The organism is Rahnella sp. CFA14(1/10) (assembly GCF_004195095.1).
Classification (GTDB): domain Bacteria; phylum Pseudomonadota; class Gammaproteobacteria; order Enterobacterales; family Enterobacteriaceae; genus Rahnella; species Rahnella perminowiae.
In genome coordinates this window covers 1-230,686 of sequence record NZ_SEWS01000001.1, presented here as the reverse complement: position 1 = coordinate 230,686, position 230,686 = coordinate 1, and the positions used below count along the sequence as shown (strand labels likewise).

Genomic DNA, 230,686 nt, shown 5'->3' with positions numbered 1-230,686 from the left:
TTCGGAATTATCTTAATTTTCGGTGAGAAAATGGGCGATTCATCATCACGAAAGATCGTTGATAGTGCGAACATTTATCAGGATTTCGATACCCGTTTTTACGAATGGGAAGACGGAATGTCCAGCGCAGGTTTCAAACTTGAACTGCCCGATCGCCACCGGGAAGAGTTTGACTGGGGTGTCACCGGCTACAATTTCGGTCGGGTGATTGGCGGTGTGCTGACTGTCAGTGAGCATGATATCAACCGTCAGTACGGCAATCTGTTCTCAATGCCTGATCATATCGTCATTTTCATTGTGATCGTCGGCGGGATGGCGTGTCAGTGCTTCGGCGAGCGGTTCATGCTGAATCAGGGGGATATTCTGATCCAGGATATGTCCCAGCCGATTAAAATCCATGTGTATCCGGGCGAGCAGAAACCGCGTCTCGGTTCATATCAATACATTATTATGCCCAAGCACAGCCTGCATTTTAATGTTGATATCGCCTCGTTACACGGGAAGCGCATTCCTGCTGCCTCTCCGGTGAACATTATTCTGCGCAACCATTTTGCGACGATGGTGCAGGTTTTTGATCAGATGACCGAACAGGAAGTGCTGAGCACCGGTGAGGGCGCGGCGTCGGTATTCCTGCAAACCCTGCACCTGGTGGCGGGGAAAAAGGTGGAACATCCGTTTGAGCAAAGTGCACGTCTTGAGCGCATTTGTCTGTATATCGAAAAGCATCTCGGCAAACCGATCAGTATTGATATTCTGTGCAAAAATTTTGCTATTTCGCGCTCCGGGTTATATCGCCTGTTTGAACCGCTTGGTGGTATCGCGCAGTTTATTCGCAGCCGTCGGTTATTGCTGGCGAAGCGACTCCTGCGTACCTCTTCTATGTCTGATCAAAGTCTGGCTGCTATTGCGAGACAGTGTGGCCTGGAACTTAGCGCCTTACGTCGCTATTTCCATGAATTCTATGGCGCAACGCCTTCCGAAATGCGGGAGAAATTCCGCCGTGATGCTGAACAACTCGGGCAGATAGATGCCACCCATGTGAATTGGGTGGCTTCGCTTTAATGATCTGATTTGCCAATAATTGCTCAGAAAGTGTTAAATATTTACGTGTTTAGTGATCTGTCACTATTCTGATTTTTTCCTCCGCAGGGCGGAATCAGAGCCGTTTTTCCAGCCAAACGCGTAGACTCGGTGGAATAGTCATCAATAATCTTTGAGAGTGCATTATGTTATTCCCTCAACCGGCAGTTGATGAACCGGCTCGTCTTGCCATACTGGCTTCCCTGGGCATCCTGGATTCTCCCGGAATTGAGGAGATTGACCGTATTACCCGGATGGCTGCCCGGCAGTTTCAGGCTAAGGCTGTTGTAGTTTCATTGATTGACGCGGACCGGCAGTGGTTCCTTTCACACACCGGCGTTGACATTAAACAGTCTCACCGTGATATCTCATTTTGCGGTCATACCATTCTCGAATCCGGCCCGCTGATTGTCAGGGATGCCCGGCTCGATTTGCGCTTCCACGATAATCCGCTGGTCACCGGTAATCCCCATATCGTGTTTTATGCCGGTTGCGCCCTGCATTCGAAAGAAGGGGTGGCGCTGGGGGCATTATGTCTGGTTGATGACCGCCCCAGGGAATGGTGTGAGGAAGATCAGCAAACTTTGCTGGATATGACAGCGCTGGTTCAAAGTTATATTTTGCACCTCGAAAACCGGCAGTATACGGCGCGGGTAGAAGACAATCTGGCGAAAAGTGAAGCTTTGTTTGAACAGACATTTGCTCACGCTGCCGTTGGCTTCTCCTTAGTCGGACTCGACTGGCGCTGGCTGCGCATCAATCCGCAGGTATGCAATATGCTGGGATATGCCGAACATCAGTTGCGTGATTGTCTGTTGCAGGACGTGACCCATTGCGATGATCTTTATGCCGAAAACGTGCTGATTCCCCGTCTGCTTTCCGGTGAAATCAACAGCTTCAGCGTAGAAAAACTTTTACAGCGGGCGAACGGCAGTACGCTCTGGGTGACGCTGACGGCCTCACTGGTGCGTAATGTGACCGGCGAAGCCCATCACTACATTGTTGTTATCAGTGACATTACTGAGCGTAAACATATCGAACAGGCGCTGTATTCGCTGCAGGAGGATCTGGAACGCCGTGTGGCTGACCGCACGCATGAGTTACAGGTGACAATGGAACAGCTCCATCAGGAAATTGCGCGGCGTCTGACCCGTGAACAGGAGCTGACGGAAAGCAAAAAACGCCTCAGGGCCATCACTGATAATATCCCCGCGCTGATTTGCCATGTTGATGCGAATGAGCAATACACGTTTGTGAATCATTTCCACGCCAACTGGTATGGCGTCGAAGAGACACAGGTCTGCGGGAAGCAGGTCAGGGAGGTCGTGGGGGAGCACAGTTATGACAAGATTAAACCCTATATTCATCAGGTGTTGCAGGGCATGACGGTGAGTTACGAAATCGAATTGCCGGATTATTACCGCCATGGCAAAGGCGGCGTTTTGCATACCACGCTGATCCCTTGCGACGATATCCGTAATGGTTATTACGGCCTTTCAACCGATATCAGCGAAATAAAAGCGCTGCAGGCTCAGCTGGAATTTGAAGCAAATCACGACCCGCTGACCGGATTACCGAACCGGCGCGCCTTCCAGCAATCATTGAGTTATACCGCCGGACATCAGGAAAAAGCAGAAACCGACATCGCATTGCTCTTTTTGGATATTGATAATTTTAAAGTCTATAACGACACCTACGGGCACGAATTTGGTGATTTGATCCTGAAGTTTTTCGGTCATACCTTACGCGATAATCTGCGTTCGCAAGATATTGTGGCACGTCTGGCGGGAGATGAATTTACCGTTTTGCTGAGTCAGTTGAACAATACTGAAAATGACGTCAGCCGCATTTGCGTCAGTCTGATGAATGCATTGCACTCAATCGAGCATGTCGCAGGCGTCCCGGTGGCATTGTCTGCCAGTATCGGTGTGGCGATAGGCCGCGCACGCCAGCCTTTGCTGCCGGATACGCTGATGGCACGGGCCGATGCCGCGATGTACCGCGCAAAACAAAGTGGGAAAGGGCGATATTATTTAGGGTAAAAGTCTGTACAGATCGGCGTTTCTTAGGTTTGGATGATTATGTTGCAAAAACGCCTCCCGGAGGAGGCGTTGATAAACTATCGGCAGAGGCTTCTGTGTTTACTGAGCAGAAGCCAGTTCAGGTTGCTTCTCGTCAGTTTCGCGATCCAGCGTCATGCGGTGCAGTTTAGATGCAGTCACCAGCATCAGCACAGCAATCACAGCTGTCGCAATACCAATCTGCAGGAAGACGTGACTGTAAATGGCCAGTGAGGCATGGGCGTCATCAATGTCAGAAGGCACGGCTGTCAGGTTGGCAACATATCCTGCGATAATCGCCGCGGCTGCGGTGGTCAGGAACCAGGCACCCATGATGAAACCCATCAGACGCTGTGGAACCAGCTGAGCCACCATCGCCAGACCCAGGCCGGAAATCATCAGCTCGCCAATACTTTGCAGCGCGTAGCTCAGTACCAGCCAGTTTACTGACACGATGCCTTGCTCATTCGCCAGGCTCGCACCCCACGGCAGCACCAGGAACGCACCGGAACATAACACCATACCCATCGCAAACTTGTGTGGCATTGGCATGCGGTCGCCGACCTTGGTGTAGATAGCTGCGAGAACCGGGCTGGCCACCATGATCCAGAATGGATTCAGCGCCTGGAACTGCTCAGGCTGGAAGCTGATACCCAGCAGGTCGTGACCTACGTTGTGGATAGCGAAGAAGTTCAGCGACGTTGGCATCTGGCTGTACAGCACAAAGAACACCACCGCTTCCATCATCAGCAGGAACGCCACAATCATCTTCCGGCGTGCAATGCCTTGCATTGAGAAGGTTTCTTTTGCAAAGACAATAATGATACCCACGGAAACCACACCCAGAACCATACGTGCAATGGTTTGGTTATGCAGTAACCAGCTTGACAGGAATACCAGCGCCACGACCCCGGCCAGCACCATCAACAGTTTCTTGAATTGCAGCGGCGCGAAGTCTGGTTTCGAACCCTGACGTTTGACCCATTTGCGGCAGAACAGGAAGTTCACAATAGTGATCAACATACCCACCACGCTCAGGGAGAACGCGACGCTCCAGCCATACTTTGCAGCCAGCCACGGTGTTGCCAGCATGGAGAAGAATGAACCAATGTTCACCGACATGTAATACATGGTGAATGCGCCATCAAGACGCGGATCATCTTTTTCGTAGCAGGTAGAAAGCAATGAGGATGGATTTGCTTTAAACAAGCCACTGCCGACGGCGATAGTCGCCATACCCAGATAGACCCAGAAGATTTCGTGGCCGGAATAGGCAACGAATGAATAACCTAACGCCAGAACAATCGCTCCAAGCACGATCACGCGTTTTGAGCCCAGCACTTTATCACCCAGCCAGCCGCCGATAGCTACAAAGCCATACACAAGCGCACTGAATGAGGAGAACAGGGTGATGGAGTCGGCTTCACTCAGGCCAAGCATTTTGACCAGGTAAACCGCCATGATCCCTTGCAGGCCGTAGTAACCGAAACGTTCCCATAATTCGATGGAGAAGATCAGGTAAAACGCTTTTGGCTGTTTGAAGGCGTTAAGACTCACGCTTTCATTGTTTGGTGTTTTGTTTGCAGTTGACACTCGTACCTCTGTTTATTCCTTCCGGCCATAGAGGGCGGAAACGCATAAGTGGCGCGAAATAAGCACCCTTTGCATTGTTATAAGATGGGATGACGGCAAGTAATGTTCACTATCTTCGTAAATGTGGCAAGGAGTTTGACATATTCCGTTACATTTAACTTATCCGGCGTGATTAATCTGTGTTCGAAATGTTATGCAGAATTAATGTTTATGTTTTCTAAATAGGCAATATGAATATGTTGTATGAATTATAGTCTCTGTTTTTACATTGTCATTGTTTTACGATGAAATGATTAATCAGTTTTATCATCTGCCATGGAGTGAATAAATAGTGAATGTTTCTATGTTGACGGGGTTTATGAAGTGATTTGTGAATAAATAATTTACTGCTGGAGATCTACCCGCAACGCCGCACAGTGTAATGTGATCAGCTTCTCGTTTTAACACTAAATTTCCGATTGAAAATAAGATTAATACGACTTATGCCGGTTAGGTGGTGCAGGGGTTTACAATTGGCATCACCGGCAGGTGAATATCCTGCCGGAATGAGGGGGTACAAGGAGAGTAAAAAGGAGGACTATTGATTCAGGGTATCGCCCAGCGTCTGAATCAGCCGGTTTGACCAGCTGAACAGTGCCGTTGTCAGCAGAATATCCAGAGATTGTGTTGCTGAATACCCGGCATCAGACAAACCATGCAGCTGGCGCGCATCAAAACGTTCCGGCGTCCGTGTCAGGGTGACCACCGCCTCCAGCAAGGCAGTCTCTTTTTTGTCTTGCAGATTTTTCGACAGCGTATCGATGGCATCATCACGGTGATTTTCTGCGAATAAGTCATTAATCAGCCTCTCATTACCGCCCGCTTCGAGATACAAACGGCCGTGGATCCCGGCGCAATACAAACAACCGTTCAGCTGTGACGTGGTGACGGCAGCCAGCTCACGCCATGTAGCGACCGGATCCGCACCTGCCTGCATAATATTGTTAAATACTGCAGAAAATTCGCTCAGCGCGTCGGCATCATGTACCAGCAAAGTATAGAAAGACGAAGAGCGGGCATCAGGTGCGATTAAATCCAGCACATCCTGCTGATGCTGGCTGGCATCTTCCGGCACCACTTCAGGTAATCGTGACGTCCATTGCAACATTGCGAGTGAAAATCCTTTTTGCTCACATCCTTCCGGTGAAGGAAACCCCGGCAAGACGGCGGCAGCGCGTCCACGTAAACCATTAAGAACCGCCAGAACGCGCGCCTGATAGCTGACAAAGCCAATCAGCTGCGTAAAGGTCACGATATCGCGCGTGCTGAAACCGACATCATAAAGCTGATGCAACATCGGCACCGTAATCAGTGTTGGCTGGGTAGCTAGGAGTCGTGCGAACTGGGTAATGTGGGTCTGGCGGATGTTACTTTTACGGGAGGCATCAGGGCTGGGTAGCGGAGCGAGTCGGGCAGCGTAATGGCTACAGAGTATCTGTACGCCGGTAACCTGTGCCACTGTCAGAGCACTACTGAGACGGTCATACAATGATAGTGTTTCAGTACGCGAAACCTTCAGCGTGTCAGGAAACAGCACCTCATAACAGGTCCGGGATGCCCGAAGCAGTCGCTGGCGTTCATTAAGCAACTGGCGAAGCGTCGGGTCGAGCTGAGCATCAAGGCCCAGCAGAAAGCGATCCTGTACCAACGCAGCGTGGGGATCGAGCGGAAGATGACCATATTGGCTGGATTGTGTTTCATGATACCAGCCGCTGTGTGCGGCCTTGCGTTGTTGTTCCATGAACGGGTCCTTTCTTCAAGCCTGTTACTCAGGCAAATTATCAGACCCTATCGTTGCCGATACCGCTGTCGATATAAAATAATGTTAAGCGATAAATCATATCTAAAAGGAATAGAAGGGGGTGAATTTGCATAAAAAGAAAACGGTGACAGTTTCCTGACACCGTTTAGGGGGAGGATCTGCCCGTCTATTACCCTGCAGAGAGATTAATTACCGTCCCGACGCCAGGCATCAGCCGTCAGCGCTTCACCGAAGTGACTGGAAATCAACCGTTTGGTCAGGTCATGCAGCGGTGCTGCCAGCACTTCGGCCGTATTCCCACGCTCCACCACTTCGCCTTCGTGCATCACCAGTACCTGATCGCTGATGTGTTTCATCATGCCCAGATGCTGAGTCACATAGATATACGAGATGCCCTGTCTTTCCTGTAATTCGAGCATCATATTGATGATTTGCGAACGCATCGACATATCCAGAGACGCCAGTGCCTCATCGGCCACGATGACTTTGGGTTGCAGGATAAGCGCGCGCGCCAGTGCCACGCGTTGTTTCTGACCGGACGCCAGCATATGCGGATAATAATTAGCATGATCGGGCAGCATCCCGACCAGCCGCAACGTCTCGTTGATGCGTTGTTCGCGCTGTTGTGCATCCATTTCGCTGTTCAGACGCAGTGGCGCTTCAAGTAACTGCCCGATACGCTGACGCGGATTAAGTGAGGTGCTCGGATCCTGGAAAATCATACGGATTTGCTGGCTGCGAAAGCGATAATCACCAAACGCCAGCGGATGTTCATCAATGAGAATTTCGCCACCGCTTGGCTCGACCATGCCGGAAAGCATTTTAGCCAGCGTCGACTTGCCCGAACCATTCTCGCCGATGATCGCCAGCGTTTGTTTTTCGCGCAGTGTAAAACTGACCGGTTTCACTGCCTCGAGATTCATCTTGCGGAACAGTCCGGTGCGATAACGGAACGTTTTGCTCAGATTACGGACTTCGAGCAGAGTTTCGCCCATTACTGCTCCTCCATGTTCAGCGGGAAATGGCAGGCATACGCATGGGTTTTAGCCAGACGCAGACGCGGCGTTTCAATGCATTTTTTCTGCGCGTAAGGGCAACGTGGTCCCAGGCGGCAGCCAATCGGCAAATGTTCCAGCGAAGGAATGGCACCCGGCAAGGTATTCAGACGGCTTTTATGCGGTAATGAACGGCCGAAATCCGGCATCGCGCGGATCAGTGCCTGTGTATAAGGATGATGTGGCGAGGCCAGCAGTTCTTCACACACCGCACTTTCAACAGTTTGCCCGCAGTACAGCACATTGACGCGGTTCGCCCATTTGCTCATCATTTGCAGATCATGACTGATCAGCAAAATGGTGGTGTTATTGTTCTGATTGAGCCGCGCCAGCAGACGGAAAATCTGCGCCTGCGTAGTCGGCTCCATGGCATTCGTCGGCTCATCAGCAATCAGCAAGCGTGGCTGATTTGCCAGCGCGATGGCGATCATCACTTTCTGGCATTCGCCTTCAGTCAGCTCATACGGATAACTGGCCATAATATCTTTGTGATCTTTAATGCCGACGCGGTGCAGCAGTTCGATGGCGCGTTTTTTCCGCCACTTCCAGCGCTGATACCAGCGGCCTTTATAGGTCCAGCCGGGGATCGCCTGAATTAGCTGGCGGCCAATGCTTTCCGAAGGATCCAGACAGGACTGCGGCTCCTGGAAAATCATCGACACGTTTTGCCCGACCAGTTTGCGCCGCTCACGGGGCGTCAGTTGCAACAGGTCGATGTTATCAAAGCGCATACGGTCAGCCGTCACACGCCAGTTATCTTTGGTAACGCCACAAATCGCTTTGGCAATCAGGCTCTTACCCGAACCGGATTCCCCTACCAGCCCGCGAATTTCACCGGCGTTAAGCGTCATACTGACGCGGTCGACGGCTTTGACCGGGCCCTCGGCGGTCATAAATTCGATGGTCAGATTGCGGATATCGAGTAACGGCATTATTCCACCCCCGCGTTAATCGCCCGGCGCACACCGTCACCCAGCAGGTTGATCAGTAGCACGCTGATAAGAATGGCGGCACCCGGCAGCATGACTGTCCACGGCGCAACGTACACCAGTTCCAGCGAATCGCCGAGCATGGCACCCCATTCCGGTGAAGGCAGTTGCGCGCCCAGATCCAGAAAACCTAACGCGGCGATATCCAGAATCGCCATAGACAGGGCACGGGTAAATTCCGTGGCCAGCACCGCGACAATATTCGGCAAAACGGCAAAACGCAGGATTTGCCAGGTAGAGGCCCCATCGAGACGCACGGCAACCACATATTCTTTTTCCAGTTCATCATGCACGGCACTGTAAATGGTACGGGAAATACGCGGCAACAGGGCCAGCCAGACCGCCAGCATCGCATGTTCAAGCTTCGGGCCAATAAACGCGACCACGACAATTGCCAGCAGCAGGGAAGGGATCGACAGCAGTGTATCGAGAATATGGTTCAGAATGGCCGATTTCAGGCCACGGCTGATCCCTGCCAGCACACCGACAATGACGCCACATAATGATGCGGCCAGCGTGATCAGCAGCGCGCCGCCAATCGTCGGTGCCGCGCCGGTTAACATCCGGCTAAGTAAATCACGCCCCAGATCGTCTGTGCCAAGAAAGAACGACACATTGCCGTAGCGTGACCAGGATGGCGGCAACAGCTGATAGCCAAGAAATTGTTGATCGAGCGCGTAAGGGGCTAATAAATGGCCAAATATGCACAGCAATAACAAACCGAGCACACCGTAGAAACCAATCATCGACAGCGTGTCGCGATAGAAAATCCCCCAGGTGTGGCGCAGCGGGCTCGGAACCTGTTTTTCGCGGTATACATTATCGAAGGGCATACCATTCCTTATGTTTCAATGGATTCATCAGCGCACCCAGAATGTCTGAAAGCACATTGACCACAATGACCAGCGAGCCAACGACCATCACACCGGCTGAAATCGCCGCATAATCCTGCTGACGGATGGCGTTAATCAGCCAGCGTCCGATGCCCGGCCAGTTAAACACCACTTCGGTAATCATCGCCAGTGTCAGCATGGTCGAAAATTGCAGGCCGAGTTTTGGGATTATCGGTGGCAATGCATTGTGTAATACATGACGACGGATAATCGTAAAGCGTGATAAACCTCGGGTTGCGGCAGCTTTCACGTAGTTTTTTTCCAGCACATCATCGGTAGAAATGCGCATCAGGCGGATCACTTCAGTCGTCGGTGCAACGGCCAGTGCGGCGATCGGTAAAATCATATGGCGGATGGCGCTCATGATCATCTCATGGCGGTATGGCGAATCAGAAAGCCATGCATCAACCAACGTCAGGCCGGTGACGGTTTTCAACTGATAGAGTAAATCCAGCCGACCGGAGACCGGCAGCCAGCCCAGTTGCAGCGAGAAGAACAGCATCAGCAGCACCGCCAGCCAGAACACCGGGATGGAAAAACCGAGCAGGGCGATGCTGCTGATGGCCACATCCGTCCATTTTCCGCGCATCACTCCCGCCAGAATGCCAAGCGGGATGCCGACGACTAACGCCAGCGCAAAGGCCAGAACGCACAGTTCAATCGTGGCCGGGAAAACCGCTTTCAGCTGATAAGTGATGCCTTCGCCGTTGATGCTCGACACACCAAAATCAAACTGGCAAAGACCCGCAAAATAGAAGCGGTAGGCATCCCATAAAGAGGCACCGCGCAGTGGCGCATTCGGCGTGAAATAACTCAGGCTGAAGGCCACCAGGCTGAGAAAAAACAACGTGACCAGCAGGAGCAAAATACGGCGTAGCGTAAAGATGATCATGGGGCTTTCCTTCCTTCGTCATCACGGCTCTTTTCATCATCACGAAACACGCCGGCAAAAGAGGAGTTGCCAAACGGGCTCAATACCAGCCCTTTAATATCGTAACGGTAAGCCTGAAGGCGCAGGGAAGAGGCCAGTGGCAACACCGGCAGCTCCTGCTCAAGTATCTTTTGCGCCTGCTGATAAAACTCAATGCGCTGAGAAAGTTGTTGTGACAGCAACCCCTGACGCAGCAATTCATCAAATTCCGGGTGACACCAGTGAGCATAGTTGGTCTGCGAATGAATCGCTGCGCAACTGAGCATCGGACGGAAGAAACTGTCCGGGTCATTACTGTCTGTTGACCAGCCGGATAACGTCAGGTCGTGATTCATCTCCATCAGCTTTGCTTCCTGGAAACGTCCCTCGACCGGGACAATCGTCACTTTAATCCCCACCTGCGCCAAATCTGCCTGAATGAGTTCAGCGGTTTTCAGCGGGCTGGGGTTAAATGACTGTGACGCCGTCGGAACCCATAAATGCAGATTAAGGTTTTCCTGTCCGAGGTCTTTAAGGATTTGTTTCGCTTTATCCGGATTGTATTCCGTCACCTGCGCGTTGCTGTCATAAGCCCAGGACGCACGCGGCAGAATAGACGCAGCGGTTTCAGCAGTGCCGTAATATATGGACTGCATCAGGCGCTGATTGTTGATCGACAGCGCGACTGCCTGACGGATACGCGGATCATTGAGCGGGGCTTTGTTGGTATTAAAAGCCAGATACGCAACGTTCATCCCCGGACGCAGGGAGAGACGCAAACGCGGATCCTCACGTAATATGGACAGCTGACTGGCTGCCGGATAGGCCAGCACATCACATTCACCGGTCAGCAGTTTCGACAAACGTCCGGTGCCGCCAACGCCCATATCAATCACCACCTGCGACATGCGCGGCGTCCCTTTCCAGTACTGACCGTTGCGCGCCAGGCGTACATACTGGCCGGTGCGATATTCGCCTAACTGGAACGGGCCGGTGCCGACCGGCTGGCGATCAATCTCTTCTTCGTTGCCGGATTTTGTCAAATTCGCGGCATATTCAGCGGAAAGCACCGGTGCGTAGTGTGTCGCCAGATGCCACAGGAATGAGGCGTCAGGATTATTCAGACGAAACTCGACAGTGTAGTCGTCGAGTTTTTTGATGCTTTTCACCGCCCGGGCAAACTGCAGACTGTCAAAATACGGGTATTCCTCACCGTTTACAGCATGGTAATGATTATTCGGGTCGATAATGCGCTGGAAGCTGAACACCACGTCGTCAGCATTCATTTTACGCGATGGCGAAAACCAGCCGGTTTTCTGGAAAGGCACATCTTTGCGCAGATGAAAACGGTAGGTTGCGCCATCATCCAGCACTTCCCAGCTTTGCGCCAGTTCGGGGATCAGGCGATAGGTATAAGGATCAACATCCAGCAGGCGGTCGTATAACTGTGCGGCCAGCGTATCAATAATCAGCCCGCTGCTGGCTTTCTGCGGGTTAAAGGTATTGACCATGCCGTTAACACAATAGACAAAGCCGCTCTGGCGAATATCTTTCACCGGCGCACTGACCTCTGACGGGCTGGCGTGTGTTGGGGCAGTTTCAGCAAAGACTGCAGTGGACAAGCCGCTCAGTAAAAGCATCCACAAAGTTAGACGGCGCATAAAGGCTTCAAAGTTAAGGTGCAATACTGTCAGTGTATCGCACTCTGCCAGGTACCCCAATCCATTGAGCAAATCAGCGCATGATCCTGCGGCACTTCGCGCAAAAACTGGCCATCTGTAAATAAAACCCTTGAAATCGGCATGCTATTGTTATGTTATATTATAACAATAAACGCAGGCGAAAAATTCCTGCACTGTTCTAGCAATGAGGTTAATGATGTCCTTACTCCCCGTTACCGTGCTGTCCGGTTTTCTTGGCGCAGGCAAAACTACCGTTCTCAACCACATTCTGAACAACCGTCAGGGACTGCGTGTGGCGGTTATCGTCAATGATATGAGTGAGGTGAACATTGACGCCGCGCTGATCACTAACGAAATTACCCTTGACCGTCAGCAGGAAAAACTGGTGGAAATGAGCAACGGCTGCATCTGTTGTACGTTGCGGGAAGATTTGCTGATTTCAGTGCGCGGGCTGGCACAGGCCGGATGTTTTGATTATCTGCTGATTGAATCGAGTGGTATTTCAGAACCGCTGCCGGTGGCAGAAACGTTCACATTTGAAGATGAAAACGGTGAAAGTTTGTCGCAGTTTGCGCGGCTGGATACGCTGGTGACTGTTGTTGATGGCGTCAACTTTATGCAGCAATATCAGGAAGCACGGAGTGTGCAGGAGGCCGGTGAAAGTCTCGGTGAGGACGATGAGCGCAGCGTGACGGATCTGCTCATCGACCAGATAGAGTTCTGTAACGTGTTGCTGGTGAGTAAAACCGATCTTCTCGACAGCCGGCAGCAGCGCGAAGTGATTGCGTTGCTGAAAAGCCTCAATCCTGATGCGCACATTATTCCGATTTCCCCTGGCAGCCTGCCGCTGGACACCGTGCTGAATACACACCGGTTTGATTTCGCCAAAGCACAACAGGCGCCGGGCTGGCTGAAAGAGTTACGTGGTGAACATAAACCGGAGACTGAAGAGTACGGCATCAGCAGTTTTGTCTACACGGCGCGCAGGCCGTTTGATCCGGATAAATTTTACCGCGTGGTGCATGGTGACTGGGGCGGCGGCACTTTACTGCGCTCCAAAGGCTTTTTCTGGCTGGCGTCGCGTCCGCGTTTTGCCGGCCAATGGAGTCAGGCGGGGGGGATTGCGCGTTATGGCATGGCAGGTATTTTCTGGCGTTCTCTGCCGGAAAGCGACTGGCCGGAGGATGATGAAACCCGTGAACACATTTTGGAAAAATGGGTAGAGCCGTTTGGAGATATGCGACAGGAACTGGTCTTTATCGGTCAGCACATGAATAAAGAAGAGATTATCCGGCGGCTGGATGCGTGCCTGCTTAGCGAAGAACAGATGGCAGAAGGTATTGAACACTGGGTGAACATGGCTGATCCGTTCCCGGCATGGTAGTCCTTAGGGAGGGTAGGGTTGTTCAATAAGTAGCCATAATGTCATTGTGGTAATGAGAAATATTCTCAACAAAGTGCTTTACAGACGATACTGAGAACCATTATCATCTTTTCACCGGACGAGAAATGCCCCGCCAGGGACGTTAATCGCGAGGTACGACATTGCTCACATTGCTTCCAGTATGACTTAGCCAGCTCGGGTGCTGGCTTTTTTTTGCCTGTTATTCAGCCGCTTCCTGCGAGTTCACCTGTATCCCGTGTTTCTTCAACATCCCGCGTAACTGATGATACGTCACGTTCAGCAGCTCAGCGGCTTTACGCTGATTAAACCGCGCCTGCCGCAAAGCCTGTCCGATCAGATTTTTTTCCTGCCCGGTGAGCCATTGCTTAATATCCAGCGGCAGTGTCGGCAGGTTTTCGTGCTTACTGTCATCAGCCGGTTCCGCAGCGCCGGTGCGCGGTGTGAACGGGTTCAGAATGATATTATCAAGCGGAAAATCACTGGTGCCATGGCGGTACATCGAACGTTCCACCACATTTTTCAGCTCACGGATATTGCCCGGCCATTGATACGTCAGCAGCGTCTCCCGGGCGTACTCTGTAAATCCGGGAAATAAAGGCAGGGAAAGTTCACGACACATCTGGATGGCAAAATGTTCGGCCAGTAACATGATGTCCTGCTGACGTTCGCGCAGGGGCGGTAATTGCACCACATCAAACGCCAGCCGGTCCAGCAGGTCAGCGCGGAATTTCCCTTCAGCGGCCAGCTTCGGCAAATCATCATTCGTCGCACACACCAGACGGACATCCACCTGCAACGGCTGGCTGCCGCCGACGCGTTCCAGATGACCGTATTCGATCACGCGCAGCAGTTTTTCCTGTACCAGCATGGGGGCTGTCGCCAGTTCATCAAGAAATAACGTGCCGCCATCCGCACGTTCAAAGCGCCCGAGATGACGTTTCTGCGCACCGGTAAACGCGCCTGCTTCATGGCCGAACAGTTCAGAATCCAGCAGGTTTTCATTGAGTGCCGCACAGTTAAGTGAAATAAACGGCCCCTGCCAGCGGGGTGAAAGATAATGCAGACGATGCGCGATCAGTTCCTTACCGCTGCCGCGTTCGCCGGTGACCAGAACCGGCTTGTTCAGCTTCGCCAGTTGTGAAACCTGTTCCAGCACCTCAATGAAGGCGTTGGCTTCGCCAAGTAAATTGTCTGTGTTATCCGTCATTTGGCTTTCCTTGTGTGGTGAAAAACACTAACACTTAGTGAAAATCGTCATCCCGAAAAATAAGCATAGCAGAGGCAACGCTGAAAAATTCAATTTATTCATGCAGATAATAATTTAAAAAAGTTGGCACGGATCCTGATATAGGTTTATCACTGCAGTGAAAAAATCACCTGCGGCTTTAACCGGTAATCATTTGGCCGGAAACCAAACAGAAACAAAGAGGAATTTCGATTATGGGTATTTTTTCTCGCTTCGCTGACATCATTAACGCCAACATCAATACCTTGCTGGATAAAGCAGAAGATCCGCAAAAACTGGTTCGTCTGATGATTCAGGAAATGGAAGACACGCTGGTGGAGCTGCGTTCTACCTCGGCCCGTGCGCTGGCAGAAAAGAAACAATTGATCCGCCGTATCGATCAGGGTGAATCCCAGCAGATTGAATGGCAGGACAAAGCTGAACTGGCGCTGCGTAAAGATAAAGACGATCTGGCGCGTGCGGCGTTGATCGAAAAGCAAAAATTGTCCGAGTTAGTCACTACGCTGAAAAACGAAGTGGCCGTGGTAGAAGAAACCCTGGACCGGATGAAGTCAGAAATTGGCGAGCTGGAAAGCAAACTGACCGAAACCCGTGCCCGCCAGCAGGCGCTGACCTTACGTCATCAGGCTGCGGCGTCTTCCCGTGACGTTCGCCGTCAGCTTGACAGTGGTAAAATTGATGAAGCCATGGCGCGTTTTGAGCAGTTTGAACGCCGTATTGATCATATGGAAGCGGAAGCAGAAAGTGTCAGCATCGGTAAAAAGAAATCGCTGGATCAGCAATTCGCTGAACTCAAAGCCGACGATGAAATCAGCGCACAGATTGCTGCCCTGAAAGCGAAAATGAACAGCACTCCGGACGCGTAATATTTGCTGCCCAACCAGCCTGTTCACCGGCAGGTTGGGCAGGGTTAACAAATTAATAAGACTCATCAAAATCTAGGAGTGATGTAATGAGCTTCCTGTTCTTAGCCATCCCGCTGACCATTTTCGTCTTATTCGTGGCGCCCGTCTGGTTGTGGCTTCACTACAGCAATCGCCAGCAAAATGGCAGTCAGCTCAGTCAGCATGAGATGCAAAATCTCAGCAGTCTGACCCATGAGGCGCAGCGTATGCGTGAACGCATTCAGGCGCTGGAAGAAATACTCGATGCCGAACATCCGGGCTGGAGGCAATCATAATGGCGAATCGCCTGTCTGAGAAAAAGTTGTACCGTGTGCCGGAAGAGGGCGTGGTAAAAGGTGTGCTGGCGGGGTTGTCGCACTATCTGGGCGTGCCGGTAAAACTGCTGCGTATTATGGCTGTACTGTCGGTTTTCTTTGGGTTGTTCATGTTCACATTGGTGGCGTACATCATTCTCAGCTACGTGCTGGATCCTGTACCGGCCAGTGAATATGAGGAGGAAACTGCGCCATCGCCGAGAAATTTGCTGGAAGAGGCTGACCGTGAACTGAAAGCCAGCGAGCAACGTTTACGCCAGGTCGAACGCTATGTGACTTCGGAAACTTTCGGTGTACGTAGCCGGTTCCGCCAGCTTTAATCATTTTCACCGCCTTGCCTCTGGCCGCCGGACATGGCTCCGGCTGCCATTTTCCCTCTCACCTCCCGCTGAAGGAATCTTTATGACCCGTTCCCTGAATTCCTCGCTGCCGGGTAAGCGCAGCCTGTTTTCGAAAATTTTCAGCGTTATGATGACGCTGGCGCTGACTTTTGGCCCTGCCGGGCTGGCGGCGCGTGTGCTGGGCGTAGTGGGAAAAGGGCCACTACGGTATGTTTTAGCACTATTATTAGAACCGTTATTCAAACGTATTTTGACCGCGCTGTTTGGGCGCTACGCCAGGGAGAGCAATGAAAAGACTACAAAGCGACTTTAGTTCACTGATCAATCGCGGCATGGACAGGCATCTGCGGCTGGCTGTCACCGGCTTAAGCCGCAGTGGCAAAACCGCTTTTATTACCGCTTTCGTTAACCAGCTATTACACATGCACAGCGGCGCCCGCTTACCGCTGTTTTCGGCGGCCCGCGAAGAGCGGCTGCTCGGTGTGAAACGCGTCCCCCAACGTGATCTGGGCGTGTCGCGGTTTACCTATGACGAAGGTCTGGCATCACTTTATGGCACGCCACCTGCGTGGCCCACGCCCACACGCGGCGTCAGCGAAATCCGCCTGGCGCTGCGTTACCGCTCCAATGATTCCCTGCTGCGTCACTTTAAAGATACCTCCACGCTCTATCTGGAGATCGTCGATTATCCTGGCGAATGGCTGCTGGATCTGCCGATGCTGGAGCAAAATTATTCCGACTGGTCGCGCCAGATGGCGGGGCTGTTACAGGGCGATCGCGCAGAATGGGCAAAGCCGTGGCTGACGCTGTGCGAAAAATGCGATCCGCTGGCACCGGCGGATGAAAATTTGCTTGGCGCGATTGCCCAGGCTTACACCGGTTATCTGGTGCGTTGCAAAAACGAAGGTTTGCATTTTATCCAGCCGGGGCGTTTTGTTTTGCCGGGAGATATGGCCGGTGCGCCTGCGCTGCAATTTTTCCCGTGGCCCGAGCTGAATGGTTATTCGGATGCACAGCTGGCACAGGCGGATAAAAACAGCAATTTTGGTATGCTGCGCGCACGTTTCGATTATTACTGCCAGAACATTGTGAAGGGTTTTTATAAAGATCACTTCGTGAAGTTCGACCGCCAGATTGTGCTGGTCGATTGCCTGCAGCCGCTCAACAGCGGGCCGCAGGCGTTTAACGATATGCGCCTGGCACTGACTCAGCTGATGCAAAGTTTTCACTACGGTAAACGTACGCTGTTCCGCCGTCTGTTTAATCCGTGCATCGACAAACTGATGTTCGCCGCCACTAAAGCCGACCACATCACCGGCGATCAGCACGCTAATCTGGTATCACTGTTACAGCAACTGGTGCAGGAAGCCTGGCAGAATGCTGCGTTCGAAGGCATTAGCATGGATTGCGCCGGGCTGGCTTCGGTACAGGCGACGGAAACGGGCATGGTGGAATATCAGGGGCAAAGTTTGCCCGCGCTGAAAGGACACCGGTTACAGGATGGTGCGCCGCTGACCGTGTTCCCCGGCGAAGTGCCTGCGCGCCTGCCGGGGCATGCGTTCTGGCAAAAACAGGGTTTTCATTTTGACGAGTTTCGTCCGCGCGAAATGAGTGTGGACACCCCGTTGCCGCACATCCGTCTGGATGCGGTGATGGAGTTTTTACTGGGAGATAAAATGCGATGAGCGAACCGATAAAACCGCGTATCGATTTTGAAACGGAATTAACAGCGCCGGCGGAGCCGCTGATCAAACCGGCTGTGGCCTTTGACGCGCAGATTTCAGAGCGCTTTATTCCGGTTACCGCCGAGACAGATGAACATCAGGAGGAGGGCGAAGCCGAAGCGGTGCTTAACCGCGCGCTGAAACCCCGCCGCAGTTTATGGGGCAAAATTGTGCGCCTCGGCGTGGCGGTGCTGGGTATCAGCGTCGTGGCACAGGGCATGCAACGGGTTCATGAGGCCTGGATCCAACAGGACTGGGTGGCGCTCGGTGCCTGCACCGCAGGTGGGCTGATTATTGTCGCTGGCGTGGGGTCTGTTGCCACCGAATGGCGGCGTTTGTACCGCCTGCGTCAGCGGGCCAGTGAGCGCGATACGGCACGCGAATTAATGCACAGCCACGGGTTAGGGCAGGGGCGTGCATTCTGCGAAAAACTGGCAGCACAGGCTGGCCTGGATAACAGCCATCCGGCGTTGCAACGCTGGAAGGCCTCACTGCATGAAACCCAGAATGACCGCGAAGTGGTCGAACTGTATGCCCGTCTGGTTCAGCCGGTTCTCGACGTGCAGGCACGGCGTGAAATCAGTCATTCAGCCGCCGAATCCGCGCTGATGATTGCCGTCAGCCCGCTGGCTCTGGTGGATATGGCATTTATTGCCTGGCGTAACCTGCGACTGGTCAACCGCATCGCGGTACTTTATGGCATTGAACTCGGCTATTACAGCCGTATCCGGTTGTTCCGTCTGGTATTGCTCAATATGGCGTTCGCCGGCGCATCTGAGCTGGTGCGTGAGGTGGGTATGGACTGGATGTCACAGGATCTGGCCGCCCGGCTTTCTGCCCGTGCTGCACAAGGGATCGGGGCCGGTTTGCTGACCGCGCGTCTGGGCATCAAAACCATGGAGTTATGCCGTCCGCTGCCGTGGCTGGAAGGCGATAAACCGAAACTCGGTGATTTTCGCCGCGAGCTTATCGGCAGGCTGAAGAACAGCATGGTGAAAAGCGAGAAAACAAAAACAGGCGTGTGATATTACGTCAGTTTTGAGCGACAATAAAAAAGCCCCCAAATAAATGGGGGCTCGAATTACTCTGATTAACCTTTAAGACTGAAAACTAGGTTGTCAGATAGTTCTGTGCTTTAGCGAGACCATCGGAAATTTGTGAATACGCCTTGTTCACCGCATTACTGGTGTCACTTACCGCGTCCTGACCAAAGCTTGATAGGCGATCGGCAACTTTATTAACATCTTCCGACCAACCTGCACCATTAACCATTTCAATATCACGTTCTGTTAATTGTTTCATCTTAGGCCTTCCTTTTAATCTGTTAAAGCAAGTCCCCTTTAATACCGGGGGCGATGAAAACATTGAGTAAGTCTATGGAGATAATTTCTACGCAATGTCTTCACAGGGATTAAGCCTAGAGTACTGCGTGCTGAATTTGTCTAGGAATAATCTCCTAAGTGAGATTTTCTGTTCAACAATTTGTTTTTATTGATTATTTAAATATAACCTAACCGGAGTGATTTATTTAACGAACAAAAATTAATCAGATTTATGGTCGCCTGGTTATTTCAGAGAATGTTTGAAAATTAATATTTCTACATCATTGTTGCGGTGCGGAAATAAATTTGTCGTGTGTTTCAGAGTAATCGCGGTGGCAGCGTGATGACAGGCTGCTATCTTTCAAAGATTCTGTTTTTACAGCTGGTTATTCTGGAACACGTAAATATGCTCTTTCGTAAAGAGGTGAATGAACATCAGCAAAGCCACTGGGCGGGCAAGGCTTTATTACTCGCAGGGTGGCCTTTATGGATTGTGACGACACTTACCGCCCTTTTCCTGTTTGCTTTACTGATGTTCCTTATCTTTGCAAATTATACACGCCGCATTAACGTCAGCGGTGAAATCATCACTCAGCCGCACAGCATTAATTTATTCAGTCCTGAGCAGGGCGTGGTGACAAAATTATATGTCGACACCGGTAAACCCGTAAAAAAGGGCCAGCCACTCTATGAGATCGATGTCAGCCGCGTGACACAGGCGGGGAATGTCAGCACCACCACACTTGCCGCGATTAAAAAGCAGCGCGAACAGATAGATTCCATTATCGCTCAGCTGGAACACAATAAGCAGGAAACGCTGCAAAATTTGCAACAGCAACTCGATCAGTATCAGAAAGCACATGAAGTCTCACAAAGCATGGTGGATTCGGCTCAGGAAGGGCTGGATGCCATGAAAAAAAGTATGCAGAACTACGGGGCATATCAGAAGAAGGGCCTGATCAATACTGATCAGCTGAATAATCAGCGCTACCTGTTTTATCAGCAACAGACATCGTTTCAGAGCCTGAATACCCAGGCGATTCAGGAAGCGTTGCAGATTACCAATCTGCGCAGTGAGCTGGTCACGCGGGCAGCGGAGTTCGATAACCAGATTTCGCAATACGGCTACCAGCGCAATGACCTTGAGCGACAACTGGCACAGGCCGATGCCAAAGGTTCCTTGCTGATCACCGCGCCGACCTCCGGCAAAATCTCCTCACTGAGCGTCACGCCCGGCCAGATGGTTAACGCGGGCGACAGCCTTGCGCAACTGGTACCAGCCAGTAATTCCCCGTTCTTCCTCGTTGCCTGGCTGCCCAATGAAAGCGTGCCTTACGTGAAAGCGGGCGAGCACATTAATATTCGCTATGAAGCTTATCCGTTTGAAAAATATGGCCAGTTCCCGGGCACGGTGCAGTCGATTTCTTCGGCACCGGTTTCTGAACAGGAACTGAATTCCTACGCCAGCGCGCCGCGAACGCCTAACGGTACGGTCAGCGGGCCGTATTACAAAGTGATTGTTTCACTGGATAAAAAAGCCATGAACTGGCACGGCGAGACGCTGAATTTATCCAGCGGCATGAAAGCCGAATCGACATTATTCCTGGAGAAGAGGCCGTTGTATCAATGGATGCTGTCTCCGTATTACAGCATGAAGAAGAGCGTGGTGGGGCCAATCAATGAATCTCGATAACGTACGGGAGCTGGCTGACCGCCTGCACTTTAGCTGGCGTCACCGTGTGCCGCAGATTATTCAAACAGAGGCTGCCGAGTGCGGGCTGGCCAGTCTGGCGATGGTCTTTGGCTATCACGGCAAGCACGTTGATTTACAGAGTCTGCGACAGCGTTACGGCATTTCTTCACGCGGCGCGACGCTGCGTACGCTGATGGATATCGCCACGGCCAATGAGATGAAGTCCCGCGCACTAAAGCTGGATATCGATGAGCTGAATGCGCTGAAAACGCCGTGTATTTTGCACTGGGATCTCAATCACTTCGTGGTACTGGTTGGTGTGAAACAGGGCAAAGTGATTATTCACGATCCGGCCTTTGGCCGTCGTTCGCTTGGCATGCGTGAAGTGTCTGAACATTTTACCGGCGTGGCGCTGGAACTGTGGCCGGACAACGGTTTTACCTCGGAGAAACCACGCGTCAGACTGGATTTGCGCAAAATGATGGGCAACGTCAGCGGGCTTATTCCGGCGCTGACCAAAATCTTCTGCCTCTCGCTGATGATCGAATCGGTCAATCTGTTGCTGCCGGTCGGGATGCAACTGGTAATGGACCATGTGATCCCGGCCAAAGACCCGGATTTACTGACACTGATTTGCCTCGGCTTACTGTTTTTCATCATTTTCCGCACCGGCGTCAGTATGTTACGTGCCTGGACATCGCTGGTGATGAGTACGCTGATTGATGTGCAATGGAAAGCCCGGCTGTTTGACCATCTGATGAAACTGCCACTCGATTATTTCGAAAAACGCAAACTCGGTGACATTCAGTCGCGTTTTACTTCGCTCGACACACTGCGTACCACGCTGACCACCAATGTGGTGAACAGTATTATTGACGGCATTATGTCGGTCGGATTAATTGTCATGATGGTGCTGTACGGTGGCTGGCTGATCTGGGTGATCCTGGGTTTTACCGCGATTTATGTGGTTTTCCGCCTGACAACCTACAACGCATACCGGCAGGTTTCAGAAGAGCAGATTGTAAAAGGTGCGCGTGCCGGTTCGCACTTTATGGAAACCCTGTACGGCATCAGCACGCTGAAAGCGCTCGGTTTATCGAAATCCCGCGCCAATTTCTGGCTGAATCTGAACATTGATAACGCCAATGCGACGGTGCGCAAAACCAAGTTTGAAATGATGTTTACCGGCGGCAACACGCTGATCGCCACCCTCGATCAGGTCGCGTTGCTGTGGCTTGGGGCGACGCAGGTCATCGACGGCCATATGACGCTCGGGATGTTTGTTGCGTTCAATACGTATCGCGGTCAGTTTTCCGAACGTGCGGCCAATCTGCTGAACATGGTATTACAGTTGCGGATGCTTTCCCTGCACCGCGACCGTATCGCCGATATTGCGCTGACCGACACCGAAAAGTCGCTGCCGGAGCGCGAATTGTTGCGCGCGGGCGAGGCAGCTTCGCTGGAGGTGCGGGATCTGGTTTTCCAGTACGACAGCCTTTCCGCGCCGCTGATCAACGGACTGAACCTGTCAGTCGCGGCCGGTGAAAGCGTGGCCATTACCGGGCCGTCGGGGCAGGGTAAAACCACACTGATGAAAATTATGACCGGTTTGCTCACGCCGACCGAAGGGCGGATCCTGATCAACGGCATGGATATCACCACAGCCGGGCTGAACAATTACCGCAGCTGCATCGCCTGTGTATTACAGGATGATACGTTGTTCGCCGGATCTATCGCCGAGAATATTGCCAGCTTCGACGAACAGAAAGATGAGGCGCGTATTGTCGATTGTGCACGCCGTTGTAATATTCACGACGATATCGAACGGATGCCGATGGGCTATGAAACGCTGATCAGTGAACTGGGTGGCAGCCTGTCCGGCGGGCAGAAACAGCGTTTGCTGATTGCCCGCGCACTGTACCGTCGTCCGGCGATATTGTTTCTCGACGAGGCGACCAGCCATCTGGATCTGGATAACGAACTGCGGATTAATCAGGCGATCAGTGAACTGGATATTACGCGGATATTTATCGCGCACCGGCCTTCTACCATTGCCTCAGCCGATCGCGAGATAAAACTGGGGTAGGAATCCGTCATCCTCCGGGCCGCCCTGATGCGAACGGGAGGATTCAGTGAACCGGCCGATTGTTGAGGTAAAATTGCGGCCGGTGTTACATCTGCTCACGGAAAGTTCATCATTTGTTTAAAAGTTATTATAAAATACTGGCTCCATCGTCTGACGGCGCTGCATTGCCTCCTGCCGTCTGAACTGTCTGCGCTCCTGTTTCTCAAAAATATCAGTGCAACAGATTAATTTTTAGGAGTTTTCATGTCGAATCAGTTCCCGAGCTCACGCCTTCGTCGCCTGAGACAGTCCGAATCCCTGCGCACGCTTTTTCAGGAAACCGAATTTAGCGTCAATGATTTGGTACTGCCGATTTTCGTAGAAGAAGAAACCTCTGAATACGTACCCATCGAAGCCATGCCCGGCGTACTGCGCATCCCTGAATCCCGTCTGGCGTTTGAAATCGAACGCTACGCCCGTGCCGGTATCCGCTCGGTGATGACGTTTGGTATTTCGCATCACATGGATGCCACCGGCAGTGATACCTGGAATGAAAACGGTCTGGTCGCGCGTATGGCGCGTATCTGCAAAGACACCGTGCCTGAAATGATCGTCATGTCCGACACCTGTTTCTGCGAATACACTTCACATGGCCATTGCGGTGTGCTGCATGACCACGGTGTGGATAACGACGCAACCCTCATCAATCTTGGCAGGCAGGCGGTGGTAGCCGCCGCCGCCGGGGCAGATTTCATCGCGCCATCCGCCGCTCAGGACGGTCAGGTGCAGGCCATCCGCAGTGCGCTTGATGAAGCCGGATTTATCGATACCTCGATCATGGCCTATTCCACCAAGTTCGCGTCTTCGCTGTACGGACCTTTCCGTGAAGCGGGCGGCAGCGTGCTCAAAGGCAACCGCAAGCAATATCAGATGAACCCGATGAACCGCCGCGAAGCCGTGCGTGAATCGTTGCTGGATGAGCAGGAAGGTGCAGATGCACTGATGGTGAAACCTGCTGGCGCGTATCTGGATGTGATCCGTGATATCCGTGAAGCCTCCCGTCTGCCACTGGCGGCGTATCAGGTCAGCGGTGAATACGCGATGATCAAGTTCGCCGCACAAGCCGGTGCTATCGATGAGCGTGCCGTGGTGCGCGAAAGTCTTGGTGCGATCAAGCGTGCAGGCGCAGATATTATCCTGACCTATTTTGCCATGGATATTGCTGAAAACGGGCTGTAATTTCTTTTTATGCTTCAAACGAAAAACCGGGCTTCCGCCCGGTTTTTTGCATTACAAAAGCTTAACGGGAAGGGCATACGAATCTGCGGTTTTTGGTTGCCGGGTGGGACTCGAACCAGACCCGGCCACTGTGAAGGGTTGTCCCCGGCGCGGTGGTGGCCGGTGTTAAACCCAATACAAACAGCTGTGAATATTCGCCTGCCACTCTCTGTTCAGGATTACTGCTGGTTTCGAGATCAACATAAGTATAACCGGATGGATGATCACGGTTAAATGACCATATACCGATAAAACTCAACGGGTTAAGCTTAGCAAACCGTGTTAGGGTATTGACATCGTCCAGTTTGAACATGCTGGCATCATCGTTGAGACCAATCATGGGCGTAACGGCCACTTTGGCCAGGCGCCGGGCTTCGGAAAGATCAGGGTAAAGAAGCAGCAATTGTGTACTGATGCTCAGTGCCGCCTCTACAGCAGCTCTGCCCATATCCGTTTGTGTTGCCGGGTCATTATCCGGATCGCCATAATCCATCGCCATACCATTGACACTAAACTCCAGACCCGCATTTTTTGCCAGCCTGAGGATCTCCACACCGCTCAGATTCAGGCCGGTAGGCAGGGTCGGCAGGGTAAAACTGATGGCAACGTCAGGCCTGAGGCTGACAACTCTTTTCAGAGCCGCACATATTTTAGCGGCATCAAACAGCCCGTTTTCCAGATCGAAATCCAGCCCTTTGGCTCCGTACATGTCTATAGTGGCAATGTAGATCTCTTCAAGTTCCACGATACTGAAATGGGTGGAGATATCGGAATTGGCCGCCCCGCCAAATGAGATGATGACAGAAAGCCCGGCGCTGTTAAGCTCATCCGCCAGCGGCAGTGCCCACTCTAAAGGCATGGCAGAACTTGCCGCCCAGCACGGGGTATTGGTTTCCGTATCCAGTGTCAGAAACCCAAAAATTAACCCGTCAATTTTCCACCTGAGGGCCTGTTCGTAATAAATGGGATTAGGTCTGCCATTCGGATATTGTTGCCAGTCACTCCACAACGCATTAATAGTGACGTCAATAAAAGGTAAATAAGAATTTGACATGATATTTCCTTAATAAATTAATAGGGATTGAGGATTAACAGTCAGGGTTTATCTACTGCGGTTGTTCACGGATATAGCAAGGCGCTTCATTTGGAATGGTTAAAAAGGGCTTCCTCCGTTTGCTGATTGATATTCATAAAAATAACCACGGTTTGTGCGCTGCCTATTTTGACTACATTCCCCACCCGGTAAATCGAAACTCCCTGGATCACCAGTAAGCGTTCAATGGCAGCAGTGGTGACAAAGACATATTGTGAAATCTGGTTGCGTTGTGCATATAAAACTAAATTACGCAGGAGCCGGACTACCGGGCCAGAGAATCCGTATCCCCCGGCGTCATGACTCTTTTCAAAGGAAAAACGTGAAAGTTCGCAGACTGATGCAGAACAGGGAAGGGGAGCCTGACTTTGCCACAAATCAGGAAAAACTTCGCTGAGCATATAAGGGGCCGTGGTGGGCAAAAGGCGCACACAGCCTTTGACGTTATTGTTAATATCGGTAGTAATAATATAATCAGTGTCGATAGTGTCGAAACGATCTGTTTCCTGCTCATTGAAACTTTCTACATCCCATTTCAACCGTTGTTTAAATACACGATGCCGAAGTTGAAACATCGATAATAAGAGCGTCTGATTTCTTCTGCTTCCGGAAATACATCCGTGAAGTACGGCATGTGAAACAAGGCGTGGGTCTGTTATATCAATATCTGTATTGTCGGAATGAAAAATGCTCTCCGGCGTGATAATTTCGGCTTGGCTCATATTCAATACTCATTCGTTAATAATCAGTGCAGGCTAATCACCGCCTGCACTGATAGTCAGTGATAAATAGCGGGAAATCCGCTACATATTACGACCCGGATTACGCCCGCGTGGTGCGCAGCATCCCCCTCTCACGCCCGGGCAGTTTGGTTGACCTCCGACATTGCCGGAGCCTAATTTCAACCATGGATCCCCGCCGGCTTCATCCAACGTGCCTGGCTCTGTTCCCTGAGTCCACCATTTCGCTTCATAATTACTGCCCTCCCAGCTAACACGGTCGCCCTCATTATAAGTCTCCGTGGCGCTCCATTGCGGATACCCGGTTGCCGCCTGAACGGTAACATTGTAAGCCGCAGTGTCGCTCGCTCCGCTGATATCAGTCACGGTCAACTGGAACACCAGTGAATGATTAATCAGCACGGTTGGCGCGGTGTAAGTCAGCGTTTCACCGGTCACGGATGTGGCAGTGACATCTGCTGGTAAACTCCAGAAGTAGCTCAACACTTCGCCGTCAGGGTCATACGAGTTTGCCGCGCTGAGTGTACCCGTTGCGCCGCTGCTGACTGTTTTACTGCCGGAGACTGCCGCCACCGGAGGCTCATTCACGCCACCTGCGACCAGGAAGGTATAGGTATCAGTACCGGTTTTGCTGCCATCAGAGACGGTAAGTGAAACGGTATAACTGGCCTGATACCCTGCGGCAGGCACCCGCAGGTGAATAATCGGGTCTGTCAGGCTGCCGCTGACAATTAAGCCCGACGGGACATTCCACTGATAAGTGATCGGGTCACCGTCAGGATCGTAGGAATGACTGCCATCAAAGGTAAGTTGGGTAATCGGAGAGACCGGGCTTTTTGGCCCCACGATTTGCGCGACCGGTGCGCGATCGAGCGGATCAACGCTGGCATTAATACCTTTAAAGTAAAAAGGTGCCATATCAATGGCTTGTGTCACTATCGGGGCACCCAGCCCTTCACGCGCAGCATTGACCAGCAGACCGTTATCCTGATCGGCAGTCCAGGTAAATACGCCTCCCAGCCCTTTTGAGCGGGCATATTCAGCTTTCGCTTTTACGGTACGCGGCGTATCCAGAGAGATAAATAATTTAGAAGACGAGCTGTACAGATAGTCTGCGTCAGCCTTTTCATCGGTATAGAGTTCGAAGCCGTTTTTCCCTTTTTGCGCTTCCAGATCCAGATAGTTATAAATAATGTCATACCATTCTGAGCTTCCTGACTCAAAAGTCCCCGTTGTCGTTGCGGCACCTGGTTCATAGGTACCGACCAAAGGTGACAGTTGAGAGATCGCCGCATTACGCGCATTACGGGTATAACCTGCGTAGCCAATGTTGATATTACTCTGCGCCACACCTATTGAAATCAGATAGTCAACTGCGGCATCCACGCCATAGCTGGTTTGTTCTGTTTTATGCAGGTTCGTATGATGATTCAGTGCCGGAGCCCATGGCGTACCGAAGAAATCGTAGGTCATCACGTTAATTCCGTTCAGACCTGCAGCCAGCAGACCCGGGATGTCGGCTTTCGCCAGAACCGCCGGATCGGCTGAAGAGGCGATACTGATTCTGGTGTTTGGCAATCCGGCATTGTTGAAAGCTGCCCGCAACTCTCTCATTAAAATGACATAGTAAACACTGTCGTCATCGCCATAAGGGTTGTTATTGCCTGCTGCTCCCGGATATTCCCAGTCAATGTCGACTTCTGTGAACATCGGGAAACGTTTGAAGATATCCACAATGCTGGCACAGAAGCGAACACGCTGTTGGGCATCGCGTGACATGTTGTAAAAACCGTTACTCATGGTCCACCCACCCACGCTAAATGAGAGAACCAGATCATGACCGAGTGTTTTTGCTTTTTTCTGCAAATCCCGCAGACCGCCTAAAATCCCCTGAACTTTTTCCTGCTGGAAATCGTCAGGCATGGTGATGTCTTTATAACTCGGGAAGCCATTATTGACGTAGGTTTGGGTATCACCCCAGACATCGAGGAAAGTAACAGAGCCGTCCTGATCGTGAATACCAAATGCTGCTGCCCCGCTGGAGATGGCTGCAGATTTCTCACCCAAATCACCAAGAATGCCGACAAAACCCACAATTAATTTGTCGAATGCCGTTGGCGAAACAAGTGCCAGGTCAACGCCACGGCCGCGATCTGCGGGTTGCTGGCTGCCTTGCAGGCGGCCATCATATTGTGACCAGTCGGTGTAATAACCAAAGACTTTTGGGCGACCTGCAGTGTTGTATTTGTTATATACCGGTTTAGCTACGCGGGCTGCGGTATAACTGAATTTTTCGGTATCAACGGCGGGATCAAATCCGTCGATCAGATAAGATTCAGTTGTCGCGGCATCGGGTTTTGTAATTTTAGACATAAATTTTCCTTAACAGTTAGCATTCTGAATTATCAGCATGATATAAATCTGAAACAGCATTTCGTCTTGGAACGTGAATTATTTTGGCTGTAATTCTGTGTTGTGCAAATTGGCCTGTTAATTTTTTATTTTTTAATTTCAATAAGTTAAATTAAATAAACTAAAAAAAATCAAAAACCTGATACTTATTACAGGTATTGCAGGCAGTTTAATTGACAGGCAATCGAGCCTTCCTATAATCATTGCAACGCTGTGTTTGGATGAGCAGAGGGAAATGTTCCCTGGAGATTGCATTTGCACGAAATTCAGCGACTTAAATTATTGTATGGATGACCAGATAAAATTAACTTTGGATAAGTGGTTATACTCAATTCGATTCGACAGCTATGCTTATGTTATAACGCCGAGAAAAGGCTTCGATGATTTTTTTATTCTTGAAGGTTTTAACGCCAGCTGGCGCCGGCAATATATGGAAAATGGGTTTCATAAAATAGACCCTATTATTAATAAGGCTCAGAATTATCAGCAAGCTCATATATGGAGCAGTGTGTCGCTTTCGGGAAGTGATCGCTTTTTAAATTGTGCGAAGGCGCATGGTATCCGGTATGGATATTCCATGTCTTTACCGATAAATGACCAGTATATAGGCGTGCTCAGTGTGGCACGAAAAGAAGATATATTTGTTTCGCAAAAGGAATCCATGAATATTATTGGAATGATTACAGTGTATTTGCACAAACTTAATAATCAATTTTTAATGGATTTTAATAATAAACTTATTGATAAGATAGGTGATTTAACGCCGCCAGCAATACTGACTTCAAGAGAACGTGAATGTTTGGTCTGGCTTGCGGAAGGGAAAACCAGTTGGGAAATAAGCCGGATTCTGTCAATTTCAGAAAGAACAGCAGTATTTCACATTAACAATTGCATGACCAAACTTGGGGCTAAAAATAGAGTGCAGGTGATAATGAAAGCCATGAGAGCCAATATTATTAAATAAAACGGGCCTGTCACTGGCAGGCCACATTTTGCCTTCGTGTCAGATGACTGGCCCCGTCTTACCTACTTTTTCACAATACCCGCAATATCATTGGTGTTCATCAGGTGATAATCGCCGTTCATGTCGGTATAGCTGGTCATACCGGTATCGCGGTCACGATCCGGTTCACCGTGGGCGAAAAACTGGTCGCCGGATTTCGTATTAATCACATAATCGCTGGCACAGCCGGTTAATGCCAGGGCCAGAACCCCGGCCGTCAGGCAGAATAATTTCTTCATTGTTCAGCAGGTTCCTGTTGCAATCATTTGCCGGCATTACAAAACAAACTGCCGTAAGAAGCAAAGAATAAAAATGTCACTAAGCGTAATAGTGCGTGCAAAACCACGATTGTGCACCAGCACGGTGCGATGTGATCCCGTCGTTGTTTCTGTGACTTGTTCGTAACGCTCTTGCGCCGCTATCTATACTCACATAACCCGTAACATTCTCAAAGGTTCTGTAACACTGGCAGATATTTTGCTTATGTCTCTTACCTTTGATGTTTTCACCCCTGGTGATAAGCGGGGAATCCTCAGTCTCAAGATTAAGCATTAAATTTCACATTTTCAGATGACGACTTCGTGTTGGTGTTTTTGCTACATGCGTTTTCCTTCACCCGTTTTGCATTAACTCAGTCCTAAGGATCATGATGATGTCGATGAAATTTATTAAAAGTCCTCTTTCTTTGTTGCTGGCAGGCTGTCTGGTCACGGCGTTTTCTGCGCGTGCGGATATCGTGATTGGCGTCGCCGGCCCGTTCACCGGCCCGAATGCCACCTATGGCGATCAGTACTGGCATGGTGCCACACAGGCCGCTGATGACATTAATGCCGCAGGCGGAATTAACGGCGAGAAAATCAAACTAGTGCAGGGTGATGATGCCTGCGAACCGAAACAGGCCGTTGCGGTGGCGAACCGTCTTGTTGATCAGGATAAAGTGCAGGCGGTTGTCGGGCATTTTTGCTCATCTTCTACCATGCCAGCGTCCGAGGTTTATAACGATGCCGGAATTATCGCCATCACACCGGGTTCAACCAACCCGCAAATCACCGAACGTGGCATGAGCGATATGTTCCGCATGTGTGGACGTGACGACCAGCAGGGGCAGGTTGCCAGCGATTACATCATTGACAAGCTGAAAGCCAAAAAAGTGGTCATTATCCATGATAAAGATACCTACGGGCAGGGGCTGGCGGATGCCACCAAAGCGGCGCTCAACAAGCGTGGCGTGAAGGAAGTGATGTACGAAGGGCTGTCGCGAGGTGAAAAAGATTTTAACGCGCTGGTCACCAAAATCAGTGCGCAGAAACCGGATGTGGTGTTCTTCGGCGGTTGCCATCCGGAGGCCGGTCCGCTGGTGCGCCAGATGCGTGAGCAGGGCGTGCAGGCCACCTTCTTCTCCGGTGACTGCATCGTGAACGAAGAAATGGTCACCGCCGCAGGTGGCCCGCAATACACCAACGGCATCCTGATGACCTTTGGTAAAGACCCGCGCCTGATCCCGGAAGGTAAAGCGGTCATCGATAAATTCCGTGCCAGCAAGTTTGAGCCGGAAGGTTATACCCTTTATTCCTATGCCTCCGTTCAGGCCATTGCCGCAGCGTTCAAAGCCACCGGCGGCAGCGATTCCGCCAAAGCCAGCCAATGGCTGAAAGCCAACAGCGTGGATACTGTCATGGGCAAAAAAGCCTGGGACAGCAAAGGCGATCTGAAAGTTTCGGATTACGTGGTTTATAAGTGGGATGACAAAGGCAAATATCAGGAAGTGAAAGAATAAAGCACGCTTATTTGCCATTTGAACCCGGGCAGTGCTCAGTGACCTTACGTATTCTATGTACGCGACGGTTCTTGTGCGCTGACCGGGTCCGGACGGCTGTAGCGATAATGTTTTATTCGCTTTAATGAATGCGCCTTAGCCGGGCGCGGTCACAAAAAGAGACTGCGTATTTATGGATTCATTCTTTCTGCAACAGTTATTTAATGGCATCACGCTGGGTGCTGTTTACGGATTGATCGCCATCGGCTACACCATGGTTTACGGTATTATCGGCATGATTAACTTCGCACACGGCGAAGTGTATATGATTTCAGCTTACCTCTGCGCCATTGCGCTGGCACTGCTCTCTTTCTTCGGACTTCACTCTTTTCCGCTACTGATCCTGGGCACTCTGGTGTTCACCATCGTGGTCACCGGCGTTTACGGCTGGGCAATTGAGCGCATTGCCTATAAGCCGTTGCGTAATTCGACCCGCCTTGCACCGCTGATTTCTGCTATCGGCATGTCGCTTATCTTACAAAATTACGCCCAGATCAGTCAGGGGCCGCGGCAGCAAGGTATTCCGACCCTGCTGGATGGCGCGTTCCGTTTTCATATCGGCGAAAGTTTTGTCCAGATGACCTACACCAAAATTTTCATCCTGCTGGCATCACTGGTGGGCATGCTGGTTTTATCGTGGATTATCAGCCACACCAGACTCGGGCGGATGTGTCGCGCCGTGCAGCAGGACAGAAAAATGGCTTCGATACTGGGCATTAATACTGACCGTATCATTTCGCTGGTCTTCATGATGGGTGCCGCGATGGCCGGGCTGGCCGGGGTGCTGGTGACCATGAACTACGGCACGTTCGATTTCTATGCCGGATTCATCATCGGCATCAAAGCCTTCACCGCCGCGGTGCTTGGCGGGATCGGCTCATTACCGGGCGCGATGCTCGGCGGGCTGATCCTGGGGATCGCCGAAGCGCAGTTCTCAGGCATGGTGAATTCCGATTATAAAGACGTATTCTCCTTTGGATTGCTGGTGGTGATCCTCATTTTCCGCCCTCAGGGCCTGCTGGGCCGTCCGGTCGTGACGAAAGTGTGAGGAAAATAAAATGATGTCACAAACTGCTGTGAACAGTGGCTTTTCACTGAAACGCTGTCTGCTGGATGCCATTTTTGCCGGGCTGGTGGCGCTGATTATTTTCGGGCCGGTGGTTGGCGTGGTGCTCGATGGCTACAGTTTTAATTTCCATAGTCAGCGCCTGGTCTGGATGATTGTGGCGGTGATGTCCGGCCGCTTCCTGCTCAGTGTATTTTTAGAAACGAGGGCCGGACAGAAAATGCGTGCGCGTTTCGAATCTGACAGCGCGGGTGTGTATGTCCGCGCGCCGGATGACAAAAGCAATCTGCGCTGGATTATTCCACTGCTCCTCGTGCTGGCGATTTTCTTTCCGTTCGTCGCCACCAAATATATTCTGACGGTTGCCATTCTGGGGCTGATTTATGTCCTGCTCGGCCTGGGACTGAATATCGTGGTCGGTCTGGCTGGTTTGCTCGACTTAGGGTACGTGGCGTTTTACGCCATTGGTGCATACGGACTGGCGCTGGGATATCAGTACCTCGGGCTGGGGTTCTGGTCGATGCTGCCGCTGGCGGCGGTGATGGCCGCACTGGCAGGCGCTTTGCTGGGTTTCCCGGTGCTGCGTATGCACGGTGATTACCTGGCGATCGTGACGTTAGGTTTCGGTGAAATTATCCGGCTGGTGCTGACCAACTGGTTATCTTTCACCGGTGGCCCTAACGGGGTATCCGCCCCTCCACCCACTTTTTTCGGTCTGGAATTTGGCCGGCGGGCGAAGGAAGGCGGCGTGCCGTTCCACGAGTTTTTTCATCTGACTTATAACCCGAACATGAAATTTATCTTCATCTATGCCGTGCTGGTTCTGGTGGTGTTGCTGGTGTTGTTTATCAAACACCGGCTGACCCGCATGCCGATTGGCCGGGCGTGGGAAGCGTTGCGTGAGGATGAAATTGCCTGCCGTGCGATGGGGCTCAATCATGTGCTGGTCAAACTGTCTGCCTTTACGCTCGGCGCGTCCACTGCCGGTATTGCGGGGGTGTTTTTCGCCACGTATCAGGGTTTCGTTAACCCGACGTCTTTCACCTTTTTCGAATCTGCCCTGATCCTCGCGATTGTGGTGCTGGGCGGTATGGGTTCAACCATCGGCGTGGTACTGGCAGCATTTGTGCTGACCGTCGCGCCGGAACTGTTACGCAGCTTTGCTGAATATCGCGTATTGCTGTTTGGCGTATTAATGGTGGTGATGATGATCTGGCGGCCGCGCGGCTTAATCCGCATCAGCCGCAACGGGTTTGCCGTGCGCAAAGGAGTCGCACCATGAGCGAAGCGTTAGCCGATGACAATATCCTCAGTGTTGAACATTTGCGTATGCATTTCGGCGGTATTAAGGCGCTGAACGATGTGAATCTTGCGGTGAGACGCGGTTCGATTACCGCGCTGATCGGCCCGAACGGGGCAGGGAAAACCACGGTATTTAATTGCGTTACCGGTTTCTATAAAGCGTCCGGCGGCAATATTTTGCTCAATACATGCCGGCGCACCACCAATGTGATCCAGGTGCTCGGACAGAAATTTCAGCCGGATGACTGGATTAAACCGGCGCAGCTGGGCAAACGTATTTTCTACAAAATGTTCGGTGGTACGCACCTGGTCAACCGCGCCGGGCTGGCGCGAACTTTTCAGAACATCCGGCTGTTTCGTGAGATGTCGGTGGTTGAAAACCTGCTGGTGGCGCAGCACATGCAGACTAACCGCAACCTGATTGCGGGCGTGCTCAATACACCCGGTTATCGCCGGGCTGAAAATCAGGCGCTTGACCGCGCATTTTACTGGCTGGAGGTGGTGGAACTGGTCGATTGCGCCAACCGGCTGGCGGGGGAGATGTCTTACGGTCAGCAGCGGCGGCTGGAAATCGCCCGCGCAATGTGTACCGCGCCGGAAATGATTTGCCTGGACGAACCGGCTGCCGGTCTGAATCCGGTGGAAACACGTACGTTGAGTAAAATTATCCGCTTCCTGCGCGATCATCACGATATTACCGTCCTGTTGATAGAACATGATATGGGCATGGTAATGGAAATTTCCGACCACATTATCGTGCTCGACCACGGCGACGTGATTGCCGAAGGCATACCGCAGGTTATTCAGAATGATGAAAAGGTCATCGCCGCGTATCTGGGTGCTGATGAAGATGACGAGGTCAGCTTATGAGCGACGCGATGCTGGAATTTCGCGATGTGAATGTGTATTACGGGGCGATTCAGGCATTGCAGCAGGTGTCTCTGAAGGTGAATCAGGGAGAAACCGTGGCGCTGATCGGCGCCAATGGTGCCGGGAAATCAACGCTGCTGATGTCGATATTCGGTCAGCCACGCATACAGAGCGGGCAAATCCTGTTTCGCGGAGAAGATATCAGCCGCAAATCGACACACTTTGTGGCCTCGGCGGGAATTGCACAATCGCCGGAAGGGCGGCGCGTTTTTCCGGATATGACCGTGGAAGAAAATTTACTGATGGGCACCATTCCTGTCGGGAATCAGCATGCGGCAGAAGATCTGCAAACCATGTTTGCGTTATTCCCGCGCCTGAAGGAACGCCGTAAACAGCGGGCGATGACCATGTCCGGTGGCGAACAGCAAATGCTGGCGATTGCCCGTGCGCTGATGAGTCGTCCGAAGCTGTTACTGCTCGATGAACCGAGTCTCGGGCTGGCACCCATTATCGTGAAACAAATTTTCCAGACCCTGCGTGAACTGGCGAAAAGTGGCATGACGATCTTTCTGGTGGAGCAAAATGCGCATCATGCGCTCAGGCTGTCTGACCGGGGTTACGTTATTGTCAACGGGCAAATTCGCCTGAGTGGGACGGGAGAAGAACTTTTGCATAATCAGGAGGTGCGCAAAGCCTACTTAGGCGGGATCTGATCCCCGTCTCCCTGAAGCTGCAGCTGTATTGGCTGCACTTTCTTATCTGAATCACTCAATTGTGTCTGCGCATTGTGAGTTGCTCGCCGGGCTTAACGTCAGTGATTACGGGTATCTCAGCCAGTCACCTCTAATAAGGTTTATTCCGAATTTGCTAATTTTCAACCGCCCTCCACATTTCACTCACAGTATTCCGCTATCATAAGATTCTTACTGAAAAGTGACCATAAAGTTAAATTTCTGGGTTATCATGCGAAATCAGCCGTCAAAAATTTGTAAAATACCATTTTTTTAGGCGAAATCAGTGACCTGAAGCCGGGTGAAGGCGTTGACCCGTTCAGGCTCAACAGGCTATATAGCGCTATCCGTTTTTGGCATGAATTTTCCTGTCTCAGGGATGAAGTGAATGATCCAGGTCATTCGCTCGATGAGTTGAACCGTCGGCGCTGCTCGCAAAACAGCAGAAATGGGTCGTAGAGTTTATTGTTTAAATCAGGCAGGGTGCTGAAATGGCTTCTGAGATAATTTCATTTGTATTATTTCTTTCTTCTATTTTTCTCTACGTCACGCGGGCGTCGTCCAGCCGTGTCTGGTTTTCACTGGTGCTGTTTTTCCTCGGGCTTTACGTCATTCTGAATGTCATCCTGATCGGCAGCAATTATTTCACTGGCGAAGGCATCACGGACGCCGTGTTATATACCGTCACCAGCAGCCTGAAAGGGGCGGGGCTCAATAAATATATCCTGCCGTTTATCGGTTTACTGGCGGGGCTGATTGCCGTATTTGCTTTGCTGGCGTGGGGGCTGAAGCAGCGTCGTGCTAAAAACAGCAGTGCCGTCTACAGCGCACTGGCCGTGGTACTGGCGGTCTTTTCCGTGGGTTCCACTCAGGCATTCCAAAACATTTCCCGGCTGGTCAAAACGCAAATTTCCGGCAACGGCGCAGATTTTAATACCTATTACAAAGTGCCCGAAAAAGTCATCAAGGGCGCGAAAAAACCTAACCTGGTTTATATCTATGGCGAGAGTCTGGAACGCACTTATTTTGATGACAAGGTTTTCCCCGGCCTGACGACCGAATTAAATCGCCATAAAGCGCAGAGCACTGATTTCACTAATACCAAACAGTTGCCGGGCACGGGTTATACCATCGCCGGTATGGTGGCTTCCCAGTGCGGGATCCCGCTGTTTGCGCCGTTTGATGGCAATGCCTCCAGTGCACTGGCGACCTTCTACCCGGAAAACGTGTGTCTTGGCGACGTGCTCAAAGGTGCCGGCTATACCAACTATTTCTATCAGGGCGCAGAACTGGCTTTCGCAGGTAAAGGTACTTTCCTGAAATCCCATGGCTTCGACCATCTTTATGGCTACAACGAATTGCGTCCGACCGTGGCGGATCCGTCTTACAAAAACGACTGGGGTTGGTATGACGACACCTTGCTGGATGAAGTGTATAAAAAGTTCATCACGCTGAGTCAGGAAGGTAAGCCATTTTCACTGTTCACGCTGACCGTTGACACGCATCATCCTGATGGCTTTATTTCCCGGGGTTGTACCCGCAAGGAATATAAAGTGAACGGTAAAGCTAACCAGTCACTGAGTGCCGTGTCCTGTAGTCAGGAACTGATTGCCGCCTTTATCGATAAGATTAAAAAGTCCGGTTATTTTGATAACACCGTCATTGTGGTGTCTTCCGACCATCTGGCAATGAACAACACGGCATACAACATTCTGACTAAACAGAACCGTAAAGACCTGTTCTTCGTCCTTGACGGGCGTCATCCGGTGGGTGAGCTCAATGCGGCGAAACGCAGTACGCTGGATAATGGTGCGACCATACTGGATATGATGGGCGGCGATAACTATATCGGTCTCGGCCGCAGCGGTGTTTCTGCGACCTCTATGACCGCGCAGTTCCTGAATATTGATGACAAAGTGAATGCCTGGAAACCGGCGGTCATCAAACAATGGGGCTTCCCGAACAGCATCAAAAATTATGCGGTGAATACCAAAGACAGTACCTTTACTTTCTCCGGCATGACCATCAAAACGCCGTTTATTCTGAAGGTCACGGGAGACAAAATTGAACCGATGTTCGATGTCTATCTGTCAACGCCGTTGAAAAAACAGCTGGCCGGACTGGCGACCAGCGATAACTTTGTCTGGGTCGATAAATGCTACGAAATGGGCCGTGTGTGGGCACCGGAGTTGTCGCTCAATACCGGCCTGTGTGTTGCATCGGGCAACCTCGGGGCGAAGCCGACAATTGTGCAGGCCACCGGCGATACCTTCAAAGGTAAAGTAGACTTCGCGAAAGACACGTCGGGCAGTAACGCCATTTATCAGCAAACCCTGAATGCGTTGAACATTGACGATGCGGCCACTACCTACCAGTCGAAAGCCATTGCCTTTATGGTGCCGGGATTGCCGGAGCAGGTAAAAGCGATTACCGGTGTGTCTGCCGTTGAAAACTGGGGACGTTGGTCAGATGCCAATCTGGCACCGTCGGTGAAAATTGATTATGTCAAACCGCTGCCCGCTACTTTTGATGTGGTGATCCGCGCACGTGCTTACGGTAATAATATTGATAAGCCGGTTTCTGTCCGCGTCGGGGATCAGGAACAGTTTGTGACCTTTGGTGATACTGACGGCATCGTGAAAGTACAGTTCACCAACCCGGGGGCGGAGCAGAGTATCGTGATCACGCCGCCGGAGCCGACTGAGCCCACCGAAGGGACCAGCGGTGGCTTTCAGCCGCGTAAGCTGGGCATCGGTATGGTTTCGCTTGAAGTTCAGCCGGTGGATCCGCAGTCTTAATCTGCAGTTTGCCGCAAACATTAAAACCCGCCCCGGCGGGTTTTTTATTGGCAGCAATGACCCATGTTAAAAAGGCGATGTTGCCAGTCCCATAGCCAAACCTGCCTTTCTTCTCCAATGTGATCGGCCAAAATTAAGAACAGCTGGCTGCCCAACGAAATCCTTTGTGTAGGCAGTTTAGTGCCAGAGGCAAGCGCTACAACTAAACCTGTGTCAGCCCACCGTCCACACAGATTTCTGCTCCCGCGATATAACTGCTTTCATCGCTCGCCAGGAAGAGTACGGCGTTTGCGACTTCTTCAGGTTTGCCCATTCTTGCTAACGGTATTGCGCTGATTATCCCATTACGCAGTTCTTCGGAGGCTGCAAGCATCATTTCCGTATCGACAGGGCCAGGGGCGACCACATTAATTCGAATACCGCGGGCGGAGAGTTCATGTGTCCATGTGCGGGCAAAAGAACGAAGTGCCGCTTTACTGGCACCGTATACACCATATCCCGGCGTGCCAATCACATCGGCAATCGAACCTATCAAAACGACGCTCGCTCCCTTTTTCAACAGGGGAAGTGCTGCCTGCATAGCGAAAAGCGGTGAGCGCACATTCAGGCCGAAAATAGAATCAAAATGTGCCGGGGTGACGTCATTAATTGTCGAGTATTCTGCCATTCCGGCATTAATGACCAGCACATCTATCTGGCCGGACTCTGTCTCGATCAAATCAACGATCCGTGTCAGTTCGCTTATCTGGCTGACATCAGCACGTAGCGGTCTGGCGTTGCCCTTTATCGTGTGACCGGCGGCGTCTAACTCCTCATCCCGCCGGGATGTGAACCAGGTTGTCGCACCTTCACGGGCAAATCTCTGACTGATTGCAAGACCAATGCCTTTTGCTCCGCCCAGTATCAGGGCCACTTTGTTGTCTAATCTTCTCATCTGCTTACTCCTGTTCGAATGGAAAAGAGATGATATAATTTTTATACTTAATAACAATTACGCACTTTACGTAAACTAAGTATGCCGGAGTATATCGCTATGACACAGATCGATAGCAGTGACTTAAGAGATGTAGGAAAAACCCGTCCTGTTCTTGAGAACATCACTAACAAATGGTCGATTTTAATTCTCACGGTGCTTTGCACTAAACCATCCCGCTTTAATGAACTCCGTCGCCGGTTAGAGGGGATCACTCACAAAGCCTTGTCCGATGCGCTTAAGCGTCTCGAACGTAATGGGTTGGTATACCGCAAGGTACTTCCTACTTCGCCGGTGAGTGTGGAATACAGTCTTACCGCGTTGGCACGGACCCTACAGGAACCGTTTATTGCATTGTACGAATGGGCGCTGGAGCATGGAGCAGAAATGGAGCGGGCCCAGGAAATGTATGACGCTTCCCGGGTGAAAGAGATGAGTTAAAATAAGAGTTACTGTCGGCCGGGCAGGGGACCGACGGTAATCAGGCCTGCGTTCTGGCTGACGTCCGCTTCTTGCTGCTCATTGAAATCTCTTGCGGACGGTTTTGTGTCAGAAGCGGACATTGATGACAATCATTGTATTAATCAATTAAAAGCCTGTCAGTTCACTACCGCTGTTTATGCATCACCCTGGTCAGCATCTGGCAGAAGGCCTCGCTTGCGGGATTAAAGCGGTATTCGTTCACGCGCAACAGGCAATCTACCGACGGCAGCGGCATCATCATCTCAAACCCGGACACGTTACAAACCGCTTTATCAATGCTGTATTGATTGATTATGCCCACACCCAGGCCAGTCGTTATCGCTGCAAGCATACCCGCTACCGAGGGGCACTCCAGCATCACAGTAAACGGAATCTTTGACTGACGAAGTTTTTCCTCGGCCAGGCTACGGTAATAGCAATCCGGTCCCCACGTAATAAGCTTCAGGCACTTATCAGATTCATACCGCCACGCAGGCGTTGCGCACCAGTATAACTTTTCACTCCATAATACCTGGTCTTCCGGCGATGCCGTGCCCGTGAAATCCTGATGTAAGATGATTTCCAGACTTCCTTCAGAAAAATGCTGACGAAGGAGATGACTTTGCTCAACAACCAGCTGTATATCCACTTCAGGATGGTGGTGCGTGAAGGTTGAGATAACCCCACATATTTCGGTCATTGAGATGTGTTCCGTGACTCCAATTCGCAGCTTTCCACGGAGTGCAGAAGGAGAAAAATAGGCCACGGCATTATCGTGCTCCGTGAGTATATTTTCCGCATGGCGCAATAAAACGCTGCCTTTTTCCGTCGGAACGCTTTTACCGTCGATGCGCGTAAATAGCTGACATTGAAGATGATCTTCAAGCCGTCTGAGCTTCCAGCTTACGGCGGACTGGCTCAGATTGAGGAGTAATGCAGCCTTACTCATATTGCCCGTTTGCACCACAGTTCTGAAAACTCTGAGCGAATCAACGGAGAGTCGTTTATTCATTTTTTATGACAAAAGTTGGTTTACATCGGGAAAGAATGTCACTGGTGTCATATTCAGTCAACGGATAGCCTGACTGAAACGAGCACAACGGAGAAAGCTTATGCCCGCTAATAATGCATTACTGAATAGCGACGTTTTGATAAAGGGTTGCCGCATTGCGACCGGGATCCATGGTTCAGGTACACCTCTGGTGCTGGTGCATGGTACTCCCGCACATTCTGTAATCTGGCAGACACTGGTTCCGGTATTTGTCGATGCGGGGTTTCGCGTTCACCTTTATGACCTGCCTGGGTTTGGCGCATCCGAGCGCCCTTTGACGGCTGATACCTCGGTTGCCTCACAGGTGAGTTTTCTGCTGAAGCTGCTTGAACACTGGCAACTCGAAAAAACGCATCTTTTTGGTCACGATATCGGCGGGGCAATTTCGCTCCGGCTGGCGTTCGACAGGCCATCCCTTCTGCAGACACTTACACTTGCAGATATTCCGAGCTACGACTCCTGGCCTTCATCCACATGGAAAGATATGCGGGATAACTATGCGGATTATGCGCGAATACCTGCCACTGAGCATTACCGCGCAATGTCCCGCCAGTTGCAGATGGCCGTTTTTAATAAGCATCTTATGACAGAGGAGCGGCTGGAAAGTTATCTCGCGCCGCTTTGCGGTGTGGTGGGCCAGGCTTCATTCTATCAGCATCAGGTTGCGCACTATAATGCCTGTTACACCGCTGATTTTGCAGAAAAACTTCCGCAACTCCGGTTACCTGTGCAGATTTTATGGGGCGCGGAAGATGAATGGCAACCCGTTGAGTATGGAAAGCGTTTGCAGCGCGATATCGTCTCTTCCACGCTGCATATCTATCAACAGGCCGGACATTTTTTAATGGAAGATGTACCCTTACCTGTCGCCGCACAGTTAATTGATTTTGTTAATCAACATAATATGAGGTAGAGCCATGATCCTGATCGGAATGCTGGATTCACCCTATGTCAGACGGGTGGCTATTTATATGAAAGTAATGGGTATTGAATTTGAACATCGACCGCTTTCGGTATTCAGCGATTTTGATGCCTTCACAAAAATTAACCCGGCAGTCAAAGTTCCAACCCTTATCACAGATGATAATCAGGTACTGATCGACTCAACACTGATCATTCATTACCTCGGAAAATATTCCACTCATTCTGCTGCACCGGCATCATCGTCCGAAGCGGAAGAATTGCGGGATCTGCATCTTACGGGATTCGCCCTGGCAGCCTGCGAGAAAGCGGTACAGCTTGTTTACGAGCAGCGTCTCAGGCCAGAAGAAAAACAGCATCAGCCCTGGGTGACTCGGGTGACTCAACAGCTTCACGGCGCATGGCAGACACTGGAGAACGGCCTGCGGGAAGGTCATCCTGATATGCTGTCCGTGGCCGGTATCAGTATCGCAGTGGCCTGGAGTTTTACAGAATTGATGCTGCCGGATACCGTGAACTGTGCGCGATATCCGGAAGTGGCCAGGTTTAGATTGCTGGCCGAACAGCGACCGGAATTTTTGGCAACGCCGTTGATTTAAAGAGGGGGGCGTATTCCGGTGCTCATGATTCGGTACTTTATATAAAAGAAACACTGAACGCATTAGAATCAGGCGCTTGCAAAAGGTAGCTCCATCAACATTCATTGAATACAGTTCCATCAACCGCAGCGCCTTATTAACCGTATTTTCATTTATTGGTTTAGATGAATTACGGATGCATTCCAGATGCATTGCTGTTTCAGGGAAGCTTAATCCACGTTATACGTGGGATAATCTATATAACCTCCATCTTGCCCGGTGTAGAACGTATTCTTGTCAGGAACAGCAATAGGCCAACCGTTCTTCATGCGTTTCACGAGGTCCGGATTGGCGATGAAAGGACGCCCAAATGCGATTAAGTCGGCAATACCCTCCCTGAGTGCCAGCTCTGCACGCTCCTGTGTATAGCTGCCCGCGATGATGAGGGTTCCCTCGTAGGTTTCGCGAAACTTTGTCAGGAAACCGGCAGGAATGGCCTGCGCTCCCAGAGATTCCTGATCGCTCAAATGCACATAAGCAAGTTGGCGGCGACGCATTTCAATACCCAAAGCTAACCAGGTATCCTCCTCATCATCAAAGCCATGCATATCCTGCAGGCGGCCAAAAGGTGCAATACGGATACCTGTCCGGTGACTCCCGATGGCGGCAGAGACCGCATCCACAGTTTCCAGCGTAAATCGCAGGCGATTGGCAATATTACCGCCATAACGGTCTTTTCTGTCGTTAAGTCCACCGTTGATAAATTGCTCAAAGATGTAGCCGTTAGCAGCGTGGATCTCTATACCGTCAAATCCCGCCTCAATGGCATTTTTAGCCGCCTTGACAAAATCTTGCGTCACCCGAGGTATTTCATCCGTTGTTAATGCGCGGGGCTGGCTGTGAAATGCGCGCACAGACTGATAGTTATCCCCGGGAATGTGAGTTGTACAGCCTTCTGCAATACGCGAGACAGAACTGACCGGTGCCTGTCCATCAGGCTGGTGAGCAATGTGTGAGGAACGTCCTACGTGCCAAAGCTGAATGAATATTTTCCCGCCTTGCCCATGTACCGCCTCAGTAACCTTCTTCCACCCCTCTATCTGTTCGTCAGTATAAATTCCCGGTGTGTAAGCTTGTCCACGACCTTCCATTGAAACTGGTGAACCTTCGGAAACAATTAAACCTGCTGTGGCGCGCTGTCGATAGTAAGTGACCATACTGTCAGTGGGAACAAGGTTGTAAGCTCGCGATCGGGTCATTGGTGCCATAACGACACGATTATTAAGACTTATTTCATTCATTGTGTAGACATTCAATAATTCGCTCATTCTGTCTCCTGAAGACATTTCATGGTAAAAATGTATTGTCAGGGATCTTATCTTTATTTTAAGGCCGTGATTAGCCGGTCAAAAAGCCCCTCAGTGTTGATATAAAGGAACCAATATTTGTGACGGCACAACTCAATGGTGTACAAGAATTCACTGAAGTCGTCAGAAAAGGCAGTTTCGTCGCTGCAGCTGACGGTTTAGGCGTGACGCGTTCGGCACTCAGCAAAAGCATCAAACGTCTGGAAACACGTCTGGGGGTTCGCTTACTCAACCGCAGTACGCGCAGCCTGTCACTGACACCGGAGGGTGAGATCTATTTCAATAGCTGCAATGATGCGCTGGATATGATTTCAGATGCCGAAAACAGAATAGAGGCGGGGATAGTGGAACCTTCCGGACTGATGCGCCTGACAGTACCCGTGGCCTTTGGGCACCTTTTCATTATGCCCTTACTCAATATCATGGCCTTAAAATACCGGGCTTTGAATATCGAAGTGGATTTCAGCGATCGGGTTCGTGACCCGGTAACAGACGGCTTTGACCTGGCCCTGAGACTTGGCCCCCTGCCTGACTCAGGTGATTTGGTAGCCACCCGATTGGGCGAGCAAAGGTTTATTATTTGCGCCTCTCCGGGCTATCTGAAGCGGGCAGGCACCCCTGTTGACCTTCGTGGGCTTTCATCGCACAGCTGCATTTCAGGGTTGCCCTCAGAAGGGCAAACTTACTGGTTAATCCGGGGTAAAGAAGAGCTCGTTGTAAGGCATGTCGTTTCCTCAGCTTACCGTTTCAATAATGGCCAAGCCATGCTGGAGGCTGCTATTGCCGGATGTGGGGTGACGCAACTTCCTGACTGGTTGTGCGGTGATGCAATTAATAAGGGGCAGCTTCTTACAATTTTACCTTCATTTCAGGCACCGCCTACCCCCATTTCTGCAATATGGCCAAGGACTCATGTGGTGCTTCCTAAAGTGAGAGCCTTGATTGAAGAACTGAAAAAAGAGTTGCCGGCACTGCTAACGAGCGCGCAGCGTTCATCAACGGAGTGAATCAAAGCAGGCAATATGCTAAAAACAAAAAGCCCGCTTAAGGAAACTTAAGCGGGCTTCTCTAAATTTGGCTCCTCTGACTGGGATCGCCTTTGCCAGTAACTGGCTAATAAGTAAGCTAAACCTTAATTACGATGCTGTATAAACTACCAAAATGACCACCAATGGTTGCGGGTTACATAAATCTTGTTTGAGCAATCCTCGGCATATGATGATCGTCATTATGGTGTTCCCTGAAAGGAAGAGCAGATAGAGAGGGCAACGACGAGACTATCATAATGGAACTTAGTCTAAAGAGGTCTAACTGTCTGCTCATTCCAAAAGTAACAATACGGTGATCAACGGCGACCTCGTCAACGGTGCCACACGTAGTGTCTAGAACTGTGGCGTTCGACTTAGTAGGGTGGTGGTCAAATTAATTTTCAATAATTTATTGATTTCTAATGGTAAGGTTATATTCTAGAGATGTGGTTCATTTGATGTGGTTTGCAATTCTAACTAGAGGATATATGGAATGCCAGTCTTCTATGCTTCATTTTATAAAATGATATGTATTATATTTTGTTGGGGCAATATAAATGGCTTCATCTAAAAGTGTATCTTTCAGGACCCACCTACTTTCTAATACATTAGATCTTATGGCTGAAATTGATCTTGAATGTAGCTTAACTTCTAAATTAATTTCAGGGATCGTATCTCAACTAGCCGCTTATACAGAAGAAGGGGTACCATTAAAACCCGCTGTTTTTATATGTAACTCAATTTCGGCTTTATTGCAAAGAGCTGGTGTGGGCGAGTATATCCCTCTTTCTGGTGATATTGCAAGTGATACCGCTGGCCCTAAAATACTAAAGGCTGCGGCACCTCTTTGCCGCGATAATTGGAGAATATATATCGAACGCTCTAGCACAGGACAAACGTGCAAGTTCGGTGTTTTTTGTGGAAGTAGTGATCCTTCATCTTTAACTGTTGATGAGGTTGTATTAGATAGTTTCTCGCATGGTTTCCCTGTAATAAAAATTGCACAAAGCGCAGTCAACAAAGTTGAAGTCAGAACGAATTCAGGTAGTAAAATAGAGTTTCGCTTTAATAATGATAATGACACCTCAGAATTAAATTCTGAAGCTCATATACATGGACTTGCAAATGCCATATCGGCTAATTTGGGCGATGATTCTGAAATCTTCTCAAGCTTCGTTGAAAGATTGCTAAGTTCTGCTGTGAACAACAGCCATGGGACATTAATTGCAGTTATTTCTTCTGATACAGATATATTGCCAGTATCACTGCAAGATGCTGTTCTTCTGAGGCCTTCAATAAATCTCTTTGATAAGGTCAAATTACATACTGACGAAGGGAAAACAGCGATCTCCGTAAGCAGATTACAAGCAGCAGCGGAATTAGTATCGGGATTTATTAACAGTGATGGCATAACTATATTTAACAAATCGGGATGTGTTTTAGGATATCGAGCTTTTATTCGTAATGATGAAATGTCTAATATTTCTGGTGGGGCGAGAAGTCGCGCATATGAATCGATGAAGCAACTTATTGGGTCAGAACTATCAGCGGCCTTTTTTCGTTCTCAAGATGGGCGTACTGATCTTCATACTATATATTGAGGCTAGTGAAAATGAGTAATTCAGTTGTTATTTGGCGTGAACCTGTCGGAGCAATAGTCCCCAAAGCTGCCTCTACAGCTATTGATATAACTAGGGTTGCCCAGAATTTAAGTACCCGAGATCAAAAACAAATTGTAACTGCATTTAATTCTGATGCTTATGAGATGATGGCTGGATTTGTACTTAATAAGGCATTATCACAGCTCAAAAGAGCCCTTGCTTCTCTTGGTATGGCATTTGTGGGGGAAATGCTTGGACGAGCAGATCTTACTGAAGATTCTGTACCGACCGTAAGCATCTCAAACTATGAAGCAATTACTCTTGCCCGAGAGTTAGGACTAATAAACTCTACTGACGCAACACGTTTAACTCAACATCTAGAGTTGCTGGCTCATTTCGATAGTCTAAATATAGAAGACTCAGAAGCAGAAGAAATGTCTAGGGAAGAGGCTCTCTCTTTTTTGAGAACATGCGTCAATGCTGTGCTAGGAAGAAATGGAAATATCGCTCCCGCAGAATTTATGGATTTTCGTGCAGAACTTGAAGGTCGTACGTTTAAAATATCTGATGCAGAAGTCGCTACGTTACAAGCAGCTCCTTATTTTTTTAAAAAAACCACACTAAGCATTCTGCTTTCTGGAGTCAAATCTAAGGCTGGGGCTCAGTTTGAACATACCTTAGGTAATATAGTAGTACTTGTGCCTTTTCTTTGGGAAAGTTTAAGAGATGCAGAGAAATGGTCGATTGGTCAATCTTATGCTGAAGCAGTGAATTCTGGTCATTCACCGGCAGTTACTGCACTCAAGAAGGCATTAACGGCTACTCAAGGTTTTGATTTCGTACCTGAATCATTACGTTCTCAGACATTTGCAGCAGCGGCATCAAATGTTATTAGTGTTCATACCGATATGAATAATTTTTATAATGAACCAGCGGCAATAACTGCACTTGCAAAATTAGGAACAACTATACCATGGCCTGCTTTTCCAATTAGTATGTCTGCAATTTTAGCTGTTCGGTTAGGCAACAATTATGGGGTATCAACAGCAGCTCAGACTGATGCTATTAACTTGTTAGAACGTTTAACTGCCAATCAGTGGGAGTATTATCTGAAGGAGTGTTTGCCAGGGGATGAGCTAATTCTCCAAAAATTGGCATGGTATGGTAAACCTCAATCTAGGTGGGCTAAACTTGTAAAAGATTTTGACCTTGCATCAAAGAGTTTTAAAAATAGAAACCTAACTAAGTTACTAGATGCAAGTAACAAAGGTGATAGTGACGGGATAAGAGTATCCGCTGAAAAATTACTTTTGGATATGCGAAAATGAACTTAGAATTATTTATCAATTCAAAAGTGTTATTATGGTGTTTTATTAAATATTAACCTTGAACCACGCCTTATAGGTGTGGTTGTAATATGTTTTTAGTTTCATTTCATTTAAAATTAATACTCAAGATTGCTTTGTTCAAGTTCGTTTTTATCATTTTTTTGATTTTATCAAAATATATATAACTAAGCATCCTGGTGCAATCCTATATAACTCGAATGGTTAAATGTAATTTAATTTAGGGCGCTATTTATGAAGAACAATATAAGGTTTGATTTGTCAGATTATTTAATTCATTTTTACCGTGATGTTAATTTAGATAGCGGTAGTCACATATTATTACCAGAGCATTGCGGATTTAACTGTAATCATCATAATACATTAATTGATGCTAGGTATTTACTTCGTTTGGCATTGCGTAACAATAAATTATTGGCCTCGTGGTCTTATAGAAATAATATAAGAACTATCTATGGTTGCTCTCCCGCAATTTGTTATACGGACATGCCGATTTCTGCTTATCTGGAGTCGGGTTTTAATCGCATGAATAATAGAGAAAATATTGGTTTATATGCTCTTGTTTTTCCAAAAGATAAAATGTTTCAGGTTGGGGCAAGGCCAGTTATTTATGCTCTCGATTCCGATAATTCAATTTGTTTCGATTCTGATATTGGCGATGAAAGGATAATAAACGCTGATGTTCTTCCTTTAATTGAGCAATATAGATATGTTACGTATGTTCCTAACCGCATTGATTGGACTCATGAAAGAGAATGGCGTTGGCCGTACCGTGGTGATACGGAATATTTAGATAAAATGATAAAGGAATTCGGTATTATAGATGATATTTCTAATATACCTGGGTTGGACTTTAGTAAAGTTGATGTGGGAGGTGCGGGCGTAATTGTTCCTTATACAAATGATGTCGCTATTATTTCCCATGATATTTTAACGCTTATTGATAGAGGGGTAATACATAAAGATTTCTCTAAATTTATAATAGCAATTGAAAATATAAGTTCGTTTTCACAGATTCTAGAACCGTTAGAGTTGTCAAATCATATTAATAATTGTGCTTTTGATTTTGATGGATATTTTAATTTTTCATCTGATGAAGTTCATCTTCATGTCAAACCACTATTAGATTATGTAGATGAACTATATAAAGACAAAGATTTTCTAAGCAGTTCTTATCCCTACGAATATGGGAATTCATGGATCTGGGTTCAAGATAATCAATCTGTATTTGTTAGGGTATTACTTCAATCAGGTATAATCTCTGTTAATAAGGAAGGGCGTTACTTGATAGATATTAAATTAAATGAAAAAAACTGGCCACTTCGCAAAAAGGAAGATTTTGCTAACCATGTTGCAGAATGGATAAAAAATAGGTTTGGGCTTCTTGCAACGTCATTTTCTGTTGCTGGTTCTCATGATTTCGATGAACTACCTTATTATGTTGATTCGTTAGACGAAGAACACCCATTCTATAATGAAACAATTTCTGTCGATTGGTAATTAGAGGCTTAAGTGGTAAGTATAAATTTCCGATTTTCACTTTTACTAGTGATATAAATTAAATTGATATTCTAAATAATTAATGTCTTAGGGGATTTATAGAATAGTAACCAAGATACGAGTAGTGAAATAAGTTCTGGCAGGGTTAAATATTGGGGAACGATGCTAATTTAAAGATAGGTGAAAAAATCAACTCAAAGATTTTCTATTAATAAGCCTATGAAAGTATTCATAAAATTAATATTTATAGAATTTTTTCGTGGTTTTCATAAGCAAGGTAAACATGAGTTGTAATTAAAAGGTAGTATTCAGGTTTCATTTACTATCGATCGGAGAGGTTTTGATATGAGTAAGTCTCATTTGAGATTTCAGGTTGATTCTCGTATTGCTACTTTATTAAGTCAGGAATACCCGTCCTCTGAACGTGCATTGAAGGAGCTCGTAGACAATGCATGGGATGCTGATGCGGAAGGTGTCACTATCATGCTCCCTAAGCCACTTAGTGGTGATCCCATTGTCATTAAAGATAATGGTACTGGCATGACTGAACAGGAATTAAGACGACATTATTTATTCATTGCAACTGACCGACGTTCATATCGCGGCGAACGAACCGCCTTAAAAAATCGATTGGTTAAAGGGCGAAAGGGTATAGGTAAGTTTGCGGGTTTGATGGCTGCATCAGTCATGACTCTTGAAACCCGAGCTCGTGGACGTATGTGCCGCTTTATGTTGCGTTTGGACGAGCTTTCGCAGGTAGATGATATTGAGAGGTTAAATATCGGCCTGCACAGTGATTCATGTGATATCAACCAGCATGGAACAACGATTACTCTGAGTGAACTGCATCAGGGCCTAAGTTTTCCCGATGCTAATAAACTACGTCAAATCCTACTACAGGATTACGGACGTCAAGACGATTTTTCCATCAAAGTTAATGATAAATGCCTAGATGTTGATGATGTATCGGGTAATTACGCAGAATTTGAGAGCGAACTTGCAAATGTTGGTAGTGTTAAACTTCGCTTCACTATTAGTGATGCTAAAGCTGGATTACGTCAGCCGGGTGTGACACTACGTGTCGATGGAAAGTCTGTTGGACGACCAAGATTCTTTGGTCTGGATCAGTCAGAGGATTTCCCATCGAAACTACTGCGCAAACTTTATGGTGAAATTGAAGCTGATGGGCTGCGAGATCATATCACTGCAGGGTGGGATGCAACGGTTGAAAATAGCGAGCTTTTACAAGCTGTTGAAAGCTATGTTCAACCAATTTTGCGAACGGCCTTTGAGCAGCAGTATCGCCGTGAAATACAATTAGCACAAGCACGTTTAAAAAGAACACTACTTACCAGATTATCTTCTCTTCCTGAATATAAGCGTGCCTTTGCAGATCGGGCAATCAAAAAGATCCTTGACAAATATTATGGAGAACCGGAAAGCAAAGTTGAGTTAGTTGTAAATGTGTTGCTTGAAGCAATGGAGAGTTCTGACTATCGTATATTGTTGGAGCATATTGGAGAAGCTATGCCCTCGGATGTTGCGGGTATAGCTGAGCTTTTAAACGATTTTGGTCTTGCTGACATGGCCTTTCTTGTTCAACAAGCAGAAGGTCGTAGAATTTTTCTTGATCAGTTAGATTCGATTGTACGGGATAAATCAACTACTGAATCAATAATGCATAAAGCTCTAGAGAAGAATCTTTGGATATTTGGTGCTGAATATTCTCTTTTTAGCTCAAATATTACTTTGCGCCGTCAAATAGAGGATCTAGTAGGCAAATCATATATCGGAGATAAAGCCAACAAACGTCCAGATTTGCTCTTGAATGAAAGTTTGAATGGTCAATACTTGCTTATTGAATTCAAGCGCCCAGATCATGCACTCAACCACGGAGACTATGTTCAAGCTATAGCTTATAGACATGAACTGTTAAAATATGTGGATTTGCCTATAAAGGTTTTGCTTGTAGGTGGGAGTCGTTCTCCTGATTTCCCTATTAGTAATCGAGAACCTGAGGTGAGCGTTATGTTATTCAATCAAATTATTTCAACCGCTCGAAAGCAAATCGAATGGCAACTGCGAGTTTAACAATACGATCAATCTTATGAAATTAATCAATGTGGCATATGAATTCTTCACTTTAATGCTGCTGTTATAAACGGTGTAACATAACTAAAATACTCAGATTGAGCGGTCCTGTGAACATCCCAACGTTTAGCGTTAGCAGGACGTTGTCGCTCGTCTGCATGAGTTAATATCAATCGTCTTTTCGCTCGTGAGACACCAACGAAAAATGCGCATCGATTCTCATCTTGGTTACCAAAGAAAATTTCGTTTTCAACTGCCATTATAATTACAGAATCGAACTCTAGCCCTTTGCTTTTGTGAATGGTCAGAATCCGGACCGCTTGGTCATCCGTAAACCGCCCAAGCGCTTGCGGCAAATTTGATTCAATTTTAAGCAACTCTTCAATCCGTGCTTTGGTATCACGAAAAACTTCCTGTAGGCGTTTGTGGGATTCATAATCAGGTGATAGGGCTACGATCGTATCAGAGTCAATATGCTTTAAAAACGCTTTCACAAACTTCCACCAACAAGAAAAAGGTGAATCAAGCTGTTCACCACTAGCTGCTTCTTTGCGCTGTTTTTTTAACAAACGATCAAGGTCCTTTCGCGCACTGGACTGTACTTCTTCATCGGCAAAAGGAATCAACTGATTCATCAAACGGATCCAAGCCTTAGGTTCACGCTTTCCGTAGAGGCATGAAAGATAATCTACGATTAAACGTGCAGCTGGCTCGACAGTAATATCCTGCATTTGCTGTTCATTTCGATATGGAATACCACGTAATTCTGTAAGCATACCGGTAAACCGGACCATCCACTTTTTGAGCCATTTTAAATGACTCAAATGTATCTAACAAACCAATTGAGGTTCAGTCTTGGTTATGGTCATCGGCCAACGATTTCAGATGGTGATTCTCTTTCTCTACCCATGTGTAAGTTTAGAGCAATTACTGTCCGTACGTTTTTCGGAGTGACGCATCTATTCTATATCGGATGACCTATTTGTTATGAAAATCATTGACCGAAAGCCTTGCTTTACTTCTGGGATTCAACAAAGGAAAAGAGCACCAGTTCGTTACATATCTTAACTCCCTCTCACCGCTGCGGAGAAATGGGCGCTACGTCAGGCTATACATCGACTGTTTTATCTCCTAGGTGATTTCCACTCCAGTCTCTGCTTCCGGTTAATCGTTTCCCAACACAACCCGTCCTGCAAGGGTAAATGGCACGCATGCTGCGCCCTTGCATGCAGGAACGATGCCGGGAAAGCGAACCGTCAGGCGATACGAAGACGAAAATCATACCACTGACGGAGAAAAAACCATGACTATTTCCTTGCATACCCAGACTAGCACCCCTAACACCGCAGCGGCGACCAGCGTATCCCCGCTGGAGCAGTCAGGCTCCTCAAAAACGAAATTTTCTAATGCCAAAACCGATATTTATCAGACTGTCACCGACAACATGATTGCAGCGCTTGAAGCTGGTGTAAAACCGTGGTCTTGCCCGTGGCAATGAGTGCCGGGCATGTCTGGGTTGCCTTCTAACTTCGCAACCGGTATCGCGTATAGCGGAATGAATATCATGCTGTTGTGGTGCAGTGCATCAGAACAGGGCTTCTGTAATTCACGCTGGATGACCTACAAACAAGCACAGGCAGTAGGTGGACAGGTTCGCAAAGGTGAGCACGGCACGACAGCCATTTTTTATACAACCTTAGAGAAGGAAAACGAAGACGGCGAAATCGACCATATCCCGATGCTGAAAACCTTCAACGTGTTCAATATTGAACAAATTGATGGGCTTCCACTGACAACTGAAACAGTTAACCCAGAAGCAACCTTTGACCCGTTGCCGGAGGCTGAAAATCTGTTCCGAAAGAGCGGCGCAAACATCATCGAGAAAGGGCAAAATGCCTTTTTCCAACCATCAACTGATGAAGTCTGGCTACCGGAGCGCCATCTGTTTTCAGATGCGGCTAATTTCTACGCTACCGGCCTGCATGAGCTGGTTCACTGGAGCGGTGGTAAAGGTCGCCTGAATCGTGAAATGAAAGGGAAGTTTGGTTTTGGTAGTGAGGGATATGCGTTTGAAGAGATGATCGACGAGCTGGGAAGCGCGTTCCTGATGGCGGACTTGTGGATTGTCGGAGAGGTTCAGCATGAAAGCTATATCGCTTCATGGCCGAAAGCACTGAAGAACGACAAACGCTTTATTTTCATGGCCGCCAGCGCGGCATCCAAAGCGCATCGTTATTTGATGGATAAAATCTGAGCCTGACAGAGATTCACTATCCACACAAACAGCAAAAAGCCCGCTTAAGTTTCCTTAAGCGGGCTTTTCTAATATGGCTCCTCTGACTGGACTCGAACCAGTGACATACGGATTAACAGTCCGCCGTTCTACCGACTGAACTACAGAGGAATCGTGTGAACGGGGCGAATAATAACGACTGCCCCGTGGCATGTCAAAGGGTTAACGAAAAAAGTTGTCTGACTGTTCTCTTAATGTTCAACCTGTTGACTATTAAGACAAAGTGGTTAAAGCCTCTGCAGTTTTTCCTCATGCTTTCGCCTTGTCATGGCTGTATTGCACTAAAAGCACTCACAAGTTGCCTGATTGTTGTGCAAGCGTTATCGATAAGTTTGGTTCCGGCCGTTCTTCAGCAAGTTTTTTGCCAGTTGCCTGCCATCACATCATCATAAATTCAGATCTTCCGCACAAATTTCATTCATTTCCCGAAACTGGCACATCCCGTGCATTGTTATTTTACTAACAACGTCTAGCTTTTTGACAATGAAGCAACAGAGGATGCACTGATGCAGCCAGCGCAGGATGTGATTGAACAAATCGAAGCCTCGTTTGCCGGACAGACGCCGACGGGCAAACGCATTGCCAGCTACCTGCTGGCAAATCTTGCACAGATCCCGTTTGAAACGGCGGACAGCATTGCGCGTAGCGCGGCGACCAGCGGCATTTCTGTCGGGCGCTATCTGCGCAGCCTGGGCTATCGTAATCTCGATCATTTCAAGCAAATGCTGCGTCTGCAAAGCGGCACATCCTATCAGCCGTGGGTGGTTACCGATCGTCTGGGTGCTTACCGCGAACGCAGCAAACAGCCGCAGCAGGAAAAGTTGCAGCAGTCGCTGACGCTCGAGCTTGGCGCCATTAATCACGTCTATCAGCTGGCGCAAACTGACAGTTTTGCGCAGATCAGCCGTCGCCTGGCTGAGGCTGAGGCGGTGTTTATTCTCGGTATTCAGTCGGTGCGCGGCATTGCCAATAACTTCGCCAGTTATCTCGAATACTTACGTCCGAAAGTTTATTTCGCCGACGGGCTTTCCGGCACCTATGTTGAATCCCTGAATTCGGAATTCACGCAGCCCTATCTGGTGGTCACCGATACCCGTGCATATTCGAAGATGGCGCAAACCTATTGCGAAGCTGCGTGTGAACGCGGCCTGAACGTGGCACTGATTACTGACATTTATTGCCCGTGGGCGCGCGATTATCCGGTAGATCTGTTGCAGGTGAAAACCGACACCGGCCAGTTCTGGGACTCGATGGCACCGCTCAGTTGCCTGTTCAACTTGCTGTGCTCGGCAGTACTCGAACTGCGCGGTAACGATGTTGAACAACGGCTGGCAAATAACCGGATTTTGCAAAAACAGCTCGGACAATTTGAATCGTAAATTCATTGCAACGACAGGAACGGAAAGACATTAACCATGACCACCAATAATAAAACACCTGACATCGCACTGACTGATCTGGCCGAAGTTTTGCCCGATGCCGTGATTGACCTGAAGTATGCCACCGCAGATAACCTGACCGGTCAGCCGATTTATTGTGAATCGCGTTGCCTGCTGCACCCCGATGCCGCCTCGGCTTTAGTTCGCTGCAATGAAGTGGCGAAACTGGCAGGTTTTACCCTGAAAATTTATGACGCTTACCGGCCGCAGGCGGCGCAGGCCTGTTTATGGGCGGCGTTTCCGAATCCGGATTATGTGGTGGATATCAGGCTCGGCTCGCATCACAGCCGCGGGGTGGCCGTCGATCTCACCTTGCTGGATGAGCAGGGGGAAGTCGTGGATATGGGCGCGGGTTTCGATGAAATGACGGAAGTATCGCATCCGTTTTATCCCGATTTACCGCCACACATCCAGCGTAACCGCTTGTTGCTCAACGCCGTGATGGCAGCGGGTGGCTTTAAAGGTATCGCCAGCGAGTGGTGGCACTTTGAATTACCGGATGCCAATACGTATCCGTTGTTGGAAGAGCGGTTCGGCTGCTATCCGCCGGTTAATGCCGCGTAATCATTGCACGTCTCTTATCACTTTTTGACAGAGCCAGGAGTTCCCCGATGAGCAACACAGCAATCAAAACGTTCCGCAAAAATACGAAAACACAGGTCGCCGGTGCCATTTTTCTCGCCTTGTCAGGCTTAAGTTTTGCCACGCAGGCCGCCGTGCCGAAAGACATGCTGGTGATTGGTAAAGCAGCCGATCCGCAAACGTTGGATCCGGCGGTGACTATCGACAACAACGACTGGACGGTCACGTATCCGGCGTATCAGCGTCTGGTGCAGTATAAAACCGAAGGCGGTAAAGGCTCGACGCAGGTCGAAGGGGATCTGGCGGCAAGCTGGACGGCTTCACCGGATCAACTCGTCTGGACCTTCAAACTCAAGCCGGGCGCCAAATTTGATGACGGCACTGAAGTTAATGCCGATGCCGTGAAATGGTCATTCGATCGTCTGATGAAAATCGGCCAGGGCCCGTCGGAAGCCTTCCCGAAAGACATGACGGTCTCGGTGGTGGATCCGCTGACGGTCACGTTCACACTCAAAACGCCGTTCGCGCCATTCCTCTACACGCTGGCGAATGACGGTGCGGGGATCGTCAATCCGGCGATTGCTAAAGCCAATCCTGCTGATGAAGGCAAGGCATGGCTGGCCGGTCATACCGCCGGTTCCGGCCCTTATAAGCTCGATCGCTGGCAGAAAGGTCAGCAACTGGTGCTGGTGCCGAACCCGTATTACAGCGGCGCAAAGCCAGCCTTCAAACGCGTGACCGTGAAAATTATCGGTGAAAGCGCTACCCGCCGTCTGCAACTTTCACGTGGGGATCTGGATATCGCTGATTCCCTGCCGGTGGACCAGTTGGCTGCGCTGAAGAAAGAAGACAACGTCGCCGTTGAGGAATTTCCGTCGTTGCGCGTGACGTATCTGTATCTCAACAACGGCAAAGCACCGTTCAGTCAGGTGGATTTACGCCGCGCGATTTCCTCTGCCGTGGATTATCAGGGCATGGTGAAAGGTATTCTTGGCGGTAACGCTAAACAGATGCGCGGGCCCATCCCTGACGGTATGTGGGGCTTCGACCCGACGGCAAAACAATACAGTCTGGATCTGACGCAGGCCAAAGCCGACCTCGGGAAAGTCAAAGACAAGTCGCAGACGCTGGACTTCCTGTATTCCGATAACGATCCGAACTGGGAAGCTATCGCACTTTCCGTGCAGGCCAGCCTGGGTCAGGCCGGGATTAACGTGAAACTGGAAAAGCTGGCTAACGCTACCATGCGCGACCGTATCGGGCAGGGCGATTACGACATCTCAATCGGTAACTGGAGCCCGGATTTTGCCGACCCGTACATGTTTATGAACTACTGGTTTGAGTCCGACAAGAAAGGCCTGCCGGGTAACCGTTCCTTCTATTCCAATCCGCAGGTTGATGCGTTGCTGAAAAAAGCCGTGTCGGTGACCGACCAGAAACAGCGCACCGAGTACTACCAGCAGGCGCAGAAAATTGTTATCGACGAAGCGGCGTATGTGTATTTGTTCCAGAAAAACTACCAGGTGGCGATGAACAAAGACGTGAAGGGCTTTGTTTTCAACCCGATGCTCGAACAAGTGTTCAACGTTGGTCAAATGCATAAACAGTAACCGCAATATCATTCACGAAAACCCTTTCACGACCTGAAAGGGTTTTACGGGGAAAAACTATGACTTTTTGGACTCTGATCCGCCAGCGCTGCTGGGGGCTGATACTGGTGATGGCGGGGGTTTGCGTCATTACTTTTATCATCTCGCATATGATCCCTGGTGATCCGGCTCGGTTGCTGGCGGGCGATCGCGCAAGCAATGAAATGGTTGAACATATCCGTGAGCAACTGGGGCTGAATCAGCCGCTGTATGTGCAGTTTTTCCGTTACGTCAGCGACCTGCTGCACGGCGATTTGGGCACTTCAATCCGCACCGGTCGTCCGGTGCTGGAAGACCTGAAAGCCTTCTTCCCGGCGACGTTAGAACTGGCGGTCAGTGCGCTGTTTCTGGCGATTGTGCTCGGTATTCCGCTGGGTGTGCTGTCGGCAGTTTACCGTAATAAACTCCCCGATCATCTGGTGCGTTTGCTTTCGGTGCTGGGTATCTCCACGCCTGCGTTCTGGCTGGGGCTGGGTGTCATCATCCTGTTCTACGGCCATCTTAACCTGCTGCCGGGCGGTGGAAGGCTGGATGACTGGATGGATCCGCCTGCCAATATCACCGGTTTTTATGTGCTCGATTCTTTGCTGACCGGCAACCGGGAGGCTTTCTGGAACAGTCTGCAACATCTGGCGATGCCTGCGCTGACGCTGGCGTTTGTGCATATGGGGATTGTGGCGCGTCAGATCCGCTCGGCGATGCTGGAGCAACTGAATGAAGACTACATCCGTACGGCGCGTGCCAACGGGCTTTCCCGCTGGCGGGTGATCCTCAGCCACGCCTTGCCGAATGCACTGATCCCGTCCGTGACCGTGCTCGGGCTGGCGATGGGGGATTTACTCTACGGTGCGGTGCTGACGGAAACCGTTTTTGCCTGGCCGGGCATGGGGGCGTATGTCGTGAATTCGATTCAGGCGCTGGACTTCCCGGCAGTGATGGGCTTTGCGGTAGTGGTGTCGTTCGCATACGTGATCGTCAATTTGTGTGTGGATTTGCTGTATGTGTGGATCGATCCGCGCATCGGACGTGAGGGGTGAGCCAATGTCAGTGATTGAACCGGGCGTCAATAATCGTCGGGCCGATATTGTGGCACCGGATGTCAAACCGCGTTTCGCCAGCTGGCGGCGCACATTCCATTTACTGAGCCGCAGCCCGCTGACGATGTTAGGGCTGGCGATCATGCTGGTCGTGCTTTTCATCATGATTTTTTCGCCGTGGCTGGTACCGTACGACCCGAATGCCATCAGCCTGACCGACAGATTGCAGGCACCTTCCGCGTTGCACTGGTTTGGTACCGATGAAGTCGGGCGGGATCTGTTCAGTCGGGTGCTGACTGGCAGCCAGCAATCCGTCGCCGCCGGGCTGGCGGTGGTCATCATTGCCGGTACGACCGGCTCGCTGCTTGGCTGTTTTTCCGGCGTGGTCGGCGGTGTGGTGGATGCGCTGATTATGCGCTGCATGGATATTATGCTGTCGGTGCCGTCGCTGGTATTAACCATGGCGCTGGCGGCCGCGCTCGGACCGAGTTTATTTAACGCTATGCTGGCGATTGCCGTCGTGCGCATTCCGTTTTACGTGCGGCTTGCACGCGGGCAAACGCTGATGCTGCGCCATCAGGCTTATATGCAAGCTACGCGGACGTTCGGCGCGTCGCGCTGGCATCTCATTACCTGGCACGTGCTGCGCAATGTGATGCCGCCGCTGATAGTGCAGGCTTCGCTGGATATCGGCACCTCAATTCTGATGGCAGCGACATTAGGTTTTATCGGCCTTGGGGCACAGCAACCGACCGCAGAATGGGGTGCGATGGTGTCCAATGGCCGCAATTATATTCTCGATCAATGGTGGTATTCAGCTTTTCCCGGCGTGGCTATTCTGATCACGGCCACCGGTTTTAATCTGTTCGGCGACGGTCTGCGCGACCTGCTGGATCCGAAAAGCAGAGGGCGCTGAGATGACTGAACAATCCCGGACGCCGGTACTGGAAATCGACAATCTGCAACTGGTCTTTCCGGTGTACGGCGGTGAGGTGAAAGCGCTGAATCAGGTATCACTGTCGGTCAGTGCCGGAGAAATCGTCGGCGTGGTGGGTGAATCCGGCTCAGGTAAATCCGTCACGGCAATGATGGCGATGCGTCTGCTGCCGCCCGACGGCTTTACTGTCACCGGCGGCACGTTACGCATGCTCGGTACTGATGTGGTTCAGGCCACGGAAGAACAGATGCGTACCTTACGCGGCGCGCGGGTGGCGATGATCTTTCAGGAGCCGATGAATGCGCTAAATCCGACGCGTAAAATCGGCCGTCAGATGTGTGAAGTCATCTGTCTGCATCAGAAAATCAGCAAGACACAGGCATGGCAAAAAGCCGTCGGCCTGTTACAGGATATGCAGATTGCCGATGCGGAGCAGATAATGTCACGCTACCCGTTTGAGCTTTCAGGAGGGATGCGCCAGCGTGTGTTGATCGCTATGGCCTTTTCCTGCGAACCGGAGCTGATTATCGCCGACGAACCGACTACTGCGCTGGATGTCACCGTGCAGCGGCAGGTATTGCGTTTACTCCAGCGCAAAGCCCGCGCCAGCGGCACGGCGGTCTTATTTATCACGCACGATATGGCCGTCGTGTCACAGCTTTGTGACCGGGTTTATGTGATGTACGCCGGGCATGTGATCGAAAGCGGCACGACAGCGGATGTGATCGACACGCCGTCGCACCCGTATTCCATCGGTTTATTGCAGGCCGCACCTGAAAACGGTGAGCCACGCAGTCTGCTTAAAGCCATTCCCGGCACCGTGCCGAATCTGGCAAAACTGCCGCAGGGCTGCGCGTTTCGCGGGCGCTGCGATCATGCCGATGAGCATTGCATCGAGACACCGGCGCTGGCTTCACTGCCGCACTTCCCGCAGCAATCCGTGGCCTGCTGGCATCCGCAACGCCGTGCCGGTGACATCTACATCCAACGTATTGAGGAGCATTCCTGATGATTGCTGAGGCACTGGTTGAACTGCAGGACGTGCGTGTACGGTTTCCCGCAAGCTATAACTGGCGCGGTAAACCGACCGGTTATGTGCACGCGCTGAACGGGCTGGATCTCAATATTATCCGCGGCGAAACCTTAGGTATTGTCGGTGAATCCGGTTGCGGGAAAAGCACGCTGGCGCAGTTGCTGATGGGGCTGCAAAAGCCCAGCAGCGGTGAAGTGCATCGCGCACGCCATGACAATTCCTGGTTCGGCTCCGGTATGCAAATGGTGTTTCAGGATCCGCAATCGTCGCTGGACCCGCGCCTGCCGGTCTGGCGGATCATTACCGAACCGGTGTTTGTGCAAAAACACAACAGCAGCCGGGAACGCCGTGAACTGGCCGCTACGCTGGCGGAGCAGGTGGGTATCCGCAGGGAATACCTCGACCGTCTGCCGCATGCGTTTTCCGGCGGCCAGCGTCAGCGTATCTCCATTGCCCGTGCGCTGTCCTCAGAGCCGGACATCATCGTGCTGGATGAACCGACCTCGGCGCTGGATATTTCGGTGCAGGCACAAATCCTCAATTTGCTGGTGGAACTGCAACGCCAGCGTAATCTCACCTATGTGCTGATTTCTCATAACGTTTCCGTTATCCGCCATATGAGTGACCGTGTCGCCGTGATGTATCTCGGGCAAATCGTTGAACTGGGGACGGCGGAAAACGTCCTGTCAGAGCCACAACATCCCTACACCCGTTTGTTGCTCGATTCGGTTCCCCGTGCCGGACGTCAGCTTGATGAAGGGATAGTCGATAGAAAAGGGGAATTACCGGGCAACCGCAACCTGCCAATGGGATGTTATTTCCGCGAACGTTGCCCGCTGGCCGGAGACGGTTGTCAGATGCCGCAGGATTTGGTGTGCGGTCCAAACGGCGTGGTGGCGAGGTGTCACCGGGTGATGCCCGGGCAGTAAGACCGGGAAGTTCAGCTGGTCAAAACGCTACCCCGGCATATCCCGGAAACAGTCACTATCAAGAGTCACAGTGGCGATTTTCTGCACCGGCCCGCGCATGTTGACCTGAAAATCGCCGCTGAAACGGATGGCGAGTTCACCGCCGGGCATCTGCACGGTAACCGTGTCGTCCACCAGCCCGAGCTTGCGCATTGCGCTGGCCGCCGCACAACTGCTGCTGCCGGAAGCCAGCGTATACCCCGCGCCCCGTTCCCAGATGCCGATGCGGATAGTATTGCGATCAATGACTTGCACGAACTGCACGTTGGTACGTTTCGGAAAAATCGCCAGCGTTTCAATTTCAGCACCGAGCTGCCTGACCAAATCCAGATCCAGCTTTTCCACCCGGATCACACAGTGCGGATTGCCCATCGACACCAGCGTTGCGCTGAGATTGTGCCCGCCAGCCACCAGCGGTAACGCGAGAGCTTCATCGCCTTCAACCGTTGCGGGTAACGCGGCTGGCGAGAATTTTGCCTGCCCCATATCCACAATCACCTGATGTGCGTATGCGGTGACTTCACAGCGCACCTGTCCGCCTGAGGTATTCACCAGAAACGGTTCATGCCCCGTGCGACCAATATCAAACAGATAGCGGGCGTAAATACGCAGGCCGTTACCGCTTTTTTCGGCTTCAGAACCGTCGGGATTAATAATGCGCAGGAAGGGAATGTCAGCACCGTCGTTGTCGATCAGCAAACCGTCAGAACCTATCCCGTAATGGCGGTCGCAGATGCGCCGGATTTGCTGATGGCTGAGCAGGGCGGCGACGCTGTGATGGCAGACCAGATAATCATTACCCAGTCCGTGATAGCGGTGAAAAATCATAATGATATTCCCTGCATATTTAAAATTGATGTGAACAGCTTTAATAGGAAACATTACCAAATATAGCGTGTAAGGTGAGTCCGATGTAAGTTTCGGTTTCTCAATAACGGTTATCACACGGCCTTTCGCGCCGAAACCGACCAGAGGGGAAAGGCTTTTCCCCTCTGAACTCCCCTCGCTTTTTCAAACACGTGATCCACGGGTTGGCTATGTTTCAGGTATCACTGTGACAGGCTGGAAATCTTGTCGCTGCGCGATGCCTTCACTCGGTCCTGAAGCCATAGGTCTTCAGGCCGCTCCGTTCAGCAAGATTTCTGAATCGCCTTTGGCTTTTTTAAAAGACAAAATCACAAGCAGTGAGGTTACGTCCTATAAGGTTGAGGCCGGTTCCAAAATAACGCCGGAGGGAGAGGTGTAAAGCCGCGCGTCTTTTTGCGCGGGTTGTAACCCGACGGGAGGGCACCGCGCAGCGGCGGGATTTTGCGGCAATCACCACGCTCGCTGAAACATAGCCTCCAGCGAAGCGCGCAGTAAAAGAGCCCGGGATTCTCAAGGGTGGTGGCGATAAGCCACCCTTGAGGCCGGTGTGGGTGGCAACCCATGACCTTGATTTTGATTTTGAATTTAAAAGAGGCCGGAAGGGCTCATCATTCCATCCTCCCCAGCACCGATGCCCCCACCAGGCCGCCGTCGGTCAGGAATTTACCCGGTATCAGCAGCGGTTCGGCGTAGTTGTGCAGTACACCGCCACGTACTTTTACATCCAGCGCGGCGATAAGTTCAGTGGCAGACGCCAGCCCGCCACCCGCGACGATCCGCGCAGGGCCGAGGATATTGACCAGCAAGGCCAGCGGTTCGGCAACCAGTTCCAGCCAGGCGTTAACGGTCAGCGAACTGCCAGGATCCCCGTTCAGCCAGCCAGTCATAATGTCCAGACTGGTATTTTCCTGATGGTGAAAATGTTGATGCAAACGTTCCATACCGCGCGCACCGCCGAGCATATCGAGGCAGCCGGTCTGGCCGCAGCCACATTTCAGGCGCGGAATGGGGTAATTTTTGCCGTCAATCGTCAACTCCGTGCGGGTAATCGCACCGTGGCCCCATTCGCCGGTAACGCCACCGTGGCCGCGTACCAGCTGGCCGTTGATCACCAGACCCCCGCCGACGCCGGTACCTAAAATAATCGCCGCCACGACGGGTTGATTTTGTGCGTTTCCTGCATGGGCTTCGGCAAGGGCAAAACAGTCGGCATCGTTGGCGGCAGTGACCGGACGGTCAAGCGCCGCGCTCAGATCTTTCGCCAGTGAATGACCGGTAAAGGCCGGAATATTGGTTGCGAGCATTTCGCCGGTTTGTGGCGAAACTAATCCTGCGGTGGAAATAGCCAGCGGCGTGCATGCCGGCAAATCAGCGCCATATCTGTCGATCAGTTGTTGTATCGCGTCGGCGAAATCCTGCCATGAGGCGACGGGTGTGGGCACTTTGCCGCATTCTTCTACTTTGCCTGAATAACGTGAAACACCAAATTTAATAAACGAACCGCCGATATCGGCGCAAAAAACGGCAGAACTCATGAGCGTGTGTCCAGTAAATCTCGCAGCCCGTCGCCAAGTACGTTAAAACCAAGCACGGTCAGCATAATGGCCAGACCCGGGAACAGCGAAAGGTAAATATTTATGCCGAGGAAGTTCCGGCCATCGCTCATCATGGTACCCCATTCCGGCATCGGCGGCTGTACGCCAAGCCCCAGAAATGACAGGCTGGCCGCTGCGAGGATCACCGTACCTGCGGTCAGCGTCGATTGCACGATAATCGGCCCGATAGCGTTGCGCAGAATATAATGCACGATGATGCGGTAATTCGACAAGCCCAGCGCCTGCGCGGCTTCCACGTATTCCATCTGCTTTAAACCCAGCGTCAGGTTACGGCTCAGACGGGCATACACCGGTATGGCAAACAGTGAAATGGCGATCAGTAAATTCACCAGTCCGCCGCCGAGAATACTGACCACCAGAATGGCCAGCACGATGCCCGGAAAGGCAAACAGCATGTCCATAAACCACATAATAATCATGTCAGTATATCGCCCCGCCATGCCGGCAATAATCCCCAGCGGAATGCCGATGATCATCGCCAGACCGACGCTCAGCACCACTTCGATAATCGAAATCCTCGCACCATAAATCACCCGCGCGAAGATATCGCGGCCGTAATCATCGGTACCGAACCAGTGATCGGCACTGGGTGAAAGCAGGGTATCAATCAGGTCTTGTGCGTACGGGTCATGACGGACAATCAAGGGGGCGAACAGTCCCATCAGCACGATCAGGCTGACAATAAATCCGCCGAGAGCCACGGCAGGATGTCGCCATAACCAGCGGAAAAACCGCAGCGTACGCGGTTTGCGACGGGGTAATTGCGTGATAAAGGCAGACATCAATCAAACCTTATTTTTGGATTCAGGAAAGCGATCAGCAATTCACCGAGCAGGTTCATGACCACCACGCCGCAGACGGCGACCAGTGCCACGCCCTGAATAACCGGGTAATCACGGTAGCGTACGGAATCCACCAGCAGGCGGCCGATACCCGGCCAGTTAAAGACGGATTCGGTGACAACTGCCCCGCCAATCAGGCTGCCGAAATTGAGCGCCACGATAGTGACAATCGGGATCAATGCATTGCGGAATGCATGGCTGCAATACACAGTGGTGGCGGACAACCCTTTGGCGCGCGCGGTACGGATATAATCCTCCGACAAGACATCCAGCATGCTCGAACGCGTCATACGCGCCATGACCGCCATCGGTAAAACGGCCAGCGTGACTGAGGGAAGAATATAGCTTTTCCATGAAGTGGCACCGAGCAACGGCAGCCAGCCAAGCGTGACCGAGAAAGTGTTCATCGCCATCAGCCCCAGCCAGAAGTTGGCGACAGAGGCACCGGCAATGGCCAGTAACATTACGCCAAAATCAGGCCAGCGGTTGCGGTAAACTGCACCTATCATGCCCGCAGGAACGCCCACCGCCACTGCCAGAAAATACGCCAGCACGGCCAGCATCAGCGTATACGGCATCCGCTCAGCGATTTCCTGTGTGACCTGCTGTTGCGACTGCAACGAGACGCCGAGATTGCCTTGCAACACTTCCCCGGCAAAATGCACATATTGCGTCACCAGCGGCTGATCCAGCCCGAGGCGCACACGCATGGCATCCACCGCTTCCTGCGTCGCTTCAGGCCCGGCCATCAGACGCGCCGGATCGCCCGGCAGCGCGCGGATAGACACAAAAATCAGCATCGATACCCCGATCAGAATGATCGGGAAAGCGATGAGTTTTTTGGCAAGATAGGCTTTCATGGCGCTTTTCCACTGTAAATGCCGCGGTTATTTTTTCTGTGCATCTTTCACCACAATTTGACCACCGGGTATCATTGTGACGCCTGAAATATGCGTACCGGTAGCGTACAAATCATTCTGGTAATACAACAGAACCTGCGGTGCCTGCTGATTAATTTCTTTCTGAGCGTCAACGTAAATCGCGTTACGGGTATTTTCATCCAGCGTAGAAGCCGCTTTGTCTAACATGTCGTCCAGTTTTGCATCACTGAAGAAGCCCAGATTCGCGCCGCCCGGTGCGAAGCTTTTGCTGTAGTAAAGCGGACGAAGTTGCAGATCTGCGCCGTTCGCGCCGGAAGACCATGACGCCAGCACCGCGCCGGTGTTATCGGCCTTTTTACCCGCCTGATCGGCAAACGCGGCTTTGGTCCACACGCCGCTTTCCATAATCCGCACATCAAGTTTCACGCCGATTTTTGCCCACATGCTTTGCAGCACCTGACCGATACGGGCGTCCTGCCCTTGTACGGCAATCGACATCGTGAAACCGTCGGGTACACCGGCTTCTTTGAGTAATGCTTTGGCTTTTGCCAGATCCAACGGATACGGATCCAGCGTTTTGTCATAACCGGCGGTCACCGGTGCCAGCGGGGAATTCGCCGGTTGTGCGAAGCCCGACATAATGGCGCGCACCAGTCCGTCGCGGTCCGTGGCGTAGTTCAGTGCCTGACGCACGCGGACATCGCTCAGCGGTTTGAGGTCGGTATTCAGCGCGACCCAGAACACGGCCGCTCCCGGGCTTTCATGCAAACTGAATTTCGGATTGTTTTTCAGTACACGGGCAAATTGCGGAGGCACCGGGTTGATGACGTCGGCTTCACCGGCCTGCAACGCCATGTTCATCACCGAAGGCTCTGCGCTCCAGGTCCATTTGATGTCGTCCGGCCCGGCGGCTTTATCGCCCCAGTAGCCCGGATATTTTTCTTCCAGCACGAATTCGCCGGTTTTGTATTGCACCATTTTGTACGGACCGGTGCCGACTGCTTTGCTGTCCAGCGTGCCGGTTTTATCTGCCGCCGGACTGACCATCAGACAGGCGCCGGTGGTCAGTAAATTGAGGAAAGCCGGATAGGGTTTTTTAAGTCTGAACACCACCGTGGAGTCATCGGTTTTGGTCACGCTGTCAAGGAAGGTACGCAGACGTCCGCTGGCGGCCAGCCCGCGTTTGGTATCGAGATGACGGGCAAAGTTGGCGACGACGGCGTCGGCGTTAAACGGTGTGCCGTCGTGGAATGTGACACCGCTGCGCAGTTTGAATGTCCACACCAGGCCGCTTTCATCGCTGCTCCATGACGTTGCCAGAGCCGCTTCCGGTTTGAGTTGTGGCGACATGCGCAACAGACCTTCGTACATCGGGTCGAGTACCGTGCCGGTAAACGTCGCGGTCTGGTTGCCCGGATCCATGCTACGCGGTGCTTCGTTCTGCATCACGTTCAGCGTGGCGGCAAAAACCGGCAGCGAAAGCGCGGCGAGAAGTGCGCTGCTCAGCAGCGATAACTGCACGGGACGCCGGATGTAATGGGTAATCTTCATGTTCTGCCCTCTGCGTGAAAAAGCGGATTAAATGGCTCTGATTTATTCTGCCGGTTCGGTAAAACGCCGGTTTTAATGACAGTTTGTTTTAACAAACAGATTTAACAAATAGTTCATATGAAATACTTATATCCAAACATTTAGTTTAATTTGTGAACTAATTAGCATTGATATATCCATTTCTACCGTTTAATGTCAATGCAGATGAGCGAAAACTGAGAGCGCCAAAACGAATATGCTAACAACTTTGCAACGTCAGATTTTGGGTGCAGTGAATGCCGCAGGCGGTTTAAGCCGTACCGAACTGGCGCAGTTCTCAGGGATGAGTAAAGCGGCCATCGGTGGCGTGGTACGCGAGATGATTGAGGCCGGTTTCCTGCATGAGGCGGAAACGGTGCCGGGCAGCGGGCAGGGGAGACCTTCCGTGCGTCTGGTCGTCCATCCTGACGGCGCGTGGTTTGCCGGGGTATCTTTGCTGCAAAATCCGGCGCAGATGGCGCTGATTAATCTGCATGGCGAAATACTGTCACGTGTGTCGTTCGCGGCCGGTACGGATCCTCAACAACTGGCGGCGAATATCGCCAGCGCATTACCGGTATTGCTCGGGCCACATCCCGAAGCGGCGAAAAAGCTGGTCGGGCTCGGTGTGACACTATCCGGACTGATTGATGAACATCAGTCAACCTGCGTGCAGTCGGCATTGCTGGGCTGGCGGGATGTGCCGCTGGCGAAGCTGATTTCACAGGCGACCGGCATGGACGTGGCGATTGAAAATGATGCCAAAGCGCTGGCGGTGAGCGAAAAAAGCTTCGGTCAGGCGCGGGATCTGAGCAGCTTTACGCTGGTCAGTCACGGCGCGGGGATTGGCAGCGCACATTTCATCGCCGGGCAGTTGCATCGGGGGTTACACGGCGGAGCAGGGGAAATCGCGCACTGCACGCTGGAGCTGAACGGTTCGCCGTGTCGCTGTGGCAAGCGGGGTTGCCTTGATACGTTAGCCTCACTCAATGCCATTGCCGACATGGCTAAAGCCGAAGGGCTGGAGGTCACCACCATCGGCGGGCTTGAACAACTGGCGATGCAGGGTCAGAGTGCGGCGATCCGCATTTTGCACCGTGCGGGTTCTGCGCTCGGCTTAGCGATATCGCACCTGATTCAAATCAATGATCCGGATTTGATCCTGATTGCACATCAGGACGCCGATTTTTCCGGGCTGTTTGGCACGGTTATGCATCAGTCCGTTGAAGCCAACGTCTTGCCGGGCAATGCCGGTAAAACGCCCGTCCGCACTTTTACCCTAAACGACGACACCTGGGCGCGCGCGGCAGCAAGCATTGCTGCCCACCGCTTTCTGGTCGGTCTGAAGCCTGTCTGAGGAATGAGCAATATGCGTATAGCTGTCAGCGGTATCCACATTGAATGCAGTACTTACAATCCGGTGCTTAACGAGGAAAAGGATTTCACTGTCGTGCGGGATGCGCAGTTGCTGGCGTCACCGCGCTTTCGTTTTTTACAGGACTATCCGGCCACCTTTTTACCGACCATTCACGCCCGTGCTATCGCCGGCGGACCGGTAGCCCGTGCCACTTACGATAAATTCAAAGCGGAAATGCTGGCAGGGCTGGAAGCGCAAAAACCGTTTGACGGCGTGTATCTGGCGATGCACGGCGCGATGTATGTTGAAGGATTAGAAGATGCTGAAGGTGACTGGATTGCTGCGGCGCGCAAAGCAGTCGGGCCTGATTGCCCGATCAGTGTCAGTTACGATCTGCACGGGAATGTCTCACAGCGCATTATTGACGCCATTGATATGTTTTCGACCTACCGCACCGCGCCGCATATTGATGTGGAAGAAACCATGCGCCGTTCTGTCGCCATGCTGGTGAAGCATCTGCAAAGTGGCGTGAAACCAACATTGCTGTGGGTGCCGGTACCGGTAGTGTTGCCAGGTGAGCGGACCAGCACGGAAGATGAACCGGCGAAAAGTTTATACGCCCGCCTGCCGGAAATGGATGAAGTGGAAGGCGTCTGGGACAGTTCGCTGATGGTCGGTTACGTGTGGGCGGATGAGCCGCGTGCGACCGCCGCCGTAATCATGACCGGGACCGACCGCACCGTGCTGGAACAGCAGGCCACGCAACTGGCACAGGCTTACTGGGACGCCCGTGAAGATTTTGTGTTTGGCTGTGAAACCGACACCGTGGAAGCCTGTGTGAAAAAGGCCATTGCCAGTGAAACGCGGCCGGTGGTGCTGGCGGATTCCGGCGATAATCCGACCGGCGGTGGCGTTGGCGATCGCGCCGATGTGTTGCAGGAGCTGATCAAACAGTATGCGCAGAATACGATTGTGGCCGGTATTGCCGATGCCCCGGCCACCGACGCGGCATTCAATGCCGGTGTCGGATCAACACTGATGCTGACACTCGGCGCGTCACTCGATCATTCCAGCCCGCAGGTGAAAGGCGAATTCGACGTTATCTTCCTGCTCGATGCACTGACTCCGGCTGACCGTCAGGCGGTACTTCGTATCGGCGGGATTGACGTGGTCGTTTCGGCGCGTCGTCGCCCCTATCACAACATCAGCGATTTCACCGTGCTGGGACTGGATCCGTATACCGCAGATATTGTTGTTGTTAAATCCGGCTATCTGTCGCCGGAACTGGCCCCGCTTGCCAGCCCGAATCTGATGGCGCTGTCTAACGGCGTGGTCGATCAGTTTGTCGAACGCCTGCCGCGCCTGCGCAAACCGCGTAAAACCTTCCCGTTTGACCGTAACTTCAGCTACGCGCCGCAGGTGCAGCTTTCTTCCAGGAGCAAATGAAATGAACCCGACCCGCGGACAACCGGAAAACCGTCAGCCCGTGCTGAGCGTGAAACATCTCACTACCTCATTTCGCGGCGAAGACGACTGGTTGCCGGTGGTACGTGATTTGTCGTTTGATGTCTATCCCGGCGAGACGCTGGCGATCGTCGGCGAATCCGGCTCGGGGAAAAGCGTGACATCGCTGTCGGTGATGCGTTTGCTTAAAGCGCAGGGCAGTAAAATTGAAGGTGAAGTCTGGCTGAATCAGCGCAGTTTGCTGGCGCTTTCTGATAAGCAGATGCGCGATATCCGGGGCAACGACATGGCGATGATTTTTCAGGAGCCGATGACGTCGCTGAATCCGACATTCAGTATCGGCAGACAAATCGCGGAAAGCCTCAAACGGCACCGGGGCATGTCATCCGCTCAGGCGCGGGCGGAAACCCTGCGTTTGCTGGAGAAAGTCAGGATCCCGAATGCCAACGCGCGTTTCGACGAGTATCCGCATCAGTTTTCCGGCGGTATGCGTCAGCGCGTGATGATTGCGATGGCACTGGCGCTGAAACCTAAGCTACTGATCGCCGATGAACCCACGACGGCGCTGGATGTGACGATTCAGGGGCAAATTCTGGATCTGATTAAAACGTTGCAGGAAGAAGAAGGGATGGCGGTGTTGTTTATCACGCATGATATGGGCGTGGTGGCTGAAATCGCAGACCGCACGCTGGTGATGTATCGCGGTGAGGCGGTGGAAAGCGGGGTCACGGAGGAGATTTTTCATCGCCCGCAGCATCCTTATACCCGCGCTTTGCTGGCCGCCGTACCGAAACTCGGGTCGATGCAGGGGCGTGCCTGGCCGTTGCGTTTCCCGCAAATTAATTTGCAAACCGGTGAAACACGCGAGCCAACGGAAGTGGCAGAAACGGTCGGTTCGGGGCTGACGCCATTGCTCTCGGTGAAAAATCTCAGTGCACGTTTTCCGGTGTATGGCGGCATATTTAGCCGTCAGGTTGGGGCGGTTCACGCGGTAGAAAATATCAGCTTTGATTTATATCCGGGTGAAACGCTGTCGCTGGTCGGGGAATCCGGTTGCGGAAAATCGACGACCGGACGTGCGGTAACACGGCTGCTGAAACCACACAGCGGTGCAATTGATTTCGACGGTTTTGATGTAATGAATCTGGGCCGGCGCGATATTTTACAGATGCGGCAGCGCATTCAGATGATATTTCAGGATCCGTTTGCCAGCCTGAATCCGCGTATGCGCATTGGTGACGCGCTGATCGAACCTATGTTGCAACATAAACTGCATAACCGCAGCGATGCAAAAGAGAAAGCCGCGTCGTTGCTGCAAAAAGTCGGATTGTCGCCGGATATGTTGCGTCGTTTTCCGCATGAGTTTTCCGGTGGTCAGCGCCAGCGAATTTGTATTGCGCGCGCACTGACGCTCGATCCAAAAGTGATTGTCGCCGATGAATCGGTATCCGCGCTGGATGTGTCGGTGAAAGCGCAGGTGGTGAATTTGTTGCTCGATTTGCAGGAAAGCATGCATCTTTCCTACCTGTTTATTTCGCACGATATGGCAGTGGTCGAGCGGGTGAGCCATCGCGTGGCGGTGATGTATCTGGGTGAGATTGTAGAGATCGGCCCGCGCGCAGCGATATTTGATAATCCGCAGCATGCGTATACACGAAAATTAATGGCGTCAGTGCCGGTACCTGATCCGTCGCGCAGAATGCTGAAACGGCAAATGCAGGTCGATGAGCTGAAAAGCCCGGTGCGTGATAACGGCTACATTCCGCCACAACGGCAATATCAGGAAGTGTCAGCAGGACATTTTGTTCAGGTTTGACGGGTAATGCTCAGCCTGGTGGGAAACGAAGGGGACTTTTGAAGATGGTGGTGGGGGAAGGATGACTCGGCCTGTGGCCTCGCCCTGCGGGTCGTTGCTGCGCAACGCTGTCTCGCTTCGCTCGGCTCAAACCTTCGGGTCGAAGATTCTCTATCCTTCCCGATTTGTATTTTTATTTTAGTTTGGAATTTTCGGAAGAAGCGGGAATATCTTGAAGATGGTGGTGGGGGAAGGATTCGAACCTTCGAAGTCGATGACGGCAGATTTACAGTCTGCTCCCTTTGGCCGCTCGGGAACCCCACCACAATTTTTGTGGCATTTACTACATACTTTCTGGCCAAAACCATCATGTGCTACATGGATGATTTTTGTCGCTGCAGCGGTTAGCTGCGAACGGGGCGCATAATACCAAATGGTTCGGGGCTGTAAAGCGCTGAAAGCGATAATAAAGTTTGTTTGCGGGTTTTTTGTTCTTAACGGTGCTTCTCTGAACGAAAAGCACCGTCACAAGGCGGATTACAGAATGACAGTGCGGTTGCCGTAAACGAAGACACGTTGCGCCAGTACGCGGTATAACGCGCGGCTAAGCACATTTTTCTCCACATCGCGCCCGGCACGCATCATATCTTCTGCGGTATAAGTATGATCGACGTTAATCACGTCCTGCATGATGATCGGACCCTCATCCAGGTTATCATTCACGTAATGCGCGGTGGCACCAATCAGTTTCACGCCGCGCTCGTACGCCTGATGATACGGGCGGGCACCAATAAATGCCGGCAGGAATGAGTGGTGTATGTTGATCACCTGATGCGGATAATGTTGCACAAAGCCCGGCGTCAGCACACGCATGTATTTAGCCAGCACCACATAATCCGGCTGATACTGATCAATTTGCGCAATCATCGCGCTGTCATGCTGTTCGCGGCTCAGGCCGTCATGGCTGACCAGATGGAACGGAATATCGAAGCGCTCAACCAGCGTTTGCAGGGTATCGTGGTTACCGATCACAGCGGCGATTTCGACATCCAGACCACCGTAAGCGGCTTTCATCAGCAGATCGCCCAGACAATGGGCTTCTTTGGTCACCAGGATCACGATACGGCGGCGGCCGGTGCTGTTCAGTTCACGCACGGAGCCCGCTGGCAGCGCACTGTCGAGATCAGCCAGCAATGTGGTGTCATTGAAAATCCCTTCCAGCTCGGTACGCATAAAGAAGCGCCCGGTGCGGTGATCGACGAATTCATTGTTCTGCACGATATTAAGTTCGTGCTTGTAGCAAATGTTGGTGATTTTGGCGATCAGACCTTTTGCGTCAGGGCAAATGGTGCGTAATACCTTGGTTTGTACGTTCTGTTGCGGCATGAGGGTGTGGATCCTGTCCAAGACTTAAAATAATACGGTTGAATTATTTACCGCAGCACTTCTTATATTTTTTACCCGATCCGCACGGGCAGGCGTCATTGCGGCCTGTCTGCGGTTTAATTCCGTCGATATAGTACCAGCGTTCGTTCAAACGAAGAAATCGCGAACGCTCGTGGATCAGATGAATATGTTCATCGCCGGTTTCGGTAAACCGCGCGGCAAACTCAACAAAACCTTCATCTGCATGACGCCCGTCTGACTGGCCGATGACCTGCAAACCGCGCCAGTGGGTAGTGGTGAAGCCTTCCTGTAAACTGTTGCGCCATTGCTCTGCTTGACAATCCGGGTGCCAGGTGGCGATCAGATAACTCGCATTTTTCAGGACATAGGCGGTGTAACGCGAGCGCATCAGCGCAGACGGTGTCGGCGCCACTTTACGCTCAGCGATGTATGGCTGGCAGCACTCTTCGAAGGAAAGGCTGCTGCAACATGGGCAAAGTTCTGACACGGAAACTCCTGCATCTCAGGGCTAATACATTTAACAACGCAGGTTGCGCTATTGAATGCACCAAACTGATATGTTACCTAACAAACTCGCCGGGTGACAATGCGCTTGCCCGCTGATTCTAACGCGATGTGCAATATAAGGTCATCAGATGAGCAGAAAAGTCACCATTGGTCTTGCCCTCGGCTCAGGAGCCGCGAAAGGGTGGGCGCACATCGGTGTGATTAATGCCCTGAAAGAAATGGATATCGACGTCGATGTCGTGGCGGGTTGTTCGGTCGGTGCACTGGTCGGCGCAGCCTATGTCAGTGACAGATTGCCGGCAATAGAAAACTGGGTTCGTTCGTTCAGTTACTGGGATGTGCTGCGGCTGATGGATTTTTCCTGGAAGCGCGGAGGATTATTGCGCGGAGAGCGTGTATTCAATGCCGTGGGGCAGTTAATCCGCATTGATGAGTTTGAAAAGTGCTCGAAGAAGTTTGGCGCAGTGGCCACCAATCTGAGCACCGGCCGCGAACTGTGGCTGACAAAAGGGGATTTGCATGAGGCTATCCGCGCCTCATGCAGTATGCCCGGGCTGCTGGCACCGGTCTGGCATAACGGTTACTGGCTGGTTGACGGGGCGGTAGTGAATCCTGTGCCGGTTTCGCTGACCCGCGCGCTTGGCGCGGATATCGTTATCGCCGTCGATCTTCAGCACGACGCGCATCTGATGCAGCAAGATTTGCTGACGGTACAACCGACAGGCGAAGCACTGGATACTGAGACAGAAGTAAGCTGGCGTGACAGAATACGCCAGCGTTTAACCCGGCCAAATGCCCGAAAACCTAACGTCAGCCCCTCGGCTATGGAAATAATGTCTACGTCCATTCAGGTGCTGGAAAACCGGCTCAAGCGTAACCGCATGGCAGGCGACCCGCCGGATGTGCTGATCCAGCCTTATTGTCCGCAAATCTCAACGCTGGATTTTCATCGGGCGGAAGAAGCGATCGAGGCCGGGCGTCTTGCCGTTGAAAAACAGAGAGATCAGTTGCTGCCCCTGATTAAAAATAGACAGTTCTGAATGGCTTAAAATGTGTTTGGCCTAATCTGACAATTCTGCCAAGCAAAAACAGGCTTTATGAGCCACTATTAGAATAAGAAATACTGGGGGACCCTGATGGACAAGCCACTTACAAGCAAGCATATTCTCATCGTTGAAGACGAAGCCGTTTTCCGATCTATACTTGCCGGCTATGTAAGTTCCCTGGGTGCGACATTCACGGAAGCCGAAAATGGCCTTGAGGCTTTGTCTCTGGTCGAAGATTACCCGCCTGACCTGATCCTCTGCGATTTAGCGATGCCTGAGATGGGAGGGATGGAGTTCGTCGAAAACCTGCGATTACAGGGGAGTAAAATCCCTGTTCTGGTGATTTCCGCCACTGATAAAATGACAGATGTTGCATCAATGCTGCGACTCGGTGTGGAAGATGTCCTCCTCAAACCCATAAACGATCTTAACCGGTTACGCGAGGCGTTACTTTCTTCTTTATACCCGAAGCTTTTTTCATCACAGGCGATGGAGGAAAGCTCACTGGTTCAGGACTGGGAAGCGCTGTGCCGGAATCCCAACGAAGCACAGCGCTTGTTGCAGGAATTACAGCCACCCGTTCAGCAGAAGCTGGCGCATTGCCGCATCAATTACCGGCAACTGACGTCAGCAGAAAGTCCGGGGCTGGTGCTGGATATCGCCGCGCTTTCTTCCAAAGATCTCGGTTTCTATTGTCTGGATGTGACCCGGGCCAACGAGAATGGGGTACTGGCTGCACTCTTGCTGCGGGCTATTTTTAACAGCTTATTACGTGAGCACTTAAGTGATCAGCATCAGCGGTTACCGCAAATGTCGACGCTGCTTAAACAGGTCAATCATTTATTCAAGCAGGCAAATCTCGACGGACAATTCCCATTATTGCTGGGCTATTATCATGCCGAGTATAAGAATCTCATTCTGGTTTCAGCGGGATTACATGCCACAGTCAATACCGGCACCAATATGATCCAGCTTAGCAATGGTGTGCCGCTCGGCACCACCGGCGCCACATACTCCAATCAAATCAGTCAGAAATGTGATGCCTGGCAATGTCAGGTCTGGGGTTCGGGTGGGCGTCTGAGATTAATGCTGTCTGCTGATTGAGCAAATCTATTACTATTGATAATAATTTATTAATAATCCTGAGCATTTTCCCCGCACGATGTTTTACCTTCATACATTATTTCAATCTTCTAAGACGTATCTCAATGCAAAATATGCCTTTCCAGGCGCACTTGTGCCTGAAACTGTTATAATCCGTTCCGGAAAATTTGGCTGTCTATTTTACATTGTTTAAAATAACAAATAGGAATTCGCTGATGAAAGTAACAGTTTTTGGTATCGGTTACGTCGGACTTGTTCAGGCGGCGGTTCTTGCTGAAGTTGGGCATGAAGTTTTGTGTATCGATGTAGATGCAAAGAAAGTAGAAAACCTGAAAAACGGGCTGATCCCAATTTTTGAACCGGGCCTGACACCGCTGGTTCAGAGCAACTATGAAGCAGGGCGTTTGCTGTTCAGCACCAATGCGGCTGAAGGTGTAGCGCATGCAACGGTACAATTCATCGCGGTGGGTACTCCACCTGATGAAGATGGTTCCGCTGATCTGAAATATGTGACTGCCGTTGCGCGTACGATTGCTGAGCATATGACCGGACCAAAAGTGGTTATCGATAAATCCACCGTTCCGGTGGGTACTGCGGATAAAGTCCGTGCAGTGATGACAGAGAAACTCAAAGAACGCGGCGTGGACATCAGCTTCGATGTTGTCTCTAACCCTGAATTCCTCAAAGAAGGGGCGGCAGTCGCAGACTGTATGCGACCTGAACGTATTGTTATCGGTACGGATAATCCTGACGCTATTGATCCGATCCGTGAACTTTACGAACCTTTTAATCGTAATCACGATCGCATGATCCTGATGGATATCCGCAGTGCAGAGCTGACTAAATACGCTGCCAACTGTATGCTGGCAACCAAAATCAGTTTCATGAATGAAATGTCTAATCTGGCAGAAATGCTGGGTGCGGATATCGAGAAAGTCCGTCAGGGCATCGGTTCTGATTCACGCATTGGTTATCACTTTATCTATCCTGGCTGCGGCTACGGTGGTTCCTGTTTCCCTAAGGACGTCCAGGCGTTAATCCGCACTGCTGAACACATTGGCTATCAGCCGAAATTGTTGCAGGCTGTGGAACAAGTCAATTACCAGCAAAAATATAAATTGCCTGCTTTCATTCAGCGCCACTTCGGCGATGACCTTAAAGGGAAAACCTTTGCACTGTGGGGGCTGTCATTTAAGCCAAATACCGATGACATGCGTGAAGCATCGAGTCGCGTATTAATGGAACAACTCTGGGCAGCGGGCGCGAAAATCAAAGCCTATGATCCGGAAGCCATGAACGAAACGCAGCGGATCTACGGTCACCGTGATGATCTGGAATTGATGGGAACCAAAGAATCTGCATTGCATAATGCCGATGCGCTGATTATTTGTACGGAATGGCAGAACTTCCGTGCTCCGGATTTTGATGTGATCAAAAAAGCGTTAAAAGAGCCGGTTATCTTTGATGGTCGTAATTTATTCGATCCTGAACGTTTGGAGAAACGCGGATTTACTTACTACGGCATAGGTCGTGGCGCATCAATCAATCCGGTTCTGTAAGGAGTTTGCATGAAATATCTGGTCACTGGCGCAGCGGGCTTTATTGGCTTCTTTGTGTCACAACGTTTGCTGGCAGCAGGTCATTGCGTTATCGGCATTGATAATCTGAATGACTACTATGACGTCAATCTGAAACTGGCCCGTCTCGCTCAGCTGGAAAATAAAGATGGCTTTGAGTTTATTAAGCTGGATTTAGCCGATCGTGAGGGCATGGCCGCATTGTTTGCGGAACAGAGGTTTGAACGTGTTATCCATTTAGCTGCGCAGGCCGGTGTCCGATATTCTATCGAAAACCCTCTGGCTTATGCCGATTCCAACCTCATAGGATTTGTTAACGTCCTGGAAGGATGTCGTCATAATAACGTCGGGCATTTGCTTTATGCTTCTTCCAGTTCAGTATACGGTCTGAACAAAAAACAGCCTTTTTCAACGGATGATTCTGTCGATCATCCTGTTTCGCTGTATGCGGCTACGAAAAAAGCCAATGAATTAATGGCTCATACCTATTCACATCTTTATAAAATTCCCACCACCGGGTTACGTTTCTTTACTGTATATGGTCCGTGGGGGCGCCCGGACATGGCATTGTTCAAGTTCACCAAAGCAATACTTGGCGGGCAAAACATAGATGTTTATAACCATGGCGAAATGCGTCGTGACTTTACTTATATCGATGATATCGCCGAAGCCATTGTTCGTTTACAAGACGTTATTCCGCAAGCGGATCCAGACTGGACGGTAGAAGGCGGCTCGCCAGCCAGCAGTTCCGCGCCTTATTGCGTTTATAATATAGGCAACAGTAACCCGGTGAAGCTGATGACGTATATCAGTGCGCTGGAAAAGGCGTTGGGAATAGTTGCAGGTAAGAATATGCTGCCAATGCAGCCAGGCGATGTACACGAGACCAGCGCAGACACGTTGCCTCTGGCTAAGGCTATTGACTTCAAGCCTGAAACACCTGTAGAGCAGGGCGTACAGCGCTTTGTGGACTGGTATCGCGACTTTTATCAGATTTAATATTGTATTGTTTTCCCAAAGGTCGCAAATGCGGCCTTTTTTAATGGAATCAGTTAAATCTTATGGATGTTTATGCAACAGGCTGTGTCAGTTTTGTATTTGCCGGATCAATGTTACAGCGTAATAAAACAAAAAGCCCATCAGAGCGATAGGCTTTTTAGCATTAACAGTGACGTTAATGTTGGCAATTACAGCAGGAAATCGTCCAGTGACTTGCCTTGCTCTTCGATTGCTTTCTTGATTACAGCTGGAGTACGACCCTGGCCTGTCCAGGTTTTGTTTTCGCCGTTCTCATCAACGTATTTGTATTTAGCCGGACGTGCTGCACGTTTTGTTTTACCGGTCGCTTTAGTCGCAGCCATCGTTTGCAGCAATTCGTTAGGATCGATACCGTCAGCAATCAGCATTTCGCGGTATTGTTGCAGTTTACGGGTGCGCTCTTCAATCTCTGCAGCTGCCTGAGAATCTTCTTCACGACGCTCGTTCACAACAACTTCTAATTTTTCCAGCATCTCTTCCAGAGTTTCCAGAGTGCATTCTCTCGCTTGTGCACGCAGAGTACGGATGTTGTTCAGAATCTTTAATGCTTCGCTCATTATACTAGTCTCGAATTATATTGGTGGGGGGCGTTTGGATAATAATAGAATGCTCTTCTGTATTCTGCAATAGCGAATTTGTTTGCCTGACCTTAATTTACGCATTTAAAGCAAATAATGTTTAGTCACTACGAAATATAGCCAGGCTGCTTAGCGCTATTTATCTGGGGGTGATAACCCTAATTTCAATAGCCTGTTGAGGATTGTTGACGGTTTGTGTAAGTAGTTTTTTAAGGCAGTTATTGTTCATAAAATTAAAGCATCCGTGAAGCCATGTAATGTAAGGATATGAAAAAAGAGCGGGCGGACGAAGTACGAACTCAGAAAAATGATTCTTTGTGGGTAGCATTTCCATCGACTTCTTTAATGTATAGACAAATCCTTACTCGCCAATGAAGACATATTAACTCCCCTTTTATTGCGGGTATTCTGGCTTGACCGCAGGGAATAATTATCTCATACCGTTATAATTTTTCATTGTAAGTTTCTGTGATTTTACCCGGAGTGAATGTCTTGCGGGGGCAGGCCATGAGCGCTATCCGGCCGTTGTTATAGTCTGGCAGGCATGTGATACAATACATGCCGAAAATTTATGCCATCCATTACATTATGGGGTCACTCTTTTATGGCTCAGCTTTATTTCTATTACTCGGCGATGAATGCCGGTAAGTCTACCTCGTTACTGCAATCTTCATATAATTATCAAGAACGTGGAATGCGCACGCTGGTGCTAACGGCAGAACTCGACAACCGGTATGGTTTGGGTAAAGTCAGCTCACGAATCGGTTTGTCTTCGCCTGCGGAGCTTTACAACAGGGAGACCGAACTCTTTAATCTGGTGGCACAGGAGAACCGCACACAGCGTTTAAGCTGCGTTCTGATTGATGAGTGCCAGTTTCTCACTAAAGCACAGGTATCGCAGCTTACGGACGTTGTAGACGATCTGGATGTGCCGGTACTTTGTTATGGTCTGAGAACGGATTTTCGTGGAGAACTTTTCGAAGGCAGCGAATATTTGCTGGCCTGGGCAGATAAGCTGGTTGAACTTAAAACCATTTGCCATTGTGGCCGCAAGGCTAACCGCAATCTCAGACTGGATGAGAACGGTAACGCCTTGCATGATGGCGCACAGGTCGTTATTGGTGGTGATGAACGCTATGTTTCGGTGTGCCGTAAGCATTACAAAGAAGCGATGGCTGCGTGTGATGTCATAGACGAAAGTAAGCCTCTCTGAGCCCCGGGCGTTGACTAAGGCCTGCGAGTGATTGTTGAACGATAAATCGCAAATTCGGACCATAAAAAAACCCGCCTTTCAGCGGGTTTTTTACTATCAGCATCTCAGCAAGTTATTTTTTGCTGGTTTTCTTTTCAGCTTTTGGTGCCGGAGCAGCAACTTCTTCTGCTGCGTCCTCACTGAATTCACGGCCGTAGTAAGTATCCATCAGAATCTGCTTCAGTTCGGCGATCAGCGGGTAACGTGGGTTAGCACCGGTACACTGGTCATCAAACGCATCTTCAGACAGTTTGTCTACTTTAGCCAGGAAGTCAGCTTCCTGAACGCCTGCTTCACGGATAGAAGTTGGGATACCCAGCTCCGCTTTGATTTCATCCAACCAGGTCAGCAGTTTCTGGATTTTTTGCGCAGTACGGTCACCCGGCGCGCCCAGACCTAAATGGTCAGCGACTTCTGCGTAGCGACGACGCGCTTGCGGGCGGTCATACTGACTGAAAGCAGTCTGTTTAGTTGGGTTGTCGTTAGCGTTATAACGGATAACGTTTGAAATCAGCATGGCGTTAGCCAGACCATGTGGAATGTGGAACTCTGAACCCAGTTTATGGGCCATTGAGTGACAAACCCCAAGGAAGGCGTTCGCAAACGCGATACCCGCAATAGTTGCCGCATTGTGAACACGTTCACGGGCAACCGGATTTTTTGCGCCTTCTTTATAGCTGGCTGGCAGGTTTTCTTTCAGCAGTTTCAGTGCCTGCAGAGCCTGGCCATCGGAATATTCGTTCGCCAGTACAGAAACATACGCTTCCAGTGCATGAGTCACTGCATCCAGACCACCAAAGGCACACAGTGATTTCGGCATATTCATGACAAGGTTGGCGTCTACAATAGCCATGTCAGGTGTCAGTGCATAATCTGCCAGTGGATATTTCTGGCCAGTTGCATCGTCAGTCACCACAGCGAATGGCGTCACTTCTGAACCGGTACCGGAAGTGGTAGTGACGGCGATCATTTTCGCTTTCACGCCCATTTTCGGGAATTTGTAGATACGTTTACGGATATCCATGAAACGCAGTGCCAAATCTTCGAACTGAGTATCCGGGTGCTCATACAGAACCCACATAATCTTCGCGGCATCCATTGGTGAACCACCGCCCAGTGCGATGATAACGTCTGGTTTGAAGGAGTTCATCTGCTCAGCGCCTTTACGTACAATGCTCAGCGTTGGGTCAGCTTCAACTTCGAAGAACACTTCAGTTTCAATACCATGACCTTTCAGAACGCTGGTGATCTGGTCAGCATAGCCATTATTGAACAGGAAGCGGTCAGTTACGATGAAGGCGCGTTTTGCTCCATCGGTCGCCACTTCTTCCAGTGCGATTGGCAGTGAGCCACGACGGAAGTAGATAGATTTCGGAAGTTTATGCCACAACATGTTTTCTGCTCGCTTCGCTACAGTTTTCTTGTTGATCAAGTGTTTAGGACCGACGTTTTCGGAGATGGAGTTACCACCCCAGGAACCGCAACCCAGCGTCAGAGACGGAGCAAGTTTGAAGTTGTAGAGGTCACCGATACCACCCTGTGAAGCCGGGGTGTTGATCAGAATACGTGCGGTTTTCATTTTGTTGCCAAAATAATTCACACGTTCTGGTTGGTTGTCCTGATCGGTATACAGGCAAGAGGTATGGCCGATACCGCCCATTTCTACCAGTTTCTCTGCTTTAGTGACGGCGTCTTCGAAATTCTTCGCGCGATACATAGCAAGGGTAGGGGACAGTTTTTCATGCGCAAAAGGTTCGGACTCGTCAACGACGGTGACTTCACCGATGAGCACTTTTGTATTTGCAGGGACTTTGATACCAGCCATTTCAGCAATTTTCACCGCTGGCTGACCGACGATAGCGGCGTTGAGGCCACCATTTTTCAGAATGATATCTGAAACGGCTTTCAGCTCTTTACCTTGCAGCATGTAGCCACCGTGAGAAGCAAAACGTTCACGGACTGCGTTATAAGCTGAATCAACGACAATGATGGACTGTTCAGAAGCACAGATGACACCGTTATCAAAGGTTTTAGACATCAGAACGGAAGCCACCACACGTTTGATATCTGCGGTTTCATCGACTACAACTGGAGTATTACCCGCGCCTACACCAATGGCTGGTTTGCCGGAGCTGTAAGCTGCTTTCACCATACCAGGACCGCCGGTGGCGAGAATCAGGTTCAGGTCCGGGTGGTGCATCAGTTGGTTGGAAAGCTCTACGCTTGGTTCATCAATCCAGCCAATGATATCTTTTGGCGCACCGGCAGCAATGGCGGCTTGCAGAACGATATCCGCAGCCTTGTTGGTTGCATTTTTGGCACGTGGGTGTGGGGAGAAGATAATACCGTTACGTGTTTTCAGGCTGATAAGTGCCTTGAAAATTGCAGTAGAAGTTGGGTTGGTAGTCGGGACGATACCGCAAATCAGGCCAATTGGCTCAGCGATAGTAATGGTACCGAAGGTGTCATCCTGGCCCAGGATGCCACAGGTTTTTTCATCTTTGTAAGCATTGTAAATGTATTCAGAAGCGAAGTGGTTTTTGATCACTTTGTCTTCAACAATACCCATTCCGGATTCTTCAACAGCCAGTTTAGCCAGCAGAATTCGAGAATCGGCAGCAGCCAGAGCGGCGGCAGCGAAAATCTTATCTACCTGCTCTTGACTGAAGTTGGCATATTCGCGCTGTGCCTTCTTGACTCGAGCTACGAGTGCGTTTAGTTCAGCGACATTTGTTACAGCCATAATGCTCTCCTGATAAAGTTAAACTCTTTTAGTAAATAACCTGCCAAAGACTAGTATAGACCTGCTATCAGTCACCGTGAGAAACTAATTAACTCTAAGATTCTCAATAAGTTGTCTTTGTCTCTTTATTTGCTCAAAGAGCTTTCAGTTGTGAAGCACCGGATAAAGCAGATAACGTTTAAACCACATTCATCACCCGATGTTTATATGTTTCAAGTAACGTTGAGTGACTATGCACAGAGATTACCTATTTGTAGGCAGTATTCATTTGATCTAGATCATTAAATACTGATGCTGACACCTTTCAGCAACTTGATCCTGAGAATGATTATCAAATTTGCTCTTGGATAATACAGTTTTGTATCTAAAGTTATCAATTAAAAAGATGATTTTTAACAAAAGTGGTATTCACTGCTTTTATTTGAAAATCTGGTGATAAAAACCATCAAACGGCGTGGCGCCTTTACGGGGATTCCAGTACATTAGCGCCCATCAAAACCTTCATCTGCTGGCATAGTTGTGCGGAGTTCTGCGTGAGCCAATCGTTATTAGATTTTTCAGGGTATATCAAATTCTTCGTCGGGCTGTTTGCACTGGTCAACCCTGTGGGGATCTTACCTGTCTTTATCAGCATGACCAGCTATCAGGCGGCAGCCGGACGTAATAAAACCAATATGACGGCGAATTTGTCGGTTGCCATTATATTGTCGACCGCACTTTTCCTCGGCGATGCCATTTTACATCTTTTTGGTATCTCCATTGACTCGTTCCGGATCGCGGGGGGCATTCTGGTCGTCACCATTGCCATGTCGATGATCAGCGGGAAACTGGGCGAAGATAAACAGAACAAGCAGGAAAAATCAGAAACAGCAATACGTGAAAATGTCGGGGTTGTTCCGCTTGCATTGCCTCTGATGGCAGGACCCGGCGCCATCAGTTCGACTATTGTATGGAGCTCACGCTATCACAGCTGGCCAAATCTGCTGGGGCTGACGCTCGCTATCATTTTCTTTGCATTCTGTTGCTGGTTACTGTTCAGGGCGGCACCTTTACTGGTGCGTTTACTGGGACAAACCGGCATTAACGTGATTACACGTATCATGGGACTTTTGCTGATGTCGCTGGGTATCGAATTCATTGTGACAGGGATTAAGGCCATTTTCCCCGGCCTGCTTTGATTCTTAACCATCGGTTATCACGGAAACTGCGATGAGTTTCCGTGATAATTATTACCTGCACTTATAATGTAATGCATTAATATAGTGCAGCTAATGACTTCATTAAGCGCAATTGCACCCTAATGTGGCATAAAGCGTCGTCTCATTATTCTTTTCACCCCAAGTCTTCATTTCTTCTAATAAACTTAGCGATTTTTTAGCTAAATACCCTTCTTTACTGCCCGTTTTGACGCTAATTTGCCCACATCATTCTGTAAGGCTTGTGCATGCTGTATCGAGATGTTATTAGTGTTAACAACGCAGTTAACAGGCGTTTATCCTTGAAAACATCTTAATGTTAACGGATTGTGTCAGGCGAGTTCTTAAGCAACGCGTAGCGTAAATTTCGCAGCGAAAATTATTATAAAAACCCTTAAAAACAATAAGTTGAACTATATGTTAGCCTGTTTTCAGGCCACTGCCTCAGTGTGCTTGTAACCTGTAAAAGAGAATTGCGTAACAAATTTGCAAAATTTATTGGCGCCTGTATCTGGCTTCTGATAATTTTCAAATCGCCTTCAAAAATGGAATTTTGTTAAGCGGAATGCTCTGAGTGAGAACGAATCTTGCTAGAGACAGAAAGATTGAAGCCATTTTATTTGTTTTTGGAGAGTGTCGTGTCGCCATGCGGAACACAAAATTATCATCAGGCGCTTTTTGCCAAAAGAAAGCCGGACATTCGGCGGGCAGGATTACACGGCCTTTTGTTGAACCTGCCGCTTCAGCGAAACAAATCTTCAGATCTTCTTCTCATTAATTGAATTCTCACGCTTAACAGTGAAGGACTTTCTATCGCTGTCAGTCAGGTGAATAAGAAAATAATATTGTTAAGGTTAGGAATAACAGTATGTGATTACCCGGTGTGACGCAGAACCTTTTTTTGTTGTACACGGGGTAAATCAAATGGGGTGGGATCAACCTTAAGGATCCCGGAAACCAAACGGCGAACAACAGCCTGACGTTTCCAGCGTTATCGAGTAATACATGCAGTAATAGGGGACAGCCATCTGCGGATGGCCACTACATGGGGACCTTTCTTGAGCAATTCGTTCCTGCTTTTGAAATCCGTTGGCCCAGCAAGGGTTTATCTTGCACCCGAGCGTGCAAGTTCATAATAAAAACTGGAGTTGAATAAAAATGACCAACATCACAAAAAAAAATCTGCTGGCTGCCTGCATTATGGCTGCGGTCGGCGCGGTGTCAGTAAATAATGCATTTGCAGCTAATGTACCTGCAGGTGTAACCCTGGCAGCCAAACAAGAACTGGTTCGTAACAATGGCTCAGAAGTGCAGTCTCTCGACCCGCATAAAGTCGAAGGCGTACCAGAATCGAACGTTATCCGTGACTTGCTTGAGGGGCTGGTGAATACCGACAGCAAAGACGGCAGCGTTATTCCTGGTGTAGCAACCAGCTGGGAAAATAAAGATTTTAAAGTCTGGACCTTCCACCTGCGTCCGGAAGCAAAATGGTCAAATGGCGATCCTGTAACAGCTGAAGATTTCGTGTACAGCTGGCAGCGTCTGGCTGACCCTAAAACCGCCTCTCCTTACGAAAGCTATCTGCAATATGGTCATATCGAAAACATCGATGACATCATCACCGGTAAGAAAAGCCCGGATACTCTGGGTGTAAAAGCGCTCGATGATCATACCCTGCAAGTGACGCTGACCGAACCGGTTCCGTATTTCGTTAAAATGCTGTCTCACACCGCAATGAAGCCGGTAAACAAAAAAACAGTTGAGAAATTTGGCGACAAATGGACCCAACCTGAAAACTATGTGAGCAACGGCGCGTATAAACTGAAAACCTGGACCGTTAACGAACGTATTGTGCTTGAGCGCAGCCCGACCTATTGGGATAACGCCAGGACAGTGATCAATCAGGTGACTTACCTGCCTATTTCTTCTGAAGTTACTGATGTTAACCGCTACCGCAGCGGCGAAATCGACATGACTTATAACAACATGCCGATTGAACTGTTCCAGAAATTGAAAAAAGAAATTCCTACCGAAGTCCACGTTGACCCGTATCTGTGTACTTATTACTACGAAATCAATAATCAGAAAGCACCATTTACTGATTCACGCGTCCGTGAAGCCCTGAAACTGGGTCTGGATCGCGACATCATCGTGAATAAAGTGAAGGCGCAGGGCGATCTGCCGGCTTATGGCTATACTCCTCCTTACACTGATGGTGCAAAACTGACGCCTCCGGCCTGGTTCAAAGAGACTCAGGTGCAGCGTAACGAGCAGGCTAAAAAATTGCTGGCTGAAGCAGGTTATACCCCGGCTAAGCCGCTGACCTTTGAATTGCTGTATAACACCTCTGATCTGCACAAAAAACTGGCTATCGCCGCTGCCGCTATCTGGAAGAAAAATCTGGGTGTTGACGTGAAACTCGTTAACCAGGAATGGAAAACCTTCCTGGACAGCCGTCATCAGGGCAACTTTGATATCGCACGTGCCGGCTGGTGTTCTGATTACAACGAACCTTCTTCCTTCCTGAATACCATGTTGTCTGACAGCAGCAACAATACCGCTCACTATAAGAGCCCTGCCTTTGATAAAGACATCGCGGACACTCTGACCGTGAAAACTGACGAAGAACGTGCAGCGCTGTATCAGAAAGCGGAAACCCAGCTGGATAAAGACTCTGCCATTGTTCCTGTTTATTACTACGTGAACGCGCGTCTGGTGAAACCATACGTTGGCGGTTACACCGGTAAAGATCCGCAGGATAACGTCTACGTTAAAGACTTATACATCATCAAACACTAATTAATCAGTGTCAGGGCAAGGCAACCCCGAGCTGCCTTGCGCCTTATTTATTGATGAAGGTAATGTTTTTAGTGCCGGTTTTCGGTGCTGAAACAAAGAGCCACCACGGCGGCCATCACCCGATAGCCGCCGTGAGCAAGCCAAAACTATCAAGCTGTAGTGACAGGCTTAGAAACAGGTACGGGCAATGTTAAAGTTTATTTTACGCCGCTGTCTGGAAGCGATTCCGACGCTATTCATTCTGATCACCATTTCATTTTTTATGATGCGTCTCGCACCCGGCAGCCCTTTTACGGGGGAGCGTAATCTTCCGCCAGAAGTGATGGCGAACATTGAGGCGAAATATCACCTCAATGACCCAATGTATAAGCAATATTTCCATTATTTAGAACAACTGGCGAAAGGCGATTTTGGCCCGTCGTTCAAATATAAGGATTACACCGTTAATGATCTGGTTGCGGCCTCTTTCCCGGTTTCTGCGAAACTCGGTCTGGCGGCATTTATCATGGCGATTGTGTTTGGAGTGAGTGCGGGCGTTATCGCAGCACTGAACCAGAACACCAAATGGGATTACACGGTAATGGGTGTGGCGATGACCGGGGTAGTTATACCCAGTTTCGTGGTTGCGCCGTTACTGGTACTGATATTTGCCATCACGCTTAAATGGTTGCCTGGCGGCGGCTGGAATGGTGGTGGTGCCAAATATATGATCTTGCCGATGGTGGCGTTGTCACTGGCTTATATTGCCAGTATTGCGCGTATTACCCGTGGCTCAATGATCGAAATCCTGCATTCCAACTTCATCCGTACCGCACGTGCGAAAGGGTTGCCACTGCGTCGCATCATTTTGCGCCATGCGCTGAAACCCGCGCTGCTGCCGGTATTGTCATACATGGGACCGGCCTTCGTTGGGATCATAACCGGTTCGATGGTCATCGAAAGCATTTTCGGATTGCCAGGCATTGGCCAGCTGTTTGTTAACGGGGCATTAAACCGTGACTATTCACTGGTCCTGAGCCTGACCATTTTAGTGGGCGCACTGACCATTCTGTTCAATGCGATCGTCGACGTGCTTTACGCCGTCATCGACCCGAAAATCCGTTATTAATGCCGGAGTACGTCAATGATGTTAAGTAAGAAAAATAGCGACGTCGTGGAAAACTTCAGCGAAAAACTTGAAGTTGAAGGCCGCAGTCTGTGGCAGGATGCACGACGCCGTTTTATGCACAACCGTGCGGCGGTCACCAGTCTGATCGTGCTGGCATTTATTGCCTTATTCGTGGCATTTGCGCCGATGTTATCCCAGTTTTCCTATGATGATACCGACTGGAATATGATGTCAGCCGCGCCTGACTTTGCTTCTCACCATTATTTCGGGACTGACTCTTCAGGCCGTGATTTGCTGGTGCGTGTGGCGATCGGCGGACGTATTTCCCTGATGGTCGGTGTGGCGGCAGCGTTAGTGGCCGTGATTCTCGGCACGCTTTACGGATCATTGTCCGGTTATCTGGGCGGTAAAATAGACTCCGCAATGATGCGTTTGCTGGAAATTCTCAACTCCTTCCCGTTTATGTTCTTCGTTATCCTGTTGGTGACCTTCTTCGGGCAAAACATCCTGCTGATATTCGTGGCAATCGGGATGGTATCCTGGCTGGATATGGCGCGTATCGTGCGTGGACAAACACTCAGTCTCAAGCGTAAAGAGTTCATCGAGGCGGCGCTGGTGAGTGGTGTGAGCACGCGCAATATCGTCCTGCGCCACATTGTTCCCAATGTGCTGGGCGTTGTCGTGGTCTATGCATCGCTGCTGGTGCCGAGCATGATTTTGTTTGAATCCTTCCTGAGCTTCCTGGGACTGGGTACGCAGGAGCCACTGAGCAGTTGGGGCGCGTTGTTAAGTGATGGCGCCAACTCGATGGAAGTTTCACCGTGGTTACTGCTGTTCCCGGCAGGCTTCCTGGTGGTAACTCTGTTTTGTTTCAATTTTATCGGCGATGGCTTGCGTGATGCCCTCGACCCGAAAGATCGTTAAGGAGTGCCACCATGAGCACCATTGAACATTCCACTTTTGCGGCACCCGCTGCGGTTGACGGTAAAGTCCCGCCAATCTTGCTTGACGTTCAGGATCTGCGCGTCACCTTCGAAACACCAGACGGTGATGTGACTGCGGTCAATGACCTGAATTTCGATCTGCGTGCCGGTGAGACGCTGGGCATTGTGGGTGAGTCCGGTTCAGGTAAATCACAGACCGCTTTTGCCCTGATGGGGTTGCTGGCCAGTAATGGCCGCATCGGCGGTTCGGCGAAATTTAACGGACGCGAAATCCTCAATCTGCCGCAACAACAGCTTAATAAGTTGCGCGCAGAACAGATTTCAATGATTTTTCAGGATCCGATGACCTCTCTCAACCCGTACATGCGTGTGGGCGAACAGTTGATGGAAGTCCTTATCCTGCATAAAAAAATGAGCAAGCGTGAAGCGTTTGAAGAATCCGTACGCATGCTGGACGCGGTGAAAATGCCCGAAGCCCGCAAACGTATGAAAATGTTCCCGCATGAATTCTCCGGTGGCATGCGCCAGCGTGTGATGATCGCAATGGCGTTGCTGTGCCGCCCTAAATTGCTGATTGCCGATGAGCCAACCACAGCGCTGGACGTGACCGTGCAGGCGCAAATCATGACATTACTGAATGAACTGAAATCTGAGTTCAACACAGCAATCATTATGATTACCCATGACCTTGGCGTGGTGGCCGGTATCTGCGACAAAGTACTGGTGATGTATGCCGGGCGCACCATGGAATATGGCCGTGCACGGGATGTGTTTTATGAACCTTGTCATCCTTATTCCATCGGTCTGCTCAATGCGGTTCCCCGCCTTGATGCCGAAGGTGGCGCGATGCTGACTATTCCGGGCAATCCGCCAAACTTGCTGCGTCTGCCTAAAGGCTGTCCGTTCCAGCCCCGCTGTCCGCATGCGATGGATATCTGCTCTTCGGCACCGCCGCTTGAGCGTTTCGGCGATGGCCGTTTGCGTGCATGCTATAAGCCGCTGGAGGAACTGGTATGACAGACAACACAATCATGAACAGTGCGGCAATAAATACCCATGCGCCTGAGAAAAAAGTTCTGCTCGAAGTGGCAGATCTTAAAGTCCATTTCGACATCAAAGACGGTAAACAATGGTTCTGGCAGCCTTCGAAGACCCTGAAAGCCGTTGACGGTGTGACCCTGCGCCTTTATGAAGGGGAAACGCTGGGCGTGGTGGGGGAGTCAGGTTGCGGTAAATCGACCTTTGCCCGTGCACTGATTGGTCTGGTGAAAGCCACTGACGGCCGTGTTGCCTGGCTGGGTAAAGATCTGCTGAATATGTCGGACAGCGAGTGGCGTCATACGCGCAGCGATATCCAGATGATTTTCCAGGATCCGCTGGCTTCCCTGAACCCGCGGATGACCATCGGCGAAATCATCGCTGAACCCCTGAAAACGTATAATCCGAAAATGCCTCGCCTTGAAGTGAAGGAAAAAGTGAAGGCAATGATGTTAAAGGTCGGGCTGTTGCCTAACCTGATTAACCGTTATCCCCATGAATTCTCCGGGGGGCAATGTCAGCGTATTGGCATTGCGCGTGCACTGATTCTTGAGCCGAAACTGATTATCTGTGATGAACCTGTCTCGGCACTGGATGTGTCTATTCAGGCGCAGGTGGTTAACCTGCTTCAGCAGTTGCAGCGTGAAATGGGGTTGTCACTGATTTTCATCGCACACGATCTGGCCGTGGTGAAGCACATCTCTGACCGTGTTCTGGTGATGTACCTCGGGCACGCTGTTGAACTGGGCACCTATGATGAGGTCTATAACAATCCTCAGCACCCGTATACCCGTGCACTGATGTCTGCAGTGCCGGTGCCGGACCCGGACAAAGAGCGCAACAAAGTGATTCAGTTGCTTGAAGGGGAATTACCTTCACCCATCAATCCACCCTCAGGCTGTGTGTTCCGCACCCGCTGTCCGATTGCCGGACCTGAATGTGCAATCACCCGTCCGTTGCTGGAAGGCAGCTTCCGCCATGCGGTATCCTGCCTGAAAGTGGATCCGCTCTGATGATTTGATCTGAACGGAAAGCATAAAAAAACCTGCCACTGGCAGGTTTTTTTTCATCTTCGTATTCTTCTGCTAAGTCATTCAGATTGGGTCAAGGCGGCAACTGAATGACAAATCGGTCAGGAAACGATTTTAAAAGCGCTAGCGCTGGCCCGCAGGGTGAGCCTCAGGGGGGAATGAAAGCAGCCACACAGAACCAGTCTGAAGGTCGACGGAGAAGATTACTCTTTCCACAAAATGTGGCAAAGTTTATGGTCTTTCTCGCGACACAGCAGAACACGGGCAAAGATATCATTGATAGGCTGGTCTTCCGCATCAGCCAGACCAATCACTACTTCAGCAAAGAAGTCCGGATTTAAGTCAAAATCCACATGCTCAACCCAGTCTTCAGCCGGATCATATAATTCAGCGCCACCACGTTCTTCAAATTGCAGATTGAAGATCAAAATATCTGCAGGATCAAGGTTATCTCCGGCCAGTTCCAGAAAGATGTCGTAGGCTTGTTCAAGCGTTTCGTCTTCGGTCAGGCGATTATTCAGGTCCATATCATTCTCGTTTACAGATGAGTGTATTCAGGCTGGTTCAAGCCGGTACTGCGTATATTACATCATGCCCGCCGCGGCTTTTACAGCAGCGGACTGAAAAAGTAGAACAAACGTTCGACGATGCGGTGCCAGAAAGGACGTTTAAGCCAGGCTTCCACATCCAGCAAATGTGAGCGGGCGATATAATCTTCCTGCACATGGCCTAAATCATCACCAAATCCGGCGTCATCAATGACCAGCGTTATCTCAAAATTGAGCCACAGGCTGCGCATATCCAGATTCACGGTACCGACCAGACTGAGCTGACCATCGACCAGGATACTTTTGGTATGCAGCAGACCGTCTTCGAACTGATAAATTTTGACACCGGCTTCCAGCAATTCGCCAAAAAAAGCCTTACTTGCCCAGTCCACCATCATTGAGTCGTTCTTCATCGGCAGAATGATACTGACATCCACCCCGCGCTGCGCTGCGGTACAAATTGCGTGCAGCAAATCATCACTTGGCACGAGATACGGCGTCGTCATAACCAGCTGTTCGCGTGCAGAATAGGTGGCGGTCAGCAGCGCCTGGTGGATCATATCTTCCGGGAAGCCCGGACCGGAAGCGATCACCTGAATAGTATGGCCGCTCTCCTGCTCGAACGGCATCTGGTTGAGATCCGGTTCCGGCGGCAGAATACGTTTACCGGTTTCAATCTCCCAGTCGCACGAATATACAATGCCCATCGTGGTCGCGACAGGGCCTTCCATACGGGCCATCAAATCAACCCACTGGCCAACGCCAGCATCTTGTTTAAAGTAACGCGGGTCAACCATATTCATGCTGCCGGTATAGGCGACATAGTTGTCGATAAGTACCACTTTACGGTGCTGGCGCAGATCCATACGACGCAGGAACACACGGAAAAGATTCACCTGTAACGCTTCAACGACTTCGATACCGGCGTTGCGCATCATTGCCGGATAGGGGCTGCGGAAAAAGGCAACGCTGCCCGCAGAATCCAGCATCAGACGGCAATGAATACCACGGCGTGAAGCCGCCATCAGAGATTCCGCGACCTGATCAACCAGACCGCCCGGCTGCCAGATATAGAACACCATTTCGATGTTGCTGCGCGCCAGCCCGATATCTCGCATCATTGCGTGAAGCACGTCATCGCTGGTGGTCAGCAATTGCAACTGATTGCCTTTTACGCCGGCAATACCCTGACGGCGCTCGCAGAGCTGGAAAAGTGAGGCGGCAATTTCACTGTTCTCAGTGGCAAAAATACGCTTACAGTCTTTGAGATCATTGAGCCAGCGGGCAGTGGAAGGCCACATGGCTTTTGCCCGTTCAGCACGGCGTTTGCCTAAGTGCAATTCCCCAAATGAGAGATAGGCAATAATACCGACCAGCGGAATGATGTAGATGATCAACAGCCATGCCATGGCTGACGGAACTGCGCGGCGCTTCATCAGAATGCGTAAGGTGACGCCGGCAATCAGTAACCAGTAACCGAAAACCAGAAGGCCACTGATTACCGTATAAAATGTTGTCATAAAGGCGAAAAGTCCTGTTCGCAAGCCATCGGCATGAGTGTACGTGAAAGGAGAAACCTTTTAACTAACTTTATCCTGCTAATCAATCAGCTACCTCTGTAATGTGTTTCCGGTTAATAAAAGGGTCATCGTCCTGATATCAATGTTAGCTGATAACGTGGAAGCAGGAGGAAAACAAGACTTGGATCACAACGTCATCGGCCTATAATGTTCCGCAGTTTTTCCGCTTAAGACACTTTCTGTAAAAGAAGCGCTTTCGTTAAAGAAGCAGCCACGGGCATTACGGGACACAAGTGAATGAAACGCAGTAAAAATGAAGTCGGCCGGTGGCGGATGTTGCGCCAGTCTCAACGCAGGAGAAGTCGCTGGCTGGAAGGGCAGTCAAGGCGCTATCGCCACATTTATCGTATCCGTCAAATCCATCATCAGCAGCACCAGCGTCTTGCGCTGTATGCCGTGAACTACGAATGGAATGCCTGATTAGCGGGATTTAGGCTGAAAAAGCGCACCACATTTTTTGCAGACCAGAGTGGAGTTTTTGCGCACCTTCGCGCTTATCTGTTCCGAAACATAACCGCATTCCGGGCAGGTGACCTTCGTGGTCGTGCTGGTTAGAAACTTCAGTCCGTCGAAGAATGACATAATGCTTACCTCATGGGCAGGGGTAAACATTCTAACACAGAAGCGATGAATGCAATGTGACGGCATGCGGGGAATCACGCCATGAGGTGTGATGTCATGGCGTGGGATGACAGAAATCAGTCGAAAAGCTCTGAAAGGAAGCTCTTCTTTTTATAGGGCTTTTGAGACGAGTAATGCCCGCGGTTGTCGTAATTGCCTTGCGGCCGATGATCATCCCGACGGTCACGTTCTTCGTAGCGTGCCGTTGCAGGCCGTTCTGTGGGCTGTGACGCAGCAGATTTCTCGATGATTTTATCCAGCTCACCGCGATCCAGCCATACACCGCGACAGTCAGGACAATAATCGATTTCAATGCCCTGACGTTCGGACATCACTAACTGACTTTCTTTACATACCGGACATTGCATATCGGATTCTCCGCTCTGTTGTTAAAGGAAAAGGCCGCAGGTAACTGTTTGAGTAACCGGATATTTAGACAATCAACTGACGTAAGCAAAAGTAAAGTTGATTAAAGAGAGGGCAGGAAGGCGCGGAGAACCACGGGCAGCCCGTTAAACTGCCCGTAAAACATCAAAATACGCGTTTGAATGGTTTGACGGTCACGGCTTTATATACACCCGCTTTAACGTACGGGTCGGCATCCGCCCACACTTTGGCATCTTCCAGCGTCTCGAATTCGACAATCAGTACGGAACCGGTCATTCCGGCCGCACCTGGATCTTCGCTGTCTATGGACGGCGTCGGGCCCGCAATCAGCACGCGGCCTTGTTCATGTAATTTTTTCAGGCGTTCGATATGAGCAGGGCGTGCCGCAGCGCGTTTTTCCAGCGAGTCAGAAACATCTTCAGAATAAATAACGTAAAGCATGAGTCACCTTTAAAGGGGGGTTATTGAGCAATTTTAGGCAACAAGATGCTGCCTGACCATTTTGCAGAATTAACATAGCTAAACCTGAAGTCCGGGGAAAGCGCTTTGCGTAGGATCAAACCAGAGGTTATTTGAGAATAGTTGTCATCTCGGTGTTGAATATGATTGCTATTTACATTTAAACTTGCGGCTTCACGGGGAAAATGAATCATTATGCCGCTAAAAAAGTTTAGATTTATCCGCAAGGTGACAGTACCGGTGGTCCTTGCCGTCAGTTTACATGTCGCAGTCATTGCCGGTGTGTTGTATATGACGGTGGGCAAGTCCATCAAATTGCCCAACCAGGATCAAAAGGTGATGAGCGTAACGATGGTCAATCCGGCCGACTTTGCACCGCCGCCGCCGCCACAACCTGAACCGACACCACCGGCGCCGGAACCGCAACCTGAAGTCGTGCCAGAACCACCGCCGCCGCCTGAGGCTGTTGTCATTCCGCAACCCCCTAAGCCGAAGCCAAAACCGGTGAAGAAGCCGGTTGTTAAACCGAAGGTGAAGCCTGTTGAACGGCCGGTCGAAAAGCCGACGCAAACAGTAAAAACTGCGCCCGTCACCAGCAACCAGCCGTTCACGAAACCTGTTAGCCAGCCACCGGCATCTGCCAATGCGCAGAGCGATACCGGCCCGCGGCCATTGCAACGAGGCGAACCGGCTTATCCGGCGCGTGCACTGGCTTTACGTATCGAAGGGCGTGTCCGCGTGCAGTTTGATGTGGACAGTGATGGCCGCGTGCAGAACATACGTGTTCTTTCCGCTGAGCCGCGCAATATGTTTGAGCGCGAAGTGAAACAGGCGATGAGCAAATGGCGCTATGAACCGAAGGCTGCCAGTAATCTTGTTGTGAACCTGGTGTTCAGAATTAAAGGCGGTTCTGCTGTCGAATAAGCCGCAAGCTGGCATTACCTGTGATTTATATGCAAAAAAGGTCGCCCCGGGAGGCGACCTTTTTACTTAACGGTAGTGTAAAACCGTCTTAATCCTGAGAAACACCCTCGGAATCGACACTGAAATTGCTGCGACCATCAGGCAACTGGCGCGATTTTCCTTCGTCATCCACAGCGACATAAGTAAATACCGCTTCAGTGGCTCTGTAACGCTGACCGATAGGCTCAGAAGAGACCTTCTTCACCCATACTTCCACATTGATGGTGATCGAGCTGTTACCGGTACGGATGCAGCGTGCATAACAGCACACCACATCACCGACAGCCACCGGTTTAAGAAACGTCATGCCGTCAACGCGTACGGTCACTACGCGACCCTTGGCAATTTCCTTCGCCTGAATCGCACCGCCCATATCCATCTGTGACATCAGCCATCCGCCAAAGATATCACCATTCGCATTGGTGTCTGCTGGCATAGCCAGCGTACGCAACACCATTTCACCATTGGGTAAGCTATGTTTTTCGTTCATAAAGTGGCTTCACACAAAGCCCGCCATATTTCAGGCCGCAGACGTGTTGGCTGCATTCAGTCACCCGAATCATGTGGGGCTTAATAATAAGTAAGGCCTTTCAAAGAAAGGCCCGTGCAGAAGAATGCTTATTTTTTTTCATCGTCCGGCATATGCCGGTAAATGTAAACACCGCTTAACAGCGTAAAGACCAATGTCAGCACGGTCAGGCCGAAGACCTTGAAGTTAACCCAGATATTTTGCGGTAACCAGAATGCCACGTAAATATTAGCCAGCCCGCACAGCAGGAAAAAGATGGCCCAGCTGACGTTCAGTTTATTCCATACGTGATCCGGCAAAGTCAGTTCTTTGCCCAACATGCGCTGGATTAAAGGCTTTTTCAGCACCAGCTGGCTAATCAGTAGTGCGCCGGAGAACAGAACATAGATAACCGTCACTTTCCATTTGATAAATTCATCATTATGGAAAACCAGTGTCAGGGTGCCGAAAACAGCGACCATCGCGAAGGTGATTAACGTCATCTTCTCGATTTTGCGATACAGGATCCAGGTAATGACTAACGCTAACGCAGTGGCAGCAATTAATGCGCCAGAAGCGACAAAAATGTCGTAAAGCTTATAAACCACAAAAAAAACAATCAGGGGAAGAAAATCGAGGAGCTGCTTCATACTTCATTCCATGTTTTACGTATGGTATGACTATACCGGAATCATTTCGCGGACAAAAGAAAAGGGCGCCGGAGCGCCCCTGAAAAAGTGATGTCTCTGTTAAGCATGTAATTTCATGTAAAGACGGAACAGATAAATCAGCATGAAGGCACTGATAATATTACTCAGTGCGCCGAGTATCACTGCCCCAATCATTGGATTCAACGCGCTCAGCACGCCAACAAACAACATCAGTACGACCTGGGCAACGATCCACAGCATCACGGCCGGGGCAACCAGGCGGACATGGCTGAAGGCCAGACGGGTGCTCAGACGCATCGCTTTGAACACGCCCGCATTCTCTTTACAGGAAATAACCGGTGCCATTGACCATGCAATCGCAATCAGGAAGGCCGGAACAAACAGCAGCGCCAGGCCGATACGGAACATGATGCTGTAAATAAACAACAAAATGGCCAGACGTGGCAAGACAGGCAGCGACGCGGTCATAATTTGCGTGATACTGGCGCGAATGCCCTGGGAAACCAGCTGGATCAACGTCAGGACACCGCCAACCAGAATAACGTTTCCGGCAAGCGTTGACAGCAAAGCGGCCAGGCTGTAACGGAAAATCGCGCTTTGCTGCTCCGGAGTTACCTGCTGTTCAATGTATCCCATCATATCGCCGACGTTCATGCCGGTGATGTTGCTCATCAGTTGCCCGATAGCCTCGATCTGTTCAGCTGAGGGACTTAACACCCAGCTTAATATGACGGTGATTAGTGCGGCCAGAACCGAAAGCGCCAAAACGCTACTCATCTGATTACGCAAAAAATTATAACTGTCACGGTACAATGTACTGGCCGTGATAGACATGGACGCTCCTTGGCAAAAAGCAAAAATCAATAAGGCGGGGATTGTACCCTTTAAATGCCTCCCGCCGATAGTTTTGCGCTGTTTTCCTATCAGACCTGTCGATGAATCTCTGCCGGAACGCAACTGAGGTGGGTGAGATCAATGGTCGGCAAATCGACATTCAGAGGAGGTAAACCATATTGAGCCCGGGCACGATCGCAGGCGGCATTGGTGACACCATTCAACCCTGACTGATCGAATTCGCGACACGGTGTGGGCCGGTTGAGGTAAACAGAACAGGAAACCGCGTGTCCCACTTCTCCCTCCAGGGCAACACAGCGCGGCGTTTTACTGTTTGTGCCTTGCATGCAGCTCAGGAAAGGAGTGACCTGTTCTGTCAATGCCTGCGGAACACATCCGCCAGCCTCTTCAGACTCAGCCCAGTAAAATGAAACGCGAAAATAAGCGCAGCATGCGCCACAGGTCATACAAGGATTGTTAATTTCGCCCATCCTGGAAGCTACCGACTCCTTACGGCACCCAACCAAAACCAACAGTGAGTAAGCAAATTACTCAGCGCTATTTTTTTTAGCAACTGAAATATCACGTGTTAACAAAACATCAAAATCTCCTCATTTTTGATTCAGATCAATTCCTTTGTTTTTATAGATTTAGATCGCTTTGCGGAAGATGCATTTTCTTACTTTTTGTTTTAAAGATGTGATCCCGCATTGATCAAACCATACCAAAGAGTAGGTATCATGCGCGCCGTTGATAAATAATCCACACAAAGGGAAGGGACAATGAAAGCAGCATATTGGGCATTAGTCGCAGCAGCGGCATTTCCGGCAGTCTCAAACGCACATCAGGCAGGGGATGTGATTTTTCGCGTAGGGACAGCCACGGTTCGTCCGACCGAAGGTTCGGACAATGTACTGGGCCTGGGTTCTTTTAATATCAATAACAACACGCAGATGGGGTTAACCCTTGGCTACATGTTTACGGACAATCTCGGCATGGAGTTGCTGGCAGCGACACCGTTCCAACACAAAGTCGGTCTGCAAAGTACCGGAACGATTGCAGAAGTGAAACAGTTACCCCCGTCTCTGATGGCACAGTATTACTTTGGTGACCGGCAGGATAAATTGCGTCCGTACCTCGGTGTGGGTATCAACTACACCACCTTTTATGACACGGATTTCAACCAGACGGGTCGTGATGCCGGGCTTTCAGATTTAAGTGTCAAAGATTCCTGGGGGGTGGCCACACAAGCCGGTCTCGATTACAACCTGGACGATAACTGGTTGATTAACATGTCTGTCTGGTGGATGGATATTGATACGGAAGTTAAATTCAAAGCCGGTGGCGAGCAGCAAAACATCAACACCCGGATCGACCCATGGGTCTTTATGTTTGGCGTCGGCTATCGTTTCTGATCTTTAAAAAGACGGCACAAAAAAGAGGCGCTTCGGCGCCTCTTCGATTTTCTGTTTAGAGACTTACTGACTATTTCAGCCGCATGTCATTCTCAATAGAACGCACACCGGCCACGCCGCGAGTGACTTCAACTGCACGGTTTGCATCCGCTGTTGATGTCACAAAACCACTCAACTGCACACGGCCTTTAAAGGTCTCTACGCTGATCTCAGTGGATTTAATGCTCTTATCTGCCAGCAGTGCAGATTTAACTTTGGTTGTCACGACGGTGTCATCGATATAACCCCCTGTTCCTTCTGATTTTTTAGTCGGCGCACAAGCGGCAACAGCCATGACCACAACCGCTGCCATGCAGAACGCGGACAATGTTTTGAATAGCTTCATAAATAACTCTCCATGATTTGTTATAAAACCAAAAGAAACAAACTCTTACGGAATCAGCGATATTCACATCGTGCAAAATATCATTGATGTACAGAGTAATTTTAGTGTGGATTATTAAAAGGAGTAATACAAATTAAGCGGGGTTAAAAATAGTAAGAAATTAAAAGAAACAGAACCTTAGTCACTCTGTGGCTGAGGTTCTGTCAGAGAATATTTACTGAGGACGTGTGGCCGCTTTCATTTCACTGACGAAACGGGAAAGCTGAGCCAACATTTCGGAAGGCTGATGCTGATTGTTTTCGATAATGCGCACCGTCGCTGAACCGGAAATAGCCCCGGCAGCTCCCGCAGCCAGCGTTTCTTTCACCTGCGCAGGTTCGGAGATACCGAAACCCTGTAAAGGCGGCGCTGCATGGTATTCACGAAGCTTATCCACTAAGTGATTCAACGGCGTCAGTGCACGTTTTTCCGTCCCCGTCACACCTGCGCGTGACAGCAGATAAGTATATCCGCGGCCATGGGACGAAATTTCACGCAGCAAATCATCAGAAGCATTTGGCGGGCAGATAAAGATAGGGGCGATGCCGTGGCGCAACGCGGCAGCACGGAATGGCGCAGACTCTTCAAATGGCACATCGGCAACCAACACCGAATCAACACCCACTTCAGCGCAACGCTGATAGAAGGTTTCAATGCCGTTGTGGAACACAAGATTGGCATACATGAGCAGCCCAATCGGGATATCCGGATGTTTTTCACGGATGCGTGCCAGCATATTGAAGCATTGTGTCGGCGTCACACCCGCAGCAAACGCGCGCAGGTTTGCATTCTGAATGGTCGGGCCATCAGCCAGAGGATCGGAGAACGGGACACCCAGTTCCAGTGCGTCGGCACCGGCTTCAATCAGCGTATCGATAATTGACAGTGACAGCTCAACGCCCGGATCGCCCAGCGTGACGAAAGGAACAAACGCCCCTTCTTTTTTGCTTTCCAGACGCTTGAATAATTGCTGATAACGTTCCATTAAATTTCTCCCCGGGCAGTCAGGATGTCGTGTACGGTGAAAATGTCTTTGTCGCCGCGTCCGGACAGGTTAACCACCAGAATCTGTTCTTTTTCTGGCGTTTCCTTGATCAGTTTCAGCGCGTAAGCCAGCGCATGAGAGGATTCCAGGGCCGGAATAATCCCTTCATGGCGGGACAATTCTTTAAACGCGTCCAGCGCCTCATCATCGGTGATTGAGACATATTCTGCACGGCCAATGCTGTTGAGGAAGGCGTGTTGCGGACCAACAGACGGAAAATCCAGACCGGCAGAAATAGAGTAAGACTCTTCAATCTGGCCTTCTGAAGTTTGCATCATTGGCGCTTTCATGCCGAAGTAAATGCCCACGTGGCCATGTTTCAGCGGGGCACCATGTTGGCCGGTTTCAATGCCCAGACCGCCGGGTTCGACGCCAATCAGCTTCACACTGGTATCGTCGATAAAATCGGCAAACATACCGATCGCATTAGACCCCCCGCCGACGCAGGCAATGACGGCATCCGGCAGACAGCCTTCTCGTTCCTGCATTTGTGACTTGGTTTCTTCGCCGATCATGCGCTGGAATTCACGTACGATGGTCGGATACGGATGGGGACCTGCTGCCGTCCCGAGCATGTAGTGCGATTTCTCATAGCTGCCGGACCAGTCACGCAGCGCCTCATTACAGGCATCTTTCAACGTGGAAGAACCGCTGTGCACCGGGATGACTTCAGCCCCCATCAGACGCATACGGAATACGTTTGGCGACTGACGCTCAATGTCTTTTGCGCCCATATAAATGCGGCATTTCAGGCCGAGCAGTGCACAGGCCAGTGCCGATGCCACGCCATGCTGACCTGCACCGGTTTCGGCGATGATTTCCGTTTTGCCCATGCGTTTGGCCAGCAATGCCTGACCCAACACCTGGTTAGTTTTATGTGCGCCGCCATGCAGCAAATCTTCACGCTTAAGATAAAGCTTGGTTTTGGTTCCTGCTGTCAGGTTCTTACACAGGGTCAGCGCCGTCGGACGGCCTGCGTAGTTTTTCAGTAAATCAATGAATTCAGCCTGAAACTCAGGGTCGCGTTGCGCACTGACAAAAGCTTCTTCCAGCTGAGCCAGCGCAGGCATCAGAATTTGCGGGACGTACTGGCCGCCAAATTCGCCGAAGTAGGGATTAAGTAAAGTCATGTTATTGCGTCCTGTCTGTCAATTTTTGCGTCATTGCGTGCGGCTTAATACGCCCGCAATGTCTGGAATACGGCGGTAATTTTTTCAGCATCTTTGATGCCAGGTTCGCTTTCAACACCGGAGTTGAAATCCAGCCCTGCGCAACCGAGCTGCGCGGCCTGGACGCAATTATCAGCGCTTAGTCCGCCAGCCAGCAGCACATTGCTCAAATCCTGCCCGGCCAGCGTGCTCCAGTCGAAACGATAACCGGTGCCACCTTTACCGTTGTCCAGCACGTAGCGGTCAACGTGATTCAGGTTGCGTGCCGGAACGGTGTCTTTGACACTCAGCGCCTTCCAGATCTGAACCGTTTGCGGCAATGCTGTGCGCAGTGCGTCGATATACGCCTGGCTTTCATCTCCATGAAGTTGCACGGCGGTCAGACTCAGGGTCTGCGCGGTTTCTGCCACCTTACTGACTGGCTCATCACGGAATACGCCGACATATTTAAGCGGCGCACCGTTCTGTACTTCTTTCGCCAGCGTTTGGGTTACGAAGCGCGGTGACGCTTGTACAAAGATCAATCCGCCATAAATAGCGCCAGCCTGGTGCGCGGCTTTGGCATCCTGAGGGCGGGTCAGGCCACAGACCTTGTTTTCACCCAGCAGCACGCGACGCACGGCGCTGCTCAGGTCTTGTTCTGACATCAGGGCGCTGCCGATCAGGAAGCCATTGGCGAAGCGGCTGAGTTCACGGATTTGTCCGTAGGTATTAATACCTGATTCACTGATGACCGTGACACCATGCGGTACACGCGGTGCCAGCTCACGGGTGCGGTTAAGGTCGATGGATAAATCGCGCAGGTCACGGTTATTGATACCGACGACTTTGGCTTTCAGTTTAACAGCGCGATCCAGTTCTTCTTCATTACTGGCTTCCGTCAAAATACCCATGTTCAGGCTGTGTGCCACGGCCGCCAGCTGAACGTACTGAGCATCATCGAGCACGGAGAGCATCAGCAAAATGGCATCGGCCTGATAGAAACGGGCCAGATGGATCTGATACGGGTCGATAATAAAATCTTTGCACAGCACCGGCTGTGTGACGGTTTTACTCACCAGCGGCAGGAAATCAAAACTGCCCTGGAAGTATTTCTCGTCCGTTAAAACGGAGATGGCGGAAGCGTAGTCTTTATACACGCTGGCGATTTCTATCGGATCGAAATTCTCGCGGATCTTACCTTTCGACGGAGAAGCTTGTTTACATTCCAGAATGAAGGCCGTTCTTGCCCCTTGCAGGGCATGGTAGAAACTGCGCTGGCTCTGTGTAATGTCATTCTGAAAGCTGGCCAGTGGTTGCTGTTCTTTGCGTGCCGCGACCCAAATTTCTTTATCGCGAACAATTTTGTGGAGCACCGTTTCCTGCTGCATCACTTATCCTCTTGCTGCCAGTGCCACCACGCGCTGGTAGGGTTCACCGCTGCGCATGACGGCCAAAGCCTGTTGTGCGTTTTGCTTTAAATCTTCCTGACCGAACAGACGCAGTAACATCGCCACATTGACGGCTACCGCAGCTTCATGGGCCGGATCTCCTTTACCTTGTAATAAGCGTGCCAGAATGTCACGGTTTTCTTCCGGCTCACCGCCCAGCAGGGATTCAATCGGATAATTATCCAGACCGAAGTCCTGTGGTGTCAGTTCGTAAGTGGTTATCTGACCGTCTTTCAGCTCCGCAACCAGCGTTGCTGCGTGGATCGCCACTTCATCCATCCCACCACCGTGAACCACTGCCGCACGTTCATAACCCAGCGCCCGCAATGTTTCTGCAATCGGCAGCACCAGTTCAGGGCTGTATACGCCAATCAGTGCCAGCGGCGGACGCGCCGGGTTAATCAGCGGACCCAGCACGTTAAACAGGGTGCGGGTTTTGAGTGATTTACGTACCGGCATCGCATGACGGAAACCGGTGTGGTATTGCGGCGCAAACAGGAAACACACGCCCAGATCATCCAGCGCGGCCCGTGATTCTTGCGCAGGCATATCCAGACGGATGCCAAACGCGGCCAGTAAATCGGAAGAACCCGAACGGCTGGATACACTGCGGTTGCCGTGTTTGGCGACCCGGGCTCCGCAGGCCGCCGCGACAAATGCGCTGGCGGTGGAAATATTGATGCTGTTGGTGCCGTCGCCACCGGTGCCGACAATGTCCGCGAACGCATAATCAGGACGCGGGAACGGCTCGGCGTGCGACAGTAACGCTTTGGCGGCTCCGGCGATTTCAGCCGGTTGTTCGCCGCGCACTTTCATGCTGATTAATGCCCCGGCCAGTTGCGCCGGTTCGAGTTCGCCCTTCACGATGGCGGTAAATAGCTGCTGGCTTTCTTCCTGCGTCATCGTCTGAGCGCGAAACAGGTTTTCGAGAATGCCGGGAATAGTTTGCGTTTGCATGACAGTTCTCCTTACGCCAAAGCCCAGGCCAGTGTCTGCTCAAGCAAACGGGCGCCCTGTGAAGTTAAAATAGATTCCGGGTGGAACTGGAATCCACAAACCCGATCTTCTTCGTGACGTACTGCCATCACCATATCGCCGTAACGGGCGTTGACGGTCAGCCCGTCGGGGATCTGGCTGCCCACCAGCGAGTGATAACGCGCGACCGGCAGCGGGTTGTGCATGCCGGCAAACATCGCTTCATTGTCATGCGTAATTGCCGAGGCTTTACCGTGCAGGATTTCCCCGGCCTGCCCGACGAAACCACCGTAGGTTTCCACAATCGCCTGATGGCCGAGACAGATACCGATAATCGGCAACTGACCGCGCAGACGTTTGAGCAACTCTGGCATGCAACCGGCTTCGGAAGGTGTACCCGGTCCCGGCGAAAGCACCAGCACCGGTTTTTCCAGCTGACTGAGTTTTTCGATAATGACGTCAGCCGGGATCTGATTGCGGTAAATCACCACGTTGTGGCCGCTTGAACGCAACTGATCGACAAGGTTGTAAGTAAAGGAATCGACGTTATCGATGAGTAAGATATCGGCCATCTTAAAATACCTCTTTCGCATTATGGGCGGTGGCGATGGCACGCAGCACAGCACGGGCTTTATTACGGGTTTCGTCGGCTTCGGCTTGCGGAACGGAATCAAGTACCACGCCGCCGCCAGCCTGTACGGTGGCGATGCCGTCTTCGACATAGGCCGAGCGGATTACGATGCAGGTGTCTAAATCACCGTGAGCGGTGAAATAACCGACTGCGCCGCCGTAACTGCCGCGGCGGGTTTGCTCGGAGGCTGAAATCAACTGCATGGCGCGAACTTTCGGTGCGCCGGTCAGCGTGCCCATGTTCATTACTGCCTGATAGGCGTGCAGGACGTCCAGGTCATGACGCAGTGTGCCGACGACGCGGGACACCAGATGCATCACGAAAGAGTAACGGTCAACTTTGGTCAGGTCGGCGACATAACGGCTGCCCGGCTCACAGATACGCGCCAGATCATTACGTGCTAAATCCACCAGCATCAGATGTTCGGCCAGTTCTTTATGGTCAGTACGCATTTCCAGTTCAATACGGCTGTCGAGATCCAAATCCAGTGAACCGTCAGCACGACGGCCACGCGGACGTGTCCCGGCAATCGGATAAATTTCAATCTGACGGTTTGTCGCATCGTATTTCAGTGCGCTTTCCGGAGAGGCACCGAACAAGGTGAAATCGTTGTCCTGCATGAAGAACATGTACGGGCTTGGGTTGTTGTTTTTGAGTGTTTCATACGCTGCCAGTGGGGCAGGGCACGGCAGTGAGAAGCGACGGGAAGGGACTACCTGGAAAATCTCACCGGCGCGGATCGCCACTTTCATCTTCTCCACCACAGCACCAAACTCTTCATCACTCTGATTTACGCTCAGTTGCATCTCCGGCACGCTCTGGTGCGGAATGGCATGAGGGGGTAATTGTAACTGGTGTTGCAGTTGTTCAAGGCGAGTATGCAGACGCTGTTTCTCTTCCGGTGACGGCGTAAACAGGCTGGCCTGCAAGCGGCATGAACGGTTCTGGTGGTCCAGCACCAGCAGTGTTTCTGCCAGGTAGAAGCAAAAATCCGGGCACCGCTGGTCGGATTCTAATACCGGTAAATCTTCAAAACCGGCGACCAGATCGTAAGCAAACAGACCGCCGAGGAACATCGCTTCGCGCTCATCAGCGGGCGTTTCCACCGAGGTCAGGATACTGCGCAATGCATCAAACACGGAGCGTGAACGCAGACGGGCGTCTTCGTCCTGCATCTGGTCAATGGACGGGAAGCGCAGTTCGCGTCCGTTCGGACGCACATCGTTGCGAATTTCAGCCGGTAACGCGGCGTCAATCAGTGAGAGTAATGACGCGCCGTTTGGCGTCAGTGCCTGAATTAAAACCCGGGAACCGAGTGCAGTGATACGCAGTGCGCTGTCAACAATCAGCAGGCTCTGAAGATTTTCTTTGCTGGTCACTTCGGAGGACTCCAGTAGCAGGGTCGCCGGACGGGCACCACACAACTGGTGAAAAATGGCCGTCGGGTCGCCGCGGTAACATCCTTCTGCGGTCAGCAATTCTAAACGTGGTTTCTGAATAGTCATTTTGCTTCCTGAAATTTTTTCAACGTTTGTGTGAAACGGATTTCTGATAGGCGGCCACAAAAAAGCCCGCATTATGCGGGCTTCGGGAATCTTGCAGCGTCTGATGACAGCTATGCGTGATTACTCCGCCCGCCAAGGGGAAGTACGCCACCAGCTGAGAACCGCCATCATGTGAGTTTTCATCATCAGACACTCTTGTTTGTTTATAGAAGCTATCGTCTTTAAAACGTAAACTTTCTGAATCGGTTTGTCACGCCGTTCATTGCTGAACTGCCCCGTGAACTTGCGTACTAGTAAACTAGTTCAACGGTATAAAGTCAACCCTCTTTTTCCACCATTCCCAACATCAGTGCGCCTGTAGGGTGCAAAAAGTGTTAAAGCACCGTAACAGTGCGTAATGGCCGGGTGAAATCATCCCTAACGTGTAAAGTCCTAACGCGTTATGATATGCACTGCATTCAGAAACAGGTTAAATCCGCACGTGACGATGACTTTGCCAACAAACACTTTGCCTTCAGCAGACGACCAGACAACCCGCTCCGCCTTTACTCTTTACGATCTCCACAGCCATACCACCGCCTCTGACGGCTATTTAACACCGCAAGCGCTGGTGGCGCGTGCTGTAGAAATGCGTGTCGGCGTACTGGCGATCACCGATCACGACAGCACGGAAGGGCTGGCGCGCGCGGCGCAGGCGATAGCTGATAATCATCTGCCGTTGCAACTGGTAAACGGTGTCGAGATTTCTACGCTGTGGGAAAATCATGAGATTCATATTGTCGGGCTGGGCATCGACCCGGCCCATCAGGCGATGGTGGATTTACTGAAAGCACAGGCGGAATTACGCCAGCAGCGCGCCCGGGAAATGGGGCGACGCCTGGCGAAAGCGCGCATCGAGGGGGCATGGGAGGGGGCATTACGTCTGGCCGATGGCGGCGCCGTCACCCGTGCACATTTTGCCCGCTATCTGGTGGAAACTGGCGTTGCTGACAACATTGCGCAGGTGTTCAAAAAATACCTCGCCAAGGGCAAGACCGGCTACGTTCCGCCACAGTGGTGTACAATAGAACAAGCGATTGATGCGATTCATCAGTCTGGCGGACAGGCGGTGGTCGCCCACCCGGGACGTTATGACCTGTCCACAAAATGGCTGAAACGCTTACTGGCGTTCTTTGCCGAACAAGGCGGCGATGCCATGGAAGTCGCACAATGTCAGCAGGCACCGAATGAGCGTGCTCAACTTGCGGCTTATGCCCGTGATTACCAGTTGCTCGCCTCGCAGGGGTCTGATTTCCATCAGCCTTGCTCGTGGATTGAACTGGGGCGAAAACTTTGGCTTCCTGCAGGCGCAGAGCCGGTCTGGCAACACTGGCCGTCCCCGGGAGAACAGCCTGAAATTGAACCGGTCTGAAGCACGACCGCAGAAGAAGAATTAAGAGGGAACAATGAGTCAATATTTTTATATCCATCCGGAAAACCCGCAGCCCCGCCTGATTAATCAGGCCGTAGAATTGCTGCGCAAAGGGCAGGTTATCGTCTATCCGACAGATTCCGGTTATGCGCTCGGTTGCCGTCTGGAAGAGAAAAACGCCATGGAGCGTATTTGTCGTATCCGTCAGTTAGACAGTAACCATAACTTCACGCTGGTATGCCGGGATTTGTCTGAGCTATCGACTTACGCGCATGTTGATAACGCGGCTTTCCGGCTGATGAAAAACAACACGCCGGGTAATTACACTTTTATCCTGAAAGCCACCAAAGAAGTACCGCGCCGCCTGATGAGCGAAAAACGTAAGACGATTGGCCTGCGGGTGCCCTCCAATCCGATTGCGATTGCCTTACTGGAAGCGCTGGGCGAGCCGCTGATGTCTACCACACTGATGCTGCCGGGCAATGATTTTGCAGAATCTGATCCTGAAGATATCAGAGATCATTTGGGTAAAGTTGTGGATCTGGTGATCGATGGCGGTTCTATCGGCCAGCAGCCTACCACAGTGATTGATCTGACCGAAGCGGCGCCGGAAGTGGTGCGTGAAGGTGCGGGTGATCCCGCGCCTTTCCGGTAACGATTGTTGGAAAAATAAACAGCCCGTACAAACCATTGCAGGATACAAATTGCGGATAACTGTGTATAATGGCGGGCTGGCTTTTTTATAAATCATTGTAATAATACGTAATAACTGAATTTTGGCGGGCAGACGAGGGTCAACGTCGTGCTGCCGGCTCCCCCCGACGCCTGTGAAGGCGACAAATGAGGCTGCTCAATGAGCGAGAAGTATAATTCCCAGAAACACACCAGCGACAAAGCCAAAGGGTCACGTCCATCTGGTGACAAGCCCAAAAGTGGCAGAAATTCCGGCGCAGCAAAAAGCCGTCCGGAGCCGTCACGGGCTGAAAAACGCGGCGAAAAGCCACGTACTGATAAACCACGCAGCGACAAGCCGCGTTCAGACAAACCACGTTCTGACGCAGGCCGCGGCGATTCACGTATCGAAAATTCCCGTATTGAAAAACCACGTACAGGCAAGCCCGGCCGTCCGGAAAATGCCCGTGGTGAAAAGCCTCGCGCGCCGCTGAAACCGCGCGGGACAAAACCCAAAGCTGAAGCACTGTTTGATGAAAACGGTGACGAAGAAGAAGTGAAATACCAGAAGCCGAAGAACGCGCTGGACAGCACCGAAGGGCAAAGCGAAAAACTGCAAAAAGTTCTCGCTCGTGCGGGCCACGGTTCACGTCGTGAAGTCGAAGCGATGATTCAGGCTGGCCGCGTCAGCGTCGACGGTAAAATTTCTACGCTGGGCGACCGCGTGGAAGTCACCGGCGGCACCAAAATTCGTCTCGATGGCCACGTTCTGTCAGTGATGGAATCACAGGACACCGTTTGCCGCGTGCTGGCGTATTACAAGCCGGAAGGCGAGTTATGTACACGCAGTGATCCGGAAGGGCGCCCGACCGTTTTTGACCGTCTGCCAAAAATGCGCGGTTCCCGCTGGATCGCAGTAGGCCGTTTGGACGTTAACACCTCGGGTCTGCTGTTATTCACTACCGACGGTGAACTGGCTAACCGCCTGATGCACCCGAGTCGTGAAGTTGAGCGCGAATATGCCGTGCGCGTTTTCGGTCAGGTTGATGATGAAAAAATCAAACAACTGAGCCGTGGTGTGCAGCTGGAAGACGGCCCTGCGGCATTCCGCTCGATCAAATTCCAGGGCGGTGAAGGTCTGAACCAGTGGTACAATGTGACCCTGACAGAAGGGCGCAACCGCGAAGTTCGTCGTCTGTGGGAAGCCGTTGGCGTACAGGTAAGCCGTCTGATCCGCGTACGTTATGGGGATCTGAACCTGCCTAAAGGCCTGCCTCGCGGCGGCTACAAAGAGCTGGATCTGCCGGATATTAACTATCTTCGTACACTGGTCGACATGACCGAAGAAACCGTCAGTAAGTTGCCGGTTGAGCGTGACCGTCGCCGTGTAAAAGCCAACCAGATCCGTCGTGCTGTTAAGCGCCACACTCAGGTTGCACCGGCCCGTCGAACTACCGGTCCGGCAAAACGGGGTTAATCGCTGACAAGCGAGGCACTTGTGTCTATGCTCATAAACCGCAGTCTGTGACTGCGGTTTTTTTTGCTCAAAATTCAGGGCGTAGCCATCTTCTGTTACACACCCTGTTTATGAATACAATGCAAGGAGCCGATTATGATGTTGATTACCGGAGGTGCCCGCAGCGGCAAGAGCCGTTTTGCCGAGCAGGTGGCAGAGAAACGCGGGGGCGAAGTATTGTATATCGCCACGTCGGTCGTAACCGATGCGGAAATGGCGGAGCGTATCCGTTATCACCAGCAACAACGCCCGGCTCACTGGCATACGTTTGAAAGTTACCGGGATCTGGGAAACATCATCCTCGAGCATCAGGTACAGTTTCCGACCATTATTATCGAGTGCATCACGACGCTGATGACCAATCTTTTGTTTGATATTGCCGGTGAAACATCGGTGGAAGATATGGATTTTGAAGCGATAGAGCAGCATATTTTTGCGCAAACCACGCAACTGACGAAAGTTGCGCAACAGGCTGACTCCGAAGTGATTATCGTCACCAATGAAGTCGGAATGGGCATTGTGCCGGATAACCTGCTGGCGCGACGTTTTCGTGATATCGCCGGGCGGGTGAATCAGCAACTGGCGGCTGCGGCGGACGATGTATACCTGATTGTATCCGGCATCCCGGTTCCGGTGAAAACCTCGGAATAAAACGATGAAGGAAAGGGAATTTATTATGGCCTTATGGCGACTGTTTCTCGCAATGTTGCAGTTTCTCACCCGTATCCCGGTCAGGGAACGCTGGTGTGACGGCATCGGACTGAAAGCGTATGCGCGCGGTATTGTGTGCTTTCCGCTGGTCGGGCTGGTCATCGGGTTACTGACCGCGCTGGTGTGGCTGTTTCTGCTGCCGCACGTCGGGGCGCTACCGGCGGCGATTGCCGTTGTCATCGTACATATCATGCTGACCGGCGGTTTACATCTCGACGGGCTGGCTGACAGTTGCGACGGCTTATTCTCCGTGCGCAGCCGGGAGCGGATCCTGGAAATTATGCGCGACAGCCGCATTGGCACCTACGGCGCACTGGCACTGATTGTGGCTGTTCTGCTTCGTACGGCGTTGATTTATCAGCTTAGCGCCGACGGACTGCCAGTGCTGACATGTCTTATCCTCACGCCGGTGGTCGGGCGTGGCATGATGGCGGTGATGATGTACCGTCAGGCCTATGCCCGCGAGTCGGGAATGGGCAATTTATTTATCGGTAAAATCAGCGAGGGGCATTTTTATATCACCTTGTTGCTGATGGCCTTTCTGACGCTGATTGTCGGCGGATTCACGACACTGCCGGCACTGCTTATTACACTGACAGGTGTGCTGGGCTTACGGTATTTTATCGCCCGGCGTATCGGTGGCCAGACCGGCGATACGTTGGGCGCAGCGTGCGAGTTGAGCGAACTGCTCTTCCTGTTTTTCCTGTTATGGCACTGAGAAAAGGGACTCAATAATGAAACTGTATCTGATACGGCACGGACAAACTCAGGCTAATGTTAACGGGGTATTTTGTGGCAGCAGCGACATTGTGCTGACTGCGGAGGGGGAGCGACAGGCGCAGCATGTGGCGCGTCAGCTGGCTGCTACGCCGCTGGATGCCCTGATCCATACCGATATGCGCCGCAGCCGTGATATGGCCGGTATCATTGCCCACGGGCGCGAACTGACGATAGAGACTCAGCCATTGTTGCAGGAGATGGCGTTTGGCGAGTGGGAAATGCGTCATCACAATGAACTCGAAGCCTCACAGGCAGAAGGCTATCAGGCCTGGTGTCAGGACTGGCAAAAGGCCGAGGTGCCACAGGGGGAATCCTTTACGGCGTTCACCTCGCGTATCCGTCAGGCCTTGCAGCAGTTGCATTTGCGTCCGCAGGAAAGCAGGCTCGCGATAGTGGCACATCAGGGTTCACTCAGCCTGTTGCTGGCGATGATGCTTAAGCTGGCACCTGCGGATATGTGGCGTTTCCCGTTTAAACAAGGCTGTTTGTGTGAAATTGATCTCAGCCCCGGCACTTGTGTGATTCAGCGCTTTAACGACAGCGGTATTTAACTTTTCAAACACGTAAGGACGACACCATGGCTTCGCTGGCAAACATTCTCCGTCAGATAGCGGTTCCCGATGCACCGGCCGCTCAGAGGGCGGCGGCACGACTCGACAGTCTGGTGAAACCGCCGGGCAGCCTGGGTCGTCTGGAACAACTGGCGATTCAGCTGGCTTCAATTCGCGGTAACCACCCCCTGCATTTCCCGAGCAAAGAAGTGTTGGTGATGGCAGCCGATCATGGTGTATGGCAGGAAGGCGTCACGCCGTCCCCACAGGCGGTAACGGCGATCCAGGCGGTCAATATTGTGCAGGGGAAAGCCGGGGTTTCGGTGCTGGCACGGGTGGCCGGTGCGCAGGTAACGCTGATTGACTGCGGTATCATTGGCGCGGATATTCCCGGAACGCTCAATCATAAGGTCGCGCAGGGAACGGGCAATATTGCCACCGGCCCGGCCATGACGCGCGAAGAGGCGGAATCTTTACTGATCTGGAGTGCGGAACGGGTGATCGCGAAAGCCGAAAGCGGGTTATCCCTGCTGGCTGTGGGTGAGCTCGGAATGGCAAACACCACGGCTGCGGCTGCGATGGTGGCTGTACTGACCGGCGCTGCGCCAGCACAAACCGTCGGGCTGGGTGCAAATCTGCCACCTGACAGACTGGCGCATAAAATCAGCGTGGTCGAAAAAGCCATTGCGGTAAATCAGCCTGATCCTTCAGATGCGCTGGATGTGATGGCGAAAGTCGGGGGCTTTGAACTGGTCGCCATGGCAGGGGCCATGATCGGAGCCGCGGCGTCTGGTATTCCGCTGGTACTGGATGGTTATCTTTCTTACGCCTCAGCGCTGGCGGCATGCCAGATAGCCCCCGGGCTGAAACCCTACCTTATTCCTTCACATATATCAGCCGAGCAGGGCGCGACGCTGGCACTGGAAGCACTGGGGTTGCAACCGTATTTTGATCTGAACTTGCGACTTGGCGAGGGCAGCGGCGCGGCGCTGGCGTTACCGCTGATTGATGCCGCCTGTGCCGTTCATAACGAAATGGCGACACTGGCGGAGTGTCAGATAGTGCTTTGAAAGTGAAAACAGGGTATCACCAGTCGATGCCCTGTTGCGCCATAATGCCGGCGTCAAAGGCATGCTTCACCGGACGGAGTTCGCTGACCGTATCAGCCATTTCCAGCAAATCACGGTGGCAGCCGCGCCCGGTGATAATCACCGTCTGATGCGCCGGACGCGTGTTCAGGGCCTCGATCACTTCCTGCAAATCCAGATAACCGAAACTGACCATATACGTCAGCTCATCAAGCACCACGAGATCTAATGATGTATCGGCCAGCATCCGTTTGCCGTGTTGCCAGACGGCCTGACAGGCTTCGGTATCGGTTTCTTTATTCTGCGTTTCCCAGGTAAAACCGGTCGCCATCACCTGAAATTCCACGCCGTGAGGTTCGAGCAGGTTTTTCTCGCCGTTAGGCCATTCCCCTTTAATAAACTGGATCACTGCTGCGCGCATACCGTGCCCGACGGCGCGGGTTACCGTACCAAAGGCCGCCGTGGTTTTTCCCTTACCGTTACCGGTAAACACAATCAGGATCCCGCGTTGTTCTTTTGCGGCGTCAATGCGCGCATCAACCTGTTCTTTCAGCTTTTGCTGGCGCTGTTTATGGCGATCTTCGGTCATCAGAGGCTCCGTGGTTATTCTGCCGGACCGGCTTTGCGCCCCGGCTGGGCATCAAAACTGATACCGGTTTTACGGCGGCTGTCATCGCCCATCAGATACAAATACAGCGGCATGATATCGGCCGGTGTTTTGAGTTTATCTTTGTTCTCATCAGGAAAAGCGGAGGCGCGCATGCCGGTTCGTGTGCCGCCAGGATTGATGCAATTGACACGCAGGCCGGTGTGTTTATGCTCTTCGGCCAGCACCTGCATCATGCCTTCGGTGGCAAATTTTGACACGGCGTAAGCGCCCCAGCCGCTGCGGCCTTCGCGTCCGACGCTGGACGTCGTGAACACCAGCGAGGAGCTGGCAGATTTCAACATCAGCGGCAGTAACGCCTGGGTCAGCATAAACGTGGCGTTAACATTGACCTGCATGACGTCCATCCAGTCCTGCAATTTAATTTCAGCCATCGGCGTGATATCAGTCAGCAAACCGGCGTTATGCAAAACGCCGTCGAGATGCGGCACCCATGCAGCGATTTGCTCTGCGACGCGCTGGCAATCCTGCTGACTGGCAGTCAGTAAATCCAGTGCATAAATGAAAGCCGGCCGCAAATGACGAGCCGCAATTTCCTGCTGTACACTGGCGAGTTTACTTTCGGTACGGCCCAGCAAAATGACCTGCGCGCCGAAACGGGCATACGTCAGTGCGGCTTCACGGCCGATGCCGTCGCCAGCGCCGGTAACCAGAATGATACGATGATTGAGCAAATCGGATTTAGGATGATAATGCACGGTCAGTCCTCTTAATGGGGCGGTTATGTGGCGGCAAACGGCCGTCATCACATCAGGCGCTCTTCATATCACAATGGCGAAAACGGGAGTTGTTGCGCTCAACCAGAATTCGCCATTTTGATGAGAATTTTAGGTTTTTCGCGAGTGATCACCGCTTATATGCCTCAAATGGGCATCAGTTTCAATGATTAACCGAAAAACGGGCAGCTCTTTTGTAACAAAATTGGAACACAGACGCACTCTGTTTTACGCCTGAGTCAGGATGTCATCTTCGAACAAGACGTCAGTGCGGCGATTGTTTAGAATGTTTAACAACTTTCTCACCACGGTTTTATTACCACATTGAAAAGGCGGTATGTGTGGATTTACTTTCTCTTTACGGGCTGTTTTTGGCCAAAGTTGTGACTGTAGTTATTGCCATCGGGGCACTGGTCGTTTTACTTGTTGGTCTTCGTCAACGTAAGTCTCACGGTAAAGGTGAGTTGCAGCTAATCGATTTAGGCGAACAGTACCGCGAAATGCAACGTGAAATGCGCCATGCGCGCATGAACCCTGCCGAGCTAAAAATTCATAGCAAACAGCTGAAAAAAAAGAACAAAGCGGAGGAAAAACAGAAAAAACTGCAGGCCAAAACCGGGAGTCCGAAAAGCAAACCCTGCCTGTATGTACTCGATTTCAAAGGCAGTATGGATGCCCACGAAGTGACATCGCTGCGGGAAGAAATTTCAGCCGTGCTGGCCGTGGCCACGCCGGAAGATGAAGTATTGCTACGCCTGGAAAGTCCGGGCGGTGTGGTACACGGTTACGGTCTGGCGGCTTCTCAGCTGGTGCGTCTGCGTCAGAGCGGTATTCGTCTGACGGTTGCGGTGGATAAAGTTGCAGCCAGCGGCGGTTATATGATGGCCTGTGTAGCGGACAGGATTGTCGCCGCGCCGTTTGCCATCATAGGTTCAATCGGCGTCGTTGCCCAGATCCCTAACTTTAACCGTCTGCTGAAACGAAATGACATTGATATTGAGTTGCACACTGCGGGCGAGTTTAAACGTACCCTGACTTTATTGGGTGAAAATACCGAAGAAGGCCGGGAAAAATTCCGTGAAGATCTGAACGAAACCCACGTGCTATTTAAAGAATTTGTACATCAGAACCGGCCGTCGCTGGATATTGATGCGGTCGCCACTGGTGAACATTGGTTCGGTACCCAGGCGCGTGAGAACGGTCTGATTGATGCTATTGGCACCAGTGATGATTTACTGATTGCGGAAATGAAAAATCATGAAGTGATTGCGGTGCGTTACAGCCGCCGTAAACGTATGATGGACCGCTTCACCGGCAGCGCGGCACAAAGCGTGGATCGCCTGTTCCTGCGCTGGTTACAACGCAGTCAGAAACCTCTGTTGTAATTTTTTCCCGGAACATATAAAAGAAAAAGGGACATCCGTCCCTTTTTAATCCGAAAGAGTGAGTCTCGCCGTTTATCGGTTACCTATACCTTTATTAGCGATTCTTTTATCTCAATCTTCGAGATGGTATTTTTCTGAAAAAAGATGGGCCAGATGTTTAAACATATTAAATACTGCGGTGGTTTTTCTGGTCGGTAAGCCGTCTTCATCCATGAAAAACTCCCCGCGGAAAACCAGCACATTACCTTTCTGCTCAACCTCTGTCGCCAGCATTCCGTGGATGTAATCTTCGTGCTCACGGATAACCTTATTCGCTTCGATCAGTAAAGCTTCGCGGCTAATTGCCGATGTATTTTCGTGCATGATATTTACTCCCCACTATAATTGCTGACGTTATTGTAATCCTGACGTTGATAAAACCGCAAATCTGCTGGGGGTAATCCGCTTAAGCAGGCTGGTTATATTTTGAGCAATCTATAAAAGGCGGATGCGATTTGGCGAAAAAGGCCTTTCCGTGTTAATTAGTTTGCGTGGCGATTTTTATCAGGTAGAGTGTGGGATTTTGTGGCTTCAGGTGGAATGTTTTGTTTACGCTTGGTTGTTATTTGACTTAAAAACGGGCGCGTTCTGCTGAGCCCTGTCTGGTTAATCCCTCGCAGAATCAGTGATTTGAACCTCTGGAAGTCAGTGCGTTCCTTCTTTTAAAGAAATCAGTTGACGTTCTGACTCACTGCCGCAATATAAAAAAAGACGTGTAATTGTGCCGCGGCATAACTAGGCAAAATCTTCTTCAGATGATGAAGAATCATTCAGGTAAAGGTAATTATGGGCAAAGCTCTCGTAATAGTTGAGTCCCCGGCAAAAGCCAAAACGATTAATAAATATTTAGGAAATGACTACGTGGTTAAGTCCAGCGTCGGTCATATCCGTGATTTACCCACCAGTGGATCCGCTGCTAAAAAGACCGCCGACTCAACCGAAGAAAAAACAAAGAAAAAAGTAAAAAAGGATGAGAAGACCGCGCTGGTTAATCGCATGGGCGTCGACCCGTATCACGGTTGGGAAGCACAATACGAAATACTTCCGGGTAAAGAAAAAGTTGTTGCTGAGTTAAAAGCGTTAGCGGAAAAAGCTGACCACATCTATCTCGCAACCGACCTTGACCGCGAAGGAGAGGCGATTGCCTGGCATTTGCGGGAAGTGATTGGCGGTGATGACAAACGTTTCAGCCGCGTTGTATTTAATGAAATTACCAAAAACGCGATCCAGAACGCCTTTAAAGAACCGGGCGAACTGAATATTGATCGTGTGAACGCTCAGCAGGCGCGTCGTTTCATGGACCGCGTGGTGGGTTACATGGTATCTCCGCTGTTGTGGAAGAAAATTGCCCGTGGTTTATCCGCAGGTCGCGTTCAGTCCGTGGCGGTGCGTCTGGTTGTCGAGCGTGAGAAAGAAATCAAAGCGTTCGTGCCGGAAGAATACTGGGAGTTGCATGCGGATTTGCTGGCGAAGAAAGAAACCGCGCTGCAAATGGAAGTGACGCATCATCTCGACAAACCGTTCAAACCGGTGAATAAAGAACAAACTCATGCGGCCGTTTCGCTGCTTGAAAAAGCGCGCTATACCGTGGTTGATCGTGAAGACAAACCAACCAGCAGTAAGCCGGGTGCGCCTTTCATTACTTCCACGTTGCAACAGGCGGCCAGTACGCGTCTGAGCTTTGGTGTGAAGAAAACCATGATGATGGCACAGCGTCTTTACGAAGCCGGTCACATCACCTATATGCGTACTGATTCCACTAACCTGAGTCAGGATGCCGTGGAAATGGTGCGCGGCTATATCGGCGAAAATTTCGGTAATAAATATCTGCCGAAAGCTCCGCTGCAATACAGCAACAAAGAGAATTCTCAGGAAGCGCACGAAGCGATTCGTCCTTCTGACGTAGCCGTGACGTCTGAACAATTGAAAGATATGGAAGCGGATGCGCAACGTCTGTATCAGCTGATATGGCGTCAGTTTGTGGCCTGTCAGATGACACCGGCTCAGTACGATTCCACTACGCTGACGGTGAAAGCCGGGGATTATTCTTTGCGCGCCAAAGGCCGTACGCTGCGTTTTGATGGCTGGACCAAAGTGATGCCGGCGTTGCGTAAAGGCGACGAAGACAGAACCCTGCCCGCCATCGAAGTGGGGACGGATCTGGAACTGCAACAACTGCTACCGACTCAGCATTTCACCAAGCCGCCTGCGCGTTTCAGCGAAGCGTCATTGGTTAAAGAACTGGAAAAACGGGGTATTGGCCGCCCGTCTACTTATGCGTCGATCATTTCGACCATTCAGGACAGGGGCTACGTTCACGTTGAAAACCGTCGCTTCTATGCAGAAAAAATGGGCGAAATCGTTACCGATCGTCTGGAAGATAACTTCCGTGAACTGATGAACTACGATTTCACCGCACGTATGGAAGACGGGCTGGATCAGGTCGCCAATAACAAGGCGGAATGGAAAGCCGTTCTGGATGAATTCTTCACTGAATTCAGCAAGCAGCTGGAAACGGCTGAGAAAGACCCTGAAGAAGGCGGTATGCGTCCGAATCAGATGGTGCTGACCAGCATTGAATGTCCGACCTGCGGACGTCCGATGGGGATACGTACCGCCAGCACCGGTGTGTTCCTGGGATGTTCCGGTTATGCCTTGCCGCCGAAAGAACGCTGCAAAACCACCATCAACCTGATTGCTGATGCCGAAGTGCTGAACATTCTGGAAGGTGATGAAGCCGAAGCTAATGCGCTACGCGCCAAACGCCGTTGTGCCAAATGCGGTACGGCGATGGACAGCTATCTCATCGATAATCAGCGTAAATTGCATGTCTGTGGTAACAACCCGGAATGTGATGGTTATGAAATCGAAGAAGGCGAGTTCCGTATCAAGGGTTACGACGGCCCGATCGTTGAGTGCGAGAAATGTGGCTCTGAAATGCACCTGAAAATGGGGCGTTTCGGTAAATACATGGGCTGTACCAACGACGAGTGCAAAAACACCCGTAAGATTTTGCGAAACGGTGATGTGGCGCCGCCGAAAGAAGATCCGGTTCCGCTGCCGGAATTGCCGTGTGAGAAATCAGACGCGTATTTCGTGCTGCGTGACGGTGCGGCAGGGGTATTCCTGGCTGCCAACACATTCCCTAAATCGCGCGAAACCCGTGCGCCGCTGGTGGAGGAACTGAAGCGTTTCAAAGATCGCTTACCGGAAAAACTCAGCTATCTGGCCGATGCGCCGGTGGCAGATCCGGAAGGGAATAAATCCATGGTGCGTTTCAGCCGTAAAACTAAGCAGCAGTACGTGTCTTCAGAAAAAGACGGCAAAGCCACGGGCTGGACCGCTTTCTTTGTGGACGGCAAATGGGTTGAAGGCAAAAAATAATTATCGCCTTCATCCTTCAAGTTGCCGGTGCGTTGGCTGCACTCAGTCGGCCCAGTCACAGGGTCAGCCATGCTCCCGGGGATGCCAGAGTTTGTCGCATTCCTGCAACTCGAATTATTTAGGCGATAACAGATTTATTTCACTCTGTTAAGCAGGTGTAAAAAACCAGTCCTCCGGGCTGGTTTTTTTATTGCATTCAGATCTATCATCGACCCTGATTTGCTGTTTTTCTTATCAGGGCAGCGCTGCCCGCAATTGTCATTATGTTCTCTGGCTATACAACGCGTTAATTATTGATATAATTGTTATATAAAATTTATTCTTATGCATTCAGGTAATAAGTTAATGCATCTGGGGCATAAATAACGTTCGTTAACAGACTACCGGCATTCATTATAAAATTATTTCAGTCTGTTCAGCCCCCGGGTGAACAGGGATGACGGCAGGGTGCGAAAACTAGGATGGTATGAGATATGAAATTGCAGCAACTGCGCTATATCGTAGAGGTTGTTAATCACAATCTGAACGTCAGTTCGACGGCAGAAGGCCTGTACACGTCGCAGCCCGGGATCAGCAAACAGGTGCGGATGCTGGAAGATGAACTGGGGATCCAGATTTTTTCCCGCAGTGGAAAACATCTGACGCAAGTCACACCGGCAGGGCAGGAAATCATCCGTATTGCCCGTGAAGTGTTGTCTAAAGTGGATGCGATCAAAGCCGTTGCCGGTGAGCATACCTATCCGGACAAAGGTTCGTTGTATGTGGCGACGACACACACGCAGGCACGTTATGCTTTACCGAATGTAATTAAAGGTTTTATCGAGCGTTACCCCCGTGTTTCATTGCATATGCATCAGGGATCGCCGACGCAGATTGCTGAAGCGGTTTCGAAAGGCAATGCGGATTTCGCGATCGCTACCGAAGCGCTCCATTTATATGACGATCTGATCATGCTGCCTTGCTATCACTGGAACCGTGCCGTGGTGGTTCAGCCTGATCATCCGCTGGCGGGTAAAGAGAAGGTCACCATTGAAGAACTGGCAGCCTATCCGATTGTGACTTATACCTTCGGCTTCACCGGCCGTTCAGAACTCGATACTGCATTTAACCGCGCCGGCCTGACGCCACGCATTGTATTCACCGCCACAGATGCTGACGTGATTAAGACTTACGTTCGTCTGGGACTGGGCGTGGGTGTCATTGCCAGCATGGCGGTTGATCCGATCCAGGATCCGGATCTGGTGACTGTGGATGCGAGTGATATTTTCACCTACAGCACCACCAAAATCGGCTTCCGCCGCAGTACATTCCTGCGCAGCTACATGTATGATTTCATCCAGCGCTTTGCGCCACATCTGACGCGTGACGTGGTGGATACGGCTATTTCCCTGCGCTCCAACGAAGATATTGAAGAGATGTTCAAGGACATTAAGCTGCCGACAAAATAAGTCGTCACAAACGTAGCGCCTCTCTGATCCCGTTGCATCCTTACCCGATGCGGCGGGATTTTTTTTGCCTGATGATCAGTTTGAGCTGTTATAAAAATGTTAACGATAAATTGTGTTATCTTTAAGTATGCACTTATAAGCCAGCGGGTTATTACGCATGGCCACGCTGAGCGCTAAAGGAGAAGCTATGTCGTCTATTCGCAAGAACAGTCTGGATAAGCTGGCAGTCCGGGAGAAAGAATTCTACTACTACAGCCTGCCACTCGCGGCCAAAACGCTGGGTGATATTCAGCGTCTGCCAAAATCCCTCAAGGTATTACTCGAAAATTTACTGCGCCACGTCGATGGTGACACTGTCACCGAAAATGATCTGCAGGGGCTGGTCGAATGGCAAAAAACCGGTCATGCCGACCGCGAAATTGCTTATCGTCCGGCGCGGGTGCTGATGCAGGATTTTACGGGTGTACCCGCTATCGTCGATCTGGCCGCGATGCGTCAGGCGGTAAAACGCCTTGGCGGGAATGTCGATCAGGTCAATCCTCTGTCACCTGTTGATCTGGTTATCGACCACTCGGTAACTGTCGATGAATTCGGTGATGATGAGGCATTCAGTGAGAATGTGCGTCTCGAAATGGAGCGCAACAACGAGCGCTACCAGTTCCTGCGCTGGGGGCAAAAAGCCTTTAACCGTTTCCGCGTTGTGCCGCCGGGTACGGGGATTTGTCATCAGGTCAATCTTGAATATCTCGGACAAACCGTCTGGTATGAAGAACAGGAGGGTAAAACGGTCGCTTATCCTGACACCCTGGTCGGGACGGATTCCCATACCACGATGATTAACGGTCTGGGGATTCTGGGCTGGGGTTGCGGCGGTATCGAAGCCGAAGCCGCGATGCTCGGGCAGCCGGTTTCCATGTTGATCCCGGACGTTGTGGGTTTCAAACTGACCGGTAAATTACGTGAAGGCATTACCGCGACTGACCTGGTGTTGACGGTCACCCAGATGCTGCGTAAACACGGCGTGGTGGGGAAATTTGTCGAATTCTACGGTGATGGCCTGGCGGACTTACCTCTGGCTGATCGCGCGACCATTGCCAATATGTCGCCGGAATTCGGTGCAACCTGCGGCTTCTTCCCGGTAGATGATGTGACGCTGAGTTACATGAAGCTCAGTGGCCGCAGTGACGAACAAATCGAACTGGTCAAAGCCTATTCTCAGGCTCAGGGTTTATGGCGCCATCCCGGTGACGAGCCGGTATTCACCAGTACCCTGGCGCTGGACATGGGCGACGTAGAGCCGAGTCTGGCCGGGCCGAAACGTCCTCAGGATCGTGTCGCGCTGCCCAATGTACCGAAAGCATTCAAAGCGGCGACTGAACTGGAGTTGGGTAACAGTAAGCCGGGGCGTAGCGATAAAGAAAGTTTCACGCTGGAAGGCCAGCATTATTCGCTGACCACCGGTGCGGTAGTGATTGCGGCAATCACCTCTTGTACCAATACTTCAAACCCGAGCGTGCTGATGGCGGCCGGTCTGCTGGCGAAGAATGCCGCTGAAAAAGGCCTGGCCAGCAAGCCGTGGGTAAAAACATCGCTGGCACCAGGTTCCAAAGTAGTGACCGATTATCTTAATGCGGCAGGTCTGATGACACACCTGGAGAAACTGGGTTTTAATCTGGTGGGCTACGGCTGTACGACCTGTATTGGTAACTCCGGGCCGCTGCCGGAACCCGTTGAGTCAGCGATCAAAGCGGGTGATTTAACCGTCGGAGCCGTGCTTTCCGGCAACCGAAACTTTGAAGGGCGTATTCATCCGCTGATTAAAACCAACTGGCTTGCCTCGCCGCCGCTGGTGGTGGCGTATGCGCTTGCCGGTAATATGAATGTCGACCTGACGCAGGATCCTCTGGGGGATGGGGCTGATGGCAAGCCTGTTTACCTGAGAGATATCTGGCCGTCGGCCAACGATATCGCCAATGCAGTCGCACAGGTGACGACAGACATGTTTCATAAAGAGTACGCCGAGGTGTTTAACGGCGATGCGAGCTGGCAGTCGATCCAGGTTGAAGGTACGCCAACTTACACCTGGCAGGAAGATTCTACCTACATCCGCCATCCGCCGTTCTTCAGTGATATGAAGGCTGAGCCAGATGCACTGGAAGATATCAAGGATGCGCGAATACTGGCGATTCTGGCGGATTCAGTGACCACCGACCACATTTCGCCTGCCGGGAATATCAAGGCTGACAGTCCGGCTGGTTTGTACCTGACCCAGCATGGGGTTGAGCCGAAAGCCTTTAACTCCTATGGTTCACGGCGTGGTAACCACGAAGTGATGATGCGCGGAACGTTCGCCAATATTCGCATCAAAAATGAAATGGTGCCGGGTGTGGAGGGCGGTTATACACGTCATATTCCGTCGCAGGATCAGCTGGCGATTTACGATGCGGCGATGCGCTATCAGCATGAAAATGTGCCGACCGCTGTGATTGCCGGTAAAGAGTACGGTTCAGGTTCAAGCCGTGACTGGGCGGCCAAAGGCCCGCGACTGCTGGGCGTTCGTGTGGTTATCGCCGAATCATTCGAGCGTATTCACCGTTCGAATCTGATCGGAATGGGGATTTTACCGCTTGAGTTCCCGCAGGGTGTGACGCGCAAAACGCTGAAACTCACCGGCGATGAGCAGATCAGCATCAGCGGATTGCAAACCCTGACGCCGGGGCAGGATGTCGCGGTACATATCACTTTCGCCGATGGTCATACTGAAACGATCGATGCACATTGTCGGATCGATACCGGCAATGAGCTGACGTATTTCCAGAACGGCGGTATTTTGCATTATGTGATCCGTAAAATGCTGTAATACCTGTTCTTCTGCCGATCAAAAAGGGCACCTTCTTAAGGTGCCCTTAATATTTTCATCGCACTATAACAGCCTTATTTATCGAGCAGGTGGCCCATTTTGGCGGCTTTAGTCGACAGGTAACGTTCGTTTTCCGGATTACGACCAACGATCAGCGGAACGCGTTCGGTGATGTTAATGCCAGCTTCGGTCAGAATTTCAACTTTTTTCGGATTGTTGGTCAGCAGGCGCACTGAATCCACGCCCAGCAGCTTGAACATGTCGGCGCACAGCGTGAAGTCACGCTCATCTGCGGCGAACCCGAGCTGATGATTAGCCTCGACCGTGTCGTAGCCTTTGTCCTGTAAAGCGTATGCGCGGATTTTATTCAGCAAACCGATGTTACGGCCTTCCTGACGGTGATACATCAGGATGCCCCGGCCTTCTTCAGCGATATGATTCAGTGCAGCTTCGAGCTGAAAGCCGCAGTCACAGCGCAGGCTGAATAAGGCATCACCAGTCAGACACTCGGAGTGAACGCGCGCGAGAACCGGCGTATCGCCAGTGATATCGCCAAAAACTAACGCCAGATGGTCGTGTCCGGTGGCCAATTCTTCAAAACCCACCATCAGGAAATCGCCCCAAGGTGTTGGCAGATTGGCTTCTGCCACCCGTTTCAGCTGCATTTTACGCTCCAAAAAAACCACAAATAGTCTTTATTTACAGTAAATATTTTACTTGTTGATGCGCATCCTACTTTCCGATGCGGCCTCTGGATAGGGAATCGGTGCCTTTCCATCATGACAGGCATCATTTTGCCACAGTTTGGGTCACAGTTTAGCGGGAATATTTGAACGATTAGTTCATAACTTATGAATTATAACCGCTTCTTCAACAACTCACGTCAAAGGAATGTTAAGCAATAATAACGTTGCTACACTCCAACTCTTTTTCGCATGACTGAAGGGACGATTATGTTTGATATCGCCAGACGCACCGCGCTGGGAGCTGTTCTTTTATTACTGATGCCCGCTGCGGTGTGGATAAGCGGCTGGATGTGGACACCGGGTGGTGACCCCGCCGTGCTACGTCCGCTTTATTGGGTCACGGAAACGGTGAGTGAGCCATGGGGAATTTTGACTACTGTGATCCTCTGCGGCTGGGTTCTGTGGTGCCTGAGATTCAGGCTTAAACCGGCAGCCGTGCTGGTGGTGATCATCGTCTTATCATTGCTGGCCGGTCAGTATGTTAAAGATTTTATCAAAGGTGAAGTCCGCGAGCCCCGGCCGTATGTCGCATGGCTGGGGGCGGACCATCAAATGAACATCGGTGAGTTTTACGCCCTGAAAAATAAAGCACGTGCACGACAGGTGAAAGACATCCTGGGCGATAATGTGCAAATCCCGCACTGGCTGAACAAAAGCTGGCAGAACGACACAGGGTACGCGTTCCCTTCAGGCCACACGATGTTTGCCGCGACCTGGGCTTTACTGGGTATCGGTCTTTTATGGCAGCGTAAACACTATAAAACGGTCACCGTGCTGATGGTGTGGGCGGTAGTGGTGATGGGCAGCAGACTGATGCTTGGCATGCACTGGCCGCGTGACCTGATGGCATCTGTAGGCATCAGCTGGCTTCTGGTCATGCTGGCCTGCTGGCTGACAGAGCGTTATGTCGGACCGCTGACACCGCCACCGGCAGAAAAGCGGGAAATCAGCGAGCGAGAATAGTCACGGCTTCTGATCCCATACGGTCCGAAACCTCAGGGGGCTTGTTCTGCCCCCCTTTAATTCATCGTTTTCATCCCCATATATTTTTCATAGTCCAGATTGCGGTGGTGTTCACGGCACCACAAAAATGTCGAATAAAGTCTCTACAGACTGCATTTAAAGCCTTCGCAATGTTTCCCTGCTTTGTGCGGAAATGCTAACTTATTAGGTCGGAACGAGAGTTTTTGGCATAATTCATCCGGTACATCCGGCATTACAGGAATGAATGTGAAATATCTGCTGATTTTTTTATTTTTGCTGGTCATCGTTGTGATTTCTATCACCCTGGGTGCCCATAACGATCAGACTGTGACCTTCAATTATTTGCTGGCGCAGGGGGACTACCGTGTTTCCACACTGCTTGCCGTACTGTTCGCGACCGGTTTTATTCTTGGCTGGATAATCTGTGGTTTGTTCTATCTGCGCGTACGTCTGTCACTGGGTCGTGCCCAGCGTAAAATCAAACGCCTTGAGCAACAAATCGAACCCGCGGCTGCCGTTACGCCGCCCACAGCATCTTACGATGTCAGCAAGGAATAATCCTCTATGTTAGAACTGCTGTTTCTGTTGTTGCCCGTTGCGGCCGCTTATGGCTGGTATATGGGGCGCAGAAGTTCTCAGCAGGACAAACAGGAAAATGCTAACCGCCTGTCACGTGAATACGTCGCGGGCGTTAACTTCCTGCTTTCCAATCAGCAGGATAAAGCGGTCGACCTGTTCCTCGAAATGTTGAAAGAGGACAGCAGTACGGTCGAAGCGCACCTGACTCTGGGTAACCTGTTCCGCTCCCGCGGTGAAGTTGATCGCGCGATCCGTATTCACCAGTCACTGATGGAAAGCGCTTCGCTGACTTTCGAACAGCGGCTGCTCGCCATACAGCAACTGGGACGCGATTATATGGCTGCCGGTTTCTATGACCGTGCGGAAGACATGTTCAACCAGCTGGTGAAAGAGCAGGATTTCCAGCTGTTTGCGCTGGAACAGCTGTTGATTATTCATCAGGCCACCAGCGACTGGCAGAACGCCATCGACGTGGCAGAACGTCTGGTTAAGCTCGGTAAAGAAAATCGGCGCAAAGAAATTGCGCATTTCTGGTGTGAGCTGGCATTGCAGGCGATGGTTTCGGAAGACTTCGATAAGGCGACCGGCTTACTGAAGAAAGCTGCAGCAGCAGACAAACTTTGTGCACGTGTTTCAATTATGCAGGGGCGAATCTTTCTGGCGCAGGGTGAATACCGCAAAGCGACGGAAGCCTTACAACGTGTGCTGGAACAGGATAAAGAGCTGGTCAGCGAAGCGTTGCCAATGCTGCAGGAGTGTTACCAGAATCTTGACGATACGCTGGCATGGGCGGAGTTTCTCAAACGTTGCGTGGACGAAAATACCGGCGCTACGGCAGAGCTGTTGCTGGCTGAAATCATCCATGAGGAAGAAGGGCGTGAGACCGCGCAAAGCTATATCAACCGCCAGTTGCAACGCCATCCGACCATGCGGGTGTTCCATCATCTGATGGATTACCATCTGGCAGATGCGGAAGAAGGGCGTGCGAAAGAGAGTCTGGTATTGCTGCGGGATATGGTGGGTGAACAGATCCGTACCAAGCCACGCTATCGTTGCCATAAATGCGGTTTTACCGCGCATTCGCTGTACTGGCATTGCCCGTCATGCCGTGGCTGGGCGACGATAAAGCCAATCCGGGGCCTGGACGGCCAATAATTTCCTCTGTCCTGTTCGCATTGCTGAGGTGTCAGCGACATTTTCCCACCCGAATCACTGACATGACGCAGTGATTCGGGTTTCGTCCATGTGCCGGGTAACGCGAATTATTAAGGGGAGCGGGATGACTTTTACTTTTTCTTGCTGCTTGTTTTACGTGCACTGAGTAAGGTGCGTAATTTCTTGATTTCTTTGGTGGTCAGTGCCGGTTCCGTCTCTTCTGCAAGATGCTGATTATCAATTTCGTGTTCAGTGGCTTTTGCGGCTTTTTTACCTTTCGGCGCAGCAGGGTTAAAACTCTCTTCCAGGCGTGCCGCGACTTCTGCACTTAATGAATGTTCCGCGTCGGCAGCGGCGTTTTTGATCAGTTCTTTTAATTCAACCGGGATTTTAACGGTCAGGGTAGTTATCTCACTCATTTTTCAGCCTTTCCTTAGAGTAAAATGAACAAGCTATGCCAGCCTTGTTGCGTCGTCTAGTGCATCACAAAAATTTAATAAAACTGTCACATTAGGTGTAGCTGTGAATTCAGTGACTTGCCATGTAAAATGCGGGCGGCAAAAATGATATTTTTCCTTCCTGATTTAAAAACTGACAAGAGGCTGACGAAATGAAGTCCATAAATAACAGCAACAACAAAGACTTAAATACATCGCCGATTGTTGTCGCTCTCGATTACGCAGATAAATCTTCGGCACTGGCCTTCGCCGACAAAATAGATCCACGTGATTGCCGTCTGAAAATTGGCAAAGAGATGTTTACCCATTTTGGTCCGCAGATGATCAAAGATCTGCAAAACCGTGGTTTCGACGTCTTTCTGGATCTGAAATTCCACGATATTCCTAACACCACCGCGCGCGCTGTGGCTGCAGCGGCAGAACTGGGGGTCTGGATGGTGAACGTGCATGCCAGCGGGGGGGCTCGCATGATGACGGCGGCCAAAGAAGCGCTGGCACCTTTTGGTAAAGAAGCGCCGTTACTGATTGCCGTTACCGTGCTGACCAGTATGGAAGACAGCGATCTGGCGGATTTAGGTATCGAACTTTCTCCGGCTGATTATGCTGAACGTCTGGCGCGCCTGACTCGCGACTGCGGCCTTGACGGTGTTGTGTGTTCCGCGCAGGAAGCGACGCGCTTTAAATCCGCACTCGGGCAGACGTTCAAACTGGTAACGCCAGGTATCCGTCCGGCTGGCAGCAAAGCGGATGATCAGCGTCGTATCATGACCCCTCAGCAAGCACTGGCGGCGGGCGTGGACTATATGGTGATTGGTCGTCCAATCACGCAGGCTGCCGATCCGGCGCAGGCCTTAGGTGAAATTCTTGCCTCATTGAGCTGAGACTGAGAAGGAAATACGATGAGCAATGACAGTAACAGCCGTTTAGTTTATTCAACCGACAGCGGCAGAATTGAAGAGCCTAAACCCGTGACGGAACGTCCGAAAGGTGACGGTATAGTGCGTATTCAGCGCCAGACAAGCGGGCGCAAAGGGAAGGGGGTGAGCCTCATTACCGGTATCGATCTTGATGATATTGCACTTGAAAAACTTGCGGGTGAACTGAAAAAGAAATGCGGTTGTGGCGGTGCTGTGAAAGACGGCGTGATTGAGATCCAGGGCGATAAACGTGACCTGCTCAAACAGTTGCTGGAAGCGAAAGGAATGAAAGTGAAACTGGCGGGTGGCTGATTGACCGGTAAATGATCGACTGTTCATAATAAGATGCTGCATCCGCAAAGGTGCAGCATCTTGCTTTAGGTTTTAGAGATATCACAACGCGAAAACACATTGTTTGTCATCTGTGTGATGACAATAAAGTTGACCTGAAAAACAACCCAATCCTATTTTTAGCTTTATTCGTTGCTTAACGCTTACGTTTTTTGATGCCAGTTAAATAGAATTCATCTCCCGGTTGTTTTATTTACTGACCTGGTGTCCGACGATACCACCGACTGCCGCACCACCTAACGTCCCTAAGGTACTGCCGTCAGTCAGCACTGCACCACCCAGCGCACCCGCACCCGCACCGATTGCGGTGTTACGGTCACGCTTAGACCAGTTACCACAAGCGCTGACAGACATCGCCAGAGTCAGAACCAGTGCAATACTGGCAACACGTTTATTTACGAGCATCATAATTTTTCTCCTATCCAGACGCAATTGTGCATCCGTGAGTTAAAAATAATAAAAGTGATATCTATTCACTAGGTGAATAATCTTAATTCACTAAAGATGCTCTTCCTCACCACACAAAAAACTAAAGAGCTGGACAGATCTTCAACGGTTTATAGAACAAACGGGCACTTTTACGTTTGCAGCAGAACTGTACGTACTCTTTAGCGATTTCCCCCATACCTGCATCCACCGGCCACCCAGACAATAAAGCATCGCAATAAGAGGAAACCACGATGCTAAGACAACTGAAAGAGCAGGTATTAGAGGCTAACCTGGCACTGCCTCGCCATAATCTGGTGACCTTTACCTGGGGAAATGTCAGCGCCGTTGACCGCAAACTTGGGCTGGTCGTGATTAAACCCTCAGGCGTGGAATATGACCACATGGGTGTGGACGACATGGTGGTGGTAGAACTGGAGACAGGAAAAATCGTCGAGGGCAGTAAAAAGCCGTCTTCGGATACTGATACCCACCGGGTGCTGTATCTGAATTTCCCCGAAGCAGGGGGTATTGTCCATACACATTCGCGCCACGCCACCATCTGGGCGCAGGCCGGTTTGGACATCCCCGCCTGGGGCACCACCCATGCAGATTACTTCTACGGTAATATCCCCTGCACGCGGCTGATGACCGAGGAGGAAATCGCCGGGCGTTATGAATGGGAAACCGGAGAAGTGATCGTCAAAACTTTTGCAGAAAGAAATTTGTCACCGGCAGATATTCCGGCCGTACTGGTGCATTCGCACGGGCCGTTTGCCTGGGGGAAAGATGCCGATAATGCCGTGCATAACGCTGTAGTGCTGGAGGAAGTCGCCTACATGGGCATCTTCTCCCGCCAGTTAACGCCGCAGTTACCCGATATGCAGCCGCAATTACTGGATAAACATTACCTGCGTAAACACGGCAAAAACGCTTACTATGGTCAATGATCGTCGTCATACCCAAGGTCAGCCGACCAGGCTGACCTTAATTCCAGCGGCGGAAAGTTGCTGCTGGTAGTCCGGTAATAATTTGTCGTCAGTGATGACCTGGCTGAAGGCGCTGACCGGTCCGAGCGGGTTGAGATTTATTTGACCGAATTTCGATGAATCCGTCAAAACGATATTTTCCGCCCCTTTTGCCACCACTGCATTCACCACATCTGCACGTAACATGTCACGGCCGGTAAAACCGGTGGTGTCAGTGAAGCCGTCGATGCCCATGAACGCTTTGCTGAAATTCATCTGTTGCAGGCACAGTCTGGTCAGCGGGCCGACTACGGTCTGGCTGGTTTTCTGATACATCCCGCCAAGCAGAACCACGTCACAGGGCATACTTTTCAGCAGAGAAGCGACATAACTACTGACGGTAATCACCGTCAGATTTTTTTTGTCGGTAAGATATTGGGCCAGCAGGGCGATGCTGCTGCCGCTTTCGAAAAATACGGTTTCACCGTCATGGATCAGTGACGCTGCAAATTTCGCCAGTTTTTGTTTCTGCGCGAAGTTCGACATCATGCGGGTATCCACGTCATCTGTCTGGATCGCGACAGCGAAACCGTGGGCACGTCGCAGGTAATGTCGCTGTTCCAGCAATGTAAGATCGTGACGGATCGTCACTTCCGACACCTGACAAATCTGTGACAACTCACTGACGCTGATGCGTTGCTTATCATTGACCCATTGCAAAATAACTTGCTGTCTGTCGTTCATAACCGCCCAAAATAAGGGCGACCTGCGCCGCCCGGAGAAAGTAAAATTCAGATGCGAACTTTACAGTGAATGTTCAGTACGGGCGATAATATCATCCTGCGCCTCCGGGGATAAGGCCGTAAAGAATGCCGAGTACCCCGCAACACGTACCACAAGGTCGCGATAATTCTGCGGTTCCTCACGGGCTTTCAGCAATGTCTCGCGGGAAACAATGTTGTACTGAACATGCCAGCCACGATGTTCCTCAAAGAATGTCCGCAACATCAACATTAACGTCTCGCGATCGCTTTCATTTTCAAGTGATGCCGGATTCAGTTTCTGATTGAGCAGTACGCCGCCGAGAATAGCTGCTGTTGGCAATTTACCCAGAGAATTAAATACGGCCGTCGGCCCGAGATGATCGGTGCCGGATGCCGGGCTGGCCCCTTCCGCCAGCGGTGTGAAGGCCTTACGTCCGTCCGGTGTGGCCGTGGTGGCGGCACCAAACGGCACATTGGCAGAAATAGACGATGTACCCGCATAATACGTGCCACCGACCGGGCCGCGTCCGAAACGGGTATTGTGATAATTCGACAGTTCATCGATGTAGCACTGATACGCACGCACCAGCAGATTATCGACCTCATCATGATCGTTGCCATATTTCTCTGCACCGTTAATCAGCCGCTGACGCAGTCGTTCACCGTCCAGCCCCGCATAATCCGATGCCAGTGCGTGAGCCAGTTCCTGCTGGCCGATCACACCCTGATCGAATACCAGTTTTTTCACCGCCACCAGACTGTTACCCAGATTGGCGATCCCGACCTGCAAACCGGAAACCCAGTCGTATTTTGCGCCGCCTTGCTTGATGGTCTTCCCGCGTTCGATACAGTCATCGACCAGTGCCGAACACAGAATATCCTGCGCATTTTCTTCCAGAATGGTATCTACCACACACTCAATTTCGATGGATTTGCGGGTGTAATAGCGGATCTGCTGGTCCCATTGTGCAAACACCTGTTCGAAATTATCAAAATTCCCTTGTGACAAACCACGCTCCTGCGGCAGGAAACGGGTATGGCTCCTGGCATCGTACCCCTGTTCCAGTGCGGCAAGCATGACGCGGGCAAAATTGATAAAACTCATGCCGGTACAGCGATAGCCCCATTTGCCACCGACCGCCGTTTCGATACAGCCGATGGCAGCATAGTCATAGGCATCCTGTTTTTCGACCCCCAGTTTGATGAATTCAGGAATAACAATTTCGTCGTTATTAAAGGCAGGCATGCCGAAACCACAGCGGATCACCTGCACGCAGGCATCAAGGAAATCACTGCTCATTCCGGCGTGATAGCGCACGCTGAGATTGGGCTGAGTGGACCGCAATTGTCCGCAGGATTCTAAAATGGCATATGACAGCGGATTTACAGCATCGCAGGCGACATCATTATGTAAAGTCTGTCCGCCGATGGTGACGTTCTGGTACAGCGGACTGCCCGCCGAGGCTTTGGAATGAGTACCGGAGCGGATCTTGTTGACTTCCAGCAATTTCAGCCAGCAGCTTTGCAGCAGCTCAATGCCCTGGTCATGCGCCAGCGTTTGTTCCAGTTCGACATCACGACGCCAGAACGGATAAAGATACTGATCCATACGACCGAATGACACTGAGTGGCCGTTGGATTCGATTTGTAAAATCAACTGGATGAAATAGCACAGTTGTAATGCCTGCCAGAAGTTTTGCGGTGGCTGGTGGGCAATGACGTCGCAGTTAGCCGCGATCGTCAGCAACTCGTTGCGGCGCGGCTCGCGGGTTTGTGTCGCAGCCATATCACGCGCCAGCCGGGCGAAACGCACGACGTGATCGCTGACAGCTGCCAGCGTGATATCAATGGCTTTCAGCAGTTGTTCTTTATGCAGGTCTTCCCAGTCAGTCAGTTTAATGCGGCTGCGACGCTCATCCACCTTACTGCGCAACCCGTCCAGACCCAGCTGCAGCAACAGCGGAAAATTCACCGCCAGGTGGGCATCGCCGGAGGTCATATTGCCTTCAGCTTTCACGATACCACTGTCGAGCAGGGCTTTCTGTTCATCAGTGAACATACCGTAGCAGCGGTCCTGTACGGTCTGGCCGCGCCACCACGGGTAGATTTCATGCAGGATTTTCTTATTGGCTTCACTGACTGCAAAACCCGCACCCGGCCGGTCAGCAAGCGCATCAATTTCACTTTCGATCCAGCCCACCGTGTATTCCGGGAAAATCGGCGCAGCGCGCACTTCGCTGGCCTGATTACCGACGATCAGCTCATCGTGTTTGATCCAGATAGTACGTTGACGCAAATGTTCGGCCAGTGCCAGTGCCCGGCGAATGGCAAGCGGTTTGTCAGCATGCTGTTGATAAACCTGCGTGTAGTGCTGTGCGCGCTCGGTACACACCGGTGGCTTCACGATGTGGATCAGCGCTTCTTTGTGAGAAAGAATACGGGCCGAAAGGGTGTTCAGATTCAGTTGGGTCATTTTTCTTATCCTCTTAACTGTGCACAAAGTCCTTTTTCTGTGGCGTATTCTTCGGCAAACGTCAGCAGGTCAGGGTCATTTAACGGCTGGCGCGGGGCCAGATAGGGTTGTCCCAGCAGGGCATATTTATTGATGCCCAGCGTGTGGTACGGCAAAAAATGGATAGCTTCGCAGCCGGTTTCATTGGCGGCAAAATCAACAATCTGGCGGATGGAAGCGCGATCAGCATTAAACTCAGGAATTAACGGTACGCGGACGATAAGCTTTTGCCCGGCGGCGGCCAGACGACGGAAATTATCTTTCACCCTTTTGGCGGAACCCCCGGTCAGGCGCCGGAAAGGTTCATCGGCAACATGCTTGAGATCGGCCAGCATTAAATCCAGCGCGCCCAGCGAGGGTTGAATGTAGTGCCACGGCACATGCAGACAGCTTTCCACGGCGGTATGCAGGCCTTCATGACGGCAACGTTGCAGCAGGTTCAGTGCAGTGTGTGGCTGCATAAACGGTTCGCCGCCGGAAAGCGTTACACCGCCGCCGGTGCGGGTATAAAAAGGCTTATCCCGCAGGATTTGCTGCATCAGGGCGTCAATATTCGCGTTATCTCCGCACACACTCAGCGCGCCGGAAGGGCAAACCTGTTCAATCTGACAGAGATCTTCTGCCTGGAATTGCGCCCTGCGAACCGTAATCCTGCCATTTACCACGCTGACCGCATGGGGAAAAGTCTTTGCGCAGTGCTGACAATCCGCACTGCACAAACGCGCGTCGTACAGCACGTCAGCCGTGGCGGAGCGGCTTTCCGGATTCTGGCACCAGGTACATTTCAGGGAACAACCTTTCAGAAAAACCACCGTGCGGATCCCTGGCCCATCGTGTGTGGAATAACGCTGTACATTGAAAATCATGTCGACGCTCCTTGGCGTTTAATGCTTCTTTCGTAATTTACTATCTTTCATTCGAAAGTGATTTTGACGATGATCAACAAACCGTCTGCTTCCAGGCGTACACTCACTGAACTTTGCATTCACTCACACGTTCAGGAAGGAAGTTATGGAGCTCTATCTCGATACTGCCAATGTCATCGCTGTAAAACGCTTATCGCGCATCCTGCCATTACAGGGTGTTACCACCAATCCGAGCATTGTGGCAAAAGAAGGAAAATCGCTGTGGGAAGTGCTGCCTGCACTGCGTGATGCCCTGGGCGGTAACGGTAAATTATTCGCGCAGGTGATGGCTGCTGATGCCGAACAAATGGTGGCAGAAGCGTTGTTACTGACACAACGGGTGTCCGGCTTAGTGGTGAAGGTGCCGGTGACCGGTGAAGGTCTGGCAGCTATCAAAAAGCTCAAGGGCATGAACGTTCCGACGTTGGGTACCGCGGTGTACGGGGCAGGTCAGGGGTTACTCTCGGCACTGGCCGGGGCGGAATACGTCGCGCCTTACGTGAACAGGCTTGATGCCCAGGGGGGTGACGGCATTGCCATGGTGAAAGATTTACAGACCTTACTGAGCCTGCACGCGCCGCAATCAAAAGTACTGGCCGCGAGTTTCAAAACGCCGCGTCAGGCCATAGAGTGTCTGCTGGCGGGCTGTCAGTCCATCACGTTGCCGGTTGATGTGGCTGAACAGCTATTCAGCACGCCAGCGGTGCAGGCTGCGGTGGAAAAGTTTGATGCTGACTGGCAGCAGGCTTTCGGCACTTCCTCGCTGAGCTGATATCTTGCGTGACACCCGGCCCGCACAGACCACTGCTGCGGGCTTTTTTGTTTTTGTGCGTTAAGAATTTTTGTACAAATAGTTCGAAAATGTGATTTCCCTCCGAAATCAAATATTGACGAAATAAATTTATAAAACTAGCGATCTAAAAAATAGAAACATCGTTTCAATTTATGAAGTGAATCACTTTTATCAGCCTGATAAATGGATAACGTAGCGGCATTCGGAGTCTGTTACTTTTTAAATCAGGTGAAAATTATGCACATTAAACGAGCGATAGAAAAAATCCCTGGCGGGATGATGTTGGTCCCTCTCTTTATCGGTGCCTTGTGTCATACCTTCGCGCCTGATTCCGGTAAATATTTTGGTTCCTTCACCAACGGACTGATGACCGGTACTGTACCGATTCTGGCGGTGTGGTTTTTCTGCATGGGTGCCTCCATCAAACTCAGCGCAACCGGTACGGTATTGCGTAAATCCGGCACACTGGTTGTCACTAAGATAGCGGTCGCCTGGATTGTTGCGGCAGTGGCATCACGGTTCATGCCGGAGAACGGTGTGGAATTTGGCTTCTTCGCCGGGCTTTCGGTGCTGGCGCTGGTTGCATCAATGGATATGACCAACGGTGGCCTGTATGCCTCGGTGATGCAACAATACGGCACAAAAGAAGAGGCGGGCGCGTTTGTGCTGATGTCTCTTGAATCCGGCCCGCTGATGACCATGGTGATCCTCGGCACTGCCGGTATCGCCTCTTTTGAACCGCACGTCTTCGTCGGCGCCGTGTTGCCATTTCTGGTCGGTTTCGGCTTAGGCAATCTCGACCCTGAACTGCGTGAATTCTTCAGCAAAGCAGTACAAACGCTGATCCCATTCTTCGCCTTCGCATTGGGTAATACCATCAACCTGACCGTTATCGCGCAAACCGGTCTGTTAGGCGTATTACTGGGCGTAGCCGTCATTGTCATTACGGGTATTCCGCTGATCCTCGCCGATAAATTCATCGGAGGCGGTGACGGAACAGCCGGTATTGCGGCCTCCAGTTCAGCCGGTGCCGCCGTGGCAACACCGGTGCTGATTGCCGAAATGGTGCCGCAGTTTAAACCGATTGCGCCGGCCGCCACTGCGCTGGTTGCCACATCAGTGATTGTCACTTCAGTTCTCGTGCCGATACTGACCGCGATGTGGTCGAGAAGAGTGAAAAACAAAGCCGTGAAAGGCAAAGTGGCGATGGATCCGCCGATGGCGAGTGTTAAATAACGCCAGATTTGGATTACTCCTCCCCTTCGCAGGGGAGGAAGCATTCCGAAACTATCTTTAAAGTCCTGGCGCTTTCCACATCGACGTCGTCAGTTGCCTGTCCACCAGTCCCAGTTGATCCGCATACACTTCCTGCCAGTTCGCTTTCTGCACCAGATATTTTGCATGATTGGCGACATCCGGTTGATATTCTCGCTCCCAGCGCACCAGTGATTCGCCGGTTTCAGCGAGGGACGAGTAGAGACCTGCTGCAACGCCTGCGGCAATTGCACAACCCAGTGCGGTGGCTTCTTTCACCACGGGCACATGGACCGGAACACCGGTAACATCACTTAAAATCTGACACCATAATTTTCCTTTTGAACCCCCGCCGGAAAACACCAGCGATCGGGCACGTACACCGGAAAACCGGGCGATCATATCCAGATTACAGGCCGAGACGATGGCGGCATTTTCTTCTAATGCACGGAAGAGTACCGGTTTATTGCACTTTTCCGGATCGATAGACAGATTGATGAATGACGGTGCCGCGTGATACCAGTTTTTGAAATGCATGGCATCGGAGAACACTGGCGTGACGCCCCAGGCACCGACAGGTACGCGGGCGGCCATGTCTTCCAGCAAGCTGTAAGCGTCTACGCCAAGACGGTGCGCCATGGTTTTCTCTTCGGTACAGAATGCGTCGCGGAACCAGCGCATGGTCAGGCCGGTGAAGAAACTGATGGATTCCGCCTGTGCCATGCCGGGAATGACGTGCGGATTAACGCGGATATTCATTTCGGGATCGGTGACCGCCTGAGGCAGGTTGACGATTTGCTGCCAGAACGTGCCGCCGAGAACGGCGGTCTGGCCGGGGTGCACCAGCCCGAGTCCCAGTGTGCCCAGTTGTGCGTCTCCGCCGCCCATGCCGACCGGCGTTCCGGTTGTCAGACCACAAGCGTCGGCCGCGCGGGCGGTGACATAACCAAGGCGCGTACCGGTTTCAGCCACCGGAGAAAGCATATCGGCGCGCAGACCGGCCATATCCAGCAGCTCAGGCCGCCAGTTGCGGGTGGCTAAATCCAGCATCCCGGTCGTGCCGGCATTTGACGGATCAACCGCCAGTTCGCCGCTGAGCATGTACGCCAGCCAGTCGCTGATCATGGTGATGGTGGCGGCCTGACGGTAAATGTCCGGGCGGTGATGTGCCAGCCACAGCAGACGCGGCATGGCGCTCAGCGCCAGAGTCTGACCGGAGCATTCATAGACTTCGCGTTCAAATTCGAAATCATGGATCTCTTTTAATTCGGAAACTTCACGGCTGGCGCGGGCATCCACATTGGCACAGGCCCAGAGGGGCTCACCGGATTTGTCGTACAGTACGATGCCTTCGCGCATGGAGCAGGCCGCCACGGCACGGATCGCAGAGGCAGGAAGATGCGCCTCCTGCAACGCCTGACGGATACACTGGCAGGCCAGTTGCCAGTTTTTTTGCAGATCAAACTCCATCGAACCGGGTACATCCGGCACCGCCAGATGGATCCATTCAGCCTGTCCGGCAGCAATCTGTTGGCCTTCGGAATTGAAAATCACCGCGCGGATGCTGCCGGTGCCCGCATCCAGCGCCATCAGGTAGCTGCGATCGTGATCAGAGTTTAGGGTAGAGGTCATCAGAATGTTCTCTCGTGCCAGTTTATCGGGCACCGTTTACCTGACCGCCACGCCCCTCACTCCCTGCGGGTCAGTCGAGCAGCGCCAGCATGGCTCTTGCTGTGCTCTCTTCAGTTACCAGTGCGTTAATTCGTTTGCCTTTCAGCGCCGCAACGATGGCTTCGGCTTTCTCGACACCACCTGCGACGCCTAACACCGTCGGAATGCTGGCCAGTTCGTCCGGCGCGACGGCAATCAGCTCATCGTGGATCGCCATGTTTTCTGCCAGCTCACCGTTGCGCTGCATGAAGAAACCGAGAATGTCGCCGACCGCGCCTTTTCGGCCAAATAATAGCTGCTCACCTTCGCTGATATAACCGGAGCGTAAAATGGTCGCCTCCTGTTTCTGGTTCAGCGAACCAATGCCGACGACCGCAATATCTGCCGCGCAGGCAGCCAGCATGACATCGTGGACATTACGTTCCTGACGAAAAATGGCCGCCACGCTGGCTGATGATGCGCGCAGCGGCGCAGGAATAATGCTCACACCGCACGCCGCGTCAAGCTGACCAATTCCGGTCATATAAGGCCCGACGCCGCCGGAAAGCGTCACCATGCGAATTTGCTGCGAGGAGATGAACCCGCTCAGATGTTGCAGCGTGCTCATCGCCGTTTCACCAAAACCCACCGCCAGCAATTGCCCCGGCCTGAGCAATGCCATCAGCATGTGCGCTGCGCCAATCCCCAGCCTTGCACTCAACGCACCGTCGGCCAACTGGGGCAGCACACGGATCTGCTGTAAACCAAAGCGTTTGAGCAGTGTGTTTTCCAGCGATAAACACCCCTCAAAACGCGAGTTAATTTGTACGCGGATCACCCCTGACTGTCGGCCTTTTTCCAGCAGGCGTGACACTTTCAGCCGCGTCAAACCAAGCCGTTCACCAATTTCATTCTGGGTCAGGCCGTCGTGGTAATAAAACCACGCGGTGCGCGCCAGCAGTTCCTCTTCACCCATGCTGAATTCCGGATGGTTAGTCAAATCGGAAAGCGTTGTCTTATCATTCATAGTGAACACTTATCAAAATGTAGATCAATTGTTCGTTAACGAAATGTTGTTAACTGTGATGTGTTTGGCAAAATTCAAATGATTACCGCCTGAATCATAACGCAGAGTATATGAGTTGAACAAACTGTGATCAGTACAAAAGTTTTCCCTGTCGCCTCGGTCTAGCTTTATGAACAATGTTAAATAACAAATACATTTGTTCACTAAATGTATCAAGCCAGAGGCCGGTGTATGCAGAGCAGCAAACAGTTATCAGCAGACCTGCAAACCACGGACCTGCTGTTGCAGGTCAGCGGTGTCAGTAAAAGCTTCTCCGGTGTGGCGGTGCTGAAAGACATCGATTTCAGCCTACTGTACGGAGAAGTCCACGCGCTGCTGGGCGGCAACGGGGCAGGTAAATCGACACTGATGAAAATTATTGCCGGTGTAGAAATGGCCGATTGCGGCACGTTACTGCTTGGCGGCGAACCTTTACTGGCGCTGTCACCGGCAAAAGCACATCAGGCAGGGATTTATCTGGTTCCGCAAGAGCCGATGCTGTTCCCCAGCCTGACCGTGCGCGAAAACATTCTTTTCCGTCTGCCTGCACATCAGGCAAGCGAAAAAAAATTGCAGCAGACGCTCACTGGGCTGGGCTGCAATTTACCGCTGGGTGCGCTGGCCGGAACCCTTGAAGTGGCCGATCAGCAACTGGTGGAAATTCTGCGCGGGCTGATGCGTGACGCGCGACTGTTGATCCTTGATGAACCGACCGCCTCGCTGACACCGGCAGAATCCGCCCGTTTATTCACCCAGGTCCGGCATCTCACCGGACAGGGTGTCGGCGTGGTGTTTATCTCGCACAAACTGCCTGAAATTCGTGCCATTGCGGACCGGGTCAGTGTGATGCGTGATGGCAAAATTGCGCTCAGCGGCAGGCTTGCCGAACTGGATAACGATGCGCTGATTCGTGCCATTACCCCGCATTCACAGGACACCGCGCTGCCGGCAGAACAAAAGCTGTGGCTGGATTTACCCGGCTCCCGGCGTGATAGGGCCGGCAGTGAGCCCGTCTTACAGGTACTAAACCTGACCGGCGAAGGGTTTATCAATATTTCATTCAGCGCCCGCGCAGGAGAAATCGTCGGGCTGGCAGGTGTGGTGGGCGCAGGACGTACGGAACTGGCCGAAACCCTGTATGGCCTGCGCGGGGCGCAAAGTGGTCAGGTTGTACTGATGCAACAAGACATCAGCGGAATGAACACATTACAGCGGCTGAAAAAGGGGCTGGTGTATCTGCCGGAAGACCGCCAGGCGTCCGGCCTCTATCTCGATGCACCATTAAGCTGGAACACCACCTCACTGACCTTCAACCGTCAGAGCTGGTGGCTGAATATCAAACGTGAAGCCGCCGTGCTGGAACGTTATCACCGTGCGCTGGGTATTAAATACCGCGACGGTGCACAAACCGCCCGCACACTTTCCGGCGGAAATCAGCAAAAACTGCTTATTGCTAAATGCCTGGAAGCACAACCTGCGGTGCTGATTGTCGATGAACCAACGCGCGGCGTGGATGTGTCAGCACGTGCTGACATTTACCAGCTGTTGCGCAGCGTGGTGCAACAGAACGTTGCAGTGATCCTGATTTCTTCTGATCTGGATGAAATCGAAGGGCTGGCGGATCGGGTATTCGTCATGCATCAGGGCGAAATGAGCGGCGAGTTGCAGGGCAGCGACATCAACGTCAGCAACATCATGCACATTGCGTTTGGTAATCATGCCAACACTCCCGCTACCGGAGGAACCTCATGCTGAAGCGGATACAAAACAACCGTGAACTGACGGCGCTGATAGCGATTATTGCGCTGTTTGCCTTGCTCGGTACGATGGACAGCCAGTCATTCAGCTTCCAGACGCTGGGCATGATTTTCGGCAGTGCGCAGATCCTGATGTTGCTGGCAATGGGGGCAACCGTCGTCATGCTGACCCGCAATATCGACGTTTCGGTCGGCTCCGTTACGGGGTTGTGCGCCGTAACGCTGGGCGTCCTGCTTAACGGCGGTATGAACCTGTCGCTGGCCTGTCTGCTCACACTCGGCACCGGTTTACTGGCCGGATTATTCAATGGTGTGCTGGTCGCGTGGCTGCGTATTCCGGCAATCGTTGCCACTCTCGGTACGCTGGGCTTATACCGCGGTCTGATGCTGCTGATGACCGGCGGTAAATGGATTGAAGGCTTACCCGCCGGGCTGAAATCTTTATCTGAACCGGTTTTCCTGAGTGTGTCTTCGCTCGGCTGGCTGGTCATTGTATTGCTGGCGGTGATGTTCTGGATACTCGGACGCACGACATTCGGGCGCAGCTTCTACGCTGTCGGTGACAATTTACAGGGTGCACGGCAGCTCGGCGTGGCGGTTAACCGTGTACGCATTCTTGCATTCGGCATTAACGGCATGATGGCTGCCATTGCCGGGATCGTATTCGCCTCGCAAATTGGTTTCGTGCCCAATCAGACCGGCAGCGGGCTGGAGATGAAAGCTATCGCAGCCTGTGTCCTTGGCGGCATCAGCCTGCTCGGTGGTACAGGTTCAATACTGGGTGCCGTACTCGGGGCGTATTTCCTCACACAAATCGACAGTGTGCTGGTGCTGTTACGTTTTCCGGCCTGGTGGAACGATTTCATCGCCGGTCTGGTGTTGCTGGCCGTACTGGTGTTCGACGGCAGATTGCGTCAGGCCTTGCAGAAAAACCTGCGCCGCCAGAAATACGCCCGTTTTCTTTCTGCCACTCAGCCGCCACCAAAGAAACCTTCTGAACGTAAATCACAGCCGCAAAAAAATCTCACGCGGCGGTTAAGTACCGGCAAAAAGAGCGGGGTGGTGTAATGAACAAACTGCAACAATATGGCTGGGAAGCGGCGCTGCTGGCGCTGTTGATCGTGGAAATTTTACTGTTCGGTGTCGCCAATCCGCGCATGCTGGATGCCAGTACGCTGCTGTTCAGCACCAGCGATTTCATCACCATCGGCATCGTGGCGTTGCCGCTGACGCTGGTGATTGTCAGCGGCGGCATAGACATTTCGTTCGGTTCAACCATCGGTCTGTGCGCCATCGCGCTCGGCGTATTATTTCAGGCACACGTACCGCTGGTACTGGCGATACCCCTTACGCTGGCGCTCGGCGCTGCCTGCGGTTTACTGAATGCAGCACTGATCCTTTATACCGGCGTTAATCCGCTGGTTATTACGCTCGGCACACTTTATCTGTTCGGCGGCAGCGCCTTGCTGCTTTCCGGACTGGCGGGCGCAACGGGTTTTGAAGGCATCGGTAATTTTCCGGATACCTTTACCAATTTCGCCAATCTGGTGGTCATCGGCGTGCCGGTGCCACTGCTGATTTTCCTGGCCGCCACACTTTTATTCTGGCTATTGATGCACCGCAGTCGCACCGGCCGCAACGTGTTTCTTATCGGTCAGAATTCGCGTGTGGCGCGTTATGGCGCGCTGCCGGTCAGTCGCACAGTTTTCGCGTTATACGGCATGACCGGGCTGGCATCTGCTGTGGCCGCCATTCTGATGACTTCATACTTCGGCTCAGCCCGTTCTGATCTCGGCAATGCTTTGCTGATGCCGGCGATTACCGCTGTGGTGCTCGGCGGCGCCAATATCTACGGCGGTTCAGGTTCTATTCTCGGCACGGCGCTGGCGACGCTGCTGATCGGCTATCTCCAGCAGGGGTTGCAGATGGTTGGCGTATCGAGCCAGGTCTCAAGCGCACTTTCGGGGGCACTGCTGATCCTGGTGGTTATTGGCCGTTCTGCCAGTCTCAATCGTGATCTTATCCGCAGTGTATTCCAGCGTTATCGCCAGCGCGGGTCTGCGTCTTCTTCTTCCTTGACGTCGAAACCATCTATTTCTCAATAAGCCGGGGTGAATAATGAAATCCAATTGTTTGAAAACCTTATTAATTGCCAGTGCTGTAAGCCTGGCCTGCCTCAATGCGCAGGCGGCTGAACGCATCGCGTTTATTCCAAAACTGGTGGGCGTCGGTTATTTCACCAGTGGGGGTAACGGCGCAATGGCCGCCGGTAAAGCGTTGGGGGCAGACGTGACCTATGACGGGCCCACGGAACCGAGCGTGTCCGGTCAGGTGCAGATGATCAACAACTTCGTCAATCAGGGATATAACGCGATTGTGGTTGCTGCAGTGTCACCCGATGGTCTGTGCCCGGCGCTCAAACGTGCCATGCAACGTGGTGTGAAAGTGCTGACCTGGGATTCTGATACCAAACCGGAATGCCGCTCGATTTACATCAATCAGGGCACGCCGCAGCAACTTGGCTCGATGCTGGTGGATATGACCTCCAGTCAGGTGAAAAAAGAAAAGGCCAAGGTGGCATTTTTTTATTCCAGCCCGACGGTTACCGACCAGAACCAGTGGGTGAAAGAGGCAAAAACCAAAATCGCCAAAGAGCATCCGGGTTGGGAAATCGTCACCACACAATACGGCTATAACGACGCCACCAAATCGCTACAAACCGCCGAAGGTATCCTTAAATCCTACGGGGACCTTGACGCAATCATTGCGCCTGATGCCAACGCATTACCGGCAGCCGCGCAGGCGGCGGAAAATCTTAAACGGACGAACGTGACTATCGTCGGCTTCAGCACACCAAACGTTATGCGGCCGTATGTTGAACGCGGCACGGTGAAACAGTTTGGCCTGTGGGATGTGGTCAGTCAGGGCAAGATTTCGGTTTACGTTGCTGATCAGTTACTGAAAAAAGGCGAGCTTAACGTGGGCGACAAACTGGATGTGCCGGATGTCGGAGCGGTGGAAGTGGTACCGAACAGTGTGCAGGGCTACCAGTATGAGGCCAAAGGTAACGGCATCGTTTTACTGCCCGAACGCGTGGTCTTCACCAAAGACAACATTGGCAAATATGACTTCTGACGAGTAAGGAGAAAATGAAATGGCAGATCTGGACGATATCAGAGACGGTAAAAATTTCGGCATTGGCACGCCGCAGGACAATCACGCATTTTTCCTCAAAGGCAGCGGTCAGCTTGACTGGGGAATGCAATCGCGGCTGGCGCGGATTTTCAATCCTCATTCAGGCCGGACGGTTATGCTGGCATTTGATCATGGCTATTTTCAGGGGCCGACGACGGGTCTTGAACGTATCGACATTAATATTGCGCCTTTGTTTGCGCACACTGACGTACTGATGTGTACCCGTGGCGTGCTGCGCAGCGTGGTGCCTGCTGCGGTGAACAAACCCGTAGTGATGCGGGCTTCCGGCGGTAACTCTATCCTGACTGAACTCTCAAATGAAGCGGTGGCGGTAGCGATAGAAGATGCGCTGCGCCTGAATGTCGCAGCAATGGCGGCACAGGTATATATCGGCAGTGAATATGAACATCAGTCGATTAAAAACATCATCCAGCTGGTTGATCAGGGGATGCGTTATGGCATGCCGACCATGGCGGTGACCGGTGTGGGTAAAGATATGGCGCGTGATCAGCGTTACTTCTCGCTGGCAACCCGAATTGCTGCTGAAATGGGCGCGAACATTATCAAAACCTATTACGTCGATGAAGGTTTTGAGCGTGTGGCAGCGGGATGTCCGGTACCCATCGTGATTGCAGGCGGTAAAAAACTGCCGGAACGTGAGGCGCTGGAAATGTGTTATCAGGCTATTGATCAGGGCGCTTCCGGAGTGGATATGGGGCGCAACATCTTCCAGTCTGAATCGCCGGTCGCGATGCTAAAAGCGGTGAAGGCGGTGGTACATGAAAACGCCAGCGTGGTCCATGCCTACGAACTGTTCCTGAGCGAAAAGGGGTGAATCATGGAAGTGACACTGGTCGAAATTAACATTCACCCGGAAAAGGTGGATGAGTTCCTGGCGGTATTTCACGCTAATCATTTGGGCGCGGTGAAGGAACCGGGAAATCTCAGGTTTGATGTGCTGCAGGATGAGTCGGTACCGACACGATTCTTTATCTATGAAGCCTATCAGGATAACGAGGCTGTACTGGCGCACAAAAAAACAGCGCATTATCTGAAATGTGTCGAAGCGCTGGAGGGGATTATGTCGGAGCCGAGGAAGAAGACAACCTTCAAGGGGATTTACCCTTGAACTGTCATTTTTAACTGCAACTGCAAAACCGTGGGCGTCGGCCCACACCGACCAGAGACCCGGTAACGCGCGGGCCTCTGGACTCCGCGCTTTTTTCACTGCGCGCTATCGCTGGTATGAAGGACATATTCTGGTGCATCAGTGTGTGGCGCAAAATGTCATCGCTGCGCGATTCCCGAATTTCAGGCTTCGAGCCATAGGTCTCGAACCATTCATTCGGTGCCATTTTTGAGCACGCCAATCAACCTTTTAAAGGATGAAAAACAGTCTGCCGTTGATTTAAAGATCGTGCGGGCGATTCAGGAATCTTGCTGAACGGAGCGGCCTGGAGACCAGAGGCTCCAGGACCGAGAGAAGGCACCGCGCAGCGGCAAGATTTCCAGCCTGTCGCTGCGATACCTGAAACATAGCCGGCGCGCGGATCACGTGTTTGAAAAAGCGAGGGGAGTTCAGAGGGGAAAAGCTTTTCCCCTCTGGTCGGTTTCGGCACTGTGCTTCAGGTGACCGCTGCACTTGAGAAACCGAAATCTTCCCGATCAGGCCTTCATTGACATTGCCCTGATGGCCAATCCGCCATTACATCAATCCCTCAAGTCTCACATACAACTCCCTGAACACTTTCCTCCGTTCCGCATACGCAGTGTGCTTATCAGCATCCGGCTGATGCACTTGCTCAAGTGGCAGTTCCGGCAGGAACTGCTCCGGCGGTTTTCCTGGATTCATGGCGATTTGCGCTAAACGCGCTGCGCCAAGTGCGGGGCCGACGTCGCCACCCGTACGGTATTCCAGCGTTTTGCCGCTGATGTCTGCCAGCATCTGACGCCAGTACGGGCTGCGGGCACCGCCGCCAATGAGGGTGACGCTGTGCGGTACCAGGCCGGTTGCATGCAGCACATCCATGCCGTCAGCCAGCGCGAAACCGACACCTTCGAGAACAGCACGGGCGATATCCGCAGGGCCATGCTGATGTGTCAGACCGAACAAAACACCTTTGGCATTCGGGTTATTATATGGAGTCCGCTCGCCGGAGAGATACGGCAAAAACCATACAGGTGCATTTGCGCCCGAAGCCTTTTCAGCCAGATTGATCAGTTCGCCAACGGATGCGGAGCCAGTCAGTTTTGCGGCCCAATCCAGACATGAGGCGGCGCTAAGTATGACGGACATCAAATGCCAGGTATCCGGCAGCGCATGACAGAAACTGTGTACTGCCTGCTGCGGATTACTCAGGAAACCGTCGCTGACGGCGAAATATACACCGGATGTGCCGAGGGAAAGCATAGCTTGTCCGGTTTTGTATAATCCGACACCAACGGCACCCGCCGCATTATCACCACCACCGGCAATCACGGGCACGGAATCCATATTCCAGCGTGAGGCGATTTCAGGCAGCAGATGCCCGGTAATCTGGTTGCCTTCGAAAAGAGCGGGCATCTGTTCGCGGGTCAGGCCGGTTGCAGTAAGTAATGCGTCGCTCCAGTCGCGCCTGGCAACATCCAGCCACATCGTGCCAGCGGCATCTGACATATCGCTGGCGAAAACGCCGGTTATCAGCCAGCGCAGATAATCTTTTGGCAGCAAGACCTTGTTTATTTTAGCAAATACAGCCGGTTCGTTTTTACGCAACCAGAGCAGCTTAGGGGCAGTAAAACCAGGCATCATCAGGTTACCGGTGATCTGGCGGGACGTAGGGACTTCCGCCTCCAGTTGCTGACACTGGCTGAAACTGCGACCGTCGTTCCATAAAATGGCCGGACGTAAGACTTTTTGCTGTGCGTCCAGCAGAGTTGCGCCATGCATCTGACCGGTCAGGCCAATCGCTTTTACACCCCGCAGAGAGTGTTGTTGTGACAGTGCAGATACTGCGCGGTCCGTTGCATCCCACCAGTCGGCAGGATTTTGCTCAGACCACAACGGATGCGGGCGGGAAAGGGTTAACGCCTCACTGTGGCTGGCGACCACCCCACCTTCTTCGCTAAGCAAAATGACTTTGACGCCAGAGGTGCCCAGATCTAATCCGAGATACATAATTTTCCCTTATCTGTTGATCCGAACCTGTAACGTTTAACGCCCTGCAATTCCGCCTATAGCGGGCAGGGCGCCAACTTATTTTAACCGGTTAACCAAACAGGTAGCGGTTAACCAGATTTTCCAGACGCTCCTGCTGACCGCTCTGGTGCTGAGGAGCCAGCGCATTTTGTTGCGCATAGCTGCTCAGGGTTTCCAGTGACATTTTGCCTTGCAGGATCTGCTGACCTAATTCTGTGTTCCAGCCAGCGTAACGCTGGGCAACGTGCTTATCGAGTTCACGGCTTTCAATCATACGGGCTGCCACTTTCAGCGCCAGCGCCATGGTGTCCATTCCGCCGATATGGCCGTAGAACAGGTCATATTTATCGGTGCTTTGGCGACGAACTTTCGAGTCAAAATTCAGACCACCGGTAGTGAAACCGCCTGCTTTGATGATTTCATACATTACCAGTGCATTTTCTTCCACGCTGTTCGGGAACTGATCGGTATCCCAGCCACATTGCGGGTCGCCACGGTTAGCATCGACGGAACCGAAGATACCGAGAGCAATTGCGTTAGCAATTTCATGGTGGAATGAGTGACCGGCCAGCGTGGCATGATTGGCCTCGATATTCACTTTAATCTCTTTTTCCAGACCGAACTGTTTCAGGAAGCCATACACGGAAGCGACATCATAATCGTACTGATGTTTGGTCGGTTCCTGCGGTTTGGGTTCGATCAACAGCGTGCCCTGGAAACCAATTTTATGTTTATGCTCAACCACCATCTGCATGAAGCGACCCAGTTGTTCGCGTTCCTGACGAAGATCAGTGTTGAGCAGGGTTTCGTACCCTTCACGGCCACCCCACAGCACGTAATTTTCGCCGCCCAGTTGTTTGGTGGCGTTCATAGCGTGCACAACCTGTGCGGCGGCCCAGGTATAAATTTCTGGATTAGGATTGGTTGCTGCGCCTGCGCCGTAACGTGGATGGGTGAAGCAGTTAGCTGTACCCCACAATAATTTTACCCCGCTGGCTTCCTGTTTTTGCGCCAGTACATCGGTCATGATGGCAAAATTATTCACGTATTCTTTAATTGATGCGCCTTCCGGCGAGACGTCAACGTCATGGAAGCAATAATAAGGGACGTTCAGTTTCTGGAAAAATTCAAATGCAACATCCGCCTTGCGTTTAGCCAGTTCCAGCGCATCGCCCGCTTGCTGCCACGGGCGATCAAAGGCACCCACACCGAACATATCGTTGCCGTTCCAGCAGAATGTATGCCAGTAACAGGCGGCGAAACGCAGATGCTCAGCCATCGTTTTGCCGAGGATCACTTCTTCAGGGTTGTAATGACGGAATGCCAACGGGTTAGTGCTGTTAGCACCTTCGTAGCGGACTGCGTCGAGTTTGTCGAAATATGCGTGCATTGATAACTCCTTGAAAACGGGCCCAGCGGGACTGGGAGGCTGAGGCTCTATCTTCGGAGTTGACGTTTAATCTCACAATTACGTTATTTCACACTCAATTTAATAGAATTATTAAGTGTGCGGCAGATCGCATAAATAACCCTTTTTCTTGTCATTTTTTACCCGTTTTCCATGACGTCACGATAATAAAAGTACCTGGCTTGTGCGTATTACAATCAAACCATGATCACCATCATAGTTCCTAAAATAAACAAAAAATCGTAATGCAGTGATTAAAATCTGCAATTGCCGATTAATTACCCAGCGACAACAATCCTTGTGTCATTGCTGTACATACTTCTCTGTATCTGCCTCTACTTATTCTTATAAAAGGTCTGACATGATGAAAATGAATAAAGTAATTCTTTCTGCCTGTGCCGCATTAGTGCTTTTTAGCCAGTCAGGGTTAGCGAAAGAAATTAAAATTGGCATGGCTATTGATGACTTACGTTTAGAACGCTGGCAAAAAGACCGTGATATTTTTGTGGCTAAAGCCAAAACGCTGGGAGCGGATGTTTTTGTGCAATCCGCCAACGGCAATGAAGAAACACAAATGGCGCAGATTGAAAATATGATCAATCGCGGCGTTGATGTGCTGGTCATCATTCCGTACAACGGCGAAGTGCTCAGTAACGTGATTGCCGAAGCTAAACAGGAAGGCATCAAAGTGCTGGCGTATGACCGCATGATCAACAACGCGGATATTGATTTTTATATCTCTTTTGACAATGAAAAAGTCGGCGAACTCCAGGCACAAAGCCTGGTTCAGCGTGTACCGCAGGGAAATTATTTCCTGATGGGGGGCTCACCGGTGGATAACAATGCCAAGCTGTTCCGCGCTGGCCAGATGAAGGTGCTGAATCCGCTCATCAAAGACGGAAAGATTAAAATCGTGGGCGATCAGTGGGCTGACGGGTGGTTGCCGGAAAACGCCTTAAAAATTATGGAAAATGCCCTGACCGCTAACAACAATAAAATTGATGCGGTGGTGGCATCTAACGATGCAACAGCCGGGGGCGCAGTGCAGGCACTGTCAGCACAAGGGCTGGCAGGGAAAGTGGCTATTTCGGGGCAGGATGCCGACCTTGCTGCAATTAAACGAATCGAAGCCGGCACTCAAACCATGACCGTTTACAAGCCAATTACTAAACTGGCCAATGATGCTGCAGAAATTGCAGTGCAGTTAGGTAAAGGAGAAACCCCGAAATCAAATGCCACATTAAATAATGGTAAAAAAGAGGTGCCATCTTATTTATTGACACCGATTCAGGTGGATAAAAGTAATATTGAAAGCACCGTAGTGGCTGATGGATTCCACAAAAAGTCAGACCTTTAATTTTTCAATATTTTCTATGGAAACAACACCTCCTTGTGGAGGTGTTGTTTCTGCCGGGGGTGAAAATGCCAGAACAATATGAAAAATTACCGTTGCTGGATATGCGCAATATCACTAAGAGGTTTGGTGTGGTAAAAGCCGTTGATAATATTAGCCTGACGTTATCTGCGGGAGAAGTGTTATCACTGTGCGGTGAAAATGGGTCAGGTAAATCCACATTAATGAAAGTGTTGTGCGGTATTTATCCGCAAGGCACATTTGAAGGTGAAATTTATTTTTCAGGAGAACGGCTTACAGCGAAGGGTATCCGGGATACCGAGCAAAAAGGGATTGCGATTATTCATCAGGAACTCGCGCTGGTAAAACAACTGAGCGTACTGGAAAACATGTTTCTGGGAAATGAGTGGGGCAGTTACGGGATGCTCGATACCGATAAAATGTATTTGCGCTGCCAGCGCATGCTGGCGCAGGTCAAACTCAATATTGACCCGCATACACGGGTTGGTGAACTGGGCCTTGGGCAGCGGCAACTGGTTGAAATTGCCAAAGCGCTGAACAAGCAGGTCCGGTTGCTGGTGCTGGACGAACCGACGGCGTCTCTGACCGAAAGTGAAACGGCGATTTTGCTCGATATCATTCGTGACCTGCGTCATCACGATATCGCCTGCATTTACATTTCTCACAAACTCAACGAAGTCAAAGCCATTTCCGACAAACTGTGTGTGATCCGTGATGGGAGACATATCGCCACCTGCAATGCCGCAGGGACATCTGAGAAAGAAATTATCGCCATGATGGTGGGGCGCGAACTGACTGAACTCTTTCCGTCCCGTGAACGCCAGATCGGTGAAGAAATTTTACGGGTGGAAAATCTCACTGCCTGGCATCCGGTTAACCGGCATATCAAACGGGTGGATAACGCCGGTTTTACCCTGCGGCAGGGCGAGGTGCTGGGTGTCGCCGGGCTGGTGGGCGCCGGAAGAACAGAAATGATGGAATGTTTGTACGGTGTTTATCCCGGGCGCTGGTCGGGAGATATCTGGTTGCAAGGTTCAAAAGTGCAGATCACCGATTGCCGTGATGCGATGCGCCGCGGGCTGGCGATGGTGCCTGAAGACCGTAAACGTGACGGCATCGTGCCGGTGATGGCGGTTGGCAGCAACATTACGCTGGCGGCGTTAAGTCAGTTCAGCGGCGGCGGTGTTCTGCGCGAAGCCCAGGAACAGCACACTATCAGTGAGTCAGTGAAGCAACTCAAAATCAAAACATCTTCTCCCGAACTGGCGATCGGGCGGCTCAGTGGTGGCAATCAGCAAAAAGCCATTCTGGCGAGGTGTCTGCTGCTCAAACCTAAAATCCTCATTCTTGATGAACCGACGCGCGGGATCGACGTCGGGGCAAAACATGAAATTTACAAATTGATCGGCCAGCTCGCGGCGCAGGGAATGGCGATTATCGTCATTTCATCAGAGTTACCCGAAGTGCTGGGGCTCAGCGATCGGGTAGTAGTGATGCATCTCGGGCAGGTCAAAGCCTGTCTGGATAACAATAATTTAAGTCAGGAACAGGTCATGGAAGCCGCACTGAGGAGTGAATCTTATGTCTAAATTTCCACAGCCGGGAACCCCGTCTGCGTCAGCCCGTCCCGATGAGGCTGACGTGTTATTTTCGATACAGAAACTAAAAAGCATTAACCTGCAGGTATTCGTCATGCTGGCGGCCATTGCGGTGATTATTGTCTTTTTTAGCGTGACCACCGATGGCGCGTATATCAGTGCCCGTAACGTGTCTAACCTGCTGCGCCAGACGGCAATCACCGGCATTCTGGCTGTCGGTATGGTATTTGTCATTATCTCGGCGGAAATCGACCTGTCAGTCGGCTCCATGATGGGATTACTCGGTGGCGCGGCGGCAATTTTCGATGTCTGGCTCGGCTGGCCGTTGCCGCTCACTATTGTGGTGACACTGGCGCTCGGATTGTTACTGGGTGCCTGGAATGGCTGGTGGGTCGCGTATCGCAAGGTCCCCTCATTTATCGTAACCCTGGCCGGAATGCTGGCGTTTCGCGGCATTTTGATTGGTATCACCAGCGGCACCACGGTATCGCCGACAACCCCTGCCATGTCATTAATTGGTCAGAGTTATCTGCCTGATTCTTTCGGTTTTGGTATTGGCGCCATTGCGCTGGCCCTGTTCATTGGCTGGCAATGGCGCAGGCGCAAACAGCGGGCGGCACTGGGTTTGCCGCTGACAGCAGCAAAAAGTGATGTGACCCGTCAGGCTCTCACTGCGATTATTGCGCTGGGGGCTATTTACCTGCTCAATGATTATCGCGGTGTGCCGACGCCCGTGCTGATTCTGGTGGCGCTGATGCTGGGCGGCATGTTCATGGCCTCCCGTACTGCATTTGGTCGCCGTATTTATGCGATTGGCGGCAACATAGAAGCGGCACGGTTATCCGGCGTTAACGTGGAGCGCAGCAAACTGGCGGTGTTTGCGATCAACGGGCTGATGGTAGCGATTGCCGGTCTGATCCTCAGTTCGCGGTTGGGGGCTGGTTCGCCTTCGGCGGGCAATATCGCGGAACTGGATGCCATCGCGGCTTGTGTTATTGGCGGAACCAGCCTTGCAGGCGGTGTTGGCAGCGTGGCCGGTGCCGTTATGGGGGCTTTCATTATGGCCTCGCTGGATAACGGCATGAGCATGCTGGATGTGCCGACGTTCTGGCAATACATCGTCAAAGGCGCGATTTTACTGCTGGCGGTCTGGATGGATTCTGCGACCAAACGGCGCGCATAAAGTCAGCGAAGATCACCGTGATGGCGGACTGTCATTCAGGAAAACCTGAGGAGCCTCACAAATTCGCTATGCCAAATCTACGTAAGCCCTTGTGTTGTGCTATTGACCAACCCAATCAGCCTCATTCATTAGTGCAAATGAATGAGGCTTTAGTCTATTAGATCATCGGTGAGAAACAGGTATGTTTGAAAAACGTTATCGGATCACGTTGTTATTTAACGCCAATAAAGTCTATGACCGTCAGGTCGTCGAAGGCGTAGGTGAATACCTTCAGGCCTCACAAAGTGACTGGGATATCTTTATTGAGGAAGATTTCCGCTGTCGCATCGACAACATTAAAGACTGGCTAGGTGATGGCGTGATCGCCGATTTTGACGACCGTGAAATTGAAACGTTGCTCGAAGGTCTCAACGTGCCGATTGTCGGCGTGGGCGGTTCCTATCATCAGGAAGAAGATTATCCGCCGGTACATTATATCGCTACCGACAACTACGCACTGGTTGAAGCGGCCTTTATGCACCTGAAAGAAAAGGGGATTAACCGTTTTGCATTTTACGGTCTGCCTGATGCAGGGGGAAAGCGCTGGGCGCAGGAACGCGAGCATGCGTTCAGAAAGCTGGTGTCTGCCGAGCAGTATCAGGGCGTAGTCTATCAGGGCATGGAAACCGCACCGGAAAATTGGCAGCACGCCCAGAACCGGCTGGCGGATTGGATCCAGACACTGCCACAGCAAACCGGCATTATTGCTGTCACCGACGCCCGGGCGCGGCATCTGTTACAGGTATGCGAGCATCTGAATATTCCTGTGCCAGAAAAGCTTTGCGTCATTGGTATCGATAATGAGGAACTGACGCGCTACCTGTCGCGTGTCGCGTTGTCATCCGTAGTACAGGGCACGCGTCAGATGGGCTATCGCGCCGCGAAACTTTTGCATCAGTTGTTGGATCAGCGCGAATTGCCGTTACAGCGTATTCTGGTGCCGCCGGTGAAGGTAGTAGAGCGTCGTTCAACGGATTTCCGATCACTGCGTGACCCTGCCGTCATTCAGGCTATGCATTACATCCGTTATCACGCCTGCAAAGGGATTAAAGTTGAGCAGGTGCTGGATGCCATTGGCATGTCGCGATCTAACCTTGAGAAACGTTTTAAAGATGAAACCGGGCAAACGATTCACGGAGTGATCCACGAAGAAAAACTCGATCGTGCCCGCAATCTGCTGGCCGCCACCTCGATTTCCATCAATGAGATCTCGCAAATGTGCGGTTATCCCTCGCTGCAATATTTCTATTCAGTATTTAAAAAAGGCTATGAAATGACGCCTAAAGAATACCGTAGCATTCATGGCGAAAGTGTTTATCAGGACGTTTAGGCACCGCATAAAAAAGCCCCGCAGCCCGGAAAGGCGGCGAGGCCGGTTATTGATGAATTTTATAACGTAATCACGAACTCTTTACAGCCCGCTTCGGGTGTCAGGACGATGCCCGATGCCTGAATTGCTGATGTGCCCTGACTAAAACCGGCTATCTGCTGAATATTACGCAGACAGAGCGTCCAGCCTGGCGCGTCGCCTTTACTGGTCAGAATGATGGTGTTGCCATTGCGCACCGCGCTGAGAGTGAAGACGGTTTTCCCGCTCAGATCCGTGATCGCGCTTTCCGCGACCGCGCCTTCTTCCAGTTCGAACAAATGGAATTGAGGCTGCTGGTTGTAAACATAATCCGGCTTCTGATCATTGCTGCCAAGCGCCAGCAAGGTATTCGGACGGACATACAACGGCAAACTGTCGAAGCCATGCTGCTGACGATGCCAGCGTGAGCCTTCAGCCACGTCGTTGCTCAGAAGATGCGTCCAGCGGCCTTGCGGCAGATAGAAATCGACGTCGCCTTCTTCGCTGAAAACGGGGGCCACCAGCAGGTCGTCACCGAGCATATATTGGCGATCGAGATAATCGCATGCCGGATCTTCAGGGAACTCCAGCATCATGGCGCGCATCACCGGCGTTCCATGACTGGCGGCCTGTGCAGATGCCGGGTAGAGATACGGCATCAGGCGGCATTTAAGCTGCGTGAACTGGCGTACCACGTCGCAGGCTTCATCGTCATATACCCACGGCACACGATAGGATTTACTGCCATGCAGGCGGCTGTGACTGGAGAGCAGGCCGAATGCGCACCAGCGTTTGTAGATATGTGCCGGTGCGGTGTTTTCGAAGCCGCCAATGTCATGGCTCCAGAAACCAAAGCCGGACAACCCGATGGATAATCCGCCGCGCAGGCTTTCAGCCATGGACTCGTAAGTGGCATAACAGTCACCACCCCAGTGAACCGGGAATTGTTGTGCGCCCACCGAGGCTGAGCGGGCAAACAGGACTGCTTCATCGGCACCAAGCTTATCCTGCAATGTTTCGTACACCAGTTTGTTGTACACAAACGCATAATGGTTATGCATCTTCTGCGGATCACTGCCGTCGTGCCAGATAACATCGGTAGGAATACGTTCACCGAAATCGGTTTTGAAGCAATCTACGCCCATATCCACCAGACGTTTCAGGTGTCCGGCGTACCATTCGCAGGCCTGTGGATTGGTGAAATCGACAATCCCCATGCCTGCCTGCCATTTATCCCACTGCCAGACACGACCGTCAGGGCGTTTGAGCAGATAGCCTTTTACTTTGCCCTCATGGAACAGCGGCGATTTCTGGCCGATGTACGGATTGATCCACACGCAGATTTTCAGACCGCGGGCTTTCAGGCGCTGCAACATACCCTGTGGATCAGGGAAAGTTTGCGGATCCCATTCGAAATCACACCACTGGAAAGCCTTCATCCAGAAGCAGTCAAAATGGAAAACATGCAGTGGCAGTTCACGTTCTGCCATGCCGTCAATAAAGCTGTTGACGGTTGCTTCATCATAATTGGTGGTAAACGAAGTCGTCAGCCACAGGCCAAATGACCAGGCTGGTGGAAGTGCAGGGCGGCCGGTCAGGCGGGTATAACGGTCGAGCACTTTTTTCGGCGTCGGGCCATCGATAACAAAATATTCGAGATACTCGCCTTCCACGCTGAACTGCACCTTGGAGACTTTTTCAGAGCCAACTTCAAAAGACACACATTCGGGATGATTCACCAGCACGCCATAGCCGCGGTTCGTCAGGTAGAACGGAATGTTTTTGTAGGATTGCTCTGTGCTGGTGCCGCCGTCACGGTTCCAGGTCTCAACCGTCTGACCATTTTTAACCAGTGCGGTGAAACGCTCTCCCAGGCCGTAAACCGTTTCGCCGACGCCCAGATCCAGACGTTCCATCATGTAGGTTTTCTGTGTTTTCGCATCTTGCACATAGCCGTTAGACTTCGCAACACTGCCGGTGATCCGGCGGCCGTTGCGCAGGAAATCCAGCGTCCAGTTATTGCCTTTGGTCACACGAACACAGAGATCACCGCTGTGCAGTGCGGCGAATTCATCGTTATCTTCAAAACGCAGTTCTGGTGTGTCGGTTTGGATTAATGGGTAATGCGGGCCTTTCTCTCTTTCACCATCAAAATGAGTAATGCGTACACCTATTACGCCGGTCTGCGGTGAGAAGAAACGCAGCGTAAACAGCGGTGAGTCGAGCTGGCTGGCGCGTTCCGATGCATCTTTCGGCGCGGCGTAAATCACCATCTCATTTCCTGAGCGTTGTACTTCAAACACCTGAAGCGGATGCGTGAGTGACAATCCATCCTGGATCAACCAGTTACCATCACTGATTTTCATTAATTTTTCTCCTCTAGCCCTTCATCCTTCATACTGACTCTGCGTTGGCTGCCTTCGCGAACCCCGGCCACATACTTATGTATGCTCCCGGGGATTCACTGAGTTGCCCTCTTGATTCAGCACGAATGATTTTGGGCATGTTCAGTTAAAACAGTTTCAGTTCTTCAAAAGCAGATTTATTTCATAAATTCTTGCTGATTACGGCGGATGCCCTGTGCGACCTCATCAAGGATGCGGCGCAGCAGCGGGGTGCGAAGAATGTAATAGCGTTTACAGATGATGGCGCTCAGCAGATAACAGACGGCCGGAACCACCGTAAACAGTGCGACAATGCTGGTCATGGTGGCACTGTTTTGAGTGGCAGCACCGGACTGATAACCGGCACCTGCCAGCATCCAGCCGATCATGGCACCAGCCAGTGCCAGACCGAGTTTCAGCACAAACAGAGTGCCTGCAAAGCTGATACCCGTGAGGCGTTTTCCGTCGTTCCATTCACCGTAATCGACAGTGTCAGACATCATTACCCATTGAATCGGGGTCACGAGCTGATGGAGGACGCCGATAATAAAGATAAAGATAAACATCACAACGCTGCCGTGAACAGGCAGGAAGAACATGCCGATGCTCAGAACCGCCAGAATGGCGTTAGTCCACCAGAAAACGCTGACCTTACATTTCCAGTCGGTAAGCGGCTTCGCCAGTGCGCTGCCGATCAGGTTGCCGACGGAATACACGCCAAGGAACCAGGCGAACAGCACCGGATTGCCGAGAATGTACGTCACGTAATACATCATGGCGCCGCCGCGAACCGCGACCGCCATGATATTGAGGATGGTCAGCAGGCCGACAATACGCCACTGGTCGTTGTGCCAGATGTCACGTAAGTCTTCGCGCATGGTGCCGGTCGGTTTGCCCGGGTCAATACGTTCTTTGGTCGTGGCAAAACAAATCGCCAGCATCACGGCAGCGACAATCGCCAGTACCGCAATTCCGCCCTGATAACCGAGCGCTTTATTTTCACCGCCGATAAAGTTAACCAGCGGCATCATCAGCACGGTACTTAGCATGCCGCCTGCCGTGGCGAGAACAAAGCGGTACGATTGCAGCGAAATCCGCTGCGCCGGGTCAGAGGTAATCACACCGCCGAGAGCGCAATAAGGAATATTGACCACGGTATACATCAGCGTCAGCAGGGTATATGTGATGGCGGCATAAATCATTTTGCCGGTCATGCTTAGCTCCGGCGTGGTGTAGGTGAATACGCAGACGATGCCAAAAGGAATGGCGCCGAAGAGCACATAAGGGCGGAATTTTCCCCAGCGCGTGCGGGTACGGTCTGCCAGTAATCCCATGCACGGGTCCGAGATCGCGTCCAGTGCGCGGGCCAGCAGGAACATTGTACCGACGTAACCCGCCGGAATGCCGAAAATATCGGTATAGAAAAACATCATGTAGAGCATGACGTTATCGAAAATGATATGACTGGCGGCGTCACCTAATCCGTATCCAATCTTTTCCTTGACCGAAAGGATTTCTGTACTCATTGCGTGAATGTCCATATGAAAAGGGAGAGTACGTTTTTAACGGTTGGCGGGGGTCTGCGGCTATTGAGATTTTTGTTTCTGAATTTATGTTTCTTTATTTCTGTGATCGCACAAGGCAAACGGGGGAATGTTGAGCGGGAAAAGTGAGGGGAAGCGCCTGATATAGACCCGTAAAATGCTGAAAAAACCTCCCGTTTCCGGGAGGCCCAGGGGATTATTTTTTGTATTTGGCTTCCAGCGTCGCAAACCACGGTGCGGTGAAATCTGCAGATTTACCCCAGCCAGGAATGATTTTGCTCAGTCCGGTCACGTTGATGCCGTCCGGCTGGCTAAGCAGCAAAGATTGCGGAATTGTTTGCGCCGGGAATTCATAGGTTGCCGGGGTTTTCTCGCCGGCAATTTTGAGTGCCACAATTCGCAGGTTAACCGCACCAATCAGCTGTGTGTCCACCGCAGCCGTCATCTGCCACGGGCTGCCTTTTTCGCGCATCAGCTGTAAATCCTGGTTCGACACATCGATGCTGTAAAGTTTAATCTCGGTACGGCCATTTTCTTTCAGCGCCTTATATGCGCCCTGACTAAAGGCATCCCATGCACCCCAGATAGCGTCAATTTGCCCTTTCGGATATTTGGCGAGAATTGCACCGACTTTGTTTGCGGTATCGCCCTGTACATCAGAAGAGACTGCGCCGATAGATTCCAGCTGATGAATGCCCGGATTCTCTTTTAAAATCGCTTCGTAGGTTTTCTGGCGGCGTTCCATTGGCGGGAAACCGGCCACCCACAATTTGACGATATTGGCTTTACCGTTGAAATCTTTCACCAGCTGACCAACAGATGCTTTCGCCAGCGAGGCATCGTCCTGGCGGGTGACCGTAACGCCAGGAATGTTTTCCGGCACTTCGGTATCAAATGCGGACACCGCAATACCCGCTGCCGCGATGCGTTTCACCAGCGCCTCAGAATACGGGCCGCGCCCCTGTGACAGGATAATACCGTCGTATTTCTGGCTAATAGCCTGATTAACGAAATCCTGAAATTTCGCGTCATCGCCATTACTGAGGAAAGTATCCACTTTAAAGCCAAGCGCGCGTCCCTGTTTAATGGCACCGGCCAGAAACTGCGTGGTGTTATCGTCGGAGCCCAGATTACGGATAACCGCAATGCGCACAGGACCGTTGTGCTGAGCAATAACCGCAGGAACCGGCGCGGGTGTTTCACCGGCAGCGAACGCCGGCAGAGCGGAAAACAGGCTTAATGCCAGCAGGGAGGCGGATATTTTTTTCATTATTGAACAGCTCCGTTGGACGCGATGTTTTTTCTGGTGTTTTTGGGCGTAAATCCGGGAAGGCAATGCGGCTTTCCAGATTGAGGATGTGCAGAAGTCTGTCTGTCTGGACGTCTATTCTGTGGGGGCAGTTTACCGGTATGTTACAAAAGAGGGAATGCCTTGTTGTTATTATATTTCGCAGCGCTGTTATTCCTGTAGGTTATAGCCGTACGCAACCGCTGAGCAAAATCAGGGACATGGCCTAAACTGAATTTTGTCTGTGATTCTCATATTTTACTCTTCACCTGCAAAAATCACTTCGGGAGAAGCGCTATGCCATTTTCTTTGCGCGACACATTACTGCCTGCTTTTATAGCGATGATGTTAACCACCCACGTCTGTGCCGCCCCGAAATCCCCCGTTCCACCGCCGCTGGCCGGCGCACAGGTAACGGAACTGGCCAGGGGGCTCGATCACCCCTGGTCTTTGGCTTTTTTACCCAATAATCAGGGGGCATTGATTACCGAACGCAGCGGACAACTGCGGCTGTGGAAGCCGGACTCAGGATTGTCTGCGCCGTTGAACGGTGTACCGGCCGTCTGGGTCGCAGGACAGGCCGGTTTGTGGGACGTGCGCTTATCGCCTGATTTTGACAGTAACCGCCGGGTGTATCTGACATTTGCGCAACCGGGAGAAAAGGGTGAACCACATGCCGCCCTGGGTTATGGCACATTGTCGGCGGACAATAAAACCCTGGCAGATTTTAAGGTCATATTTGTTCAGCAACCGGCCTTACAAAGCGGCATTAATCTCGGCGGGCGTATTGCATTTGATGACAAGGGCAATATTTTTCTGTCCACCGGTGACAATAACCAGCGCATTAACGCGCAGCATCTCAACCAGTTGCAAGGCAAAATTTTACGTCTGACAGCGGAAGGCGGGGTGCCGCAGGACAACCCGTTTGTTCACGACAAACGTGCGAAACCGGAAATCTGGACCTACGGTAATCGTAATCCGCAGGGGCTGGCGGTTAATCCGTGGAGCGGCGCGTTGTGGGAAACCGAACACGGTCCGCGCGGCGGCGATGAAGTGAATCTGCCGAAAGCCGGTAAAAACTACGGCTGGCCGCTGGCGACATTCGGGATCAACTATTCGGGACAGCCGATCCCGGAGGCCAAAGGCACCACGTTAGCAGGCGCGGAAGATCCGATTTATTACTGGAAAGTTTCACCGGCATTAAGTGGCATGGCGTTTTATAATGCGCTGAAATTCCCGCAATGGAAAAACTCGCTGTTTGTCGGCGCGCTGGCGTCAGAGTCGCTGATCCGCCTGACACTCGACGGGGAGAAAGTCACACATGAAGAGCGTTTACTCAGTGACCGCAAGGAACGTATTCGTGAAGTGCAGGTGGGTACTGACGGATTTGTGTATGTACTGACTGACGATCGTGACGGCAAATTACTGAAAGTGGCACCGCAGACTTAGCCGTTGAAGGATTAAGTCAATAAAAAAGGCGGGCCATTTTAGCCCGCCTCAGATTCAGCCTGTCAGATCCCTCAGTGCTGGGTTCTTTGCGCCCTGAACAATGCCCAGACGCTGAGCAAGCCCACCATCATCAGATAGTAGCCCGGTGCCAGACTGCTGCCGGTGGCGGAAATCAGCAATGTACAGATGAAGGGCGCAAATCCACCGAACACGGTTACGGCGACGTTGTAGCTGATCGCCATGCCGCTGGCGCGGGTGGTGATCGGGAACAGGTCAGCCATCATCGACGGCACAGTGGAGAAATACACCGATTTCAGCAGTGCCAGCCAGCTTATCAGCAACAGCAAGGACATCGCGGAGGTATGTTGCAGCATCAGCCAGAACGCCGGATACACGGTCAGCAACAGCAAAATAAGCGACCCCCACATCAGCGGCAGACGGCCAATTTTCTCCGCCCACAACCCCATCACCGGGGTCACTACCGTCAGGATAATCCCGGCCGCCAGCGTGGCGCTGAACCCCGCAGACGCGGGTAAATGCAGCGTTTTGGTCGCGTACGTCGGCACATAGTTGAGCATATAGTTAATGGCAGTAGAGACCACCATCAGACCAATCGCGGTAAAGAACAGACCTTTTTGCGCCCGCACGATTTCTTTCAACGGCGAGGCGGTTTTCCTGGCCTTGCTGAAACTGTCCGATTCCCGGATATGGCGGCGGATATACAAACCCACCGGCCCGATCAGCAGCCCGAAGATAAACGGGATCCGCCATCCCCAGTCCTGAAGTTGTGTTTCACTCAGCACTGCCGATAAGCCCAGTCCGAATGCTGATGCCAGCAGTGTACTCGCACCCTGTGTCGCGAATTGCCAGCTGGCGATAAATGCTTTGCGTTCCGGGAAGTGTTCGACCAGAAAAGCCGTAGAGCTGCCGAATTCGCCACCCGCTGAAAAACCTTGGATCAGACGGGCCGCCAGAATCAGCAGCGGAGCCGCCATGCCGATAGTGCCGTAAGACGGCGTGATCACGATGATCAGGCCGCCGGCCATCATCAGGCTAATGGATAACAGCAACGAGGCTTTGCGCCCGTGCCTGTCCGCATAAGCGCCCAGTACAATGGCACCGAGCGGGCGGATCAGGAATGACACGCCGAAGCTGCCGAATGTCAGTAACAGGGAAACGGTCGGGTCGGATGTCGGGAAATAGGCATGAGCAATATAGCTGGCGAAAAAACCGTAAATCGCGATATCAAACCATTCCAGCGCGTTACCGATACAGGTCGCAAAAAGGGTTTTCATCAGGCCCGGTTTATCTGCCGCATTGCCTGTTGCGTTGGGGGAAGCCGTTAACTGGCTCATCGGGTACCTCCGGCATGATCACTGTGCTGAGCGAGCAGGGCGGTGCCGTGCTCACCGAAGTCCCATAACAGGTGGGTCATGATTGCCAGCCCTTCGCGGGCGACGGAAAGCAGCATATGTTCGTTGACGCCATGCTGACCGCAGGCCGGATAGGAATGCGGCACCCATAACGTCGGCAGGCCGAGAATATCGGCAAAGACGTCATTGGGCAGTGAACCGCCGAGGTTCGGTAGCAGTGCCGGTTTTTTGCCGGTGGCTTGCTGCATGATATCCAGCGCCCAGCCCACCAGCGGGTCGGTCGGGTCAAAACGGGTGGCCGGCGAACCACGCATAAATTCCACTTCTACCTGCGGGAAACCGTGCGCGTGGAGATGATCACGGACATGTTTTGTCAGGTTTTTCCAGTCAGTGCCAACCACAAAACGCAACTGACAGACCGCCGTAGCGCTGGCGGGGATGGCGTTCATCGGGCGCTGCGGATTGCCGGTCAGGAATGACAGTACTTCCAGCGTATTCCAGGCATATAAACGCTCGGTGGGTGTCAGCCCGGCTTCGCCCCAGTCCGGGTCGATTTGCGGATCGTTTTTGTCACCCCCGACCTCAACATCACTGAGAATTTCCCGCACTGCATCACTGACAGCAGGAGGTTTAAGCGCTGCCACCTGTAACTGACCCTGTTGATTCACCAGCGAGGCCAGCGCATTGGCAAGCTGGATGCCGGGATTGGTCAGCAGACCGCCCCAGTTACCGGAGTGATAGGCGTTGTCGCGGGCATGGATACTCAGACGGAAATTTACCGCACCGCGCGAACCCAGAAACAACGTCGGACGTGCAGCGCTCAGGCGCGGGCCGTCGGATGCCAGAAAAATATCGGCGCTGAGTTCGTCATAATAGTCGCGGCAAAGTTCTGCCAGCCCGGGAGAGCTGATTTCCTCACCCATTTCAAACAGCAGTTTGCAGTTAAAGCCGAGGCGCCCGCCGCGTGCTTTAAAGATTTGTTCAAGTGCCGCAATGTTGACGCTGTGCTGGCCTTTGTTATCGGCGCTGCCGCGTCCGTACCAGCGATCGCCTTCCTCTTTCAACACCCACGGCGACAGATCACTGCGCCAGTTCTCATCGTCACCGAACACCACGTCGCCGTGACCATAGCTCAGTACGGTAGGCAATTTGCTGTCTTCGATGCGTGTAGCAATCAGGAAAGGTCGGTTGACGGCATGAGGATTTTCAATGCTGAGCAGGCTGAAACCCATCGCTGAAAGTGCCGGTTTAATCTCTTCATCCAGATAACGCGCCAGTTCTGCATCACGCAGCTGACTCTGGCTTTCAGTGGCAATAGCCACCCTGCGTGCCAACGTTCGTTTATATTCACCCTGATCAAACCAGGCTAATGCCTGTTCTACGATATTTTCCGCTGTCATGAATAACCTGCTTTTAAATGTTTTGAGGATTTATTGTTGGTTTTTTTAGCAGTTTCACTCTAAGCGCTGCGCAAGCGTTGCCACAATAATAATAATTGCAACTTAGCGTTGCTTTTATTGTAATGCTGGTTTGCACAGTTATGAGGCAAGACGGTTATGCAAAGTACGGAAATTCGCTATTTCCTGGTGGTGGCAAATACCGGTTCGCTGAGTGCGGCGAGCAGGCAATTATTTGTCGCCGTCTCTGCCATCAGTCGCCAGATCCAGCGCCTTGAAGAACGTATCGGCGCACCGCTGTTTGAGCGCCATGCCCGGGGTATGGTGCTCAACGATGCCGGACAGATTCTGGAAAACCATGTGCGCAAAAGCATGATGGAGATGGAGCACGCCATTGCAGAAATTCAGGGGCTGAACGCGGTGCGCCGCACGGTGATCCGTATGGCCTGCACTGACGGACTGGCGTTTGATTTGTTGCCGCAACTGTTTTCACAGTTCCGGCTGAACAACCCGGGGGTGATGTTTTATCTCAACGTCGGCACGGCGGTAGAAGTGTCAGAGATGATCCACAACGGCGAAGTGGATCTGGCGTTGCAGTTCAGTCTGGCGGCGGAGCGCGGCGTGGATATTCTGGCGTCTTTCCCCGCACCGGTGCGGATGGTGATGCGTCCGGATCATCCGCTGGCGGAAACTGAGGTGCAGTTGACGGATTTGCATCCGTACCCGCTGGCGATGAACGAGCAGGGCAGCACCATTCGCCAGTTGTTTGATTTATCCTGCCGGATGAATGGCATTTTTCTTGAGCCTGCGGTGAGTTGTAACCGTTTTTCCACCCTGTACGATTTTATGGTACAGACGCCGGGCGCGATTGCGGCATGCAGCCATTTTTCCATTATGTACAAAGCGCGCCGCGACAGGTTACGCGTTAAACCGGTCAACATTGAGCAACTCAGCCAGCGCACGTTGCAGTTGCAGTCACCGGCCGGTAAACGACGCCCGGCCTCACTGAGTCAGTTCATTGATTTTATCCGGGACGAACTGACGCGTGAAAACGAAGATTTTATCCGTGATTTCTGGCTGTAACCCTCAGCATGCAGTCTGTTGCAAATGCGTGCAGCATGACCACTTCAGGTTGTGCCAGACGTCATTCAGCGGAATGCAAGCAGCCTCATGCAAGTTTACATCCTGAGGGTTTTATGACTGATATTGTCACGCGGTCTTCATCAGGCATGAAAGCGCGTCCACAGGCTTATCAGTAACCATGCTGCCAGTGACCAGCAGACCACAGCACCGAACAGGGCGTAGTGCAGTTTCATTGAGCCGATGAAAAAATACAAAGAAATCAGATACGCTGTGTAAGGGATCACCGCCCACAGTCCAAAAATAATGGTGGTGCGCAGCGCTTCAATGTTGCGTTCTGTGCCGACAATATAATGGGCGATCAGGGCAAACGTGGGGAACAGCGGAACCAGACCGGCAATGTAATAGTTGCGGGTTTTAGACAATACGCCGATCAGAATCACGACCAGTGCGCCAGTCAGCGCTTTTAACAACAGACCTGTCATTGATGCCCTGTACCTGTTCAGCCGCGGAGGGAAACGTGGTGAATAAGCCCTTTATTGATATAGATATTTTGTATGCTATTTACAGATAAACTGTCCCATCTGAATGAAATGGTCAAGTGCTTACTGCTGGTTTTATCGCCAGTTGGATTTGCGCAAGCAGCGGAAATTTCTACTATTCTTAAGATCTTTACACTATTTAGGTTTATTCCCGACCCGGAAAGCAGTAGGTTCTACACCTGACAGAGTTGCACAATCTGATTGAAAGATAAGATAAATTTCAATTACCCGGACAAAAGCGCTGATACCTATGACAATTTCTTCCCAATTCAAACGGACTTTCATTTACGCGCTGGGCGGTGGAGTTTTGCTGCTGGCGCTTCCTGCCGCTCAGGCGGATAACGCCCCGGTCGCACCTCAGATTAATGCCAAATCCTGGGTGCTTATGGATTACAACAGCGGGAAGATCCTGACGGAATCTAATCCCGATGCGCGTCTTGACCCGGCAAGCCTGAGTAAAATCATGGTCAGCTATGTGGTCGGACAGGCGATCAAATCCGGCAAAATCAAATCTGATGATCTGGTCTCCGTCGGTAATGATGCCTGGGCAACCGGCAACCCGGTGCTGCGCGGCTCCTCCCTGATGTTCCTCAAACCGGGCGATCATGTACCGGTTTCTGAGCTTAACAAAGGTATCGTGATCCAGTCAGGTAACGATGCCAGTATTGCGCTGGCCGATTTTGTGGCGGGTAGCCAGGATTCATTCGTCAACCTGATGAATCGCTATGCTGAGCAACTGAAGCTGCAAAACACGCATTTCAAAACCGTTCACGGACTGGATGCTGACGGACAATATACCTCCGCCACTGACATGGCCCTGTTGTCGCAGGCGCTTATCCGCGATACGCCGGATGAATATGCACTGCACAAAGAAAAAGAATTCACCTTCAATCATATCAAGCAGATTAACCGCAACCGCCTGTTGTGGAGTTCCAGCCTGAACGTTGACGGCATCAAAACCGGATACACATCAGGTGCGGGTTATAATCTGGTTTCGTCTGCCAGCGATTCTACCGGCATGCGTTTAATTGCCGTGGTGATGGGCGCACCAAGTGACCGGATCCGTTTCAACGAAAGCGAAAGCCTGCTGACCTGGGGGTTCCGTTTCTACGAAACACTCACGCCGATTAAAGCGGGCGATGCCTTTACCAGTCAGCGCGTCTGGTTTGGCGATGAGAAAATGGTGCCGCTCGGCGTGGCTGAAAATGCCTCGCTGACAATGCCGAAAGGCCAGCTGAAAAATCTCAAGGCCAGCTTCCATCTGACTAATGCGCAGCTTGAGGCACCGCTGGCGAAAAATCAGGTGGTCGGTACGGTCGATTTCAGTCTGGACGGCAAGGTTATCGAACAGCGTCCTCTGGTGGCATTGCAGGAAGTGAAAGAAACCGGTTTTATTGGCCGTATCTGGGACTTTGTGATGATGAAAATCAGTGGGTTGTGGGGCAGCATCTTCGGTAAATAATCATCTGCCGACATAAAAAAACGAGGCGCAGGTGGCCTCGTTTTTTTTGCTTTGAACGGGGGAGCCGATCAGTGCTGAACCCATCCTTTTTTAATCGGGAATGCAAAACCGAAACGGTAAACCTTACACATCAGCGCGTTAATCGGTTCGCCGAACAAATTCCACACCAGTTGCGCGAACAGACAACCCAGCATACCGACCAGGAACCCGCCCACCATATCCAGCGGCCAGTGCACGCCAAGGTAAATGCGTGACCAGGCGATCGATAAGGCGGTTACCATCAGTAACGCACCTGACCAGAGTCGGTGCCAGAACAGAAAGGCCAGTGCGAAGGTGAAACTGGCCGTGCCGTGATCACTCGGGAAGGAGTCGTCCGGTGAATGATGCAGGAAGTTATAACCAACACCTTCCACAAAAGGACGGGCATGCGGAAATAACATAGAAAACGTTTTAGCCGTTGTCATCGCAAAAAGGAGCGCAATAGCTGTCTTGCTGATCATCTCACGCTGCTGACCGATACGTTCCTGATGACCCCACAGCCACAAGCCGATAATCAACAGGGGGACAATCATAATCAGGTCATTGGCCAGAAAAGTAGCAAGGTGAATCAGCGCTTTCGGTGAAGCCGGTGTCGCGTTAATCCATAGAAAAACCAAATGATTTAGTTGCTCCATAATACTACCCTCAGTTATACAGGCCAAAATAGCCATCAAAAGAATCCGGCAAAGCGCTGACAGCACAAAAAAATTTCAAATACGTTAATTTGTGCTGTCCGGCAGGTAAAGGGTGCATCGTCTGAATATCCGCTTTCATTGAATAACGGTATAGTTTCACGATCAAATAGAGTGTAAAGAGAAGAACTTAAGGAAGCCTTAAGCCGGCTGTCTTACCTGTTGCGGGACGACAGGCAGATGTAACGAATGATTTCACAAAAGGTGTCATAATGGAGATTCGTGAAGCTAGATTGGGCGATTTACGCCTGTTGCAGCATCTGGGGCGGGAAACGTATCGCCATTATTTTGGTGGTTTATGGCAAAACGATGAAGAGCTGGATGCTTTCCTGGCGGAAGATTTTGGTGATGAGGTGATAGCCCGTAGCCTTAAAAGCCATGATTATTGCTGGCTGGTTGCGCAGGATAAGGGGGAGGCCATCGGTTTCGCTAAGCTGCATTTTAATGTGTCGCCGGATGGTGCAGAAGGCCGGGGGGCGAAGTTATGCAAACTGTATTTCACGCCAGAGAACCGTTCGCGCGGCCTGGGGACGGACGTTTTCGCTTTCGCTGAACGCGTGGCAAAAAATCATCATCAGCCCGTTCTCTGGCTGGACGTATTGCAAAGTAATCTGCCTGCTATCGGCTTTTATCAGCGTCAGGGGATGCATTGTGTCGCTGAGACGGCTTATGTGACCGCCACCCAAACCACCAGGTTGTGGATCATGAAAAAGGATATCAATGATTAAATTACGCCTCGGCGGTTTGTTTATCACACTGGAAGCGGGGGAAGATATTCCTTATGCACCGGAATTTTGTGAACACTACACCTACCTTTTACATCCGGTTGCGGGCGGCTATGAGATTTTACGCTACGATGCTTATTCCGGCTGGCATAAACGCCCCGATCAGTTATTTGAAGACGGTCATCAGGCCTTTATATTTGCTTATCAGGCGTACGAGAAGGAATGGAATCAGACCGACGGACGTCTGGGGGGAAAAGGCCAACATCTCGAGCGGATCATGTAATAACCCGAGGACAAGGTTGCTACCGGTCTGATGTATCCGTTCTGATAAAAACGCCATGCCCCTTTAATTCCGGAGCTCCGCGTCTCATGTGTCTGATTCCCTGCCTGTTGGCAGGGAATGACATAGTTAAGACCTTCTCTTTCCTCATCCTTTTTGCTCAGGCATCATGGCGTGACATTCAACACACCACTGAGGCCAGGATGACGGATTACGCCACACCCAATCTTCCTTCACGTGATTTCGAAAAAACCCAGCGTTTTTATAGCAGTTTTGGATTCACCACGACGTATGTTGATGACGGCTGGCTGATCATGGCCCGCGGCACGATTACGCTGGAGTTTTTCCTGCATACGGACGTTGATCCGCTCACCAGCTGGTTCAGTTGCTGTCTGCGTGTCGATAATGCCGGTGATTTTTTTGATGCTTTAATTGCTGCCGGAATAGGGCAGGACGACACCGCTCATCCGCGTATCCACCTGCCAACCATGCAGCCATCCGGGCTGAGAATGGGCGCGATGATCGACATCGACGGAACGCTGGTGCGGGTGATTGAAAACGAGAAATAAGCAGTAAAGGTTTGTTTTGTAAAGCAGAAAAGAAAAAACCCGGCAATCTTGAACCTAAACAGGCGGGATTGACGGGCTCTCCAAATTTGGGGACTTCAAAGAAAAGCAGTGGCACTAATTAAGACTCTGGCTAACGTTAAAAGTTCGTATGATGTGGCAAAAATTTAAAAAAGGGATTGATTTTTTTTTGCCACATTATTGTTCAACAGGTTACGTCATGCCCCCGGCCAGATGATAACGATCAACGTACCGGCGAGCGTCAGTAATACGTTAGCAATGGCATAAGTTCCTGCATAACCGAGTGCCGGAATGTTACTGCGTGCCGTGTCGCTGATGATCTCCATTGCCGGGGCGCAGGTACGTGCGCCCATAATGGCTCCGAACAGCAAAGCGCGGTTCATGCGTAAAACGTATGCCCCGAAGATAAAGCAAATCACCACCGGCACCAGGCTGACAATCAGGCCGGAAATGAGCATCTGACCGCCTACCGCGCCAAGACCGTTATTGATACCCGCGCCTGCGCTTAAGCCGACACCCGCCATAAAGACCATCAGGCCAAACTCTTTCACCATGTTCAGCGCGCCCTGCGGGATATAACCGAAAGTAGGGTGATTAGCACGCAGGAAGCCGAGCATGATCCCGGCGAACAATAATCCGGCAGCGTTACCGATGCCGAAGCTGAAGTTTTTGAACTGGAAAGTGATGAGACCGATCATCAGGCCGACAATAAAGAAGGCGCAGAAGGCCAGCAAATCGGTGAGCTGACTGTGTACCGAGATAAACCCGATACGCTCAGCCACGCTTTTCACCCGTTTTGCATCGCCGCTGACCTGCAACACATCGCCTTTATTCAGCACGATACTGTCGTCAATAGGCATTTCAATCTGGCTGCGGATCACGCGGTTAAGGAAACAGCCCTGATCGGTGAGGTTCAGCTGACTCAGACGCTTGCCGACCGCGTGGTTATTCTTAACCACCACTTCTTCGGTCACGATGCGCATATCGAGCAGGTCGCGGTCAAAAACTTCCTTGCCGTTACGAAAACTCGGATCGAGGCGTGAATGTGCGTCCGGATAGCCGACCAGTGAGATCTCGTCGCCCACCTGTAATACCGCGTCGCCATCCGGAGTCGCCAGAATACCGTTACGGCGGATACGCTCGATGTAACAACCCGTCTGGCGATAGATCCCCAGTTCGCGCAGGTTTTTGCCATCTGCCCAGGCGACCAGTTCTTGTCCGACGCGATAGGCGCGGATCACCGGCAGATAGACTTTACGTTTACTGTCGGTATCCAGGCCACGCTCGCGCGCGATTTGCTGGGCGCTGGTGGGCAGATCCTGATGTTGCAGCTTTGGCAGATAACGAGCGCCGAAAATCAGGCTGACCAGACCGATGAGATAGGTCAGGGCGTAGCCGAGGCTCAGGTTATCCAGTTCAGGACCAAGCAGTTTGTTGCCGCCCATGGTATTACGCAGTGTATCTCCGGCACCCACCAGAACCGGGGTTGACGTCATCGACCCGGCGAGCATACCGGCGGTGAGGCCGATGTCCCAGCCGAATACGCGTCCGAGTCCGAGGGCCAGTAACATGGCGCTGCCAACCATCACCAGTGCCAGCATGAAATAATTTTTGCCATCACGGAAGAAAATGGAAAAAAAGTTTGGCCCTGCTTCGACGCCTACGCAAAAAATAAACAGCATAAAGCCCAGGTTGAGCGCTTCAGTATTGATACTGAAATGCTGCTGACCCAAAAGCAGCGAAACCACTAATACGCCAATAGAATTTCCGAGCTGAACGGAACCCAGACGAATTTTCCCCAGGCACAGACCGAGTGCTAAAACTACAAATAATAACAGGATGTAATTCCCGTTTAACAAACTAGCGACGTTTATATTCACAAGGATAACTTATTGTTTACCAACAAATTCTTGATATAGGAGAATGTAAAGGATAAATTCAGAAACGGTATATTCCTACTCAAACTCAAACTCACACTCTCTGTCACCGATGTCAGTGGCGTGGAAAAGTGGGTTTCGGGCGTCATTTTAGTCATAGAACGCCGGTTCAGCCAGAGAAAAGCCCGTATAAATATTCTGAAAGCTTTTTTTGTGTTTCGCGGGAGTGCGTGGCACGTCAGGGAAATGAGCCAGAAGGCTCTGACAGGTAATAAAGAACACATTGGTGCTGCAGTTAACCTGTGAAATCTCGCCAACTTTAAGGAGGAAGAAAATGGCCCTTTGGCGAAACGTATTTGCGGTTGTAATTTGTTGCATAATTTTCTTAATTATATTTATTTTATTAAAAAATGGTTGGGTAATTGTTATAAGTGTCGCGCCCGGTCCAGAATATGGTCTGTTATTATTTCTGCTGCCGGGGGTGGTTACCGCTCTGATTTCCCGTGATTCGGCGATATTTTCGTCTTTTATTGGTGGTCTGGCTTCTGTCCCTGTGTGTTTCTTATTGCGTATGGCTTTTTATCCACGCGTTCGTCCGCTGTTTCAGGAACTGGCGTATGCCACCAGCGCAATATTCTGGTGCGTTTTGGGCGCCATGCTGGTTCAGTTGCTGGTGGTTGTTTACCGGCAGTTCAGGCATGACTGAAACCTGAAACCATAAAAAAGGCGCTCAGTGAGCGCCTTTTTGCTGTGTGTATGTCTTTATTTTTCAGTTCAGTTACTGAACAGTGCCAGATGCTCTTTGGCATAGGCTTCGAAATCAGTGCAGCCGCCGATGTGTTTCTGATCGAGGAAAATCTGCGGAACGGTTTCAACCGGTTTACCCACGGTTTTTTCAAGGTCGGCTTTAGTGATGCCTTCCGCGTGGATATCGATGTAGCGGAAGTTGAAATCATCACGCTCTTCAGTCAGTTTTTCAGCCAACTCCTTTGCGCGTACACAATAAGGACAGCCAGGACGTCCGAAAATTACTGCAAACATGGAGACTCCTTTGTTAATGCCAACGAGATAAATGAAAAGGGAATGTTTGTTTTTTGTTATCCACATCACCTTTTTGATGTCGATACTATGCCTGTTGCAGATCATAAAAAAAAGCAGGAATTACCTGTCAGTCCGATACCTTTGACCTATCTGAATGAACCGGCAGTGATTTCTGGTCACCACACATTGTTGCATCAATTCATACTGCAAGCCTTGCAAACCGTGCTCACAGCATGAATGATTGATAAAACCTTTTTCATTTACCGCCCGTTCAGGAATTTTTTAATGACGCCGACCATCGATCTTCTGCGCTCGCACCGCTCCATCCGTGCGTTTACTCATCAGCCGGTCTCGGACGAGCAACGCGAAGCCATTATTGCCGCCGCGCAGGCTGCTTCGACTTCAAGCTTTCTGCAATGTTATTCCATTATCCGCGTTACCGATCCTGCGATGCGTGAGGTTCTGGTGCAGTACACCGGCGGGCAGAAATACGTCGCCAGCGCGGCTGAATTTTGGGTTTTCTGCGCCGATTTCAATCGTAGTTTGCAGATCAATCCCGAGGCTGAACTCGGCCTGGCTGAACAGTTACTATTAGGCTGTGTGGATACCGCGCTGATGGCGCAGAATGCCATGATCGCTGCTGAATCCCTGGGGCTTGGCGGCGTGTTTATCGGCGGTATCCGTAACCAGGTGGAAGATGTTGTGAATTTGCTGAAACTGCCAAAATTTGTAATGCCTTTGTTTGGTCTTTGTATCGGAACACCTGCGCAGGATCATCAGGTTAAGCCGCGTATGCCGCAGTCTTTGCTGGTGCATGAAAACAGCTATCACCCGGTAGATAAAGAGCAACTGGCGCAATATGACGAGGCTTTATCGGCGTATTATCTGCAACGCGACAGCAATGCGCGACGCGATACCTGGAGTGATTTGATTATTCGTACCCTCAAAAAGGAACAGCGTCCGTTTATGCTGGACGCACTGCACAGGCAAGGTTGGGCAACACGCTAAACGGCGACGGAGTGTCGGATGAAAATTGCAATTCTTTCCCGTGACGGGTCGTTGTATTCGTGTAAGCGCCTGAAGGAAGCGGCGCAAGCACGCGGACATGAAATCGACATTATCGATCCGCTGTCCTGCTACATGAATATCAATCCCGCTGCGCCCAGCGTGCATTATCGCGGGCATCAGCTGGATAAATACCATGCTGTTATCCCCAGAATTGGATCGGCGATCACCTTTTATGGCACGGCAGTGCTGCGCCAGTTTGAAATGCTGGGCAGTTTTCCGCTTAATGAATCAGTGGCGATCACCCGGGCGCGCGATAAATTGCGTTCCATGCAGATTCTGGCGCGCGAAGGGATTGATCTGCCAACGACCGGTTTTGCCAATGCACCGGATGACACTGCCGATTTGATTGCGCTGGTCGGTGGTGCGCCGCTGGTGGTGAAGCTGGTTGAAGGTACGCAGGGGATTGGTGTCGTGCTGGCAGAAACCCGGCAGGCGGCGGAAAGTGTCATCGATGCATTTCGCGGTCTGAACGCGCATATTCTGGTTCAGGAATATATTCGTGAAGCAGAAGGGCGCGATATTCGTTGTCTGGTGGTGGGCAAAAAAGTAGTAGGGGCGATTGAGCGTCAGGCTAAGCCGGGTGATTTTCGCTCGAACCTGCATCGCGGCGGAACGGCCACCAATGTCAAAATTACGCCGCAGGAGAAAGATATTGCTGTTAAAGCCGCGCAGACTCTGGGGCTGGACGTGGCCGGTGTTGATATTTTACGCTCAAACCGCGGGCCGCTGGTGATGGAGGTGAATGCCTCGCCGGGGCTGGAAGGGATTGAAGCCACCACCGGTCTGGATATCGCCGGTATGATGATTGACTACATTGAGCAAAGGGCGCGACCGGGATTTCGTCTGAAATCCGGCGGGTAATTCTTATTTCATCGCGTTAATGAGCATCAACCCGGTAATGATCGTAGCGCTAACCGGCAATATTCCGTAAGCTATGACCCCTTCGTAATGCCGTTGACGTTACGAAGGGGTTGTTTTTTTCGTTGTGTTGAACTCGTGAGGCATTTTATGGATTCGCTCATCGTCCCTGATTTAGCGCAGCTACGGCGCTGGCTGGATCAGTTGGGCATCTCTTTTTTCGAGTGTGATTCCTGTCAGGCTCTCCATTTGCCGCATATGCAGAATTTTGACGGCATTTTTGATGCCAAACTCGATATCGTAGATAATGTGATTTTGTTTTCTGCACTGGCTGAAGTCAAACCGACGGCGCTGATCCCGTTGGTTGCCGATCTGAGCTCGATTAATGCCAGTTCACTGACCATTAAAGCATTCGTGGATATTCAGGATGATAATCTGCCAAAACTGATTGTTTGCCAGTCACTGACCATTGCGGTGGGTGTGACGGAAGAACAGTTTGCTTTCTTCCTGCAACAGGCTGAAGAGCAGATGTCGATGATTATTCTCGAAGCGCATGCCAATGATCTGCTGTTCCTTGGTGATGAAGAAGAAGGCACGCCGGTCACTTCCGTGAGTCTGCCTTTGTTGCATTAATTTTCTCTTTCCTGACATTGTTTCCCCTCTGAAGATCCTTTCCTGCGAGCCGTGCTTATTGCGGCTCCGCTGCCTTTATCCGCTTTCGCCATAAGTTATGCTGCATTTGTGTGGTTGTTGCCGGATATTTCACTTTGTTAAAAGGCAAAATGCCAGACGGTATAGACTAAATCTGCATAATTAATCGATAAACGCCGGTTTTGTCTCAGGAGGCTGGTACACAGGGGTTGCAGGCGCTATGCTTCTGACTCTGCATCAAGCGTGATTACGTCGTAAAACCAAACGGTTAATTCGCAGGCAGCGTATGCGCCAACGTTGAATTCCTATGCATATTTCATGGGGGTCGGCTGGCAGTTGTGTGAAGGGTTTTGTATCAGTCTCAATGATACAAATTCAATTTTATATTCCCTGTCTTGGAGGTAGTAACGGATGTTCACCCTGCGTAAAAAGTGGTTATCGGGTGTTGTCGCCGGCCTGGTTATGGCTGCGTCCGTCACAGCGTCTGCGGATGAAAAAACGCTGCATATCTATAACTGGTCCGATTATATTGCGCCAAATACCGTGCCTGATTTCCAGAAGGAAACCGGCATTAAAGTGGTTTACGACGTGTTTGATTCCAACGAAGTGCTGGAAGGCAAACTCATGGCAGGCAGTACCGGTTTCGATCTGGTGGTGCCATCGGCCAGTTTCCTCGAACGTCAGCTGGCTGCCGGCGTGTTCCAGCCTCTGGATAAAAGCAAACTGCCTAATTACAAGAATATGGATCCTGAACTGCTGAAGATGGTGGCGCAGCATGATCCGGGTAATAAATACGCGATCCCTTATCTGTGGGCGACGACCGGTATCGGCTATAACGTCGATAAAGTCAAAGCCGTTCTGGGTAAAGATGCCCCGGTAGACAGCTGGGATTTGGTGCTCAAACCTGAAAACCTTGAAAAACTAAAAAGCTGCGGCGTTTCATTCCTCGATGCGCCGGCGGAAATCTACGCAACCGTCCTGAATTATCTGCATCTGGATCCGAACAGCACCAAAGCATCCGATTACACCGGTGCGGCGAACGATCTGCTGCTGAAACTGCGTCCGAACATCCGTTATTTCCATTCTTCTCAGTACATTAACGATCTGGCCAACGGCGACATTTGTGTGGCAATCGGCTGGGCCGGTGATGTGATGCAGGCGTCTAACCGCGCCAAAGAAGCGAAAAATGGCGTAAACGTGGCGTACAGCATTCCGAAAGAAGGGGCGCTGGCCTTCTTCGATGTATTTGCGATCCCGGCGGATGCTAAAAATCTGGATGAAGCCTATCAGTTCCTGAATTACCTGATGGAACCGAAAGTTATCGCGCAAATCAGTAACACCGTTTACTACGCCAGCGGAAACAAAGCCGCGACGCCACTGGTGAACGCAGATGTGCGTAATAACCCGGGCATTTACCCACCGGCTGATGTTCAGGCGAAACTCTTCACCCTGAAAGTTCAGGATCCGAAGATTGACCGTGTGATCACCCGTTCGTGGACCAAGGTCAAAACCGGCAAATAATACTCTTCATCCTTCAGGCTGCCTCTGTGTTGGCTGCGTGAACGCGCCCCGGTCACTGACTTGAGTCAGCTCCCGGGGACTTGCTCACTTGCCGCCTTGATGCAACCAGAATGATTTTGAGTATCGCTAACGCGGCTCCGCTTATTGATGGCGGGGCCGCTGACGTTTGTTTCCGGCTGTATTTTGGGCATACAGATCAGGCACTTTTCCCCCTGACTGTTATGCTTATTTGAACTGCTTTATTCTGATACCGGAGATTTCTCTGAGTGAACGACGCTATCCCCCGCCCGCAGCCTAAGTCCCAGAAAGGCTTTACGCCTTTGCTGGAAATCCGCAATCTGACCAAATCGTTTGAAGGCCAGGCCGCCGTCGATGATGTCAGTCTGACCATATACAAAGGCGAGATTTTCGCACTGCTCGGCGCGTCCGGTTGTGGGAAATCGACATTGTTACGCATGTTGGCGGGTTTCGAGACGCCCACGCAGGGACAAATCGTGCTTGATGGCATCGATCTTTCCCAGGTTCCGCCCTATCAGCGCCCGATCAATATGATGTTTCAGTCCTACGCGCTGTTCCCGCACATGACCGTGGAACAAAACATTGCGTTCGGCCTGAAGCAGGACAAACTGCCGTCTGCGGAAATCAAAAGCCGTGTGGCGGAAATGCTGACCCTGGTGCATATGCAGGAATACGCCAAACGTAAACCGCACCAGCTTTCCGGCGGCCAGCGTCAGCGCGTGGCGCTGGCTCGCAGTCTGGCTAAACGGCCAAAATTATTGCTGCTGGATGAGCCGATGGGTGCCCTGGATAAAAAGTTACGTGACCGTATGCAGCTGGAAGTCGTGGATATTCTTGAGCGTGTCGGTGCGACCTGCGTGATGGTGACTCACGATCAGGAAGAAGCGATGACCATGGCGGGGCGGATCGCCATCATGAACCGTGGCAAATTTGTGCAAATCGGCGAGCCGGAAGAAATTTATGAGCACCCGACCAGCAGGTTCAGCGCCGAATTTATCGGCTCAGTGAATGTGTTTGAAGGCGTGCTGAAAGAGCGTCTGGACGATGCACTGCTGCTGACGTCTCCCGGCCTGTTGCATCCGCTGAAAGTCGATCCGGATGTTTCCGTCGTGGACGGCGTGCCGGTGTATGTCGCGCTCCGCCCGGAAAAAATCATGCTGTGTGAAGAAGTCCCGCAGGATGGTTGTAATTTTGCGGTTGGCGAAGTGGTGAACATTGCCTATCTGGGCGACCTGTCGATTTATCACGTCAGGTTGCATAGCGGGCAGATGATCACTGCGCAGTTGCAGAACGGTCACCGTTTCCGCAAAGGTATGCCAACCTGGGGCGACGAAGTGCGCCTGTGCTGGGAAGCCGACAGTTGTGTCGTGCTGACTGTCTGAGGGGGATGAAAATGTCTGTAATCTCCGAAATTCCGGCCAGCAAACCGCCGGGCGGATTTAAAGCTTTCACCGGCCGTCTGCAACAGCGTCATGGCCGCAAGCTGGTGATCCTGCTGCCGCTGATGTGGTTCCTGCTGCTGTTTTTATTGCCGTTCCTGATTGTCTTCAAAATCAGTTTTGCTGAAATGGCGCGTGCCATTCCCCCGTATACCGATCTGGTGACCTGGTCAGACGGCATGCTGGATATTGCTCTTAATATCGCCAATTACATCGGTCTGACGCAGGATCCGCTGTACATCGATGCGTATTTGCAATCATTGCAAGTGGCGGCCGTTTCTACACTGTTGTGTCTGCTGATTGGTTATCCGCTGGCGTGGGCAGTGGCGCACAGCCGCACCTCGACGCGCAATATCCTGTTGTTGCTGGTGATCCTGCCGTCATGGACGTCGTTCCTGATCCGTGTGTATGCCTGGATTGGCATTCTCAAAGATAACGGTGTGCTGAATAACGTGCTGCTCTGGTTGCATGTTATTGACCAGCCGCTGGTGATTTTGCATACCAATCTGGCCGTGTATATCGGTATTGTGTATTCTTATCTGCCCTTTATGGTGTTGCCGATTTACACCGCGCTGACCCGTATGGATTACTCTCTGGTAGAGGCGGCGCAGGATCTCGGCGCGCGTCCGATGAAGACGTTCTTCAAAGTGATTATGCCGCTGACCAAAGGCGGAATTATTGCCGGTTCGATGCTGGTCTTCATCCCGGCAGTGGGGGAATACGTAATCCCGGAACTGCTGGGCGGGCCGGACAGTAATATGATCGGCCGTGTTCTGTGGCAGGAATTTTTCAATAACCGTGACTGGCCGGTGGCCTCCGCAGTGGCGGTGGTTATGCTGTTGCTGCTGATCATGCCTATCCTGTGGTTCCAGAAATACCAAAACAAAGAGCTGGGAGAGAAAGAATGAATCAGTTACCGGTTGTCCGTTCGCCGTGGCGAATTCTTATTCTGGTGCTCGGCTTTACGTTTTTGTACGCCCCGATGCTGATGCTGGTTATTTACTCATTCAACAGCTCGAAGCTGGTCACGGTCTGGGCTGGCTGGTCTACCCGCTGGTATACTCAGCTTTTCCATGATTCGGCGATGATCAGTGCCGTCGGCATGAGCCTGTCGATCGCGACCGCTGCCGCCACCATGGCCGTGGTGGTCGGTACACTGGCCGCTGTGGTCATGGTACGTTTCAGGCGATTTCGCGGTTCAACCGGTTTTGCTTTTATGCTGACAGCGCCGCTGGTCATGCCTGATGTCATCACCGGTCTGGCGCTGCTGTTGCTGTTTGTGGCGATGGGGCACACGTTTGGCTGGCCGGCCGAGCGCGGCATGTTCACTATCTGGCTGGCACACGTCACGTTTTGTAGTGCCTATGTTGCGGTCGTGGTCTCGGCGCGTTTACGTGAACTGGACCACTCCATCGAAGAGGCGGCGATGGATTTAGGCGCCGCACCGCTGAAAGTGTTCTTTATTATTACGTTGCCTATGATCCTCCCGGCACTGATTTCGGGTTGGTTGCTGGCATTTACCCTGTCTCTCGACGATCTGGTTATCGCCAGTTTTGTCGCCGGGCCGGGGGCGACCACGTTACCGATGCTGGTATTTGCCAGCGTACGTATGGGCGTCAACCCTGAAATCAACGCACTGGCGACGCTTATCCTGCTGGTGGTCGGCATCATCGGTATGATCGCCTGGTGGTTTATGTCGCGGGCCGAAAAACAAAGACGGCGGGAAATACAGCGCGCAGCGCAGAATTAATCCCCGTCATCTCATTTCCTGGCCGATTTGTCATTTTGTTGCCACCTTGATGCAGCACGAATGATTTAGGGGATAGGATGAGGATTCAAAACAATAAGGAAATCATGAGGAAGTGAAATTCGCATTTATCCCTGTTCCCGTGATGATAGGCGCGTCGGCAATTGTCGCGACGCGCTTACTCGAATTTATTTTACTGTTCGATGCCATGGGCTTTTCAGGGCTGATGAGCTTTATCGAAGTCAGTGCAGAGTCCTGGCTGAACTGTTTCATTATGCTGGCCAGTCTGCTGATTGTATTGATCGAATGTCGTGCCGCCTATGCCATGATGCGCGGCCGCCGCTGGGGACGTTGGGCCTTTATCGGCTGTCAGGTTATCGTGGTAGGTTACATGCTGCTCGCGTCATTTGACGGGTTCAGGCCGCGTATCTTTCGTTTTAACGTCGGAACACAGGGCGAATTTCTCTATGCGCTGCTGATGCAAAAAGTCCCCGATATCGTGGTGTTGCTGGTGTTATATCTGCCTGCCAGCAGCCGCAGATACTTTTCACGCCAAAAATAGCCTCGGGTAGTGAGTCTTTCCGGCTGCGCAGTGATAAACTGCGCGCCAGTTTTTACAGCATCTGACGACCGGAAATTTTCATGCATTGCGCACTTTATACCGCCGGAACCTGCCGTTCCTGCCAGTGGCTCGACAAACCTTATGTACAACAGTTAGCCGACAAACAGCAGGATCTCAGCGATTTGTTGTCAGCGCTGCCGGTGGATGAATGGTGTGAACCGGTGACGGGTGCGGAAAGTGCATTTCGTAATAAAGCCAAAATGGTGGTCAGCGGCAGCGTGGAACGTCCTTTGCTCGGCATGTTGCACCGCGACGGTACACCGGTCGATTTGTGTGATTGCCCGCTGTATCCGGCCAGTTTTTCCGCTGTCTTTCCCCTGCTCAAAACCTTTATTGCCCGCGCCGGGCTGACGCCTTACAACGTCGCACGCAAACGCGGCGAACTGAAATTTCTGTTACTGACTGAGAGCCGGAAAGACGGCGGCATAATGCTGCGCTTTGTGTTGCGCTCAGACAGCAAACTGGCGCAACTGCGCGCAGCGCTGCCGTGGCTGCAACAGCAGTTGCCGCAGCTGAAAGTGATTTCCGCCAATATCCAGCCGGTGCATATGGCGATCCTCGAAGGGGATACCGAAATTGCGCTGACTGATGTGCAGCGGCTGGAAGAAAATTTTAACCATGTGCCGTTGTTTATCCGCCCGCAGAGCTTTTTCCAGACCAACCCTGTGGTGGCAGAAAAGCTTTATGCCACGGCGCGGGAATGGGTGAGGGCGCGTGGGGATATCCGGAGTATGTGGGATTTGTTCTGTGGTGTGGGCGGTTTTGGTTTGCACTGCGCAACACCGCAGATGAAACTGACCGGCATCGAAATCAGCGCGGAAGCGATTGCCTGCGCGAAAGAATCAGCGGCGCGTCTGGGGCTGAAAAACGTCGAGTTTCAGGCGCTCGATTCCACCGGTTTCGCGACCGGCAAAGGTGAGGTGCCGGATCTGGTGCTGGTGAACCCGCCACGTCGTGGCATCGGCAAAGCGTTGTGCGAATATCTGAGCCACATGGCGCCGGAAACCCTGCTTTATTCAAGCTGTAACGCGAAAACGCTGGCGCAGGATCTGACCTTATTGCCGGATTATCGCATCGTGCGCGTTCAGCTTTTCGACATGTTCCCGCATACCGCGCATTATGAAGTGATGGCGCTGCTGGTGCGGCGTTAAGCACTCAGTCAGTCGCCAGCTGATTCATGATCAGCACAATCTTATCCAGAATTTCACTGAACAGATGCTCGCTGAACGGGGCAAGCATCGGCATCATCAGGCTGATGGCCAGAATGCCGATGCTGAGTGTCAGCGGGAAACCGATGACGAACACGGAAAGCTGCGGCGTTACACGGTTTAACAAACCGAGCGCCATATTAAGCGTCAGCAACAACGTCACAATCGGTAAGGCCAGCATCATCCCGCCGCTGAACACCATGCTGCCCGCTTTGGCGACCGCCATAAACCCTTCTGCATTGACCGGGTTAGGGCTGACGGGCAGGGTATGGAAACTGTCGGCCAGCAAAGAAATCAGCCACAGGTGCGCGTTGAAACTCAGGAAAAGCAACACCGCCAGCAGGTTTAAAAACTGCGCCAGCAACGGGGTATTAAGACGGTTGCTCGGGTCATAAAACGTCGCAAACGAAATCCCCATCTGTAAACCCATAATTTCACCGGCCATGCGGATAGCGGCAAACGCAAGCTGCATGGTTATCCCTAACGCTGTGCCAATCATAATCTGCTGCATCGCCAGCCACAGTGCAGGCGTGGAGAAAATCGGCGTGTCCACCGGCGGCAGGGAAGGCGCAATCAGGAAGGTGATCATCATCCCCAGACCGAGTTTCACCCGCTTCGGTACGGCTTTTTCACTGGTGACCGGCGCGGTGCTGATCAGCGCCAGAATTCGCAGCAATGGCCAGAAATACATACTCAGCCATCCGGCTAACTGGGTGCTGTCGAAGGAAACCATAGATTAACCGATGATGTAAGGCAGGTTGGTAAACAACGTACGGATGTAATCCAGCAGCAGGTTCAGCATCCACGGCCCGGCGATCACGATAGTCGCCACAACGGCCAGAATTTTAGGAATGAAAGACAGCGTTTGTTCGTTGATCTGTGTCGCCGCCTGCAACAGGCTGACAATCAGTCCGGTCACCAGCGCGGCCAGTAACAAAGGCGCAGCAACGGCTAATGCAACCTTCATTGCTTCATTGCCCAATGCCATTACCGATTCAGGAGTCATGACTCAATTCTCACAAAAGAAGACGGGCGACTCCCTCCCCTGCGAAGGGGAGGGGTGGGGTATGAATAGCAGCTCAGAATTTGAAGTTGCCTGTAAAACCCCCTACCGGCCTCCCCCTTCGCAGGGGGAGGAGCAAAAAACGCCCATTAAGTTTGGCGTTTTGAATTAACTGTAAAAACTCTGCGCCAGAGAGCCGAGTAATAATTGCCAGCCATCGACCAGCACGAACAGCATCAGCTTGAAGGGCAGCGAGATGGTGGCCGGTGGCACCATCATCATCCCCAGCGCCATCAGAACGCTGGCGACCACCAGGTCGATAATCATGAAGGGAATGAATACGGTGAAGCCAATCTGGAAAGCAGTTTTCAGTTCGCTGGTCACATAAGCTGGCAGTAAAATACGCATCGGCACGGCTTCAGGCCCTGCCAGTGGCGGGATGTTAGCCAGCCGGGCATACAGCGCAAGGTCACTTTCGCGGGTCTGACGCAGCATAAACTGACGCAGTGGCTGAGCGCCTTTGTCCATTGCTTCCTGCATGGTGATTTTGTTTTCGGTGAACGGCTGATAGGCATCGCTGTAAATTTTGTCGAAGACCGGCGCCATCACGAAGAAGGTCAGAAACAGGCCAAGGCCGAGCAGCACCTGGTTTGGCGGCGCGGAAGGCGTACCCAGCGCATTTCGCAGTAAACCCAGCACGATAATGATGCGGGTAAAACTGGTACACATCAGCAACATCGCAGGTAACAGGGTCAGTGTGGTGATGAACACCAGCGTCTGGATCGGCAGCGACCAGTTTTGTGCCCCGTTAGACATCTGCTGGCTGATGATCCCCGGTAATTGCGCAAAAGCAGTCGGGCTGGCGAGCAGTAACAGTGGCAGACACAGGTGAGTGAGCAGGCGAACAGGGCGCTGACGGGCAGCGGTAAGGGCGGATTTCAAGAAGGTCATGCCTGCTTTCCCGGACGTTTCAATATTTTCTGCATCAGCTGACGGAAATCAGCTGGCGGGTTATGGGGGGTGCCTGAGTCCGGCGTCTGTCCCGCCGGAGGCGCGCTCAGTGTGTGCAGCGGGGTGATGTTTTGCGCCGTCACACCCAGCACCAGCCAGGTATTATCGACTTCCACGATCACCACTTTTTCACTGCGACCGACCTGTACACTGGCGGTCACTTTCAGCAGTTTGTTATTTTTAGACTGCGGCGCAAAACCAGCGCGCTTAACCACCCAGCCAATAAACAGGATCAGCAGCAGGATGCCGCCGAGCACGGTGCTGACTTGCGTCAGCACGGAACCGGCAGGCAGGGCCTGAGGGGAGCTCTGCGTGGTGGCGTGGTTTACCGGGCCGGAAATGTACGGAGAATCCGTCGCGGCATTCTGACTCATCAGCGGCTCAGACGGCGCATGCGTTCTGACGGCGTGATGATGTCGGTAATACGTACGCCATATTTATCGGCGACCACCACCACTTCACCCTGAGCAATCAGATAACCGTTGATGAGGATATCCAGAGGCTCACCGGCCAGACCGTCGAGCGACACGACGGATCCCTGCGAAAGACGCAGCAGTTCTTTGATGGTCATTTTTGTTCGACCTAATTCCACGGTCAGTTTCACCGGAATATCGAGGATCATGTCGATATCTTGCAAACTGCCGGTTCCGTCCTGGGCACCCAGCGCGGCGAAAACACCGTCAGTTGACGCTTTCGCGCCGCCCGCAGACTGTTGTTCGTTAAACGCATCAGCCCATAAATCGTCAACGTTATCCGATCCGGCGTCAGACGGTTTATTGGTGTCACTCATGGGGCTGTTCCTCATCTAGAGAATTTAAAATTGGGTTGATCAAATGTTCAACGCGCAGGGCGTATTGTTCGTTTAAAGTGCCATATTGGCTGGTCAGTACAGGAACGCCGTCAACGTGGGCGATCAGGCGGTCCGGCTTCTCAATCGGCAGGACATCACCTGGTTGCAGTTTCAGGATCTGAGACAGGCGCAGCGGGATTTCAACAAAATTCGCCACCAGCTCCAGCTCAGACTGCTGAACCTGGTTCACCAGGTTTTCACGCCACTGACTTTCTTCATTGCGTGAGTTTTCGACCGGCGGATTGGTCAGAAGCTCACGTAAAGGTTCAATCATGCTGAACGGAATACAGATATTGAAATCACCGCTCAGCGCGCCGATTTCCACATGGAACGGCGTGGTCACCACGATGTCATTGGGAGACGAAGTAATGTTAGTGAATTTGATCTGCAATTCGGCACGCACATATTCCACGCTCAGCTTGTAAACGCCGCTCCAGGCATCTTCGTAGGCATCCAGTGCCAGGGTGAGCATGCGTTTAATCACCCGCTGTTCCGTGTGAGTGAACTCGCGTCCTTCCACTTTGGTCGGGAAACGGCCATCACCACCGAACAGGTTATCCACTGCAATAAAGACCAGGCTCGGGGCGAACACAAACAGCGCCGTACCGCGCAGAGGTTTCAGATGGATAAGGTTCAGGTTGGTCGGCACCGGTAAATTACGGGCAAACTCGTGGTAGGGCTGGATTTTGATCGCCCCTACGGTGATGTCCGGGCTGCGGCGTAAGAGGTTGAACAAACCCATACGGAAATGACGGGCAAAGCGCTCGTTAATGATTTCCAGAGCCTGCAACCGCTCACGAACAACGCGACGCTGCGTCGTAGGGTCAAAAGGTTTTACACCGTCATCAGACGCGGCAGTCTGTGTGGCGGTCGTGGTGTCGCCTGCACTGTCACTGTCACCATTGAGCAGCGCGTCGATCTCGGCCTGTGAAAGTATGCTGTCGCCCATAATTTGTTTATCGCAGTATGAAAGCAGTGAAAAGCACGTCGCTGATCGCCTGTGGAGGCTGACCTTTGACCAGTGGTGCGTCCAGAACCTGTTTGATGTCCTGAACCAGCTGTTGTTTACCGGCTTCGCTGACTAAATCCGTCGTCTTCTGACGGGAGAGCAGCAGCAGCAACCGGCTGCGAACTTCAGGCAGGTATTCATTAAGCGTAGCCCGATTTCTTTCGTCCGGCAGACGCAGGGTCAGGCCGATATACAGCACACGGTCAGGATCGTTATCCGCTGTTTGCAGGTTAACGGTGAAGGTATCCAGTGCCAGGAAGATCGGTGCCGCAGGGGGTTCTTGCTTTTTCACTTCAGCCGTCTGTGTTCCATTTCCGGATTGTTGCTTGTGCAACATCCACCAGGCGTAACCGGCCGCACCACAGGCTCCGATGGCAATCAGTAACAGCAGAATCATCATTAACGGCCGCTTTTTCTTACGCGATGCCGAGAGAGCAGAGTCAGACATGGATGAGGCGATTTCCTGTAAGTATGAGCAGTCTGGCGTGAGGAGCACCCTACTGCTGAGTCAATTCTAAGAATGATTATCCCGCTTATCCTGTTGTTCAATAGTCAGAATAGGCGGGATAAATAAGGTCAGCTCTGCCGTTTGAATTAAGGGAGAACTGACCGTCGGTAATTATCTGAAACAATTCTGTGGACTTTTACGCAAATTCCTACGCAAAAATGTCCACGCTGTTATTGCCGCTGACCCGTGACGCTATCGATGCCGGAACCGGCAAAGCATCGCTGGCAGAAGTGTTGCTGCCGGAGTTGAACGCCGCCCAGCTGGCCGCGTTACCTTGCTGCGAACCGGACTGACTTTGCTGCTGGGCCTGTTGCCACTGCGAACTGTCGCTGCCCACGCTGCTCTGACCCAGGCTGATACCATTATCTGCCAGCGCCGTTTTAAGTTCCGGCATGGCGGATTCAATTGCCGAGCGCACGCCGCTGTGACCCGACACAAAATGCAGCTGCGCCTGATTATTTTCAATCTTCATGCTGATCTGGATAGAGCCAAGATCCGCAGGATGCAGACGAAGTTCTGCGGTCTGTTGCCCCTGACGGTTGAACATCATCACTTGCTGACCCAGTTGTTGCTGCCATTCCGGCGTACCGAGCTGTGCGTTAAGCAGTGGCGTGGACGGCGCGGTCACGGCGCTGGTGGTGGTCGGCGTGGTGGACACCGGGGCGGAAGAAACGGCAACAGCCGCAGTGCTCAGCTGATTCAGTGCCTGTGTGCTGTTATCAGAAGGGCGGCTGTCATTTTGCTGTAAAGCCGCGGCATTGCCGGCTGCTGCACTCATTGACGCCAGGGCGCTGCTAAAATCAGGGGTGTTGCCGGTGGTTGCTTTACTGCTGGCTGCATGCTGCGCGGAACCCGCTGTGGTAGTGCCGGAGGCTGCGGCTTTCGGATCGGTATCCGTTACGGCGGCCGTTTTGCCCTCACCGGTCAGTAAGGAAGATGCGGTCAGACCACCCAGCAGCGAATTTTGCTTATCAGTTGCAGGCGTCTCATTGCGGGTAATTTGCGTGGCTACGGCGGTTGCGGTCTGGACCTGCGGGGCAGGTTGTTGCTGAACCGCCAGCTGAGCGAGCAGGGACTGAACCGAAAGATCAGTGCTGGTGTCAGCGCTGTCTTTATCTTTATCGCTCAGGGCAGCATCTTTGACCGACGCGGTGCCCGCACCTTTCAGAGTGCCAGCCGGCAGTATCTGAATGGCGGCAATCATTTTGCTCAGATCACTTTCATCCAGCATCAGGCTGCCATCTTCTTCACCCGACGCCACCGCCTGCGTCAGTGTCGTTTTATCGACGATCGCCCCTTTGGCGGAAATTTGCTGGCCGAGTTTGGCTAACGTGCTGGTGATTTTAGGATCCACTTTTTCGCCGAGCTGAGCTTCAAGCTGGCTGGCAAAATCAGCCGGGCTGGTTGCGCCGGTATCGGGAATTGTACTGATGTCCGTCGCCGCTGATGTGCTGGCAGATGAACTGCCTGTCGCCGCGCTCGCGGTAGTCTTGGCCGTGGTAACGGCTGCAGGCAAAATGTTCAGATTCATGATTGTTTCTTCCTGTGTGCGCTGCGCTGGGCGAACTCATCGTTCTGCTTTTGATCAATCTTGTTTTCCAGAGAACGTTGTTGCTCACTGGCGCGGGTTTGCAACGTCTGGTATGCATTGAGCCGTTGCTGCTTATCCTGCCACTGGTTAACCGCCGCATTCAGCCGCTGATCCCATTGTTGTAACTGTTTACGGTGCTGCTCAATTGCGACTTCCAGCGTTCCGATAAACTGCTGATAGTTTTGCCAGGTATTCGCGGCAATCCCGCCGGTCATGGTGGAGTTGAGTTTTTCCCGGTATTCACGCTGATAATTGAGCAGCATGGTGAGCTGTTCTTTTGCCTGATGATGCGACTGCCGGATTTGGCCCAAATGACTGGTCGCCTGATCCAGCGCTTTTTGCGCCAGCGAGCAAAGTGTGATTAACGGCGATGAGCTTTCCATTTATGCCTCTGCTTATCTAGGTTTAGCCCGGGAGCAACATGTTCAGTTCCAGACAGGCGTCTTCATATGTGCTGCGTTCCATGATGTCCTGCTGCAGAAAGTTTTCCATCTGCGGATACAGCTTGATAGCGCGATCGAGCATCGGATCGCTGCCTGCGGCATAGGCGCCGACGCTGACCAGGTCACGGTTACGCTGATAACTGGATAACAATTGTTTGAAATTACGTACGCGCCCGTACTGCGCGTCATCGATAAGTGAGGTCATCGCACGGCTGATCGACGCTTCAATATCAATGGCCGGATAATGGCCGGATTCCGCTAAACGGCGCGACAACACCACATGGCCGTCAAGAATGGCGCGGGCGGAATCGGCAATCGGATCCTGCTGGTCATCCCCCTCGGTCAGCACGGTATAGAAGGCGGTAATCGAGCCGCCGCCGCTGATACCGTTACCCGCGCGTTCAACCAGCGCAGGCAGTTTTGCAAATACGGAAGGCGGATAGCCTTTGGTGGCCGGGGGCTCACCTATCGCCAGGGCGATTTCACGCTGCGCCATGGCATAGCGGGTCAGGGAATCCATGATCAGCAATACGTGCTGGCCGCGGTCACGGAAATCTTCAGCGATACGCGTGGCGTAAGCGGCACCCTGCATACGCAAAAGGGGAGACACGTCAGCCGGTGCCGCGATAACCACGGAACGGGCGCGTCCTTCATCGCCCAAAATATTCTCGATAAAATCTTTAACTTCACGGCCACGCTCACCAATCAGCCCGACCACAATGACGTCTGCTTTGGTGTAACGCGCCATCATGCCGAGCAGGACAGATTTACCCACACCGGAACCGGCGAAAAGCCCCATACGCTGGCCGCGACCGACGGTCAGCAGGGCGTTAATGGCACGAACGCCGACATCCAGTACATCCGTTATCGGCGTACGTTGCAGCGGGTTGAACGGTGGCGTGATAAGAGCGGCGCGATAGCCGGTGTCCGGCGGCGGTAAACTATCGAGCGGTTTGGCGCTGCCATCCAGCACGCGGCCGAGCAACTGCGGGCCGAGCGGCAGTTGTTTGCCTGCGGTCTGACCATCGGCGGCAATACGGGCATACACACGCGCACCCGGTAAAATGCCTTCCACTTCTTCCAGCGGCATCAGGAACAGGCTCTGACCGTTGAAACCGACCACTTCACTTTCCACTTCCTGCACGACCGGCCCGTCATGGCGTTCAATCAGACAGGTTGCACCCAGAGGCAATTGCAATCCGGTGGCTTCCAGCACCAGACCTGTTGCCCGGGTCAGACGACCATAGCGACGGACTGACGGCGTGCGGGCCATACGTTTTTCCGCGTCATCCAGCGTTTTCAGCAAACGGCTCAGGCGGGCGGTCATCAGAGATCTCCCGGCGCAGCGAGACGGCACAGCTCATGCCAGCGGGTGGCCAGCGAAGCGTCCATGTCGCCATCTTCGGCACTGACTTTACACCCCCCGCTGTGGATCTGGCTGTCGGCCAGCAGTCGCCAGCCGTTCATACTCAGGCTGGCACCAAGTTGTAATTCCACACGTTCGAAGTCTGCCGGGTTAACGCGCAGTTGCGGTTTGCCCTTGAACATCGGTTCCTGCTGGATCAATTGCTGAATCTGATTAAGCAGGGCAGAACCGTCACATATGGGTGCCTGACCAATAATCTGTTTGGCGGCAGTCAGCGCCATCTGCATCAGACGGGAAGCAATAACACTGTCGAGTGCATCCAGCGTTTGCTGGAAGTCAGAAACCATGTGCTGCCAGTGCTCAGTCAGCACCGCCTGCTGTTGCTGACCTTCCTGTAACGCCTGTTGCAGTCCGGCTTCCTGACCTTGCTGGAAACCCGCGGCGTAACCTTGTTTCTGTCCGGCATCAAGGCCCTGCTGGAAACCCTGCTGTTCAGCGCGACGCTGAAGATTCAGCAATTCGTTCTGGTCTACCTGAACTTTGGGTTGTCCGTCGTCTTGTTCTTCTTCGCCATCTGCCAGTAAAGGCTCATCGGGCGTGGTAAAGACCGGCATTCTGAGATCGCCCGGCTTCCACCGTTGCCAGGGCAGGGCGTTGATACGCTCTGCATGACGTTCTTCTGCAGTTTTCGTTTCCGTTGCCGGCTTTTCAGATTCCGGAGAATCAGTATGAGGAGAATCAGACATAAGAATCCTCGCCGCCGCCAACCATCATTTCGCCGGACTCTGCCAGGCGGCGAACCGTCTGCAGAATCGCTTTTTGTTCGTTCTCGACCAGAGACATACGCATCGGTCCACGGTTTGCCAGGTCGTCGCGCAGGATATCTGCTGCACGTTGCGACATGTTGCGCAGGAATTTGTCGCGCAATGGCTGTTCCGCCCCTTTCAGTGCCACCAGTAACGATTCGCCTTCGACTTCCTGCAACAGGCGCTGAATACTGCGGTCGTCCACATCCACGAGGTTTTCGAACAGGAACATCTCGTCGATAATTTTCTGCGCCAGCTCGCCGTCGTAACCACGAACGGCTTCGATAACCGCTTCTTCCTGCTGAGTTTTCATCAGGTTGATAATTTCTGCCGCAGTACGAACACCGCCCATCTTCGAACGTTTGAGGTTCTGACCATCAAGCAGGTTGTTCAGTACTTCCGTCAGTTCGGCCAGCGCCGCTGGCTGGACGCCGCCGAAGGTCGCGATACGCAGCATCACGTCGTTGCGCAGACGTTCGTCGAACAGCGCCAGAATATCGGCAGCCTGGCCACGTTTGAGGTGCACAAGGATGGTGGCGATAATCTGCGGATGTTCGTCGCGGATAAGGTCGGCCGCCATCAGCGGTTCCATGAAGTTCAGTGTTTCCATGCCGCTGGTGGTTTCGCGCGACTCCAGAATGTCTTCCAGCAGACTCGAGGCGCGCTCTTCGCCCAGCGCTTTGGTCAGCACCGAACGCAGGTATTCGCTGGTATTGACACTCAGTGCGGCGTACTGCTCGGATTCGTCTTCGAACTCATTCAGCACTTCTGCCAGCTGTTTGTTAGAAATCTGATGAATATTCGCCATCGCGCCGCTGATTTGCTGCACTTCGCGAGGGGAGAGGTGTTTGAACACCTCCACCGCGCGGTCTTCACCCAGCGTGATCATCAAAATGGCGCTTTTTTCGGTTCCGGTCATAGTCATGGTTGTTCGGTACTCATCCATTGGCGGATAACCAGGGCGACGATACGTGGATCTTTATCGGCCAGCTCCTGAACACGTTGGGTCTGTACTTCGACACTGACACGCTGTTGTGAACGTTTACGTTTCTCCAGCTCGTCATTGCTGAGTTTGACCGGTTTGCTGCCTTCAGGCTGCGGCATAGAGGCTGCGAGTGCCGCGGCAGCGGCGGCTTCTTTGTCTGCCTGCTGTTTGCGCAACATCGGACGAACCATCTTGCGCCACAGCAGCCAGGCCACAATCAGCACCAGTAACCAGCGACCTGCATTGAGTAACTGATCAAAGAACGCCTGTTGTTTCCAGAACGGCAGATCACCGGAATCATCGGTTGTCTGATTGAACGGCGTATTCACCACGTTCAGCGTATCGCCACGTTCCTGGGAGAAGCCCATCGCTTCGCGGACCAGATCATCAATTTTCTTCAACTGGTCGTCGGTCAGCGGCTTCGCTTTGCCATCCGGCCCGACCTGATAGTTAACCACTACCGCCGCAGACAGACGCTGAACGGCGCCGGCACTGTGCTGGGTATGTGTGATGGTGCGGTCGACTTCATAGTTGGTCGTTTCATCACGACGACGGTTAGACGGCACGTTGGCATTGGCACTTGCCGCTGTATTCTGCGCCGTGCTGCCGGTCTGATTCTGCGTACCATTGGCATTGTTCACCGCCGGTGGGTTAGTCACCGGCGCTGTGGCTGACGGAGCTGGCTGGTTGCTCAATGCGCCTGGCACGCCGCCCACAGAAGTACCGCCAATCTGATCGCTGGTGCTTAACTGGCGTGAACGCACCGCCGCCTTATCCGGAGAACCATTTGGCTGATAATTTTCATCTGTCTGCTCACGGCTGGCGTAATCAATCTGCGCGGTGATTTGCGCATGCACGTTACCGTTGCCGACCACAGGTTGCAGAATGGATTCAATACGACGTTGCAGACGGCCTTCCACTTCATTGGCGTATTTCAGCTGAGAAGCGTTCAGGTCACGACCGTTGTTATCAGACTGTGTCAGCAGATGGCCGCTCTGATCCACCACGGTAACGTTCGCAGGCGGTAAGCCGGAGACACTGCTCGATACCATATAAACGATGGCGTTGATCTGACCATCATCCAGCGCACGGCCCGGTTGTAAATTCAGGGTCACGGAGGCTGAAGGATTTTTTTGTTCGCGGACAAACAACGATGGCTTAGGAATAGCCAAATGGACACGGGCACTGCTGACCGGGCCCAGCGTTTCGATTGTGCGTGAGAGTTCACCTTCCAGTGCGCGCTGATAGTTGATCTGCTCGCTGAACTGGCTGATGCCGAATTTTTCCTGATCCATTAATTCAAAACCGACCGCGCCGCCTTTAGGTAAACCGGCCGCAGCCAGTTTCAGACGCGTTTCATAGACCTTGTCAGCCGGGATCAGCAACGCACCGCCGTTGTCAGAAAACTGATAAGGAATATTCATTTGGGTCAGCTGAGTGACGATGGCACCGCCATCCTGATCACCGAGATTGCTGAAGAGCACCTTATAAGTAGGCTGTTTGGCCCACAGCATCATGACAACAACAATAGCCACGGCAGCGGCAGCTGCGATGGCGATAGGAACTTTTGGGTTGGCGCGCAGGCGATTAAGCAACGCAGTAAAACCGCTTGGAGGGGTTTCTGCGCCGGCTATTGCGGAACTCATACAAGATCCCTATTTAGCTGTTGAATGGTGATGTTCATGTTGTCTCTTAACAAAACAGACTCCCAAGTGCGCAATCGTTAAAGCGTGACATTTTTCAGCCCTCCGTACAGGCAGGCCTATTTTCTAGGTGAGCCATTATTTGCCGCTTAGTGCAAAGTTAATGGCCCGATAAGCCGTGGTTTTTAGGTTCAATTACCGCGTTTAGGAAAAAACTGATGTGATAGGGTGTCATTCCATGAAAGAAGCCATTTGTTCATCGACAGCCCGATAAACGGAGAAAACATGTCAATTCAAGGCATTGAGAGTGTTTTACAGCAGATGCAGGCCACGGCAATCCAGGCCGGTGCCGCACCAAAGACGGATACCGCATCAGAAGCCGGTTTTGCCAGCGAATTAAAAGCGGCATTAGGTAAGATCAGCGAGACCCAGAACAATGCAAAACTGGAATCTGAAAAGCTGGAGATGGGCGTTCCCGGCGTCAGCCTGAACGACGTGATGGTCGACCTGCAGAAATCCTCGATTTCTTTACAACTGGGTGTCCAGGTGAGAAATAAGCTGGTGGCGGCGTATCAGGACGTGATGAACATGTCGGTGTGAGTTAGTTAGGTGATTGATTAAATTGAATAATTATACCAGCCTGTTTTCTTATGGGGTATGGATGGGGCAAAGTCTCCTAATTTTTGGTTGAGCATTGCAATCTGCTCTCCGTTATTGTCGTTCATCCAGGTTCCATACACTGAGTAAACCATCTGGGCTGAAGTGTGTCCCATTTGGCTGGCTATGAAGTTTGGATTAGCCCCTGCCGAAAGTGACCAGCACGCATATGTGTGCCTCGATTGGTATGCTTTGCGATGCCTGACACCTGCCCGGCGCAAAGCGGTATTCCATGACTGACCAATCGAAGAGACGGAATAGTAGGTTCCGCTGCGGCTGTTAATGGCGCTGACTTGTGGGTTAAAAACGAAGGTGCAATCTTCGATGTCCTTTTTCCCATACTCACGCAGAATAACTTCTATTTTGTTTTTGCCCATCATCCTGGTCATCTCGGCCTGATCACGTAAAACATCTATGGCTGGCTGTATGTCAGCCTAATTTTGATGGATGGAGAATAATTCAATAAAATCTCCAGTCACATATTCATATTCCATCGATTCTTATGCCGCCTATTCACGGTTTCCTAAATGTCCGACAGGTTTTGCAGTCGTTGATTATTCAACTCTTTGCAATTCCGGGGCAGGGTGGTTGTCCGATGTAGAAGTTGATGATCCCTCTCAACCAGCCTATCAGGCCGCATTTACGGTTAAAGGGTTGAGTGGTGTACTTCCTCTGCATTGCTTTGAGGGAATTGTATTTAATGGGAATAGTAATACGGTGGCCATTAAGCTGATTGGATGCTGTGGCGTAAAACCACACGCTGTATTTTTTGTGATAACCGTCATGGTGTTGTATTTAATAATGGTACCGCCCCGGGAACCGGGGGGCTGTGTAACTCTATTGGCGTACGAAAATCTAGGTCAGGTAATGGACTGAGTATCTCTTTTTCCGCTACATACACAACCATAACAATTACGTTAAGCAAGGCCGTTATTGATGATCTTAAAATAAGCCGTATTTTACTGAATCAGTGAGGATTTATGAGTTTTGTGATTGAACGAGTTGTTACTCCGATTAAAGTATTTAACTCTCTGCTGGGAACAGCGATTAAAGGTAATCCGCTAGAAGAAGCTGAGACGACGTTACTGTCAAGCCTTCAGTAATGCAACCCTCCATCACTGGCGGGTCTTATCAGCAATCAGAATATACATGATCAGTTAGAATTGCCGGTTCGATAACAGCCTGGATGACTTTACGCTGACGGGATGAGACAAAGATGGGACGCATAAGAAATGACGAGCGTTAACAACGCTTGTCATCTTTTTGCATGATGGGGCGTGTGAGCGAGGTTTCATACGGTAAGTTAATGATTCATAGGACGGTTCATAGAACTTCTAAGCCGTAGGTCACAGGTTCGAGCCCTGTAGGTACCATTCAAAAAACAACCATTTAGATGTCTGTAGTTCCTTGCGAAATTTGTGAGTCGGACAAGTTTGGGACAGAAACCCCAAAAATAGCGTCTATCTGCTTCGTGTGCTCAGTTAAATGAAGTATTAAGCTGAAACCACCTCGACGTACTGAGGCAGTTTCCTGGAGCACTTTACGCCACGGATTTATTTTCTTTATAAATTAAGATTTTTAATCTGCTAATTACATACGAAACTAAAAGTGACATCAATGCTGTGAAAAGAAAAATCCAAAGCTCACTCTTAAAAATCAATACTGCGATGCTAAGGTGTATAAATTGATGAGTGTACATTATCATCATGGATTCTCTTCCTGCGAAAATAACTAAAGGGTTCTGGGAAAATCGGAAAGATGATACGCGAGATATCAGCGTGATGATACCCAGCGACACAAGCAGGCTAAAAAATGGCAATCCATAATCAGAAGACTTCATATTGAATTTCATTATATCTGGATTAACGACTGTAACATATATACCCACTGCGGATATTGCCAAAGGGAATATTACATTGATATTTTTCTTCGATTGTCTGGCTATCAATCCACAATACATAATAGGAACAGCATAAAAAACCACCCCTATGTTCAAAGGTAATGGAATGTTTACAAACTTACCAATAAGGTATGAAATGCATAATGATATGAAAACAACTGCTATGATAATTTTTTGTTTCATATATAAAACGAGTATATTGAGGATTTGCTGACTAATAAAAAACACTGTAACAAACCAAAACACTCCCAGCCATCCAGTAAGATATTCACCTCCATATATACTCATGGCTATTATTTTTATAATTATACGTGTGTTTATATCATCGTTTATAAAGCGTGAAAATATCATTGCTATTGTGAATAAAATCAAGAATAGTACATATGGGACTAATAATTTTTTTGCCTTTGATAATAAATACGTCTTCGGTGCTCTTGGTTTGAATAAATATCCCCCTATGAAGAAAAACAGAGGCATATGGAAAAGGTATATTATTTCAGAAGGCAATCCTGTAAAAACATGACCAGCTATAACCGATAAAATGCCCAGTCCTTTAGCACAATCTACCCAATCTGTTGATTGCAAGCCATTTTCTTGTTTAAGCATAGATTCAACCCTTACAATTTGCTGGTTTTTTTCTTACGGTATCACTACGATTTCTTGCTTAAAACAAGAATATGTTAACAGTAAGGATATCCCTATAAGTTTTTTCGTGATCCAACTTAAATTAGGGTGCTGTATACTGGTACTGTGTGCATAAACAGTATTTTGTGGTAACTACTATGGGCGGGAAGGATATTAATTTTGATGTTGTGTATCGTGGCGAGACGAGAGACTCGATAGAACCGGGCACATAAGTTTTCTTCCAGCGCCTCAAAGAGCAGGGTGACGGGTATTGGCTTGGTCACCGGTATCGCTCAGGCGAGGAATGGAGTATTTAATACTGACGAGTGGCAATCAGGAGGGAATCATGGATTTTGATGACAGCCTGGATAACTTCATGCTGAAGAGTGAGTGAAAAGTGAATGGGGCATGGATGGGGCAAAAAATTAACGCGAACTTACATTCTCTATCCTGCTTCGAATGTTTGCTCGCGTTAATCGTCTGTGTTGTACCTGCTCTAACATGTTCTTCTATGTATTCAAAAGTTAAGCATCATATGATGAACATGTCGGTGTAATTGAATAAGGCCGATTACAGAAAAAATGTTGCGGATGTCACAAAATTGTCCTTTGCATGTGCAGAATTATTTGCCAGAATCGCCAAAAAAATCGCTTCACCTGCATAAAGCATCTGCACAAAATGATAATCCGTCCTCCCCGCCACTGGTTCTGGCGTTTATTCGCCTGGCATGGCTCTGTTCTGCCCAGCATTCTGTTCCGTCTGAGCCTCAACTTACTGATGTCTCTTGCCGCCATTCTGATCCTTCCCTGGTACGAGACCCTGGGTGTGAAACTGACGCTCGCGCCTTTCAGTCTGCTCGGCGTCTCTATCGCGATTTTCCTCGGCTTTCGTAACAGTGTCGCGTATTCACGCTACATTGAGGCTCGGCAATTATGGGGCGGCCTGCTGATTGCCTGCCGGACGTTGCAAAGTCAGGTCATGGCGGTGTGTCCGCAAGAGGCGCAGCGCGTGACCACGTTATTATTGGCTTTCTGTTACAGCCTCAAACATCAGTTGCGTCACAGCGATCCTCATGCGGATCTCGGGCGACTGATGGGGGAAGATGCGGAAGATATTCTATCGCGCCGTGCGCCGACCAATATGATTCAGCTGCGCTTGTCACAATGGCTGGCTGAGCAACGCCGCAGCGGTGATCTGTCGGATATTGTCTACACCCATATGGATTCCACGCTCCTGCAGCTTTCCCAGGTGGTCGGTGGATGTGAACGTATTGTCAGCATGCCGATCCCGTTTGCTTATGGCCTGTTGCTGCACCGGACGGTATATCTGTTCTGTAGTTTGTTGCCGTTTGCGCTGGTGGTGGATCTGCATTACATGACATTGCTGGTGTCAGGCTTTATTTCCTATAGTTTTCTGTCACTTGATACACTGGCGGAAGAACTGGAAATGCCTTTTGGTCTTGCCAATAACCATCTGCCGCTGGATGCTATGTGTACCAACATTGAGATTAACTTGCTTGAAATGAACAACCAGTCGCAGTTGCCGGACACGCCGGTGCCGGATTTACGCTTCCGTCTGACATAGATGTGACCGGCGACACGAATTGAGTGATTTCTGTGCGCTGTAGTGGCAATAATCTGAATATTCACGAGACTGTCATAATATCGAAACAAAAGTGAAATAAGCTGCGGGGGCTAACACAATCTTTTCCGTTCCGATATCACGAGGTTGTTATGTCAGTTATTCAGGCCAAATCATTGCACGAAGCTGAAGATCTGCTTAATTCCGGCATGGTGAAAAAAGTCGAGCTGGCTTTTAATATCAACAGTGATGAGTTTTTCAAACTTGCACTGGAGTGCGGTGACCGTGGTGCGAAAATCACCAAGGGTAAAAATTTTTTCATCATCACACTTAAAAAATGGGTTATTCCGCCTAACAATCAGGCAGCAACAAAAAGCAACGCTCTGATGTAAACGCTTTTTGCACCTCCATAACCCTGTCAGCGGACAGCGTTATGGAGGTATATATTATTATCGCTGCGGTTTTCCCCCGTGTTATCTCACCGGTTTCATCATATAAACACTCAGTGGATCCGGGCACAGAGCATAGTCACCAAACGCCTCTGTCCGGCAATACCCCAGTTTTTCATACAATGTGATGGCTTTTTCCTGAAACACACCCGTTTCAAGGAACAGTTCATAGTGCCCCAACATTTTCAGTTTCTTTTCGATTGCTGCAATCAGTAATGAGGCAATACCCTGACCGCGAAACAGCGGGTTCACATACACCCGCTTCATTTCTGCGAGACCGTGTTTTGTGATAAACAGACAGGCGCAACCAGCCCAGTCATCATCAACTCTCGCCATAAAACACGTGATTTCACCGTCATCAAGCTCAGTGATGTTAATTCCCTGAAATGATTCCGGCGGGTAGAGCGGGTATTGATAAGCATCAAGCTCAGCAATCAGTCGTGTCAGATGCGGATGTGCCGCATCGGTTTCAAAAATCTGGGCACTCACACGCGGGCTCTCGATATAACAAAATGGATTCATATTCTTAACTTAAATTACCCCGAAAACAAGGCTCTGGCAGGGAGAACTGTGGCGGGAAAAGCCTGGATATGTAAGAAGAGTGTAAAATTTAATTATATTGCTGAGCCGTCTGTCAGAGTTATCTGATTTTAAGTGTCTCTGCTTCATTTTATACATGATCTCTATTTCTTTTATGCAACATTCATCCAAAGTGATTAATGTATAAAATGAAATAACCTGCTGTGATTAATACTGTGCGTATGATCTCGCCGGGGGAAAGGACGTATATTATAAGAGGTTGATAGAAAGGATAAAATTATGGCTGTCTATCCTGTTGGCGTTTATGTCACGCTTACTTTTACACCAGGTTTGTTTGAAGTTATCACTGTTCTGGATGAGGTTAAACCCGTGCAATACCAGGTCATTAACGTGGAAACGGGTAATGTGATCAGGGTGAATGAACACTTTATTCGCGGTATCGTGAAACCTTAGTGATCAGTAGCTTAAATGACAATCCACTCATGAGGCCGGGCAACGTTGTTTGCCCGGCCTTTCTTTTTTACTCCGGCATCAGGCGGTTAAAATCTTCTTCGTACAAACTGCGGCACTCTGCCATAAACTCCGGGTATCCCAGTTCTGAGGTCTGAACTTCCCGGTCAAGCCGCTTCTCCAAATCCTGGTGAAACCACTCAAATTCGCCATGCAGGATGCCGGTAAATCCGGTCAGTATGATGCATTGTTGTGGCGTCAATTTTTGCACGGGGGATCCTTATCATTTGCGGGCTACATCATTCATCTGTGCCAGCTTTTGCGCGATATAAATGTTGAAAGAGAGAAGTGCTTCACGCCGCTATCCTGCAGGACGCGGCAACATATTCTATCCTCTAATGAATCCCACTGGAAAACAAGGAGTCACATATGGATCAGGATCTGTTCGAACAGGCACCTTTGCCACTGCTTACACGGTTTGAGGTCGGTGACAGGATCAAATTGCTCACGTTTCCGGTAGGCGTACATCCGGCCAGCTATCAGCTGGATGTTGCGATCACCAGTATTCATGATGGTGAATTTGAGGGTGAGATAGTGCGTATTGCCCCTCTCGGTCGCCTGGGGCATCATGAAGCACATTTTAGGGTAGGAGGGCATGTTGCATTTTTTGCCCGAAACATTCAGGGAGTGGCGGCCTGAGACGCAGCCGGAGTCTGAAAACAAAACCCCGCGTCAAAGGCGGGGTTTATGGCTATCAAAAACAAGATTACATCAGGGGTTTCACGTGCTTGGTGAGCGCCTGGGTGGTTAATTCGTCGGCTTTAATCTTCGAACAGTTGCCACAATAGCCCACGAGATACCAGTTTCCGTCTGCACCCTTTTCCGGATTAACTTTGTAGCGTTCGTTACGTTTACCATAAAACTCGCGTTCTGCGTTCTGTGCTGCGTCTTCCCAAAAGCACAACGAAAACTGATGTTGTTTATCAACATGCCGTTGTCCGTTGCGGCTTCCGCCAACCAGTAAATAATGATACTCAGACATGCATTCTCCTTTTCCCAATACGGGCAATTATCCTGACAACAAGTATAAAACTCATTTCACCTGGAAAAGCTCATCCGAAAGACTGCAAAAGAAAGACTTCAAAGGGCGTGCTGAAGGCAACCCGTCGCACAATTCTTATTCCTTTAAAATTATAGAGTAGGATTGCGGTTAAGTTTGTAAATGCAGAAAAAATGTGATGATTATCACCTTTTATTTTTTAACGAGTGTGATGCGCCTCTTACAACAAATTCAGTTGTTGTGCCTTATCCGGGTTAGCTGACGTTTTTTTGCCAGCCTTTTGCGCCTTAGCCACCGGAGCAGGGCGCTGCATTTCCTGATGAAGCCAGTGCATAATGACCGTTACGGCATACTCCTGTTGCGCGACTGTCATGTCAGTATGAGCGGGTATGGAATGCCACTTTTCCAGACAGCCGCGACAGCAGGTGGCCGTCGCATGCTGGGCAATAAACACCGGGTGACCGCGCATCGGCGTTTGTTTACCGTCATGTTCCGGCTCCGCCGGAGCAAGACGCTTAGCCATAAAATCCGCCGCATGCCGGCTGACCGTTTCCGGCCCTTTATCCTGACAATACCGGTACTCTTTTACGCCGAGATGGAAACGCTGACGAAAAGGTGAAGCGGACAGGCGCTTAAATACTTGATCGATGGAAAACATAATCGGGAGATCCGGGTAAATTCTATGCGCAGAAATAGCGGCGTTAAACACATCATCTGTCGCCATCAGCGGTTACCAGACCATGTTAGTTTGGCCTGACTATACCCCCACCGGGATCTGCAATGGCAGAAAAACATGTTATAGATTTGGTCATGTCGGTCAATAAGCACGCTGAAGAAACTGCCATGCAACAAATGATGCTGCGAAACTTTATTATTGTGATGTGCCGCAGTATGACAGCAGAACAAAAGAATCAGGTGAGATGGCAAATGCGCCAGATCCACCAGGTGTCGGATGCAGAACGTCGCAACGGCGATAGCGAAATGCTGGAAAAAACACGGCAGGAGGTGGAAATCATGCTGGCACTGATCAATTAGGTTTCATCTGATGCCCGTTTCATTTTTCATGCGCTACCATTCTTTATGATAAACAAAGCAATGATAAACAAAGGGAGAATAAGATGGGATTCTGGAGAGTATTGATCACAATTCTTGTGCCGCCATTGGGTGTGCTGATTGGCAACGGTTTCGGTGGTGCATTTCTGCTGAACATCATTCTGACACTTTGTGGTTACCTGCCGGGTTTGATCCACGGATTTTGGGTGCAGACCCGCAAATAACCCTTGCAATGCTGTTATCAGAACCCGGTCTGCAGGCCGGGTTCTTTACACTAACGTGTCTGTAGCGAAGACGGGTTCAGAACAGAGAAAAGAGAAGGACGACCGGCAGGCTCATCGGCCAGGTAAACCCGATAATACCGGAAGTTAACAGCCTTATTTTTATCGTGTCGCGGCTCACCAGCAAAGTGAATAATACTGCAATGCCCAGTCCGCCCCAGTAAATCGTTTTAATCACTTCCCACCAAACGTGCACAACCAGCCCCTGAACATAAAGAAAATAACGGCGTGTATGATATTCCGTTAACATCTGGTAATCAAATATTGTGTGATGTTACTCAAAGTTTTGGGTTGTGTCGGTTTGGCGCGAGTTGTTATATATCGTCGGTTGTGAGAAGTGCAGGAGTCGAAAGGGGGCGTAAATGACCCCGGATCGCGGTTGGCGCGAACCCGAAACGCTTGCGGAAACGCTCGGCAAAACGCGAGCCACTTTCATAGCCTACCTGATGGGCAATATGTGAAATTGCCAGATCCGTGCATTGCAGCAGACGCAGCGCGTGAGTCATGCGTACATCGATCATCAGGTTTCGCAGTACACAATTTTCACCCGCCAGACGTCTGCGCAGCATCACTTCATTCATCATCAGTTTTTCTGCCACTTCGGCGGCAGTAAATGACTTATGCAGATTATTGACTAATAATTCACGTACGTTATCTGTCACGCTTTCACTGTGCTGCATGGAATAACGTACACCCAGTTGCGACAACCAGAGTAACTGTTCGAGCATGCGGTGACGGGTTATCGGTGCGGGCAGTCCGTGATGCCAGAGTATGGCTGAGTGAGTGTCGGTAAAACTTTGTTTGAAAGCGCCGGGGATGTGCGGAATAACTTGCAGGGTATCAACAGCAATAAGTGGCGGGCTAAAGCCGGTCGCATGAAGGCCCGCATCACTGAGCAATTGATGATCCCATGCCATGATTGCGCAGCTGAAAGGGCCATTTCCGGATAAATGGTGAGTCATGCTCAGCATTTGCCCGCTGTTAAGCACCAGCATTTCGCCCGTCTGCAATGTCACTTGCTGGCTCTGGTTCGTAATGGAGAGGCTTCCGTTCTGAATGAGAACCAGTTGTGGCTTATCAATATAAACATCATGAATAAAAAGTTCACTATGCTGAATAAGCAGAGAAATGGTTCCTATCCCTGGAGTCACTTTTATTTTACGAACCATGATGATGATGCCCGAAAATGACGACGGCAACCTGTGGTGTGCTGCCTGATAAAAAATTCCCGCTTTGCGAATACAAACAGGCTACCGGTTGATGCGTGTAATTTTGGGAGAAGACAGAGAGAACCAGCCCTGGTTGCCAGGTACTCTCTGCCTCTGAAAACTTATTTTTGCACAAGAAATATTGGAAAAAAAAGCAAATAAACAAAAATTAATAATTATTGGTGATCGCCAAAGGCAATCGAACGGAGGTCAATTTTTCCGTAAGTCGTATTCACTTGTTGTTGTCGGGAAGACTGGCCAATCAGCTCGGTGAGTTTATTCATCCGGGCCTGTAATAATGTTTTAATCGTAGTTTCATTATCCAGAATAATGCGCAAATAGCGGCGGACATCATTCTGAATCATTATCGATGTCTGTTCTGACATCGGCAATCTGGTAGTAGCTTCTACTGCTTTCACGTAACTGACTTCGAGCTCAACCAGCTCATCCCACTTCTCTTCTCTCGCCAGCCGCAACATCTGCTCGCTTAAAGACAGGATCAGTTGATATTCATTAACCAGATACTGATGTTGATCCATTATATTGGTCCTGCGACGGGTGGTAGTTTGGGCCGATTTGCCGCCAGGCATCGGCGATATTTTCAAGCAGGGTCAGCACCTCAGCGATGGCCTCTTGATCGTTGTGTAAATTTGCATGCAATAAACGGCGGACCATATAGGAATAAAGTGCGTCGAGGTTATCCACTAATTCAGGATCGCCTTTTTCGCGACTTAATCCGGCTTTCAGTCCGCTGTCGATAATATTGATGGCCATAGACAGTGATTTGCCTTTTTCGGCAATGCTGCCTTGCTCAATAAAAATACGGGCGCGGATCAGGGCGCTGCGCGCCCCATCAAATAACATTGTCACAAGCTGGTACGGGGTGGCGCTCATCACGCCACTTTCAAGGCCTACCTGTGCGTAGGCCTGGGTTCCTTTAGCGTTATACATAATTACTGTCCTAATGAACTGGAGCTGGTTGTTGCAAACTGCTGCGTCAGATAGGTACTGGTACTGTTCAGCTTAGTCATCGCCACATCAAGAGCAGTGAACTGGGTTTTATAACGGTCAATTGTCGCCGTAATGCTGTCATTGACGGCATTGTACTGCTTGGTCAGATTTTTCAGCGTGTTATTCACTGAGGTTTCTGCGTTAGCAATAGTACCGGTGGTGGTATTGAGGAAAGTCCCATTCAGCTTGCTGATATTGGTCATGACACCGGTGGTTTTACCGTCACCGATCATCATTGCCTGAACTGCCCCCGTGTTGGTGGTCAGCGCGGTGTTGAGTTTAGTGCTGTCGACAGTCAGTTTGCCGGTGGTGGGGTCTGTGGTAATCCCGATACTGGCCAGGGTGCTGATAGAACCTGTGCCGTTAGCACCACCGAGCGCTGACTTCAGCTGGGTCTGAATCGTACGTAATGTACTGTCACCCAGTAACGCACCGTTGCTGCTGTCTGAGGAGTCAGAGTTCGTGGCGGTTGCGGTGAATTTTGTCAGACTGGCAAAAGTATCCTGCAACGCATTGTATGCGGTAACAAAGGTATTAATTGCGGTCGTTGCGGTATTGGTATTTTTAGTAATGGTCAGTGTTGCTGCACTGGCGGTGGTATCCGTCAGATTTAAGGTGATACCGTCCTGGATGTCACTAATGGAGTTACTTTGACGCTCGAGATCAATTCCGTTAAATGTCAGCTGTGCGTTGGTTGCCGCTGTTTTTTGCGTCATCGCACCGGTCGCGGTGGATGAATTGTAACCAATGATATTGTTTAACTGGTCATCGCCGGTTACGGCCACCGTCATTTCAGAATCGGTACCGGTGTTATTGGAACTGAGCACCAATTTATAATTACTGTCAGAGACTTTGACGATGCTGGCTGTGACGCCACCACCGGCCTTATTGATCGCATCGCGAACGCCGGTCAGTGAAGTCTGGTCATCGGTCAGATTAATGCTCAGCGGTTTGCTGCCATCGCCCTGACTGATGGTCAGGGTGCGGGAGTTCCCCGTCGTTGTGGTGCCCAGAGCAGCGGTGTTGCTGGTCTGAGAGGCTGAAATCAACGCCTGCGAAGCCGCCAGCTGAGTAACAGAAACCGAATATTTACCTGCCGCTGCGCCTGTCGTCGTCGTGACGTTGAAGGCGGAGGTATTACTTGAGGTAGCCGTTGTCGCACCATAAGCATCGGGTGATGCCAGGGCTGTGGCTGCATCAGCAAAGGTCTGGACAGCGCTTTGCAATGTACCATAGGCCGTCAGTTGAGCACTGTAGCTGCTCTGTGCTTTGGTAATTGGTGTCAAACGTGTTTTTTCTGCAGTCGTCAGATTATCCAGCAGATCTGAAAGATTTAAACCTGAACCGATGCCTAACGATGAGATAGTGCCTGAAGTGGCCATAATTATCCTTTACAGTTTGATTGCCCTGAGTTTGTGAATTGACAGTCGCTTTCGCTTCATTCGCTCACCCGTCTCCCTGACTGATATCAGAGAACGGGTTCACTCCTTCGCCGCTTACTGCAACTCCAATGACCTGAGGTATAAAAGAGTCTTTAAGCCCTATCGGCACGACGGAGAAAAAGTTTAATAGATCGCAACAAAAAGTAATGGCGTGAATAGGAGGTATAAGGAAGGGTAATTCTCAAATTAAGAAATCAGGGTTTTTTGAGAAATAATTCTAAAGGTTACCGGAGTACCGCCGATACAAGTTTGGACGGTGATGAACGCCGTGGGCAATAAGCCCGAACCCTTAACCAGATTTGAAGGAATACACTCATGGCTCAAGTTATCAATACCAACACGCTGTCTCTGATGACGCAGAACAACCTGAACAAATCCCAGTCTGCACTCGGTACCGCTATCGAGCGTCTGTCTTCCGGTCTGCGTATCAACAGCGCAAAAGATGATGCTGCTGGTCAGGCCATTGCTAACCGCTTCACTTCTAACATCAACGGCCTGACTCAGGCTTCACGTAACGCCAACGACGGTATCTCTGTTGCGCAGACCACTGAAGGCTCACTGAGCGAAATCAACAACAACTTACAACGTATTCGTGAGCTGTCTGTTCAGGCTGCTAACGGCACCAACTCATCTTCTGACCTGACCTCAATCCAGGACGAAATCACTTCCCGTCTGTCTGAAATCGACCGTGTATCGGGTCAGACTCAGTTCAACGGCGTGAACGTACTGGCTTCTAACCAGACCATGAAAATCCAGGTTGGCGCTAACGATGGCCAGAGTATCTCCATCGACCTGCAGAAAATTGACTCTTCTACACTGGGTCTGTCTGGTTTCTCCGTATCTGGTAACGCACTGAAAACCAGCGATGCTATCACTCAGGTTGGTGACACTTCTGCAGCGCCTTCAGCTGTTGACCTGTCTGCTGCTGCAACTTCACTGACCACTTCTACCGGTTCAACTGTTGCTGCTTCAAGCCTGTCTCTGGTTAACATTCAGGACAGCACCGGTGCTGCAACTGATACTTATGCTGTTAAATTCGGCAGCAGCTACTATGCAGCATCCGTTGACAAAACTAACGGTAAAGTAACACTGAACACCTCTGACGTTGCTTACAGCGATTCTGCAAACGGCGTTACTGCTGCAAGCAAAACTGGCGCACTGGTGCAGGTTGGTACTGATGCAACCGGTAATGCTGCTGGTTTCGTAACTATCCAGGGTAAAAACTTCCAGGCGGGTACCAACGGTACTGACGTTCTGAAAAACAGCGCGGGCGCAACTGCAACAACTGTTGCCACTGCTACCTTTGATATCGCTACTGCTACTCAGTTCAAAGGCGCATCAAGCAACAACCCGCTGGCTGCAATCGACGCCGCTATCGCGAAAGTTGATACCTTCCGTTCTTCACTGGGTGCGGTTCAGAACCGTTTCGATTCTGCCATCACTAACCTGAACAACACCACGACTAACCTGTCTTCTGCACAGAGCCGTATTCAGGATGCTGACTACGCGACTGAAGTTTCTGCTATGTCCCGTGCGCAGATCCTGCAACAGGCTGGTACTTCAGTATTGTCTAAAGCTAACCAGGTTCCACAGTCAGTACTGTCCCTGCTGCAATAATTGCTGTTCAGCTTTTATGCTCACAAAAGGCGGCCATTTGGCCGCCTTTTTACTTAATGGGCTTGTAGAACTTCTGTTTAAACTGGGTATTACTTTTCTAATTTTTCGGAATCGAACATGAGAGAAATTCTGGTCAGTGAACCTTCCTATGTGACCCGTTTCAGTTGCGTGGGGGCAGCATGTCGCGATCATTGCTGCAAACGCTGGAATATCACGATCGATAAAGCGACTTATAATAAATATCTAAAGAGCGAAATTCCTGACATCCGCAAAATCACCCGGGAAGAGATGTTACTGACGAAGAAAAATGTTCAACAGTGGGCATTGATCAAATTCAACGAAGAAGGAAACTGTTCATTCTTCACTGAGGATAGCCTCTGCTATATACATAAAGTTGCCGGACCGAACGCGTTAAGCCATACCTGCTCTTCCTATCCGCGAACGCAGACTGCCTATAAGAATGAAGAATTAAAAAGTCTGAACCTGTCATGTCCGGAGTCAGTCAGGCACATTTTGTTCAACGAACAAGCCATGAACCTTGAAACGACGACGGTATTGAAAAGCAACTTTAATCCGTCATCCGCCGTAAACATGGAGGCGCGGCTGGTTAACCTTTTTTGTGCAAATCTGATGATGCAGCCGCAATATCGTGTTGAGGAGAACCTCTACGCGATCATTTACTTCATTATTTTTTATCAGAAAATCACCGGCAGTCTGGAAGAAAAAATTGGCCAAATGGAAGGCGCGTACGAAAGCATTGTGGCGCAGATGGCATCCGGTGCGCTCACGCAGGCGATGCAAAATGTGAAAGAGCTGCAAACTCTGGAGCTGCAATTGTTGCTCGGGTTGCAAAAGCACATGTTAGAAACCGAGGGGTTGCGCGGGCAAGATATGCTGCTTGATTACATGATTCGTCTGAATCATTTTTTCGGTTCTGATAAAACGGAAGAACAACTTAGCTCGGGCTTATCACAATTGAAAAAAGGTTGGGATGACATTGCGCTTCCCTGGTTAAACCAGCGACCTTACATTATGCGTAATTTCTTCCAGTATCGTTTTTATCATGACCAGTTTGGCATGAAACGGCAGCAACCCTTGCTGAAAGAAATTTATTTGATCGTGGTTGATTATTTTTTCATGAAATCGCTGCTTTCCGCCGCCGCGCTCGAAAAAGGGCATCTGACCGACGATGACCTGATCAACGTCATGTACAGTTATTCGACAGTCCGTCAGCATGACCGGAAAGTGGATGACAAGTTCTCGCAGGATATCGACAGATTTAAACGCAACGATGATCTGAGCGTGCTCAACCTGTTGGTTTAGTTTTCATACAAACCTCGCTCCGGCGGGGTTTTTTTTAACCAAAATTTACCATTCTTAAGGATTAATGCTACGCATTCACTGGTATAATTTAGGATAATCTTTAGGTTGTGATCTTTTTTTAATCGATCGTTGACGCGTTACCGGCAGACGTCTGCAAACAGAATGTGCGAGACATAATCAAAATAACCGTGCTTTTCAGGCCTTATTCAGCCGATTGAACAGCGGTTATCACTGGCACAATCATACTGACCCTCAATTTGCCAGGTTACGACAGTGAGCGATCTGTATACCGCCGACGGCGTGATAGACAAAAATTCTTTGTGGCAGCGCTATGTTCCGCTCGTGCGCCATGAAGCCCTGCGTTTGCAGGTGCGGCTTCCCGCCAGCGTAGAGCTTGATGATCTACTGCAAGCGGGGGGGATCGGCCTGTTAAATGCGGTTGAGCGTTTTGATGCGATGCAGGGGACGGCATTTACGACGTATGCCGTTCAGCGTATTCGTGGTGCCATGCTTGATGAGTTGCGTAGCCGCGACTGGGTGCCGCGCAGCGTCAGACGTAATGCGCGCGAAGTGTCTCAGGCGATGCATAGCGCAGAACAAAAATTAGGGCGACCGCCGAGTGAAGGAGAGGTGGCGCAGGTGCTGGATATTCCCATCGAGGAGTACCGGCAGATATTAATGGATACGAACAGTAGCCAGTTGTTTTCTTATGACGAATGGCGCGAAGAGCACGGCGATACTGCCGAGGCATTGATGGAAGGGCACGAAGAGGCCAACCCGTTACATCATCTGTTGGAGGGCAATTTACGCCACCGGGTGATGGAAGCTATCGATGCGTTACCAGAACGGGAAAAGATGGTACTTACGCTTTACTACCAGGAAGAGTTGAATTTAAAAGAGATCGGGGCGGTGCTGGACGTCGGGGAATCCCGTGTAAGCCAGCTCCACAGTCAGGCGATTAAGCGTTTGCGAACCCGTCTGGCTAACGACCACTGATCCGCTTTTTCCTGGCCGGTTATACATTTTATATCCCTTATCAGGAATAAATTTATGCCAGCGGGAATCAAAACAAGGCCTTTAAGCCGTTATCTTAAAGATTTTAAACACAGTCAGACTCATTGCTCACAGTGTGCAAAAGAACTCGACAGGATGGCACTGGTGTTTCGCGGGCAAATCATCAATAAAGAGGCCATCGCCAAGATGGACCAGCCTATTGATGATGACGTGTGGCACAACCTGTCGCAGGAACTGACCGCGCTGTGTCGTTTTTGCAGTGAGATAAGCTGTAACAGCCATTCGTCATATTTTGACATTATGGCGTTTAAGCAATACCTGTTTGAGCAGACTGAGATGAATCACAGCACGGTGCGCGAGTATGTTGTCCGCCTCCGCCGTCTGGATGAAATCCTCTCTGCAAACAACTATCCTCTGGAGAAACTTTCAGGGGACAGTATCCACCAGCGAATCATCAGTGATTTACCGGTGGCGGGTCATGACAACTACCGTATTGCCCTGCGCAAATACGACCAGTATCTGGCCTGGCAGAAATCCGCGTAATCGGATCTCAGACAGACTGACGCGCAATGCACAAACAGGCTCCTCCGGGAGCCTGTTTTTTTGTCTTGAATCTGTCCGCAGTTTCTATAAATTCTTTATATACTGACTCAATAACCCGTCTCTGAATCTAACCTACTTTAACGATAACAACTTCGTACCGCTCTGTGCCGTGCGTCAGGGGAACACTGTGCCTGCTAAAATTTCTTTGCTTAAAACCCGGCTGGAAGCCTTCGATCGTCTCGATTTACTGTGCAGTGCCACACCACTGGAAAAACTGCATCGTCTTTCTGAATACGTCGGCCGCGATATTTACATCAAACGTGATGACATTACACCGCTGGCGATGGGGGGCAATAAGCTGCGCAAACTGGAATATCTGACCGCGGCTGCGCTGGCAGAAGGTGCCGATACGCTGGTCACTGCCGGTGCCATTCAGTCAAACCATGTACGCCAGACCGCCGCCGTAGCCGCTAAACTGGGCCTGAAATGCGTTGCCTTGCTGGAAAACCCGATCGGCACTACCGAAGCGAATTATCTGACCAACGGCAACCGTCTGCTGCTGGATCTCTTTAACGTGGAAGTGGTGATGTGCGACGCACTGCATGATCCGATGGCGCAACTTGCCGAACAAGCTGAACGCCTGGAGGCACAAGGTTTTCGTCCGTACGTGGTGCCGGTTGGCGGCTCCAATGCTCTCGGCGCACTCGGCTATGTGAAATGTGCGCTGGAAATCGCCGAGCAATCTTCAGCCAGTTTTGTGGATTTCAGTGCCGTGGTGGTGGCATCCGGCAGCGCCGGTACGCACGCCGGTCTGGCGGTCGCTTTACAACATCTCATGCCGGATACACAGTTGATTGGCGTGACAGTGTCACGTAGCGCCGATGCCCAACGTCCGAAAGTCGAAGCCATTGCCCGGGACGTGACAACACAATTGCAGCTGGGTGAGAAAACGCCGTCAATTATCTTGTGGGACGACTATTTTGCGCCGCGCTATGGTGAGCCAAATGAAGGCGGGACTGCCGCCGTGAAACTGCTGGCAGAGCAGGAAGCGATGTTATTGGATCCGGTGTATACCGGCAAAGCGATGGCCGGTTTACTTGAGGGTATTGAGCGCGGATTATTCCCGGAAGAAGGCCCGATTCTGTTCATTCACACCGGCGGCGCACCGGCACTGTTTGCGTATCATCCGCAGGTTTAATACTCTACAATCCGCTTATGCTTTTTTGAGCTAAGATTATAGAATTATATTCCTGATAACTGGCGCAGCGGGTGCTACTGTGCGCAAATTAGTAGGGGATATAGCGTTCTATAACTAACTATAACTGAGGTGAATATGGGTTTTTCTACACTGCGTCGTCGTTTGCTTCTGGGTGCTGTTGCGGTCACGCTGACCGCAGGCATGGTCAGCAATGCATTGGCTGACGAAGGGTTACTGAAGAAAGTTAAAGATCGTGGCACTTTGATCGTCGGGCTGGAAGGGACTTATCCTCCGTTCAGTTTTCAGGGTGAAGACGGCAAACTGACCGGTTTTGAAGTCGAATTTGCGGATGCGCTGGCGCAGCACATGGGCGTGAAAGCGAAACTGCAACCGACCAAATGGGACGGCATGCTGGCTTCGCTGGAATCTAAACGTATCGACGTGGTGATCAATCAGGTGACCATTTCTCCTGAGCGTGAGAAAAAATATGACTTCTCTACGCCGTACACTGTTTCCGGTATTCAGGCGCTGACCAAAAAAGGACAGGAAGGCACCATCACTAAGCCTGAAGATCTGAAAGGCAAAAAAGTCGGTGTAGGTCTGGGCAGTAACTACGAGCAATGGTTACGTCAGAACGTGCAGGGTGTGGATATCCGTACTTATGATGATGACCCGACTAAATATCAGGATCTGCGCGTAGGCCGCATCAACGCTATTCTGGTAGACCGTCTGGCAGCACTGGATCTGGTCAAGAAAACCGGTGATACCTTAGCGGTTGCAGGCGCGCCTTTCTCCCGTCTGGAATCGGGCGTGGCGATCCGCAAAGACAACCCGGAACTGCTGGCCGCGATCAACAAAGCGATTGCTGAAATGCAGAAAGACGGCTCACTCGCGAAGATCTCACAGAAATGGTTCGGCGCGGATGTAACGAAGTAATGCTCGTCATAACTGAACTTGCCTTGGCGTTAGCTGCGCTTGCTCGCCCGAATCACTTACCTGTGTAAGCTCATCGGGACTTGGGCACTTGCTGCCTTGATGCAAGTTCATTTATTTAGAGCATCGGTGAATATCTCAAAGATCCAGAAAATCTAAAGGTCTTAGATGCAAGAAAGTATTCAACTGGTGCTGGATTCAGCACCATTTTTATTGAAAGGGACACTGTTTACGCTTCAGCTCAGTCTGGGCGGGATGGTGTTCGGTCTTATTCTGGGCTTCGTGCTGGCGCTGATGCGCCTTTCGCATTTCTGGCCACTGTCATGGTTGTCGCGTTTTTACGTCTCCGTTTTCCGTGGCACGCCGCTGATCGCCCAGTTGTTTATGATTTACTACGGTCTGCCCCAGTTTGGCATTGAGCTGGATCCTATCCCGGCGGCGATGATTGGCCTCTCTCTCAATACGGCGGCGTATACCTCTGAAACCCTGCGTGCGGCGATTTCGTCTATCGAAAAAGGGCAGTGGGAAGCGGCAGCCAGTATCGGCATGAATCCGTGGCAAACCCTGCGCCGCGTGATTTTGCCGCAGGCCGCCCGTACCGCGCTGCCTCCTCTGGGCAACAGTTTCATCGGGCTGGTGAAAGATACCTCGCTGGCGGCGACTATTCAGGTGCCGGAACTGTTCCGGCAGGCACAACTGGTTACCTCACGCACACTGGAAGTGTTCACCATGTATCTGGCGGCATCGGTCATTTATTGGGTGCTGGCGACCGTTTTATCCTTCCTGCAAAACCGTCTGGAAGACCGCGTTAACCGTCAGGATCAGGAGCCTTCATGAGTACTATTGACGTAAAGCAACTGACTAAAAAATTCCACGGACAAACGGTGTTACACGGTATTGATTTGCAGGTGAATGCCGGGGAAGTTGTGGCGATCATTGGCCCCAGCGGCTCGGGTAAAACCACCTTATTACGCAGCATTAACCTGCTGGAAGAGCCGGACGGCGGCACCATCAAAGTCGGTAATATCGAAATTGATGCCAGTAAGCCTGTCAGTAAACAGAAGAATAACGTCCGTGAACTGCGCAAGCAGGTAGGGTTTGTTTTCCAGAACTTCAATCTGTTCCCGCACCGTTCAGTGCTGGAAAATATCATTGAAGGGCCGGTGATAGTGAAGGGCGAGCCGAAAGAAAAAGCCATCGCCACGGCACGTCAGCTACTGGAAAAAGTCGGGTTAAGTGGCAAAGAAAATGCCTATCCGCGCCGCCTCTCCGGTGGTCAGCAGCAACGCGTTGCCATTGCCCGCGCACTGGCAATGAGCCCTGAAGTAATTTTGTTTGATGAACCTACCTCCGCCCTTGACCCGGAGCTGGTGGGGGAAGTTCTCAACACCATCCGTGCACTGGCTCTCGAGCGTCGCACTATGGTGATAGTGACCCACGAAATGAGTTTTGCCCGTGACGTAGCAGACCGCGCTATTTTTATGGATCAGGGAAAAATAGTGGAACAGGGACCCGCGAAGGAACTGTTCTCAAATCCGCAACATGCGAGAACGAAACAGTTTCTGGAGAAGTTTCTGGCACACTGAGGTCAAAACCGTGGGTTGCCACCCACACGGGCCTCAAGGGGCGCCTGTCGCCGCACCCCTTGAGAATCCCGGGCTCTTTAACTGCGCGCTTCGCTGGAGGCTATGTTTCAGCGAGCGAGGTGATAGCCGCAAAATCCCGCCGCTGCGCGGTGCCCTGCACTCGGGTTACAACCCGCGCAAAAAGAATCGCGGTTTTTCACCTCTCGTTACGGCGTGATTTTGGAACCGGCCTCCGGCTTTTAGTTCGCAACCTCACTGATTTTAATATGAAAGGCCAAATGGTTTTGAATTTAAGATCGTGCGGGCGATTCAGAAATCTTGCTGAACGGAGCGGCCTGAAGACCAAAGGCTTCAGGACCGAGAGAAGGCACCGCATAGCGGCAAGATTTCCAGCCTGTCACAGTGGTTGCTGAAACATAGCCTGCGTGCGGATCACTTGTTTGAAAAAGCGAGGGGAGTTCAGAGGGGAAAAGCTTTTTCCCCTCTGGTCGGTTTCGGCGCGAAAGGCCGCGTGATAACCGTTCTTGAGAAACCGAAATTGTCTCGATCCATTCCTCACTGCAACTGAAATCCAAAAAGTTTCCTCAGGCTTTTTAAAAGCCGCCCACTTGCAGCGGCTCTCCTGCAACTCCTGCTTTACCCGATCGTCATCAGACTCGCATTTCCCCCGGCGGCAGCCGTATTCACGCTCAGTGAACGTTCATGTAACAGACGTTCCAGCAGAATATTGTCCTCACCGCGCGCAAAGCCCTGTACCGATATAATGGCTCCCGGACGCTGGGCAATGGTCTGGCAAAGTTCGCGTAACTGATCCGCATCACCGTGGTAAATCACCGCGTCAAACACCTGCGTGTCGGTCTGCCAGTCTTTGGCGAAATCGATACGCGCCTGTACCACTTTTGGCAGGCTGTTGAACAAATCACGTTGCAACGGCGCTTCCGGCCAGAGAATACGGCAACCTGTCGCGGTGACGGCGGCAAGCTGGATCAGGGCATCGTCCTGATTATCAGCCAGCGCCAGAACGCGCTCACGCGGTAACAGCGCGTAAGTGTTGCGTTCGCCGGTAGGTCCCGGCAGGGTACGCAAGGTACCGCCCTGACTGGTTTGGGCGAAACGTTCACAAACCGTGACGAACTGCTCGCGGTGCTTCTGTTCTGTCGCCCATTGTTGCAGCGCGCGGTGAGGTTCCAGCAAGGCCTCGCGGACGGAGGTATCGAGCGGCAGTTCGCGATCCTGCCGTAACAGGGTTTGCGGTACGGCGTCTTGCGGACGGCTGCTCAGCAGGCGATACAGATACAGCGGGCCACCGGCTTTCGGCCCCGTGCCTGATAAACCTTCGCCGCCGAACGGTTGCACACCCACCACGGCACCGACCATATTGCGGTTCACGTACATGTTGCCGACGTGCGCCTGCTGCGTAACGCGATGAATGGTTTCGTCGATGCGGGTATGAATGCCCAGCGTCAGGCCGTAACCGGCAGCATTAATCTGACCGATCAGCGTATCCAGGTCCTGACGGGCATAGCGCACCACGTGCAGCACCGGTCCGAAGATTTCTTTCTTCATCTCATCAAAGCTTTCCAGCTCGATCAGCGTGGGTTTCACAAAAGTACCGCGGCTCCACTCCTGCTGGTCAGCGGTAAATTCCTGCGTGGCCTGATACACGGTGCGGCCTTTGGCACGCATCGCATCGATATGTTTTTCGATACCGGCTTTGGCTTCGGCGTCGATCACCGGCCCGATATCGGTACTCAGACGCTCCGGATTGCCCATGCGGCACTCCGCCATCGCACCGCGCAGCATTTGCAGCGTGTGATCGGCGACATCCTCCTGAATGCATAACACACGCAGAGCTGAACAACGCTGGCCGGCACTGTCAAAGGCCGAGGCCACCACGTCCATGACCACCTGTTCGGTCAGCGCGGAAGAATCAACAATCATGGCGTTCAGGCCGCCGGTTTCGGCGATAAGGGGTGTCGGACGTCCCTGCGGATCCAGACGACCGGCAATGTTGCGTTGCAAGATACCCGCGACATCCGTCGAACCGGTAAACAGCACACCACGGACACGTTCGTCATTCACCAGCTGCGAACCGACCGTTTCCCCCTGACCGGGCAGCAGTTGCAATACGCCAGCCGGTACACCGGCTTCATGCAGAATCCCCACAGCCAGCGCAGCGACCAGCGGCGTTTGTTCAGCGGGTTTTGCCAGTACGCTGTTGCCTGCGGCCAGCGCGGCAGCAATCTGACCGGTAAAGATCGCCAGCGGGAAGTTCCAAGGACTGATACAGACCACCGGCCCCAGCGGACGGTGTGTGTCATTGGCGAAATCTTCGCGGATCTGCCCGGCGTAATAATGCAGGAAATCTACGGCCTCACGCACTTCAGCGATGGCGTTATTAAAGGTTTTTCCTGCCTCGCGCACCAGCACACCAAGCAGGTTTTGCAACTGCGCTTCCATCAGTTCTGCGCCGCGTTGCAGGATGGCGGCACGTTCTTCGGGAGGTGTCGCAAACCATATCGCACCGGCAGCGGTTGAGGCATCCAGCGCCCGGCCAATTTCGGCTTGTGTGGCTTCACGGACGTACCCAACGATGTCGCTGTTCTCAGAGGGATTGATCACCGGCAGGAATTCGCCATCATCCGTCTGCGCATCAATTATCGGTTGTGCTTTTACCGGATGGCTGGCGCTTTGCAGCAGGGCGCTGGACAGGGATGCCAGGCGGTGTTCGCTGGACATGTCCAGACCCGCAGAGTTGACGCGTTTGTCACCGTAAAGATTGCGCGGCAGTGCGATACGCGGGTGCGGTAGTCCGAACTGACCTTCACTGGCGGCCAGCGCTTCAACTGCCAGAACCGGATCGGCAACCAGTTCCCCGATCGGTAACGTGGCATCAGCGATACGGTTAACAAAGGACGTGTTCGCACCATTTTCCAGCAGACGACGCACCAGATACGCCAGCAGCGTTTCATGTGTACCGACCGGGGCATAAATACGGCACGGGCGGTTCAGTTTGCCGTCAGAAATTTTCCCCACCACCTGCTCGTACAGCGGTTCACCCATGCCGTGCAGACACTGGAATTCGTACTGTCCCGGATAATAGTTATTTCCGGCCAGTTGATAAATCGCCGCCACGGTGTGGGCGTTATGCGTTGCGAACTGCGGATAAATCAGGTTTGGCACGGCCAGCAGTTTACGGGCGCAGGCCAGATAGGAAACATCGGTGTAAACCTTGCGGGTATAAACCGGATAATCCTCCAGACCGTCCATTTGCGCGCGCTTAATTTCGCTGTCCCAGTACGCGCCTTTCACCAGGCGGATCATCAGACGGCGGCGGCTGCGCTGTGCCAGATTGGTCAGGTAATCAATGACCATCGGACAACGTTTCTGATACGCCTGGATCACGAAGCCGATACCGTTCCAGCCGGCCAGTTCCGGTTCAAAGCACAGTTTTTCCAGCAAATCGAGAGAGATTTCCAGACGGTCAGCTTCTTCGGCATCAATGTTAATGCCGATGTCGTAACTGCGTGCCAGCAAGGTCAGCGAAAGCAGGCGCGGATACAATTCTTCCATCACACGTTCATATTGCGCCCGGCTGTAACGCGGGTGCAGGGCGGAAAGTTTGATGGAAATGCCGGGGCCTTCATAAATGCCGCGACCATTGGATGCCTTGCCAATGGCATTGATCGCCTGCTGATAAGACAGTAAATAGGCCTGGGCATCTTTTCCGGTCAGCGCGGCTTCTCCCAGCATGTCGTAGGAATAGCGGAAACCTTTTTCTTCATGTTTACGGGCATTGGCCAGCGCTTCGGCGATGGTTTCACCGGTTACAAACTGTTCGCCCATCAGGCGCATCGCCATGTCCACGCCTTTGCGGATCAGGGGTTCACCGCTTTTACCGATAATACGGTTCAGAGATTTTGACAGACTTGCTTCATTGTGTGTCGCGACCAGTTTTCCGGTGAACAGCAAACCCCAGGTTGCGGCGTTAACGAACAGCGACGGGCTGCGTCCCAGATGTGAATGCCAGTTACCGTTGCTGATTTTGTCGCGGATTAACGCATCGCGTGTCGGTTTGTCGGGGATACGCAGCAATGCTTCCGCCAGACACATCAGCGCTACGCCTTCCTGAGAAGACAGAGAGAACTCCTGCAACAGGCTTTGCACCATCCCGGCGCGGCCGTTTGCACTCTTTTGGTTTCTGAGTCTGGTGGCGATATCAGCCGCGAGTTTCAGCGCTGCATCATTGAGCGGGGCAGGCAGACGCGCCTGTTCAAGCAGCATGGATACGGCTTCAGGCTCAGGGCGGCGATAGGCGGCGGTGATAGCCGAGCGGCTGACCGACTGTGGCAGAATTTGCTCAGCGAAATCAAGGAATGGCTGATGGGCTTCCTGAACAGGTTGTACAGCGGCATCTTCCGCACTTTCAGGTGCAGCGCCATTCAGTGCCGGAATTTCCGGCAGTGTATCGCCGTTTTCCAGCCGTTCAAGATAGGAAAATATCGCTTGTTTGATCAGCCAGTGCGGCGTGCGGTCAATTTTGTGAGCCGCTTCTTTTAGCCTGTCACGCGTACCTTCATCCAGCTTCACGCCCATCGTGGTCATACCCATGCGCAAACACTCCATATGAAAAATTTCAGGTGAATTCGTTATCTTTATGTCGAGCAATATCTTCTATGTTGCAACCTTGTGCAACCTTGTTAATGCATGAAGTGTGCCTGTTGTGATTCACCTGGCATTTTTAACAAGAAAATAACGGCATGGATCTTGCCTGTCTTGTCATGGCGTCAATATCAAGGGTTGTATCGGGTGCAACTTTCCGCGCTGCAAAGTACAACCCGTATTGCGGATAACTGTGATGGAGGGTGAATTTTGTGTATTTGAAATGTTAAAAATATTGAAAAGTGGATAAGGCTAAACCAGTATCCGGCTCGACAGTAATTTTGAATAAAAACCATACAGAGTCAGTGACTATATAAAAATATGGAGAGTCTTGCTGCAACCTTTAGAGGTTTCAGCCATCATCTCGCCCCGGCAGGTTTTTGGCAGCACTTCGGGTGGAGTGCTGTCGGGACAGACAGGTGCCGGACAACATCGCAAAAAATAAGAAAGTGGAGAATGGAATGACAATGAACACACCGATGCTGGTGACGTTTTGTGTTTATATTTTCGGGATGATTTTGATTGGGCTCATCGCGTATCTACGAACCAAAAACTTTGATGATTATATTTTGGGCGGACGCAGTCTGGGCAGCGTGGTCACGGCGCTGTCCGCCAGTGCTTCCGACATGAGTGGCTGGTTGTTAATGGGGCTGCCGGGTGCGATTTTTATTTCCGGCATTTCGGAAAGTTGGATCGCGATTGGTCTGACTATCGGCGCATACCTGAACTGGAAACTGGTGGCGGGGCGGCTACGTGTACACACCGAAGCCAATAACAATGCGCTGACGTTGCCGGATTACTTTACGCATCGTTTTGAAGATTCGAGCAAGCTGCTGCGCATTATTTCCGCGATTGTGATTTTGGTGTTCTTCACCATTTATTGTGCCTCCGGCATCGTGGCCGGTGCACGTCTGTTTGAAAGCACCTTCGGCATGACGTACCAGACCGCGCTGTGGGCCGGCGCGGCGGCGACTATCCTTTATACCTTTATCGGCGGTTTTCTGGCCGTCAGCTGGACCGATACCGTGCAGGCCAGCCTGATGATTTTCGCACTGATCCTGACACCGGTTATCGTCATCCTCGCCGTTGGCGGCATTGATACCTCGATGATGGTCATCAAAGCCAAAAATCCTGAATACACTGATATGTTTAAGGGCATGAATCTGGTGGCGATACTGTCATTGCTGGGCTGGGGGCTGGGCTATTTCGGTCAGCCGCACATTCTGGCGCGTTTCATGGCGGCCGATTCTCACTTCACTATCCGCAGAGCGCGCCGTATCAGCATGACATGGATGATTTTATGTCTGGCAGGTACCATCGCTGTAGGATTCTTCGGCATCGCGTACTTCAGCAATAATCCGGCTGAAGCGGGCAACGTGACGCAAAACGGTGAGCGCGTGTTCATCGAGCTGGCGAAAATTCTGTTCAACCCGTGGATTGCCGGGATCTTGTTGTCCGCTATTCTGGCAGCGGTCATGAGTACCCTGAGTTGTCAGCTACTGGTGTGTTCAAGCGCCATTACTGAAGATTTCTACAAAGCTTTTCTGCGAAAAGGCGCGAGTCAGCGCGAACTTGTGTGGGTGGGGCGTGCAATGGTGCTGATCGTGGCGCTGATTGCTATTGCGCTGGCTGCCAACCCGCAAAACCGGGTTCTCGGTTTGGTCAGTTATGCCTGGGCCGGTTTCGGTGCCGCATTCGGGCCGGTGATCCTGATTTCCGTGATGTGGAAACGTATGACGCGTAACGGTGCACTGGCGGGGATGTTGGTCGGTGCAATAACGGTGATCCTTTGGAAACAATATGGCTGGGCTGAATTATACGAAATCATTCCCGGTTTCATTTTCGCGTCACTGGCTATCTGGATTGTCAGCCTGACGGGGCGTAAGCCTTCCGCCGCTGTTGAGCAGCGTTTCACCGCCGCGGAAGCGGAATATAAAACTGTTTAACCGATAATCTCCTGTTGTGTCACTCAGACCGGGGTCATTCAGGCCCCGGTTTTCAGCATTATCCGCCGCATAAGCCTTCCGTCTGATTTTTTCATGTGTATTTACCGATCCCCTTTCAAAAAAAGGATCGGTTGCCTCTTGTATTTCTTTTGGCAAGAATGATAATCACTATCGTTTCTTTTTACTTTTCTTTACAGAGGCCTCATACATTCTGTGGTTCGTCAGAATTCAGGGGCCGGGAGCTCGTCATGTTCGTTCCGTTTCTCATTATGTTTCGCGAAGGGCTGGAAGCTGCGCTGATCGTCAGCCTGATTGCCAGCTACCTCAAACGGACGCAACGCGGGCAGTGGCTCGGTGTGGTCTGGATTGGCGTTTTCATCGCCGCTGCGCTGTGCCTGGCGCTCGGTCTTTTCATCAATGCCACGACCGGTGAGTTTCCGCAAAAACAACAGGAGCTGTTTGAAGGTATCGTCGCCGTCGTCGCGGTGTGCATTCTGACATACATGGTGTTCTGGATGCGCAAAGTGTCACGGTCTATCAAAGTGCATCTGGAAGGGGCGATTGATCATGCGCTGAATTCCGGTCGCGGTCAGGGCTGGGCACTGGTTGCGATGGTGTTTTTTGCGGTTGCGCGTGAAGGGCTGGAATCGGTGTTTTTCCTGCTGGCAGCCTTCCAGCAAGACGTGGGTATTGAAGCCCCGATCGGTGCAGTGCTTGGCCTCGGCGCGGCCATCGTGCTGGGTTTCCTGATTTATTACGGCGGCGTGAAACTGCATCTGGCGAAGTTTTTCAAATGGACCAGCCTGTTCATCCTGTTTGTCGCCGCCGGACTGGCTGCGGGCGCTATCCGCGCGTTCCACGAAGCGGGGTTGTGGAACCGTATGCAGGACATTGCCTTTGATCTGAGCGGGACTTTATCCACACACTCTTTATTTGGCACCTTGCTGGAAGGGATGTTCGGGTATCAGGAAGCGCCGACGGTCAGCGAAGTTGCGGTGTATTTCCTGTATCTGATCCCCGCGCTGTTCCTGTTCTTTATTCCACAGAGTAAATCGCCTGTGGCTGCGCCGGTTTCTGCCGGGCAAAAAACACAACGTTAATTTTATCAACTTCATTCCTCATTTTGCCCTTGCCACGGAGTTACACATGCCACATTTTCGCCGTAAAGCTTTACAGATCGCCCTGTTGTCCCTGCCGGCCTTTGCGCTGAGCGCCAACGCGCTGGCTGCTGATGTTCGTCAGGTCAAAATTGCTGTTAATGACAAACAATGTGAACCGATGACGCTGACCGTGCCGGCCGGTAAAACTCAGTTTGTTATCCATAACAACAGTCAGAAAAACCTGGAATGGGAAATCCTCAAAGGCGTGATGGTGGTGGAAGAACGTGAAAACGTGGCGCCGGGTTTCACGCAGAAAATGACGGCTAACCTTGAGCCGGGCGAATACGACATGACCTGCGGCCTGCTGAGCAATCCGAAAGGTAAACTGACGGTTACCGCTGAAGGTACGGCCGCTTCCGGCAAGCCTGACGCCATGGCGCTGGTCGGCCCGATTGCGGAATACAAAGTGTATGTGACTCAGCAGGTGGCTGAACTGGTGGCACATACCAAAGCCTTTACGGACGCGGTGAAGAAGGGCGATCTGGCGAAAGCGCAATCCCTGTACGCTTCTACCCGTGTTTACTATGAGCGCATCGAACCGATTGCCGAACTGTTCTCTGATCTGGACGGCAGCATCGATGCCCGTGAAGATGATTTCGAGAAAAAAGCCGAAGATCCTAACTTCACCGGTTTCCACCGTCTGGAGAAAATCCTTTTCGCTGACAAAACCACCCAGGGCACCGAACCGTTTGCCGACAAGCTGTATGCCGATACCGTTGATTTGCAAAAACGTATCGCAGAGCTGACCTTCCCGCCAAGTAAAGTGGTCGGCGGCGCAGCGGGCCTGATTGAAGAAGTGGCCGCCAGCAAAATAAGCGGCGAAGAAGATCGTTACAGCCGCACTGATCTGTGGGATTTCCGGGCCAACCTTGATGGCGCACAGAAAATTGTCAATCTGCTGCGTCCGTTGCTGGTCAAAGCCGACAAACCGTTGCTGGATAAAATCGACGCCAACTTCAAAACCGTTGATGCGCTGCTGGACAAATATAAAACCAAAGACGGTTACGAGAATTACGAAAAACTGTCTGATGCGGACCGTAACGCAATGAAAGGTCCTATCACCACGCTGGCAGAAGACTTGTCCAAACTGCGCGGTGTACTTGGTTTAGATTGATATCTTTAGCGCCTCCCCCTGCGCAGGAGGAGGCGCTTTTAAATTCCTGAGGCATAGCAATGAGCAACAAAAACGATAATCAGAACGAAGTTTCTTCTTCCCGCCGCAGTTTACTCAAGGGCGTGGGATTGTTAGGCGGGGCATTTGCCCTGGGCGGCGCAGCCACAGCGCAGGCTGAGAAAACACCCGAAGCAAAGAACGAATATACACCAGGGACTGTTTCCCCTGACGAGCGCTGGGGTAAGCAACCCTATTATGGCGAGCATCAGGCGGGTATTTTAACGCCGCAACAGGCATCGATGATGCTGGTTTCCTTTGACGTGCTGGCCACTAACAAAGCTGATCTGGAGCGTCTTTTCCGTCTCCTCGATTCACGTTTTGCCTTCCTGACCAAAGGTGGCACTGCGCCTTCAATGGATCCGAAATTTCCGCCCATGGATTCAGGGGTGATGGGCGCAGAAATCTACCCGGACAATCTGACCATGACGCTTTCTGTCGGGGATTCTCTGTTTGATGAGCGCTTCGGGCTGGCACCACATAAGCCTTTGAAATTACAACGCATGACACGTTTCCCGAATGATTCACTGGATGCCAAACTCTGCCACGGTGACCTGTCCTTGCAAATTTGCGCCAACAACAGCGATACCGTGGTGCATGCGCTGCGGGACATCATCAAATATACGCCTGATTTACTCAGCGTACGCTGGCGTCGTGACGGCTTTATTTCGTCCCATGCGGCGCGCAGTCAGGGCAAAGAAACGCCGATCAATCTTCTGGGCTTTAAGGATGGTACGGCGAACCCGGATGCCAAAGATAAGCCTTTGATGGATAAAGTTATCTGGGTGACCGGCGGGCAGGGCGAACCGGCCTGGACGGTGGGCGGCAGTTATCAGGTGACACGTCTGATCCCGTTCAAGGTGGAATCCTGGGACCGTACGCCGCTGCAGGAGCAGCAGTCTATTTTCGGGCGCGACAAAGCCACCGGCGCACCGCTGGGGATGGAAAAAGAGCACGACGTGCCGGATTACGAAAAAGACCCGGATGGCAAGACGATCCGCCTCGATGCGCATATCCGTCTGGCGAATCCGCGCACTAAAGCCACCGGAGACAGCCTGATGTTGCGCCGTGGCTACAGCTATTCCCTGGGTGTGACTAATTCCGGGCAACTGGAAATGGGACTGGTTTTTGTCTGTTATCAGCATGACCTGGAAAAAGGTTTCCTGACCGTGCAGAAACGTCTGAACGGTGAAGCGCTGGAAGAATATATCCGCCCTAACGGCGGTGGCTTCTTCTTCACGTTACCGGGCAATAAAGACGAAAGTCACTATCTCGGACAATCGTTAATCGAAGCGTAATTTAACTCCTTCCCTTCGCCGGGGAGGGAGCCGATCCCAGAGGAACCCAAACCAGACATCATTTTTACGCCTGGTTACGCATTTCATCGCCTGTTAATACTCCGCCTCATCCAAAAAAATCTCAGTAATGTCATGATGATAAATCGCAAAACTGATTTATTACGTTGCCTGTTCTGAGACTGTTATGACCATCAACCATACCCGCAGAAAATTACTGATTTTTGGCATCGGACTTTCGCTGACCGCGCCGCGTTTGTACGCCGCCCAAAAAGCGGTGCGGATCACCATGACTTCAGATGCCAGTCAGATTCACCTGGCACTCCCTGCGGCAGATAAACGCTGTCGCGTGTTTATGCTCAGTGCGCCGGAGCGGGTCGTGATTGATATGCCGTTGACATCATTTCCGCCGGAACTTGAGCATGCACTGACCGTGGTGCGGCAGAAGTTTTCCTGGGTCACAGAAGGGCGCATTGCTCATTTCAGCCCTGAGGTGGCGCGCATCGTGTTGCAGGTGAACGGTAAACCGAAGATTACGCGTAACACGGAAAATGGTGTCCTGACGGTGACGATATCGGCAGAAAGCCATGCTGCCGCAATTGGGCCGGTCGTGTCCCCTTCGCCGCAGGCGGAGAAACCGCTGCTGGTCATGATCGATCCGGGTCATGGCGGCAAGGATCCGGGGGCAATCGGTAATGAAGGCACTTATGAAAAACATGTCGTGCTGCATATCGCCAAACGCCTGCAAACTTTGCTCAGCCAGCAGCACGGTATTCACGCCGTGCTGACCCGGCAGGATGATGTATTTATTCCGCTTTATCACCGCGTCAGCCTGGCGCATCAGCATGCGGCGGATCTGTTTATCTCGATACATGCCGACGGTTTCACCAACGATCTGGTCTCCGGAGCATCGGTTTTCGCACTGTCTGAACACGGCGCAGGCAGTGCGATGGCGCGCTATTTATCGCAAAGCGAAAACAGCGTCGATGTGTTGTACGACGACGATTTTAAAACGGACGATCAATATCTTAAAGAAACACTGTTTGATCTCGACCAGCACGAAACCATTCACCGCAGCCTGGATTTTGGCAGACATCTGGCAGCAAATATCAGTAAAGTCCATCACATGCACAGCCCGCATCCGGAACAGGCAGGTTTTGCGGTACTGAAATCTCCGCGTATTCCTTCCGTGCTGGTGGAGACATCCTTCATCACCAATAAACAGGAAGAAAAATTACTGGGTGAGCCGGTGTTTCAGGAGAAAATGGCCCATGCGCTGGCCGAAGGGATTAACAGTTACTTCATCAATGAAAAGAAAAATAATCTGCTGAGCTGAGAGAAATTCAGCACGATTAAAGAGGATCTGAAAAAGATCCGCATGATCCTATTGACGCCATCCGCAAACTTTTTTACATTTTGGTAACGCAAATGTTTCAGTTGTCATTATACTGACATTTATAAGCGGTAGTTTTCACGAGGTGTACGGCAGGTGCCGTTAATAACACTGCGGGGAGCGCGAATGGTAAAGTCCATGTTTGGGCTGTTGATCGAAAATAATCCACTTTTCTCATTCACCCGTTGTTGCTTAAATGCAAACGGGGGCAAGGCTTCCGACTCTCTATTATTTCAGGATTTACTTTCAGTTTTTTCCTACCGCTTTTTACAAAAGATATCATCCACCCAACCCCAACCCTGTTGTTTAACTGACCGCCTATTTGTTGGTGAAAATGATGTGAATATCACTGGCTTTTATTCTGGACGTTTTATTGTATGGGTCAGCGGTTTGTCATTATTGACAATGCCTCCTCGTGAACAGAAAACAACCCAAAGAGTTTCCGTTAATCCCTTCAGGTTCTTTTCCTCTTCACGTTATTCATTGGCTCCACTTGGTCTAAAAGGAGACCAAAACCTCATTTGTTAGTGAAACATAACCGTGCGGGCATTATGCCTTAGCGTTAAGTGAATCAAACTGTAAGGTGCCACTATGGGAAGACAGAAAGCAGTGATCAAAGCTCGTCGTGAAGCAAAACGTGTTATTCGTAATGATTCACGCAGTCACCGCCAGCGCGAGGAAGAGTCTGTGACGTCATTGGTACAGATGGGCGGTTTGGAATCGATCGGCATGGCTCGCGACTCCCGCGATACGTCCGTCATCGAAGCGCGTACTGAAGCTCAAGGTCATTACTTATCAGCCATAGAGAATAAGCAGTTAATTTTTGCCACCGGTGAAGCCGGTTGCGGCAAAACATTTATCAGCGCTGCGAAAGCGGCAGAGGCATTAATTCACAAAGAAATCGACAGAATTATTGTGACACGTCCGGTATTGCAAGCCGATGAGGATCTCGGTTTCCTGCCCGGTGATATTTCTGAGAAGTTTGCACCCTATTTCCGTCCGGTCTACGACATTCTGCTACGTCGTCTGGGTTCATCATTCCTGCAATATTGTTTGCGACCGGAAATAGGCAAGGTGGAAATTGCGCCATTCGCTTATATGCGCGGGCGTACTTTCGAAAACGCGGTGGTTATTCTGGACGAAGCGCAGAATGTCACAGCCAGCCAGATGAAAATGTTCCTGACCCGTCTCGGCGAAAATGTGACGGTGATTGTTAACGGTGATATTACCCAGTGCGATTTACCACGTGGCGTAGTATCGGGGCTCAGCGATGCAATGTCCCGCTTCGAAGAAGACGAGATGATCGGCATCATTCAGTTTGGTAAAGAGGACTGTGTGCGTTCGGAGCTGTGTAAACGCACCTTGCACGCTTACTCTTAATTCTCCCATCGTTCCCATGAAAAAGGCCGCTTATCTGAGCGGCCTTTCTTTTTGTGCCTCCGCCTTCGCAGGAGAGGGGGTTAAAGCATTATCAGCATCATATAGGCACAAAACAACGCAAGATGCGCGGTACCGTTTAATACATTGGTACGGCCGGTGGAGAAGGAAATCTGGCACAGAATCAGCACTGCCAGCATCACCACAATGTTTGCCGGGTCAAGACTGAAAATCAAATCCTGGCCTGTCAGCGTGGCAATGACGGTCACTGCCGGAACGGTCAGTGAAATTGTCGCCAGCACGGAGCCGAAGAACAAATTCATGGCGCGCTGCACCTGATTTTTCAGCACGGCTTTCAGTGCGCCCAGACCTTCCGGAGAGAGGATCAGTAACGCGACCAGGAAACCCGTGAACTGCGCAGGGGCATTCAGTTCTGTCAGCAGGCTTTCCAGCGGATTAGCATTGAACTTGGTCACCGCGATAACCAGCACCAGATGGACGATCAACCACAGCGTGTGTGTCAGGTTGCTTTTTGACGATGGCTTGCCATGACCCTCTTCTTCGCCTTCATCTTCATGCTCGTAGATAAACAGGCTCTGATGGGTTTTGGTCTGGATAAGCAGAAATACGCCGTACATGGCGGCTGAAATCACTGCCACAAACAACGCCTGTGGCGTCGAGAAATTGCCCGCCGGCAAGGCGGCAGGCAGCACCAGCACAATCACCGCCAGCGGGAATATCGCCATCAGGTACTGTTTGATACCGCCGAGATTGACATACTGTGTCGCAAACTTACGCCCGCCTAATAACAGTGCCACGCCCACCAGACCGGCGGTAACAATCATAATGATCGAGAATAACGTGTCACGCATCAGCGCGGGGGCGGCATCGCCGGTCGCCATCAGGGCCGAAATCAGGCTGACTTCGAGGATCACGACGGAAAGGCTGAGGATCAGCGACCCGTACGGTTCGCCAAGACGGTGCGCCAGAACATCGGCATGGCGTACGACGCTGAACGCACTGGCGAGGATACCGACCAGCGCGATGAGATTAATGCCGACAACCGAGGCGAAGTTACTGCTGTTGCCCCAGAGGACGAGAACGAGAAGTGCAGCGATGGGAAAAACCAGGGAGTATTCCTGATGGCGGGTTTTGATTTTTGGATGTTCCTGTGAAGACACCATGATGATTATTCTCCTTATAAACGCTCACGTAATAACAACCGCCTGTCTGTCAGTTGTCAGCAAAATGCCTGGCAGCATTAAGGTATAACCCATTAAGTATAGTAGATAAATTAACCTATTAACAGGATAAAATCAGGCTTAAGACATAAAGCATGCAATAGCCTTCATTTGTCAGGCCGGGATTTGGATTAAATGATGATAAAAATTAAATTAATTGTGATTGTTAAAATACTAAGTCTTTTTAAAACAACCAATTAATATGATATAACGAAAATATAGCGATTATGCGTCAATTTATGTAAATACCGGGAGTACCCCTATAAATTACTGGCGCCGAGGTGCCGCCAGCAGCACGATAACGAGAATAATCTGGCGGAGTCCTTTGAGGGTAGCAGCTAGACTTAACATTGTGCGTACACACCGCACACAAAAATTATCAGTGCCATGCACGCCATGAAAAAGGAGACGACTATGCCTTATCAGAACCGAGCAGCGTTGCCTGAATCCGTGCGCAACGTGCTGCCTGCCCACGCACAGGATATCTATAAGGAAGCGTTTAACAGCGCATGGGATGAATATAAAAAACCCAAAGACCGGCAGGGCGATGACTCCCGGGAGGAAACGGCGCACAAAGTTGCCTGGGCTGCAGTGAAACATGGATATAAAAAAGGAGACGATGATAAGTGGCACCCTAAGAAATCCTGATGTTTATGGCAGGTGAGGGCGTTCCCTCACCTGCCTGAAGACCTGCCCGCCCCTCCGTTTTTGTTTTATTCCCGCCCGAAATATCAACATTCATACAATGTTCATAAAATAATCACTTTATTTTCCTTTTGTGATCACTCTCAACCTTGATTGCAACGAAAGAAACGAATAAGGTTTCATCCTGTGGGGGTATACGAAACTTCTTAATAAAATTGCCCCGCAGCCTGAAGCTCAGGCAAAAACTGTCCGATAACATCAACAGATGAAACCCACCACAGCGGAGAACACAGCGTTAACAGCATGTCATGTTCAAAAGTAAGTCGTACCTGGGGGAATGAATGTTAACTCGAGATTTCCTGCGTAACGCAGATTGCAAAACAGCATTTGGCAGCATTGATGAATCGATGCTACTGACCCCTGAACAGCGCGCTGCCTCTTTGTGCTGCACGCTGGCGCGTCGCCCCGACAACAGCCCGGTCTGGATTTTTGGTTACGGTTCACTGATGTGGAACCCGGTTTTTGACTCAGAAGAGGCGCGGCCTGCCACCTTGCACGGTTATCATCGTGCCTTCTGTCTGCGTCTGACCGCCGGGCGTGGCACCCTTGCGCAACCCGGCCGTATGCTGGCGCTGCGGGATGGCGGCAAAACCACTGGCCTGGCGTTCCGTCTGCCTGAAGACACCCTTCTCGATGAACTCGAACTGCTGTGGAAACGTGAAATGCTCACCGGCTGTTACCGTCCGACCTGGTGCGAACTGGATCTCGACGATGGCCGCAAGGTGACCGCGCTGGTGTTTATTATGGATCCCTCGCACCCGCAATATGAAGCCGATACCGATTATCAGGTTATCGCCCCACTGATTGCGCAGGCCAGCGGCCCGCTCGGCACCAATGCGCAATACCTGTTTGCACTGGAAAAAGAGCTGAACAACTACGGCATGCGTGACGATTGTATGAGCGAGCTGGTCAAACAGGTGCGGATGCTGTTGTCTGTTTCTCCGGGGCTGGATGTCCCGGGACTGAGTTAACGTCGGGTCTGGTATTGCCGGCTGTGCGGGGTTGCCGTGCAGCCATTTCATTAATCTCTCCCGTTTTAAGCGCCTGCCTTTTCGCTGTTCATAAAATATTTCCACCACGGCCTTTGTACAGTAACAATCCGCCGCAAAGCCCCGTCTTGCCTCATTAATAACCAATCAGATAACGTTATGCAAAATTCGCATAACGATAGTCTTTATCAGACTTTCTGCCAGATAGAAGAAACTTTACACTCAACAAAATCTTAGCAATTTCGCTACCTTGGAGAGTCTGTCTTGATGAAAGCTTTATTACCGTCCGTTCTGTTTACGGCTATTGCGGCTACTTTCTCCGTGCAGGCTGCTACGCCGCCGGATACGCTGGTTATCGCACAATCCATTGATGACACCTCCAGTTTTGACCCGGCGCAGGGATTTGAACTGACCACGGTTCAGGCTTTTAATAATATTTATCAGCGCCTGGTCCAGTCTGACCCGAACAATCCGATCGATTTAAAACCGACGCTGGCGGCCTCCTGGGAAGCAGGCAAAGATAACCGCAGCCTGACCTTCACGCTGTCACCGAAAGTCACCTTTGCCAGTGGCAATCCGCTGACTGCCGATGACGTCATATTCTCGTTGTCACGCGTGGTGAAGCTGAATCTGGAGCCTTCATTTATCCTGACGCAACTGGGCTGGACCGATAAAAACGTCGATACCTTCCTGACTAAGATTGATGACCAGCATGTGAAAGTCAGCTGGACTGCCGATGTCAGCCCGTCATTCGTGCTGAGCCTGCTGTCTGCGCCGGTATCTTCTATCGTGGACAGTAAACTGGTGAAAGCTAACGCCACCGCTGACGACCTTGGTCACCAGTGGCTGAGCAATCATTCTGCCGGTTCCGGCCCTTACCAGATCCGTAACTACATACCGCATGAAGTCGTGATTTTATCTGCGAACCCGACCTCACCGGAAGGCGCGCCGAAGCTGAAAACCATTCTGATCAAAAACGTACCGGATCCTGCTGCGCGCCGCTTGCTGATCGAGCAGGGGGATGCCGATATGGCGCGTAATCTCGGTTCTGACCAGATGGCTGCACTCGCCGGTAAAAAGGGTGTTAAGCCTCTGGCGATCCCGTATGCCTCACTGTACTTCATGCAGTTCAATGTCAAAGCCTCCCCGGCGCTGGGTAATCCTGCATTCTGGGAAGCGGCCCGCTACCTGTTCGATTACAACCACATTGCTCATGATCTGATGAAAGATCAGTTCCAGGTGCATCAGGCCTTCCTGCCGGAAGGCTATCTGGGCGCGCTGAACGACACGCCATACACCTATGACCCGGCAAAAGCCAAAGCGATTCTGGCGAAAGCCGGGCTGAATAACGTCAGTTTCACACTCTCTACCGCCAATCAGCCGCCGTATCTGGATATCGCACAGGCGCTGCAGGCCAGCTTTGCGCAGGGCGGCGTAACGGTGAAACTGGATCCGGGTTTGAGCTCGCAGATTTCTACCAAAGTGAAATCACACAATTACGACGCGTATATGTCGTCATGGGGACCGGATTACTTTGACCCGAACACCAACGCTTCAGCGTTTGCTTTCAACCCGGAAGAGGGGAGCAGCAAAACACTGGCATGGCGCGCTAACTGGTCCATTCCTGCACTCAATAAACTGACGCTGGCTGCGATTGCGGAACCGGATCAGGCCAAACGCGTGGCGGATTACCGTCAGTTGCAGCTGGAAGTCCAGAAAAACTCGCCGTTTGTGATTGGTCTGCAAGCCAAAAGCCTGATTGCCGTACGCGACAACATTAAAGGTTACGTGCAGGGCATCAACCCTGACATGGTCTTTTACAGCAAGGTCACGAAGTAATGGCAGACAGTTCAACACCCGCCGGATTCGTCCGGCAGGGTTGGCGCTGGTCAGGCCGTTTGCTGACCGGCGTGATTTCGCTGGCACTGACGCTGCTCGGACTGCTGGCGTTTACTTTCACGCTTTCCCATCTCGCCCCGATTGATCCGACGTTACAGGTGGCCGGCGATCACGCCAGCGAAGCCACCTATGCGCAGGTGCGTCGCGATTTAGGTCTCGATCAGTCCGTACCGGTACAATTTGTCCGTTATCTCGATCACCTGGCGCACGGCGATATGGGAATTTCCCGTATTACCGCGCAGCCGGTGGCCAGCGATCTGATGCGTACATTCCCGGCAACGGTTGAGCTGGCGACTTGTGCCATCCTGCTCGGCGGCACCTTCGGGATTTTGCTGGCGTTGCTGGCGGTATGGAAACCGGGAAGCTGGCTGGATAATGCGGCAAGGCTGGTGTCGTTGCTCGGGTATTCCGTGCCGATTTTCTGGCTTAGCCTGCTCGGCCTTTTACTATTTTACGCGGTACTGCAC

At 51.3% G+C, this 230,686-nt stretch carries 210 protein-coding genes, 2 tRNA genes, 1 other RNA gene, 4 pseudogenes and 1 other annotated feature; of the genes and pseudogenes, 123 read left to right on the top strand and 94 right to left on the bottom strand.

Annotated elements, in window-relative coordinates:
* Positions 1 to 30: 30 nt before the first annotated feature.
* Both EVX52_RS01090 and EVX52_RS01085 read left to right on the top strand, forming a co-directional pair.
* A complete protein-coding gene (locus EVX52_RS01090; protein WP_129951678.1) occupies positions 31 to 1,062 on the top strand; it encodes an AraC family transcriptional regulator in 1,032 nt (343 codons plus the stop codon).
* A gap of 164 nt (positions 1,063 to 1,226) precedes the next feature.
* Entirely contained in the window at positions 1,227 to 3,122 is a 1,896-nt protein-coding gene (locus tag EVX52_RS01085) for a diguanylate cyclase domain-containing protein (RefSeq protein ID WP_129951677.1), read from the top strand.
* A 99-nt stretch (positions 3,123 to 3,221) separates the two neighbouring features.
* On the opposite strand, the gene dtpA is transcribed toward EVX52_RS01085, so the two are convergent.
* The 7 genes from dtpA to sapA all read right to left on the bottom strand — a co-directional run bounded on the left by dtpA (position 3,222) and on the right by sapA (position 12,042).
* Positions 3,222 to 4,733, bottom strand: a complete 1,512-nt coding sequence (gene dtpA / locus EVX52_RS01080; RefSeq protein ID WP_129951676.1) for a dipeptide/tripeptide permease DtpA — start codon at positions 4,731 to 4,733, stop codon at positions 3,222 to 3,224.
* A 577-nt stretch (positions 4,734 to 5,310) separates the two neighbouring features.
* On the bottom strand, positions 5,311 to 6,513 hold the full coding sequence (locus tag EVX52_RS01075; protein ID WP_129990425.1) for a peroxidase-related enzyme: 1,203 nt from the start codon (positions 6,511 to 6,513) through the stop codon (positions 5,311 to 5,313).
* A gap of 206 nt (positions 6,514 to 6,719) precedes the next feature.
* Complete coding sequence (gene sapF / locus EVX52_RS01070) at positions 6,720 to 7,529, bottom strand: putrescine export ABC transporter ATP-binding protein SapF (protein ID WP_129951674.1); 810 nt, start codon at positions 7,527 to 7,529, stop codon at positions 6,720 to 6,722.
* Entirely contained in the window at positions 7,529 to 8,521 is a 993-nt protein-coding gene (gene sapD, locus EVX52_RS01065; RefSeq protein ID WP_129951673.1) for a putrescine export ABC transporter ATP-binding protein SapD, read from the bottom strand. The genes sapF and sapD overlap by 1 nt, the downstream gene beginning before the upstream one ends.
* On the bottom strand, positions 8,521 to 9,411 hold the full coding sequence (gene sapC / locus EVX52_RS01060; protein WP_129951672.1) for a putrescine export ABC transporter permease SapC: 891 nt from the start codon (positions 9,409 to 9,411) through the stop codon (positions 8,521 to 8,523). The genes sapD and sapC overlap by 1 nt, the downstream gene beginning before the upstream one ends.
* The gene (gene sapB / locus EVX52_RS01055) at positions 9,398 to 10,363 is read right to left on the bottom strand and encodes a putrescine export ABC transporter permease SapB (protein WP_129951671.1); all 966 of its coding nucleotides are present in this window, start codon (positions 10,361 to 10,363) and stop codon (positions 9,398 to 9,400) included. Before sapB ends, sapC begins: the two co-directional genes overlap by 14 nt.
* Positions 10,360 to 12,042 (bottom strand): ABC transporter substrate-binding protein SapA, encoded by a 1,683-nt coding sequence (gene sapA / locus EVX52_RS01050; RefSeq protein WP_129990424.1) that lies wholly within the window; start codon positions 12,040 to 12,042, stop codon positions 10,360 to 10,362. Before sapA ends, sapB begins: the two co-directional genes overlap by 4 nt.
* Before the next feature lie 217 nt (positions 12,043 to 12,259).
* On the opposite strand from sapA, the gene zigA reads away from it, so the two are divergent.
* Positions 12,260 to 13,447: a zinc metallochaperone GTPase ZigA gene (gene zigA / locus EVX52_RS01045; protein ID WP_129952129.1), complete on the top strand. Its 1,188-nt coding sequence runs from the start codon at positions 12,260 to 12,262 to the stop codon at positions 13,445 to 13,447.
* Between the two features lie 220 nt (positions 13,448 to 13,667).
* Here zigA and pspF read toward each other — a convergent pair whose 3' ends face one another.
* The gene (gene pspF / locus EVX52_RS01040) at positions 13,668 to 14,675 is read right to left on the bottom strand and encodes a phage shock protein operon transcriptional activator (RefSeq protein WP_129990423.1); all 1,008 of its coding nucleotides are present in this window, start codon (positions 14,673 to 14,675) and stop codon (positions 13,668 to 13,670) included.
* Positions 14,676 to 14,908: 233 nt separating this feature from the next.
* On the opposite strand from pspF, the gene pspA reads away from it, so the two are divergent.
* The 6 genes from pspA (at position 14,909) to EVX52_RS01010 (ending at position 19,023) form a co-directional block, all read left to right on the top strand.
* Entirely contained in the window at positions 14,909 to 15,580 is a 672-nt protein-coding gene (gene pspA, locus EVX52_RS01035; protein ID WP_129951668.1) for a phage shock protein PspA, read from the top strand.
* A gap of 86 nt (positions 15,581 to 15,666) precedes the next feature.
* Positions 15,667 to 15,894, top strand: a complete 228-nt coding sequence (pspB, locus tag EVX52_RS01030; RefSeq protein WP_129990422.1) for an envelope stress response membrane protein PspB — start codon at positions 15,667 to 15,669, stop codon at positions 15,892 to 15,894.
* Positions 15,894 to 16,253 carry an envelope stress response membrane protein PspC gene (pspC, locus tag EVX52_RS01025; protein ID WP_129951666.1) on the top strand — a complete coding sequence of 120 codons (360 nt, stop codon included), beginning with the start codon at positions 15,894 to 15,896 and terminating at the stop codon, positions 16,251 to 16,253. The genes pspB and pspC overlap by 1 nt, the downstream gene beginning before the upstream one ends.
* A gap of 82 nt (positions 16,254 to 16,335) precedes the next feature.
* Complete coding sequence (locus EVX52_RS01020; protein WP_129951665.1) at positions 16,336 to 16,587, top strand: phage shock protein PspD; 252 nt, start codon at positions 16,336 to 16,338, stop codon at positions 16,585 to 16,587.
* On the top strand, positions 16,562 to 17,959 hold the full coding sequence (locus EVX52_RS01015) for a YcjX family protein (RefSeq protein WP_129951664.1): 1,398 nt from the start codon (positions 16,562 to 16,564) through the stop codon (positions 17,957 to 17,959). The genes EVX52_RS01020 and EVX52_RS01015 overlap by 26 nt, the downstream gene beginning before the upstream one ends.
* Positions 17,956 to 19,023: a YcjF family protein gene (locus EVX52_RS01010; protein WP_129990421.1), complete on the top strand. Its 1,068-nt coding sequence runs from the start codon at positions 17,956 to 17,958 to the stop codon at positions 19,021 to 19,023. Before EVX52_RS01015 ends, EVX52_RS01010 begins: the two co-directional genes overlap by 4 nt.
* A gap of 85 nt (positions 19,024 to 19,108) precedes the next feature.
* On the opposite strand, the gene EVX52_RS01005 is transcribed toward EVX52_RS01010, so the two are convergent.
* A complete protein-coding gene (locus tag EVX52_RS01005) occupies positions 19,109 to 19,300 on the bottom strand; it encodes a chemotaxis protein (RefSeq protein ID WP_129951662.1) in 192 nt (63 codons plus the stop codon).
* 426 nt (positions 19,301 to 19,726) lie between these two features.
* Here EVX52_RS01005 and EVX52_RS01000 point away from each other — a divergent pair, with 426 nt between their 5' ends.
* The 3 genes from EVX52_RS01000 to hemB all read left to right on the top strand — a co-directional run bounded on the left by EVX52_RS01000 (position 19,727) and on the right by hemB (position 24,317).
* The gene (locus EVX52_RS01000) at positions 19,727 to 21,013 is read left to right on the top strand and encodes an HlyD family secretion protein (protein WP_129951661.1); all 1,287 of its coding nucleotides are present in this window, start codon (positions 19,727 to 19,729) and stop codon (positions 21,011 to 21,013) included.
* Positions 21,000 to 23,099: a peptidase domain-containing ABC transporter gene (locus tag EVX52_RS00995; protein WP_129990420.1), complete on the top strand. Its 2,100-nt coding sequence runs from the start codon at positions 21,000 to 21,002 to the stop codon at positions 23,097 to 23,099. The genes EVX52_RS01000 and EVX52_RS00995 overlap by 14 nt, the downstream gene beginning before the upstream one ends.
* Before the next feature lie 243 nt (positions 23,100 to 23,342).
* Complete coding sequence (hemB, locus tag EVX52_RS00990; RefSeq protein WP_129990419.1) at positions 23,343 to 24,317, top strand: porphobilinogen synthase; 975 nt, start codon at positions 23,343 to 23,345, stop codon at positions 24,315 to 24,317.
* 61 nt (positions 24,318 to 24,378) lie between these two features.
* Here the strand turns inward: hemB and EVX52_RS00985 are convergent, their stop codons facing one another.
* The 3 genes from EVX52_RS00985 to EVX52_RS00975 form a co-directional block, all read right to left on the bottom strand.
* On the bottom strand, positions 24,379 to 25,410 hold the full coding sequence (locus tag EVX52_RS00985; RefSeq protein ID WP_129951658.1) for a glycosyl hydrolase family 18 protein: 1,032 nt from the start codon (positions 25,408 to 25,410) through the stop codon (positions 24,379 to 24,381).
* A gap of 86 nt (positions 25,411 to 25,496) precedes the next feature.
* Positions 25,497 to 26,171 carry an acyl-homoserine-lactone synthase gene (locus tag EVX52_RS00980; RefSeq protein WP_129951657.1) on the bottom strand — a complete coding sequence of 225 codons (675 nt, stop codon included), beginning with the start codon at positions 26,169 to 26,171 and terminating at the stop codon, positions 25,497 to 25,499.
* A gap of 81 nt (positions 26,172 to 26,252) precedes the next feature.
* Positions 26,253 to 28,562, bottom strand: coding sequence for a glycoside hydrolase family 18 protein (locus EVX52_RS00975; RefSeq protein WP_129951656.1), 2,310 nt, complete (start codon positions 28,560 to 28,562; stop codon positions 26,253 to 26,255).
* Positions 28,563 to 28,836: 274 nt separating this feature from the next.
* Here EVX52_RS00975 and EVX52_RS00970 point away from each other — a divergent pair, with 274 nt between their 5' ends.
* The gene (locus tag EVX52_RS00970) at positions 28,837 to 29,565 is read left to right on the top strand and encodes a LuxR C-terminal-related transcriptional regulator (RefSeq protein WP_129990418.1); all 729 of its coding nucleotides are present in this window, start codon (positions 28,837 to 28,839) and stop codon (positions 29,563 to 29,565) included.
* Positions 29,566 to 29,627: 62 nt separating this feature from the next.
* Here EVX52_RS00970 and EVX52_RS00965 read toward each other — a convergent pair whose 3' ends face one another.
* A complete protein-coding gene (locus tag EVX52_RS00965) occupies positions 29,628 to 29,843 on the bottom strand; it encodes a YgdI/YgdR family lipoprotein (RefSeq protein WP_129951654.1) in 216 nt (71 codons plus the stop codon).
* Between the two features lie 413 nt (positions 29,844 to 30,256).
* Here EVX52_RS00965 and EVX52_RS00960 point away from each other — a divergent pair, with 413 nt between their 5' ends.
* The 6 genes from EVX52_RS00960 to opgB all read left to right on the top strand — a co-directional run bounded on the left by EVX52_RS00960 (position 30,257) and on the right by opgB (position 38,187).
* Positions 30,257 to 31,381, top strand: coding sequence for a branched-chain amino acid ABC transporter substrate-binding protein (locus EVX52_RS00960; protein ID WP_129951653.1), 1,125 nt, complete (start codon positions 30,257 to 30,259; stop codon positions 31,379 to 31,381).
* A 172-nt stretch (positions 31,382 to 31,553) separates the two neighbouring features.
* Entirely contained in the window at positions 31,554 to 32,468 is a 915-nt protein-coding gene (locus EVX52_RS00955; protein WP_129951652.1) for a branched-chain amino acid ABC transporter permease LivH, read from the top strand.
* 13 nt (positions 32,469 to 32,481) lie between these two features.
* Complete coding sequence (livM, locus tag EVX52_RS00950) at positions 32,482 to 33,768, top strand: high-affinity branched-chain amino acid ABC transporter permease LivM (RefSeq protein WP_205952618.1); 1,287 nt, start codon at positions 32,482 to 32,484, stop codon at positions 33,766 to 33,768.
* A complete protein-coding gene (locus EVX52_RS00945) occupies positions 33,765 to 34,658 on the top strand; it encodes an ABC transporter ATP-binding protein (RefSeq protein ID WP_129951650.1) in 894 nt (297 codons plus the stop codon). The genes livM and EVX52_RS00945 overlap by 4 nt, the downstream gene beginning before the upstream one ends.
* Positions 34,655 to 35,371 carry an ABC transporter ATP-binding protein gene (locus EVX52_RS00940; protein WP_129990416.1) on the top strand — a complete coding sequence of 239 codons (717 nt, stop codon included), beginning with the start codon at positions 34,655 to 34,657 and terminating at the stop codon, positions 35,369 to 35,371. The genes EVX52_RS00945 and EVX52_RS00940 overlap by 4 nt, the downstream gene beginning before the upstream one ends.
* Before the next feature lie 509 nt (positions 35,372 to 35,880).
* Positions 35,881 to 38,187: a phosphatidylglycerol--membrane-oligosaccharide glycerophosphotransferase gene (opgB, locus tag EVX52_RS00935; RefSeq protein ID WP_129951648.1), complete on the top strand. Its 2,307-nt coding sequence runs from the start codon at positions 35,881 to 35,883 to the stop codon at positions 38,185 to 38,187.
* Positions 38,188 to 38,389: 202 nt separating this feature from the next.
* Here the strand turns inward: opgB and EVX52_RS00930 are convergent, their stop codons facing one another.
* Positions 38,390 to 39,121 carry an SDR family NAD(P)-dependent oxidoreductase gene (locus EVX52_RS00930; RefSeq protein WP_129951647.1) on the bottom strand — a complete coding sequence of 244 codons (732 nt, stop codon included), beginning with the start codon at positions 39,119 to 39,121 and terminating at the stop codon, positions 38,390 to 38,392.
* 99 nt (positions 39,122 to 39,220) lie between these two features.
* On the opposite strand from EVX52_RS00930, the gene EVX52_RS00925 reads away from it, so the two are divergent.
* Positions 39,221 to 39,601, top strand: coding sequence for a helix-turn-helix domain-containing protein (locus EVX52_RS00925; protein ID WP_129951646.1), 381 nt, complete (start codon positions 39,221 to 39,223; stop codon positions 39,599 to 39,601).
* A gap of 166 nt (positions 39,602 to 39,767) precedes the next feature.
* On the opposite strand, the gene EVX52_RS00920 is transcribed toward EVX52_RS00925, so the two are convergent.
* Entirely contained in the window at positions 39,768 to 40,634 is an 867-nt protein-coding gene (locus EVX52_RS00920; protein WP_129990415.1) for a LysR family transcriptional regulator, read from the bottom strand.
* 100 nt (positions 40,635 to 40,734) lie between these two features.
* Here EVX52_RS00920 and EVX52_RS00915 point away from each other — a divergent pair, with 100 nt between their 5' ends.
* On the top strand, positions 40,735 to 41,586 hold the full coding sequence (locus EVX52_RS00915; protein WP_165385153.1) for an alpha/beta fold hydrolase: 852 nt from the start codon (positions 40,735 to 40,737) through the stop codon (positions 41,584 to 41,586).
* A 4-nt stretch (positions 41,587 to 41,590) separates the two neighbouring features.
* Positions 41,591 to 42,193, top strand: a complete 603-nt coding sequence (locus tag EVX52_RS00910) for a glutathione S-transferase (RefSeq protein ID WP_129990414.1) — start codon at positions 41,591 to 41,593, stop codon at positions 42,191 to 42,193.
* A 209-nt stretch (positions 42,194 to 42,402) separates the two neighbouring features.
* Here the strand turns inward: EVX52_RS00910 and EVX52_RS00905 are convergent, their stop codons facing one another.
* Entirely contained in the window at positions 42,403 to 43,500 is a 1,098-nt protein-coding gene (locus tag EVX52_RS00905; RefSeq protein WP_129951643.1) for an alkene reductase, read from the bottom strand.
* Between the two features lie 119 nt (positions 43,501 to 43,619).
* On the opposite strand from EVX52_RS00905, the gene EVX52_RS00900 reads away from it, so the two are divergent.
* The gene (locus EVX52_RS00900; RefSeq protein WP_129990413.1) at positions 43,620 to 44,546 is read left to right on the top strand and encodes a LysR family transcriptional regulator; all 927 of its coding nucleotides are present in this window, start codon (positions 43,620 to 43,622) and stop codon (positions 44,544 to 44,546) included.
* A gap of 18 nt (positions 44,547 to 44,564) precedes the next feature.
* On the opposite strand, the pseudogene EVX52_RS25410 reads toward EVX52_RS00900, so the two are convergent.
* Positions 44,565 to 44,768: pseudogene (locus EVX52_RS25410) on the bottom strand (hypothetical protein).
* A 356-nt stretch (positions 44,769 to 45,124) separates the two neighbouring features.
* Between EVX52_RS25410 and EVX52_RS00890 the strand changes: the two are divergent.
* The 4 genes from EVX52_RS00890 (at position 45,125) to EVX52_RS00875 (ending at position 51,105) form a co-directional block, all read left to right on the top strand.
* A complete protein-coding gene (locus EVX52_RS00890; RefSeq protein ID WP_129990412.1) occupies positions 45,125 to 46,168 on the top strand; it encodes a hypothetical protein in 1,044 nt (347 codons plus the stop codon).
* Between the two features lie 11 nt (positions 46,169 to 46,179).
* Positions 46,180 to 47,496: a hypothetical protein gene (locus tag EVX52_RS00885; RefSeq protein ID WP_129990411.1), complete on the top strand. Its 1,317-nt coding sequence runs from the start codon at positions 46,180 to 46,182 to the stop codon at positions 47,494 to 47,496.
* Between the two features lie 252 nt (positions 47,497 to 47,748).
* Positions 47,749 to 49,014, top strand: coding sequence for a DUF4427 domain-containing protein (locus EVX52_RS00880; RefSeq protein ID WP_129990410.1), 1,266 nt, complete (start codon positions 47,749 to 47,751; stop codon positions 49,012 to 49,014).
* A gap of 345 nt (positions 49,015 to 49,359) precedes the next feature.
* Entirely contained in the window at positions 49,360 to 51,105 is a 1,746-nt protein-coding gene (locus EVX52_RS00875) for an ATP-binding protein (RefSeq protein WP_129990409.1), read from the top strand.
* Between the two features lie 47 nt (positions 51,106 to 51,152).
* On the opposite strand, the gene EVX52_RS00870 is transcribed toward EVX52_RS00875, so the two are convergent.
* Positions 51,153 to 51,881, bottom strand: coding sequence for a 3'-5' exonuclease (locus EVX52_RS00870; RefSeq protein ID WP_240783419.1), 729 nt, complete (start codon positions 51,879 to 51,881; stop codon positions 51,153 to 51,155).
* Positions 51,882 to 52,408: 527 nt separating this feature from the next.
* On the opposite strand from EVX52_RS00870, the pseudogene EVX52_RS00865 reads away from it, so the two are divergent.
* A pseudogene (locus tag EVX52_RS00865) lies at positions 52,409 to 53,359 on the top strand (ArdC family protein).
* A 74-nt stretch (positions 53,360 to 53,433) separates the two neighbouring features.
* On the opposite strand, the gene EVX52_RS00860 reads toward EVX52_RS00865, so the two are convergent.
* A tRNA-Asn gene (locus EVX52_RS00860) sits at positions 53,434 to 53,509 on the bottom strand.
* 395 nt (positions 53,510 to 53,904) lie between these two features.
* Here EVX52_RS00860 and EVX52_RS00855 point away from each other — a divergent pair.
* Genes EVX52_RS00855 through EVX52_RS00825 form a run of 7 tightly spaced genes read left to right on the top strand, consistent with a single transcriptional unit; the run spans position 53,905 to position 61,004 of the window.
* Positions 53,905 to 54,777: a MurR/RpiR family transcriptional regulator gene (locus EVX52_RS00855; RefSeq protein WP_129951634.1), complete on the top strand. Its 873-nt coding sequence runs from the start codon at positions 53,905 to 53,907 to the stop codon at positions 54,775 to 54,777.
* Positions 54,778 to 54,813: 36 nt separating this feature from the next.
* Positions 54,814 to 55,401 carry a D-alanyl-D-alanine dipeptidase gene (gene ddpX, locus EVX52_RS00850; protein WP_129951633.1) on the top strand — a complete coding sequence of 196 codons (588 nt, stop codon included), beginning with the start codon at positions 54,814 to 54,816 and terminating at the stop codon, positions 55,399 to 55,401.
* Between the two features lie 47 nt (positions 55,402 to 55,448).
* Complete coding sequence (locus tag EVX52_RS00845) at positions 55,449 to 57,029, top strand: ABC transporter substrate-binding protein (RefSeq protein ID WP_129951632.1); 1,581 nt, start codon at positions 55,449 to 55,451, stop codon at positions 57,027 to 57,029.
* Positions 57,030 to 57,088: 59 nt separating this feature from the next.
* Complete coding sequence (locus EVX52_RS00840) at positions 57,089 to 58,105, top strand: ABC transporter permease (RefSeq protein ID WP_129951631.1); 1,017 nt, start codon at positions 57,089 to 57,091, stop codon at positions 58,103 to 58,105.
* A gap of 4 nt (positions 58,106 to 58,109) precedes the next feature.
* Positions 58,110 to 59,021 (top strand): D,D-dipeptide ABC transporter permease, encoded by a 912-nt coding sequence (gene ddpC / locus EVX52_RS00835; RefSeq protein ID WP_129951630.1) that lies wholly within the window; start codon positions 58,110 to 58,112, stop codon positions 59,019 to 59,021.
* A gap of 1 nt (position 59,022) precedes the next feature.
* A complete protein-coding gene (locus EVX52_RS00830) occupies positions 59,023 to 60,051 on the top strand; it encodes an ABC transporter ATP-binding protein (RefSeq protein WP_129951629.1) in 1,029 nt (342 codons plus the stop codon).
* The gene (locus EVX52_RS00825) at positions 60,051 to 61,004 is read left to right on the top strand and encodes an ABC transporter ATP-binding protein (protein ID WP_129990408.1); all 954 of its coding nucleotides are present in this window, start codon (positions 60,051 to 60,053) and stop codon (positions 61,002 to 61,004) included. The genes EVX52_RS00830 and EVX52_RS00825 overlap by 1 nt, the downstream gene beginning before the upstream one ends.
* 27 nt (positions 61,005 to 61,031) lie before the next feature.
* Here EVX52_RS00825 and dapF read toward each other — a convergent pair whose 3' ends face one another.
* The 5 genes from dapF to EVX52_RS00800 form a co-directional block, all read right to left on the bottom strand.
* Positions 61,032 to 61,871 carry a diaminopimelate epimerase gene (gene dapF / locus EVX52_RS00820; protein ID WP_129990407.1) on the bottom strand — a complete coding sequence of 280 codons (840 nt, stop codon included), beginning with the start codon at positions 61,869 to 61,871 and terminating at the stop codon, positions 61,032 to 61,034.
* Positions 61,872 to 62,518: 647 nt separating this feature from the next.
* The gene (locus tag EVX52_RS00815; RefSeq protein ID WP_129990406.1) at positions 62,519 to 63,445 is read right to left on the bottom strand and encodes an ROK family protein; all 927 of its coding nucleotides are present in this window, start codon (positions 63,443 to 63,445) and stop codon (positions 62,519 to 62,521) included.
* Entirely contained in the window at positions 63,442 to 64,308 is an 867-nt protein-coding gene (locus EVX52_RS00810; RefSeq protein WP_129990405.1) for an ABC transporter permease, read from the bottom strand. Before EVX52_RS00810 ends, EVX52_RS00815 begins: the two co-directional genes overlap by 4 nt.
* Positions 64,308 to 65,228 (bottom strand): ABC transporter permease, encoded by a 921-nt coding sequence (locus EVX52_RS00805; RefSeq protein WP_129990404.1) that lies wholly within the window; start codon positions 65,226 to 65,228, stop codon positions 64,308 to 64,310. The genes EVX52_RS00810 and EVX52_RS00805 overlap by 1 nt, the downstream gene beginning before the upstream one ends.
* Positions 65,229 to 65,255: 27 nt before the next feature.
* Positions 65,256 to 66,800: an ABC transporter substrate-binding protein gene (locus EVX52_RS00800; RefSeq protein ID WP_129990403.1), complete on the bottom strand. Its 1,545-nt coding sequence runs from the start codon at positions 66,798 to 66,800 to the stop codon at positions 65,256 to 65,258.
* Positions 66,801 to 67,035: 235 nt separating this feature from the next.
* On the opposite strand from EVX52_RS00800, the gene EVX52_RS00795 reads away from it, so the two are divergent.
* From EVX52_RS00795 to EVX52_RS00785, 3 genes are read left to right on the top strand one after another with little or no spacing between them, the layout of a single operon-like run.
* The gene (locus EVX52_RS00795; protein WP_129951622.1) at positions 67,036 to 68,175 is read left to right on the top strand and encodes an ROK family transcriptional regulator; all 1,140 of its coding nucleotides are present in this window, start codon (positions 67,036 to 67,038) and stop codon (positions 68,173 to 68,175) included.
* Between the two features lie 12 nt (positions 68,176 to 68,187).
* The gene (locus EVX52_RS00790) at positions 68,188 to 69,621 is read left to right on the top strand and encodes a M81 family metallopeptidase (protein WP_129990402.1); all 1,434 of its coding nucleotides are present in this window, start codon (positions 68,188 to 68,190) and stop codon (positions 69,619 to 69,621) included.
* Position 69,622: 1 nt separating this feature from the next.
* The gene (locus tag EVX52_RS00785) at positions 69,623 to 71,455 is read left to right on the top strand and encodes an ABC transporter ATP-binding protein (protein ID WP_129990401.1); all 1,833 of its coding nucleotides are present in this window, start codon (positions 69,623 to 69,625) and stop codon (positions 71,453 to 71,455) included.
* Between the two features lie 45 nt (positions 71,456 to 71,500).
* Here EVX52_RS00785 and EVX52_RS00780 read toward each other — a convergent pair.
* The 4 genes from EVX52_RS00780 to EVX52_RS00765 all read right to left on the bottom strand — a co-directional run bounded on the left by EVX52_RS00780 (position 71,501) and on the right by EVX52_RS00765 (position 73,328).
* Positions 71,501 to 71,630: non-coding RNA, RtT sRNA (locus EVX52_RS00780), on the bottom strand.
* 43 nt (positions 71,631 to 71,673) lie between these two features.
* Positions 71,674 to 71,758: transfer RNA gene (locus EVX52_RS00775), tRNA-Tyr, on the bottom strand.
* Between the two features lie 213 nt (positions 71,759 to 71,971).
* Positions 71,972 to 72,820: a formyltetrahydrofolate deformylase gene (gene purU / locus EVX52_RS00770; protein WP_129990400.1), complete on the bottom strand. Its 849-nt coding sequence runs from the start codon at positions 72,818 to 72,820 to the stop codon at positions 71,972 to 71,974.
* Between the two features lie 43 nt (positions 72,821 to 72,863).
* The gene (locus EVX52_RS00765; protein WP_129990399.1) at positions 72,864 to 73,328 is read right to left on the bottom strand and encodes a YchJ family protein; all 465 of its coding nucleotides are present in this window, start codon (positions 73,326 to 73,328) and stop codon (positions 72,864 to 72,866) included.
* Between the two features lie 148 nt (positions 73,329 to 73,476).
* On the opposite strand from EVX52_RS00765, the gene rssA reads away from it, so the two are divergent.
* The 4 genes from rssA (at position 73,477) to EVX52_RS00745 (ending at position 78,074) form a co-directional block, all read left to right on the top strand.
* Positions 73,477 to 74,388: a patatin-like phospholipase RssA gene (rssA, locus tag EVX52_RS00760; protein ID WP_129951618.1), complete on the top strand. Its 912-nt coding sequence runs from the start codon at positions 73,477 to 73,479 to the stop codon at positions 74,386 to 74,388.
* 96 nt (positions 74,389 to 74,484) lie between these two features.
* Entirely contained in the window at positions 74,485 to 75,498 is a 1,014-nt protein-coding gene (gene rssB, locus EVX52_RS00755; protein ID WP_129951617.1) for a two-component system response regulator RssB, read from the top strand.
* A 215-nt stretch (positions 75,499 to 75,713) separates the two neighbouring features.
* Complete coding sequence (locus tag EVX52_RS00750) at positions 75,714 to 77,057, top strand: UDP-glucose/GDP-mannose dehydrogenase family protein (RefSeq protein ID WP_129951616.1); 1,344 nt, start codon at positions 75,714 to 75,716, stop codon at positions 77,055 to 77,057.
* 9 nt (positions 77,058 to 77,066) lie between these two features.
* On the top strand, positions 77,067 to 78,074 hold the full coding sequence (locus EVX52_RS00745) for an NAD-dependent epimerase (RefSeq protein WP_129990398.1): 1,008 nt from the start codon (positions 77,067 to 77,069) through the stop codon (positions 78,072 to 78,074).
* A gap of 188 nt (positions 78,075 to 78,262) precedes the next feature.
* Here the strand turns inward: EVX52_RS00745 and hns are convergent, their stop codons facing one another.
* Positions 78,263 to 78,670, bottom strand: a complete 408-nt coding sequence (gene hns, locus EVX52_RS00740) for a histone-like nucleoid-structuring protein H-NS (protein ID WP_129951614.1) — start codon at positions 78,668 to 78,670, stop codon at positions 78,263 to 78,265.
* Between the two features lie 625 nt (positions 78,671 to 79,295).
* Between hns and EVX52_RS00735 the strand changes: the two genes are divergently transcribed.
* On the top strand, positions 79,296 to 79,904 hold the full coding sequence (locus tag EVX52_RS00735; RefSeq protein ID WP_129951613.1) for a thymidine kinase: 609 nt from the start codon (positions 79,296 to 79,298) through the stop codon (positions 79,902 to 79,904).
* Positions 79,905 to 80,016: 112 nt separating this feature from the next.
* Here the strand turns inward: EVX52_RS00735 and adhE are convergent, their stop codons facing one another.
* Positions 80,017 to 82,686 carry a bifunctional acetaldehyde-CoA/alcohol dehydrogenase gene (gene adhE / locus EVX52_RS00730; RefSeq protein ID WP_129951612.1) on the bottom strand — a complete coding sequence of 890 codons (2,670 nt, stop codon included), beginning with the start codon at positions 82,684 to 82,686 and terminating at the stop codon, positions 80,017 to 80,019.
* Positions 82,687 to 83,219: 533 nt separating this feature from the next.
* Here adhE and EVX52_RS00725 point away from each other — a divergent pair.
* From EVX52_RS00725 to oppF, 6 genes are all read left to right on the top strand, one after another.
* Positions 83,220 to 83,864, top strand: coding sequence for a YchE family NAAT transporter (locus tag EVX52_RS00725; protein ID WP_013575947.1), 645 nt, complete (start codon positions 83,220 to 83,222; stop codon positions 83,862 to 83,864).
* Positions 83,865 to 85,040: 1,176 nt separating this feature from the next.
* Positions 85,041 to 86,681 carry an oligopeptide ABC transporter substrate-binding protein OppA gene (gene oppA, locus EVX52_RS00720; protein WP_129951611.1) on the top strand — a complete coding sequence of 547 codons (1,641 nt, stop codon included), beginning with the start codon at positions 85,041 to 85,043 and terminating at the stop codon, positions 86,679 to 86,681.
* A gap of 187 nt (positions 86,682 to 86,868) precedes the next feature.
* Positions 86,869 to 87,789, top strand: coding sequence for an oligopeptide ABC transporter permease OppB (gene oppB, locus EVX52_RS00715; protein ID WP_013575945.1), 921 nt, complete (start codon positions 86,869 to 86,871; stop codon positions 87,787 to 87,789).
* Between the two features lie 15 nt (positions 87,790 to 87,804).
* Positions 87,805 to 88,713: an oligopeptide ABC transporter permease OppC gene (oppC, locus tag EVX52_RS00710; protein WP_013575944.1), complete on the top strand. Its 909-nt coding sequence runs from the start codon at positions 87,805 to 87,807 to the stop codon at positions 88,711 to 88,713.
* An 11-nt stretch (positions 88,714 to 88,724) separates the two neighbouring features.
* Positions 88,725 to 89,750: an ABC transporter ATP-binding protein gene (locus EVX52_RS00705; RefSeq protein ID WP_235172940.1), complete on the top strand. Its 1,026-nt coding sequence runs from the start codon at positions 88,725 to 88,727 to the stop codon at positions 89,748 to 89,750.
* Between the two features lie 14 nt (positions 89,751 to 89,764).
* Positions 89,765 to 90,784 (top strand): murein tripeptide/oligopeptide ABC transporter ATP binding protein OppF, encoded by a 1,020-nt coding sequence (oppF, locus tag EVX52_RS00700; protein ID WP_205951566.1) that lies wholly within the window; start codon positions 89,765 to 89,767, stop codon positions 90,782 to 90,784.
* Positions 90,785 to 91,005: 221 nt separating this feature from the next.
* Here oppF and EVX52_RS00695 read toward each other — a convergent pair whose 3' ends face one another.
* Together EVX52_RS00695 and cls are read right to left on the bottom strand one after the other, a co-directional pair.
* Complete coding sequence (locus tag EVX52_RS00695; RefSeq protein WP_013575941.1) at positions 91,006 to 91,329, bottom strand: HI1450 family dsDNA-mimic protein; 324 nt, start codon at positions 91,327 to 91,329, stop codon at positions 91,006 to 91,008.
* An 80-nt stretch (positions 91,330 to 91,409) separates the two neighbouring features.
* A complete protein-coding gene (cls, locus tag EVX52_RS00690; protein WP_129951609.1) occupies positions 91,410 to 92,870 on the bottom strand; it encodes a cardiolipin synthase in 1,461 nt (486 codons plus the stop codon).
* A gap of 297 nt (positions 92,871 to 93,167) precedes the next feature.
* Here cls and EVX52_RS00685 point away from each other — a divergent pair, with 297 nt between their 5' ends.
* Entirely contained in the window at positions 93,168 to 93,350 is a 183-nt protein-coding gene (locus tag EVX52_RS00685; protein WP_129951608.1) for a YciY family protein, read from the top strand.
* Here the strand turns inward: EVX52_RS00685 and EVX52_RS25405 are convergent, their stop codons facing one another.
* From EVX52_RS25405 to EVX52_RS00675, 3 genes are all read right to left on the bottom strand, one after another.
* Positions 93,351 to 93,512 (bottom strand): YnfU family zinc-binding protein, encoded by a 162-nt coding sequence (locus EVX52_RS25405; RefSeq protein ID WP_217138343.1) that lies wholly within the window; start codon positions 93,510 to 93,512, stop codon positions 93,351 to 93,353.
* 116 nt (positions 93,513 to 93,628) lie between these two features.
* Positions 93,629 to 93,919, bottom strand: coding sequence for a zf-TFIIB domain-containing protein (locus tag EVX52_RS00680; protein ID WP_129951607.1), 291 nt, complete (start codon positions 93,917 to 93,919; stop codon positions 93,629 to 93,631).
* 163 nt (positions 93,920 to 94,082) lie between these two features.
* Entirely contained in the window at positions 94,083 to 94,379 is a 297-nt protein-coding gene (locus tag EVX52_RS00675) for a YciI family protein (protein WP_129951606.1), read from the bottom strand.
* Between the two features lie 213 nt (positions 94,380 to 94,592).
* On the opposite strand from EVX52_RS00675, the gene EVX52_RS00670 reads away from it, so the two are divergent.
* The gene (locus tag EVX52_RS00670) at positions 94,593 to 95,321 is read left to right on the top strand and encodes an energy transducer TonB (protein ID WP_129990397.1); all 729 of its coding nucleotides are present in this window, start codon (positions 94,593 to 94,595) and stop codon (positions 95,319 to 95,321) included.
* Between the two features lie 88 nt (positions 95,322 to 95,409).
* On the opposite strand, the gene yciA is transcribed toward EVX52_RS00670, so the two are convergent.
* From yciA to EVX52_RS00650, 4 genes are all read right to left on the bottom strand, one after another.
* Positions 95,410 to 95,850 carry an acyl-CoA thioester hydrolase YciA gene (gene yciA, locus EVX52_RS00665; protein ID WP_095921650.1) on the bottom strand — a complete coding sequence of 147 codons (441 nt, stop codon included), beginning with the start codon at positions 95,848 to 95,850 and terminating at the stop codon, positions 95,410 to 95,412.
* Positions 95,851 to 95,978: 128 nt separating this feature from the next.
* Positions 95,979 to 96,518, bottom strand: coding sequence for a septation protein A (locus tag EVX52_RS00660; protein WP_015697091.1), 540 nt, complete (start codon positions 96,516 to 96,518; stop codon positions 95,979 to 95,981).
* 99 nt (positions 96,519 to 96,617) lie between these two features.
* Complete coding sequence (locus EVX52_RS00655) at positions 96,618 to 97,373, bottom strand: YciC family protein (RefSeq protein ID WP_129951604.1); 756 nt, start codon at positions 97,371 to 97,373, stop codon at positions 96,618 to 96,620.
* Positions 97,374 to 97,462: 89 nt separating this feature from the next.
* Positions 97,463 to 97,864, bottom strand: a complete 402-nt coding sequence (locus tag EVX52_RS00650; protein WP_129951603.1) for a YkgJ family cysteine cluster protein — start codon at positions 97,862 to 97,864, stop codon at positions 97,463 to 97,465.
* Between the two features lie 291 nt (positions 97,865 to 98,155).
* Between EVX52_RS00650 and ompW the strand changes: the two genes are divergently transcribed.
* Positions 98,156 to 98,788: an outer membrane protein OmpW gene (gene ompW, locus EVX52_RS00645; protein WP_129990396.1), complete on the top strand. Its 633-nt coding sequence runs from the start codon at positions 98,156 to 98,158 to the stop codon at positions 98,786 to 98,788.
* A 70-nt stretch (positions 98,789 to 98,858) separates the two neighbouring features.
* On the opposite strand, the gene EVX52_RS00640 is transcribed toward ompW, so the two are convergent.
* From EVX52_RS00640 to EVX52_RS00610, 6 genes and pseudogenes are all read right to left on the bottom strand, one after another.
* Complete coding sequence (locus tag EVX52_RS00640) at positions 98,859 to 99,173, bottom strand: BON domain-containing protein (protein ID WP_129990395.1); 315 nt, start codon at positions 99,171 to 99,173, stop codon at positions 98,859 to 98,861.
* A gap of 214 nt (positions 99,174 to 99,387) precedes the next feature.
* Complete coding sequence (gene trpA / locus EVX52_RS00635) at positions 99,388 to 100,197, bottom strand: tryptophan synthase subunit alpha (protein WP_129951571.1); 810 nt, start codon at positions 100,195 to 100,197, stop codon at positions 99,388 to 99,390.
* Positions 100,197 to 101,387: a tryptophan synthase subunit beta gene (gene trpB, locus EVX52_RS00630; RefSeq protein ID WP_129951570.1), complete on the bottom strand. Its 1,191-nt coding sequence runs from the start codon at positions 101,385 to 101,387 to the stop codon at positions 100,197 to 100,199. The genes trpA and trpB overlap by 1 nt, the downstream gene beginning before the upstream one ends.
* 44 nt (positions 101,388 to 101,431) lie before the next feature.
* Positions 101,432 to 102,796, bottom strand: a complete 1,365-nt coding sequence (gene trpCF / locus EVX52_RS00625; protein ID WP_129990394.1) for a bifunctional indole-3-glycerol-phosphate synthase TrpC/phosphoribosylanthranilate isomerase TrpF — start codon at positions 102,794 to 102,796, stop codon at positions 101,432 to 101,434.
* A 3-nt stretch (positions 102,797 to 102,799) separates the two neighbouring features.
* Positions 102,800 to 104,403 (bottom strand): annotated as a pseudogene (gene trpD / locus EVX52_RS25400) (bifunctional anthranilate synthase glutamate amidotransferase component TrpG/anthranilate phosphoribosyltransferase TrpD).
* A gap of 1 nt (position 104,404) precedes the next feature.
* Positions 104,405 to 105,967 (bottom strand): anthranilate synthase component 1, encoded by a 1,563-nt coding sequence (locus tag EVX52_RS00610; protein WP_129951566.1) that lies wholly within the window; start codon positions 105,965 to 105,967, stop codon positions 104,405 to 104,407.
* A gap of 56 nt (positions 105,968 to 106,023) precedes the next feature.
* Positions 106,024 to 106,126 (bottom strand) — a sequence feature (Trp leader region).
* 328 nt (positions 106,127 to 106,454) lie between these two features.
* On the opposite strand from EVX52_RS00610, the gene EVX52_RS00605 reads away from it, so the two are divergent.
* The 7 genes from EVX52_RS00605 (at position 106,455) to cobT (ending at position 112,678) form a co-directional block, all read left to right on the top strand.
* Positions 106,455 to 107,378, top strand: coding sequence for a PHP domain-containing protein (locus EVX52_RS00605; RefSeq protein WP_129952123.1), 924 nt, complete (start codon positions 106,455 to 106,457; stop codon positions 107,376 to 107,378).
* A gap of 34 nt (positions 107,379 to 107,412) precedes the next feature.
* Entirely contained in the window at positions 107,413 to 108,033 is a 621-nt protein-coding gene (locus EVX52_RS00600; RefSeq protein ID WP_129951565.1) for an L-threonylcarbamoyladenylate synthase, read from the top strand.
* 573 nt (positions 108,034 to 108,606) lie between these two features.
* Complete coding sequence (rluB, locus tag EVX52_RS00595) at positions 108,607 to 109,527, top strand: 23S rRNA pseudouridine(2605) synthase RluB (RefSeq protein ID WP_233432907.1); 921 nt, start codon at positions 108,607 to 108,609, stop codon at positions 109,525 to 109,527.
* Between the two features lie 135 nt (positions 109,528 to 109,662).
* The gene (gene cobU, locus EVX52_RS00590) at positions 109,663 to 110,217 is read left to right on the top strand and encodes a bifunctional adenosylcobinamide kinase/adenosylcobinamide-phosphate guanylyltransferase (RefSeq protein WP_129990392.1); all 555 of its coding nucleotides are present in this window, start codon (positions 109,663 to 109,665) and stop codon (positions 110,215 to 110,217) included.
* A gap of 25 nt (positions 110,218 to 110,242) precedes the next feature.
* On the top strand, positions 110,243 to 110,995 hold the full coding sequence (cobS, locus tag EVX52_RS00585) for an adenosylcobinamide-GDP ribazoletransferase (protein WP_129990391.1): 753 nt from the start codon (positions 110,243 to 110,245) through the stop codon (positions 110,993 to 110,995).
* Between the two features lie 16 nt (positions 110,996 to 111,011).
* Positions 111,012 to 111,608 (top strand): alpha-ribazole phosphatase, encoded by a 597-nt coding sequence (cobC, locus tag EVX52_RS00580; RefSeq protein ID WP_129951561.1) that lies wholly within the window; start codon positions 111,012 to 111,014, stop codon positions 111,606 to 111,608.
* Positions 111,609 to 111,634: 26 nt separating this feature from the next.
* Positions 111,635 to 112,678 carry a nicotinate-nucleotide--dimethylbenzimidazole phosphoribosyltransferase gene (cobT, locus tag EVX52_RS00575; RefSeq protein WP_129990390.1) on the top strand — a complete coding sequence of 348 codons (1,044 nt, stop codon included), beginning with the start codon at positions 111,635 to 111,637 and terminating at the stop codon, positions 112,676 to 112,678.
* A 16-nt stretch (positions 112,679 to 112,694) separates the two neighbouring features.
* Here cobT and cobO read toward each other — a convergent pair whose 3' ends face one another.
* Entirely contained in the window at positions 112,695 to 113,285 is a 591-nt protein-coding gene (gene cobO, locus EVX52_RS00570) for a cob(I)yrinic acid a,c-diamide adenosyltransferase (protein WP_129951559.1), read from the bottom strand.
* Positions 113,286 to 113,299: 14 nt separating this feature from the next.
* On the bottom strand, positions 113,300 to 114,061 hold the full coding sequence (locus tag EVX52_RS00565; RefSeq protein WP_129951558.1) for a YciK family oxidoreductase: 762 nt from the start codon (positions 114,059 to 114,061) through the stop codon (positions 113,300 to 113,302).
* A 359-nt stretch (positions 114,062 to 114,420) separates the two neighbouring features.
* Here EVX52_RS00565 and sohB point away from each other — a divergent pair, with 359 nt between their 5' ends.
* Positions 114,421 to 115,464, top strand: coding sequence for a protease SohB (gene sohB / locus EVX52_RS00560; RefSeq protein WP_129951557.1), 1,044 nt, complete (start codon positions 114,421 to 114,423; stop codon positions 115,462 to 115,464).
* Positions 115,465 to 115,575: 111 nt separating this feature from the next.
* Here the strand turns inward: sohB and EVX52_RS00555 are convergent, their stop codons facing one another.
* Positions 115,576 to 115,827: a YciN family protein gene (locus tag EVX52_RS00555; RefSeq protein ID WP_129951556.1), complete on the bottom strand. Its 252-nt coding sequence runs from the start codon at positions 115,825 to 115,827 to the stop codon at positions 115,576 to 115,578.
* A gap of 462 nt (positions 115,828 to 116,289) precedes the next feature.
* Here EVX52_RS00555 and topA point away from each other — a divergent pair, with 462 nt between their 5' ends.
* The 3 genes from topA to acnA all read left to right on the top strand — a co-directional run bounded on the left by topA (position 116,290) and on the right by acnA (position 123,195).
* Entirely contained in the window at positions 116,290 to 118,887 is a 2,598-nt protein-coding gene (gene topA / locus EVX52_RS00550; protein ID WP_129951555.1) for a type I DNA topoisomerase, read from the top strand.
* A gap of 473 nt (positions 118,888 to 119,360) precedes the next feature.
* Positions 119,361 to 120,335, top strand: coding sequence for an HTH-type transcriptional regulator CysB (cysB, locus tag EVX52_RS00545; RefSeq protein WP_129951554.1), 975 nt, complete (start codon positions 119,361 to 119,363; stop codon positions 120,333 to 120,335).
* 187 nt (positions 120,336 to 120,522) lie between these two features.
* A complete protein-coding gene (acnA, locus tag EVX52_RS00540; RefSeq protein WP_129990389.1) occupies positions 120,523 to 123,195 on the top strand; it encodes an aconitate hydratase AcnA in 2,673 nt (890 codons plus the stop codon).
* Between the two features lie 74 nt (positions 123,196 to 123,269).
* Here acnA and ribA read toward each other — a convergent pair whose 3' ends face one another.
* Positions 123,270 to 123,860, bottom strand: a complete 591-nt coding sequence (gene ribA / locus EVX52_RS00535; RefSeq protein ID WP_129951552.1) for a GTP cyclohydrolase II — start codon at positions 123,858 to 123,860, stop codon at positions 123,270 to 123,272.
* 288 nt (positions 123,861 to 124,148) lie between these two features.
* On the opposite strand from ribA, the gene pgpB reads away from it, so the two are divergent.
* From pgpB to lapB, 3 genes are all read left to right on the top strand, one after another.
* Positions 124,149 to 124,904, top strand: a complete 756-nt coding sequence (gene pgpB, locus EVX52_RS00530; RefSeq protein WP_129990388.1) for a phosphatidylglycerophosphatase B — start codon at positions 124,149 to 124,151, stop codon at positions 124,902 to 124,904.
* A 267-nt stretch (positions 124,905 to 125,171) separates the two neighbouring features.
* Complete coding sequence (locus EVX52_RS00525; RefSeq protein WP_129951550.1) at positions 125,172 to 125,483, top strand: LapA family protein; 312 nt, start codon at positions 125,172 to 125,174, stop codon at positions 125,481 to 125,483.
* Positions 125,484 to 125,489: 6 nt separating this feature from the next.
* A complete protein-coding gene (lapB, locus tag EVX52_RS00520) occupies positions 125,490 to 126,659 on the top strand; it encodes a lipopolysaccharide assembly protein LapB (RefSeq protein ID WP_129951549.1) in 1,170 nt (389 codons plus the stop codon).
* Positions 126,660 to 126,790: 131 nt separating this feature from the next.
* On the opposite strand, the gene EVX52_RS00515 is transcribed toward lapB, so the two are convergent.
* Positions 126,791 to 127,078 (bottom strand): hypothetical protein, encoded by a 288-nt coding sequence (locus EVX52_RS00515; protein ID WP_015697118.1) that lies wholly within the window; start codon positions 127,076 to 127,078, stop codon positions 126,791 to 126,793.
* Positions 127,079 to 127,269: 191 nt separating this feature from the next.
* Between EVX52_RS00515 and pyrF the strand changes: the two genes are divergently transcribed.
* Both pyrF and yciH read left to right on the top strand, forming a co-directional pair.
* Positions 127,270 to 127,998, top strand: a complete 729-nt coding sequence (gene pyrF / locus EVX52_RS00510) for an orotidine-5'-phosphate decarboxylase (protein ID WP_129951548.1) — start codon at positions 127,270 to 127,272, stop codon at positions 127,996 to 127,998.
* 18 nt (positions 127,999 to 128,016) lie between these two features.
* Positions 128,017 to 128,346 (top strand): stress response translation initiation inhibitor YciH, encoded by a 330-nt coding sequence (yciH, locus tag EVX52_RS00505; RefSeq protein ID WP_129951547.1) that lies wholly within the window; start codon positions 128,017 to 128,019, stop codon positions 128,344 to 128,346.
* A 228-nt stretch (positions 128,347 to 128,574) separates the two neighbouring features.
* Here the strand turns inward: yciH and osmB are convergent, their stop codons facing one another.
* Entirely contained in the window at positions 128,575 to 128,793 is a 219-nt protein-coding gene (osmB, locus tag EVX52_RS00500) for an osmotically-inducible lipoprotein OsmB (protein ID WP_015697121.1), read from the bottom strand.
* 272 nt (positions 128,794 to 129,065) lie between these two features.
* On the opposite strand from osmB, the gene araD reads away from it, so the two are divergent.
* A complete protein-coding gene (araD, locus tag EVX52_RS00495; RefSeq protein ID WP_129990387.1) occupies positions 129,066 to 129,761 on the top strand; it encodes an L-ribulose-5-phosphate 4-epimerase in 696 nt (231 codons plus the stop codon).
* Positions 129,762 to 129,779: 18 nt separating this feature from the next.
* On the opposite strand, the gene EVX52_RS00490 is transcribed toward araD, so the two are convergent.
* Genes EVX52_RS00490 through EVX52_RS00480 form a run of 3 tightly spaced genes read right to left on the bottom strand, consistent with a single transcriptional unit; the run spans position 129,780 to position 133,921 of the window.
* The gene (locus EVX52_RS00490) at positions 129,780 to 130,523 is read right to left on the bottom strand and encodes a DNA-binding transcriptional regulator YciT (protein WP_129990386.1); all 744 of its coding nucleotides are present in this window, start codon (positions 130,521 to 130,523) and stop codon (positions 129,780 to 129,782) included.
* Between the two features lie 60 nt (positions 130,524 to 130,583).
* Complete coding sequence (locus EVX52_RS00485) at positions 130,584 to 133,016, bottom strand: formate C-acetyltransferase/glycerol dehydratase family glycyl radical enzyme (protein ID WP_129990385.1); 2,433 nt, start codon at positions 133,014 to 133,016, stop codon at positions 130,584 to 130,586.
* Between the two features lie 5 nt (positions 133,017 to 133,021).
* Entirely contained in the window at positions 133,022 to 133,921 is a 900-nt protein-coding gene (locus tag EVX52_RS00480; RefSeq protein ID WP_129951543.1) for a glycyl-radical enzyme activating protein, read from the bottom strand.
* Between the two features lie 145 nt (positions 133,922 to 134,066).
* Between EVX52_RS00480 and fsa the strand changes: the two genes are divergently transcribed.
* Both fsa and kdgT read left to right on the top strand, forming a co-directional pair.
* A complete protein-coding gene (gene fsa, locus EVX52_RS00475; protein WP_129951542.1) occupies positions 134,067 to 134,732 on the top strand; it encodes a fructose-6-phosphate aldolase in 666 nt (221 codons plus the stop codon).
* A gap of 258 nt (positions 134,733 to 134,990) precedes the next feature.
* On the top strand, positions 134,991 to 135,989 hold the full coding sequence (gene kdgT / locus EVX52_RS00470) for a 2-keto-3-deoxygluconate transporter (RefSeq protein WP_129951541.1): 999 nt from the start codon (positions 134,991 to 134,993) through the stop codon (positions 135,987 to 135,989).
* 57 nt (positions 135,990 to 136,046) lie between these two features.
* On the opposite strand, the gene lsrK is transcribed toward kdgT, so the two are convergent.
* Both lsrK and lsrR read right to left on the bottom strand, forming a co-directional pair.
* A complete protein-coding gene (gene lsrK, locus EVX52_RS00465; protein WP_129990384.1) occupies positions 136,047 to 137,639 on the bottom strand; it encodes an autoinducer-2 kinase in 1,593 nt (530 codons plus the stop codon).
* A gap of 70 nt (positions 137,640 to 137,709) precedes the next feature.
* Positions 137,710 to 138,684 (bottom strand): transcriptional regulator LsrR, encoded by a 975-nt coding sequence (gene lsrR / locus EVX52_RS00460; RefSeq protein WP_129990383.1) that lies wholly within the window; start codon positions 138,682 to 138,684, stop codon positions 137,710 to 137,712.
* Positions 138,685 to 138,915: 231 nt separating this feature from the next.
* Here lsrR and lsrA point away from each other — a divergent pair, with 231 nt between their 5' ends.
* Genes lsrA through lsrG form a run of 6 tightly spaced genes read left to right on the top strand, consistent with a single transcriptional unit; the run spans position 138,916 to position 144,804 of the window.
* Entirely contained in the window at positions 138,916 to 140,478 is a 1,563-nt protein-coding gene (gene lsrA, locus EVX52_RS00455; RefSeq protein ID WP_129990382.1) for an autoinducer 2 ABC transporter ATP-binding protein LsrA, read from the top strand.
* On the top strand, positions 140,472 to 141,548 hold the full coding sequence (gene lsrC, locus EVX52_RS00450; RefSeq protein ID WP_129951537.1) for an autoinducer 2 ABC transporter permease LsrC: 1,077 nt from the start codon (positions 140,472 to 140,474) through the stop codon (positions 141,546 to 141,548). The genes lsrA and lsrC overlap by 7 nt, the downstream gene beginning before the upstream one ends.
* On the top strand, positions 141,548 to 142,585 hold the full coding sequence (gene lsrD / locus EVX52_RS00445; RefSeq protein WP_129951536.1) for an autoinducer 2 ABC transporter permease LsrD: 1,038 nt from the start codon (positions 141,548 to 141,550) through the stop codon (positions 142,583 to 142,585). Before lsrC ends, lsrD begins: the two co-directional genes overlap by 1 nt.
* 13 nt (positions 142,586 to 142,598) lie before the next feature.
* Positions 142,599 to 143,615 carry an autoinducer 2 ABC transporter substrate-binding protein LsrB gene (gene lsrB / locus EVX52_RS00440; RefSeq protein WP_129951535.1) on the top strand — a complete coding sequence of 339 codons (1,017 nt, stop codon included), beginning with the start codon at positions 142,599 to 142,601 and terminating at the stop codon, positions 143,613 to 143,615.
* 19 nt (positions 143,616 to 143,634) lie between these two features.
* Positions 143,635 to 144,510 (top strand): 3-hydroxy-5-phosphonooxypentane-2,4-dione thiolase, encoded by an 876-nt coding sequence (gene lsrF, locus EVX52_RS00435; protein WP_129990381.1) that lies wholly within the window; start codon positions 143,635 to 143,637, stop codon positions 144,508 to 144,510.
* A gap of 3 nt (positions 144,511 to 144,513) precedes the next feature.
* Positions 144,514 to 144,804 (top strand): (4S)-4-hydroxy-5-phosphonooxypentane-2,3-dione isomerase, encoded by a 291-nt coding sequence (lsrG, locus tag EVX52_RS00430; protein WP_129990380.1) that lies wholly within the window; start codon positions 144,514 to 144,516, stop codon positions 144,802 to 144,804.
* Positions 144,805 to 145,380: 576 nt separating this feature from the next.
* On the opposite strand, the gene xylB is transcribed toward lsrG, so the two are convergent.
* Both xylB and xylA read right to left on the bottom strand, forming a co-directional pair.
* On the bottom strand, positions 145,381 to 146,832 hold the full coding sequence (xylB, locus tag EVX52_RS00425; RefSeq protein ID WP_129990379.1) for a xylulokinase: 1,452 nt from the start codon (positions 146,830 to 146,832) through the stop codon (positions 145,381 to 145,383).
* Positions 146,833 to 146,923: 91 nt separating this feature from the next.
* Positions 146,924 to 148,243: a xylose isomerase gene (xylA, locus tag EVX52_RS00420; RefSeq protein ID WP_129951531.1), complete on the bottom strand. Its 1,320-nt coding sequence runs from the start codon at positions 148,241 to 148,243 to the stop codon at positions 146,924 to 146,926.
* A 382-nt stretch (positions 148,244 to 148,625) separates the two neighbouring features.
* On the opposite strand from xylA, the gene xylF reads away from it, so the two are divergent.
* From xylF to xylR, 4 genes are all read left to right on the top strand, one after another.
* Positions 148,626 to 149,618, top strand: coding sequence for a D-xylose ABC transporter substrate-binding protein (gene xylF, locus EVX52_RS00415; protein ID WP_129952122.1), 993 nt, complete (start codon positions 148,626 to 148,628; stop codon positions 149,616 to 149,618).
* Positions 149,619 to 149,683: 65 nt separating this feature from the next.
* Positions 149,684 to 151,225 carry a xylose ABC transporter ATP-binding protein gene (locus EVX52_RS00410; protein ID WP_129951530.1) on the top strand — a complete coding sequence of 514 codons (1,542 nt, stop codon included), beginning with the start codon at positions 149,684 to 149,686 and terminating at the stop codon, positions 151,223 to 151,225.
* Positions 151,218 to 152,417: a xylose ABC transporter permease XylH gene (gene xylH / locus EVX52_RS00405; RefSeq protein ID WP_129990378.1), complete on the top strand. Its 1,200-nt coding sequence runs from the start codon at positions 151,218 to 151,220 to the stop codon at positions 152,415 to 152,417. The genes EVX52_RS00410 and xylH overlap by 8 nt, the downstream gene beginning before the upstream one ends.
* A gap of 181 nt (positions 152,418 to 152,598) precedes the next feature.
* A complete protein-coding gene (xylR, locus tag EVX52_RS00400; RefSeq protein WP_129951528.1) occupies positions 152,599 to 153,786 on the top strand; it encodes a D-xylose utilization transcriptional activator XylR in 1,188 nt (395 codons plus the stop codon).
* 59 nt (positions 153,787 to 153,845) lie between these two features.
* Here the strand turns inward: xylR and yicI are convergent, their stop codons facing one another.
* The 3 genes from yicI to EVX52_RS00385 form a co-directional block, all read right to left on the bottom strand.
* Positions 153,846 to 156,170 (bottom strand): alpha-xylosidase, encoded by a 2,325-nt coding sequence (yicI, locus tag EVX52_RS00395; protein ID WP_129990377.1) that lies wholly within the window; start codon positions 156,168 to 156,170, stop codon positions 153,846 to 153,848.
* A 176-nt stretch (positions 156,171 to 156,346) separates the two neighbouring features.
* A complete protein-coding gene (locus EVX52_RS00390) occupies positions 156,347 to 157,714 on the bottom strand; it encodes a glycoside-pentoside-hexuronide family transporter (RefSeq protein ID WP_129951526.1) in 1,368 nt (455 codons plus the stop codon).
* 214 nt (positions 157,715 to 157,928) lie between these two features.
* Complete coding sequence (locus tag EVX52_RS00385) at positions 157,929 to 159,002, bottom strand: sugar ABC transporter substrate-binding protein (protein ID WP_129951525.1); 1,074 nt, start codon at positions 159,000 to 159,002, stop codon at positions 157,929 to 157,931.
* Between the two features lie 315 nt (positions 159,003 to 159,317).
* Here EVX52_RS00385 and EVX52_RS00380 point away from each other — a divergent pair, with 315 nt between their 5' ends.
* Positions 159,318 to 160,469 (top strand): PQQ-dependent sugar dehydrogenase, encoded by a 1,152-nt coding sequence (locus tag EVX52_RS00380; RefSeq protein ID WP_129990376.1) that lies wholly within the window; start codon positions 159,318 to 159,320, stop codon positions 160,467 to 160,469.
* Between the two features lie 71 nt (positions 160,470 to 160,540).
* On the opposite strand, the gene EVX52_RS00375 is transcribed toward EVX52_RS00380, so the two are convergent.
* Together EVX52_RS00375 and EVX52_RS00370 are read right to left on the bottom strand one after the other, a co-directional pair.
* Complete coding sequence (locus EVX52_RS00375; RefSeq protein WP_129990375.1) at positions 160,541 to 161,824, bottom strand: MFS transporter; 1,284 nt, start codon at positions 161,822 to 161,824, stop codon at positions 160,541 to 160,543.
* On the bottom strand, positions 161,821 to 163,242 hold the full coding sequence (locus tag EVX52_RS00370) for a M20 family metallopeptidase (RefSeq protein ID WP_129990374.1): 1,422 nt from the start codon (positions 163,240 to 163,242) through the stop codon (positions 161,821 to 161,823). The genes EVX52_RS00375 and EVX52_RS00370 overlap by 4 nt, the downstream gene beginning before the upstream one ends.
* Positions 163,243 to 163,398: 156 nt before the next feature.
* On the opposite strand from EVX52_RS00370, the gene EVX52_RS00365 reads away from it, so the two are divergent.
* A complete protein-coding gene (locus EVX52_RS00365; protein ID WP_129990373.1) occupies positions 163,399 to 164,322 on the top strand; it encodes a LysR family transcriptional regulator in 924 nt (307 codons plus the stop codon).
* A gap of 140 nt (positions 164,323 to 164,462) precedes the next feature.
* On the opposite strand, the gene EVX52_RS00360 is transcribed toward EVX52_RS00365, so the two are convergent.
* Positions 164,463 to 164,804, bottom strand: coding sequence for a GlpM family protein (locus EVX52_RS00360; RefSeq protein ID WP_129990372.1), 342 nt, complete (start codon positions 164,802 to 164,804; stop codon positions 164,463 to 164,465).
* Positions 164,805 to 165,111: 307 nt separating this feature from the next.
* On the opposite strand from EVX52_RS00360, the gene EVX52_RS00355 reads away from it, so the two are divergent.
* Entirely contained in the window at positions 165,112 to 166,323 is a 1,212-nt protein-coding gene (locus tag EVX52_RS00355) for a serine hydrolase (RefSeq protein WP_129951519.1), read from the top strand.
* Positions 166,324 to 166,391: 68 nt separating this feature from the next.
* Here the strand turns inward: EVX52_RS00355 and ybjG are convergent, their stop codons facing one another.
* Positions 166,392 to 166,997, bottom strand: a complete 606-nt coding sequence (ybjG, locus tag EVX52_RS00350; protein ID WP_129951518.1) for an undecaprenyl-diphosphate phosphatase — start codon at positions 166,995 to 166,997, stop codon at positions 166,392 to 166,394.
* Between the two features lie 269 nt (positions 166,998 to 167,266).
* On the opposite strand from ybjG, the gene EVX52_RS00345 reads away from it, so the two are divergent.
* The 3 genes from EVX52_RS00345 (at position 167,267) to EVX52_RS00335 (ending at position 168,628) form a co-directional block, all read left to right on the top strand.
* Positions 167,267 to 167,782, top strand: a complete 516-nt coding sequence (locus EVX52_RS00345) for a GNAT family N-acetyltransferase (RefSeq protein ID WP_129951517.1) — start codon at positions 167,267 to 167,269, stop codon at positions 167,780 to 167,782.
* On the top strand, positions 167,775 to 168,062 hold the full coding sequence (locus tag EVX52_RS00340; protein ID WP_129951516.1) for a hypothetical protein: 288 nt from the start codon (positions 167,775 to 167,777) through the stop codon (positions 168,060 to 168,062). Before EVX52_RS00345 ends, EVX52_RS00340 begins: the two co-directional genes overlap by 8 nt.
* A 200-nt stretch (positions 168,063 to 168,262) precedes the next feature.
* Positions 168,263 to 168,628 (top strand): bleomycin resistance protein, encoded by a 366-nt coding sequence (locus EVX52_RS00335; protein WP_129952121.1) that lies wholly within the window; start codon positions 168,263 to 168,265, stop codon positions 168,626 to 168,628.
* Positions 168,629 to 168,843: 215 nt separating this feature from the next.
* Here EVX52_RS00335 and EVX52_RS00330 read toward each other — a convergent pair whose 3' ends face one another.
* Positions 168,844 to 170,526, bottom strand: coding sequence for an aspartate:alanine antiporter (locus EVX52_RS00330; RefSeq protein WP_129951515.1), 1,683 nt, complete (start codon positions 170,524 to 170,526; stop codon positions 168,844 to 168,846).
* Between the two features lie 283 nt (positions 170,527 to 170,809).
* Here EVX52_RS00330 and ybjM point away from each other — a divergent pair, with 283 nt between their 5' ends.
* Complete coding sequence (ybjM, locus tag EVX52_RS00325) at positions 170,810 to 171,229, top strand: inner membrane protein YbjM (protein WP_240783418.1); 420 nt, start codon at positions 170,810 to 170,812, stop codon at positions 171,227 to 171,229.
* Positions 171,230 to 171,297: 68 nt separating this feature from the next.
* Here the strand turns inward: ybjM and EVX52_RS00320 are convergent, their stop codons facing one another.
* Complete coding sequence (locus EVX52_RS00320) at positions 171,298 to 171,564, bottom strand: GrxA family glutaredoxin (protein WP_013575818.1); 267 nt, start codon at positions 171,562 to 171,564, stop codon at positions 171,298 to 171,300.
* 285 nt (positions 171,565 to 171,849) lie between these two features.
* Between EVX52_RS00320 and nfsA the strand changes: the two genes are divergently transcribed.
* The 9 genes from nfsA to rlmC all read left to right on the top strand — a co-directional run bounded on the left by nfsA (position 171,850) and on the right by rlmC (position 180,639).
* Positions 171,850 to 172,572, top strand: coding sequence for an oxygen-insensitive NADPH nitroreductase (gene nfsA, locus EVX52_RS00310; protein WP_129990370.1), 723 nt, complete (start codon positions 171,850 to 171,852; stop codon positions 172,570 to 172,572).
* Positions 172,573 to 172,590: 18 nt separating this feature from the next.
* Complete coding sequence (gene rimK / locus EVX52_RS00305) at positions 172,591 to 173,493, top strand: 30S ribosomal protein S6--L-glutamate ligase (protein ID WP_129951513.1); 903 nt, start codon at positions 172,591 to 172,593, stop codon at positions 173,491 to 173,493.
* A gap of 147 nt (positions 173,494 to 173,640) precedes the next feature.
* A complete protein-coding gene (locus tag EVX52_RS00300) occupies positions 173,641 to 174,123 on the top strand; it encodes a YbjN domain-containing protein (RefSeq protein WP_129951512.1) in 483 nt (160 codons plus the stop codon).
* A 429-nt stretch (positions 174,124 to 174,552) separates the two neighbouring features.
* On the top strand, positions 174,553 to 175,662 hold the full coding sequence (gene potF / locus EVX52_RS00295) for a spermidine/putrescine ABC transporter substrate-binding protein PotF (protein WP_129951511.1): 1,110 nt from the start codon (positions 174,553 to 174,555) through the stop codon (positions 175,660 to 175,662).
* A 266-nt stretch (positions 175,663 to 175,928) separates the two neighbouring features.
* On the top strand, positions 175,929 to 177,062 hold the full coding sequence (gene potG, locus EVX52_RS00290; protein ID WP_129951510.1) for a putrescine ABC transporter ATP-binding subunit PotG: 1,134 nt from the start codon (positions 175,929 to 175,931) through the stop codon (positions 177,060 to 177,062).
* An 11-nt stretch (positions 177,063 to 177,073) separates the two neighbouring features.
* Complete coding sequence (potH, locus tag EVX52_RS00285; protein WP_129951509.1) at positions 177,074 to 178,027, top strand: putrescine ABC transporter permease PotH; 954 nt, start codon at positions 177,074 to 177,076, stop codon at positions 178,025 to 178,027.
* Entirely contained in the window at positions 178,024 to 178,869 is an 846-nt protein-coding gene (potI, locus tag EVX52_RS00280; protein WP_129951508.1) for a putrescine ABC transporter permease PotI, read from the top strand. The genes potH and potI overlap by 4 nt, the downstream gene beginning before the upstream one ends.
* A gap of 112 nt (positions 178,870 to 178,981) precedes the next feature.
* A complete protein-coding gene (locus EVX52_RS00275) occupies positions 178,982 to 179,428 on the top strand; it encodes a YbjO family protein (protein ID WP_129951507.1) in 447 nt (148 codons plus the stop codon).
* 80 nt (positions 179,429 to 179,508) lie between these two features.
* Positions 179,509 to 180,639, top strand: coding sequence for a 23S rRNA (uracil(747)-C(5))-methyltransferase RlmC (gene rlmC / locus EVX52_RS00270; RefSeq protein WP_129951506.1), 1,131 nt, complete (start codon positions 179,509 to 179,511; stop codon positions 180,637 to 180,639).
* A gap of 4 nt (positions 180,640 to 180,643) precedes the next feature.
* Here the strand turns inward: rlmC and fliR are convergent, their stop codons facing one another.
* From fliR to fliF, 13 genes are all read right to left on the bottom strand, one after another.
* Positions 180,644 to 181,429, bottom strand: coding sequence for a flagellar biosynthetic protein FliR (fliR, locus tag EVX52_RS00265; RefSeq protein WP_129990369.1), 786 nt, complete (start codon positions 181,427 to 181,429; stop codon positions 180,644 to 180,646).
* Between the two features lie 3 nt (positions 181,430 to 181,432).
* A complete protein-coding gene (fliQ, locus tag EVX52_RS00260) occupies positions 181,433 to 181,702 on the bottom strand; it encodes a flagellar biosynthesis protein FliQ (protein ID WP_015697566.1) in 270 nt (89 codons plus the stop codon).
* Positions 181,703 to 181,867: 165 nt separating this feature from the next.
* Entirely contained in the window at positions 181,868 to 182,650 is a 783-nt protein-coding gene (gene fliP / locus EVX52_RS00255) for a flagellar type III secretion system pore protein FliP (protein ID WP_129951504.1), read from the bottom strand.
* Positions 182,647 to 183,084, bottom strand: coding sequence for a flagellar biosynthetic protein FliO (fliO, locus tag EVX52_RS00250; protein WP_129951503.1), 438 nt, complete (start codon positions 183,082 to 183,084; stop codon positions 182,647 to 182,649). The genes fliP and fliO overlap by 4 nt, the downstream gene beginning before the upstream one ends.
* Positions 183,084 to 183,500 carry a flagellar motor switch protein FliN gene (gene fliN / locus EVX52_RS00245; protein ID WP_013575804.1) on the bottom strand — a complete coding sequence of 139 codons (417 nt, stop codon included), beginning with the start codon at positions 183,498 to 183,500 and terminating at the stop codon, positions 183,084 to 183,086. Before fliN ends, fliO begins: the two co-directional genes overlap by 1 nt.
* Complete coding sequence (gene fliM, locus EVX52_RS00240) at positions 183,493 to 184,509, bottom strand: flagellar motor switch protein FliM (RefSeq protein ID WP_129951502.1); 1,017 nt, start codon at positions 184,507 to 184,509, stop codon at positions 183,493 to 183,495. The genes fliN and fliM overlap by 8 nt, the downstream gene beginning before the upstream one ends.
* 7 nt (positions 184,510 to 184,516) lie before the next feature.
* Positions 184,517 to 185,017, bottom strand: coding sequence for a flagellar basal body-associated protein FliL (gene fliL, locus EVX52_RS00235; RefSeq protein ID WP_129951501.1), 501 nt, complete (start codon positions 185,015 to 185,017; stop codon positions 184,517 to 184,519).
* Positions 185,018 to 185,225: 208 nt separating this feature from the next.
* Complete coding sequence (locus EVX52_RS00230) at positions 185,226 to 186,608, bottom strand: flagellar hook-length control protein FliK (RefSeq protein ID WP_129951500.1); 1,383 nt, start codon at positions 186,606 to 186,608, stop codon at positions 185,226 to 185,228.
* Positions 186,605 to 187,051 carry a flagellar export protein FliJ gene (gene fliJ, locus EVX52_RS00225; RefSeq protein WP_129951499.1) on the bottom strand — a complete coding sequence of 149 codons (447 nt, stop codon included), beginning with the start codon at positions 187,049 to 187,051 and terminating at the stop codon, positions 186,605 to 186,607. The genes EVX52_RS00230 and fliJ overlap by 4 nt, the downstream gene beginning before the upstream one ends.
* A 22-nt stretch (positions 187,052 to 187,073) precedes the next feature.
* Positions 187,074 to 188,438: a flagellar protein export ATPase FliI gene (gene fliI / locus EVX52_RS00220; RefSeq protein WP_047610946.1), complete on the bottom strand. Its 1,365-nt coding sequence runs from the start codon at positions 188,436 to 188,438 to the stop codon at positions 187,074 to 187,076.
* Positions 188,438 to 189,223, bottom strand: a complete 786-nt coding sequence (gene fliH, locus EVX52_RS00215) for a flagellar assembly protein FliH (RefSeq protein ID WP_129951498.1) — start codon at positions 189,221 to 189,223, stop codon at positions 188,438 to 188,440. The genes fliI and fliH overlap by 1 nt, the downstream gene beginning before the upstream one ends.
* On the bottom strand, positions 189,216 to 190,208 hold the full coding sequence (gene fliG, locus EVX52_RS00210; RefSeq protein ID WP_101076815.1) for a flagellar motor switch protein FliG: 993 nt from the start codon (positions 190,206 to 190,208) through the stop codon (positions 189,216 to 189,218). The genes fliH and fliG overlap by 8 nt, the downstream gene beginning before the upstream one ends.
* On the bottom strand, positions 190,205 to 191,914 hold the full coding sequence (fliF, locus tag EVX52_RS00205; RefSeq protein WP_129990368.1) for a flagellar basal-body MS-ring/collar protein FliF: 1,710 nt from the start codon (positions 191,912 to 191,914) through the stop codon (positions 190,205 to 190,207). The genes fliG and fliF overlap by 4 nt, the downstream gene beginning before the upstream one ends.
* A gap of 282 nt (positions 191,915 to 192,196) precedes the next feature.
* Here fliF and fliE point away from each other — a divergent pair, with 282 nt between their 5' ends.
* Complete coding sequence (fliE, locus tag EVX52_RS00200) at positions 192,197 to 192,511, top strand: flagellar hook-basal body complex protein FliE (RefSeq protein ID WP_013575795.1); 315 nt, start codon at positions 192,197 to 192,199, stop codon at positions 192,509 to 192,511.
* Between the two features lie 17 nt (positions 192,512 to 192,528).
* Here fliE and EVX52_RS00195 read toward each other — a convergent pair.
* Together EVX52_RS00195 and EVX52_RS00190 are read right to left on the bottom strand one after the other, a co-directional pair.
* A pseudogene (locus EVX52_RS00195) lies at positions 192,529 to 192,996 on the bottom strand (tyrosine-type recombinase/integrase); the annotation flags it as partial.
* Between the two features lie 1,112 nt (positions 192,997 to 194,108).
* Positions 194,109 to 195,074, bottom strand: coding sequence for an acyltransferase family protein (locus EVX52_RS00190; RefSeq protein WP_129990366.1), 966 nt, complete (start codon positions 195,072 to 195,074; stop codon positions 194,109 to 194,111).
* A 696-nt stretch (positions 195,075 to 195,770) separates the two neighbouring features.
* Between EVX52_RS00190 and EVX52_RS00180 the strand changes: the two genes are divergently transcribed.
* Both EVX52_RS00180 and EVX52_RS00175 read left to right on the top strand, forming a co-directional pair.
* Positions 195,771 to 196,676: a bestrophin family protein gene (locus EVX52_RS00180; RefSeq protein WP_129951496.1), complete on the top strand. Its 906-nt coding sequence runs from the start codon at positions 195,771 to 195,773 to the stop codon at positions 196,674 to 196,676.
* Between the two features lie 149 nt (positions 196,677 to 196,825).
* Complete coding sequence (locus tag EVX52_RS00175; RefSeq protein WP_129951495.1) at positions 196,826 to 197,065, top strand: hypothetical protein; 240 nt, start codon at positions 196,826 to 196,828, stop codon at positions 197,063 to 197,065.
* An 81-nt stretch (positions 197,066 to 197,146) separates the two neighbouring features.
* On the opposite strand, the gene EVX52_RS00170 is transcribed toward EVX52_RS00175, so the two are convergent.
* Complete coding sequence (locus EVX52_RS00170; protein WP_129951494.1) at positions 197,147 to 197,611, bottom strand: GNAT family N-acetyltransferase; 465 nt, start codon at positions 197,609 to 197,611, stop codon at positions 197,147 to 197,149.
* Positions 197,612 to 197,941: 330 nt separating this feature from the next.
* Here EVX52_RS00170 and EVX52_RS25225 point away from each other — a divergent pair, with 330 nt between their 5' ends.
* Positions 197,942 to 198,115 (top strand): hypothetical protein, encoded by a 174-nt coding sequence (locus EVX52_RS25225; RefSeq protein WP_165383685.1) that lies wholly within the window; start codon positions 197,942 to 197,944, stop codon positions 198,113 to 198,115.
* 67 nt (positions 198,116 to 198,182) lie between these two features.
* Here the strand turns inward: EVX52_RS25225 and EVX52_RS00165 are convergent, their stop codons facing one another.
* Positions 198,183 to 198,383, bottom strand: a complete 201-nt coding sequence (locus tag EVX52_RS00165; RefSeq protein ID WP_129951493.1) for a hypothetical protein — start codon at positions 198,381 to 198,383, stop codon at positions 198,183 to 198,185.
* 158 nt (positions 198,384 to 198,541) lie between these two features.
* Here EVX52_RS00165 and EVX52_RS00160 point away from each other — a divergent pair, with 158 nt between their 5' ends.
* Positions 198,542 to 198,811, top strand: a complete 270-nt coding sequence (locus EVX52_RS00160) for a hypothetical protein (RefSeq protein WP_129951492.1) — start codon at positions 198,542 to 198,544, stop codon at positions 198,809 to 198,811.
* 67 nt (positions 198,812 to 198,878) lie between these two features.
* On the opposite strand, the gene EVX52_RS00155 is transcribed toward EVX52_RS00160, so the two are convergent.
* Together EVX52_RS00155 and EVX52_RS00150 are read right to left on the bottom strand one after the other, a co-directional pair.
* Positions 198,879 to 199,154, bottom strand: coding sequence for a hypothetical protein (locus tag EVX52_RS00155; RefSeq protein ID WP_013575787.1), 276 nt, complete (start codon positions 199,152 to 199,154; stop codon positions 198,879 to 198,881).
* Between the two features lie 238 nt (positions 199,155 to 199,392).
* Complete coding sequence (locus EVX52_RS00150) at positions 199,393 to 199,830, bottom strand: DUF4186 domain-containing protein (protein WP_129990365.1); 438 nt, start codon at positions 199,828 to 199,830, stop codon at positions 199,393 to 199,395.
* A gap of 122 nt (positions 199,831 to 199,952) precedes the next feature.
* On the opposite strand from EVX52_RS00150, the gene EVX52_RS00145 reads away from it, so the two are divergent.
* Positions 199,953 to 200,207: a hypothetical protein gene (locus EVX52_RS00145; RefSeq protein WP_129951490.1), complete on the top strand. Its 255-nt coding sequence runs from the start codon at positions 199,953 to 199,955 to the stop codon at positions 200,205 to 200,207.
* Positions 200,208 to 200,290: 83 nt separating this feature from the next.
* A complete protein-coding gene (locus tag EVX52_RS00140; RefSeq protein WP_015690040.1) occupies positions 200,291 to 200,449 on the top strand; it encodes a YqaE/Pmp3 family membrane protein in 159 nt (52 codons plus the stop codon).
* 76 nt (positions 200,450 to 200,525) lie between these two features.
* On the opposite strand, the gene EVX52_RS00135 is transcribed toward EVX52_RS00140, so the two are convergent.
* From EVX52_RS00135 to fliD, 5 genes are all read right to left on the bottom strand, one after another.
* Positions 200,526 to 200,702, bottom strand: coding sequence for a GhoT/OrtT family toxin (locus EVX52_RS00135; RefSeq protein ID WP_013575783.1), 177 nt, complete (start codon positions 200,700 to 200,702; stop codon positions 200,526 to 200,528).
* A gap of 118 nt (positions 200,703 to 200,820) precedes the next feature.
* Positions 200,821 to 201,675, bottom strand: a complete 855-nt coding sequence (locus tag EVX52_RS00130; protein ID WP_129951489.1) for an AraC family transcriptional regulator — start codon at positions 201,673 to 201,675, stop codon at positions 200,821 to 200,823.
* A 215-nt stretch (positions 201,676 to 201,890) separates the two neighbouring features.
* Positions 201,891 to 202,253 carry a flagella biosynthesis regulatory protein FliT gene (gene fliT, locus EVX52_RS00125; protein ID WP_129951488.1) on the bottom strand — a complete coding sequence of 121 codons (363 nt, stop codon included), beginning with the start codon at positions 202,251 to 202,253 and terminating at the stop codon, positions 201,891 to 201,893.
* Positions 202,228 to 202,665, bottom strand: a complete 438-nt coding sequence (fliS, locus tag EVX52_RS00120; RefSeq protein WP_129951487.1) for a flagellar export chaperone FliS — start codon at positions 202,663 to 202,665, stop codon at positions 202,228 to 202,230. The genes fliT and fliS overlap by 26 nt, the downstream gene beginning before the upstream one ends.
* A gap of 2 nt (positions 202,666 to 202,667) precedes the next feature.
* Positions 202,668 to 204,107: a flagellar filament capping protein FliD gene (fliD, locus tag EVX52_RS00115; protein ID WP_129951486.1), complete on the bottom strand. Its 1,440-nt coding sequence runs from the start codon at positions 204,105 to 204,107 to the stop codon at positions 202,668 to 202,670.
* A gap of 375 nt (positions 204,108 to 204,482) precedes the next feature.
* Between fliD and EVX52_RS00110 the strand changes: the two genes are divergently transcribed.
* From EVX52_RS00110 to tcyN, 8 genes are all read left to right on the top strand, one after another.
* Positions 204,483 to 205,784, top strand: a complete 1,302-nt coding sequence (locus EVX52_RS00110; RefSeq protein WP_129951485.1) for a FliC/FljB family flagellin — start codon at positions 204,483 to 204,485, stop codon at positions 205,782 to 205,784.
* 117 nt (positions 205,785 to 205,901) lie between these two features.
* Positions 205,902 to 207,107 carry a flagellin lysine-N-methylase gene (gene fliB, locus EVX52_RS00105; protein ID WP_129951484.1) on the top strand — a complete coding sequence of 402 codons (1,206 nt, stop codon included), beginning with the start codon at positions 205,902 to 205,904 and terminating at the stop codon, positions 207,105 to 207,107.
* A gap of 273 nt (positions 207,108 to 207,380) precedes the next feature.
* Positions 207,381 to 208,103: an RNA polymerase sigma factor FliA gene (locus EVX52_RS00100; RefSeq protein WP_129951483.1), complete on the top strand. Its 723-nt coding sequence runs from the start codon at positions 207,381 to 207,383 to the stop codon at positions 208,101 to 208,103.
* A gap of 54 nt (positions 208,104 to 208,157) precedes the next feature.
* Positions 208,158 to 208,664 carry a flagella biosynthesis regulatory protein FliZ gene (fliZ, locus tag EVX52_RS00095; RefSeq protein ID WP_129951482.1) on the top strand — a complete coding sequence of 169 codons (507 nt, stop codon included), beginning with the start codon at positions 208,158 to 208,160 and terminating at the stop codon, positions 208,662 to 208,664.
* Between the two features lie 187 nt (positions 208,665 to 208,851).
* Positions 208,852 to 209,862 carry a D-cysteine desulfhydrase gene (locus tag EVX52_RS00090; RefSeq protein ID WP_129951481.1) on the top strand — a complete coding sequence of 337 codons (1,011 nt, stop codon included), beginning with the start codon at positions 208,852 to 208,854 and terminating at the stop codon, positions 209,860 to 209,862.
* 135 nt (positions 209,863 to 209,997) lie between these two features.
* A complete protein-coding gene (gene tcyJ / locus EVX52_RS00085) occupies positions 209,998 to 210,798 on the top strand; it encodes a cystine ABC transporter substrate-binding protein (protein ID WP_129951480.1) in 801 nt (266 codons plus the stop codon).
* A 165-nt stretch (positions 210,799 to 210,963) separates the two neighbouring features.
* Positions 210,964 to 211,632, top strand: a complete 669-nt coding sequence (gene tcyL, locus EVX52_RS00080) for a cystine ABC transporter permease (RefSeq protein ID WP_129951479.1) — start codon at positions 210,964 to 210,966, stop codon at positions 211,630 to 211,632.
* Entirely contained in the window at positions 211,629 to 212,381 is a 753-nt protein-coding gene (tcyN, locus tag EVX52_RS00075) for an L-cystine ABC transporter ATP-binding protein TcyN (protein ID WP_129951478.1), read from the top strand. The genes tcyL and tcyN overlap by 4 nt, the downstream gene beginning before the upstream one ends.
* Before the next feature lie 290 nt (positions 212,382 to 212,671).
* Here tcyN and EVX52_RS00070 read toward each other — a convergent pair whose 3' ends face one another.
* Both EVX52_RS00070 and putA read right to left on the bottom strand, forming a co-directional pair.
* On the bottom strand, positions 212,672 to 212,956 hold the full coding sequence (locus EVX52_RS00070; RefSeq protein WP_129951477.1) for a hypothetical protein: 285 nt from the start codon (positions 212,954 to 212,956) through the stop codon (positions 212,672 to 212,674).
* Between the two features lie 61 nt (positions 212,957 to 213,017).
* The gene (gene putA, locus EVX52_RS00065; protein WP_129990364.1) at positions 213,018 to 216,992 is read right to left on the bottom strand and encodes a trifunctional transcriptional regulator/proline dehydrogenase/L-glutamate gamma-semialdehyde dehydrogenase; all 3,975 of its coding nucleotides are present in this window, start codon (positions 216,990 to 216,992) and stop codon (positions 213,018 to 213,020) included.
* Between the two features lie 512 nt (positions 216,993 to 217,504).
* On the opposite strand from putA, the gene putP reads away from it, so the two are divergent.
* From putP to phoH, 7 genes are all read left to right on the top strand, one after another.
* Positions 217,505 to 218,989, top strand: a complete 1,485-nt coding sequence (gene putP, locus EVX52_RS00060; protein ID WP_129990363.1) for a sodium/proline symporter PutP — start codon at positions 217,505 to 217,507, stop codon at positions 218,987 to 218,989.
* A 248-nt stretch (positions 218,990 to 219,237) separates the two neighbouring features.
* Positions 219,238 to 220,089, top strand: a complete 852-nt coding sequence (gene efeU / locus EVX52_RS00055; RefSeq protein WP_129951474.1) for an iron uptake transporter permease EfeU — start codon at positions 219,238 to 219,240, stop codon at positions 220,087 to 220,089.
* Between the two features lie 46 nt (positions 220,090 to 220,135).
* Entirely contained in the window at positions 220,136 to 221,263 is a 1,128-nt protein-coding gene (efeO, locus tag EVX52_RS00050; protein ID WP_129951473.1) for an iron uptake system protein EfeO, read from the top strand.
* Between the two features lie 59 nt (positions 221,264 to 221,322).
* Complete coding sequence (efeB, locus tag EVX52_RS00045; protein WP_129990362.1) at positions 221,323 to 222,618, top strand: iron uptake transporter deferrochelatase/peroxidase subunit; 1,296 nt, start codon at positions 221,323 to 221,325, stop codon at positions 222,616 to 222,618.
* Positions 222,619 to 222,802: 184 nt separating this feature from the next.
* The gene (locus EVX52_RS00040; RefSeq protein WP_129951471.1) at positions 222,803 to 223,951 is read left to right on the top strand and encodes an N-acetylmuramoyl-L-alanine amidase; all 1,149 of its coding nucleotides are present in this window, start codon (positions 222,803 to 222,805) and stop codon (positions 223,949 to 223,951) included.
* 183 nt (positions 223,952 to 224,134) lie between these two features.
* Entirely contained in the window at positions 224,135 to 224,536 is a 402-nt protein-coding gene (locus EVX52_RS00035) for a hypothetical protein (RefSeq protein ID WP_129990361.1), read from the top strand.
* A 63-nt stretch (positions 224,537 to 224,599) separates the two neighbouring features.
* Positions 224,600 to 225,388: a phosphate starvation-inducible protein PhoH gene (phoH, locus tag EVX52_RS00030; RefSeq protein WP_120131086.1), complete on the top strand. Its 789-nt coding sequence runs from the start codon at positions 224,600 to 224,602 to the stop codon at positions 225,386 to 225,388.
* 80 nt (positions 225,389 to 225,468) lie between these two features.
* Here the strand turns inward: phoH and chaA are convergent, their stop codons facing one another.
* The gene (gene chaA / locus EVX52_RS00025; RefSeq protein ID WP_129951469.1) at positions 225,469 to 226,569 is read right to left on the bottom strand and encodes a sodium-potassium/proton antiporter ChaA; all 1,101 of its coding nucleotides are present in this window, start codon (positions 226,567 to 226,569) and stop codon (positions 225,469 to 225,471) included.
* A gap of 471 nt (positions 226,570 to 227,040) precedes the next feature.
* Between chaA and chaB the strand changes: the two genes are divergently transcribed.
* The 4 genes from chaB to EVX52_RS00005 all read left to right on the top strand — a co-directional run.
* Positions 227,041 to 227,274, top strand: a complete 234-nt coding sequence (chaB, locus tag EVX52_RS00020) for a putative cation transport regulator ChaB (RefSeq protein ID WP_129951468.1) — start codon at positions 227,041 to 227,043, stop codon at positions 227,272 to 227,274.
* 338 nt (positions 227,275 to 227,612) lie between these two features.
* Positions 227,613 to 228,302: a gamma-glutamylcyclotransferase gene (locus EVX52_RS00015; RefSeq protein ID WP_129951467.1), complete on the top strand. Its 690-nt coding sequence runs from the start codon at positions 227,613 to 227,615 to the stop codon at positions 228,300 to 228,302.
* Between the two features lie 285 nt (positions 228,303 to 228,587).
* A complete protein-coding gene (locus EVX52_RS00010) occupies positions 228,588 to 230,159 on the top strand; it encodes an ABC transporter substrate-binding protein (protein ID WP_129990360.1) in 1,572 nt (523 codons plus the stop codon).
* Positions 230,159 to 230,686, top strand: a 528-nt coding sequence (locus tag EVX52_RS00005; protein ID WP_129990359.1) for an ABC transporter permease, incomplete at its 3' end; no start/stop codon positions are given. The genes EVX52_RS00010 and EVX52_RS00005, both read left to right, overlap by 1 nt.

Bases quoted from the DNA above. Each gene is read 5' to 3' on its own strand.
- EVX52_RS01090 (WP_129951678.1), top strand. From the start codon at position 31: ATGGGCGATTCATCATCACGAAAGATCGTTGATAGTGCGAACATTTAT.
- EVX52_RS01085 (WP_129951677.1), top strand. From the start codon at position 1,227: ATGTTATTCCCTCAACCGGCAGTTGATGAACCGGCTCGTCTTGCCATA.
- EVX52_RS01075 (WP_129990425.1), bottom strand. From the start codon at position 6,513: ATGGAACAACAACGCAAGGCCGCACACAGCGGCTGGTATCATGAAACA.
- sapF (WP_129951674.1), bottom strand. From the start codon at position 7,529: ATGGGCGAAACTCTGCTCGAAGTCCGTAATCTGAGCAAAACGTTCCGT.
- sapD (WP_129951673.1), bottom strand. From the start codon at position 8,521: ATGCCGTTACTCGATATCCGCAATCTGACCATCGAATTTATGACCGCC.
- sapC (WP_129951672.1), bottom strand. From the start codon at position 9,411: ATGCCCTTCGATAATGTATACCGCGAAAAACAGGTTCCGAGCCCGCTG.
- sapB (WP_129951671.1), bottom strand. From the start codon at position 10,363: ATGATCATCTTTACGCTACGCCGTATTTTGCTCCTGCTGGTCACGTTG.
- sapA (WP_129990424.1), bottom strand. From the start codon at position 12,042: ATGCGCCGTCTAACTTTGTGGATGCTTTTACTGAGCGGCTTGTCCACT.
- zigA (WP_129952129.1), top strand. From the start codon at position 12,260: ATGTCCTTACTCCCCGTTACCGTGCTGTCCGGTTTTCTTGGCGCAGGC.
- pspF (WP_129990423.1), bottom strand. From the start codon at position 14,675: ATGACGGATAACACAGACAATTTACTTGGCGAAGCCAACGCCTTCATT.
- pspA (WP_129951668.1), top strand. From the start codon at position 14,909: ATGGGTATTTTTTCTCGCTTCGCTGACATCATTAACGCCAACATCAAT.
- pspB (WP_129990422.1), top strand. From the start codon at position 15,667: ATGAGCTTCCTGTTCTTAGCCATCCCGCTGACCATTTTCGTCTTATTC.
- pspC (WP_129951666.1), top strand. From the start codon at position 15,894: ATGGCGAATCGCCTGTCTGAGAAAAAGTTGTACCGTGTGCCGGAAGAG.
- EVX52_RS01020 (WP_129951665.1), top strand. From the start codon at position 16,336: ATGACCCGTTCCCTGAATTCCTCGCTGCCGGGTAAGCGCAGCCTGTTT.
- EVX52_RS01015 (WP_129951664.1), top strand. From the start codon at position 16,562: ATGAAAAGACTACAAAGCGACTTTAGTTCACTGATCAATCGCGGCATG.
- EVX52_RS01010 (WP_129990421.1), top strand. From the start codon at position 17,956: ATGAGCGAACCGATAAAACCGCGTATCGATTTTGAAACGGAATTAACA.
- EVX52_RS01005 (WP_129951662.1), bottom strand. From the start codon at position 19,300: ATGAAACAATTAACAGAACGTGATATTGAAATGGTTAATGGTGCAGGT.
- EVX52_RS01000 (WP_129951661.1), top strand. From the start codon at position 19,727: ATGCTCTTTCGTAAAGAGGTGAATGAACATCAGCAAAGCCACTGGGCG.
- EVX52_RS00995 (WP_129990420.1), top strand. From the start codon at position 21,000: ATGAATCTCGATAACGTACGGGAGCTGGCTGACCGCCTGCACTTTAGC.
- hemB (WP_129990419.1), top strand. From the start codon at position 23,343: ATGTCGAATCAGTTCCCGAGCTCACGCCTTCGTCGCCTGAGACAGTCC.
- EVX52_RS00985 (WP_129951658.1), bottom strand. From the start codon at position 25,410: ATGTCAAATTCTTATTTACCTTTTATTGACGTCACTATTAATGCGTTG.
- EVX52_RS00980 (WP_129951657.1), bottom strand. From the start codon at position 26,171: ATGAGCCAAGCCGAAATTATCACGCCGGAGAGCATTTTTCATTCCGAC.
- EVX52_RS00975 (WP_129951656.1), bottom strand. From the start codon at position 28,562: ATGTCTAAAATTACAAAACCCGATGCCGCGACAACTGAATCTTATCTG.
- EVX52_RS00970 (WP_129990418.1), top strand. From the start codon at position 28,837: ATGTTCCCTGGAGATTGCATTTGCACGAAATTCAGCGACTTAAATTAT.
- EVX52_RS00965 (WP_129951654.1), bottom strand. From the start codon at position 29,843: ATGAAGAAATTATTCTGCCTGACGGCCGGGGTTCTGGCCCTGGCATTA.
- EVX52_RS00960 (WP_129951653.1), top strand. From the start codon at position 30,257: ATGTCGATGAAATTTATTAAAAGTCCTCTTTCTTTGTTGCTGGCAGGC.
- EVX52_RS00955 (WP_129951652.1), top strand. From the start codon at position 31,554: ATGGATTCATTCTTTCTGCAACAGTTATTTAATGGCATCACGCTGGGT.
- livM (WP_205952618.1), top strand. From the start codon at position 32,482: ATGTCACAAACTGCTGTGAACAGTGGCTTTTCACTGAAACGCTGTCTG.
- EVX52_RS00945 (WP_129951650.1), top strand. From the start codon at position 33,765: ATGAGCGAAGCGTTAGCCGATGACAATATCCTCAGTGTTGAACATTTG.
- EVX52_RS00940 (WP_129990416.1), top strand. From the start codon at position 34,655: ATGAGCGACGCGATGCTGGAATTTCGCGATGTGAATGTGTATTACGGG.
- opgB (WP_129951648.1), top strand. From the start codon at position 35,881: ATGGCTTCTGAGATAATTTCATTTGTATTATTTCTTTCTTCTATTTTT.
- EVX52_RS00930 (WP_129951647.1), bottom strand. From the start codon at position 39,121: ATGAGAAGATTAGACAACAAAGTGGCCCTGATACTGGGCGGAGCAAAA.
- EVX52_RS00925 (WP_129951646.1), top strand. From the start codon at position 39,221: ATGACACAGATCGATAGCAGTGACTTAAGAGATGTAGGAAAAACCCGT.
- EVX52_RS00920 (WP_129990415.1), bottom strand. From the start codon at position 40,634: ATGAATAAACGACTCTCCGTTGATTCGCTCAGAGTTTTCAGAACTGTG.
- EVX52_RS00915 (WP_165385153.1), top strand. From the start codon at position 40,735: ATGCCCGCTAATAATGCATTACTGAATAGCGACGTTTTGATAAAGGGT.
- EVX52_RS00910 (WP_129990414.1), top strand. From the start codon at position 41,591: ATGATCCTGATCGGAATGCTGGATTCACCCTATGTCAGACGGGTGGCT.
- EVX52_RS00905 (WP_129951643.1), bottom strand. From the start codon at position 43,500: ATGAGCGAATTATTGAATGTCTACACAATGAATGAAATAAGTCTTAAT.
- EVX52_RS00890 (WP_129990412.1), top strand. From the start codon at position 45,125: ATGGCTTCATCTAAAAGTGTATCTTTCAGGACCCACCTACTTTCTAAT.
- EVX52_RS00885 (WP_129990411.1), top strand. From the start codon at position 46,180: ATGAGTAATTCAGTTGTTATTTGGCGTGAACCTGTCGGAGCAATAGTC.
- EVX52_RS00880 (WP_129990410.1), top strand. From the start codon at position 47,749: ATGAAGAACAATATAAGGTTTGATTTGTCAGATTATTTAATTCATTTT.
- EVX52_RS00875 (WP_129990409.1), top strand. From the start codon at position 49,360: ATGAGTAAGTCTCATTTGAGATTTCAGGTTGATTCTCGTATTGCTACT.
- EVX52_RS00870 (WP_240783419.1), bottom strand. From the start codon at position 51,881: ATGCTTACAGAATTACGTGGTATTCCATATCGAAATGAACAGCAAATG.
- EVX52_RS00855 (WP_129951634.1), top strand. From the start codon at position 53,905: ATGCAGCCAGCGCAGGATGTGATTGAACAAATCGAAGCCTCGTTTGCC.
- ddpX (WP_129951633.1), top strand. From the start codon at position 54,814: ATGACCACCAATAATAAAACACCTGACATCGCACTGACTGATCTGGCC.
- EVX52_RS00845 (WP_129951632.1), top strand. From the start codon at position 55,449: ATGAGCAACACAGCAATCAAAACGTTCCGCAAAAATACGAAAACACAG.
- EVX52_RS00840 (WP_129951631.1), top strand. From the start codon at position 57,089: ATGACTTTTTGGACTCTGATCCGCCAGCGCTGCTGGGGGCTGATACTG.
- ddpC (WP_129951630.1), top strand. From the start codon at position 58,110: ATGTCAGTGATTGAACCGGGCGTCAATAATCGTCGGGCCGATATTGTG.
- EVX52_RS00830 (WP_129951629.1), top strand. From the start codon at position 59,023: ATGACTGAACAATCCCGGACGCCGGTACTGGAAATCGACAATCTGCAA.
- EVX52_RS00825 (WP_129990408.1), top strand. From the start codon at position 60,051: ATGATTGCTGAGGCACTGGTTGAACTGCAGGACGTGCGTGTACGGTTT.
- dapF (WP_129990407.1), bottom strand. From the start codon at position 61,871: ATGATTTTTCACCGCTATCACGGACTGGGTAATGATTATCTGGTCTGC.
- EVX52_RS00815 (WP_129990406.1), bottom strand. From the start codon at position 63,445: ATGAGTTCTGCCGTTTTTTGCGCCGATATCGGCGGTTCGTTTATTAAA.
- EVX52_RS00810 (WP_129990405.1), bottom strand. From the start codon at position 64,308: ATGTCTGCCTTTATCACGCAATTACCCCGTCGCAAACCGCGTACGCTG.
- EVX52_RS00805 (WP_129990404.1), bottom strand. From the start codon at position 65,228: ATGAAAGCCTATCTTGCCAAAAAACTCATCGCTTTCCCGATCATTCTG.
- EVX52_RS00800 (WP_129990403.1), bottom strand. From the start codon at position 66,800: ATGAAGATTACCCATTACATCCGGCGTCCCGTGCAGTTATCGCTGCTG.
- EVX52_RS00795 (WP_129951622.1), top strand. From the start codon at position 67,036: ATGCTAACAACTTTGCAACGTCAGATTTTGGGTGCAGTGAATGCCGCA.
- EVX52_RS00790 (WP_129990402.1), top strand. From the start codon at position 68,188: ATGCGTATAGCTGTCAGCGGTATCCACATTGAATGCAGTACTTACAAT.
- EVX52_RS00785 (WP_129990401.1), top strand. From the start codon at position 69,623: ATGAACCCGACCCGCGGACAACCGGAAAACCGTCAGCCCGTGCTGAGC.
- purU (WP_129990400.1), bottom strand. From the start codon at position 72,820: ATGCCGCAACAGAACGTACAAACCAAGGTATTACGCACCATTTGCCCT.
- rssA (WP_129951618.1), top strand. From the start codon at position 73,477: ATGAGCAGAAAAGTCACCATTGGTCTTGCCCTCGGCTCAGGAGCCGCG.
- rssB (WP_129951617.1), top strand. From the start codon at position 74,485: ATGGACAAGCCACTTACAAGCAAGCATATTCTCATCGTTGAAGACGAA.
- EVX52_RS00750 (WP_129951616.1), top strand. From the start codon at position 75,714: ATGAAAGTAACAGTTTTTGGTATCGGTTACGTCGGACTTGTTCAGGCG.
- EVX52_RS00745 (WP_129990398.1), top strand. From the start codon at position 77,067: ATGAAATATCTGGTCACTGGCGCAGCGGGCTTTATTGGCTTCTTTGTG.
- hns (WP_129951614.1), bottom strand. From the start codon at position 78,670: ATGAGCGAAGCATTAAAGATTCTGAACAACATCCGTACTCTGCGTGCA.
- EVX52_RS00735 (WP_129951613.1), top strand. From the start codon at position 79,296: ATGGCTCAGCTTTATTTCTATTACTCGGCGATGAATGCCGGTAAGTCT.
- adhE (WP_129951612.1), bottom strand. From the start codon at position 82,686: ATGGCTGTAACAAATGTCGCTGAACTAAACGCACTCGTAGCTCGAGTC.
- oppA (WP_129951611.1), top strand. From the start codon at position 85,041: ATGACCAACATCACAAAAAAAAATCTGCTGGCTGCCTGCATTATGGCT.
- oppB (WP_013575945.1), top strand. From the start codon at position 86,869: ATGTTAAAGTTTATTTTACGCCGCTGTCTGGAAGCGATTCCGACGCTA.
- oppC (WP_013575944.1), top strand. From the start codon at position 87,805: ATGATGTTAAGTAAGAAAAATAGCGACGTCGTGGAAAACTTCAGCGAA.
- EVX52_RS00705 (WP_235172940.1), top strand. From the start codon at position 88,725: ATGAGCACCATTGAACATTCCACTTTTGCGGCACCCGCTGCGGTTGAC.
- oppF (WP_205951566.1), top strand. From the start codon at position 89,765: ATGAACAGTGCGGCAATAAATACCCATGCGCCTGAGAAAAAAGTTCTG.
- EVX52_RS00695 (WP_013575941.1), bottom strand. From the start codon at position 91,329: ATGGACCTGAATAATCGCCTGACCGAAGACGAAACGCTTGAACAAGCC.
- cls (WP_129951609.1), bottom strand. From the start codon at position 92,870: ATGACAACATTTTATACGGTAATCAGTGGCCTTCTGGTTTTCGGTTAC.
- EVX52_RS00685 (WP_129951608.1), top strand. From the start codon at position 93,168: ATGAAACGCAGTAAAAATGAAGTCGGCCGGTGGCGGATGTTGCGCCAG.
- EVX52_RS25405 (WP_217138343.1), bottom strand. From the start codon at position 93,512: ATGTCATTCTTCGACGGACTGAAGTTTCTAACCAGCACGACCACGAAG.
- EVX52_RS00680 (WP_129951607.1), bottom strand. From the start codon at position 93,919: ATGCAATGTCCGGTATGTAAAGAAAGTCAGTTAGTGATGTCCGAACGT.
- EVX52_RS00675 (WP_129951606.1), bottom strand. From the start codon at position 94,379: ATGCTTTACGTTATTTATTCTGAAGATGTTTCTGACTCGCTGGAAAAA.
- EVX52_RS00670 (WP_129990397.1), top strand. From the start codon at position 94,593: ATGCCGCTAAAAAAGTTTAGATTTATCCGCAAGGTGACAGTACCGGTG.
- yciA (WP_095921650.1), bottom strand. From the start codon at position 95,850: ATGAACGAAAAACATAGCTTACCCAATGGTGAAATGGTGTTGCGTACG.
- EVX52_RS00660 (WP_015697091.1), bottom strand. From the start codon at position 96,518: ATGAAGCAGCTCCTCGATTTTCTTCCCCTGATTGTTTTTTTTGTGGTT.
- EVX52_RS00655 (WP_129951604.1), bottom strand. From the start codon at position 97,373: ATGTCTATCACGGCCAGTACATTGTACCGTGACAGTTATAATTTTTTG.
- EVX52_RS00650 (WP_129951603.1), bottom strand. From the start codon at position 97,864: ATGGGCGAAATTAACAATCCTTGTATGACCTGTGGCGCATGCTGCGCT.
- ompW (WP_129990396.1), top strand. From the start codon at position 98,156: ATGAAAGCAGCATATTGGGCATTAGTCGCAGCAGCGGCATTTCCGGCA.
- EVX52_RS00640 (WP_129990395.1), bottom strand. From the start codon at position 99,173: ATGAAGCTATTCAAAACATTGTCCGCGTTCTGCATGGCAGCGGTTGTG.
- trpA (WP_129951571.1), bottom strand. From the start codon at position 100,197: ATGGAACGTTATCAGCAATTATTCAAGCGTCTGGAAAGCAAAAAAGAA.
- trpB (WP_129951570.1), bottom strand. From the start codon at position 101,387: ATGACTTTACTTAATCCCTACTTCGGCGAATTTGGCGGCCAGTACGTC.
- trpCF (WP_129990394.1), bottom strand. From the start codon at position 102,796: ATGCAGCAGGAAACGGTGCTCCACAAAATTGTTCGCGATAAAGAAATT.
- EVX52_RS00610 (WP_129951566.1), bottom strand. From the start codon at position 105,967: ATGACTATTCAGAAACCACGTTTAGAATTGCTGACCGCAGAAGGATGT.
- EVX52_RS00605 (WP_129952123.1), top strand. From the start codon at position 106,455: ATGACTTTGCCAACAAACACTTTGCCTTCAGCAGACGACCAGACAACC.
- EVX52_RS00600 (WP_129951565.1), top strand. From the start codon at position 107,413: ATGAGTCAATATTTTTATATCCATCCGGAAAACCCGCAGCCCCGCCTG.
- cobU (WP_129990392.1), top strand. From the start codon at position 109,663: ATGATGTTGATTACCGGAGGTGCCCGCAGCGGCAAGAGCCGTTTTGCC.
- cobS (WP_129990391.1), top strand. From the start codon at position 110,243: ATGGCCTTATGGCGACTGTTTCTCGCAATGTTGCAGTTTCTCACCCGT.
- cobC (WP_129951561.1), top strand. From the start codon at position 111,012: ATGAAACTGTATCTGATACGGCACGGACAAACTCAGGCTAATGTTAAC.
- cobT (WP_129990390.1), top strand. From the start codon at position 111,635: ATGGCTTCGCTGGCAAACATTCTCCGTCAGATAGCGGTTCCCGATGCA.
- cobO (WP_129951559.1), bottom strand. From the start codon at position 113,285: ATGACCGAAGATCGCCATAAACAGCGCCAGCAAAAGCTGAAAGAACAG.
- EVX52_RS00555 (WP_129951556.1), bottom strand. From the start codon at position 115,827: ATGCACGAAAATACATCGGCAATTAGCCGCGAAGCTTTACTGATCGAA.
- topA (WP_129951555.1), top strand. From the start codon at position 116,290: ATGGGCAAAGCTCTCGTAATAGTTGAGTCCCCGGCAAAAGCCAAAACG.
- cysB (WP_129951554.1), top strand. From the start codon at position 119,361: ATGAAATTGCAGCAACTGCGCTATATCGTAGAGGTTGTTAATCACAAT.
- acnA (WP_129990389.1), top strand. From the start codon at position 120,523: ATGTCGTCTATTCGCAAGAACAGTCTGGATAAGCTGGCAGTCCGGGAG.
- ribA (WP_129951552.1), bottom strand. From the start codon at position 123,860: ATGCAGCTGAAACGGGTGGCAGAAGCCAATCTGCCAACACCTTGGGGC.
- pgpB (WP_129990388.1), top strand. From the start codon at position 124,149: ATGTTTGATATCGCCAGACGCACCGCGCTGGGAGCTGTTCTTTTATTA.
- lapB (WP_129951549.1), top strand. From the start codon at position 125,490: ATGTTAGAACTGCTGTTTCTGTTGTTGCCCGTTGCGGCCGCTTATGGC.
- EVX52_RS00515 (WP_015697118.1), bottom strand. From the start codon at position 127,078: ATGAGTGAGATAACTACCCTGACCGTTAAAATCCCGGTTGAATTAAAA.
- pyrF (WP_129951548.1), top strand. From the start codon at position 127,270: ATGAAGTCCATAAATAACAGCAACAACAAAGACTTAAATACATCGCCG.
- yciH (WP_129951547.1), top strand. From the start codon at position 128,017: ATGAGCAATGACAGTAACAGCCGTTTAGTTTATTCAACCGACAGCGGC.
- osmB (WP_015697121.1), bottom strand. From the start codon at position 128,793: ATGATGCTCGTAAATAAACGTGTTGCCAGTATTGCACTGGTTCTGACT.
- araD (WP_129990387.1), top strand. From the start codon at position 129,066: ATGCTAAGACAACTGAAAGAGCAGGTATTAGAGGCTAACCTGGCACTG.
- EVX52_RS00490 (WP_129990386.1), bottom strand. From the start codon at position 130,523: ATGAACGACAGACAGCAAGTTATTTTGCAATGGGTCAATGATAAGCAA.
- EVX52_RS00485 (WP_129990385.1), bottom strand. From the start codon at position 133,016: ATGACCCAACTGAATCTGAACACCCTTTCGGCCCGTATTCTTTCTCAC.
- EVX52_RS00480 (WP_129951543.1), bottom strand. From the start codon at position 133,921: ATGATTTTCAATGTACAGCGTTATTCCACACACGATGGGCCAGGGATC.
- fsa (WP_129951542.1), top strand. From the start codon at position 134,067: ATGGAGCTCTATCTCGATACTGCCAATGTCATCGCTGTAAAACGCTTA.
- kdgT (WP_129951541.1), top strand. From the start codon at position 134,991: ATGCACATTAAACGAGCGATAGAAAAAATCCCTGGCGGGATGATGTTG.
- lsrK (WP_129990384.1), bottom strand. From the start codon at position 137,639: ATGACCTCTACCCTAAACTCTGATCACGATCGCAGCTACCTGATGGCG.
- lsrR (WP_129990383.1), bottom strand. From the start codon at position 138,684: ATGAATGATAAGACAACGCTTTCCGATTTGACTAACCATCCGGAATTC.
- lsrA (WP_129990382.1), top strand. From the start codon at position 138,916: ATGCAGAGCAGCAAACAGTTATCAGCAGACCTGCAAACCACGGACCTG.
- lsrC (WP_129951537.1), top strand. From the start codon at position 140,472: ATGCTGAAGCGGATACAAAACAACCGTGAACTGACGGCGCTGATAGCG.
- lsrD (WP_129951536.1), top strand. From the start codon at position 141,548: ATGAACAAACTGCAACAATATGGCTGGGAAGCGGCGCTGCTGGCGCTG.
- lsrB (WP_129951535.1), top strand. From the start codon at position 142,599: ATGAAATCCAATTGTTTGAAAACCTTATTAATTGCCAGTGCTGTAAGC.
- lsrF (WP_129990381.1), top strand. From the start codon at position 143,635: ATGGCAGATCTGGACGATATCAGAGACGGTAAAAATTTCGGCATTGGC.
- lsrG (WP_129990380.1), top strand. From the start codon at position 144,514: ATGGAAGTGACACTGGTCGAAATTAACATTCACCCGGAAAAGGTGGAT.
- xylB (WP_129990379.1), bottom strand. From the start codon at position 146,832: ATGTATCTCGGATTAGATCTGGGCACCTCTGGCGTCAAAGTCATTTTG.
- xylA (WP_129951531.1), bottom strand. From the start codon at position 148,243: ATGCACGCATATTTCGACAAACTCGACGCAGTCCGCTACGAAGGTGCT.
- xylF (WP_129952122.1), top strand. From the start codon at position 148,626: ATGAAAATGAATAAAGTAATTCTTTCTGCCTGTGCCGCATTAGTGCTT.
- EVX52_RS00410 (WP_129951530.1), top strand. From the start codon at position 149,684: ATGCCAGAACAATATGAAAAATTACCGTTGCTGGATATGCGCAATATC.
- xylH (WP_129990378.1), top strand. From the start codon at position 151,218: ATGTCTAAATTTCCACAGCCGGGAACCCCGTCTGCGTCAGCCCGTCCC.
- xylR (WP_129951528.1), top strand. From the start codon at position 152,599: ATGTTTGAAAAACGTTATCGGATCACGTTGTTATTTAACGCCAATAAA.
- yicI (WP_129990377.1), bottom strand. From the start codon at position 156,170: ATGAAAATCAGTGATGGTAACTGGTTGATCCAGGATGGATTGTCACTC.
- EVX52_RS00390 (WP_129951526.1), bottom strand. From the start codon at position 157,714: ATGAGTACAGAAATCCTTTCGGTCAAGGAAAAGATTGGATACGGATTA.
- EVX52_RS00385 (WP_129951525.1), bottom strand. From the start codon at position 159,002: ATGAAAAAAATATCCGCCTCCCTGCTGGCATTAAGCCTGTTTTCCGCT.
- EVX52_RS00380 (WP_129990376.1), top strand. From the start codon at position 159,318: ATGCCATTTTCTTTGCGCGACACATTACTGCCTGCTTTTATAGCGATG.
- EVX52_RS00375 (WP_129990375.1), bottom strand. From the start codon at position 161,824: ATGAGCCAGTTAACGGCTTCCCCCAACGCAACAGGCAATGCGGCAGAT.
- EVX52_RS00370 (WP_129990374.1), bottom strand. From the start codon at position 163,242: ATGACAGCGGAAAATATCGTAGAACAGGCATTAGCCTGGTTTGATCAG.
- EVX52_RS00365 (WP_129990373.1), top strand. From the start codon at position 163,399: ATGCAAAGTACGGAAATTCGCTATTTCCTGGTGGTGGCAAATACCGGT.
- EVX52_RS00360 (WP_129990372.1), bottom strand. From the start codon at position 164,804: ATGACAGGTCTGTTGTTAAAAGCGCTGACTGGCGCACTGGTCGTGATT.
- EVX52_RS00355 (WP_129951519.1), top strand. From the start codon at position 165,112: ATGACAATTTCTTCCCAATTCAAACGGACTTTCATTTACGCGCTGGGC.
- ybjG (WP_129951518.1), bottom strand. From the start codon at position 166,997: ATGGAGCAACTAAATCATTTGGTTTTTCTATGGATTAACGCGACACCG.
- EVX52_RS00345 (WP_129951517.1), top strand. From the start codon at position 167,267: ATGGAGATTCGTGAAGCTAGATTGGGCGATTTACGCCTGTTGCAGCAT.
- EVX52_RS00340 (WP_129951516.1), top strand. From the start codon at position 167,775: ATGATTAAATTACGCCTCGGCGGTTTGTTTATCACACTGGAAGCGGGG.
- EVX52_RS00335 (WP_129952121.1), top strand. From the start codon at position 168,263: ATGACGGATTACGCCACACCCAATCTTCCTTCACGTGATTTCGAAAAA.
- EVX52_RS00320 (WP_013575818.1), bottom strand. From the start codon at position 171,564: ATGTTTGCAGTAATTTTCGGACGTCCTGGCTGTCCTTATTGTGTACGC.
- nfsA (WP_129990370.1), top strand. From the start codon at position 171,850: ATGACGCCGACCATCGATCTTCTGCGCTCGCACCGCTCCATCCGTGCG.
- rimK (WP_129951513.1), top strand. From the start codon at position 172,591: ATGAAAATTGCAATTCTTTCCCGTGACGGGTCGTTGTATTCGTGTAAG.
- EVX52_RS00300 (WP_129951512.1), top strand. From the start codon at position 173,641: ATGGATTCGCTCATCGTCCCTGATTTAGCGCAGCTACGGCGCTGGCTG.
- potF (WP_129951511.1), top strand. From the start codon at position 174,553: ATGTTCACCCTGCGTAAAAAGTGGTTATCGGGTGTTGTCGCCGGCCTG.
- potH (WP_129951509.1), top strand. From the start codon at position 177,074: ATGTCTGTAATCTCCGAAATTCCGGCCAGCAAACCGCCGGGCGGATTT.
- potI (WP_129951508.1), top strand. From the start codon at position 178,024: ATGAATCAGTTACCGGTTGTCCGTTCGCCGTGGCGAATTCTTATTCTG.
- rlmC (WP_129951506.1), top strand. From the start codon at position 179,509: ATGCATTGCGCACTTTATACCGCCGGAACCTGCCGTTCCTGCCAGTGG.
- fliR (WP_129990369.1), bottom strand. From the start codon at position 181,429: ATGGTTTCCTTCGACAGCACCCAGTTAGCCGGATGGCTGAGTATGTAT.
- fliQ (WP_015697566.1), bottom strand. From the start codon at position 181,702: ATGACTCCTGAATCGGTAATGGCATTGGGCAATGAAGCAATGAAGGTT.
- fliP (WP_129951504.1), bottom strand. From the start codon at position 182,650: ATGACCTTCTTGAAATCCGCCCTTACCGCTGCCCGTCAGCGCCCTGTT.
- fliO (WP_129951503.1), bottom strand. From the start codon at position 183,084: ATGAGTCAGAATGCCGCGACGGATTCTCCGTACATTTCCGGCCCGGTA.
- fliN (WP_013575804.1), bottom strand. From the start codon at position 183,500: ATGAGTGACACCAATAAACCGTCTGACGCCGGATCGGATAACGTTGAC.
- fliM (WP_129951502.1), bottom strand. From the start codon at position 184,509: ATGGGCGACAGCATACTTTCACAGGCCGAGATCGACGCGCTGCTCAAT.
- fliL (WP_129951501.1), bottom strand. From the start codon at position 185,017: ATGTCTGACTCTGCTCTCTCGGCATCGCGTAAGAAAAAGCGGCCGTTA.
- EVX52_RS00230 (WP_129951500.1), bottom strand. From the start codon at position 186,608: ATGAATCTGAACATTTTGCCTGCAGCCGTTACCACGGCCAAGACTACC.
- fliJ (WP_129951499.1), bottom strand. From the start codon at position 187,051: ATGGAAAGCTCATCGCCGTTAATCACACTTTGCTCGCTGGCGCAAAAA.
- fliI (WP_047610946.1), bottom strand. From the start codon at position 188,438: ATGACCGCCCGCCTGAGCCGTTTGCTGAAAACGCTGGATGACGCGGAA.
- fliH (WP_129951498.1), bottom strand. From the start codon at position 189,223: ATGTCTGATTCTCCTCATACTGATTCTCCGGAATCTGAAAAGCCGGCA.
- fliG (WP_101076815.1), bottom strand. From the start codon at position 190,208: ATGACTATGACCGGAACCGAAAAAAGCGCCATTTTGATGATCACGCTG.
- fliF (WP_129990368.1), bottom strand. From the start codon at position 191,914: ATGAGTTCCGCAATAGCCGGCGCAGAAACCCCTCCAAGCGGTTTTACT.
- fliE (WP_013575795.1), top strand. From the start codon at position 192,197: ATGTCAATTCAAGGCATTGAGAGTGTTTTACAGCAGATGCAGGCCACG.
- EVX52_RS00190 (WP_129990366.1), bottom strand. From the start codon at position 195,074: ATGCTTAAACAAGAAAATGGCTTGCAATCAACAGATTGGGTAGATTGT.
- EVX52_RS00180 (WP_129951496.1), top strand. From the start codon at position 195,771: ATGATAATCCGTCCTCCCCGCCACTGGTTCTGGCGTTTATTCGCCTGG.
- EVX52_RS00175 (WP_129951495.1), top strand. From the start codon at position 196,826: ATGTCAGTTATTCAGGCCAAATCATTGCACGAAGCTGAAGATCTGCTT.
- EVX52_RS25225 (WP_165383685.1), top strand. From the start codon at position 197,942: ATGGCTGTCTATCCTGTTGGCGTTTATGTCACGCTTACTTTTACACCA.
- EVX52_RS00160 (WP_129951492.1), top strand. From the start codon at position 198,542: ATGGATCAGGATCTGTTCGAACAGGCACCTTTGCCACTGCTTACACGG.
- EVX52_RS00155 (WP_013575787.1), bottom strand. From the start codon at position 199,154: ATGTCTGAGTATCATTATTTACTGGTTGGCGGAAGCCGCAACGGACAA.
- EVX52_RS00150 (WP_129990365.1), bottom strand. From the start codon at position 199,830: ATGTTTTCCATCGATCAAGTATTTAAGCGCCTGTCCGCTTCACCTTTT.
- EVX52_RS00145 (WP_129951490.1), top strand. From the start codon at position 199,953: ATGGCAGAAAAACATGTTATAGATTTGGTCATGTCGGTCAATAAGCAC.
- EVX52_RS00140 (WP_015690040.1), top strand. From the start codon at position 200,291: ATGGGATTCTGGAGAGTATTGATCACAATTCTTGTGCCGCCATTGGGT.
- EVX52_RS00130 (WP_129951489.1), bottom strand. From the start codon at position 201,675: ATGGTTCGTAAAATAAAAGTGACTCCAGGGATAGGAACCATTTCTCTG.
- fliT (WP_129951488.1), bottom strand. From the start codon at position 202,253: ATGGATCAACATCAGTATCTGGTTAATGAATATCAACTGATCCTGTCT.
- fliS (WP_129951487.1), bottom strand. From the start codon at position 202,665: ATGTATAACGCTAAAGGAACCCAGGCCTACGCACAGGTAGGCCTTGAA.
- fliD (WP_129951486.1), bottom strand. From the start codon at position 204,107: ATGGCCACTTCAGGCACTATCTCATCGTTAGGCATCGGTTCAGGTTTA.
- EVX52_RS00110 (WP_129951485.1), top strand. From the start codon at position 204,483: ATGGCTCAAGTTATCAATACCAACACGCTGTCTCTGATGACGCAGAAC.
- fliB (WP_129951484.1), top strand. From the start codon at position 205,902: ATGAGAGAAATTCTGGTCAGTGAACCTTCCTATGTGACCCGTTTCAGT.
- fliZ (WP_129951482.1), top strand. From the start codon at position 208,158: ATGCCAGCGGGAATCAAAACAAGGCCTTTAAGCCGTTATCTTAAAGAT.
- tcyJ (WP_129951480.1), top strand. From the start codon at position 209,998: ATGGGTTTTTCTACACTGCGTCGTCGTTTGCTTCTGGGTGCTGTTGCG.
- tcyL (WP_129951479.1), top strand. From the start codon at position 210,964: ATGCAAGAAAGTATTCAACTGGTGCTGGATTCAGCACCATTTTTATTG.
- tcyN (WP_129951478.1), top strand. From the start codon at position 211,629: ATGAGTACTATTGACGTAAAGCAACTGACTAAAAAATTCCACGGACAA.
- putA (WP_129990364.1), bottom strand. From the start codon at position 216,992: ATGGGTATGACCACGATGGGCGTGAAGCTGGATGAAGGTACGCGTGAC.
- putP (WP_129990363.1), top strand. From the start codon at position 217,505: ATGACAATGAACACACCGATGCTGGTGACGTTTTGTGTTTATATTTTC.
- efeU (WP_129951474.1), top strand. From the start codon at position 219,238: ATGTTCGTTCCGTTTCTCATTATGTTTCGCGAAGGGCTGGAAGCTGCG.
- efeO (WP_129951473.1), top strand. From the start codon at position 220,136: ATGCCACATTTTCGCCGTAAAGCTTTACAGATCGCCCTGTTGTCCCTG.
- efeB (WP_129990362.1), top strand. From the start codon at position 221,323: ATGAGCAACAAAAACGATAATCAGAACGAAGTTTCTTCTTCCCGCCGC.
- EVX52_RS00040 (WP_129951471.1), top strand. From the start codon at position 222,803: ATGACCATCAACCATACCCGCAGAAAATTACTGATTTTTGGCATCGGA.
- EVX52_RS00035 (WP_129990361.1), top strand. From the start codon at position 224,135: ATGGTAAAGTCCATGTTTGGGCTGTTGATCGAAAATAATCCACTTTTC.
- phoH (WP_120131086.1), top strand. From the start codon at position 224,600: ATGGGAAGACAGAAAGCAGTGATCAAAGCTCGTCGTGAAGCAAAACGT.
- chaA (WP_129951469.1), bottom strand. From the start codon at position 226,569: ATGGTGTCTTCACAGGAACATCCAAAAATCAAAACCCGCCATCAGGAA.
- chaB (WP_129951468.1), top strand. From the start codon at position 227,041: ATGCCTTATCAGAACCGAGCAGCGTTGCCTGAATCCGTGCGCAACGTG.
- EVX52_RS00015 (WP_129951467.1), top strand. From the start codon at position 227,613: ATGTTAACTCGAGATTTCCTGCGTAACGCAGATTGCAAAACAGCATTT.
- EVX52_RS00010 (WP_129990360.1), top strand. From the start codon at position 228,588: ATGAAAGCTTTATTACCGTCCGTTCTGTTTACGGCTATTGCGGCTACT.